The 228,674-nt window shown below is 63.5% G+C and carries 194 protein-coding genes, 2 tRNA genes, 5 pseudogenes and 2 riboswitches (1 of these 203 running past the window's edge); of the genes and pseudogenes, 114 read left to right on the plus strand and 87 right to left on the minus strand.

Translation table 11 applies throughout. The features are described from left to right. Positions 1-1,178: the 5' portion of a 2,3-bisphosphoglycerate-independent phosphoglycerate mutase gene (gene gpmI / locus ACIPIJ_RS18770; protein ID WP_401079390.1), read on the minus strand. It extends 358 nt beyond the left edge of the window; only the first 1,178 of its 1,536 coding nucleotides appear in the window; the start codon lies at positions 1,176-1,178; its stop codon lies off the left edge, out of view. A gap of 206 nt (positions 1,179-1,384) precedes the next feature. On the opposite strand from gpmI, the gene ACIPIJ_RS18775 reads away from it, so the two are divergent. The 3 genes from ACIPIJ_RS18775 to secB are packed head-to-tail and all read left to right on the plus strand — an operon-like array spanning position 1,385 to position 2,579. Continuing rightward, a complete protein-coding gene (locus ACIPIJ_RS18775; protein ID WP_016502017.1) occupies positions 1,385-1,798 on the plus strand; it encodes a rhodanese-like domain-containing protein in 414 nt (137 codons plus the stop codon). Between the two features lies 1 nt (position 1,799). Next, positions 1,800-2,054, plus strand: a complete 255-nt coding sequence (gene grxC / locus ACIPIJ_RS18780) for a glutaredoxin 3 (protein ID WP_401079392.1) — start codon at positions 1,800-1,802, stop codon at positions 2,052-2,054. Positions 2,055-2,093: 39 nt separating this feature from the next. Continuing rightward, positions 2,094-2,579 carry a protein-export chaperone SecB gene (gene secB / locus ACIPIJ_RS18785; protein ID WP_401079394.1) on the plus strand — a complete coding sequence of 162 codons (486 nt, stop codon included), beginning with the start codon at positions 2,094-2,096 and terminating at the stop codon, positions 2,577-2,579. A gap of 98 nt (positions 2,580-2,677) precedes the next feature. Here the strand turns inward: secB and trmL are convergent, their stop codons facing one another. Next, a complete protein-coding gene (gene trmL / locus ACIPIJ_RS18790) occupies positions 2,678-3,139 on the minus strand; it encodes a tRNA (uridine(34)/cytosine(34)/5-carboxymethylaminomethyluridine(34)-2'-O)-methyltransferase TrmL (protein WP_241805170.1) in 462 nt (153 codons plus the stop codon). On the opposite strand from trmL, the gene ACIPIJ_RS18795 reads away from it, so the two are divergent. Then, on the plus strand, positions 3,138-3,575 hold the full coding sequence (locus tag ACIPIJ_RS18795; RefSeq protein WP_401079396.1) for a hypothetical protein: 438 nt from the start codon (positions 3,138-3,140) through the stop codon (positions 3,573-3,575). The two genes, trmL and ACIPIJ_RS18795, sit on opposite strands and share 2 nt — an antisense overlap. 363 nt (positions 3,576-3,938) lie before the next feature. Here the strand turns inward: ACIPIJ_RS18795 and ntrC are convergent, their stop codons facing one another. From ntrC to glnA, 3 genes are all read right to left on the minus strand, one after another. Further along, complete coding sequence (gene ntrC, locus ACIPIJ_RS18800; protein WP_400640224.1) at positions 3,939-5,375, minus strand: nitrogen regulation protein NR(I); 1,437 nt, start codon at positions 5,373-5,375, stop codon at positions 3,939-3,941. Then, positions 5,372-6,457, minus strand: a complete 1,086-nt coding sequence (gene glnL / locus ACIPIJ_RS18805; RefSeq protein WP_401079398.1) for a nitrogen regulation protein NR(II) — start codon at positions 6,455-6,457, stop codon at positions 5,372-5,374. The genes ntrC and glnL overlap by 4 nt, the downstream gene beginning before the upstream one ends. A 586-nt stretch (positions 6,458-7,043) precedes the next feature. Next, positions 7,044-8,450: a type I glutamate--ammonia ligase gene (glnA, locus tag ACIPIJ_RS18810; protein ID WP_401079400.1), complete on the minus strand. Its 1,407-nt coding sequence runs from the start codon at positions 8,448-8,450 to the stop codon at positions 7,044-7,046. A gap of 491 nt (positions 8,451-8,941) precedes the next feature. On the opposite strand from glnA, the gene thiI reads away from it, so the two are divergent. Together thiI and typA are read left to right on the plus strand one after the other, a co-directional pair. After that, a complete protein-coding gene (thiI, locus tag ACIPIJ_RS18815; protein ID WP_401079402.1) occupies positions 8,942-10,396 on the plus strand; it encodes a tRNA uracil 4-sulfurtransferase ThiI in 1,455 nt (484 codons plus the stop codon). 126 nt (positions 10,397-10,522) lie between these two features. After that, positions 10,523-12,346: a translational GTPase TypA gene (gene typA / locus ACIPIJ_RS18820; protein ID WP_401079404.1), complete on the plus strand. Its 1,824-nt coding sequence runs from the start codon at positions 10,523-10,525 to the stop codon at positions 12,344-12,346. A gap of 111 nt (positions 12,347-12,457) precedes the next feature. On the opposite strand, the gene ACIPIJ_RS18825 is transcribed toward typA, so the two are convergent. Next, entirely contained in the window at positions 12,458-12,862 is a 405-nt protein-coding gene (locus ACIPIJ_RS18825) for a YkgJ family cysteine cluster protein (RefSeq protein WP_401079406.1), read from the minus strand. A gap of 186 nt (positions 12,863-13,048) precedes the next feature. Here ACIPIJ_RS18825 and ACIPIJ_RS18830 point away from each other — a divergent pair, with 186 nt between their 5' ends. The 3 genes from ACIPIJ_RS18830 to ACIPIJ_RS18840 all read left to right on the plus strand — a co-directional run bounded on the left by ACIPIJ_RS18830 (position 13,049) and on the right by ACIPIJ_RS18840 (position 17,363). Beyond that, entirely contained in the window at positions 13,049-15,499 is a 2,451-nt protein-coding gene (locus ACIPIJ_RS18830) for a glycogen/starch/alpha-glucan phosphorylase (RefSeq protein WP_401079408.1), read from the plus strand. Positions 15,500-15,752: 253 nt separating this feature from the next. Then, positions 15,753-16,763, plus strand: a complete 1,011-nt coding sequence (locus ACIPIJ_RS18835) for a class 1 fructose-bisphosphatase (protein WP_012274595.1) — start codon at positions 15,753-15,755, stop codon at positions 16,761-16,763. A 3-nt stretch (positions 16,764-16,766) separates the two neighbouring features. Further along, positions 16,767-17,363, plus strand: a complete 597-nt coding sequence (locus tag ACIPIJ_RS18840) for a DUF924 family protein (protein WP_401079410.1) — start codon at positions 16,767-16,769, stop codon at positions 17,361-17,363. A gap of 36 nt (positions 17,364-17,399) precedes the next feature. Here ACIPIJ_RS18840 and ACIPIJ_RS18845 read toward each other — a convergent pair whose 3' ends face one another. Both ACIPIJ_RS18845 and ACIPIJ_RS18850 read right to left on the minus strand, forming a co-directional pair. After that, positions 17,400-18,230: a methyl-accepting chemotaxis protein gene (locus ACIPIJ_RS18845; protein WP_401079848.1), complete on the minus strand. Its 831-nt coding sequence runs from the start codon at positions 18,228-18,230 to the stop codon at positions 17,400-17,402. A 24-nt stretch (positions 18,231-18,254) separates the two neighbouring features. Then, positions 18,255-19,382 (minus strand): annotated as a pseudogene (locus tag ACIPIJ_RS18850) (cache domain-containing protein); the annotation flags it as partial. A gap of 134 nt (positions 19,383-19,516) precedes the next feature. Here ACIPIJ_RS18850 and bamE point away from each other — a divergent pair. Next, positions 19,517-19,771, plus strand: a complete 255-nt coding sequence (bamE, locus tag ACIPIJ_RS18855) for an outer membrane protein assembly factor BamE (RefSeq protein WP_079230016.1) — start codon at positions 19,517-19,519, stop codon at positions 19,769-19,771. Further along, on the plus strand, positions 19,768-20,340 hold the full coding sequence (locus tag ACIPIJ_RS18860; RefSeq protein ID WP_401079412.1) for a lipocalin family protein: 573 nt from the start codon (positions 19,768-19,770) through the stop codon (positions 20,338-20,340). The genes bamE and ACIPIJ_RS18860 overlap by 4 nt, the downstream gene beginning before the upstream one ends. 118 nt (positions 20,341-20,458) lie before the next feature. Here ACIPIJ_RS18860 and ACIPIJ_RS18865 read toward each other — a convergent pair whose 3' ends face one another. Further along, complete coding sequence (locus ACIPIJ_RS18865) at positions 20,459-21,823, minus strand: formimidoylglutamate deiminase (RefSeq protein ID WP_401079414.1); 1,365 nt, start codon at positions 21,821-21,823, stop codon at positions 20,459-20,461. Between the two features lie 143 nt (positions 21,824-21,966). Between ACIPIJ_RS18865 and hutC the strand changes: the two genes are divergently transcribed. The 11 genes from hutC (at position 21,967) to hutG (ending at position 34,624) form a co-directional block, all read left to right on the plus strand. Beyond that, positions 21,967-22,677 (plus strand): histidine utilization repressor, encoded by a 711-nt coding sequence (gene hutC, locus ACIPIJ_RS18870; protein ID WP_401079849.1) that lies wholly within the window; start codon positions 21,967-21,969, stop codon positions 22,675-22,677. Then, positions 22,674-23,249 (plus strand): HutD family protein, encoded by a 576-nt coding sequence (locus tag ACIPIJ_RS18875; RefSeq protein WP_401079416.1) that lies wholly within the window; start codon positions 22,674-22,676, stop codon positions 23,247-23,249. The genes hutC and ACIPIJ_RS18875 overlap by 4 nt, the downstream gene beginning before the upstream one ends. Before the next feature lie 345 nt (positions 23,250-23,594). Beyond that, positions 23,595-25,274, plus strand: a complete 1,680-nt coding sequence (gene hutU / locus ACIPIJ_RS18880; RefSeq protein WP_401079418.1) for a urocanate hydratase — start codon at positions 23,595-23,597, stop codon at positions 25,272-25,274. 91 nt (positions 25,275-25,365) lie between these two features. Further along, positions 25,366-26,334 (plus strand): ABC transporter substrate-binding protein, encoded by a 969-nt coding sequence (locus ACIPIJ_RS18885; protein ID WP_401079420.1) that lies wholly within the window; start codon positions 25,366-25,368, stop codon positions 26,332-26,334. 26 nt (positions 26,335-26,360) lie between these two features. After that, entirely contained in the window at positions 26,361-27,212 is an 852-nt protein-coding gene (locus ACIPIJ_RS18890) for an ABC transporter permease (RefSeq protein WP_401079422.1), read from the plus strand. Next, complete coding sequence (locus ACIPIJ_RS18895; RefSeq protein ID WP_401079424.1) at positions 27,209-28,039, plus strand: glycine betaine/L-proline ABC transporter ATP-binding protein; 831 nt, start codon at positions 27,209-27,211, stop codon at positions 28,037-28,039. The genes ACIPIJ_RS18890 and ACIPIJ_RS18895 overlap by 4 nt, the downstream gene beginning before the upstream one ends. A gap of 8 nt (positions 28,040-28,047) precedes the next feature. Beyond that, positions 28,048-29,571: a histidine ammonia-lyase gene (gene hutH, locus ACIPIJ_RS18900; RefSeq protein ID WP_401079426.1), complete on the plus strand. Its 1,524-nt coding sequence runs from the start codon at positions 28,048-28,050 to the stop codon at positions 29,569-29,571. 21 nt (positions 29,572-29,592) lie between these two features. Further along, positions 29,593-31,125 carry a histidine ammonia-lyase gene (gene hutH / locus ACIPIJ_RS18905; RefSeq protein ID WP_401079428.1) on the plus strand — a complete coding sequence of 511 codons (1,533 nt, stop codon included), beginning with the start codon at positions 29,593-29,595 and terminating at the stop codon, positions 31,123-31,125. Positions 31,126-31,185: 60 nt separating this feature from the next. Further along, positions 31,186-32,589, plus strand: a complete 1,404-nt coding sequence (locus tag ACIPIJ_RS18910; protein ID WP_401079430.1) for an amino acid permease — start codon at positions 31,186-31,188, stop codon at positions 32,587-32,589. A 15-nt stretch (positions 32,590-32,604) separates the two neighbouring features. Continuing rightward, positions 32,605-33,810: an imidazolonepropionase gene (gene hutI / locus ACIPIJ_RS18915; protein WP_401079432.1), complete on the plus strand. Its 1,206-nt coding sequence runs from the start codon at positions 32,605-32,607 to the stop codon at positions 33,808-33,810. 10 nt (positions 33,811-33,820) lie between these two features. Then, the gene (gene hutG, locus ACIPIJ_RS18920) at positions 33,821-34,624 is read left to right on the plus strand and encodes an N-formylglutamate deformylase (RefSeq protein ID WP_401079434.1); all 804 of its coding nucleotides are present in this window, start codon (positions 33,821-33,823) and stop codon (positions 34,622-34,624) included. A gap of 63 nt (positions 34,625-34,687) precedes the next feature. Here hutG and ACIPIJ_RS18925 read toward each other — a convergent pair whose 3' ends face one another. Beyond that, positions 34,688-39,220 carry an NEL-type E3 ubiquitin ligase domain-containing protein gene (locus ACIPIJ_RS18925; protein ID WP_401079851.1) on the minus strand — a complete coding sequence of 1,511 codons (4,533 nt, stop codon included), beginning with the start codon at positions 39,218-39,220 and terminating at the stop codon, positions 34,688-34,690. Between the two features lie 24 nt (positions 39,221-39,244). Further along, positions 39,245-40,225, minus strand: a pseudogene (locus tag ACIPIJ_RS18930) (dermonecrotic toxin domain-containing protein); the annotation flags it as partial. Between the two features lie 147 nt (positions 40,226-40,372). Between ACIPIJ_RS18930 and pip the strand changes: the two are divergent. From pip to ACIPIJ_RS18965, 7 genes are all read left to right on the plus strand, one after another. Then, positions 40,373-41,344, plus strand: coding sequence for a prolyl aminopeptidase (gene pip, locus ACIPIJ_RS18935; RefSeq protein ID WP_401079436.1), 972 nt, complete (start codon positions 40,373-40,375; stop codon positions 41,342-41,344). Next, positions 41,341-41,778: a D-aminoacyl-tRNA deacylase gene (dtd, locus tag ACIPIJ_RS18940; protein ID WP_401079438.1), complete on the plus strand. Its 438-nt coding sequence runs from the start codon at positions 41,341-41,343 to the stop codon at positions 41,776-41,778. Before pip ends, dtd begins: the two co-directional genes overlap by 4 nt. Positions 41,779-42,040: 262 nt before the next feature. Continuing rightward, complete coding sequence (locus ACIPIJ_RS18945) at positions 42,041-43,783, plus strand: glucan biosynthesis protein G (RefSeq protein WP_401079440.1); 1,743 nt, start codon at positions 42,041-42,043, stop codon at positions 43,781-43,783. Next, on the plus strand, positions 43,776-46,349 hold the full coding sequence (gene mdoH / locus ACIPIJ_RS18950) for a glucans biosynthesis glucosyltransferase MdoH (protein ID WP_401079442.1): 2,574 nt from the start codon (positions 43,776-43,778) through the stop codon (positions 46,347-46,349). The genes ACIPIJ_RS18945 and mdoH overlap by 8 nt, the downstream gene beginning before the upstream one ends. Positions 46,350-46,603: 254 nt before the next feature. Next, positions 46,604-47,401, plus strand: a complete 798-nt coding sequence (locus tag ACIPIJ_RS18955) for a transporter substrate-binding domain-containing protein (protein ID WP_401079853.1) — start codon at positions 46,604-46,606, stop codon at positions 47,399-47,401. A 78-nt stretch (positions 47,402-47,479) separates the two neighbouring features. After that, the gene (locus tag ACIPIJ_RS18960; protein WP_346614087.1) at positions 47,480-48,442 is read left to right on the plus strand and encodes an amino acid ABC transporter permease; all 963 of its coding nucleotides are present in this window, start codon (positions 47,480-47,482) and stop codon (positions 48,440-48,442) included. Then, positions 48,435-49,169 (plus strand): amino acid ABC transporter ATP-binding protein, encoded by a 735-nt coding sequence (locus tag ACIPIJ_RS18965; RefSeq protein WP_401079855.1) that lies wholly within the window; start codon positions 48,435-48,437, stop codon positions 49,167-49,169. Before ACIPIJ_RS18960 ends, ACIPIJ_RS18965 begins: the two co-directional genes overlap by 8 nt. Positions 49,170-49,225: 56 nt before the next feature. Here the strand turns inward: ACIPIJ_RS18965 and ACIPIJ_RS18970 are convergent, their stop codons facing one another. From ACIPIJ_RS18970 to ubiE, 11 genes are all read right to left on the minus strand, one after another. Beyond that, complete coding sequence (locus tag ACIPIJ_RS18970) at positions 49,226-51,169, minus strand: methyl-accepting chemotaxis protein (protein WP_401079444.1); 1,944 nt, start codon at positions 51,167-51,169, stop codon at positions 49,226-49,228. A gap of 153 nt (positions 51,170-51,322) precedes the next feature. After that, positions 51,323-53,239, minus strand: a complete 1,917-nt coding sequence (locus tag ACIPIJ_RS18975; RefSeq protein ID WP_401079446.1) for a methyl-accepting chemotaxis protein — start codon at positions 53,237-53,239, stop codon at positions 51,323-51,325. Between the two features lie 100 nt (positions 53,240-53,339). Then, on the minus strand, positions 53,340-54,047 hold the full coding sequence (locus ACIPIJ_RS18980) for a 16S rRNA (uracil(1498)-N(3))-methyltransferase (RefSeq protein WP_401079448.1): 708 nt from the start codon (positions 54,045-54,047) through the stop codon (positions 53,340-53,342). Further along, positions 54,044-54,835: a twin-arginine translocase subunit TatC gene (tatC, locus tag ACIPIJ_RS18985; RefSeq protein ID WP_401079450.1), complete on the minus strand. Its 792-nt coding sequence runs from the start codon at positions 54,833-54,835 to the stop codon at positions 54,044-54,046. The genes ACIPIJ_RS18980 and tatC overlap by 4 nt, the downstream gene beginning before the upstream one ends. Next, positions 54,832-55,206, minus strand: a complete 375-nt coding sequence (tatB, locus tag ACIPIJ_RS18990; RefSeq protein ID WP_401079452.1) for a Sec-independent protein translocase protein TatB — start codon at positions 55,204-55,206, stop codon at positions 54,832-54,834. The genes tatC and tatB overlap by 4 nt, the downstream gene beginning before the upstream one ends. Before the next feature lie 3 nt (positions 55,207-55,209). Further along, a complete protein-coding gene (locus ACIPIJ_RS18995; RefSeq protein WP_401079454.1) occupies positions 55,210-55,494 on the minus strand; it encodes a twin-arginine translocase TatA/TatE family subunit in 285 nt (94 codons plus the stop codon). 25 nt (positions 55,495-55,519) lie between these two features. After that, positions 55,520-55,855, minus strand: coding sequence for a phosphoribosyl-ATP diphosphatase (locus ACIPIJ_RS19000; protein ID WP_401079456.1), 336 nt, complete (start codon positions 55,853-55,855; stop codon positions 55,520-55,522). 1 nt (position 55,856) lies between these two features. Further along, positions 55,857-56,249: a phosphoribosyl-AMP cyclohydrolase gene (hisI, locus tag ACIPIJ_RS19005; RefSeq protein ID WP_401079458.1), complete on the minus strand. Its 393-nt coding sequence runs from the start codon at positions 56,247-56,249 to the stop codon at positions 55,857-55,859. 73 nt (positions 56,250-56,322) lie between these two features. Beyond that, positions 56,323-57,942, minus strand: coding sequence for a ubiquinone biosynthesis regulatory protein kinase UbiB (gene ubiB / locus ACIPIJ_RS19010; protein WP_401079460.1), 1,620 nt, complete (start codon positions 57,940-57,942; stop codon positions 56,323-56,325). Further along, positions 57,939-58,562, minus strand: coding sequence for an SCP2 domain-containing protein (locus ACIPIJ_RS19015; protein ID WP_401079462.1), 624 nt, complete (start codon positions 58,560-58,562; stop codon positions 57,939-57,941). Before ACIPIJ_RS19015 ends, ubiB begins: the two co-directional genes overlap by 4 nt. Beyond that, positions 58,562-59,332, minus strand: coding sequence for a bifunctional demethylmenaquinone methyltransferase/2-methoxy-6-polyprenyl-1,4-benzoquinol methylase UbiE (gene ubiE, locus ACIPIJ_RS19020; protein ID WP_401079464.1), 771 nt, complete (start codon positions 59,330-59,332; stop codon positions 58,562-58,564). The genes ACIPIJ_RS19015 and ubiE overlap by 1 nt, the downstream gene beginning before the upstream one ends. A gap of 124 nt (positions 59,333-59,456) precedes the next feature. Here ubiE and ACIPIJ_RS19025 point away from each other — a divergent pair, with 124 nt between their 5' ends. After that, on the plus strand, positions 59,457-59,732 hold the full coding sequence (locus ACIPIJ_RS19025; RefSeq protein WP_401079466.1) for a polyhydroxyalkanoic acid system family protein: 276 nt from the start codon (positions 59,457-59,459) through the stop codon (positions 59,730-59,732). 42 nt (positions 59,733-59,774) lie between these two features. On the opposite strand, the gene ACIPIJ_RS19030 is transcribed toward ACIPIJ_RS19025, so the two are convergent. Next, positions 59,775-64,502 carry a dermonecrotic toxin domain-containing protein gene (locus ACIPIJ_RS19030; RefSeq protein WP_401079468.1) on the minus strand — a complete coding sequence of 1,576 codons (4,728 nt, stop codon included), beginning with the start codon at positions 64,500-64,502 and terminating at the stop codon, positions 59,775-59,777. Between the two features lie 179 nt (positions 64,503-64,681). Here ACIPIJ_RS19030 and ACIPIJ_RS19035 point away from each other — a divergent pair, with 179 nt between their 5' ends. From ACIPIJ_RS19035 to ACIPIJ_RS19045, 3 genes and pseudogenes are all read left to right on the plus strand, one after another. Beyond that, complete coding sequence (locus ACIPIJ_RS19035) at positions 64,682-65,101, plus strand: phasin family protein (protein ID WP_401079470.1); 420 nt, start codon at positions 64,682-64,684, stop codon at positions 65,099-65,101. Positions 65,102-65,111: 10 nt separating this feature from the next. Next, positions 65,112-65,450: pseudogene (locus tag ACIPIJ_RS19040) on the plus strand (phasin family protein); the annotation flags it as partial. Between the two features lie 78 nt (positions 65,451-65,528). Continuing rightward, positions 65,529-65,882: pseudogene (locus ACIPIJ_RS19045) on the plus strand (hypothetical protein); the annotation flags it as partial. Between the two features lie 59 nt (positions 65,883-65,941). Here ACIPIJ_RS19045 and ACIPIJ_RS19050 read toward each other — a convergent pair. From ACIPIJ_RS19050 to gshB, 14 genes are all read right to left on the minus strand, one after another. Next, positions 65,942-66,556, minus strand: coding sequence for a TetR/AcrR family transcriptional regulator (locus ACIPIJ_RS19050; protein WP_401079472.1), 615 nt, complete (start codon positions 66,554-66,556; stop codon positions 65,942-65,944). Positions 66,557-66,569: 13 nt separating this feature from the next. Next, positions 66,570-68,252, minus strand: coding sequence for a class II poly(R)-hydroxyalkanoic acid synthase (gene phaC, locus ACIPIJ_RS19055; protein ID WP_401079474.1), 1,683 nt, complete (start codon positions 68,250-68,252; stop codon positions 66,570-66,572). Between the two features lie 50 nt (positions 68,253-68,302). After that, entirely contained in the window at positions 68,303-69,154 is an 852-nt protein-coding gene (phaZ, locus tag ACIPIJ_RS19060; protein ID WP_401079476.1) for a poly(3-hydroxyalkanoate) depolymerase, read from the minus strand. A 61-nt stretch (positions 69,155-69,215) separates the two neighbouring features. Further along, positions 69,216-70,895, minus strand: coding sequence for a class II poly(R)-hydroxyalkanoic acid synthase (gene phaC / locus ACIPIJ_RS19065; RefSeq protein WP_401079478.1), 1,680 nt, complete (start codon positions 70,893-70,895; stop codon positions 69,216-69,218). A 350-nt stretch (positions 70,896-71,245) separates the two neighbouring features. Next, a complete protein-coding gene (locus ACIPIJ_RS19070) occupies positions 71,246-71,623 on the minus strand; it encodes a gamma-butyrobetaine hydroxylase-like domain-containing protein (RefSeq protein WP_401079480.1) in 378 nt (125 codons plus the stop codon). An 86-nt stretch (positions 71,624-71,709) separates the two neighbouring features. Continuing rightward, positions 71,710-73,053, minus strand: coding sequence for an ATP-dependent protease ATPase subunit HslU (hslU, locus tag ACIPIJ_RS19075; RefSeq protein WP_401079482.1), 1,344 nt, complete (start codon positions 73,051-73,053; stop codon positions 71,710-71,712). A 74-nt stretch (positions 73,054-73,127) separates the two neighbouring features. Continuing rightward, positions 73,128-73,658, minus strand: coding sequence for an ATP-dependent protease subunit HslV (gene hslV, locus ACIPIJ_RS19080; protein WP_003249309.1), 531 nt, complete (start codon positions 73,656-73,658; stop codon positions 73,128-73,130). Positions 73,659-73,861: 203 nt separating this feature from the next. Continuing rightward, positions 73,862-75,133: a dihydroorotase gene (locus ACIPIJ_RS19085; protein WP_401079484.1), complete on the minus strand. Its 1,272-nt coding sequence runs from the start codon at positions 75,131-75,133 to the stop codon at positions 73,862-73,864. Continuing rightward, the gene (locus ACIPIJ_RS19090; protein WP_401079486.1) at positions 75,130-76,134 is read right to left on the minus strand and encodes an aspartate carbamoyltransferase catalytic subunit; all 1,005 of its coding nucleotides are present in this window, start codon (positions 76,132-76,134) and stop codon (positions 75,130-75,132) included. The genes ACIPIJ_RS19085 and ACIPIJ_RS19090 overlap by 4 nt, the downstream gene beginning before the upstream one ends. A 13-nt stretch (positions 76,135-76,147) precedes the next feature. Next, complete coding sequence (gene pyrR, locus ACIPIJ_RS19095; RefSeq protein ID WP_401079488.1) at positions 76,148-76,666, minus strand: bifunctional pyr operon transcriptional regulator/uracil phosphoribosyltransferase PyrR; 519 nt, start codon at positions 76,664-76,666, stop codon at positions 76,148-76,150. A gap of 49 nt (positions 76,667-76,715) precedes the next feature. Next, a complete protein-coding gene (ruvX, locus tag ACIPIJ_RS19100) occupies positions 76,716-77,141 on the minus strand; it encodes a Holliday junction resolvase RuvX (protein ID WP_105946381.1) in 426 nt (141 codons plus the stop codon). After that, the gene (locus ACIPIJ_RS19105; protein WP_401079490.1) at positions 77,141-77,710 is read right to left on the minus strand and encodes a YqgE/AlgH family protein; all 570 of its coding nucleotides are present in this window, start codon (positions 77,708-77,710) and stop codon (positions 77,141-77,143) included. Before ACIPIJ_RS19105 ends, ruvX begins: the two co-directional genes overlap by 1 nt. 167 nt (positions 77,711-77,877) lie before the next feature. Beyond that, positions 77,878-78,783, minus strand: coding sequence for a TonB family protein (locus ACIPIJ_RS19110; RefSeq protein WP_401079491.1), 906 nt, complete (start codon positions 78,781-78,783; stop codon positions 77,878-77,880). 91 nt (positions 78,784-78,874) lie between these two features. Continuing rightward, positions 78,875-79,828: a glutathione synthase gene (gene gshB, locus ACIPIJ_RS19115; RefSeq protein WP_401079493.1), complete on the minus strand. Its 954-nt coding sequence runs from the start codon at positions 79,826-79,828 to the stop codon at positions 78,875-78,877. 242 nt (positions 79,829-80,070) lie between these two features. Here gshB and ACIPIJ_RS19120 point away from each other — a divergent pair, with 242 nt between their 5' ends. The 7 genes from ACIPIJ_RS19120 to ACIPIJ_RS19150 all read left to right on the plus strand — a co-directional run bounded on the left by ACIPIJ_RS19120 (position 80,071) and on the right by ACIPIJ_RS19150 (position 89,651). After that, complete coding sequence (locus tag ACIPIJ_RS19120) at positions 80,071-80,472, plus strand: PleD family two-component system response regulator (RefSeq protein ID WP_401079494.1); 402 nt, start codon at positions 80,071-80,073, stop codon at positions 80,470-80,472. 46 nt (positions 80,473-80,518) lie between these two features. Further along, on the plus strand, positions 80,519-80,884 hold the full coding sequence (gene pilH, locus ACIPIJ_RS19125; protein WP_401079496.1) for a twitching motility response regulator PilH: 366 nt from the start codon (positions 80,519-80,521) through the stop codon (positions 80,882-80,884). Continuing rightward, positions 80,881-81,435: a chemotaxis protein CheW gene (locus tag ACIPIJ_RS19130; protein WP_401079498.1), complete on the plus strand. Its 555-nt coding sequence runs from the start codon at positions 80,881-80,883 to the stop codon at positions 81,433-81,435. Before pilH ends, ACIPIJ_RS19130 begins: the two co-directional genes overlap by 4 nt. A 47-nt stretch (positions 81,436-81,482) precedes the next feature. Continuing rightward, positions 81,483-83,507: a methyl-accepting chemotaxis protein gene (locus ACIPIJ_RS19135; RefSeq protein WP_401079857.1), complete on the plus strand. Its 2,025-nt coding sequence runs from the start codon at positions 81,483-81,485 to the stop codon at positions 83,505-83,507. A gap of 9 nt (positions 83,508-83,516) precedes the next feature. Next, the gene (locus tag ACIPIJ_RS19140) at positions 83,517-88,406 is read left to right on the plus strand and encodes an Hpt domain-containing protein (RefSeq protein ID WP_401079500.1); all 4,890 of its coding nucleotides are present in this window, start codon (positions 83,517-83,519) and stop codon (positions 88,404-88,406) included. Continuing rightward, a complete protein-coding gene (locus ACIPIJ_RS19145; RefSeq protein ID WP_401079502.1) occupies positions 88,399-88,872 on the plus strand; it encodes a chemotaxis protein CheW in 474 nt (157 codons plus the stop codon). Before ACIPIJ_RS19140 ends, ACIPIJ_RS19145 begins: the two co-directional genes overlap by 8 nt. 161 nt (positions 88,873-89,033) lie before the next feature. After that, positions 89,034-89,651 carry a hemolysin III family protein gene (locus ACIPIJ_RS19150; protein WP_401079504.1) on the plus strand — a complete coding sequence of 206 codons (618 nt, stop codon included), beginning with the start codon at positions 89,034-89,036 and terminating at the stop codon, positions 89,649-89,651. A gap of 6 nt (positions 89,652-89,657) precedes the next feature. On the opposite strand, the gene ACIPIJ_RS19155 is transcribed toward ACIPIJ_RS19150, so the two are convergent. The 4 genes from ACIPIJ_RS19155 to ACIPIJ_RS19170 form a co-directional block, all read right to left on the minus strand. Beyond that, the gene (locus ACIPIJ_RS19155) at positions 89,658-90,143 is read right to left on the minus strand and encodes a hypothetical protein (protein ID WP_401079506.1); all 486 of its coding nucleotides are present in this window, start codon (positions 90,141-90,143) and stop codon (positions 89,658-89,660) included. 142 nt (positions 90,144-90,285) lie between these two features. Further along, on the minus strand, positions 90,286-91,005 hold the full coding sequence (locus tag ACIPIJ_RS19160; protein WP_401079508.1) for a 16S rRNA (uracil(1498)-N(3))-methyltransferase: 720 nt from the start codon (positions 91,003-91,005) through the stop codon (positions 90,286-90,288). Between the two features lie 91 nt (positions 91,006-91,096). Further along, positions 91,097-92,503 (minus strand): adenosylmethionine--8-amino-7-oxononanoate transaminase, encoded by a 1,407-nt coding sequence (locus ACIPIJ_RS19165; RefSeq protein ID WP_401079510.1) that lies wholly within the window; start codon positions 92,501-92,503, stop codon positions 91,097-91,099. 79 nt (positions 92,504-92,582) lie between these two features. After that, positions 92,583-93,074, minus strand: coding sequence for a hypothetical protein (locus tag ACIPIJ_RS19170; RefSeq protein WP_401079512.1), 492 nt, complete (start codon positions 93,072-93,074; stop codon positions 92,583-92,585). Positions 93,075-93,284: 210 nt separating this feature from the next. On the opposite strand from ACIPIJ_RS19170, the gene ACIPIJ_RS19175 reads away from it, so the two are divergent. From ACIPIJ_RS19175 to ACIPIJ_RS19185, 3 genes are all read left to right on the plus strand, one after another. Continuing rightward, complete coding sequence (locus ACIPIJ_RS19175) at positions 93,285-95,153, plus strand: flavin monoamine oxidase family protein (protein WP_401079514.1); 1,869 nt, start codon at positions 93,285-93,287, stop codon at positions 95,151-95,153. A 197-nt stretch (positions 95,154-95,350) separates the two neighbouring features. Further along, entirely contained in the window at positions 95,351-95,902 is a 552-nt protein-coding gene (locus tag ACIPIJ_RS19180; protein ID WP_401079516.1) for a cytochrome b, read from the plus strand. Between the two features lie 31 nt (positions 95,903-95,933). Beyond that, entirely contained in the window at positions 95,934-96,512 is a 579-nt protein-coding gene (locus tag ACIPIJ_RS19185) for a YceI family protein (RefSeq protein ID WP_401079518.1), read from the plus strand. A 59-nt stretch (positions 96,513-96,571) separates the two neighbouring features. Here the strand turns inward: ACIPIJ_RS19185 and ACIPIJ_RS19190 are convergent, their stop codons facing one another. The 5 genes from ACIPIJ_RS19190 to ahcY form a co-directional block, all read right to left on the minus strand. Further along, complete coding sequence (locus ACIPIJ_RS19190) at positions 96,572-98,473, minus strand: DEAD/DEAH box helicase (protein ID WP_401079519.1); 1,902 nt, start codon at positions 98,471-98,473, stop codon at positions 96,572-96,574. Between the two features lie 219 nt (positions 98,474-98,692). After that, on the minus strand, positions 98,693-99,481 hold the full coding sequence (locus ACIPIJ_RS19195; protein WP_401079521.1) for a substrate-binding periplasmic protein: 789 nt from the start codon (positions 99,479-99,481) through the stop codon (positions 98,693-98,695). 46 nt (positions 99,482-99,527) lie between these two features. Beyond that, positions 99,528-100,604, minus strand: coding sequence for a hypothetical protein (locus ACIPIJ_RS19200; protein WP_401079523.1), 1,077 nt, complete (start codon positions 100,602-100,604; stop codon positions 99,528-99,530). Positions 100,605-100,697: 93 nt separating this feature from the next. Beyond that, positions 100,698-101,543, minus strand: a complete 846-nt coding sequence (gene metF / locus ACIPIJ_RS19205; protein ID WP_401079525.1) for a methylenetetrahydrofolate reductase [NAD(P)H] — start codon at positions 101,541-101,543, stop codon at positions 100,698-100,700. Positions 101,544-101,680: 137 nt separating this feature from the next. Continuing rightward, on the minus strand, positions 101,681-103,090 hold the full coding sequence (gene ahcY / locus ACIPIJ_RS19210; protein WP_401079527.1) for an adenosylhomocysteinase: 1,410 nt from the start codon (positions 103,088-103,090) through the stop codon (positions 101,681-101,683). Positions 103,091-103,110: 20 nt separating this feature from the next. After that, a riboswitch (S-adenosyl-L-homocysteine riboswitch) is annotated at positions 103,111-103,207 on the minus strand. 179 nt (positions 103,208-103,386) lie between these two features. On the opposite strand from ahcY, the gene ACIPIJ_RS19215 reads away from it, so the two are divergent. After that, a complete protein-coding gene (locus tag ACIPIJ_RS19215; RefSeq protein WP_012312432.1) occupies positions 103,387-103,788 on the plus strand; it encodes an acyl-CoA thioesterase in 402 nt (133 codons plus the stop codon). Between the two features lie 33 nt (positions 103,789-103,821). Here the strand turns inward: ACIPIJ_RS19215 and ACIPIJ_RS19220 are convergent, their stop codons facing one another. Then, the gene (locus tag ACIPIJ_RS19220) at positions 103,822-105,057 is read right to left on the minus strand and encodes a cation:proton antiporter (RefSeq protein ID WP_401079529.1); all 1,236 of its coding nucleotides are present in this window, start codon (positions 105,055-105,057) and stop codon (positions 103,822-103,824) included. Positions 105,058-105,246: 189 nt separating this feature from the next. On the opposite strand from ACIPIJ_RS19220, the gene ACIPIJ_RS19225 reads away from it, so the two are divergent. Both ACIPIJ_RS19225 and ACIPIJ_RS19230 read left to right on the plus strand, forming a co-directional pair. After that, on the plus strand, positions 105,247-106,080 hold the full coding sequence (locus ACIPIJ_RS19225; protein WP_401079531.1) for an EamA family transporter: 834 nt from the start codon (positions 105,247-105,249) through the stop codon (positions 106,078-106,080). A gap of 28 nt (positions 106,081-106,108) precedes the next feature. Further along, entirely contained in the window at positions 106,109-106,495 is a 387-nt protein-coding gene (locus ACIPIJ_RS19230) for an MAPEG family protein (protein ID WP_401079533.1), read from the plus strand. A 50-nt stretch (positions 106,496-106,545) separates the two neighbouring features. Here the strand turns inward: ACIPIJ_RS19230 and ACIPIJ_RS19235 are convergent, their stop codons facing one another. After that, positions 106,546-107,697 carry a murein transglycosylase A gene (locus ACIPIJ_RS19235; RefSeq protein ID WP_401079534.1) on the minus strand — a complete coding sequence of 384 codons (1,152 nt, stop codon included), beginning with the start codon at positions 107,695-107,697 and terminating at the stop codon, positions 106,546-106,548. A gap of 115 nt (positions 107,698-107,812) precedes the next feature. On the opposite strand from ACIPIJ_RS19235, the gene ACIPIJ_RS19240 reads away from it, so the two are divergent. Continuing rightward, positions 107,813-108,259: a c-type cytochrome gene (locus tag ACIPIJ_RS19240; RefSeq protein ID WP_401079536.1), complete on the plus strand. Its 447-nt coding sequence runs from the start codon at positions 107,813-107,815 to the stop codon at positions 108,257-108,259. A gap of 56 nt (positions 108,260-108,315) precedes the next feature. Here ACIPIJ_RS19240 and ACIPIJ_RS19245 read toward each other — a convergent pair whose 3' ends face one another. From ACIPIJ_RS19245 to ACIPIJ_RS19265, 5 genes are all read right to left on the minus strand, one after another. Then, positions 108,316-108,711 carry a DUF1090 domain-containing protein gene (locus ACIPIJ_RS19245; RefSeq protein ID WP_401079538.1) on the minus strand — a complete coding sequence of 132 codons (396 nt, stop codon included), beginning with the start codon at positions 108,709-108,711 and terminating at the stop codon, positions 108,316-108,318. Positions 108,712-108,838: 127 nt separating this feature from the next. After that, positions 108,839-109,234 carry a DUF1090 domain-containing protein gene (locus ACIPIJ_RS19250; RefSeq protein ID WP_401079540.1) on the minus strand — a complete coding sequence of 132 codons (396 nt, stop codon included), beginning with the start codon at positions 109,232-109,234 and terminating at the stop codon, positions 108,839-108,841. A 130-nt stretch (positions 109,235-109,364) separates the two neighbouring features. After that, on the minus strand, positions 109,365-111,059 hold the full coding sequence (ligB, locus tag ACIPIJ_RS19255) for an NAD-dependent DNA ligase LigB (RefSeq protein WP_401079542.1): 1,695 nt from the start codon (positions 111,057-111,059) through the stop codon (positions 109,365-109,367). Between the two features lie 144 nt (positions 111,060-111,203). Beyond that, complete coding sequence (gene metK / locus ACIPIJ_RS19260) at positions 111,204-112,394, minus strand: methionine adenosyltransferase (RefSeq protein ID WP_401079544.1); 1,191 nt, start codon at positions 112,392-112,394, stop codon at positions 111,204-111,206. 19 nt (positions 112,395-112,413) lie between these two features. Continuing rightward, positions 112,414-113,406 (minus strand): ArsR/SmtB family transcription factor, encoded by a 993-nt coding sequence (locus ACIPIJ_RS19265; protein ID WP_401079545.1) that lies wholly within the window; start codon positions 113,404-113,406, stop codon positions 112,414-112,416. Between the two features lie 225 nt (positions 113,407-113,631). Here ACIPIJ_RS19265 and tkt point away from each other — a divergent pair, with 225 nt between their 5' ends. The 10 genes from tkt to ACIPIJ_RS19315 all read left to right on the plus strand — a co-directional run bounded on the left by tkt (position 113,632) and on the right by ACIPIJ_RS19315 (position 123,862). Then, positions 113,632-115,629: a transketolase gene (gene tkt / locus ACIPIJ_RS19270; protein ID WP_401079547.1), complete on the plus strand. Its 1,998-nt coding sequence runs from the start codon at positions 113,632-113,634 to the stop codon at positions 115,627-115,629. Between the two features lie 148 nt (positions 115,630-115,777). Continuing rightward, positions 115,778-116,839, plus strand: coding sequence for an erythrose-4-phosphate dehydrogenase (gene epd / locus ACIPIJ_RS19275; RefSeq protein ID WP_401079549.1), 1,062 nt, complete (start codon positions 115,778-115,780; stop codon positions 116,837-116,839). 12 nt (positions 116,840-116,851) lie between these two features. Beyond that, the gene (locus ACIPIJ_RS19280) at positions 116,852-118,015 is read left to right on the plus strand and encodes a phosphoglycerate kinase (protein ID WP_401079551.1); all 1,164 of its coding nucleotides are present in this window, start codon (positions 116,852-116,854) and stop codon (positions 118,013-118,015) included. 32 nt (positions 118,016-118,047) lie between these two features. Further along, positions 118,048-118,266, plus strand: a complete 219-nt coding sequence (locus ACIPIJ_RS19285) for a hypothetical protein (protein ID WP_401079553.1) — start codon at positions 118,048-118,050, stop codon at positions 118,264-118,266. Between the two features lie 64 nt (positions 118,267-118,330). Next, positions 118,331-118,660 carry an MliC family protein gene (locus ACIPIJ_RS19290; protein WP_401079555.1) on the plus strand — a complete coding sequence of 110 codons (330 nt, stop codon included), beginning with the start codon at positions 118,331-118,333 and terminating at the stop codon, positions 118,658-118,660. 100 nt (positions 118,661-118,760) lie between these two features. Then, positions 118,761-119,825, plus strand: coding sequence for a class II fructose-bisphosphate aldolase (gene fba, locus ACIPIJ_RS19295; protein ID WP_346615386.1), 1,065 nt, complete (start codon positions 118,761-118,763; stop codon positions 119,823-119,825). A gap of 196 nt (positions 119,826-120,021) precedes the next feature. Continuing rightward, the gene (locus tag ACIPIJ_RS19300; RefSeq protein ID WP_401079557.1) at positions 120,022-122,142 is read left to right on the plus strand and encodes a putative bifunctional diguanylate cyclase/phosphodiesterase; all 2,121 of its coding nucleotides are present in this window, start codon (positions 120,022-120,024) and stop codon (positions 122,140-122,142) included. 39 nt (positions 122,143-122,181) lie between these two features. Next, positions 122,182-122,682 carry a M48 family metallopeptidase gene (locus tag ACIPIJ_RS19305; RefSeq protein WP_401079559.1) on the plus strand — a complete coding sequence of 167 codons (501 nt, stop codon included), beginning with the start codon at positions 122,182-122,184 and terminating at the stop codon, positions 122,680-122,682. Between the two features lie 12 nt (positions 122,683-122,694). After that, positions 122,695-122,991, plus strand: a complete 297-nt coding sequence (locus ACIPIJ_RS19310) for a helix-turn-helix domain-containing protein (protein WP_023378388.1) — start codon at positions 122,695-122,697, stop codon at positions 122,989-122,991. Between the two features lie 133 nt (positions 122,992-123,124). After that, positions 123,125-123,862 (plus strand): substrate-binding periplasmic protein, encoded by a 738-nt coding sequence (locus tag ACIPIJ_RS19315; RefSeq protein ID WP_401079561.1) that lies wholly within the window; start codon positions 123,125-123,127, stop codon positions 123,860-123,862. An 11-nt stretch (positions 123,863-123,873) separates the two neighbouring features. Here the strand turns inward: ACIPIJ_RS19315 and yccS are convergent, their stop codons facing one another. The 11 genes from yccS to ACIPIJ_RS19370 form a co-directional block, all read right to left on the minus strand. Further along, the gene (gene yccS, locus ACIPIJ_RS19320) at positions 123,874-126,057 is read right to left on the minus strand and encodes a YccS family putative transporter (protein WP_401079562.1); all 2,184 of its coding nucleotides are present in this window, start codon (positions 126,055-126,057) and stop codon (positions 123,874-123,876) included. Positions 126,058-126,140: 83 nt separating this feature from the next. After that, positions 126,141-127,322 (minus strand): NAD(P)/FAD-dependent oxidoreductase, encoded by a 1,182-nt coding sequence (locus ACIPIJ_RS19325; protein ID WP_401079564.1) that lies wholly within the window; start codon positions 127,320-127,322, stop codon positions 126,141-126,143. Positions 127,323-127,406: 84 nt separating this feature from the next. Then, positions 127,407-128,744, minus strand: a complete 1,338-nt coding sequence (gene dbpA / locus ACIPIJ_RS19330; RefSeq protein WP_401079858.1) for an ATP-dependent RNA helicase DbpA — start codon at positions 128,742-128,744, stop codon at positions 127,407-127,409. A 112-nt stretch (positions 128,745-128,856) separates the two neighbouring features. Continuing rightward, positions 128,857-130,284, minus strand: coding sequence for a multidrug transporter subunit MdtD (gene mdtD / locus ACIPIJ_RS19335; RefSeq protein WP_401079566.1), 1,428 nt, complete (start codon positions 130,282-130,284; stop codon positions 128,857-128,859). Positions 130,285-130,350: 66 nt separating this feature from the next. After that, positions 130,351-131,682 carry a TldD/PmbA family protein gene (locus ACIPIJ_RS19340; RefSeq protein ID WP_401079568.1) on the minus strand — a complete coding sequence of 444 codons (1,332 nt, stop codon included), beginning with the start codon at positions 131,680-131,682 and terminating at the stop codon, positions 130,351-130,353. Continuing rightward, entirely contained in the window at positions 131,682-133,124 is a 1,443-nt protein-coding gene (locus ACIPIJ_RS19345) for a TldD/PmbA family protein (RefSeq protein WP_401079570.1), read from the minus strand. The genes ACIPIJ_RS19340 and ACIPIJ_RS19345 overlap by 1 nt, the downstream gene beginning before the upstream one ends. A 31-nt stretch (positions 133,125-133,155) precedes the next feature. Continuing rightward, positions 133,156-134,958, minus strand: coding sequence for an acyl-CoA dehydrogenase (locus ACIPIJ_RS19350; RefSeq protein ID WP_401079572.1), 1,803 nt, complete (start codon positions 134,956-134,958; stop codon positions 133,156-133,158). A 118-nt stretch (positions 134,959-135,076) separates the two neighbouring features. Next, positions 135,077-135,679: a hypothetical protein gene (locus ACIPIJ_RS19355; RefSeq protein ID WP_401079574.1), complete on the minus strand. Its 603-nt coding sequence runs from the start codon at positions 135,677-135,679 to the stop codon at positions 135,077-135,079. Next, entirely contained in the window at positions 135,680-135,853 is a 174-nt protein-coding gene (locus ACIPIJ_RS19360) for a hypothetical protein (protein WP_401079576.1), read from the minus strand. It abuts the gene before it with no gap. 231 nt (positions 135,854-136,084) lie between these two features. After that, a complete protein-coding gene (gene putA / locus ACIPIJ_RS19365; protein ID WP_401079578.1) occupies positions 136,085-140,038 on the minus strand; it encodes a trifunctional transcriptional regulator/proline dehydrogenase/L-glutamate gamma-semialdehyde dehydrogenase in 3,954 nt (1,317 codons plus the stop codon). A gap of 32 nt (positions 140,039-140,070) precedes the next feature. Continuing rightward, entirely contained in the window at positions 140,071-140,397 is a 327-nt protein-coding gene (locus ACIPIJ_RS19370) for a hypothetical protein (protein ID WP_401079580.1), read from the minus strand. Here ACIPIJ_RS19370 and putP point away from each other — a divergent pair. The 8 genes from putP (at position 140,396) to ACIPIJ_RS19410 (ending at position 150,066) form a co-directional block, all read left to right on the plus strand. After that, positions 140,396-141,874, plus strand: a complete 1,479-nt coding sequence (gene putP, locus ACIPIJ_RS19375) for a sodium/proline symporter PutP (RefSeq protein ID WP_401079582.1) — start codon at positions 140,396-140,398, stop codon at positions 141,872-141,874. The genes ACIPIJ_RS19370 and putP overlap by 2 nt on opposite strands. A gap of 187 nt (positions 141,875-142,061) precedes the next feature. After that, positions 142,062-142,898, plus strand: a complete 837-nt coding sequence (locus ACIPIJ_RS19380) for a 23S rRNA (adenine(2030)-N(6))-methyltransferase RlmJ (RefSeq protein ID WP_401079584.1) — start codon at positions 142,062-142,064, stop codon at positions 142,896-142,898. Between the two features lie 150 nt (positions 142,899-143,048). Then, positions 143,049-144,806: a carbamoyltransferase gene (locus ACIPIJ_RS19385; protein ID WP_016501928.1), complete on the plus strand. Its 1,758-nt coding sequence runs from the start codon at positions 143,049-143,051 to the stop codon at positions 144,804-144,806. Continuing rightward, positions 144,790-145,923: a glycosyltransferase gene (locus ACIPIJ_RS19390; RefSeq protein WP_401079586.1), complete on the plus strand. Its 1,134-nt coding sequence runs from the start codon at positions 144,790-144,792 to the stop codon at positions 145,921-145,923. The genes ACIPIJ_RS19385 and ACIPIJ_RS19390 overlap by 17 nt, the downstream gene beginning before the upstream one ends. Beyond that, on the plus strand, positions 145,923-146,819 hold the full coding sequence (locus ACIPIJ_RS19395; protein ID WP_401079860.1) for an antimicrobial resistance protein Mig-14: 897 nt from the start codon (positions 145,923-145,925) through the stop codon (positions 146,817-146,819). Before ACIPIJ_RS19390 ends, ACIPIJ_RS19395 begins: the two co-directional genes overlap by 1 nt. Continuing rightward, positions 146,816-148,219 carry a PIG-L deacetylase family protein gene (locus ACIPIJ_RS19400; protein ID WP_401079588.1) on the plus strand — a complete coding sequence of 468 codons (1,404 nt, stop codon included), beginning with the start codon at positions 146,816-146,818 and terminating at the stop codon, positions 148,217-148,219. Before ACIPIJ_RS19395 ends, ACIPIJ_RS19400 begins: the two co-directional genes overlap by 4 nt. 48 nt (positions 148,220-148,267) lie before the next feature. Then, positions 148,268-149,224, plus strand: coding sequence for a glycosyltransferase (locus ACIPIJ_RS19405; RefSeq protein WP_401079590.1), 957 nt, complete (start codon positions 148,268-148,270; stop codon positions 149,222-149,224). Positions 149,225-149,292: 68 nt separating this feature from the next. Then, on the plus strand, positions 149,293-150,066 hold the full coding sequence (locus tag ACIPIJ_RS19410; RefSeq protein ID WP_401079592.1) for a glycosyltransferase family 2 protein: 774 nt from the start codon (positions 149,293-149,295) through the stop codon (positions 150,064-150,066). A 29-nt stretch (positions 150,067-150,095) separates the two neighbouring features. On the opposite strand, the gene ACIPIJ_RS19415 is transcribed toward ACIPIJ_RS19410, so the two are convergent. After that, on the minus strand, positions 150,096-150,701 hold the full coding sequence (locus tag ACIPIJ_RS19415) for a toluene tolerance protein (RefSeq protein ID WP_401079594.1): 606 nt from the start codon (positions 150,699-150,701) through the stop codon (positions 150,096-150,098). A gap of 230 nt (positions 150,702-150,931) precedes the next feature. Here ACIPIJ_RS19415 and msbA point away from each other — a divergent pair, with 230 nt between their 5' ends. Together msbA and hldE are read left to right on the plus strand one after the other, a co-directional pair. Continuing rightward, positions 150,932-152,740, plus strand: a complete 1,809-nt coding sequence (msbA, locus tag ACIPIJ_RS19420; protein ID WP_401079596.1) for a lipid A export permease/ATP-binding protein MsbA — start codon at positions 150,932-150,934, stop codon at positions 152,738-152,740. A gap of 130 nt (positions 152,741-152,870) precedes the next feature. After that, complete coding sequence (gene hldE / locus ACIPIJ_RS19425) at positions 152,871-154,292, plus strand: bifunctional D-glycero-beta-D-manno-heptose-7-phosphate kinase/D-glycero-beta-D-manno-heptose 1-phosphate adenylyltransferase HldE (protein ID WP_401079597.1); 1,422 nt, start codon at positions 152,871-152,873, stop codon at positions 154,290-154,292. Positions 154,293-154,323: 31 nt separating this feature from the next. On the opposite strand, the gene ACIPIJ_RS19430 is transcribed toward hldE, so the two are convergent. From ACIPIJ_RS19430 to ACIPIJ_RS19445, 4 genes are read right to left on the minus strand one after another with little or no spacing between them, the layout of a single operon-like run. Next, positions 154,324-155,292 carry a metal ABC transporter ATPase gene (locus ACIPIJ_RS19430; RefSeq protein ID WP_401079599.1) on the minus strand — a complete coding sequence of 323 codons (969 nt, stop codon included), beginning with the start codon at positions 155,290-155,292 and terminating at the stop codon, positions 154,324-154,326. A gap of 37 nt (positions 155,293-155,329) precedes the next feature. Next, positions 155,330-156,142, minus strand: coding sequence for an aldo/keto reductase (locus tag ACIPIJ_RS19435; protein WP_401079601.1), 813 nt, complete (start codon positions 156,140-156,142; stop codon positions 155,330-155,332). Beyond that, positions 156,139-157,314 carry an NAD(P)/FAD-dependent oxidoreductase gene (locus ACIPIJ_RS19440; RefSeq protein ID WP_401079603.1) on the minus strand — a complete coding sequence of 392 codons (1,176 nt, stop codon included), beginning with the start codon at positions 157,312-157,314 and terminating at the stop codon, positions 156,139-156,141. The genes ACIPIJ_RS19435 and ACIPIJ_RS19440 overlap by 4 nt, the downstream gene beginning before the upstream one ends. 46 nt (positions 157,315-157,360) lie before the next feature. After that, complete coding sequence (locus ACIPIJ_RS19445; protein WP_401079861.1) at positions 157,361-157,693, minus strand: DMT family transporter; 333 nt, start codon at positions 157,691-157,693, stop codon at positions 157,361-157,363. 87 nt (positions 157,694-157,780) lie between these two features. Between ACIPIJ_RS19445 and ACIPIJ_RS19450 the strand changes: the two genes are divergently transcribed. Together ACIPIJ_RS19450 and waaA are read left to right on the plus strand one after the other, a co-directional pair. Next, a complete protein-coding gene (locus ACIPIJ_RS19450) occupies positions 157,781-158,671 on the plus strand; it encodes a LysR family transcriptional regulator (protein ID WP_401079605.1) in 891 nt (296 codons plus the stop codon). A gap of 11 nt (positions 158,672-158,682) precedes the next feature. Beyond that, positions 158,683-159,954, plus strand: a complete 1,272-nt coding sequence (gene waaA, locus ACIPIJ_RS19455) for a lipid IV(A) 3-deoxy-D-manno-octulosonic acid transferase (protein ID WP_401079607.1) — start codon at positions 158,683-158,685, stop codon at positions 159,952-159,954. 103 nt (positions 159,955-160,057) lie between these two features. Here the strand turns inward: waaA and ACIPIJ_RS19460 are convergent, their stop codons facing one another. Next, entirely contained in the window at positions 160,058-161,491 is a 1,434-nt protein-coding gene (locus ACIPIJ_RS19460; protein WP_401079609.1) for a TolC family outer membrane protein, read from the minus strand. Between the two features lie 161 nt (positions 161,492-161,652). After that, a riboswitch (TPP riboswitch) is annotated at positions 161,653-161,759 on the plus strand. A gap of 159 nt (positions 161,760-161,918) precedes the next feature. On the opposite strand from ACIPIJ_RS19460, the gene thiC reads away from it, so the two are divergent. After that, positions 161,919-163,805, plus strand: coding sequence for a phosphomethylpyrimidine synthase ThiC (gene thiC, locus ACIPIJ_RS19465; protein WP_401079611.1), 1,887 nt, complete (start codon positions 161,919-161,921; stop codon positions 163,803-163,805). Positions 163,806-163,916: 111 nt separating this feature from the next. Further along, a complete protein-coding gene (gene cytX, locus ACIPIJ_RS19470) occupies positions 163,917-165,200 on the plus strand; it encodes a putative hydroxymethylpyrimidine transporter CytX (RefSeq protein WP_401079613.1) in 1,284 nt (427 codons plus the stop codon). Here cytX and ACIPIJ_RS19475 read toward each other — a convergent pair. Further along, a complete protein-coding gene (locus ACIPIJ_RS19475; RefSeq protein WP_401079615.1) occupies positions 165,169-165,915 on the minus strand; it encodes an RsiV family protein in 747 nt (248 codons plus the stop codon). The genes cytX and ACIPIJ_RS19475 overlap by 32 nt on opposite strands. Before the next feature lie 184 nt (positions 165,916-166,099). Between ACIPIJ_RS19475 and ACIPIJ_RS19480 the strand changes: the two genes are divergently transcribed. The 9 genes from ACIPIJ_RS19480 to ACIPIJ_RS19520 all read left to right on the plus strand — a co-directional run bounded on the left by ACIPIJ_RS19480 (position 166,100) and on the right by ACIPIJ_RS19520 (position 175,427). Next, positions 166,100-166,717, plus strand: a complete 618-nt coding sequence (locus ACIPIJ_RS19480; RefSeq protein ID WP_401079617.1) for an NUDIX domain-containing protein — start codon at positions 166,100-166,102, stop codon at positions 166,715-166,717. Then, positions 166,708-167,160, plus strand: coding sequence for a DUF1249 domain-containing protein (locus ACIPIJ_RS19485; protein WP_400796783.1), 453 nt, complete (start codon positions 166,708-166,710; stop codon positions 167,158-167,160). The genes ACIPIJ_RS19480 and ACIPIJ_RS19485 overlap by 10 nt, the downstream gene beginning before the upstream one ends. Positions 167,161-167,245: 85 nt before the next feature. Then, complete coding sequence (cpdA, locus tag ACIPIJ_RS19490) at positions 167,246-168,049, plus strand: 3',5'-cyclic-AMP phosphodiesterase (protein WP_401079619.1); 804 nt, start codon at positions 167,246-167,248, stop codon at positions 168,047-168,049. A 176-nt stretch (positions 168,050-168,225) separates the two neighbouring features. Then, positions 168,226-168,834, plus strand: a complete 609-nt coding sequence (locus tag ACIPIJ_RS19495; protein WP_401079621.1) for a YqiA/YcfP family alpha/beta fold hydrolase — start codon at positions 168,226-168,228, stop codon at positions 168,832-168,834. A gap of 35 nt (positions 168,835-168,869) precedes the next feature. Beyond that, a complete protein-coding gene (gene parE, locus ACIPIJ_RS19500) occupies positions 168,870-170,774 on the plus strand; it encodes a DNA topoisomerase IV subunit B (protein WP_401079622.1) in 1,905 nt (634 codons plus the stop codon). After that, a complete protein-coding gene (locus ACIPIJ_RS19505; protein WP_401079624.1) occupies positions 170,771-171,757 on the plus strand; it encodes an esterase-like activity of phytase family protein in 987 nt (328 codons plus the stop codon). Before parE ends, ACIPIJ_RS19505 begins: the two co-directional genes overlap by 4 nt. Next, on the plus strand, positions 171,754-172,272 hold the full coding sequence (locus ACIPIJ_RS19510; RefSeq protein WP_401079626.1) for a TIGR02281 family clan AA aspartic protease: 519 nt from the start codon (positions 171,754-171,756) through the stop codon (positions 172,270-172,272). The genes ACIPIJ_RS19505 and ACIPIJ_RS19510 overlap by 4 nt, the downstream gene beginning before the upstream one ends. Positions 172,273-172,282: 10 nt before the next feature. After that, on the plus strand, positions 172,283-174,541 hold the full coding sequence (parC, locus tag ACIPIJ_RS19515) for a DNA topoisomerase IV subunit A (RefSeq protein WP_401079628.1): 2,259 nt from the start codon (positions 172,283-172,285) through the stop codon (positions 174,539-174,541). Between the two features lie 175 nt (positions 174,542-174,716). Continuing rightward, positions 174,717-175,427 (plus strand): membrane integrity-associated transporter subunit PqiC, encoded by a 711-nt coding sequence (locus ACIPIJ_RS19520; protein WP_401079630.1) that lies wholly within the window; start codon positions 174,717-174,719, stop codon positions 175,425-175,427. A 162-nt stretch (positions 175,428-175,589) separates the two neighbouring features. On the opposite strand, the gene ACIPIJ_RS19525 is transcribed toward ACIPIJ_RS19520, so the two are convergent. After that, the gene (locus ACIPIJ_RS19525) at positions 175,590-177,059 is read right to left on the minus strand and encodes a histidine kinase (RefSeq protein WP_401079632.1); all 1,470 of its coding nucleotides are present in this window, start codon (positions 177,057-177,059) and stop codon (positions 175,590-175,592) included. Positions 177,060-177,194: 135 nt separating this feature from the next. On the opposite strand from ACIPIJ_RS19525, the gene serB reads away from it, so the two are divergent. Further along, the gene (gene serB, locus ACIPIJ_RS19530) at positions 177,195-178,409 is read left to right on the plus strand and encodes a phosphoserine phosphatase SerB (RefSeq protein WP_401079634.1); all 1,215 of its coding nucleotides are present in this window, start codon (positions 177,195-177,197) and stop codon (positions 178,407-178,409) included. Positions 178,410-178,587: 178 nt separating this feature from the next. Continuing rightward, complete coding sequence (locus ACIPIJ_RS19535; RefSeq protein ID WP_401079636.1) at positions 178,588-178,989, plus strand: lectin OAA; 402 nt, start codon at positions 178,588-178,590, stop codon at positions 178,987-178,989. Positions 178,990-179,042: 53 nt separating this feature from the next. Here ACIPIJ_RS19535 and asd read toward each other — a convergent pair whose 3' ends face one another. Genes asd through ACIPIJ_RS19550 form a run of 3 tightly spaced genes read right to left on the minus strand, consistent with a single transcriptional unit; the run spans position 179,043 to position 182,305 of the window. Beyond that, positions 179,043-179,906 carry an archaetidylserine decarboxylase gene (gene asd / locus ACIPIJ_RS19540; protein WP_401079638.1) on the minus strand — a complete coding sequence of 288 codons (864 nt, stop codon included), beginning with the start codon at positions 179,904-179,906 and terminating at the stop codon, positions 179,043-179,045. A 9-nt stretch (positions 179,907-179,915) separates the two neighbouring features. Continuing rightward, complete coding sequence (locus tag ACIPIJ_RS19545; RefSeq protein ID WP_401079640.1) at positions 179,916-180,725, minus strand: rhodanese-like domain-containing protein; 810 nt, start codon at positions 180,723-180,725, stop codon at positions 179,916-179,918. Positions 180,726-180,769: 44 nt separating this feature from the next. Next, complete coding sequence (locus ACIPIJ_RS19550; RefSeq protein ID WP_401079642.1) at positions 180,770-182,305, minus strand: HDOD domain-containing protein; 1,536 nt, start codon at positions 182,303-182,305, stop codon at positions 180,770-180,772. Between the two features lie 130 nt (positions 182,306-182,435). On the opposite strand from ACIPIJ_RS19550, the gene motA reads away from it, so the two are divergent. Together motA and motB are read left to right on the plus strand one after the other, a co-directional pair. Next, on the plus strand, positions 182,436-183,287 hold the full coding sequence (motA, locus tag ACIPIJ_RS19555; RefSeq protein ID WP_401079644.1) for a flagellar motor stator protein MotA: 852 nt from the start codon (positions 182,436-182,438) through the stop codon (positions 183,285-183,287). Positions 183,288-183,290: 3 nt separating this feature from the next. Beyond that, positions 183,291-184,322: a flagellar motor protein MotB gene (gene motB, locus ACIPIJ_RS19560; RefSeq protein WP_401079646.1), complete on the plus strand. Its 1,032-nt coding sequence runs from the start codon at positions 183,291-183,293 to the stop codon at positions 184,320-184,322. Positions 184,323-184,682: 360 nt separating this feature from the next. Here the strand turns inward: motB and rsgA are convergent, their stop codons facing one another. Continuing rightward, positions 184,683-185,714: a small ribosomal subunit biogenesis GTPase RsgA gene (gene rsgA, locus ACIPIJ_RS19565; protein ID WP_401079648.1), complete on the minus strand. Its 1,032-nt coding sequence runs from the start codon at positions 185,712-185,714 to the stop codon at positions 184,683-184,685. A gap of 141 nt (positions 185,715-185,855) precedes the next feature. Here rsgA and orn point away from each other — a divergent pair, with 141 nt between their 5' ends. Together orn and ACIPIJ_RS19575 are read left to right on the plus strand one after the other, a co-directional pair. Next, positions 185,856-186,398, plus strand: a complete 543-nt coding sequence (gene orn / locus ACIPIJ_RS19570; RefSeq protein ID WP_401079650.1) for an oligoribonuclease — start codon at positions 185,856-185,858, stop codon at positions 186,396-186,398. Positions 186,399-186,489: 91 nt separating this feature from the next. After that, entirely contained in the window at positions 186,490-187,101 is a 612-nt protein-coding gene (locus ACIPIJ_RS19575) for a trimeric intracellular cation channel family protein (RefSeq protein WP_054900237.1), read from the plus strand. A gap of 48 nt (positions 187,102-187,149) precedes the next feature. Here ACIPIJ_RS19575 and queG read toward each other — a convergent pair whose 3' ends face one another. Beyond that, entirely contained in the window at positions 187,150-188,223 is a 1,074-nt protein-coding gene (gene queG, locus ACIPIJ_RS19580) for a tRNA epoxyqueuosine(34) reductase QueG (protein ID WP_401079652.1), read from the minus strand. Positions 188,224-188,288: 65 nt separating this feature from the next. Between queG and ACIPIJ_RS19585 the strand changes: the two genes are divergently transcribed. From ACIPIJ_RS19585 to ACIPIJ_RS19645, 13 genes and pseudogenes are all read left to right on the plus strand, one after another. Beyond that, positions 188,289-189,149, plus strand: a complete 861-nt coding sequence (locus tag ACIPIJ_RS19585) for an NAD(P)H-hydrate dehydratase (RefSeq protein WP_401079654.1) — start codon at positions 188,289-188,291, stop codon at positions 189,147-189,149. Further along, positions 189,146-189,610: a tRNA (adenosine(37)-N6)-threonylcarbamoyltransferase complex ATPase subunit type 1 TsaE gene (gene tsaE / locus ACIPIJ_RS19590; protein WP_401079863.1), complete on the plus strand. Its 465-nt coding sequence runs from the start codon at positions 189,146-189,148 to the stop codon at positions 189,608-189,610. The genes ACIPIJ_RS19585 and tsaE overlap by 4 nt, the downstream gene beginning before the upstream one ends. Positions 189,611-189,621: 11 nt before the next feature. Then, entirely contained in the window at positions 189,622-191,055 is a 1,434-nt protein-coding gene (locus ACIPIJ_RS19595; protein ID WP_401079656.1) for an N-acetylmuramoyl-L-alanine amidase, read from the plus strand. Beyond that, positions 191,052-192,950 carry a DNA mismatch repair endonuclease MutL gene (gene mutL, locus ACIPIJ_RS19600; RefSeq protein WP_401079658.1) on the plus strand — a complete coding sequence of 633 codons (1,899 nt, stop codon included), beginning with the start codon at positions 191,052-191,054 and terminating at the stop codon, positions 192,948-192,950. Before ACIPIJ_RS19595 ends, mutL begins: the two co-directional genes overlap by 4 nt. A gap of 1 nt (position 192,951) precedes the next feature. Then, on the plus strand, positions 192,952-193,923 hold the full coding sequence (gene miaA / locus ACIPIJ_RS19605; RefSeq protein WP_401079660.1) for a tRNA (adenosine(37)-N6)-dimethylallyltransferase MiaA: 972 nt from the start codon (positions 192,952-192,954) through the stop codon (positions 193,921-193,923). 94 nt (positions 193,924-194,017) lie between these two features. Beyond that, positions 194,018-194,278: an RNA chaperone Hfq gene (gene hfq, locus ACIPIJ_RS19610; protein ID WP_003258160.1), complete on the plus strand. Its 261-nt coding sequence runs from the start codon at positions 194,018-194,020 to the stop codon at positions 194,276-194,278. A 12-nt stretch (positions 194,279-194,290) separates the two neighbouring features. After that, the gene (hflX, locus tag ACIPIJ_RS19615; protein ID WP_401079662.1) at positions 194,291-195,592 is read left to right on the plus strand and encodes a ribosome rescue GTPase HflX; all 1,302 of its coding nucleotides are present in this window, start codon (positions 194,291-194,293) and stop codon (positions 195,590-195,592) included. A gap of 96 nt (positions 195,593-195,688) precedes the next feature. Next, positions 195,689-196,867 carry an FtsH protease activity modulator HflK gene (gene hflK / locus ACIPIJ_RS19620; RefSeq protein WP_401079664.1) on the plus strand — a complete coding sequence of 393 codons (1,179 nt, stop codon included), beginning with the start codon at positions 195,689-195,691 and terminating at the stop codon, positions 196,865-196,867. Further along, a complete protein-coding gene (hflC, locus tag ACIPIJ_RS19625) occupies positions 196,867-197,736 on the plus strand; it encodes a protease modulator HflC (RefSeq protein ID WP_401079666.1) in 870 nt (289 codons plus the stop codon). The genes hflK and hflC overlap by 1 nt, the downstream gene beginning before the upstream one ends. A 290-nt stretch (positions 197,737-198,026) precedes the next feature. Next, positions 198,027-199,214, plus strand: a complete 1,188-nt coding sequence (locus ACIPIJ_RS19630) for an ATP phosphoribosyltransferase regulatory subunit (protein ID WP_264311363.1) — start codon at positions 198,027-198,029, stop codon at positions 199,212-199,214. Positions 199,215-199,270: 56 nt separating this feature from the next. After that, positions 199,271-200,563, plus strand: coding sequence for an adenylosuccinate synthase (locus ACIPIJ_RS19635; RefSeq protein ID WP_401079668.1), 1,293 nt, complete (start codon positions 199,271-199,273; stop codon positions 200,561-200,563). A gap of 1,005 nt (positions 200,564-201,568) precedes the next feature. Then, positions 201,569-201,781: pseudogene (locus ACIPIJ_RS19640) on the plus strand (methyl-accepting chemotaxis protein); the annotation flags it as partial. 201 nt (positions 201,782-201,982) lie between these two features. Then, on the plus strand, positions 201,983-202,687 hold the full coding sequence (locus ACIPIJ_RS19645) for a methyl-accepting chemotaxis protein (RefSeq protein WP_401079865.1): 705 nt from the start codon (positions 201,983-201,985) through the stop codon (positions 202,685-202,687). 66 nt (positions 202,688-202,753) lie between these two features. Here ACIPIJ_RS19645 and ACIPIJ_RS19650 read toward each other — a convergent pair whose 3' ends face one another. The 4 genes from ACIPIJ_RS19650 to ACIPIJ_RS19665 all read right to left on the minus strand — a co-directional run bounded on the left by ACIPIJ_RS19650 (position 202,754) and on the right by ACIPIJ_RS19665 (position 205,774). Then, the gene (locus tag ACIPIJ_RS19650) at positions 202,754-204,319 is read right to left on the minus strand and encodes an ABC transporter permease (RefSeq protein WP_401079670.1); all 1,566 of its coding nucleotides are present in this window, start codon (positions 204,317-204,319) and stop codon (positions 202,754-202,756) included. Further along, on the minus strand, positions 204,319-205,332 hold the full coding sequence (locus tag ACIPIJ_RS19655; protein WP_401079672.1) for an extracellular solute-binding protein: 1,014 nt from the start codon (positions 205,330-205,332) through the stop codon (positions 204,319-204,321). Before ACIPIJ_RS19655 ends, ACIPIJ_RS19650 begins: the two co-directional genes overlap by 1 nt. A 181-nt stretch (positions 205,333-205,513) precedes the next feature. Next, positions 205,514-205,600 (minus strand) — tRNA-Leu (locus tag ACIPIJ_RS19660). 87 nt (positions 205,601-205,687) lie between these two features. Next, a tRNA-Leu gene (locus ACIPIJ_RS19665) sits at positions 205,688-205,774 on the minus strand. 271 nt (positions 205,775-206,045) lie between these two features. Here ACIPIJ_RS19665 and rnr point away from each other — a divergent pair. The 8 genes from rnr to ACIPIJ_RS19705 all read left to right on the plus strand — a co-directional run bounded on the left by rnr (position 206,046) and on the right by ACIPIJ_RS19705 (position 215,649). Continuing rightward, complete coding sequence (rnr, locus tag ACIPIJ_RS19670; RefSeq protein ID WP_401079674.1) at positions 206,046-208,628, plus strand: ribonuclease R; 2,583 nt, start codon at positions 206,046-206,048, stop codon at positions 208,626-208,628. After that, positions 208,625-209,371, plus strand: a complete 747-nt coding sequence (rlmB, locus tag ACIPIJ_RS19675; protein WP_012316466.1) for a 23S rRNA (guanosine(2251)-2'-O)-methyltransferase RlmB — start codon at positions 208,625-208,627, stop codon at positions 209,369-209,371. Before rnr ends, rlmB begins: the two co-directional genes overlap by 4 nt. A 308-nt stretch (positions 209,372-209,679) precedes the next feature. Further along, a complete protein-coding gene (rpsF, locus tag ACIPIJ_RS19680; RefSeq protein ID WP_033701800.1) occupies positions 209,680-210,105 on the plus strand; it encodes a 30S ribosomal protein S6 in 426 nt (141 codons plus the stop codon). 28 nt (positions 210,106-210,133) lie between these two features. Then, a complete protein-coding gene (rpsR, locus tag ACIPIJ_RS19685) occupies positions 210,134-210,364 on the plus strand; it encodes a 30S ribosomal protein S18 (RefSeq protein ID WP_003249563.1) in 231 nt (76 codons plus the stop codon). 33 nt (positions 210,365-210,397) lie between these two features. Continuing rightward, positions 210,398-211,261: a hypothetical protein gene (locus ACIPIJ_RS19690; protein WP_401079676.1), complete on the plus strand. Its 864-nt coding sequence runs from the start codon at positions 210,398-210,400 to the stop codon at positions 211,259-211,261. Between the two features lie 20 nt (positions 211,262-211,281). Beyond that, positions 211,282-211,728: a 50S ribosomal protein L9 gene (gene rplI / locus ACIPIJ_RS19695; protein ID WP_012316464.1), complete on the plus strand. Its 447-nt coding sequence runs from the start codon at positions 211,282-211,284 to the stop codon at positions 211,726-211,728. 113 nt (positions 211,729-211,841) lie between these two features. After that, complete coding sequence (dnaB, locus tag ACIPIJ_RS19700) at positions 211,842-213,239, plus strand: replicative DNA helicase (protein WP_401079678.1); 1,398 nt, start codon at positions 211,842-211,844, stop codon at positions 213,237-213,239. Positions 213,240-213,348: 109 nt separating this feature from the next. Continuing rightward, positions 213,349-215,649 (plus strand): YgiQ family radical SAM protein, encoded by a 2,301-nt coding sequence (locus tag ACIPIJ_RS19705; RefSeq protein ID WP_401079680.1) that lies wholly within the window; start codon positions 213,349-213,351, stop codon positions 215,647-215,649. Between the two features lie 73 nt (positions 215,650-215,722). Here ACIPIJ_RS19705 and ACIPIJ_RS19710 read toward each other — a convergent pair whose 3' ends face one another. Then, positions 215,723-216,310, minus strand: coding sequence for a TIGR00730 family Rossman fold protein (locus ACIPIJ_RS19710; RefSeq protein WP_401079682.1), 588 nt, complete (start codon positions 216,308-216,310; stop codon positions 215,723-215,725). Between the two features lie 349 nt (positions 216,311-216,659). On the opposite strand from ACIPIJ_RS19710, the gene azu reads away from it, so the two are divergent. Next, on the plus strand, positions 216,660-217,109 hold the full coding sequence (gene azu / locus ACIPIJ_RS19715; RefSeq protein ID WP_401079684.1) for an azurin: 450 nt from the start codon (positions 216,660-216,662) through the stop codon (positions 217,107-217,109). A gap of 55 nt (positions 217,110-217,164) precedes the next feature. Here the strand turns inward: azu and nadE are convergent, their stop codons facing one another. Together nadE and pncB are read right to left on the minus strand one after the other, a co-directional pair. Further along, positions 217,165-217,992 (minus strand): ammonia-dependent NAD(+) synthetase, encoded by an 828-nt coding sequence (nadE, locus tag ACIPIJ_RS19720; protein WP_401079686.1) that lies wholly within the window; start codon positions 217,990-217,992, stop codon positions 217,165-217,167. A 3-nt stretch (positions 217,993-217,995) separates the two neighbouring features. Further along, complete coding sequence (gene pncB / locus ACIPIJ_RS19725; protein WP_401079688.1) at positions 217,996-219,204, minus strand: nicotinate phosphoribosyltransferase; 1,209 nt, start codon at positions 219,202-219,204, stop codon at positions 217,996-217,998. Positions 219,205-219,673: 469 nt separating this feature from the next. On the opposite strand from pncB, the gene ACIPIJ_RS19730 reads away from it, so the two are divergent. The 6 genes from ACIPIJ_RS19730 (at position 219,674) to ACIPIJ_RS19755 (ending at position 226,122) form a co-directional block, all read left to right on the plus strand. Next, positions 219,674-220,810: a branched-chain amino acid ABC transporter substrate-binding protein gene (locus ACIPIJ_RS19730; RefSeq protein WP_401079690.1), complete on the plus strand. Its 1,137-nt coding sequence runs from the start codon at positions 219,674-219,676 to the stop codon at positions 220,808-220,810. A 144-nt stretch (positions 220,811-220,954) separates the two neighbouring features. Next, positions 220,955-221,869, plus strand: a complete 915-nt coding sequence (locus tag ACIPIJ_RS19735; protein ID WP_401079692.1) for a branched-chain amino acid ABC transporter permease LivH — start codon at positions 220,955-220,957, stop codon at positions 221,867-221,869. Between the two features lie 2 nt (positions 221,870-221,871). Beyond that, positions 221,872-223,173, plus strand: coding sequence for a high-affinity branched-chain amino acid ABC transporter permease LivM (gene livM, locus ACIPIJ_RS19740; RefSeq protein WP_401079694.1), 1,302 nt, complete (start codon positions 221,872-221,874; stop codon positions 223,171-223,173). Next, complete coding sequence (locus ACIPIJ_RS19745) at positions 223,170-224,045, plus strand: ATP-binding cassette domain-containing protein (protein ID WP_400612071.1); 876 nt, start codon at positions 223,170-223,172, stop codon at positions 224,043-224,045. The genes livM and ACIPIJ_RS19745 overlap by 4 nt, the downstream gene beginning before the upstream one ends. After that, entirely contained in the window at positions 224,042-224,758 is a 717-nt protein-coding gene (locus ACIPIJ_RS19750) for an ABC transporter ATP-binding protein (protein ID WP_401079696.1), read from the plus strand. Before ACIPIJ_RS19745 ends, ACIPIJ_RS19750 begins: the two co-directional genes overlap by 4 nt. A gap of 596 nt (positions 224,759-225,354) precedes the next feature. Further along, complete coding sequence (locus tag ACIPIJ_RS19755) at positions 225,355-226,122, plus strand: SDR family oxidoreductase (protein WP_401079698.1); 768 nt, start codon at positions 225,355-225,357, stop codon at positions 226,120-226,122. Between the two features lie 67 nt (positions 226,123-226,189). Here ACIPIJ_RS19755 and ACIPIJ_RS19760 read toward each other — a convergent pair whose 3' ends face one another. The 3 genes from ACIPIJ_RS19760 to ACIPIJ_RS19770 all read right to left on the minus strand — a co-directional run bounded on the left by ACIPIJ_RS19760 (position 226,190) and on the right by ACIPIJ_RS19770 (position 228,545). After that, on the minus strand, positions 226,190-227,287 hold the full coding sequence (locus ACIPIJ_RS19760; protein ID WP_401079700.1) for an AGE family epimerase/isomerase: 1,098 nt from the start codon (positions 227,285-227,287) through the stop codon (positions 226,190-226,192). Between the two features lie 50 nt (positions 227,288-227,337). Continuing rightward, the gene (locus ACIPIJ_RS19765; protein ID WP_401079702.1) at positions 227,338-227,970 is read right to left on the minus strand and encodes a TetR family transcriptional regulator; all 633 of its coding nucleotides are present in this window, start codon (positions 227,968-227,970) and stop codon (positions 227,338-227,340) included. 122 nt (positions 227,971-228,092) lie between these two features. Next, positions 228,093-228,545 carry a phage infection protein gene (locus ACIPIJ_RS19770; RefSeq protein ID WP_401079704.1) on the minus strand — a complete coding sequence of 151 codons (453 nt, stop codon included), beginning with the start codon at positions 228,543-228,545 and terminating at the stop codon, positions 228,093-228,095. Positions 228,546-228,674: the final 129 nt, after the last annotated feature.

The following is a 228,674-nucleotide window of genomic DNA, read 5'->3' on the forward strand; positions in this document are numbered from 1 at the left end:
ACGATCACGTCAAAGCGCTGCTGCTCGATGGCTTCGACGATGCGGTCGGTGACTTCCGGCGCGTTCATCTCCGGCTGCAGGTCGTAGGTGGCGACTTTCGGCGACGGGATCAGGATGCGCTCTTCGCCTTCGAACGGCTCTTCACGCCCGCCGGAGAAGAAGAAGGTGACGTGGGCATACTTCTCGGTCTCGGCGATACGCAACTGGGTCTTGCCGTTCTTGGCCAGGTACTCGCCCAGCACGTTGTCCAGGCTGGCTGGGGCGAACGCGGCAGGGGCAGCGATTTTCGCCGAGTACTGGGTCAGGCCGATGTAGGCGGCCAGCTTGGGCAGGCGCGCGCGCGGAAATTCGTTGAAGTCGGCTTCGACGAACACGCGCGACAGCTCGCGCGCGCGGTCGGCGCGGAAATTCATGAAGATCACGGCATCGCCATCTTCCACCTTGACCGCGTCGCCGATGCGCGTGGCTTTGACGAACTCGTCGCTCTCGTCGCGGGCGTAGGCCGCTTCAAGGCCGGCCACGGCGCTGTCGGCGGTGTATTCGGCAACGCTGTCGACGATCAGGTTGTAGGCGGCGCTGACGCGGTCCCAGCGGTTGTCGCGGTCCATGGCGAAGTAGCGGCCGATGATGCTGGCGATACGGCCTTTGCCCAGCTTGGCAAAGGTCGAATCGAGCAGCTCGATCGACGATTGCGCACTGCGCGGCGGGGTGTCACGGCCGTCGAGGAACGCGTGCAGGTAGATTTTTTCGGCGCCACGCTGTGCGGCGAGTTCGGCCATGGCGACCAGGTGGTCCTGATGGCTGTGCACGCCACCGTCGGACAGCAGGCCGAGGATATGCACGGCCTTGCCGGCACCGGCGGCTTTGTCCACTGCGCCGGTCAGCACCGGGTTGGTGAAGAAGTCGCCATCGCGAATGGCCTTGGTGACGCGGGTGAAGTCCTGGTACACGACACGGCCGGCGCCGAGGTTCATGTGGCCGACTTCGGAGTTGCCCATCTGCCCGTCCGGCAGGCCGACATCCATCCCTGAGCCAGAGATCAAGCCATGCGGCTGGGTGGCGCGCAGGCGATCATAGACCGGTGTGTTGGCGGCATAGATGGCGTTGTATTCGGGGCTTTCGCTGTGGCCGAATCCATCCAGGATGATCAGGACCAGGGGTTTGGGCGTACTCGTCATCAATCAAACTCACGGTTGTTCAAAGATGATAAAGACACGCATTTTAGGGCAAATGCGCCATGGGCGGCGAATATTCGTCCTGTTCCCTGACCAGCGCGGCCATCCATGCAACATGAAGGTACCGTTCCGGCCGGCCCGTCGGGCTTTGGTGGCAATGGGGGGCTGTGTATACTGGCCGGCATTTTCAATCGCCTGGAACACCGCTGATGGTTGCTCACCTGATTCAATTCGCGACAGATCACTACATCCTGGTTGCGATCTTCGTTGTTCTGCTGGTCCTGCTGCTGCTCAATGAAATCCGCCGTGGCGGCCAGAGCCTGAGCAATGGCCAACTGACCGCCCTGGTCAATGCCGACAAGGGCCTGGTCATCGACATCCGTACTGCCAAGGAATACGCCGCCGGCCACATCGTCGGTGCGATCAACATTCCGCAGGACAAGCTGGCCGCGCGCATGAGCGAGCTGGACAAGCACAAAGAGAAGACCCTGATCGTCGTCGACGCAATGGGTCAGCAGTCCGGCACCCACTGCCGCGAACTGCTCAAGGCCGGCTACACCGCCGCCAAGCTGAGCGGTGGCGTTTCCAGCTGGAAAGCCGATAACCTGCCCCTGGTGAAGTGATATGAAGTCCGTCATCGTCTACTCCAGCGACTACTGCCCCTACTGCATGCGCGCCAAGTACCTGCTCGAGAGCAAAGGCGTGGCCTTCGAAGAAATCAAGGTCGACGGCAAACCGCAGCTGCGCGCCGAGATGAGCCAGAAAGCCGGCCGTACTTCGGTGCCGCAGATCTGGATTGGCGGTACCCATGTCGGTGGCTGCGATGACCTCTATGCCCTGGAGCGCGCCGGCAAGCTCGACGCGCTGCTGGCGGCCTGATTTGCACTGCATTCAAAAACATTAGGATAAGGATCTGCCATGACTGACCAACAGACCAACGGCGCCGCTGCCGAAGACACCAGCCCTCAGTTCTCCATGCAGCGCATCTATGTGCGCGATCTGTCGTTCGAGGCCCCGAAAAGCCCTCAGATCTTCCGCCAGACCTGGGAGCCGAGCGTTGGCCTGGACCTGAACACCAAGCAGAAAGCCCTGGAAGGTGATTTCCACGAAGTGGTGCTGACCCTGTCGGTTACCGTCAAGAACGGTGACGAAGTTGCCTTCATCGCCGAAGTTCAGCAGGCCGGCATCTTCCTGATCAAGAACCTCGACGCGGCTTCGATGAGCCACACCCTCGGCGCGTTCTGCCCGAACATCCTGTTCCCGTACGCCCGTGAGACCCTGGACAGCCTGGTGACCCGTGGTTCGTTCCCGGCCCTGATGCTGTCGCCGGTCAACTTCGACGCCCTGTACGCGCAAGAGATGCAGCGCATGCAGGAAGCTGGCGAAGCACCGACCGTGCAGTAAACCCTGCCGGTATCAAGAAAGCGCCTCTCGGGGCGCTTTTTTGTTGCCTGCTCCGGCCTCATCGCCGGCTTGCGGATAGGTCCAGTGCAGGCCCTGCATCAGCTCCCGGCAAACCCTTGCTGGCGCCACGCCTCATACACCGTCACCGCCACGGTGTTGGACAGGTTCAGGCTGCGGCAGCCTGGCCGCATCGGCAGGCGCAGGCGCTGCTCGGCCGGCAGGCTGTCCAGTACCTCGGTCGGCAGGCCGCGGCTCTCGGGCCCGAACAGGAACGCGTCGCCCGGCTGGTAGGCGACTTCATGAAAGGGGTGCGAGCCCTTGGTGGTAAAGGCGAACAACCGCGGGTTGCCGAGGCTTTCCAGGCATCCGGCCAGGCTTTCGTGGCGCTTGAGCGTGGCATACTCGTGGTAATCCAGCCCCGCGCGACGCAACCGTTTGTCGTCCAGCTCGAAGCTGATCGGTTCGATCAAGTGCAGGTCGCAACCGCTGTTGGCGCAGAGGCGAATGATGTTGCCGGTATTCGGCGGAATTTCAGGTTGAAAGAGGATGACGTGAAACATGCACGGCTCCAAGCATGAAGATGGCGAACATTCTACCCCCGAACCCGAGCCGCGTTCGAAGGGCTTGCCACGTGTGATGATTTCGCTGGCCATTGTCGGCGTGATGGTAGGGTTGATGATCGGCCGGCTGACCGCACCCGAAGAGCGTGTGCTTGAGCGAGTGGAGGTGGTACAGGGCGGCCTGGACCTCTGGTTCAACGACGAGCCGAAGCTCCACGGTGAGAATGTCGAAGGTACGGTTGCGCTGCTGTTTCAGGCCGAGGGCAAGGCCCAGCGTGGGCAATTGAGCTTGCAGGGCAAGCCGGTGGGCTGGCGTTTGCAGAAGAGCGAGGAAGGGTTGCTGCTGACCGTGGTTGCCGCGCGCCCCCTGCAGGGCGAGTGGGCCGGTGCAGAGGACGCTGGGCGTTGGCGGGTGCAGGTGAGGCTGCGCGAATAAAAGAGGGGATGTCCCGGCCTGCCTGTACCAGGGTCCCCGAAAGTTGGAGCGACTGCGTGTAAAAGAGGGGATTTCCCGGCCTGCCTGTACCGAGGTCCCCAAAAGCGTGTGCGACTGCGAATAAAAGAGGGGTTCACCCGGCCTGCCTGTACCAGGGCCCCCGAAACTGGGTATGTATTCTCTAATTGCAGGGGGCGTGCCAGTTTTGAAAAGCCCGTTGATACTGGGTTTTCAGGGCGATTTGGCCGGGTTTTGAGGGGGTTTGTGCCTTGGGGCGGTGCAGGCGGCACAGCTTCGGTGCATGGGCCTGAAACGAGTGGGGCCGCAAAAGCGGCCCCAGTGGTAATGCTGACCTACCCGGTCTTAGTGTTCATCACCCTCATCATCATCGCCGCCATCCACATTCATCCCCAGCTCCTTGATCTTGCGGGTCAGGGTATTGCGTCCCCAGCCCAGCAGTACTGCCGCATCACGCCGACGCCCGGCGGTGTGCTTGAGTGCCGTCTCGATCATTATCCGTTCAAAGCTGGGCACGGCGCTGTCGAGCAAATTCGACTGCCCGCGTGCCAGGGCCTGGTCGGCCCACTGGCGCAGGGCCTGCTCCCAGTTGGTCACGGGCGCGGCGTCTTGCGGCAGGTTGAGCAGCTCGGGTGGCAGGTCGCCGATCAGCACTTCGCGGCTGGAAGCCATCACGGTGATCCAGCGGCAGGTGTTTTCGAGCTGGCGTACGTTGCCTGGCCAAGGCAGGTTGCGGATGAATTCTTCGGTTTCCGGCTTGAGCAGTTTCGGCTCGACGGCCAGCTCCTGCGCGGCGCGGCCGAGGAAGTGCCGGGCGAGGGCGGGGATGTCTTCGCGACGGTCGGCAAGGCGCGGGATGTGAATACGGATCACGTTGAGGCGGTGGAACAAGTCCTCACGGAACTTGCCGGCCTGCACCAGTGACTCGAGGTTCTGGTGCGTCGCGGCGATGATGCGCACGTCCACCTTCACCGGCACGTGGCCGCCCACGCGATAGAACTCGCCATCGGCCAGCACCCGCAGCAGGCGGGTTTGGGTATCGGCCGGCATGTCACCGATTTCGTCGAGGAACAGCGTGCCGCCATCGGCCTGCTCGAAGCGGCCACGGCGCAGGTTGGCAGCGCCGGTGAAAGCGCCTTTCTCGTGGCCGAACAGCTCCGACTCCATCAGGTCCTTGGGGATCGCGGCCATGTTCAAGGCAATGAACGGCGAGGCCGCACGCGGGCTGTGGCGGTGCAGGGCGTGCGCCACCAGCTCCTTGCCGGTACCGGACTCGCCATTGATCAGCACGGTGATGTTGGAGTGGCTCAGCCGGCCGATGGCGCGGAACACCTCCTGCATCGCCGGTGCTTCACCAATGATTTCCGGTGTGCGGGCCAGAGCCTGGGGCACGTCCAGGCCTTGCTGTTCCTGGGCGTGCTGATTGGCGCGCTTGACCAGCGATACGGCCTCGTCGACGTCGAATGGCTTGGGCAGGTACTCGAAGGCGCCCCCCTGATACGACGCCACTGCGCTGTCCAGGTCGGAATGGGCGGTCATGATGATGACCGGCAGTCGCGGGTGCTGCTCGCGGATCTGGGCCAGCAGGTCGAGGCCGCTGGCGCCGGGCATACGGATATCGGAAATGATCACATCCGGCTGCTGCCGGGCCAGGCGGCCCATGACGCCATCGGCGCTGTCGAAGCTCTGGGTGGTCATGCCTTCCTGTTGCAGGGCTTTTTCCAGGACCCAGCGGATGGAGCGATCATCGTCGACGATCCATACGGTTTCACTTCGGCTCATGAGGCAGTGGCTCCTTGTTCCAGGGGCAGGAAGATCGAGAAGGCGGTATGCCCTGCGTGGCTTTCACACTCGATCAGGCCCTGGTGCTGGCTGATGATGTTCTGGGTGATGGCCAGGCCAAGCCCGGTACCGTCCGGGCGGCCACTGACCATGGGATAGAAAAGGGTGTCCTGCAGTTCACTGGGGATGCCCGGGCCGTTGTCGATGATCTCGACGCGGGCCACCAGGCGGTGGCGCACATGGCCGATGGTGAACTGGCGCATCGCGCGGCTGCGCAGGGTGATGCGGCCCAGGCGCAGCTCGTTCTGCGAGCTGATCGCCTGCATGGCGTTGCGCACGATGTTCAGCACCGCCTGGATCATCTGCTCGCGGTCGATCAGCACGTCCGGCAGGCTTGGGTCGTAATCGCGCACCAATGTGATGCAGCCCTGACTTTCCGCCTCGACCAGGCTGCAGACCCGCTCCAGCACTTCGTGGATGTTGGTCATGGCCAGCGACGGCAGCTTGTTCGAACCGAGCATGCGGTCGACCAGGTTACGCAGGCGGTCGGCCTCTTCGATGATCACGTTGGTGTAGTCGCGCAGGCCGTCTTCGGGCAGCTCGCGGGCCAGCAACTGCGCGGCGCCACGAATGCCGCCGAGCGGGTTCTTGATTTCGTGGGCCAAGCCGCGCACCAGCATCTTGGTGGTTTCCTGCTTGCTCAACTGGGCTTCTTCCTTGGTGATGCGCAGCAGGCGGTCACGCGGGTGCACCTCCAGCAGCAGCAAGGTGTTGCCCTGGTGCAGGATCGGTGTCACGGCGTAGTCGACGGTGATGGCCTGCCCGGTCAGCGAAGTCAGTTGCGCTTCGCGCTTGGTGAACGGGTGCGCCTGTTCGACGGCCTGACGCAGCGAGTTGAGCGCCTCGGTCGACTCGGTAAACAGCTCACTGATGAACTGCCCGTGGCTGCGCTGCCCGCTGACGGCCAGCAGCATCTCCGCAGCCGGGTTCATGTAGTCCAGGCGCAGCTCGGCGTTGAGCAGGAGCGTGGCCGTGGTCAGGTTGTCCAGAAGCAGACGGTGCTGTGCATCGCTGATGGTCATAAGGCGTCGTTGACCTCTTTTGGCGCTTGCCGGGCATGGCGGTGAGCATGGCCGGCGCGCAGTGTATCCGCTGATGCCAGTCTCTCTTCACTTAGAAAATGCAAGAAACAAACCAAGGCTCCGAAAAGAAGCGGGATTGCTTCAGAAAGACCTGAATTTGCGCTTATTCGGACCAGAATGTTCTGGTTTACCGTTTCACGTGACCTGTTTTGGGGTGCATAGCGACCCGTCGCATGCTGCCATGCACCAATATAGAGCATCGATGCGCTTAGCGATTGACGCACAGTTGCGGGTGGCGCGGACCAATGCCTGATGGCGTGACAGCTGGCAAGGTCGAGGTGCTGGTCAATGCTATCCAGTAATGGAAGAAACTCAGGATGCAAAGGTGCGGGTGCGTGGCAGCCGAGCAGGCCGAGTGCGATTGGCCTAGGGGCATGGTGATCTCCTTGTGCATGGAGACCTGATTGTGGACAGCCGGGCAATTCCCGCTTGTAGGGCGCGCCCGATCTGGGTGAATGAAAAACAAAAACGGCCTTCAGAAGAAGGCCGTTTGCGGTGACTTGATCGACGCCAGGCGTCGATCAGATCAGCAGCTGTAGTACAGCTCGTATTCCAGCGGGTGCACGAAGGTGCGGACCTTGATTTCTTCTTCCGATTTCAGCTCGATGAAGGCATCGATGAAGTCGTCGGAGAACACGCCGCCCTTGGTCAGGAACGCACGGCCTTTATCCAGCTCTTCCAGGGCTTCTTTCAGGCTGCCGCAGACTTGCGGGATGTCTTTAGCCTCTTCAGGCGGCAGATCGTACAGGTTCTTGTCGGCAGCATCGCCTGGGTGAATCTTGTTCTGGATGCCGTCCAGGCCAGCCATCAGCAGGGCCGCGAAGGCCAGGTACGGGTTGGCCGATGGGTCCGGGAAGCGCGCTTCGATACGGCGGGCTTTCGGGCTGCCAACGTAAGGAATGCGGATCGAGGCGGAACGGTTGCGCGCCGAGTAGGCCAGCATTACCGGTGCTTCGAAGCCTGGGACCAGACGCTTGTAGGAGTTGGTCGACGGGTTGGTGAAGCCGTTCAGGGCCTTACCGTGCTTGATGATGCCGCCGATGAAGTACAGGGCGGTGTCGGACAGGCCGGCATAGCCTTCGCCCGAGAAGGTGTTCTTGCCTTCTTTCCAGATCGACATGTGCACGTGCATGCCCGAGCCGTTGTCGCCGTACAGTGGCTTCGGCATGAAGGTAGCGGTACGGCCGTAAGCGTCGGCAACGTTGTGCACGACGTATTTCAGGGCCTGTACTTCGTCAGCTTTCTTCACCAGGGTGTTGAACTTGACGCCGATTTCGTTCTGGCCGGCAGTCGCCACTTCGTGGTGGTGAACTTCGACGATCTGGCCCATTTCTTCCAGTGCGTTGCACATGGCAGTACGGATTTCGTGGTCGTGGTCGAACGGCGGAACCGGGAAGTAGCCGCCTTTCACGCCTGGACGGTGGCCTTTGTTGCCGCCTTCCACGTCTGCGCCAGTCATCCACGAGCCCTGCTCGGAGAAGATCTTGAACATCGAGCCGGAGATGTCCGACTGGAACTTCACTTCGTCGAAGATGAAGAACTCAGGCTCTGGGCCGGCGAATACGGTGTCACCGATGCCGGTGCTCTTCAGGTACTCTTCGGCGCGCTTGGCGATTGCACGTGGGTCGCGATCGTAGCCCTGCATGCTCGACGGGTCGACGATGTCGCAGGTGATGATCAGGGTCGGTTCTTCGGTGAACGGGTCCAGTACGGCAGTGTCGTCGACCGGCATCAGGATCATGTCGGAAGCTTCGATGCCTTTCCAGCCTGCGATGGAGGAACCGTCGAACATTTTGCCGACTTCGAAGAAGTCTTCGTCCAGGCCATCACGCGCTGGCATGGTCACGTGATGCTGAATGCCCTTGGTGTCCGTGAAACGCAGATCAATCCACTTGACGTCATGATCTTTGATGAGTTGAACCGACTTCGACATGTTGTCCTCCGGAGGGTCTAGAGCGCGGTGGGCCGCTGCCCTGTAAAAAGGGTGTTGCCGGGCGCGGATAGTCGGCCAAGCTTACCTGCCTCACAAGGGAGCAAATTGCATGCCAGTGCCCGAAAATGGCGAGGCCGGGATAAAAGGGGGCGTTTGCGGGCATTTGCTGCGTCGGTGACGGGCAAAAGCGCACCTTTAGGAGGCAGAAATGGAGTGCAGGGCACCAAATGAGTGCACAGCTTTAAAGGCGTGCTTTTTTTGAGGGCCTCATGGCGGATAGCGCCGTTCCTGCAAGGAGTGCGCGACGCCGAAAAGGTCTGCGGCCCGTGCAGAGGCGGTTTTATCCGCCATGAGGCCGGCACAGGGGCCGCAAATCCCGCCTCCTGCATTTATCTCAAACCGCCTGATCAAAAGTTGGTCAAATCCTGAGCAATTTCCGCTATAATTCGCGCCCCTCATTTTCGGCAGGCCCTGCGCGCGCTGTTAAACCAATGAAACTTATCGTCAAAGTCTTCCCAGAGATCACCATCAAGAGCCGGCCGGTGCGCAAGCGCTTCATCCGCCAGCTCAGCAAGAACATCCGCAACGTGCTCAAGGACCTCGATCCTGAGCTCGCGGTCGATGGTGTCTGGGACAATCTCGAAGTGGTCACCCGCGTCGAGGACGAGAAGGTCCAGCGCGAGATGATCGAGCGCCTGTCCTGCACGCCGGGTATCACCCACTTCCTGCAGGTCGAGGAATACCCGCTGGGCGACTTCGACGATATCGTCGCCAAGTGCAAGCAGCACTTCGGCCACCTGCTGGCCGGCAAGCACTTCGCCGTGCGCTGCAAGCGCGGCGGCCACCATGACTTCACCTCGATGGATGTCGACCGCTACGTCGGTAGCCAGTTGCGCCAGCAGTGCGGCGCGGCCGGCATCGAGCTGAAGAAGCCGGAAGTGCTGGTGCGCATCGAAATCCGCAACCAGCGCCTGTACGTGATCCACAACCAGCACCAGGGCATCGGCGGCTACCCGCTGGGCGCCCTGGAGCAGACCCTGGTATTGATGTCCGGTGGCTTCGACTCCACCGTGGCGGCCTACCAGATGATGCGCCGTGGCCTGATGACCCACTTCTGCTTCTTCAACCTCGGCGGCCGTGCCCACGAACTGGGCGTGATGGAAGTGGCCCACTTCCTGTGGAAAAAGTACGGCAGCAGCCAGCGCGTGCTGTTCATCAGCGTGCCGTTCGAAGAAGTGGTCGGCGAGATCCTCAACAAGGTCGACAACAGCTACATGGGCGTGACCCTCAAGCGCATGATGCTGCGCGGCGCGGCGCATATGGCCGACCGTCTGCAAATCGACGCGCTGGTGACCGGCGAGGCGATCTCTCAGGTATCGAGCCAGACGCTGCCGAACCTGTCGATCATCGATTCGGCCACCGACAAGCTGGTGCTGCGCCCATTGCTGGCGAGCCACAAGCAGGACATCATTGACCAGGCCAACGAAATCGGCACCGCCGACTTCGCCAAGCACATGCCTGAGTATTGCGGTGTGATCTCGGTAAACCCGACCACTCACGCCAAGCGTCACCGCATGGAGCATGAAGAGAAGCAATTCGACATGGCCGTGCTGGAGCGCGCCCTCGAACGCGCCAAGTTCATCTCGATCGACCACGTGATCGACGAGCTGGGCAAGGACATCGAGGTTGAAGAAGTCAGCGAAGCGCTGCCAGGCCAGATCGTCATCGACATCCGTCACCCCGACGCCCAGGAAGACGAGCCATTGGAGCTCGAAGGCATCGAAGTCCAGGTGATGCCGTTCTACGCGATCAACAGCAAGTTCAAGCAGCTGGATGAAAGCCGCCAGTACTTGCTCTATTGCGACAAGGGTGTGATGAGCCGTTTGCACGCACACCACCTGCTCAGTGAGGGACATGCCAATGTGCGTGTTTATCGTCCGACATAAGACGCCAGGGCTGTATGGCGGCAGCATCCGCCATCGCCCTCCCGACCGCCGGGCCCGCTGAGCCTTTTAACTTCATATTGGCCGCCTAGACTGGCGGCAACCGAATCCTCTGATCGAGATACAGTTGTGATCGAAAATCTGCGTAACATCGCCATCATCGCCCACGTTGACCATGGTAAAACCACCCTGGTCGACAAACTCCTGCGCCAGTCCGGCACCCTGGAGCGTAACGAGCTCAACGACGAGCGCGTCATGGACTCCAACGACCAGGAAAAAGAGCGCGGCATTACCATTCTGGCGAAAAACACCGCCATCAACTGGAACGGCTACCACATCAACATCGTCGACACCCCCGGCCACGCCGACTTCGGTGGCGAGGTTGAGCGTGTAATGTCGATGGTCGACTCCGTGCTGCTGCTGGTCGACGCCCAAGACGGCCCGATGCCGCAAACCCGCTTCGTGACCAAAAAGGCTTTCGAAGCTGGCCTGAAGCCGATCGTCGTGATCAACAAGGTCGACCGTCCGGGCGCGCGTCCTGACTGGGTTCTGGACCAGATCTTCGACCTGTTCGACAACCTCGGCGCCACCGACGAACAGCTGGACTTCAAAGTCGTCTACGCCTCGGCCCTGAACGGCATTGCCGGCCTGGACCACACCGAAATGGGCGAAGACATGACTGCCCTGTACCAGGCTGTCATCGACCACGTTCCAGCGCCAGCTGTTGACCGTGACGGCCCGTTCCAGATGCAGATCTCCGCACTGGACTACAACAGCTTCCTGGGCGTGATCGGTGTTGGCCGTATTGCCCGTGGTCGCGTCAAGCCGAACACCCCGGTTGTCGCCATCGACGCTGACGGCAAGAAGCGTAACGGCCGTATCCTCAAGCTGATGGGCCACCACGGCCTGCACCGCGTCGATGTCGAAGAAGCCCAAGCTGGCGACATCGTCTGCATCAGCGGTTTCGACGAGCTGTTCATCTCCGACACCCTGTGCGACCCGACTGCCGTTGAGGCGATGAAGCCGCTGACCGTTGACGAGCCTACCGTTTCGATGACCTTCCAGGTCAACGACTCGCCGTTCTGCGGCAAGGAAGGCAAGTTCGTCACCAGCCGTAACATCAAGGACCGTCTGGACAAGGAACTGCTGTACAACGTTGCCCTGCGCGTTGAGGAAACCGACTCCCCAGACAAGTTCAAGGTCTCGGGCCGTGGCGAGCTGCACCTCTCGGTACTGATCGAAACCATGCGTCGCGAAGGCTTCGAGCTGGCCCTGGGCCGTCCGGAAGTGATCATCCGTGAAGTGGACGGCGTGAAGCAGGAACCGTTCGAAAACGTCACCATCGACATCCCTGAAGAATCTCAGGGCAAGGTCATGGAAGAGATGGGTCTGCGTAAAGGCGACCTGACCAACATGGTCCCGGATGGCAAGGGCCGTGTACGCCTGGAGTACAACATCCCGGCTCGTGGTCTGATCGGTTTCCGTAACCAGTTCCTGACCCTGACCAACGGTGCAGGCATCCTGACTTCGATCTTTGATCGCTACGACACCGTGAAGTCCGGCCACATGTCCGGCCGTCAGAACGGCGTACTGGTTTCGGTCGAAACCGGCAAGGCGCTGACCTACTCGCTGGAAACCCTGCAGGCGCGTGGCAAGCTGTTTGTCGAGCACGGTCAAGAGATCTACAACGGTCAAATCGTCGGCCAGAACAGCCGCGACAACGACCTGGGCGTCAACCCTACCAAGGGCAAGAAGCTCGACAACATGCGTGCTTCGGGTAAAGACGAAGTCATCGCACTGGTTCCGCCTGTTCGCTTCACCCTGGAACAGGCTCTGGAATACATCCAGGAAGACGAGCTGTGCGAAGTCACGCCGAAGTCCATCCGTCTTCGCAAGAAGATCCTGGACGAAAGCGAGCGTACCCGCGCTGCGAAGAAAGCCAAGAACAGCTGAGTTAGCTGTGGCTGAATGAAAACGCCCCCGGTCGAAAGGCCGGGGGCGTTTTTGTTTGTCTGCGCTTGCTGTAGCAGCTTTACGCGCGAAGAGGCCAGTACAGGCTAACGATCAGCGCGCGGCTGCCTTGGGCTTGTATGCACAGTAACCCGGCCGCGGCCCGATCTTCGGGTGATTGCGGCAGGTATCCGGGCGCTTGTCATAAATGGTGCACAGGCGGCTCTTACGATCCAGATACATGCAGTCGTTGTTGCTCATCCGGGTCAGGGTGAAGATCCCCGACTTCTGGTTGAAGCGTTCGATGATGCCTTCCTTCTGCAGGCGTTTAGCCACGTTCTTCGGCGGCTCGTCCTTTTCGAACTCGTCCACCACGCCGATGCGGATCAGGTCTTTGATCTTCACTTCCACGGGCAGCGTGCAGCAGGTCGAATGGCAGCCTCCGCACATGTGGCTGGCATAGCGTTGCCAGGTTTCCAGGCGGTCGACTTCGGCCGCGGCAATCAGGGTCGTTTTCATCGTTATAGGTGGTGGATCACGGTCTTGGGGCGCGCGATGATACCGGAGTTGTTCAATTTGTGAACAACCTTTTGCCGGATTGGCAAAGTGGGCATGAAAACTGCGAACCGAGACTGTCACTCCCTGTCGAAGGGACTAGTCTCAACACTCTCTCTGCGCTTTCGTCAATTTGCCCGAGGATGCCGCATGTCCCAGGAACCCAACGCACGTGATGCCGAGGTGGCCGATTTTCGCGCCGCGGTACTGGACAAGCTGACCTACGCGGTCGGCAAGGACCCGGAGCACGCCTTCGACCACGACTGGTTCGAGGCCATTGCCCTGGCCGCCCGCGATCACATGGTCGATCACTGGATGGATCACACCCGTCAGGCTTACCGACGCAGCCAGAAGCGGGTTTATTACCTCTCGCTGGAATTCCTGATCGGACGCCTGCTTTACGACAGCCTGAGCAACCTGGGCTTGCTGGATATCGCCCGCGATGCTCTGGAAGGGCTGGATGTGGACCTGGAGCGCATACGCCTGCTCGAACCCGATGCGGCGTTGGGCAATGGCGGCCTGGGCCGCCTGGCGGCGTGCTTCATGGAGAGCATGTCGACCTTGGGCATCGCCGCCCACGGTTACGGCATCCGCTATGAACACGGGCTGTTCCGCCAGGCCGTGGTCGATGGCTGGCAGCAGGAGCAGACCGAAAACTGGCTGGATTTCGGCAACCCGTGGGAGTTCGAGCGCGCCGAGGTAATCTACCCAATCAGCTTTGGCGGCAGCGTCGAAACGCTGCAGGGCGCCAACGGCGCGCAGCGTCAGGTGTGGTCGCCGGGCGAGACGGTGCGGGCGGTAGCCTACGACACGCCAGTGGTCGGCTGGCGCGGGTCCTGCGTCAATACCCTGCGGCTGTGGCGTGCGCGGGCGCTGGAAGAACTGCACCTGGAGCGTTTCAACGCCGGTGATCACCTGGGCGCGGTGGCCGAAGTGGCGCGGGCCGAGAGCATCTCGCGGGTGCTTTACCCGGCCGACAGCACCGAGGCCGGCCAGGAGCTGCGCCTGCGTCAGGAATACTTCTTCGTGTCGGCGTCGCTGCAAGACCTGCTGCGGCGTCACCTGAACATGCACAAGGACCTGCTCAACCTGCCGGATGCCGCGGCTATCCAGCTCAACGACACGCACCCGTCGATTGCCGTGGCCGAGCTGATGCGGCTGTTGGTCGACCAGCATGAAATTCCGTGGGATAAGGCCTGGGAGCTGACCGTCGGCACCTTGGCCTACACCAACCACACGCTGTTGCCAGAGGCGCTGGAAACCTGGCCGGTGGCGTTGATGGAGCGCATGCTGCCGCGGCACATGCAGATCATCTACCTGATCAACGCCTTCCATATCGATGCCCTGCGCGCCAAAGGCCTGCATGACTTCGACGTGTTGCGCGCAGTGTCGCTGATCGAGGAAGACAACGGCCGCCGGGTACGCATGGGCAACCTGGCGTTCCTTGGCTCGCACAGCGTCAACGGGGTATCGGCGCTGCACAGCAAACTGATGAAAAGCTCGGTGTTCGCCGAGCTGCACAAGCTTTACCCGCAACGGATCAACAACAAGACCAACGGCATCACCTTCCGCCGCTGGCTGTATCAGGCCAACCCGCAACTGACGGCGATGCTGGTGGAGGCCCTGGGCCCGGAGCTGCTGGACGACCCCGAAGGGCGCTTGGCCGAGTTGGTGCCGTTCGCCGACAAGAGTGGCTTTCGCAAAGCGTTCGCCGCGCAGCGTTTGCACAGCAAGCGTGCCCTGGCCAGCATCATCCAGGAACGCGTGGGCGTCACGGTCAACCCCGAGGCGCTGTTCGACGTGCAGGTCAAGCGCATCCACGAGTACAAGCGCCAGCTGCTCAACCTGCTGCATACCGTGGCGCTGTACCAGGCCATCCGTAACGATCCGGGCACCAACTGGGTCCCGCGGGTGAAGATCTTTGCCGGCAAGGCCGCGGCCAGCTACCACCAGGCCAAGCTGATCATCAAGCTGGCCAACGACATCGCCCGGGTGGTCAACAACGACCCCACGGTGCGCGGCCTGCTCAAGGTGGTGTTCCTGCCCAACTACAACGTCAGCCTGGCCGAGAGCATCATCCCGGCGGCGGACCTGTCGGAGCAGATCTCCACGGCCGGCTACGAGGCCTCGGGCACCAGCAACATGAAGTTCGGCCTCAACGGTGCGTTGACCATCGGTACGTTGGACGGTGCCAACGTGGAGATGTGCGAACAGGTGGGCGCCGACAACATGTTCATTTTCGGCCTGACCGCGCAGCAGGTCGAGGCGCGCAAGCGTGCCGGTGATTTTGGGGCCAGTGCCGCGATAGCCGCCTCCAACCGCTTGAACGATGTGCTGCAGGCGATCCGCAGTGGTGTGTTTTCACCGGACGACCCTGGGCGCTATATGGGGTTGATCGATGGCCTGGTGGCCTATGACCGCTTCCTTGTCTGTGCAGACTTCGATGCCTACTGGGATGCCCAGCGACGGGTCGAGGAGCTGTGGCATACACCGCAGGAGTGGTGGCGCATTGCAGTGCTGAACACGGCGCGGATGGGCTGGTTCTCTTCGGACCGTACCATTCGCGAGTACGCGACTGATATCTGGAAGGCGCTGGATTGAGTGCTGGGGCCGCGCAGCGGCCCATTCGCCGGCAAGCCGGCTCCCACCACATCGTAGCTCAGTAGAGTCTGTGGGAGCCGGCGTGCCGGCGATTGGGCTGCATGGCAGCCCCAACTGACCACCGGCCAGGCCATGGCTGAACTACCGACCTAAAGTGCCGTCTGACTGCCCAGCGAGTCTCTTTGCTCGCTAGCATTCAACTCTCCCTGTAAACTGCGGGGGTTTTCTCCCCCCAATCCGTTCGGAGCCATACATGTCCCGCGTTACCCTGAGTCGCTATCTGATTGAGCAGACCCGCAGCAACAATACTCCTGCCGATCTGCGCTTCCTGATCGAAGTGGTGGCGCGTGCGTGCAAGGAAATCAGCCACCATGTGTCCAAGGGCGCCCTCGGTGGCGTGCTGGGCAGCATGGGCACCGAGAACGTGCAGGGCGAAGTGCAGAAGAAGCTGGACGTGATCTCCAACGACATCTTGCTCGAAGCCAACGAGTGGGGCGGCCACCTGGCTGGCATGGCGTCCGAAGAAATGGACAACGCCTACCAGATCCCGGGCAAATACCCGAAAGGTGCCTACCTGCTGGTCTTCGACCCGCTGGACGGCTCGTCGAACATCGACGTCAACGTTTCGGTCGGCACCATCTTCTCGGTACTGCGTTGCCCTAACCAGTACCTGAGCCAGAACGAGAGCCTCAACGAAGAAGCCTTCCTGCAGCCAGGCACCGAGCAGGTCGCCGCCGGTTACGCCATCTACGGCCCGCAGACCATGCTGATCCTGACCCTGGGCAACGGCGTCAAGGGCTTCACCCTGGACCGTGAACTGGGCAGCTTCGTCCTGACCCACGAGAACATCCAGGTCCCGGCAACCACCGCCGAGTTCGCCATCAACATGTCCAACCAGCGCCACTGGGAAGCCCCGGTACAGCGCTACGTGGGCGAGCTGCTGGCCGGTGAGACCGGGCCGCTGAAAAAGAACTACAACATGCGCTGGATCGCCTCGATGGTGGCTGACGTGCACCGCATCCTCACCCGTGGCGGCCTGTTCATGTACCCGCGCGACGCCCGCGAGCCGAGCAAGCCGGGCAAGCTGCGCCTGATGTACGAAGCCAACCCGATGTCGTTCATCATCGAGCAGGCTGGCGGCGCCTCCACCAACGGTTACGATCGCATCCTCGACATCAAGCCAGAGAGCCTGCACCAGCGCGTGTCGGTCATCCTCGGCTCGAAGGAAGAGGTCGAGCGCGTCACCGCCTATCACAAGGAGTAAGTCATGCTCGCACCTTGGCAGCCGTTGCTGGAGTGGTGGTTCGGTTGGGGGACCAGTCCCCAGGCCGTGGCTGACGAGAAGAGCACGCTGTGGTTCGGCAAGCATCACGATGCCGAAGCCCAGGCGGTGTTCGGCGAGCTGGTCGAGCATGCCCTGGCGGGCGGGCTCGACGAGTGGCAGCAGAGCCCCCAGGGCTGGCTTGGCCTGCTGATCCTGCTGGACCAGCTACCGCGCATGATCTACCGCGATACGCCGCGCGCCTTTGAAGGCGACCGGCGTGCCCAGGTGGTGGCGCTGCAGGGTTTGCAAAAGGGCTGGGACTACCAGCTGCTGCCGATTCAGCGGGTATTCGTGCTGCTGGTGCTGGAGCATGCCGAGGTGCTGGACTGGCAGAACCTGAGCGTCGAGCGCTATCAGGTGCTGCTCGATGAGCAGCCTGAAGCCCATCGGCGCTTGTTCGAAGGCTTCCTCGATTACGCCGAGCAGCACCAGCGGGTGATTGCCCGGTTCGGGCGCTTCCCGCATCGCAACCTGATGCTGGAGCGGCCGAGCACCAGTGAAGAGATGGACTTTTTGCTGGAGCCTGGTTCCAGGTTCTGAGTAATGAATGGGGCCGCATTAGCGGCCCCATTGGTTTCAGATCCTGAAGCTCCCCACCAGGTGCTTCAACCGCTCGACTTGGCGCTCCAGGTCGGTGCAGGCACGCAAGGTGCTCTGCAGGTTCTGCACCCCTTCCTGATTCAACGTATTGATCTCGGTGATGTCGACATTGATCGACTCGACCACGGCCGTCTGTTCTTCCGTGGCGGTCGCGACCGACTGGTTCATCCCGTCGATCTCGCCAATGCGCTGGGTCACGCTGCCCAGCCGCTCGCCCGCCTGGTTGGCGATCCCCACGCTGTGGTCGCTGTGCTGGCGGCTCTGGTTCATGGTGCTGACCGCCACCTGGGCACCGGCCTGCAGCTCTTCGATCAGGCGCTGCACCTGCTGCGCCGACTCCTGGGTACGGTGGGCCAGGTTGCGCACCTCGTCGGCGACCACCGCGAAACCACGCCCGGCCTCACCGGCACGGGCCGCTTCGATCGCAGCGTTCAGCGCCAGCAGGTTGGTTTGCTGGGAAATACCAGTGATCACATCGAGAATCTGGCCGATGTTGGCGGTGTGAGCATTGAGCGTCTCGATGTTGCCGCACGAATCGCTGATGCGCGCCGACAACTGGTTCATCACATCGATGGTGCGCCCCACCACCTGCTGGCCATCTTCGGCCAGGCCGCGGGCCTCACTGGAGTGCTGCGAGGCCAGCGCCGCATTCTGGGCGATCTCCTGCGCGGCGGCGCCGAGCTGGTTGATGGCCGCAGCCACGCTGCTGGTGCGGCTGGACTGCTGGTCGGCATTGGTGATCGAGGCATTCGAAGCGCTTACCACCTGGGTCGCTACCGCGTTGACCTGGCCGGTGGCCGAGGCCACTTCGCGGATCGACTCGTGAATACGCTCGACAAAACGGTTGAACGACTGGCCAAGGCTGCCGAACTCATCCTGGGCATGAATGGTCAGGCGCCGGGTCAGGTCGCCTTCGCCTTCGGCGATGTCATGCATGGCGCGGCCCATCAGGTGCAGGGGTTCCATCAGCACACGGATCAGCAGGCCGAGCAGGGCGATGATCACCAGCACTGCGATCAGCGTCGCAACCAGGGCCGAGGTGCGCAGCTCGCTGAGCATGGCGAACGCGGCGTCCTGGTCGACCACCAGGGCGACGTACCAGTCTGCTGAAGGCACGCCGTCGACGTGGGTGAAGCTGATGAACTGCTTGCGCCCGTCCAGTTCCACTTCCTTCAGGCCATTGCCGATGCGTGGCGTACCGGCAGGGTAGACGTCACCCAGGGTCTTGAGCGCCAGGTCAGCCTTGGGGTGGATGAGAATCTTGCCTTCGCCGTTAACGATGAACGCGTGGCCGTGGCCATCGAAGTCGAGGGTGTTGATCAGGTTGCTGATGGTTTGCAGGTCGGTGTCGACGCCGCTGACGCCAATCACTCGGCCCGCTTGATGCACCGGGGTGGCCAGGGTGATTACCAGTCTGCCGGCTGAAGCCGAGATGTACGGCTCGGTCACGATGGTGCGGTTGGCGGCGCTGGCTGCCTTGTACCAGCCGCGGGTGCGGGGGTCGTAGTCGGCGGCGCGGTTGCCGACCGGTACCGATTGCATGCTGCCGTCCTGGCCGCCGAAATAGGTGAGCTGGAAGTTGCCGGCATACACCGGCAGCGCCAGGCTGCGGTCCAGGCTGGGCTTGCCGGGGCCGTCGACGGCAATCTGTTGCGCCAGCGAGTCGAGCAGCTGGATGCGGCTGTCGAGCCAGTTGCGGATGTTGCCGGCGGTTAGGCTGCCGAGGTCCTGCAGGTTGGTCTGGGTATCGCTGCGCAGGGACTGGCGTTGGCGGTAGTCGTTGAACAGCACGAAACAGGTAAACGCGACGGCCACCACCAGGGCGGCGGCCAGCAGGATCTTGTGGCTGAACTTCAGGTTCTTGGTCATTTTTTGTGATCTGCACAAGGCAAGGCGGAGGAGGGGCTGCGACCACGCGTCACAGCGTGCTCGCTGTGTCGACGCGGCCCGGCAAAACATTAATCGTTTGCGCAGCGCCAACCGACCAACGGTGTAGAACGAAAAGGGGGTTGCAAGGGAACCAGGGAGGGATTTTCCCGTCGAAGGTCACTGCAGGCCACTCGCCTGCATCCACCTTCCAGGAGTGTCCCTTCATGTCGTTGCGTTCCCTCGCCCTGTTGTCTTTGTGCGTCGTCCTGACTGCGTGCAGCAAGATCAATCAGGAAAACTACTCCAAGCTCAAGGCCGGCATGAACAAGGCCGAGGTCGAGCAACTGCTCGGCACGCCCACCGAGTGCTCTGGCGCACTGGGCATGAGCAGCTGCACCTGGGGGGACGAGAAGAGCTTCATCAGCGTGCAGTACGCGGCTGACAAGGTATTGATGTACTCAGGGCAGGGCCTCAAATGACGCGTCTGCACCTGCTGCTGGGGTTGTGCCTGGTGATGCTGTTGGGTGGCTGCGCCACTTCGGCCAACGACCCGCTGGCGCCGAAGACTGCCGGTAACGTCGACCTCAAGCGGTACCAGGGCAAATGGTACGAACTGGCACGATTGCCGATGCCTTACCAAAGCGAATGTGCTCAGTCCGAGGCGCATTACAACCTCAAGCCTGACGGCTCGTACGGGGTATTGAACCGCTGCCGGACGATGGGTGACGAATGGCTGCGTGCCGAAGGCCACGCCAACATCCAGGAGCCGGGGCATACCGACAGGCTGTGGGTCGAGTTCGACAACTGGTTCAGCCGCCTGGTACCGGGCCTGACCAAGGGCGAATACTGGATCCTGTACGTGGACGATCGTTACCGCACGGCCATCGTCGGCAGTCCGGACCGCAAGTACCTGTGGATATTGTCGCGCACGCCGTCATTGCCGGCGTGGGAGCGCGAGAACCTGCTGGCCAAGGCCCGCCAGCAGGGCTACGACACCAGCCGCCTGATCTGGCGAATGGCGGACAAGCAGATCGTGCAGATGCATTGAACTGTCAGTACCGGCCTCATCGCCGGCAAGCCGGCCCCCGCGGGTACAACGCCGTTCTTCAGGGCGTGCTATTCCTGTGGAGCCGGCTTGCCAACGATGAGGCCGGTACAAGCAACCGCTAGCCCAGCAATTGCCGCAATACCTCAACAAACGCTTGGGCGCTTTGCGCTTCTTGCCCGTGCCGCCCCTGGCGCACCACCCACTGCCCATTGACCATCACATCACGTACCTGGCGATCGCCCCCGGCGAACAGCCAGCGATTGAGGATGGCATCACCATCGGCCATGGCGATATACGGGTCCTGGCCATCGAGCACCAGCCAGTCGGCACGTTTGCCCACCGCCAGTTCGCCAATGGGTTGGCCCAACGCCTGCGCACCCCCAGCCAGTGCCGCGTCATACAAGGTACGCCCGACCATCGGCTGATTCTCCCGGTACAGCCTGTTGCGGCGCTGGTCGCGCAGGCGCTGGCCGTATTCCAGCCAGCGCAGCTCCTCGACCACGCTCAGTGACACATGGCTGTCGGAGCCAATACCCATGCGCCCACCCTGGGCCAGGTAGTCGACTGCCGGGAAGATCCCGTCACCCAGGTTGGCCTCGGTGGTCAAGCACAGCCCGGCCACGGCGCCACTGCGGGCCATGGCTGCGACTTCGTCGGTGTGTGCATGGGTGGCATGCACCAGGCACCAGCGCGCATCCACCGGCACATGCTCATACAGCCATTGCAGGGGGCGCAGGCCGCTCCAGGCCAGGCAGTCGTCGACTTCCTTCTGTTGTTCGGCGATATGAATATGGATCGGGCACTGTTGATTGCCGGCAGCCAGTACCTCGTGGATCTGCCTGGGCGTGACCGCGCGCAACGAGTGGAAGCACAACCCAAGCTGCTGCGCGGGTTGCGCCGCCAGCATCGGGGCCAGCTGCGCTTGCAGCTGCAGGTACTGCTCGGTGGAATTGATGAAGCGCCGTTGCCCTTCGTTGGGCGCCTGGCCGCCGAAACCGGCGTGGCTGTAGAGCACTGGCAGCAGGGTCAGGCCGATGCCACTGCTGGCCGCAGCGGCGCTGATGCGGCGCGACAGCTCAGCTGGGTCGGAGTAGGGCTTGCCCGCCTGGTCATGGTGCACATAGTGAAACTCGGCGACCGAGGTGTAGCCGGCCTTGAGCATCTCGATGTACAGCTGTTGGGCGATGACCTGCAGCTGTTCCGGGGTGATCTTGCCAACCAGGCGGTACATCAGCTCGCGCCAGGTCCAGAAGCTGTCGTTGGGGTTGCCCGCCACTTCCGCCAGGCCCGCCATGGCGCGTTGAAACGCATGCGAGTGCAGGTTTGGCATGCCCGGCATCACAGGCCCGTGCAAGCGCTCGGCGCCCTCAGGGGTGGCATCGGCCTCGACCGCAGCCAGGTAGCCATCATTGGCCACCTCGAAGCGGACATTGTGGGCCCAACCGTTGGGCAGGAGGGCACGTTCGGCGTAATAGGCGGGCATTGCGCTTTCCTGTTTTTTTTGACTTGTATATACATATACAGCCGTTTGCCTGCCGGGTAAACTCCGGCAAGCTACCGCTCACTCCATTCGCACAAGGATCAAACGCCGTGCCGACACCTCCTGTCTCCGCGCTGGTAGCCCAGATGGGCGAGGGCCCGGCGCCGCTGTACGCCCGGGTCAAACAGATGATCGTCCAGCAGATCGAGAATGGCACCTGGCCGCCCCACCACCGGGTGCCGTCAGAGAGCGAGCTGGTCAGCCAGCTGGGTTTCAGCCGCATGACCATCAACCGTGCGTTGCGTGAACTCACCGCTGAGGGGCTGCTGGTACGCATGCAGGGCGTCGGCACTTTCGTTGCCGAGCCCAAGTCCCGTTCGGCATTGTTCGAGGTCAACAACATCGCTGATGAGATCGCCGCGCGTGGCCACCAGCATAGCTGCCAGGTGATCACCCTGACCGAGGAAGCGGCCGGCTCCGAACGCGCCCTGGCCCTGGACATGCGCGAAGGCCAGCGGGTGTTCCATTCGTTGATCGTGCATTACGAAAACGGCGTGCCGGTGCAGATCGAAGACCGCTACGTCAACGCGCAGATCGCTCCGGACTACCTCAAGCAGGACTTCACCCGGCAGACGCCCTACGCCTATCTGTCCCAGGTGGCACCGCTGACCGAGGGCGAGCACGTGGTCGAAGCCATCCTCGCCGAGCCCGACGAGTGTCAATTGCTGCAGATCGAGCCTGGCGAGCCGTGCCTTTTGATCCGGCGTCGCACCTGGTCGGGCCGCCAGCCGGTGACCGCTGCACGGTTGATCCACCCCGGTTCCCGTCATCGCCTGGAAGGACGTTTCAGCAAATGAGCCAGCTGCAGTGGTTGCGCGCCAATGACTACCCGCGCATGCCGTGGAAGAACGGCGGTGGTTTTACCGCAGAGATCACCCGCGATGCGGGCGACGGGCTGGACGGCTTCGGCTGGCGCCTGTCGATTGCCGACATCGAGGCGTCCGGTGGCTTTTCCAGCTTTACCGGTTACCAGCGCATCATCACCGTGTTGCAGGGCGATGGCATGCGCCTGACGGTGGACGGCGAACACAGCCGGCCGCTTCTGCCGTTCGATGCCTATGCATTCAGTGGCGAGAGCCAGGTGAACTGCACCTTGCTGGGTGGGCCGATTCGTGACTTCAACCTGATTTATGCCCCGGGGCGTTACCGGGCAAGGCTGCAGTGGTTCAACGGGGGGAGTCGGCTGTTCAGTGCTGCCAGCAACGTGCTTGTGTTCAGTGCTCAGGCCGAACTTCAGGTGAGTATCGATGGGCAGGCGCAGCCGGCGCTGGGGCTGTATGACTGCTTGCAGTTGAGCGGTAACGACCGTCTGCTGGAGATGGACGTGCTGGGTCGCTGCTGTGTCATCGAGCTGACCCAGGTTTTCTAGTAATGCCGCAGGCCTCTCGCCGGCAAGCCGGCGAAGAGGCCTGTACAGCCAACATAAAAGTTACCCGGTAACGCTTCAAAACCGGCCACGCTGTTACCGATCGCCCCAAGATGGCGCAATGCCGTCTAGCTGCTCAGCCCCCTCTGCAATCCCCTCCCAGCGTTTCCCCATTTTCTGCACCCCTTGATCCACAAGGGCTCCACCTACCTTGCTGCGCCTGAAAAAAACACCCTCACACAACTTGGCAATCCAATTGCATATGCTTGTATGTACAAGTAAAGCCAAGTGCGCGAAAGTGGATAGGCCGTCCCCCTTCGCGCTGTACGCACCCGAGGAGCACTTTTCGTGACTGACAACAAACTCAACAAATTCCGTGACGTCGAGATCCGCGCCCCGCGTGGCAACAAGCTGACGGCCAAAAGCTGGCTGACCGAAGCGCCGCTGCGCATGCTGATGAACAACCTCGACCCGCAGGTTGCCGAAAACCCGAAAGAGCTGGTGGTGTATGGCGGCATTGGCCGCGCCGCGCGCAACTGGGCCTGCTATGACAAGATCGTCGAGAGCCTGACCCACCTCAATGACGATGAAACCCTGCTGGTGCAGTCGGGCAAGCCGGTCGGCGTGTTCAAGACCCACGCCAATGCCCCGCGCGTACTGATCGCCAACTCCAACCTGGTGCCGCACTGGGCCAACTGGGAACACTTCAACGAACTGGACGCCAAGGGCCTGGCCATGTACGGCCAGATGACCGCCGGCAGCTGGATCTACATCGGCAGCCAGGGCATCGTCCAGGGCACCTATGAAACCTTCGTCGAGGCTGGCCGCCAGCACTACGGCGGCAGCCTCAAGGGCAAGTGGGTACTGACGGCTGGCCTGGGCGGCATGGGCGGCGCCCAGCCACTGGCGGCGACCCTGGCCGGTGCCTGTTCGCTGAACATCGAATGCCAGCAGAGCCGCATCGACTTCCGCCTCGACACCCGCTATGTCGACGAACAAGCCAAGGACCTCGACGACGCCCTGGCGCGCATCGCCAAGTACACCGCCGAAGGCAAAGCCATCTCCATCGCCCTGCATGGCAACGCGGCCGAGATCCTGCCGGCGCTGGTCAAGCGTGGCGTGTGCCCGGACATGGTCACCGACCAGACCAGCGCTCACGACCCGCTCAACGGCTACCTGCCGGCGGGCTGGACCTGGGAGCAGTACCGCGACCGCGCGCAGACCGAGCCGGCCGCCGTGGTCAAGGCCGCCAAACAGTCCATGGCCGTGCATGTGCAGGCCATGCTGGACTTCCAGAAGCAAGGCGTGCCGACCTTCGACTACGGCAACAACATCCGCCAGATGGCCAAGGAGGAGGGCGTCACCAATGCCTTCGACTTCCCAGGCTTCGTCCCGGCCTACATCCGCCCGCTGTTCTGTCGTGGCATCGGCCCGTTCCGCTGGGCGGCGCTGTCCGGCGATGCCGAGGACATCTACAAGACCGACGCCAAGGTCAAGGAGCTGATCCCGGATGACGCCCACCTGCATCGCTGGCTGGACATGGCCCGCGAGCGCATCAGCTTCCAGGGCCTGCCGGCGCGTATCTGCTGGGTGGGCCTGGGCCTGCGCGCCAAGCTGGGCCTGGCGTTCAACGAAATGGTGCGCAACGGTGAGCTGTCGGCGCCGATTGTCATCGGCCGCGACCACCTCGACTCGGGCTCGGTGTCCAGCCCCAACCGCGAGACCGAAGCCATGCAGGACGGGTCGGACGCCGTGTCCGACTGGCCGCTGCTCAACGCGTTGCTGAACACCGCCAGCGGTGCCACCTGGGTGTCGCTGCACCACGGCGGCGGCGTAGGCATGGGCTTCTCGCAGCACTCTGGCATGGTGATCGTGTGCGACGGTACTGACGAAGCGGCCGAGCGGATCGCCCGCGTGCTGACCAACGACCCGGCCACCGGGGTGATGCGCCACGCGGATGCGGGTTACCAGATTGCGATCGATTGCGCCAAAGAGCAGGGGTTGAACCTGCCGATGATTACGGGCTGACAGGCCTCTGGGGCTGCTGCGCAGCCCCGCTCGGCCATTTTTCCTTGCAAGGACTGCCGATTTCCATTTTCAAGTTTGGGAGCGTCACGCAATGAAAACCAACAAGACCTTGCTTGCCTCGCTGTTCGCCCTCGGCCTGCTCGGCGCTGCCGGCAGCAGCCAGGCCGCCGGCTGGTGCGAGTCTGGCAAGCCGGTGAAGTTCGCCGGGCTGAACTGGGAAAGCGGCATGCTGCTGACCGACGTGATGCAATTCGTGCTGAAGAACGGCTACGGCTGCGAAACCGACAGCCTGCCCGGCAACTCCATCACCATGGAAAACGCCCTGGGCACCAATGACATCCAAGTGTTCGCCGAAGAGTGGGTCGGCCGCAGCGAGGTCTGGAAGAAGGCCGAGGCCGCCGGCAAGGTGGTAGGCGTCGGCGCCCCGGTGGTGGGCGCGGAGGAAGGCTGGTACGTGCCGCGCTACGTGATCGAGGGCGACGCCAAGCGCAAGCTCGAAGTCAAGGCGCCCGACCTCAAGAACGTGGCGGACCTGGCTAAATATGCCAGCGTGTTCAAGGACCAGGAAGAGCCGAGCAAAGGCCGCTTCTACAACTGCCCGGCCGGTTGGACCTGCGAACTGGACAACAGCAAGATGCTCAAGGACTACGGCCTGGAAAGCAGCTACACCAACTTCCGTCCCGGCACCGGCCCGGCCCTGGATGCCGCCGTGTTGTCCAGCTACAAACGCGGCGAGCCGATTCTCTTCTACTACTGGACACCGACCCCGCTGATGGGCCAGGTCGACCTGGTCAAGCTGCAGGAAAAAGACGGTGTGGACAAGTCCGTGTCGATCAAGGTCGGGCTGTCGAAAACCTTCCACGAACAAGCCCCAGAACTGGTCGCCGTGCTGGAAAAGGTCAACCTGCCGATCGACCTGCTGAACCAGAACCTGGCGCGCATGACCAAGGATCGGATCGAGTCGCCCGCACTGGCCAAGGTGTTCCTCAAGGAACATCCTGAAGTCTGGCAGGCCTGGGTCAGCGATGAGGCTGCCAAGAAGATCAACGCGGCGCTTTGAGCGTCCACAGCTGATGAGTGGAACCTATGTTTCCTGACAACCTGACATTCTCCATCGCCGACTGGGTCAACGGCTGGGTCGACGCCCTGGTGACCAACTATGGCGATGTGTTCCGGCACATCTCCGACACCCTGCTGTGGGCCATCGTCAGCCTCGAAGGCGTGCTGCGCGCCACACCGTGGTGGCTGATGCTCGGCGTGGTGGCGGTGATCGCCTGGCACGCCACCCGGCGCATCCTGCCCACGCTGGTGATTACCGGCCTGTTGTTCCTGGTCGGCGCCGTCGGCCTGTGGGACAAGCTGATGCAGACGCTGGCGCTGATGCTGGTGGCCACGCTGATCTCGGTGCTGGTGGGCATCCCGCTGGGCATCCTGTCGGCGCGCAGCAACCGCCTGCGCGCGGTGCTGATGCCATTGCTGGACATCATGCAGACCATGCCCAGCTTCGTGTACTTGATCCCGGTGCTGATGCTGTTCGGCCTGGGCAAGGTGCCGGCGATCTTCGCCACGGTGATCTACGCCGCGCCGCCACTCATCCGCCTGACCGACCTGGGGATTCGCCAGGTCGATGGCGAAGTGATGGAAGCGATCAATGCCTTCGGCGCCAACCGCTGGCAACAACTGTTCGGCGTGCAACTGCCGTTGGCCCTGCCAAGCATCATGGCCGGCATCAACCAGACCACCATGATGGCCCTGTCGATGGTGGTGATCGCCTCGATGATCGGCGCCCGTGGCCTGGGCGAGGACGTGCTGGTGGGCATCCAGACCCTCAACGTCGGCCGCGGCCTCGAAGCGGGCCTGGCCATCGTCATTCTCGCGGTGGTGATCGACCGCATTACCCAGGCCTATGGCCGGCCACGCCATGAGGTGAGCAAATGAGCACGCAGCCGATCAGCAAGATCGAGGTGAAGAACGTTTTCAAGATCTTCGGCGACCGTGCCGATGAGGCGTTGCGGTTGATCCGCAACAACCAGGGCAAAGAGCAGGTGCTGGCGCAGACCGGCTGTGTGGTCGGGGTCAACGACCTGTCGCTGTCCATCGGCAGCGGTGAGATCTTTGTCATCATGGGCCTGTCCGGCTCGGGCAAGTCGACCCTGGTGCGCCACTTCAACCGCCTGATCGACCCCACCAGCGGGCAGATCCTGGTCGATGGCGAGGACATCCTGCAGTACGACATGGAGGCCCTGCGCGAGTTTCGCCGGCGCAAGATCAGCATGGTGTTCCAGAGCTTCGGCCTGCTGCCGCACCGCAATGTGCTGGACAACGTCGCCTACGGCCTGAAGGTGCGCGGCGAGAGCAAGCAACTGTGCGCCGAGCGCGCCCAGCACTGGATCGAGACCGTGGGCCTGAAGGGCTACGAGAAGAAGTATCCGCACCAGCTGTCGGGAGGCATGCGCCAACGCGTCGGCCTGGCCCGGGCGCTGGCGGCGGACACCGACATCATCCTCATGGACGAGGCCTTCAGCGCCCTCGACCCATTGATCCGCGCCGAAATGCAGGACCAGTTGCTGGAGCTGCAGAAGACCCTGCACAAGACCATCGTGTTCATCACCCATGACCTGGACGAAGCCGTGCGCATCGGCAACCGCATTGCCATCCTCAAGGACGGCCGGCTGATCCAGGTGGGCACGCCGCACCAGATCCTCCACAACCCGGCCGACGAATACGTCGACCGCTTCGTCCAGCGCCGCGCGGTCGCGGTATGAGGGGCAGCATGTCGCACGTTGAAACCGTCACTTTCACCGGCGCCGCGCTGCGCTGGCAAGACATCGCTGCGGTGGCCCGCCAGGGCGCGCGCCTGGCGCTGGCGCCGCAGGTCTGGTCGCGCATCGACAATGCCCAGGCGATCGTCCGCCATATCGTCGAGAGCGGTGAGCGTGCCTACGGTGTGAACACCGGCCTGGGCGCGCTGTGCAATGTGTCGCTGCAGGGCGAGCAGCTCAGCCAGCTGTCGCGCAACACCTTGCTCAGCCACGCCTGTGGCGTTGGCCCGGCGCTGCCCGATGAGCAAACCCGAGCGATCATCTGCGCCGCCATCGCCAACTACAGCCACGGCAAGTCGGGTATCCAGCGCGGCGTCGTCGAGGCGCTGCTGGCGCTGCTCAATCACGGCATCACCCCGCAGGTGCCGGCGCAGGGTTCGGTCGGCTACCTGACCCACATGGCCCATGTCGGCGTGTGCCTGCTGGGCATCGGCAAGGTCAGCTATCACGGTCAGATCGTCGACGCCGCTGAAGCACTGGCCGCCGAAGGGTTGGCCCCCGTACAGCTGGGTGCCAAGGACGGCCTGTGCCTGGTCAATGGCACGCCGTGCATGACCGGCCTGGCCAGCCTGGCGTTGGACGACGCCTGCCGCCTGTTGCAGTGGGCCGACGTGATCGGCGCCATGAGCTTCGAGGCGTTGCGCGGCCAGGTCGCCGCCTTCGACCCCGAGATCATCGCGCTCAAGCCTCACCCAGGCATGCAGCGGGTGGGCGAAAACCTGCGCGCCTTGCTCGCGGACAGCGAAGTGATCGCCGCCAGCAAGGGCATTCGCACCCAGGACGCCTTGAGCATCCGCTCGATCCCACAGGTGCACGGCGCGGCCCGCGACCAGTTCGCCCACGCCGAGAAGCAGATCGAGGCGGAGCTCAACGGCGCCAATGACAACCCGCTTTTGCTGGGCACCCCGGATGCCTTCCGCGTGGTCTCCCAGGCCAACCCCCACGGCCAGTCGGTGGCGATGGCCGCCGACCTGCTGGCGATTGCCATGGCCGAGATCGGCTCGATCGCCGAGCGCCGCCTGGACCGCCTGGTCAACCCGCATGTCAGTGGCTTGCCGGCGTTTCTGGTCAGCAACCCAGGGGTCAACTCGGGGATGATGATCGCCCAGTACGTCGCCGCCTCGCTGTGCGCGCAGAACCGCCAGCTGGCGCAACCGGCGGTGCTCGACAACTACGTCACCTCTGGCCTGCAGGAAGACCACCTGAGCCTGGGAACCAATGCCGCACTCAAGCTGCACCAGGTGCTGGAGAACTGCACCCAGATCCTGGCCATCGAATACCTGCTGGCCGCCCAGGCCTTCGAGTTCCTCAAGGCACAGCGTTTTGGCGCTGGTACCGATGCTGCCTGGCGGCTGTTGCGCGAGCAGGTGCCGGCCTACCTGGAAGACCGCTGGCTGGCTCCGGACATCGCCCGCGCCGCCGCGCTGCTGAAAACGTCGCAAGGGCCGCAGCCTGTGCTGCCGACCCTGCATTGAACAATTAAAAGGAGAATGCACATGGAAGCCCTGAACCTCATCCCTGGCCAACTGACACTGGCCCAACTGCGCCGCATCCATAACGCACCGCTGCATCTGAGCCTGGATGCCCGCGCGGGTAGCGCCATCGATGCCAGCGTGGCCGTCGTCGAACGGATCATTGCCGAAGACCGCACCGCCTACGGCATCAACACCGGGTTCGGCCTGTTGGCTTCCACCCGCATCGCCAGCCATGACCTGGAAAACCTGCAGCGCTCGCTGGTGCTGTCACATGCCGCCGGTATCGGCGCGCCGCTGGACGACGCCATGGTGCGGTTGATCATGGTGCTGAAGATCAACAGCCTCGGCCGCGGGTTCTCCGGCATCCGCCGCAAGGTCATCGATGCCTTGATCGCCCTGGTCAATGCCGAGGTTTACCCACACATCCCGCTCAAGGGCTCGGTGGGGGCTTCCGGGGACCTGGCGCCGCTGGCGCACATGTCGCTGGTGCTGCTGGGCGAAGGCAAGGCGCGTTACAAAGGTGAGTGGCTGCCGGCCAGCGAGGCCCTGGCGGTCGCTGGCCTGGAGCCGCTGACCCTGGCCGCCAAGGAAGGCCTGGCGCTGCTCAACGGCACCCAGGCATCCACGGCCTACGCCCTGCGTGGCTTGTTCCAGGCTGAAGACTTGTACGCCGCGGCAATCGCCTGCGGTGGCCTGACGGTCGAGGCCGTGCTGGGGTCGCGTTCGCCATTCGATGCACGGATCCATGACGCGCGCGGCCAGCGCGGCCAGATCGATACCGCCGCGTGCTTCCGCGACCTGCTGGGTGAGTCCAGCGAGGTGTCGCAGTCGCACAAGCATTGCGGCAAGGTTCAGGACCCGTACTCGCTGCGTTGCCAGCCACAGGTCATGGGCGCGTGCCTGACCCAGCTGCGTCAGGCTGCAGAAGTGCTGGCGATCGAGTCCAACGCCGTGTCGGACAACCCGCTGGTGTTCGCCGCCGAAGGCGATGTGGTGTCGGGTGGCAACTTCCACGCAGAGCCCGTGGCCATGGCTGCCGACAACCTGGCCCTGGCCATTGCTGAAATCGGCTCCCTGAGCGAGCGCCGTATCTCGCTGATGATGGACAAGCACATGTCGCAGCTGCCGCCGTTCCTGGTGGAAAACGGCGGGGTCAACTCCGGCTTCATGATCGCCCAGGTGACGGCGGCGGCCCTGGCCAGCGAGAACAAGGCCCTGTCGCACCCGCACAGCGTCGATAGCCTGCCGACCTCGGCCAACCAGGAGGACCATGTGTCCATGGCCCCGGCAGCGGGCAAGCGGCTGTGGGAGATGGCCGAGAACACCCGGGGGGTGTTGGCCATCGAATGGCTGGGCGCGTGCCAGGGCCTGGACCTGCGTGAAGGGCTGAAAACATCGGTGAAGCTGGAGACGGCGCGCCAGGTGCTGCGCCGCGAAGTGCCGCACTATGACCGTGACCGCTTCTTCTCGCCGGATATCGAGATGGCCAGTGCATTGCTGGCAGAAGGCAAGCTGACCGGCTTGTTGCCGGCTGGGGTACTGCCGAGCCTGTGAGAGAGCCGGGGCCGCACCGCGGCCCCCGAGTGCACCGCAAAACAACAATAAGGACGCGACATGCAATCCGCACAAGGACTCCATCGTGGCCTCACGGCCCGCCACATCCGCTTCATGGCCCTCGGTTCGGCTATCGGCACTGGCCTGTTCTACGGCTCTGCCTCGGCCATCCAGATGGCCGGCCCGGCCGTGCTGCTGGCTTACCTGATCGGCGGCGCCGCGGTGTTCATGGTGATGCGCGCGCTGGGCGAGATGGCCGTGCACAACCCGGTGGCCGGCTCTTTCGGCCAATACGCCAGTACCTACCTCGGCCCCATGGCCGGGTTCATCCTCGGTTGGACCTACGCCTTCGAGATGATCATCGTCTGCATTGCCGACGTCACGGCATTCGGGATCTACATGGGGTTCTGGTTCCCTGAGGTTGCGCGCTGGATCTGGGTGCTGGGTATCGTGTTCCTGATCGGCGGGCTGAACCTGTGCAACGTCAAGGTATTCGGCGAGATGGAGTTCTGGCTGTCGCTGCTCAAGGTTGGCGCCATCGTCGCGATGATCCTCGCGGGCCTGGGCATCATGGCCTTCGGCCTGGGCCAGGTGGGCGGTGATCACGTGGTGGGGGTCAGCAACCTGTTCGAGCACGGCGGCTTCCTGCCCAATGGTGTCGGCGGGCTGATCGCCTCGTTCGCGGTGGTCATGTTTGCCTTTGGCGGTATCGAGATCATCGGCATCACCGCCGGTGAGGCCAAGGACCCGCGGCGGGTCATCCCCAAGGCGATCAACGCCGTGCCGCTGCGCATCCTGCTGTTCTACGTGCTCACCCTGTTCGTACTGATGTGCTTGTACCCCTGGCCGCAGATCGGCAGCCAGGGCAGCCCGTTCGTGCAGATTTTCGGCCACCTGGGCATCGGCTCGGCAGCCGCGCTGCTCAACGTGGTGGTGATCTCGGCGGCGGTTTCGGCCATCAACAGCGACATCTTCGGCGCCGGGCGCATGATGTACGGCCTGGCCCAGCAAGGCCAGGCACCGCATGGGTTCGCCCGGCTGTCCAGGCAAGGTGTGCCATGGCTGACCGTTTTGGTGATGGGCGCTGCGCTGCTGATCGGCGTGGTGCTCAACTACCTGATCCCGGAAAACGTGTTCTTGCTCATTGCCTCGATCGCCACCTTTGCCACTGTTTGGGTGTGGCTGATGATCCTCGTCACACAGGTGGCCATGCGCAAGCGCATGAGCCGCGAGGAGGCCGCCAACCTGCAATTTCCCGTGCCGTTCTGGCCCTACGGGCCGGCCCTGGCCATTGCTTTCATGTTGTTCATCTTCGGAGTGCTCGGTTACTTCCCCGACACCCAGGCGGCCTTGCTCGTCGGCGTGGTCTGGGTAGCGTTCCTGGTGGCGTCCTACAGGTTGTGGTGCAAGCCACGGGCCGGGCAGGGCGAGCTGGCCAGGGACCGCGCCGAGCTCCATCGCTAGTAACGGAGACTGTGTATGAGAACCCTCTGGCAGCACTGCCATGCAGCAACCATGGCCCAGGGCAGCTACTCGATCATCGAGGACGCGGCCATCGTCAGCAATGTCGGGTTGATCGAGTGGATCGGCCCGCGTGCCGACGTGCCGGCGCTGGACATCACCCGCACGGTAGACCTCGGCGGCGCCTGGGTCACCCCTGGGTTGATCGACTGCCACACCCATGCGGTATTCGGCGGCAACCGCAGCGGCGAGTTTGAACAGCGGCTGCAGGGCGTGAGCTATGCCGAGATTGCCGCGCAGGGTGGTGGTATCGCCAGCACGGTGCGGGCTACCCGCGCCGCCAGTGAAGACCAACTGTTCGCCAGCGCCCGCCAGCGAGTGCAGGCGCTGATGCGCGATGGCGTGACCACGATCGAGGTCAAATCCGGCTACGGCCTGGACCTGGCCAACGAGCGCAAGATGCTGCGCGTGGCCCGGCGCCTGGCCGACGAGCTGCCGCTGGCAGTGCGCGCCACATGCCTGGCTGCCCATGCCCTGCCGCCGGAGTACGCGGGCCGGGCGGACGACTACATTGCGCACATCTGCGACGAAATGCTGCCGGCCCTGGCCAAGGAAGGGCTGGTAGACGCCGTGGATGCCTTCTGCGAGCACCTGGCGTTTTCCCCGGCCCAGGTCGAGCGAGTGTTCATCAAGGCCCGCGAGTTGGGCCTGCCGGTCAAGCTGCACGCCGAACAGCTCTCGTCGCTGCACGGCTCCAGCCTGGCGGCGCGCTACCAGGCGCTGTCGGCCGACCACCTGGAGTTCATGGCCGAGGAAGACGCCATTGCCATGGCCAAGGCCGGTACCGTCGCCGTGCTGCTGCCGGGCGCCTTTTATTTCCTGCGCGAAACCCAGCTGCCTCCGATGGACGCCCTGCGCCGTCACGGCGTGAAGATCGCCCTGGCCAGCGACCTCAACCCCGGCACCTCTCCCGGGCTGTCGCTGCGGTTGATGCTGAACATGGGGTGCACACTGTTGCGCATGACTCCGGAAGAAGCCCTGGCCGGTGTTACCACGCATGCTGCCGCGGCGCTGGGCCTGGGCCACAGCCACGGTACGCTGGAAGCCGGCAAGGTGGCGGACTTCGTTGCCTGGAATATCGAGCGCCCTGCCGACCTGGCCTACTGGCTGGGCGGCGACCTGCCCAAGCGCGTGGTGCGCAAGGGCCACGAAATTTCCAACTGAGCGAGGCAAGATGGACAAGGTACTGAGTTTCCACCAGGGCCGTTTGCCCCTGCTGATCAGCATGCCCCATGCGGGCCTGCAACTCACCCCGGCCGTACACGATGGCCTGGTCGAGCCGGCGCGTAGCCTGCCCGACACCGACTGGCATATCCCGCACCTCTACGACTTCGCCCGTGAGCTGGGTGCCAGCGTGGTGGCGGCGGAGTATTCGCGCTTCGTCATCGACCTTAACCGGCCGGATGACGACAAGCCGCTTTACGCTGGCGCTACAACAGGTTTGTACCCGGCCACGCTGTTCGAGGGCGAGCCGCTGTTCAAGGAAGGCCTGGTGCCGTCCGCCGATGAGCGCAAGGCCTACCTGGAGCAGATCTGGCGGCCGTATCACGAAACTATCAAACGTGAGCTGGTACGCCTGCGCGACGCGTTCGGCTACGCGCTGCTGTGGGATGCCCACTCGATCCGCTCGCTGATCCCGCACCTGTTCGACGGCAAACTGCCGGACTTCAACCTGGGCACATTCAACGGTGCCAGCTGCGATCCGGAACTGGCCGAACGGCTGCGTGGCGTTTGTGCCGAAGCGCAGGCCTACAGCCATGTGCTGAACGGGCGCTTCAAGGGTGGCCATATCACCCGCCACTATGGCGACCCGGCGCAGCACATTCACGCCGTGCAACTGGAGCTGGCGCAGAGCACCTACATGGAGGAAGTGGAGCCTTTTGCTTATCGCGAGGACCTTGCGCAGCCGACTCAAGGGGTGTTGCGCAAGCTGCTGGAGACCGCGCTGGCATGGGGCCGTGAGCGGTACGGTCGTTAGCGGCCAAACTCACACCTGCGCGGCGGCTGATGAGACGCCGCGCAGGCAGTTGCGCTTTTATGCCTACTCAGTCGATGAGCGTGGCCTGCGATCAGGGTTGGCAAAGGAGGTCAGTTCACGAATCAGCCGCAACTCGCGCGCCTGCTTGCTTCGCTCCAATGCTTCGAACTCCGCATCGAGCCTATCGAGGGACCTGTCCGGGTACTGATCCGGAAGTTCATTCACCTGCCGTTGATAGGTTTGCTCGATTTCTGCAAAACGCTCAGTGTAGGTCTGGCGCAAGTGCTGTACCCACCGTGTGTTGCTGGCTGCAAAGTTGAGGAATTCCTCGCCAAGTTCACCACGCTGCACCTGGAATTCCGCATATGTCAGCTCGCCGATACTGGCATTGATTGCGTAACGCAGGGTGTCGTCTGGCTGGCCCAGCCCCAGCGTGGCGTTCAATTCACGGCGATAGGTCAGGCGAACCTCGGCTTCATCCCTGTTGCCAGTTTCGCTTTTGGCCACGTCATCCAGTGCCTGCAGGCGATACAGGCGGCGCAGCTCCCGGTAGAGGTTGGCCTCGGTATCTACCGCATCGATCTGCAAGCGCTGGTTGGCGATGAACAGCTCGATATTCTGGAACACCAGCAACGCGCCGTCATGGCAGGTCTGGTCGCCGTTATCCTGTGGCAGTGCTTCGCTGGCCTGTTCATTGAACAGCGCCAAGTCGTCCGGATTGACGATTGCACCCACCAGCACCTTGCGCACCCGTTCGCAGAACGACACGCGGGTTTTGCCATTCTGGTAAGGGGCGGCGTTACGCAGACGGCCTACCAGCGCCAGGAGACTCTCGGCACCACCGGATGCCTGGAGTTGCTCCCAGCAATCTTTCAAGGCTTGGTTTTCGACGTCCGATGCGAGCAGCCAGTCATTCACATTGGGTGCGTCAGCAGCCGGGTCCAGAAAGGGGAGGTGGAAGTGGCCGCCCATCAAGCCTTCTTCCGAAGACTCGGTCGTTTCGCTCGTGCTGTCCGACAGGTCAAGCGCGAAGGTAAAGCTGCGTTGGCTGTCTGAGGATGCCCGGGCCCGCATGATGGTTGCGTCGCTCAGTGGATTGCTGAATAACAGGATGGAGCTGATGGGGAAGTCGTTCCCCAGGTTGGCCAGTATATGGGGGGGCAACTCGGAAAGACGGTTTTCACTGAGGTCCAGCATTTCCAGCGGGAAGAGGCTGTCCACCCAGGCCGGCCAGTGGTCCAGGGCCATGTTGTTCAGATCGAGCCGTCGCAGCGAGCGCAAGGATGCCGGGGCCTGTGTGATTGAACCCATCTGGTTACCCGTCAGGTCCAGCGAGTTGAGGGTGGTTAAACGCCCAAGGGTATTCATCAGCGTCTGGTCGATCAGCAGGCCCGATTGGCGCAACGCCATGTCGGTAAGCCGCGGCAGGCGGAGCACGGCAGAAGGCAGTGTCTGTTCTGCCTGCTGGTAGTCGTCGACAGTCAGGCGGGTCACCTGCCCAAACTGGCTGAGCACTGCATCGAGTTGAGCGGTTGAGCCGCTGACGCTCTCAAGCACAAGGTTATGTACCTGTGAAGTAAAGAACGCCGGCAAGCGCCTTGGAAAATGCTCCAGCGCCATATCGTTCAGGCGCAGAGCTGCCCGCGTCAGGCCAATTTCCTGGAAGTGCCAGAACTCGTTCAAAGCGGTTGCAACACGGGTCCTGCTGGCCATCGCTGCATGGCTGACAGGGGCGCTTGAACTGGAGGCGTTTACATAGTTGTCAATGAAGTCGCGCAGTTGCTGACGTTGGTTGAGCTGAAGCGCCAGGCGTGCTCTGAAGTCTTCCGTCAGGTCCATTTCGAAGCGTGCCGCGCGGCCATCTTCGGCCAGCAACACACTCAGCATATCGGTGTCGATGATCTGGTTGCCCTGCAATGAGATCAGGGCGTGGTTCGCCATGTTGATCCGGTTATCCCGCAAAAAGCGCGGCAGGTTTCTGATCTGGTTGTGGCGCAGGGTAATGTGACGCACATGGGTCACCGTGTCTTCACCCAGCCATTGCGGCCAGTGGTCCAGCGCCATGTTGTCGAGGCCGAGGTAATCGAGACCCAGTGCGCTGGAAAGGGGCGGGAAGTGGCCGGAAATCCGGTTGCCGCTCAGGTCCAGCCGTCGCAACCGAGTGAGCTGGCCCAAGCTCTCGATATCGACTGCCGAAAGCGAGATGTTCTGATGGGTCAGGGCAAGCGACTCGAGCGCTGGCAAGTGCTGAGCAATAGCGGGCAAGCTGAACTGGAAAGCAGAGGGTAAAGCCTCTGGCTGGTAGGGGCGGCTGATGTCCAGCGACCTCAGGTTGGCGAATTGGCGAAGCAGGCTGTGCAGTTGCGGCGCGTGCAGATTCCAGCCTTGATAGGTTGCGGGCGATGTTTCGATCAACTGCAGGTCCGTGACGCTGGCTGTGAAAAAATCAGGCAGTTGCAGGGGGAATTGAGCCAAGGAAAGGTGTTCAAGCCGAAGCGGCGCGCTGGCAGTGTCGGGCGGCAGAAATGCGCGCTCGTACCAGTATTGCGAAATGGCAGTCATCTGCCTCTCGAAACCATCTGGCGTCTGGTCAGGCATCAGTGTCGCGTTATGTCGCCACTCAGCCAGCGTGCTTCGCAGTTGATTGCGCTGCTCCAGCAGGTGCCTGAGCATCTCATCGATCTGGGCGCGAGTCAGGTTTCTGTTTTCCAGCGCGGTAAGAATGTGTTCGGCAGGCCTCGTGACAGGGGCATCCTGGCCTATCTGCCGGATCACGTTGAGCAAGGTCTGCCTTGAAAAACTGGTGGCGCGGGGGCGGGTGCCGCCCAGAGGGTAGCCCGGCCGGCCATCGGCCAGTCGCATGGGCGAGCGCCAACCTGGGCGCACACTCTGCATACCCAGCGCCTGCCTCAATGTTGCGCGAGGCAAGAGCGGTGCTTGTTGAACCAAGCGCTTGAGTACCTGCTGATCCTCGACCCCCAGCGCCATACCTTGCGCCGGGGTCAATACCTCGAACAGCGCCCCATAAAGCGAATCGTGAAGGCAAAGCAGTTCGTCTGGCTTGTGGCTGTCCAGGACCGCATAGCCTGCCCGTGCGCTGATGATCGATTTGCCTGGCATGTCGTCGCGGCCGATGCTTTCGAACTGGGCGGGTGAGTGCTGACGCTGCTCAAGGGTGATGCGGGTGTCGGCCGACCAGCCAGGGAGTTGCTCAAGGGTGTGCAAGACCAGAACATCGGTATCCCAGTTGCGTACTCGTTCAAGGTAAAGCCCTTCATAAGCACGGTTTAGCCGCACCTGTTGCTGAAGCGGGCGAATTTCTTCAGCGAGGCGTAGGGGCACATTGCCTTTGCTCAGCGCTTCCAGTTCGGCTGGGCTGGCGTGGCGTATCAGCTCTGCTGTGACGGGCGGTGGAAGCTGGGGATAGCGGTCCTGGACCGCAGCGGCACCAGGTGCCTGGGGCGCAGGCAGCTGGCGATAGTGTTTTTCGAATGCAGCGTGGAGCTGGCCTGGCTCAGCCAGCTCAGGCAATGCTTGCAGCGCCTGGTAGAGGCTGAAGCGCGACAGGGTGTCTTGCAGTGGCCCTGGTAGTTGCTGATTTGCTCTGAACACTTGGCGCAGTACGTCCTCCTGGGTGCCGCTGACATGCAAAATGCGCAGGGCGGTTTCATCGTCGAATTGCCCGCTGAGGTGGCCTGCACGGCGCAGCAGCATCAGTGCCTGCCACTGCTCGGGCTTGTCCGCTGGGTGTAGCCATGCGCCGGCACCATTGTGCCGTAGGGGTGGTTCATAGCTCAGTGGCTTGGTTGGATGAACAACGCGGTATCCGCCGCTATCGGGGGCTTGTGTGACCGAATAGGTATTGCCATCGAGTGCCAGCCAAGTGCTTCCCTCATGGTGATAGACACCGAATTCATCCGGCTGCAGGCCGGCAGGCAATAAGATGTCGTGGGCGAACGGTTTCAGGTCCGGTAGCCAAAGGCGGTGTGTGCCATCGGGCATGACCACCGGCGCCAGCTCCTCGATGAACGAAGGTGCTTCCACTGGGATCCGCTCGGTGGCTGGTGTGCCGTCGGCCACGCCGGTTGCAGCGAGCGCCGCCGTGAGCGCGACGTTCTCGACGATGTCCATCAGGTAGTCGAGTGCTTGTCCGCGATCATCGTCAGCCCAGCTTTCGATGCCCTCGAACACCTCGTAACTCAACTGAATGACTGACAAACCCAGCATCAGCTGGCCCAGGCCCGGCACGACGAATGCACCAATGTTCAGTGCGCCGAACGCCAGCTGGGCAAAGTAGGCCTTGCGTTTCTCGGCACTTTTCTGGTCCTCCTGGGCGGTCGACACGGCATGGAATGCGATATCGCCCAGGTGCCGTTGGCGTTTCTGGCTGACCCGTTCGTCGATCAGTGGCCGGTTAAAGGGCTGCAGCGTCACGGCTACCCAGGCCTCGGGGTCACGTACACGCTCGGCCTGGCCGCCTTGGTGCCCTGGCATCGGTGTGAACGATGCCCAGTCTATCGGCTGCAGGCAGTCGCGCAGTTTTTCGAGGAAGGTGGAACTGTCGCGGGCAGGCACGGCCTGCTGCAGGTGGTGCACCTGCAGGGTCCACAACTGCTCACGCAGGTGCGCTTGCACTTCGCCAACGCTAGCGTGCATTTTCAGCGGTACTGCCGCACCCGGCAGATAAGTGACCAGTACATCCTTGTACGGACGCTGCGTGACGTCGTAGCTCAACAGCAGTTCAGGAGAAGGCACTAGCCCTATGATCAGCGCGCCGGTAAACGAGGCGTCAAACAGTTCCAGGAAAGCACAGCGCAGTGGGCTGCCCAGGTACTCGGCCTCGCCGGTGCGGCAGAGTTTCAGCAAGGCCTCATACAGGGGCTGGTCGATCAGGCTGCCTAGATGGGCCTTGTGCAATTCGAGGCTGAATGCGCACTGCTCGGCCTTGCTTAGCGTGCCGCCGGAAGCGGGGTTGTAGGCGGCCGTAACCAACGCCTGATACTGGCCGCCAATATCCAGCTCGCGTACCAATGAGGCGAATGCCTGGGCATTGAGCTGAACCGGGTTTCCGGCAGGCTGCAAGCCCAGGAATGCATTGCTGTCCAGCACGACTGACTGCAACGTGTGCCCGTCCAAGCCGCCAGGCTGCGCCTCGGCAGCTTCGAAGTTCTGCAAGGCACAGTGCAGCAAGGACTGGGTTGCAAGTGTGAATGCCTGCTGTGCACTGATGAGTGGGTCTGCATTCAGGCCCGCCTGATAGGCCTCAGCCTTGGCTGCGTTGAACAGGTAGGTCCGGTTAACATCCAGATCCAGGCCGAAACGCTGCTGGATAGCCGAGGCCAGCAGTCGCTCGGCGAACGGCTGCAGTTCGGGAAGGGGCGCCAAAAGCGCACCCACCTCATCTTCGGCCTTGCGATAAGCTGCATACTCCTTGGCCAGCGTTTGGGCAACAGCTGGTTGCCACTGGCAGGCCTTGGTAAACCAGGGGGCGGGCGAGCCCAGGGCAGTGCGCATGTGTTGATGCGTTTGCGCGGTGGCACTGACCATCCACGCGGGAATCTTGTCAGTGATCAGGGCCTGAGGGTGGGGGATATCGGTCATCTGCGAGCCTCGCTTGATAAAGCGGCGAGGCTATCCAGCGCGGCATGCGCCCTGTGCATAACATGATCTGGCCACAGACACATGCTCAAAGCGCAATTCAGGTTTATGATGCCCAACGGCAGACTTAATCCTCACACGGAGTGCGCAATGCAGACCCTCTACCCGCAGATCAAACCCTACGCCCGGCACGATCTGGCCGTGGAAGCGCCGCATGTGCTGTATGTCGATGAAAGCGGCTCGCCTGAAGGCCTGCCGGTGGTGTTCATCCACGGTGGCCCGGGTGCGGGTTGCGATGCCCAGAGCCGTTGCTACTTCGACCCCAATCTGTATCGCATCATCACCTTCGACCAGCGCGGCTGTGGCCGCTCCACGCCGCATGCAAGCCTGGAGAACAACACCACCTGGCACCTGGTCGAGGACCTGGAACGTATCCGTGAGCACCTTGGCATCGACAAGTGGGTGCTGTTCGGCGGGTCCTGGGGCTCGACCCTGGCGCTGGCCTATGCCCAGACGCACCCCGAGCGGGTTCATGGCCTGATTCTGCGTGGTATCTTCCTGTGCCGCCCGCAAGAGATCGAGTGGTTCTATCAGGAGGGTGCCAGCCGCTTGTTCCCTGACTATTGGCAGGACTACATCGCGCCGATCCCGGCGGACGAGCGTGGTGACCTGGTCAAGGCTTTCCACAAACGCCTGACCGGCAACGACCAGATCGCCCAGATGCACGCCGCCAAGGCCTGGTCGACCTGGGAGGGTCGCACGGCCACGTTGCGTCCCAACCCGCTGGTGGTCGACCGCTTCTCCGAGCCGCAACGGGCGTTGTCGATTGCGCGCATCGAATGCCACTACTTCATGAATAACGCGTTCCTTGAACCGGACCAGCTGATCCGCGACCTGCCGAAGATCGCCCACCTGCCGGCGGTGATCGTGCATGGTCGTTATGATGTGATCTGCCCGCTGGACAACGCCTGGGCCTTGCACCAGGCCTGGCCGAACAGCGAACTCAAGGTCATCCGCGACGCCGGGCATGCGGCGTCCGAACCGGGTATCACCGATGCCCTGGTGCGCGCCGCCGACCAGATGGCCCGGCGCTTGCTCGACCTGCCCCTGGAAGAAGCATGAGGGGGTTGCTGCAGCGTGTGCGTGGCGCGCGGGTAGAGGTGGCCGGCGAGATCGTCGGCGCCGTCGACCAGGGCCTGCTGGTGCTGGTGGCCGTGGAGCCTGAAGATACCCGCGAGCATGCCGATAAACTGTTGCACAAGCTGCTCAACTATCGGGTGTTCAGCGATGAGCAGGGCAAGATGAACCTGTCACTGAAGGATGTGGGGGGCGGCTTGCTGCTGGTGTCGCAGTTCACCCTGGCGGCGGACACGCGCAGCGGCATGCGCCCAGGCTTTTCGACGGCAGCCCCGCCGACACTGGGCGCCGAATTGTTCGACTATCTTTTGCAGCAGGCTCAGGGCCAACATGCCCCTGTGGCGAGCGGGCGTTTTGGTGCGGACATGCAAGTGCACCTGGTCAATGATGGCCCAGTGACATTTCTGTTACAAATATGAGGTAAAAAATCCTTTGTTTGTAGGAAAACAAGGGGTTTTGTACGATAAATAGTTGGTCCAGCCTGATGCGTTGTAACGCGACCTGCTGGATAATCGCGCGCTGCGTGGGCCTGCGTTCGCAGGTTCGTTTCACTCTGACTCGAGCATTGTCTGGAACCGTTTGGGGAATCATTACGCCCTCACGGGGTCCGAACAGTGCTCGCCAACCCGGCATTTGTCGCTGGCCGTTGGTTTCATGATCTGTTTTCGGCGAGGGTTGCTCGTGATTGTTAGTCCCCAAAAAGCATCAAGAATCTCCAGCACCGGGCTGCGCAAGGCCCTGATGGCCAGTGCGGCACTGGTCGGCCTGATGAGCGCGGGCCAGCTGTGGGCATTCAATCTTGACGATGTTGCAGCCAAGGCAAAGGATCTGGCCGGCCAGAAGTACGAAGCACCGAAAAGCAACCTGCCGGCAGTCTTCCGCGACATGAAGTTCGCTGACTACCAGAAGATCCACTTCCTGCAGGAAAAGGCCGAGTGGGCCAAGGACAAGACACCATTCAAGCTGTCCTTCTACCACCAGGGCATGCACTTCGACACGCCGGTGAAGATCAACGAAGTCACCGCCAGCAAGGTCGAGGAAATCAAGTACGACCCGAGCCGCTTCGAGTTCGGTGACGTGCCGCACGACCCGGAAACCACCAAGAACCTGGGTTACGCCGGTTTCCGTGTGCTGTACCCGATCAACAAGGCCGACAAGCAGGATGAAATCATGACCCTGCTGGGGGCCAGCTATTTCCGCGTGGTCGGCAAGGGCCACGTGTACGGCCTGTCGGCCCGTGGCCTGGCCATCGACACCGCGCTGCCGTCGGGCGAGGAGTTCCCGCGCTTCACCGAGTTCTGGGTCGAGAAGCCCAAGGCCGCCGACAAACACCTGGTGATCTACGCCCTGCTGGATTCGCCGCGCTCCACCGGTGCCTACAAGCTGATCCTGCGCCCAGGCAACGACACCGTGGTCGACGTGCAGTCGCGCGTGTTCCTGCGTGACCACGTCAGCCGCCTGGGTGTCGCGCCGCTGACCAGCATGTACCTGTTCGGCCCTAACCAGCCGTCCAAGGTCATGAACTACCGCCCGGCCCTGCATGACTCCGAAGGCCTGTCGATCCACGCCGGCAACGGCGAGTGGATCTGGCGCCCGCTGAACAACCCGAAACACCTGGCCGTGAGCAACTTTAGCGTCGAGAACCCGCGTGGTTTCGGCCTGATGCAGCGCCATCGCGATTTCAAGGACTACGAAGACCTCGATGACAACTACCAGAAGCGCCCGAGCGCCTGGATCGAGCCAAAAGGTGACTGGGGCAAAGGCACCGTCGATCTGGTCGAGATCCCGACCGCCGACGAAACCAACGACAATATCGTTGCGTTCTGGAGCCCGGAAACCCTGCCAGAGCCAGGCAAGCCGTTCGAGTACGCCTACCGCCTGCACTGGACCATCGACGAAGCGAAGTTCCAGGCCCAGGAACTGGGTTCGGTTACCCAGACCATGCGCTCCACCGGTGACGTCAAGCAGTCCAACCTGATCCGTCAACCGGACGGCAGCGTTGCTTTCCTGGTCGATTTCGCAGGTTCAGCCCTGGCGGCCCTGCCGGAAGACGCCGCGGTACGCAGCCAGATCAGCGTTGGCGACAACGCCGAGGTGGTCGAGAACAACCTGCGCTACAACCCTGAGACCAAGGGCTGGCGCCTGACCTTGCGGTTGAAGGTCAAGGAAGCCAACAAAGCCACCGAAATGCGCGCCGCGCTGGTGCGTGACGTACCGGTCGAGCCGGCCAAGCCTGCCACAGAAGCCAAGCAGGACAAGGCGGCCGCCAAGCACGCCAAGCACGAAAAAACCGCCAAGGCGCAGGAGCCAGCCAAGGCCGAACAACCTGCCGCCGATGCGGCCTCCACCAACGGGACTGCGGCCACCACCGAAGAAAAAGTGCTGACCGAGACCTGGAGCTATCAGTTGCCTGCCGATGAGTAACTCAAGCGCAAGGCCGGTATCGCTTGGCGAGTACCTGGCCCACCTCCCACTGAGCGACGAGCAGCGCGCGGAACTCGCCAGCTGTACCTCGTTCAGTGAGCTGCACCAACGCCTGGCGGCCAACCCGGCCGCCGAATCCGCCGAGGCCGTGCAGGCTTCGGTGGGCCCACGCCTGACCGTGGGCAGCGCTGCCGAGCTGGAAGAGGCCGAGATGCTCGGCGTCGACGGCAGCGGCCGGCTGTGCCTGAAGATCGCGCCGCCGATCAAACGTACCCGTGTGGTGCCCGAACCCTGGCGCACCAACGTGCTGATCCGCATGTGGCGGCGCATGACCGGTCGCACCAACGCGCCGCAGCCGGAGCAGCGTGAGCTGCCCAAGGCTCGCTGGCGCACGGTTGGCTCGATCCGCCGCTACATCCTGCTGACCCTGATGATCGGCCAGACCATCGTCGCCGGCTGGTACATGAAGGGCATTCTGCCGTACCAGGGCTGGTCGTTCGTCGACCTTGACGAAGTGCTCAACCAGCCGCTGTGGGACACCGTGGTGCAGGTTTGGCCGTATGCGTTGCAGACGTCCATTCTGATCCTCTTCGGTATCCTTTTCTGCTGGGTGTCGGCGGGCTTCTGGACCGCGCTGATGGGCTTCCTGGAGCTGCTCACCGGGCGGGACAAATACCGTATCTCCGGCAGCAGTGCCGGTAATGAGCCGATCGCCCCCGAAGCACGTACCGCGCTGGTGATGCCGATCTGCAACGAAGACGTGCCACGTGTGTTCGCTGGCCTGCGGGCAACGTTCGAGTCGGTGGCGGCCAGCGGTAACCTCGACCGCTTCGACTTCTTCGTGCTCAGCGACACCAACGACACCGACATCGCCGTGGCCGAGCAACAGGCCTGGCTGGACGTGTGCCGCGAGACCAAGGGCTTTGGCCGCATCTTCTACCGCCGCCGCCGTCGCCGCGTGAAGCGCAAGAGCGGCAACCTCGACGACTTCTGCCGTCGCTGGGGTGGCGAGTACAAGTACATGGTCGTGCTCGACGCCGACAGCGTCATGAGCGGCGAGTGCCTGAGCAGCCTGGTGCGCCTGATGGAGGCCAACCCGGACGCAGGTATCATCCAGACTGCGCCGAAGGCGTCGGGCATGGACACCCTGTATGCGCGCATGCAGCAGTTCGCCACCCGCGTCTACGGCCCGCTGTTCACCGCCGGCCTGCACTTCTGGCAGTTGGGCGAGTCGCACTACTGGGGCCACAACGCGATCATCCGCATGAAGCCGTTCATCGAGCACTGCGCCCTGGCGCCGTTGCCGGGCAAGGGCGCGTTCGCCGGTGCGATCCTCTCCCACGACTTTGTCGAAGCCGCGCTGATGCGCCGCGCCGGCTGGGGCGTGTGGATCGCCTATGATCTCCCGGGAAGCTACGAAGAATTGCCCCCCAACTTGCTCGACGAGCTCAAGCGTGACCGCCGCTGGTGCCACGGCAACCTGATGAACTTCCGCCTGTTCCTGGTCAAGGGCATGCACCCGGTGCACCGTGCGGTGTTCCTCACCGGGGTGATGTCGTACCTGTCGGCGCCGCTGTGGTTCTTCTTCCTGGTGCTGTCGACCGCACTGCTGGCGACCAATACGTTGATGGAGCCGCAATACTTCATCGAGCCGTACCAGCTTTATCCGCTGTGGCCGCAATGGCACCCGGAGAAGGCCGTCGCGCTGTTCTCCACCACCATCGTGCTGCTGTTCCTGCCCAAGCTGCTCAGCATCATCCTGATCTGGGCCAAGGGCGCGGTCGAGTTTGGCGGACGCATCAAGGTCACCTTGTCGATGCTGATGGAGATGCTGTTCTCCATGCTGCTGGCGCCGGTACGGATGATCTTCCACACCCGTTTCGTGCTGGCCGCGTTCCTCGGCTGGGCCGCGACCTGGAACTCGCCGCAGCGTGACGACGACTCCACCCCGTGGAGCGAGGCAGTGCGCCGCCATGGCCCGCAAACCCTGCTGGGCTTTGCCTGGGCCGCACTGGTGGCGTGGTTGAACCCGAGCTTCCTGTGGTGGCTGGCGCCGATCGTCGGTTCGCTGGTGTTGTCGATCCCGGTGTCGGTGATCTCCAGCCGCACTCGCCTGGGCCTCGCGGCCAAGGACGAGAAGCTGTTCCTCATCCCTGAGGAGTACGCGACGCCGCAGGAGCTGCTGTCCACCGACCAGTACACCCACGAAAACCGCTGGCATGCCCTGCACGACGGCTTCGTGCGTGCTGTAGTCGACCCGCGGCAGAACGCCCTGGCCTGTGCCATGGCCACTGCCCGTCACGGCCAGGCTGCGCCGATCGAAGCACTGCGCGCCGAGCGTGTGGCCAAGGCGATCGAAGTGGGGCCGAAAGGCCTGGATCTGAACACCCGTCTTGCCTTGCTCAGCGACCCGGTTGCGCTGTCGCGCCTGCATGAACAGGTCTGGGCCGAGCATCATGCCGCCTGGATCGACGTGTGGCGTGCTTCGATCAACAACGACCCGCATTCGCCGTTGTTGCCGCTGCATCCAGAGAACGAAGGCCAACCGGCACTCGTCGGCGCCTGATAGGCAGCTTTCGCGGGCAAGCCCGCTCCCACAGGTCCAGCGCAGCCATCAGGTGTGCGCCGTACTTGTGGAAGCGGGCTTGCCCGCGAAGCTTTTCAATGGCCACAACGCTGTTTTTGGCCAACAAAGTCCCCCCCGGCTCTAGGTCCCAGGGCCGCCATGCGTTAGCATCCCTCTCCGATAAACCACGCCGGCCGGTACGGCCGTGCCAACGATAAGATTCGCTACTTTTTTTGCTAGGGGACTTGGTGATGATGAAGAAATACCTTTCGCGACTGCTGGTCGGCGTCACCGCGCTGGTTGCAGTGGCTTCGGCCCAGGCCGGCGCCATCGACGACGCGGTCAAGCGCGGCACCCTGCGGGTGGGCATGGACCCGACCTACATGCCGTTCCAGATGACCAACAAGCGTGGCGAGATCATCGGCTTCGAAGTCGATATCCTCAAGGCCATGGCCAAGTCCATGGGCGTCAAGTTCGAGGCTGTTTCCACTGCCTACGACGGGATCATCCCGGCCCTGCTGACCGACAAGTTCGACATGATCGGCAGCGGCATGACCCTGACCCAGGAACGCAACCTGCGCCTGAACTTCAGCGAACCCTTCATCGTGGTGGGCCAGACCCTGCTGATCCGCAAGGAGCTGGCGGGCGAGATCAAGTCGTACAAGGACCTGAACAACGAGAAGTACCGCCTTACCTCCAAGCTCGGCACCACCGGCGAGATGGTTTCCAAGAAGCTGATCGCCAAAGCCAAGTACCACGGCTACGACAACGAGCAGGAAGCGGTGATGGACGTGGTCAACGGCAAGGCTGATGCCTTCGTCTACGATGCGCCGTACAACGTGGTGGCTGTGGAGAAGGCCGGCGCTGGCAAGCTGCTGTTCCTCGACGAACCCTTCACCTTCGAACCACTGGCCTTCGGCCTGAAGAAGGGCGACTACGACAGCATCAACTTCATCAACAACTTCCTGCACCAGATCAAGCATGACGGGACCTATGATCGTATCCACGACAAGTGGTTCAAGAACAAGGACTGGCTGAAGGAAATGGAATAAGGCCCAGGCCACAAGCCCCCGGCTTTGACCCCGACGCGCAGGTAAACCCTGCGCGTTCGCATTTACGGAAGTACCCACGTGATCAAACACAAGAAAGCCCAGTGGCCCTGGCATGCGCTGACCGCGCTGGTCCTGGTGGGCCTTGCGATCAGCCTGTACCTGGCCACCTCGATGATGTCCTACGAGTGGCGCTGGAACCGCGTACCGCAGTACTTCGCCTACAAGGCAGAGGAAGCACAGCGCGCCAGCGGCTACGGCACGGTGCAGGAAATCGTCGTCTCCGGTGATAACGCCCGCGTTACGCTGAAGGACGAGAACGGCGATGAGCAAGTGCTCGACGTGGCCAAGGACAGCCTGCAATTGAGCCGCGGTGACGATGTCGCCGAAGGCGACCAGATCGGCGTAACCCGCCACTGGGCAGCGGGGCCGCTGGCCTGGGGCCTGTGGACCACCTTGTGGCTTTCGGTAGTGTCCGGGGCGCTGGGCCTGGTGATCGGCCTGTTCGCCGGGCTGTGCCGCCTGTCGAACAACCCGACCCTGCGCGACCTGTCGACCGTCTATGTCGAACTGGTGCGCGGCACGCCGCTGCTGGTGCAGATCTTCATCTTCTACTTCTTCATCGGCACGGTGCTCAACCTGTCCCGTGAGTTCGCCGGGGTGGCCGCGCTGGCGCTGTTCACCGGTGCCTACGTGGCCGAGATCGTGCGGGCCGGCGTACAGTCGATCGCCAAGGGCCAGAACGAAGCCGCCCGCTCGCTTGGCCTGAACGCCGGCCAGTCGATGCGCCATGTGATCCTGCCGCAGGCCTTCAAGCGCGTGCTGCCACCGCTGGCCGGGCAGTTCATCAGCCTGGTCAAGGACACCTCGCTGGTGTCGGTGATCGCCATCACCGAGCTGACCAAGAGCGGCCGCGAGGCCATCACCACCTCGTTCTCGACCTTCGAGATCTGGTTCTGCGTGGCAGGCCTGTACCTGCTGATCAACCTGCCGCTGTCGCACTTGGCGAGCCGGCTCGAGCGGAGGCTTGCGCAAAGTGATTGAAGTCCGTGACCTTTTGAAAGTCTTCGACACCCGTGGCCAGGTAGTGCGCGCGGTGGACAACGTCTCCACCCGGGTGGCCAAGGGCGAAGTGGTGGTGGTGCTGGGCCCGTCGGGTTCGGGCAAGTCGACCTTCCTGCGCTGCCTGAACGGCCTGGAGCATTTCGACGAAGGCCATGTGGCCATCAACGGCTTGCAACTGGCCGACCCGAAGACCGACATCAATGCTTACCGCCGTGAAGTCGGCATGGTGTTCCAGCACTTCAACTTGTTCCCGCACATGACCGTGTTGGAAAACCTGTGCCTGGCGCAGAAGGTGGTGCGCAAGCGCGGCAAGGCCGAGCGCGAGGCCAAGGCGCGGGCGCTGCTGGAAAAAGTGGGTATTTCGCAAAAGGCCAACGAATACCCGTCGCGGCTTTCCGGCGGCCAGCAGCAGCGGGTGGCGATTGCCCGGGCCCTGGCGATGGAGCCGAAGGTGATGCTGTTCGATGAGCCCACCTCTGCACTCGACCCGGAAATGGTCGGCGAGGTCCTGGACGTGATGAAGACCTTGGCCCAGGAAGGCATGACCATGGTCTGCGTGACCCATGAAATGGGCTTTGCCCGGGAAGTGGCGGACCGCGTGCTGTTCTTCGACCATGGCAAGCTGCTGGAGGACGCGTCGCCGGCAGCGTTCTTCGCCTCGCCGAAGGATCCGCGGGCGCAGGCGTTCCTGCGCCAGGTGCTGTAACCGCTGCGCCCCCTTCGCGGGGCAAGCGAAGGGGCCGCAAAGCGGCCCCTGCTATTTCAAAGGCTGAATCGCCCCACCATCGCGCGCAACTGCCGCCCCAACTGCTCCAGCTCCCCACTCGAGACCGCCGTCTGCTCACTGGCCGAACTGGTCTGGTCCGACGCATCGCGCACACTCAGCACACTGCGGTTGATCTGCTCAGCCACTACGCTCTGCTCCTCGCTGGCCGTGGCGATCTGCTGGTTCATGCCCTGGATGCTCGACACCGTATCGGTAATCTCGCTCAAGGCATGCCCGGCCTTGCGGCTCAGCTCTACGCTCTGTTCGGTCAGGCGCTTGCTGTTGTCGAGCAGGCTGGTGACCTGATCGGTGCCGCTGTGCAGGCTCTCGATCAACTGCTCGATCTCTTCGGTGGACTGCTGCGTGCGTTGCGCCAGCCCACGCACCTCGTCGGCGACAACGGCAAATCCGCGCCCTGCCTCACCTGCGCGGGCGGCCTCGATAGCGGCGTTGAGCGCCAGCAGGTTGGTCTGTTCGGACACCGACTTGATCACGTCGAGGATGCTGCCGATGCGTTGGCTTTCGCCCGCCAGGTGCTGCATGGCGGCCAGGCAATCGTCCATCTGCCTGGCCAGCTGCTCGATGCGACCTATGGCTTCGGCCACCACCTGATCGCCCATTTGCGCCTGTTGGTCGGCGTTGGTCGCGGCCATCGATGCCTGTTCGGCATTCTGCGCAACTTCCTGTACCGTGGCGCTCATCTGGTGCATGGCGGTGGCCACCTGGTCGGTTTCCTCGCGCTGCTGGTTGATGCGCTGCTTGGTGTCCTCGCTGCTGGTCGCCAGTTGGGTAGCCGCTTGAGACAACTGTCCGACACCCTGGTCGATACCGCCGATCAAATCGCGCAGGCTCAGGGTCATTTCGCGCATGCTGGCCTGCAGCTGGCCCATTTCGTCGCGGCGCTGCACCGGCTCCACCTGGCTCAGGTCGCCGCGGGCGATACGCGCCGCCAGCGCAAGGGTCTGGCGCAGCGGCTGGGTGATCTGCCGGGTGATCAGCCAGCCGGCCAGCACGCCCACTACCAGCGCCAGCAGGGCGACGCTGGTCAGCAGCGAGCGGGCTGCCAGCGCTTCGCTGTCGCGCTGCTCGACCTTGCGTTCGCTCAGCTCCAGGCTAACCGCCCTCAGTTCGTTGCCCATCTGCTCCATGTCGTTTTGCAATTGTTCGACGCTCAAAGCGGTGCGTCGGTAGAGATCGAGGCTGGCGCGGTACTTGCCCAATTCCACCGCCGGCTGCTCCATCAGCGCGCGAGGCAGCCCCAAAGGGGCAATTGCCTTGAGCAGTTGCCCGAGGCTGGAGTCGGCGGCGTCCAGGGCGCTGTCGCCGACCTTGGCAAAATCTTCCAGCGGCGAGAAGGTGTAGGCCGGCACCAGGCTTTGCTGATTGGCGCCGTCAACATGCCGGCTGAGGTTGTCCATCAGGCCCAGCACACCACCTTGCTGGCTGTCGGCGGGCATTTTCAGCAGGGCTTGGGTTTGCAGTTCATCAATGACATCGTTGAGCTTTTGTTCCTGCACCTGCATGGCCCCGCGCTGGGCGCGTCGGCTGTCGACGTTGCGCTGCAAGGCGTCGAAGTTTTCGCGCAGGCGCTGCAGTAGTTGCAGCTTCTGGGTGAGCATCTGGCGAGATTGATCAATGCTGCTACGTTGTTGCAGCGTGGTCAGCATGCCGTCGAGTTGTTGCAGGATACGGGCGATCTGTGCCTTGCTGGCGTCGTCGGCCAGCACCCGGTAGGTGATGCGCTCGGCGCGCAGGTCCTTGACCAGATCGTTGATCCGGCCAATTTCGCTGAGCTGTTCCGAGCGGGTAATGGCACCGTCCAGCGCGCGCCAGCCGCTGACGGTGGTGGCCAGGGTGAGCAGCAGCACCACGGCGAAGCCGAGCGCGAGCTTGGCGCCGACACTGATGTTGCCGAGCCTGCGGTTGAGGTAGCCGAACATGGCAAATCTCCGTCCAGTTGAGTAGGGGAGCCATGCCGGCACTTTGCTGGCATGACACCCCTGCCCATCGGCGGAGGCTGCGTAGGACTTGACCTGATAATCAGGTAGGAAATTTCAGCCTGATTGGTAGGAAGTTATCCACAGCACACACTGTCAGAGCCTGAACCGCCCGACCAAGCCCTGCAGGTGCGTGCCCAAGCGCGCCAGTTCGACGCTGGAGCTGGCTGTCTCCTCGCTGGCTGCGGAAGTCTGGTCGGAAATGTCCCGCACGTTCATCACGCTGCGGTTGATCTCTTCGGCCGTCGCGCTTTGCTGTTCAGCGGCGGTGGCAATCTGCTGATTCATGGCCTGGATCGACGACACGGTGCGGGTGATCGTCTCCAGCGAGCCACCGGCACGGCGGGTCAGCTCGACGCTGCTGTCGGTGAGCTGGCGGCTGGCGTCCATGACGCTGGCGACCCTTTGCGTGCCGCTTTGCAGGCCAGCGATCAGCTCCTCGATTTCTTCGGTGGACTGCTGGGTACGCTGGGCCAGGCTGCGCACTTCGTCGGCCACCACAGCAAAGCCACGGCCTGCTTCACCGGCACGGGCCGCTTCGATGGCCGCGTTGAGGGCCAGCAGGTTGGTCTGCTGGGCCACCGACTTGATGACATCGAGCACGCTGCCGATCTTGTCGCTTTCGGCCTTGAGCTGGTTCATCGCTTCGCTGGAGTGCACCACCTCGCTGGCCAGGCGTTCGATCTGCGCAACCGCCTCGCTGACCACGCGATCACCCTCACGCGCCTGCTGGTCGGCCATCAGCGCCGCTTCCGAAGCCTGCTCGGCATTGCGCGCGACTTCATGCACAGTGGCGGCCATTTCGTTCATGGCGGTCGCTACCTGGTCGGTCTCGACCTTCTGGTTGTTGACCCCGGCGCTGGTCTGCTCGGTGACCGCCGAAAGCTCTTCGGCGGCGCTGGCGATCTGCGTGACACCGTCGCCGATGCCGCCGATCAGTTCGCGCAGGCCTTGGGTCATGCGCTGCATGCTGGCCTGTAGCTGCCCCAGCTCGTCGCGACGGGTGCTGAGCAGGTCTTGGCGCAGGTCGCCGCTGGCCACACGCTCGGCGGCCGCCAGGGTCTGGCGCAAGGGGATGATGATCTGCCGGGTAATGACCCAGGCCGCGAGCAGGCCCAGCACCATCGCCAGTGCCGTGGCGCCGGCGAGCATGGCCTTGGCCTGGTGGGTGCCGGCGTCACGTACTTCGGTCTGCGAAACGGTCATCGCCTGGCTGGTCTGCAACAGCACCGAACCTTGATCGGCCATTTGCTGCAACGCCTGTTCGCTGGCGTTCTGCGCATCGCCGAATTGGCGCACCGCATCGCGGTAGGCGGCCAGGGCGGAGGCGGAATCGTCGAGGCTGGCGGCATATTCTGCGGGCACCCTGGCCGGCAGTGCCTTGAGCTCGGCGAGTGCCTGGTCGATGGCCTTGAGCGCTGTTTGCTGGAAGTCCGCGTTGCCGCTGTAGGTGTAACCGCGCACCTGGAAGCGTGCTTGCTGAACCAGGGCGTTGACCTCGACGGTAGGCTGGTACTGGCTGATGTCGCCGGCTTGCAGCAGGCGCTGCTGGACCCGGCTGATCAGCTCTACAGCCTTGTCGGCGCTGTCGCCCAGCACGGCACGGCTGCCTTCGCGGCGCTGGCCGGCCTGTTTGAGGTCGCTGAAGGCTTGTTGGTAGATGCGCACGGCCTCGCGCTGTTGCTCCAGGCGCTGGCGGTCGATGGGCTGCTCGATCTGCACGAGCATCAGCTGTACCTGGCGGTCCAGGTTGGCCAGGGCCTTCTCTAGCTCGGCGACCGACGCTTCGTCGCGTTGGCGCTGGTAATGCTGGCGCGCGATGCGCAGGTCCTGGGTGTATTGATGGATGACCGAGATGTTACCCAGCTTGTCGCCCCGGTCGACGATGCCGTCCATGCCCTGCCAGCCCGTGAAGGTGATGGCCAGGGTCAGTAACAGCACCAGGCCGAAGCCCAGCCCCAACTTGCGATTGACGCTTACATTACCCAGCGATTGGGCAAACCATCGGTACATGTTCGACTCCCCGGCAACGTGGCAGCACGGCTTATTGTTGTGTTGCCATAACCATCGGCCTGCGCCGGGGAAACTTGATGGGAAAAAGCTGACCCGTTTGTCAGAAAATCCTTGAGAGCAGGGCAGTTACAGCGGTTTCGACGCGCAGGATGCGCTCGCCCAGTTGCACCGGCGCCAGGCCGGCCTTGCCCAGCAGTTCGACTTCGTAGGGGATCCAGCCACCTTCAGGGCCAATGGCCAGGGTCACCGGGCCTTCGACCGCGCGCGGGCAGGCGGGGTAGGGGCCGGGGTGGCCGACCAGGCCAAGGGTGCCGTCGGCGATGGCGGGCAGGCGGTCTTCGACGAACGGCTTGAAGCGTTTCTCGATGATCACCTCGGGCAGTACTGTATCGCGGGCCTGCTCCAGGCCCAGAATCAGATTCTCGCGGATGCTTTCGGGGTTGAGAAACGGCGTTTGCCAAAAGCTTTTCTCGACCTTGTAGCTGTTGACCAGGATCAGCCGCTGCACACCCAGGGTGGCGACGGTCTGGAACAGCCGGCGCAGCATCTTCGGGCGTGGCACGGCCAGCACCAGGGTCAGCGGCAGCTTGGCCGGCGGCGGCTGGTCGAAGCCGACTTCAAGTTCCGCTTCGTGCGGATCCAGGCGTACCACCGTGGCGCTGCCCATCAGCCCATTGATGCGGCCCACGCGCAGGCTGTCACCCACCGCCACGCGGTGGATCTCTTGCATGTGGGTAAAGCGCCGATCGGCAAGGACGATGCGGTCGGCCGAGACGAAGTCGGCCTCTTCAAGAAGCAACAGGTTCACGGTTGGGTCGCTGGCGGCTGGTCGTTGTGGTCGTTCGCCGCTTCATCGTCGGCAGGGTTGCGCTTGCGGATCAGGCTGCCACACAGCACGCCGATCTCGAACAGCAGCCACATGGGCACGGCGAGCAGCGTTTGCGAGAAGATGTCCGGCGGGGTGAGGATCATGCCGACCACGAAGCAGCCGATGATCACGTAGGGGCGGATCTTTTTCAGGTACTTCACATCGACCACGCCGATCCACACCAGCAGCACCACCGCCACCGGGATCTCGAAGGCGACACCGAAGGCGAAGAACAGGGTCATGACGAAGTCGAGGTAGTTGGCGATGTCGGTCATCATCGCCACGCCTGCCGGGGTGGCAGCGGCGAAGAACTTGAACATCAATGGGAACACCAGGAAGTAGGCGAAGGCCATGCCGGCGTAGAACAGCAGGATGCTCGACACCAGCAGCGGAATGGCGATGCGCTTTTCGTGGCGGTATAGCCCCGGTGCGATGAAGCCCCAGATCTGCTGGAGGATGAACGGGATGGCCAGGAACAGCGAGACGATCATGGTCAGCTTGAACGGCGTCAGGAACGGCGAGGCCACGTCGGTGGCGATCATCGTCGCGTTTGCCGGCAAGTGGTCGCGCAACGGCGCCGAAACCAGGGTGTAGATCTGCTGGGCGAAGGAGAACAGCCCGGCAAAGATCAGGAAGATCGCGGCGACGCAGCGCAGCAGGCGCGTACGCAGTTCGGTCAGGTGCGAAACCAGCGGCATGGGCTGGTCGTCTTGCGGTTTTTCGCTCATGGGGCTCGCGGCGGTTGAGGCTGGTCGGGCTGCTCAGGCGTAGTGGCCGGCGCAACAGGTGCTGGCGTGAGCGTCGCGGCAGGCTGCTCGGGCACCGCGACGGCGGGCGGCGGTGCCGACGGCGTCAGCGGGTTGAGGATGCGCTTGGCTTCCTGCTCCATCTGCAGGATGTGCTCGTTGTGCAGCTGGCGGCGGATGTCGTCGGCGCCGATCTCGCGCTCGACCTCCATCTTGATCGCGTTGAAGCTGCGCTTGAGCCGGCCGATCCACAGCCCCGCAGTACGCGCGGCGCCAGGCAGGCGCTCGGGGCCGAGCACCAGCAGGGCTACCAGGCCGACGAGCAGCAACTCGCTGAAGCTGATGCCGAACATGGGTCAGTCTTTCCGCTGCGGCTCTTGGACCGGCTGGGCCTGGCCCTCGATGGTGTGGCCCTGCTGCGGCGCTGCGGCCTGCTGCTGGGTGGCCTGTACCGGTGGAACCGGCTGGGCTGGCGGCGTGGTCGGCTCGGCCGGCTTGGTCTCTTCGTCGTTCATGGCCTTGCGAAAGCCCTTGATCGACTCGCCCAGGTCACCGCCGAGGTTCTTCAGCTTCTTGGTGCCGAACACCAGCACGACGACAACCAGCAGGACGATCCAGTGTTTCCAGTCAAAAATACCCATGGTGCTCTCCTAGAATGCTATTCGCTCAGGCCGAGGGCTGGCGCGCGGCCTTTTCATCGTGCCCGGAAAGGCCGAAACGGCGTTCCAGTTCGTCGAGCACGGCTTGTGGATGCTGGCCCAGTGCGCTGAGCATGACCAGGCTATGAAACCACAGGTCGGCAGTTTCATAGATGACATCGCTGTAATCCTTGCTGACCTCGGCGTCCTTGGCAGCAATGATGGTCTCGACGGACTCTTCGCCGAGCTTCTCGAGAATCTTGTTCAGGCCCTTGTGGTACAGGCTGGCCACATAGGAGCTGTCGGCGGCTGCGTGCTTGCGTTCTTCGAGCACTTCGGCCAAGCGGTTGAGGGTGTCGCTCATGTCAATGTCCTGCGCTGTAGATGGCATCCGGGTCTTTCAACACCGGGTCGACGGATTTCCACTGGCCGCCTTCGAAGACGCGGTAGAAGCAGCTCTCGCGGCCGGTATGGCAGGCGATATGGCCCAGCTGCTCGACCATCAGGATGATCACGTCGGCATCGCAGTCCAGGCGCATCTCGTGCAGCTTCTGCACATGGCCGGACTCCTCGCCCTTGCGCCACAGCTTGCCACGGGAGCGTGACCAGTATATGGCGCGTTGCTCGGTGGCAGTGAGTGCCAGCGATTCGCGGTTCATCCAGGCCATCATCAGCACGCGTCCGGTCTTGTGGTCTTGGGCGATCGCCGGCACCAGGCCATCGCTGTTCCACTTGATCTCGTCCAGCCAGTCTTTCATCGTCGACTCCAAAACCGGGCCCGCTCCTGTACCGGGCCCTTTGCGCTAGTGTGCCAGCCAGCAGCGCGGCTGGCTATTGGCGTACGATCAGGTACAGCCCGGCGGCCAGCATCAGCCACGCCGGCCACGCGGCGGGGGCTGCGAGGCTGGCGGCTTCGGCGGCGCCGGCCGCCAGCACTGCACCGCCACCGAGCAGGCCGGCACCGAGCAGGCGCAGCGCCCAGCGGTCGCCCTGGCGGCGCCGCTCCGGCAGTTGCGGGTCGTGCAGGTGAGGCTGCGACAGGCGTTCGAGCAAGTCACGGGTCATGTCGGCCAGGTGCGGCAGTTGTTCCACCTGGCTGTGCAGGTTGCCGAACATGGCCTTGGGGCTGTAGCGCTCGCGCATCCAGCGTTCGAGGAACGGTTTGGCGGTGCTCCACAGGTCCAGGTCGGGGTACAGCTGACGGCCGAGGCCTTCGATGTTGAGCAGGGTCTTCTGCAGCAGCACCAGCTGTGGCTGCACCTCCATGTTGAAGCGCCGTGCGGTCTGGAACAGGCGCATCAGTACCTGGCCGAAGGAAATATCCTTTAACGGTTTTTCGAAGATCGGTTCGCACACGGTACGGATCGCCGCTTCGAACTCGTTGACCTTGGTGTGCGCCGGTACCCAGCCCGAATCGATGTGCAGCTGTGCAACGCGGCGGTAGTCACGCTTGAAGAAGGCGATCAGGTTGCGCGCCAGGTAATCCTGGTCCTCGGCGGTGAGGCTGCCGACGATGCCGCAGTCGATGGCGATGTACTGCGGGCTCCATGGCTTGACCGTGCTGACGAAGATGTTGCCGGGGTGCATGTCGGCATGGAAGAAGCTGTCGCGGAACACCTGGGTGAAGAACACCTCGACGCCGCGCTCGGCCAGCAGCTTCATGTCGGTGCGCTGGTCGGCCAGGGTGGCCATGTCGGTCACCGGCACGCCGTAGATGCGCTCCATCACCAGCACCTTGGGGCGGCACAGGTCCCAGTACACCTGGGGCACGTACATCAGCTCCGATCCTTCGAAGTTGCGCCGCAGCTGGCTGGCGTTGGCCGCCTCGCGCAGCAGGTCGAGCTCGTCGTAGATGGTCTTTTCGTAGTCGCCGACGATTTCCACCGGGTGCAGGCGGCGGGCGTCGGCCGAGGCGCGCTCGGCGGCCGTGGCGATCAGAAACAGCCAGGCAAGGTCCTGGGCGATCACCGGCTTGAGGCCCGGGCGCACCACTTTGACCACCACCTCTTCGCCGCTTTTCAGGCGTGCGGCATGCACCTGGGCCACCGAGGCCGAGGCCAGCGGTTCGACGTCGAAGCGGCTGAACACTTCACCGACCTTGGCGCCCAGCTGCCCTTCGATCAGCGCCACGGCCTGTTTCGGGTCGAACGGTGGCACGCGGTCCTGCAGGCCCATCAACTCGTCGGCGATGTCGGTGGGCAGCAGGTCGCGTCGGGTGGACAGCAACTGGCCGAACTTGATGAAGATCGGCCCCAGGTCCTGCAGTGCCAGGCGCAGGCGCGCACCGCGGGTAAGCTCGGAAGGCTTGCGCGGCAGCCAGCGCCACGGCATCAGCAGGCGCAGGCTGCGCAGCCACCAGGGCAGTGGTAGGTCGAACAGCAGGTCATCGAGACGGTAGCGGATGACCACGCGCTGGATGCGGAAGAGACGGCGGACGGCGAGCAGCTTCATGCGTTATCGCTGGTATCAAGGGATCGGGAGAGGCGCAGCAGGCGCGCCTCGAGGCGTTCTATGTCGACCTTCAAGGTATCGAGCTCGCTGAAGGCGGCTTCGGCTTCGCGCTTGCCCACCAGGGTGCGCGACTCTTCGGCCAGGTATTCGGAGAGGTTCTGGCTGAAGCGTGCCAGGCCCTGACGGGTCCAGCGTGCACGCAGGCGCACGTGGCCGGCGAGCAGCGACGTGGCAACCGGGCCGAGCCAGCGTTGCAGCTCGTGCTCCCAGTCCAACTCCAGGTCCTGCAGCACGCCGAACAGGTCGAGCAGCACGGCGCTGTCGCCATGCAGCTCGACCTGCGGGCTGTGCAGTATGGCGCTCTTGTCCTTGGCAACGGCCAGTTGCAGCAGGCTGCCGGCCGGGGCGCGCAGCCTGCAGTCGACCTCACCCTCCCAATGCGCGGCGAGCATCAGCCCCTCTTCATCGGGCAGGATGAACACCTGCAGGGCCGGCTGGCGGCAGTCGATTTCGATGACCCTGCCTTCCAGCGCGGCCAGCCGCGGCAGCGCCGTGCTGTCCATGCGCAGGACGCGGTTCAGGCCATGTTCGACGCTGGCGAGCAGCCCTGCCAGCAGCATCAGGGCTTGATTCCCCGGTGCACGGCGACGATGCCGCTGGTCATGTTGTGGTAGGTGACGCGGTCGAAGCCGGCATCCACCATCATGCCCTTCAGCGTTTCCTGGTCGGGGTGCATGCGGATCGACTCGGCGAGGTAACGGTAGCTCTCGGAGTCATTGGTGATCAGCTTGCCGGCCAGCGGCATGAAGGCGAACGAATAGGCGTCGTAGGCCTTGGACATCAGCTTGTTGGTCGGCTTGGAGAACTCCAGGATCAACAGGCGGCCACCGGGCTTGAGCACGCGCAGCATCGAGCGGATCGCTTCGTCCTTGTGGGTGACGTTGCGCAGGCCGAAGGCGATTGTCACGCAGTCGAAGTGGTTGTCCGGGAACGGCAGCTTTTCGGCGTCGGCCTGGACGAACTCGATGTTGCCGGCCACACCACGGTCGAGCAGGCGGTCACGGCCGACCTTGAGCATCGAATCGTTGATGTCGGCAAGCACCACCTGGCCGGTCGGGCCAACCAGGCGCGAGAACTTGGCGGCCAGGTCGCCGGTACCGCCGGCGATGTCCAGCACCCGGTTGCCGCTGCGCACGCCTGACAGCTCGATGGTGAAACGCTTCCACAGGCGGTGCATGCCGCCGGAAAGCACGTCGTTCATCAGGTCATATTTGGCGGCCACCGAGTGGAACACCTCGGCGACTTTTTTCGCCTTCTGGCTCTCGGGGACGTCCTGATAGCCAAAATGCGTGGTGGGTTCGGCGTGTTCGCCTTTGCGCTGGTCGTTCATATCGCTTCACCGGAAAAAATTACCGCCATTCTAGGGCGAACGGGCGGATTTGTCTTGGCGGGGTGTGCCATGGGGCAGGGGCGGGCATAATGCCGATTATGTCTTCATATCCAGGAACAGCCGCATGACCCAGATCAGCGTCGAACGCAAACACTCCCTCGGCCGCGAGGCCGCCCGTGCCAAGGCCGAAGCGCTGGTGGACAAGCTGAGCCGTGAATACGACCTCAAGGCCACCTGGAACGGTGACCGGGTCGATGTGGCCCGCAGCGGCGCCAACGGCAGCGTGCACATTGGCGAGGACAGCATCCGCGTCGAACTGAAGCTGGGCATGATGCTGTCGATGATGAGCGGCACCATCAAGGGCGAGATCGAGCGAGCGCTGGACAAGGCCCTGACGTGATGCCGCCTGCGGGCCGGCGAGCCCTGCAGCTACCCGTCGAGCTCAAGGCATCGGGAACGGAATGATGTCCTTGTCACGCTCATATAACAGGTCGCCACCATAGATCTTGAGCCGTTCATTCCTGTTAGCGGCGCGCATGAGTTGCTCGCTGCGGGACTTGGCCTTCGGCAGTTTCAGGTGGCCCTGGGTAAAGGCATGGGCGGGCGCATTTTCGCTGGGGTAGTGGAAGTGTGCTTCCCAGAGCAGTTCAGCGGTTGGGATCTTGTCTATCCGGTAGATATCCAGGTAATGCCCATCTGCAGTACGAGTACGCGTGCCCACCCGCCTGACGTTGACAGCGCCGAGGTCCTTTAGCGCACGCACCACCCAGCTCTCCGGATATTGGCTGTTGAAGTAGACGGTGGTCAGTGATTGGTGCTTTGCATCGCGGGTGCGCTTGATGGCTTTGAGTAGGTTGTCCTTGAGCGCGGGACTGCTTTCGGCATTCAACTCATGGTGGATACTGGTGAGTTTGTCCATGTGCTGATCGAGCCGGTCAGCCAGTGTTTGGGGTTGCTGCATGTAGCGCTCGGCGCTGCGGATCTCTTCCTCCGTCTGGGCTACCAGGCGCGTACCTTCACTACGCAACTTTTTTTGACTCTTGCCGGGTTGTGAAACCTTGGGTGCTTCCAGCCATACGTCGCCATGCTGTTCGAGTTCGGAGACTGTTGTTTGGCTCAAAGGGTCGTACTGGATTGCTCGACCGTTCTTCAGCGTCTGTTCAACCAGGGTTTTCTTGTGCCGGGCGGTACGGATGCTTTTCAGCTTCCTTAACGGCTGAGTACGGATCTTCGCTTGCCCGTGCGCAGGGCCGGGTGTAAAGGGGGCTTGTACTGACTGCGCGTGTCCAGCCTTCTCGTCCCTTTCGGTGTAGGCGGCGTCCAGGGCGCGTTCGGCGAGGTTACGCAGTTTGGTGACTTGTGCGACGAAGCCCTGCAAGGGCTGCGTGTCAATCGCCGGATCGTCCAGAGCCAGGAGTTCCTCGGCAATATTGAGGGAGGCGGTGTACGCCTGGCGCACACTGCTGAGCACTTCGATCTGATCGTCCAGCGATTGTTCACTGGCCAGCAAGCCGTCATGGTTCAGTACGGCCTTGCGAAGTTCGGGGCCGCAAAGGCGTTGAGGCTGGCTGTCGATGTGCTCGATACGCTCAGGCGTCAGGTTTTCCCTTTTGAATGCCAGTGAGGCCAAGTCCACGCATGTTTGGGCACACAGCATGACTGTCGAATAAGGGCGATGTTGCGTGGCCTTCGCGAGTACTGTCTGTTTGTTTGTAAAAGCGATGCGGGGGTCACTTGATGCTTTTGTCAGATTGCGATCAAGGCGTTCGCTGGCCTTGAGCAAGCGCTTGCTGATGTCGAGGGCGGTGTTGCGCGCTTCTCTGTATTGAGTAATCGCGTGTATTTCTTCAGGCGTTCTGGGCAGGCGGGGAAGTTGCCTCGCCACGCTGTCGAGGTGGATGTAGTCAGTCTCCATCAATAACCGATTGAGGAGGCTGACGTCATTGTCAATTGACAAGTGATAAAGGTTGCCAAGGTTGTCTATGTAGCGTTTGTTGCCAAACTGCTGATACACCGGCTCGCACAGTTCGGAAGTGTCGTTTATGGTCGCGGTGAGGATGGCGGCGCGTTCTTCCAGCAGGGTTGAGGCTGCTTTCACGGAGTGCCCGAGCTCAACCCGCAGTGCTCTCAACGCTTGCAGATCGTCCAGTTGCTGCTGGGACGGCGTTGTCTCGGCGTCGCCCTGCTCGGGCACCTTGTAAGTGTCTGCGTAGTTTTTCACCTGTTCATCGAGCGTTTGCAGGGTCAGCAGATTCTTGGGAATCGTTTCGTCGTAGGCTTCAAGCGCCTCGATCCGTTCGATGACGGCGTTGCTCATCCTCTGGAAATCCACCTTGGGGGTGGATTTCACAGGCATGCCGCCGGCCATTCTCAGTTGAAGTGCCCATTCACCATTCCACCGGCTGATCCAGGGTCCCTTGTCGCGCGTGCGGCCTACGATGTGGTAACCGTCGGCTTCCCCGCCCCATTGGGATTGCCATTCGCCCTGGCTCTGCTCAGGGCCGATGATCTGTATACCGCTCCAGCATTCCTGCACTTCATAAGGCGTGTCGTGCAGCGTGACGTAATGGCGCCCTTCGACTTCGTAGAGGCCGCGCAGGCGGCCTGTAGCGATTGGAGCATGCCCTTGCAGGGAAAGCCTGGCTTGCAGCTCGCCCAGCGCGGTGCGCTGCTCCTGCGGCAGGTTGGTCAGCCGTTGGCTGTCGCGCCAGTGGCTGACCCTGGGGGTGGGAAATGCCTGTTCATCCTGAGTGGGTTCCCAGGGCAGCTCCCGCGGCGCTTCTGCGAGTATCGACGGTGTCAGGCCTGCCGAAGCCGGTGCGGCGAACCGCGCTGCTGGCGCTGGGCGCGCAGGTGTGCGGGCCTGTGGAGGCGGCATTTGGCGGTGTGCGAGCAACATCGCCAGGTTGGTCAACAAATCAGTGACTGCGACTGCTTTTTCCTGTTCCGAGCCATGCAGCAGTGCAGGAATATCGTCTTTCAACGTGGCGACTGCCTGCAGCAGCCATACTGCGCTTGCTGCAGGGCCGCTTAACAGCATGGAACCGGTGTTGAAAACTGCCCAGGCAATCTGTTCGACCAGGGCCCATTTCGCTTGTGCATTGGAAACGCTGCTACGTGTGGCCATGAAGAGCATGGCGTCTACCCGGCTCTTGAACATCTGCGCGTCAAGATCGCCTGCCCAGGCCTTGAACGTTGCCTCGACGGGAAGTGCTAGCTTTGCCAGCAACGTGTCCACCACTGCGCTTTCTGGGCTGACCAAATGGGCCAGCTGGGAAAGGCGAGGGTGCAGATGTGGGCGGAGAAACCCACCGTTTTCGTAGAGCTGTCGGGCGTCTTTATCCAGCCATTCGAGCATGCTCTGTTGCAGGTCGCCGCCTTCGCGGACGCTGTTCATCAACGCATCCAGGCTGGCGAATTGCAGGATCGTGTCTTCTGGGTAAAGGGGGCGATACAGGACCCAGCGGTTGGTTGTGGTTGGCAGACTGATCAGGTACATACCCTGCACCGCATCGCTCGACGAGGCGCCAGGCGCGCACAAGAAGGCCAATGGGGCCATGCTTGTCGCCTGCGATTGTTTAGCCGTCTGGCTAAATTCGATCAGTGCCTGACAGGCACCTTCACTGAGCTTCTTGTTGATCGTGGCCTGCAGGGCATTGAGCATCAGGTTGCTCCGCCATGCTTTGGCGAATCGGGCAATCCGGGCGGTTTTCCCGGGGGGGCCGTCGATCATCTGCCGTACGTAGGGGCAATAGTGGCCGCCGATGTCGACCTTGAGTACCAGGCTTTCCACCTCCTCGATGGTCAATGTGCCGCTGATGCCAGCATGACTGGCGTCGGTGATGGCCGTTATTGCCTCCAGCTGGCCGGCTTGCAGGCGGGAAATGGCAAGGTCGGTCAGGGAGACGCGCCTGCTGAACAGCGATTGCCCTCCGCCTGCAGGCCCGGAGGGCACGGCTTGATCGATACTGATGAACACTTGGTCCGGGTCGTGGACCGCCTTGTCAGGGTATTCGCTCACCCACTGCTCGCGCAGGCGGCGGTTGGCGAAACGGTGCAGGCCGTCGATGTCGCCAAGGGATGTCAGCCCTTTCGATTGCCCTTGACTGGCTGCAAGTTCAAGCATTGCCGCGTGGTAATTGAAGCGATCGGTATCAGAGGCATTGGCCAGCCATTGGGGCAGTTCGATATCGGGCATATCAGTGTTCAGGTAGCCAAGCTCGGAAAAAAATCCGGAGGGATCAGTGATGGTGCTGAACACCGTTTCCAGTTGGCCGGCTTCGGTCAGGTTGCCCAGGCGTAGGCGGTTGATGCGATCAAGGATGCTGTTGAGCACCTGGGCTGCCTGCCAGGCGAAGACGTTTTCGCTCAATGCCCGCTGCGTCCATGACAGGCTTTCAAAGCGATAACTTTCGGCCAGTTCATGCTGTAGCGACGTAGCCAGCGCGGGAAGGTCGGCATGGCTGCTGATGTGCCCCGAGGGCCTGCAGCGCAGCACGGATGTACGATTACCGTGCGTTTGCGTGAGGATCAAGTCCGGTATGGCGAGCGGGTAGGAGGCTCCGTTGTCGCTGAGGGAAACTTGCAGGGCGCTGACCGTCAGCCCGTCGCTGCTGCCCACGAGCATCGTGTAGAGCGCGTGCTGTTCATCTTCGTCCAGGCCTGGTTGCTGGATGTTGGCAAGCAGTGAGGCCTTGATCACCTGCTGCAGCCAGCGCAGGCGCGTGACATCCGACTCGCCGAAGCCGTTCCAGTAGCTGATCTGGGCCTGTTGCAGGTTCTCCCTCAGCCCCGAGAGCAGGGTGTCGAAGCCGCTATCGAGCCTGCGCATGTCCAGATCGATCTGCGGTTGCGCAGTGGCATCCAGCCCCTGCTCTTGAGCGCGAAACACGGCGGGTGGCGCGATGCTCAAAGGGCCCAGGCTTTCCAGCGACAAGCGCTCGCCTGTCACAAGGTGTTGCAGCAGCCGGTCGACCAAGCCCGTGTTGGCATTCTCTGCGTTGAGCAAGGTAAAGGCTTCGAGGGATTTGAGGCTCGGGCTATGGGTTGCGATCCAAGGATAGCGATCGAGCAGCACGGCGAAACCGTCGGTGGCGATCACCTGGCGTAAGGTTGGGCGATTGGCGAAATGGTTAGCTACGAGTTGTCGGAACGTGTTGCGCTGGGGCATGGTTGGGAGGCTCCGCTTGGCGGTCGTCGGGAAGCATGACGCTAGCGCTGCCTGGCCTGCGGTCGGTGTTGCATAGATCTGTTTAGGGTGCGAATTCTAATTTCCCCCCCTACCTTATGCTCAAGCCCAACCTCCATGGGCGGTTCCTCCCCTCCACTCATGAGCATGAGGTACAGAGCATGGCCAAAGTGAATGTGAAGATAAAGGATGACGCCCAGGGTACGCTGGGTGAAGTGCGCGGCTACGCGCGCAAGATCTGGCTGGCTGGCATCGGCGCTTACGCACGGGTTGGCCAGGAAGGTTCCGACTACTTTCAGGAGCTGGTGAAAGCCGGTGAGGGTGTCGAGAAGCGCGGCAAGAAACGCATCGACAAAGAGCTCGATGCCGCCAACAACCAGATCGACGAAGCCACCCAAGAAGTCAGTCGCGTACGCGGTAAGGTCGAGGTTCAGCTCGACAAGATCGAAAAGGCTTTCGACGCACGGGTCGGTCGCGCCTTGAATCGCCTCGGCATTCCGTCTAAACATGACGTTGAGGCGTTGTCCATCAAGCTTGAGCAACTGCATGAACTGCTTGAGCGCGTCGCGCACAAACCATAAGGAGAGCAGGATGGCTGGCAAGAAGAATTCCGACAAAGAAGGCAGCTCCTGGGTCGGCGGGATCGAGAAATACTCCCGCAAGATCTGGCTGGCAGGGCTGGGTATCTATTCGAAAGTCGACCAGGACGGCCCGAAGCTGTTCGACTCGCTGGTGAAGGATGGCGAGAAGGCCGAGAAGCAGGCGAAGAAAACCGCAGAAGAAGTGGCGGACAGCGCCAAGGCTTCGACCACTTCGCGTGTGTCCGGTGTTAAAGACCGTGCACTGGGCAAGTGGAGCGAGCTTGAAGAGGCCTTCGACAAGCGCTTGAACAGCGCCATCTCGCGTCTGGGCGTGCCGAGCCGCAACGAGATCAAGGCCCTGCACCAGCAGGTCGACAGCCTGACCAAGCAGATCGAGAAACTGACCGGTGCTTCGGTCACGCCGATCTCTTCGCGTACCGCAGCAGCCAAGCCGGCTGCCAGCAAGACGGCCGCCAAACCGCTGGCCAAGGCAGCAGCCAAGCCCGCAGCTAAAACGGCGGCGGCCAAGCCTGCAGCCAAATCCGCTGCAGCCAAGCCGGCAGCGAAACCTGCGGCCAAGCCCGTTGCCGCCAAGCCGGCAGCCAAACCCGCTGCGGCGAAAAAGCCTGCAGTGAAAAAGGCCCCGGCCAAACCTGCCGCTGGCAAGCCGGCAGCACCTGCTGCCAGCGCCGCACCGGCCGCTACCGCAGCGCCGGCACCCAGCGCCGCTCCGGCCAGCAGCGCGCCGTCGGCACCGGTGAGCGCGGCTACCCAGGCCTGATACCGCGTCGCCCTCTTCGCGGGTTCACCCGCGAAGAGGCTACCGCCGGTTCAGCAGGCTTAACCCTCCAGGTACCGCACCGCCAGCTGCTCCGCTGCCTCCCGCGCCTGCGCCTGCAGATGCGGCGCCACCAGCATCATCACCTGATACACCACGATCCCCACGTCCCCCTCGCGCCCCAGCACCCGCTGGTAGTCCAGCGAGAACATCAGTGTCAGGGTGATCTGCTCCACCAACTGCCCCAACGCCTGCGTTTCACTGACCACCTGGCCCTGGCCCTTGAGGCTGGCCAGCAACGCTGCCAACGTGCGCTTGAGTGCATTGATCAGGCTGCGCATGCCACGCGCCAGTTTCGGCAGGCGCCCGGTGAGGTTTGACAAGTCCTGGAAGAGGAAGCGGTACTGAGCCATGCGCTCGACGATCAGGTGCAGGAACAGCCAGTAGTCTTCGGCATCCAGGCGCACCTCCAGTGGCGGGTCCAGCAGTGGCATCAGTGCCTCTTCGAAACGTTCGAACAGGCCGATGACCAACGGCTCCTTGCCGTGGAAGTGGTAATACAGATTGCCTGGGCTGATGCCCAGCTCGTTGGCGATTTCAAGTGTCGAGACGTTGGGCTCGCCCTGCTGGTTGAACAGCTGCAGGGCGCATTCGAGGATACGGTCGCGAGTCTTCATCCAGTCGTTGTGCTCATCGGGTCAGGACATAGGTGCCTGGCGCGGGGCCCAGCGGTGGATAGGTGGCGTTGCCCAGCTCCATGCGCGGTGCCTTGAGCGGGCCGGAGCGCGGGGTGATCCAGTCCAGCCACAGCGGCCACCAGCTGCCGTCGTTGCGCTGGGCGTCGTGGAACCAGGCGCGGGGGTCGCTGGACAGCTTGGGGTTGTCCAGGTAGTAGGCCTTGGGGTTGCCGGGCGGGTTGATGATGCTCTGGATGTGCCCACTGTTGGACAGCACGAAACGCCGTTCGCCCCCCAGCAGCAGGGCCGAGCGGTAAACGGCATCCCAGGGGGTGATGTGGTCGTTGCTGCCGGCCACGGTGAAACTGTCCAGGTCGACCTGCTTGAGGTCGATGGGGGTACCGCAGACCTCCAGCCCGTTGGAGTGGGTCAGCGGGTTGTGCTTGAAGAAGTCCAGCAGATCGCCATGCAGGGCGGCCGGCAGGCGTGTGCTGTCGGCGTTCCAGTAGAGGATGTCGAAGGCCGGCGGCGTCTTGCCAAGCAGGTAGTTGTTGACCCAGTAGTTCCAGATCAGGTCGTTGGGCCGCATCCAGGCGAAGATCCGCGCCACTTCGCCACCGTCCAGCACACCGCGCTGGTAAGAGCGGCGCTTGGCCGCCTCGATGGTCTGCTCGTCGGCGAACAGGCTGGCGGGGCTGTCGAACTTGCTGTCGAGCAGGCTGACCAGGTAGGTAGCGCTGCGTACCCGGCGCAGCTGGTGCTTGGCCTGCAGGTGGCCCTGCAGCGCGGCCATGGTCAGGCCGCCGGCGCAAGCACCCATCAGGTTCGGGTCGCGGTTGCCGCTGATGCTGCGGCAGGCGTTGAGCGCTTCTTCCAGCGCCTGCACGTAGCTGGACAGCCCCCATTCGCGGTGGCGTGGGTCGGGGTTGCGCCAGCTGACCATGAACACCTGCAGGCCGTTCTTGAGCATGTACTGGACGAAGCTGTTGGTCGCCTGCAAGTCGAAGATGTAGAACTTGTTGATCTGCGGCGGCACCACCAGCAACGGCCGGGCGTGCTGCTTTTCGCTCATCGGCTTGTACTGGATCAGCTCCAGCAGCTCGTTGCGAAACACCACCGCACCCGGGGTCGACGCCAGGTTGCCGCCCACTTCGAAAGCGCGCTCGTCCACCTGGCGCGGCAGGCCGTCGTTATGGCGCAGGTCGTCCAGCAGGTGGGCCATGCCGCGAACCAGGCTCTGCCCACCGGTGTTGAACAGCTCCTTGACCGCCAGTGGGTTGAGCAGCGAATTGCTCGGCGCCAGGGCGTCATTGATCAGGTTGAACAGGAAGTGCGCACGGGCCCGGTCATCGTCGTCCAGGTGGCTTTCCTCGATCCACAGACGGCTCTGCTTCTGCCAGGCCAGGTAAGCCTGCAGGCCCCGGCGGTAGAACGGGTTCTGGCTCCAGGTCGGGTCGTTGAAGCGGCTGTCGCGCGGGTTGGGCTGGAGCGGTGTATCGCCCAGTACCACGCGGCCAAGTTGGCCGCCCAGTGCCAGCAGGTGGCGAGCGGTGTGCAGCGGGTTGGTCAAACCATGGCGGCCGACATTGCGCAGCGTGGAAAGCAGGTCGCGACCGCGCAGGCCGAGGATGGCGTTCTGCGCGTTCATGCTGGTGGCGGGAAGCGTTGTCGTTCCTTTGGCCGGTTTCTCTTTCATGGCAGCACTCCTTCGTCAGGCCACGGTCAGGTCAGAACGACAGCAACACCCTAGCCGCCGGAGGCTGGGCGGGGGTGCATGACTGCACGCTGACGTTCTTGCTGGAGGAACTTCATGATGATCGGGGCGACGGCCTCGGCCCGGGTGATCAGAAACAGATGACCGTCGTCGATAATGTGTAGCTGGGCATTGGGAATTCGCCAGGCCAACAGGCGCATGTTGACCAGTGGGATCAACGGGTCGTCGTCGCCGGCCAGCACCAGGGTCGGTTGCTGGATCTTGTGCAGCCAGTGGATGCTGGTCCAGCCCAAGCCGGCAAATAGCTGCCAGTAGTAGCCCAGCTTGCCGCCGGAGCGCACCTTGGACGCATGGTGCATGGCCAGGTCGGGGTCGCGGCGAAAGGCGCCGCCGTAGATCAGCGGGGCGATGCGGATCACATGCGAGGGCTGGATGTACCGCCGCGGGCTGGCCATCATCCACAGCACCTTGGGCTTGCCCGGCACCATCACCGCACCGGCGGCGGTGGCGGCCAGCACCAGCTTCTTGCAGCGCTCCGGGTAGTCGTGGGCGAACTGCTGGGCCAGGGCCCCACCCCAGGACACGCCGATCACGTTGACCTGGCCGTAGTCGAGGTAATCGAGCATGCGCGCGGTCAGCTTGGCCAGGCCTGGGAAGCGATAAGGGTGGCGCGGGGTGGATGAGCCACCCACGCCCGGCACATCGAAGGCGATGACTTCCAGGTCCGGGTCCAGCGCCTCGATGAACGGGAACACCAGTTCCAGGTTGGCGCCAATGCCATTGAAAATCAGCAGCGGCGTGAGGTGCGGCTTGCCCGGGCGCACCGCGGTGCGGATGGACTGGTCGTCCAGCTCGACGGTCCTGAAAATGTAGGGTGGCGGCATGCGCGAGACTCTGTGGTGAATGAAGCGCCGTGGCCCCTCCAAGGGCCACGGCGTTTACAACTCAACGTTCGTGAACGTAAGTCCCCGGTGCAGCTTCACCGGCGGCATAGGCACGGTTGCCGAGGCGGGCGGGGGCTTTTTTCAGCTCGCCGGCGCGCTCGCCCAGCCAGTTCTGCCAGTACAGCCACCAGGAATCGGCATGCTTGTCGGCGTTCTCTTGCCAGGCCAGCGGGTCGCCAGGCCGGTCGGCACCGGTCATGTAGCGCGACTTGGGGTTGCCAGGTGGGTTGAGAATGCTCTGGATATGGCCGCTGTTGGACAGCACGAACTCGATCTTGCCGCCGAACAGGTGCGCCGAGCGGTAGCACGATTGCCACGGGGTAATGTGGTCGTTGGTGCCGGCGACGCTGAAGATGTCGCACTGGACCTTTTTCAGGTCGATGGCGGTGCCGCACACTTCCAGTGCATCGGAGCGGGTCAGTGGGTTGTTCTTGAACATCTCGATCAGGTCGCCGTGGAAGGCCGCCGGGAGGCGTGTGGTGTCGTTGTTCCAGAACAGAATATCGAACACCGGCGGCTCGTTGCCTAGCAGGTAATTGTTCACCCAGTAGTTCCAGATCAAGTCGTTCGGGCGCATCCAGGCGAACACCTTGGCCATGTCGCTGCCTTCGAGCACACCGGCCTGATAGGAGTGGCGCTTGGCCGATTCGAGGGTCTGTTCGTCGACGAACAGGGCGACCTGGGTGTCCAGGGTGGTGTCGAGTACGCTGACCAGCAGGGTCAGGGCGTTGACTTTCTTCTCACCCAATGCGGCGTAGTGGCCGACCAGCGCGGTGCAGGTGATGCCACCGGAGCAGGCGCCGAGCATATTCAGGTCCTTGCTGCCGGTGATCGCCAGCACCGCGTCGACCGCCTCTTTCAGCGCGTCGATGTAGGTCGACAGGCCCCACTCGCGCTGGGCCTTGGTCGGGTTGCGCCAGCTGATGATGAAGGTCTGCTGCTGCGAGCGCAGGCAGAAGCGCGCCAGGCTCTTGTCCGGGCTCAGGTCGAAGACGTAGAACTTGTTGATCTGCGGCGGCACTACCAGCAACGGGCGGGCATGCACTTGCTCGGTGATGGGGCTGTACTGGATCAGTTCCAGCACGTCGTTGCGGTACACGACGGCGCCTTCGCTGGTGCCGAGGTTCTTGCCCACTTCAAAGGCGTCCATGTTGACCTGGCTGGGCATGCCGCCGTTGTTGACCACGTCCTTGGCCAGGTTGGACAGGCCGTCGAGCAGGCTCTTGCCGCCGGTTTCGAAGAAGCGTTTGACCGCTGCCGGGTTGGACAGGGTGTTGGTCGGTGCCATGGCTTCGGTCATCAGGTTGATGACGAACTGGCCGCGGCTGATGTCCTGGGGTGACAGGTCGCTGTTGCCGATCCAGTCCTGCAACTCCTTGCGCCAGGCCAGGTAGGTTTGCAGGTAGCGGCGGTACAGCGGGTTCTTGCTCCAGGCCGGGTCCTGGAAGCGACGGTCGTCGCCCTCCGGGGTCAGGCTCGATTTGCCCAGCAGCACGTTCTTCAGCTCCAGGCCGAAATGCGCCACGTGCTTGGCGCTGTGCAGCGGCTGGCGCACGGCCTGGCGCAGCACGGTGCGGGCTGAACTCAGCAGGTCCTTGCGGCGTATGCCGATCACCGGGTTCAGGCCCAGGGTGTTGTCCGAGGCTTGCCGCTGCAACTCATCGTTGTTCTTGCTACTCATCTACGACGCTCCGTTGTCCTGAGACGAGTACCGGTTTGCTGTGGCATATGCACAGTCGACAGCCCGGTACTGCTACTCGGGTGACCAGTGATAAGGAACAGCGGTGCTGCGGGCCGGATGCATTCGGCGATGAGCTGCGGGGGAATCTGCGTGTGAAGACTGCCTGCTTTCGCTCGCGACCTCTGCAAACCGGCCTGGCCCTGATTGCTTCGAAAACAATGCAGGGAACTTGCCAGCCCCATTGGTAACCCGACTTCATGTAATGCGCAAGACAGCTCTTTTCAGAACCGTCTCCAGGCATTCAAACAGATGAGATTAGAAAATGCGCTCTAACTCTTGAAAGGGCTGGGCTAGAGCATCAGTTTGACCACAGTTTCGGCAGGATCGCGGGATTTTCCCGCTTTGTGCAATTCATCGAGATACTCGGCCCAAAGCTGTTGTTGGCGCAGGCACAGCTGCTCGAGGTATTCCCAGGTGAACAGGCCGCTGTCGTGGCCGTCATCGAAGGTCAGTTTCAGTGCGTACTGGCCGGCGGGTTCGAGGCCTTTGATGCCGACGTTGATCTTGCCAAATTGCAGGATGGGATTGCCGTGGCCCTGAACTTCGGCGGAAGGCGAGTGCACGCGAAGGAATTCGGCGGGCAGGTGGTAGACCTCGTCGGGGCCGTAGGTGAGGCTGAGGGTCTTTGAGGCTTTATGCAGGTTGATGGCGATGGGCAGGCGGGCCATGGGCTGAATCTCTCGGGAGCTGATATTGCTTAGCTTCGAGAGATTCCCGCCTTTGTGCAAGGGGCCGCGAAGCGGCCCCTATATTCTTACAGAATGTAACGCGACAGGTCTTCGTTCTGCGCCAGCTCACCCAGGTGGCTGTTCACATACGCCGCATCGATCTGGATCGGCGCTTCATCATGCGCGCTGGCCAAGTCACCGGCACTGAACGACACCTCTTCGAGCAAACGCTCGAGCAGGGTGTGCAGGCGGCGGGCACCGATGTTTTCGGTTTTCTCGTTGACCTGGTAGGCGATTTCGGCCAGGCGCTTGATGCCGTCGGCCTGGAACTCGATGTTCAGCCCCTCGGTCTTGAGCAGCTCGCGGTACTGTTCGGTCAGCGAAGCGTGCGGCTCCTGCAGGATGCGCTCGAAGTCTTCCGGGGTCAGTGCCTTGAGTTCGACACGGATCGGCAGACGGCCTTGCAGCTCAGGCACCAGGTCGCTCGGCTTGCTCAGGTGGAATGCGCCCGAAGCGATGAACAGGATGTGGTCGGTCTTGACCATGCCCAGCTTGGTGTTGACGGTGCAGCCTTCGATCAGCGGCAGCAGGTCCCGCTGCACGCCTTCGCGGGACACATCGGCGCCGCCGACGTTGCCGCGCTTGGCCACCTTGTCGATTTCATCGATGAACACGATGCCGTGCTGCTCGACCGCTTCCAGGGCCTTGGCCTTGAGGTCGTCGTCGTTGACCAGGCGGCTGGCTTCTTCGTCGCGCACCATCTTCAGCGCTTCCTTGACCTTGAGCTTGCGCGCCTTGCGCTTGCCTTTGCCCATGTTGGCGAACAGGCTCTGCAGCTGGTTGGTCATCTCTTCCATGCCAGGCGGCGCGGCGATCTCGACGCCGGCGTTTTCGGCGACTTCGATCTCGATTTCCTTGTCGTCCAGCTGGCCTTCACGCAGGCGCTTGCGGAACAGCTGACGGGTGTTGGAATCGCTGCTGGTCTGCGCGGCTTCCTCGCTGAAGCTGGTGACCCGCGCCTGCGGCAGCAGGGCGTCGAGGATACGGTCTTCGGCAGCATCTTCGGCGCGGTGGCGCACGCGGATGATTTCCTGCTCACGCAGCATTTTCATGGCGGCATCGGCCAGGTCGCGGATGATCGACTCGACATCGCGGCCGACGTAGCCCACTTCGGTGAACTTGGTCGCTTCGACCTTTAGGAACGGTGCGTTGGCCAGTTTGGCCAGGCGACGGGCGATTTCGGTCTTGCCGACGCCGGTGGGGCCGATCATCAAGATGTTCTTCGGAGTCACCTCGGCACGCAGTTCGGCCGGCAGCTGCATGCGCCGCCAGCGGTTGCGCAAGGCGATGGCCACGGCGCGCTTGGCGTCGTCCTGGCCGATGATGTGGCGGTTGAGTTCGTGGACGATCTCGCGGGGGGTCATGGACATGATGAAAATGGTCCTCGGGCGGAGTGAGTCAGTGTGGAAAAGCCCCGCTGCGGGCGGGGCGCCAAAACAACTGATCAGTCGGCCAGGTCCTGCTCCTCGATGGTCAGGTTGTGGTTGGTGAACACGCAGATGTCACCGGCGATGTTCAACGCGGTCTCGGCGATTTCACGGGCCGAGAGGTCGGTCTTGTTCAGCAGGGCGCGGGCTGCCGCCTGGGCGTAGGCGCCGCCGGAACCCATGGCGATCAGGCCGTCTTCGGGCTCGACCACGTCACCGTTGCCGGTGATGATCAGGGATGCATCCTTGTTGGCCACGGCCAGCATGGCCTCCAGACGGCTCAGGGAGCGGTCGGTGCGCCATTCCTTGGCCAGCTCGACGGCGGCACGCACCAGGTGGCCCTGGTGTTTCTCCAGCTGCCCCTCGAAACGCTCGAACAAGGTGAAGGCGTCGGCGGTGGCACCGGCAAAGCCGGCGATGACCTGGCCGTGATACAGGCGACGGACCTTTTTGGCGTTGCCTTTCATCACGGTGTTGCCCAGGGATACCTGGCCGTCGCCGCCCATGACGACTTTGCCGTTACGGCGGACAGAAACGATGGTGGTCAAGGGGAGAGTCTCCACGCAGCGGGGCAAAATTGCCTGATGCAGACTCATATGGGGGTGGGGGGAAGGATTTCAACCGGGGGGGATGAATGGTGGGTGGATGTCTGTGTTGGCCTCATCGCCTGCAAGCCGGCTCCCATACAGGTTGCAGCGCTGCAAATCCCTGTGGGAGCCGGCTTCCCGGCGATGAGGACCGAGAGGCCTACTCAGCCCTCGTGGCAGACATGCCCATCGACCAAGGTATAACGCACCGCCCCAGGCAGGCAGTGGCCGATGAACGGGCAGTTGTCGCCGCGCGAGAACCACTGCTCACCGGCAACCGTCGAGGCCTTGGCGTCGAACAGCACCAGGTCCGCCGCACCGCCCACCTTGAGCTCGCCCGCCGGCAGGCGCATGGCCGACGCCGGGCCGCTGGTCAGGCGAGCCAGCAGGGTCGGCAGGTCAAGCAGGCCGTCGTCGACCAGGGTCATGGCCAGCGGCAGCAGCAATTCAACGCTGCTGATACCCGGCTCGGTGGCGCCGAACGGGGCCAGCTTGGCATCGCGTTCGTGCGGCTGGTGGTGGCTGGCGATCGCCTGGATCACACCCGACTTGACGGCTTCGCGCAGGCCATCGCGGTCGGCGACGCTGCGCAGCGGCGGCTGCACGTGGTACAGGCTGGAGAACTCGCGCAGCGACTGGTCGGTGAGGATCAGCTGATACAGCGCCACATCGGCGGTCACCGGCAAGCCAAGCTGCTGGGCCTGCTCGATCAAGCGGGCACCGCGGGCACTGGTGATCTGGGAGAAGTGCGCGCGCACGCCGCTTTGCTCGACCAGCAGCAGGTTACGCGCCAGGGCCACGGTCTCGGCGCTTTCCGGGATACCCGGCAGGCCGAGGAAGCTGGCCATGGCGCCTTCGTGGGCCAGGCCGCCCTGGGCCAGGTCGCGGTCCTGGGAGTGGAACACCACAGTCAGGTCGAAGGTGGCGGCGTATTCCAGGGCACGGGCCAGGGTACGGTTGTTGGGGATTTCCTTGAGGCCGTTGCCGAAGGCCACGCAACCCGTGTCGCGCAGGGCCACCAGCTCAGCCAGTTGCTCGCCTTCCAGGCCCTTGGTCAGCGCGCCGATCGGGTAGACCTTGCTGTTGCTGGCTTCACGGGCGCGGTCGAGGATCAGCTCGGCCACCGCCGAGGTGTCCAGGACCGGCTTGGTCTGCGGCGGGCAGCACAGGCTGGTGACGCCGCCGGCCACGGCGGCGCGGGTTTCGCTGGCAATGGTGCCTTTACGGCTGTAACCCGGCTCGCGCAGGGAAACACCGAGGTCGACCAGGCCGGGCGCGGCGATCAGGCCGTCGGCCTGGACCGTGCGGCTGGCGCTGAAGCCGGCCGGCGCCGCGCCGATGGCGGCGATGCGGCCGCCGTCCAGGTGCAGGTCGGTGACCTGGTCCAGGCCACTCTTGGGGTCGATGACCCGCGCGCCAAGAATGCTGACGGTCACTGGGCGTTCTCCTGCTCGAATTGACGTTGTGCGTTCTGCCCGCTCATGGCCATGGACAGTACCGCCATGCGCACGGCGATGCCGTAGGTGACCTGGTTGAGGATCACCGAGTGTTTGCCGTCGGCCACCGCCGATTCGATCTCCACGCCGCGGTTGATCGGCCCCGGGTGCATGACGATGGCGTCAGGCTTGGCCCCGGCCAGGCGCGCGGTGGTCAGGCCGAACAGGCGATAGAACTCACCTTCGCTGGGCAACAGGCCGCCGGCCATGCGCTCACGCTGCAGGCGCAGCATGATCACCACGTCGACATCCTTCAGGCCTTCGGCGAGGTCGGTGTAGACCTTCACGCCATATTGCTCGATACCGATCGGGATCAGGGTTTTCGGCCCGATCACACGGATGTCCGGGCAGCCCAACGCCTTGAGCGCGAGCATGTCGGAGCGAGCCACGCGCGAGTGCAGGATATCGCCGACAATCGCTACCGAGAGGTTCTCGAAGCTGCCCTTGTGGCGGCGGATGGTCAGCATGTCGAGCATGCCCTGGGTCGGGTGCGCATGGCGGCCGTCACCGCCGTTGATCACCGCAACGTCCGGGCACACGTGCTCGGCGATGAAGTGCGCGGCGCCCGAGTCGGAATGGCGCACGACGAACATGTCGGCGGCCATGGCCTCGAGGTTGCGCAGGGTGTCGAACAGGGTTTCGCCCTTGCTGGTCGAGGAGGTCGACACATTGAGGCTGATCACGTCGGCCGACAGGCGCTGGGCGGCCAGTTCGAACGTGGTACGGGTACGGGTGGAGTTCTCGAAGAACACGTTGCACACGGTCTTGCCGCGCAGCAACGGGACTTTCTTGACGGCCCGGGCGCCGACTTCGAGGAACGAGTCGGCGGTGTCGAGGATCTCGGTCAGCAGTTCGCGGGGCAAACCGTCGAGCGAGAGGAAGTGGCGCAGCTGGCCCTGATCATTGAGCTGCAGCGGGCGCTTGGCGTCGATTGGCGTCATCGCGAGTGGACTCTTAAAGGGCGGAAGCGGTGGCGAGGTCCTGGCGCTCGAGGGCGAGCGGGGCGGGTCCGGTCAATTTTACCCGTTCATGGGCGGCCAGCGACAGGGTGGCACCGAGCACATTGGGGCGGATCGGCAGTTCGCCGGCATCCAGGTCGAGCAGGCAGACCAGTGTCACGCTGGCCGGGCGGCCGTAGTCGAACAGTTCGTTGAGTGCAGCGCGGATGGTGCGGCCGCTCATCAGCACGTCGTCGATCAGCACCAGGTGCTGGCCTTCGACCTCGAACGGCAGCTCCGACGGGCGCACTTGCGGGTGCAGGCCGTTCTGGCTGAAATCGTCGCGGTAGAAGGACACGTCCAGGGTGCCCAGTGGGCTCTGGTCGGCCATTTCCTGCTGCAGGGCCTGGGCTACCCAGACACCGCCGGTGCGGATGCCGATGAAGCGCGGTTCGCTGATGCCGCGGCGGGCCAGATGGGCGCGAAGGTCGACAGCCATCTGCCGGATCAGGTCGGCGGGGTTGGGTAGGCTCATTGCGTGCTCCTGAGAGGGCGCCGGGTTGGCCCGACGGCAAAGCGGAAAATTAGGTGTTGGCCTCCAGCCAGCCTTGCAGCAGCAGGGCAGCGGCGATGGCATCGACCGGGTTGTCACGGTAGCTGCCGCGCTGGCCGCCACGGGCCATGCGCTCGCCCTTGGCCTCGAAGGTGGTCAGGCGTTCGTCGTGGGTGTGCACCGGCAGGTTGAAGCGGCCATTCAGGCGGCGGGCGAACTTTTCGGCGCGGGCGCTCATTTCGCTGGGCGTGCCGTCCATGTTCAGTGGCAGGCCGACGACGATGGCGTCGGGCTTCCACTCAGTGATCAGTTTTTCCACCTGGGCCCAGTCCGGCACACCGTTCTGGGCCTTGAGCGTGCACAGCTCGCGGGCCTGGCCGGTTACCACCTGGCCGACGGCCACGCCGATCTGTTTGCTGCCGTAGTCGAAGCCCAGCAGCAGGCGCAATTCGGCCATCAGGCGTGGCCCGCCTGGCTGGTCAGCAGGCTGAGGTTGATGCCCAGGCTGGCGGCTGCAGCGCCCAGGCGCTGCTCGCTGGCCAGGCCGAAGAGGATATTCGGGTCGAACGGGCAGTTGAGCCAGGCGTTGTCGGCCAGTTCAGCCTCCAGTTGGCCCGCTTCCCAGCCGGCGTAGCCCAGCGTGATAAGGCTTTGTTTCGGGCCGACCCCAGCGGCGATGGCGAGCAGTACGTCCTGCGAGGTGGACAGCGATAGCCCTTCCAGCGCCACGGTGGCCTGGAAGCTGCACTCGCTGCTGTGCAGCACGAAACCGCGGTCGGTCTGCACCGGGCCACCCTGGTAGATGGGCACTTGCAGGGTGCTGGCAGGGGGCTCCTCGTCCGGGCGCAACTGCTCGAGAATGTCGGCCAGGTTCAGCTCCTGAGGTCGATTGACCACCAGGCCCATGGCGCCATTGGCGTTGTGCTCGACGATATACGTGAGGGTCTGGGCGAAGTTCGGGTCGGCCATGTGCGGCATGGCGATCAGGAACTGATGCTTGAGGTAGCTCGGGGCGAGGGTTTTCATGGGGGATAGTGTGGCGCCAGGTGGCGAGGCTGACAAGGTGGTTGTGTGTCGCTTGTGGCGGCCCTTTTGCGGGCAAGCCCGCCCCACAGGAACACCGCCGAGCCTGAGGGCTGTGTGATAGCTGTGGGCGCGGGCTTTCCCGCGAAGGGGCCAGTACAGCCGCCAGATCAGTTACTGGAAAGCCGATCCCCACGGGCAAACCGCCAGGTGCGGATGATCTCCAGCCGGTCATACTCGGCCAAATCCCCGGTAAACGGTGCAAACGGCGCTGCCAGCCGCACGATACGCTGCGCCGCCTGGTCCAGCACGGCCTGCCCGGACGATTCCAGCACCAGCACCTCATACAGCGAGCCATCGCGGTTGATCGACACCATCATCCGCAAGTTGCCGTAGATCTGCTGCCGGCGCGCTTCGTCGGGGTAGTTGAGGTTACCCACCCGCTCGACCTTCTTGCGCCACTCTTCCTTGTACCAGGCACCCTTGTCGCGCATGGTCGACGCCGCGTTCAGGCGGTGGATACGCGGGCGTTTGGCGTACATCTGCTGCTCGTTGGACAGCTCGGCCTCAAGGCTGGCGATCTGGCTCGACAGCTGCGAGCTGTCGAAATCAGGCGTGGCCGCCGCCGGCTTGGGCTGCGGCTTGCTTTCCTTGGGCTTGGGCTCGACCTTCTGCGCCTTGGGTGCCTGGGTGACCACCGCGGACTTCTGCGGTGCAGGCGGCTGCACCACTTCGGGCTTGGCGGCGGGCGGCGGCGTGACCTTGTTGATCTTGCTGTCCTGGAACGGCGCCACCTCGGTGGTGGTGGGCACCGCCTTTTTTTCCAGGGTGCCGCTGCCCTGCTGGTTGGCCTGGGCCTGGTAATCGGCCTTCTCGGGCGCTTTCTCGCTTTTGAAGGTGGCCAGGGTGATGTCCATGGTCTGACGAATTTCCGCCGGTTTGACCACGGTAAAGCCCACGCCAAGAATCAGCGCAAGGTGCACCAAAGCAGCCAGAAACAGGGTAAAGCCAAGCCTGTCCACCGGGCGAACGCGGGGTGGCAGCAGGTCGGCAGGGATGTCGGCGGGCAGCGTCATCAGGTATCCAGCAACCGCGTGGCGGGGCAGCAGCTCAGTCGAATGGGACTGGCATCATACCCCACTGCGCGTATTTGCTTCGCGTCGGCGGTCAGCGCGCCTGCAACTGGCGATCAATGGCATCCATCAGCTTGCCACCAATGTCGGTGTTGAAGGCCGCATCGATCTCGCGGATACAGGTCGGGCTGGTGACGTTGATTTCGGTCAGGTAGTCGCCAATCACGTCCAGGCCGACGAACAGCAGGCCCTTTTCACGCAGGGTCGGGCCGACCTGGGCGGCGATCCAGCGGTCACGCTCGCTCAGTGGGCGCGCTTCGCCCCGGCCACCGGCAGCCAGGTTGCCGCGGGTCTCGCCGCTGGCCGGGATGCGCGCCAGGCAGTAGTCGACCGGCTCGCCGTCGATCATCAGGATGCGCTTGTCGCCGTCCTTGATCGCCGGCAGGTAGGCCTGCGCCATGATTTGCTGGGCGCCTAGCGCGGTCAGGGTTTCCAGAATCACCGAGAGGTTGGGGTCGCCCACCCGGTGGCGGAAGATCGAGGTGCCGCCCATGCCGTCCAGCGGCTTGAGGATCACGTCGCCGTGTTTGGCCGCGAATTCGCGAATGATGTCCGGGCGGCGGCTGACCAGGGTCGGCGGCGTGCACTGCGGGAACAGCGTGGCGAACAGTTTTTCGTTGCAGTCGCGCAGGCTCTGCGGGCGGTTGACCACCAGCACGCCTTCGGCCTCGGCCTGTTCCAGCAGGTAGGTGCTGTAGACGAACTCCATGTCGAACGGTGGGTCCTTGCGCATCAGGACCACGTCCAGCTCGGACAACAGGCTGTCCTGCTCTTCGCCCAGTTCGAACCAGTGCGCCGGGTCGGCGAACACCTTAAGCGGGCGCATGCGTGCACGGGCTTTGCCTTCGCCTTGATACAGGTCGCGCTGTTCCATGTAGAACAGGCTCCAGCCACGGGCCTGGGCGGCCAGCAGCATGGCCAGCGAGCTGTCCTTCTTGTAGGAGATGGACGCAATCGGGTCCATGACAATGCCGAGGCGAACGCTCATGGGGGTGGTTCCTCTTGGCGGCGGGTGGCCGCGACGAATCGAAAGAAAAGTGGCTCAGGGTGGCGCCGCGAACGCCGCGGGTCAAGGGGCGCGGTAGATGGAATGGCCACCCGGAGTGTGCTAAAAATGAGCTGCAAGCCTTAAGCTACAAGCTTCAAGAAAAAGCCGGCCACTCGCCAGTGCGCCTTTTCTTGCCGCTCGACGCTTGCAACGTGCAGCTCATTTTTCTCTGGTAGGCATCTATGGAACAACCCCTGAAGGTGATGGTGATCGACGACTCACGCACGATCCGCCGCACTGCGCAGATGTTGCTCGGCGAAGCAGGCTGCGAGGTGATCACCGCCAGCGACGGTTTCGATGCCCTGGCCAAGATCGTCGACCACCAGCCACAGATCATTTTCGTCGACGTGCTGATGCCCCGCCTGGATGGCTACCAGACCTGCGCCGTGATCAAGCATAACAGCGCCTTCAAGGACATCCCGGTGATCCTCCTGTCGTCTCGCGATGGCCTGTTCGACAAGGCCCGCGGGCGGGTGGTCGGCTCCGACCAGTTCCTGACCAAACCATTCAGCAAAGACGAACTGCTCGACGCGATCAGGGCCCATGTACCCGGTTTCGCCGCGCACGAACAACCCGCACCTTGACCGTGCCCGACGTGGCGCGGCCTTTATTTCCTGATGGGGAAACAGCATGGCCCGAGTTCTGATTGTCGACGACTCGCCGACAGAGATGTACAGATTGACCGAATGGCTGGAAAAGCATGGCCATCAAGTGCTCAAGGCCAACAACGGCGCCGACGCTGTGGCCCTGGCCCGCCAGGAAAAGCCCGACGCGGTGCTGATGGATATCGTCATGCCAGGCATGAACGGCTTCCAGGCCACCCGTCAGTTGAGCAAGGACCCGGAAACCAGCGCCATTCCGGTGCTTATCGTCACCACCAAGGACCAGGAAACAGACCGCATCTGGGCGCAGCGCCAGGGTGCGCGCGGCTTCGTCACCAAACCGGTGGAAGAACAGGCCTTGATCGCCAAGCTCGACGAAGTGCTGGGCGCTTGACCACCCGCCCCCAGGGCGCGTCGCTGACCGCCTTCGAGCTGTTGCTGGACATCGACCGGCGCTGCCGCCTGCTGGTGGCCGACCAGCCGCCGCAGGACATCCGCTTGCAGCAGTGGAGCGGTATTGGCTTTCGCATTGCCGGGCAATGGTTTGTCGCGCCCATGGGTGAGGTGGCCGAAGTGTCGCGCGAGCCGCGCAGCAGCCGTGTACCTGGTGTGCAACCGTGGGTCTGCGGGGTGGCCAACCTGCGCGGCCGGTTGCTGCCGGTGATGGACTTGAGCAGTTTTTTCGGCCTTGGCCCGGCGGCGCCGGGTAAACAGCGGCGGGTGCTGGTGCTCGACCACGAGGACCTGTTCGTCGGCCTGCTGGTCGACGAGGTGCTCGGCCTGCAGCACTTTGCCTTGGATACCCTGGAGCTGGCACCACCGCAGCCGCTGATCCGCGCCGCCGCGCGTTTCGTCCAGGGGCATTTCCCGCGTGAACGCAACTGGGCGATCTTCAGCCCCTTCGCCCTGGCCCAGGCGCCGGGCTTTCTCGACGTGGCGCTATAGGACTTTCGAACGTGAACAAGCCGGCCACCCCCGTTGCTCCCACCAGCATGACCCCGCGCACGCGCAGCATTGCGCAGATCACCGTGCTGTTCGTGGTGTTGATCCTGTCGATCATCCTGCTGTTCGCCAACTTCGCCTACCTCAATACCCAGTCCAACCACGACAAACAGTACATCGGCCATGCCGGCGAGCTGCGCGTGCTGTCCCAGCGCATCGCCAAGAACGCCACCGAGGCGGCGGCGGGCAAGGGCCTGGCGTTCAAGCTGCTGTCGGATGCACGCAACGATTTCGAGCGGCGCTGGAGCTACCTGCGCGAAGGTGACAAGTCTACCGGCCTGCCCGCGGCACCGGCCGGGGTGAAGGATGAAATGGAGGCGGTGCGCCAGGACTGGGAAAACCTGCGCAAGAACACCGACACCATCCTCGCCAGCGAACAGACCGTGCTGTCGCTGCACCAGGTGGCGGCGACCCTGGCCGAAACCGTGCCGCAGTTGCAGGTCGAGTACGAAAAAGTCGTCGAAATTCTGCTGCAGAGCGGTGCCCCCGCCAGCCAGGTGGTGGTGGCTCAGCGCCAGCTGCTGCTTGCCGAGCGCATTCTGGGCTCGGTCAATACCGTGCTGGCCGGCGACGACACCGCCGCGCAGGCCGCCGACACTTTCGGCCGCGATGCCAGCCGCTTTGGCCAGGTGCTCGAAGGCATGCTGGCGGGCAACCCGGCCATTCACGTGACCCGCGTCGAGGATACCGACGCCCGTGCCCGCCTGGCCGAAATCGCCGAACTGTTCCAGTTCGTCGCCGGTTCCGTGGATGAAATCCTGGAAACCTCGCCCGAGCTGTTTCGCGTACGCGAGGCGGCCGGCAACATTTTCAGCCTGTCGCAGACCCTGCTCGACGAAGCCTCGCACCTGGCCAACGGCTTCGAGAACCTGGCCGCCGGGCGCACGCTGGATACCGTCGGTGGCTATGTGCTGGGCCTGCTGGCGCTGGCTTCGATCATCCTCATCGGCCTGGTGATGGTGCGCGCCACCCACCGCCAACTGCACGAAACGGCCGAGAAGAACGAGCGCAACCAGCAGGCGATCATGCGCCTGCTCGACGAAATCGAAGAGCTCGCCGACGGTGACCTGACCGTGACCGTGTCGGTGACGGAGGACTTCACCGGGGCCATCGCCGACTCGATCAACTATTCCGTCGACCAGTTGCGCGACCTGGTGGCGACCATCAACCACAGCGCCGAGCAGGTGGCCGCCGCGGTGCAGGACACGCAGAACACCGCCCGCCAGCTGGCCAAGGCTTCGGAGCACCAGGCCGACCAGATCAGCGAGGCGTCCGAGGCGGTGGGCGACATGGTCGAGTCGATCGACCGAGTTTCGGCGCATGCCTACGAGTCGGCCAAGGTGGCCGAACGTTCGGTGGCGATCGCCAACAAGGGCAACGAAGTGGTGCACAACACCATCAACGGCATGGACAACATTCGCGAGCAGATCCAGGACACCGCCAAGCGGATCAAGCGCCTAGGCGAATCTTCCCAGGAAATCGGCGACATCGTCAGCCTGATCGACGACATTGCCGACCAGACCAACATCCTCGCCCTCAACGCGGCCATCCAGGCCTCGCTGGCGGGCGAAGCCGGCCGTGGCTTTGCCGTGGTCGCCGATGAAGTCCAGCGCCTGGCCGAACGTTCGTCCTCGGCGACGCGGCAGATCGAGGCGCTGGTGCGCACTATTCAGGCTGACACCAACGAGGCGGTCATATCCATGGAGCAGACCACCGCCGAAGTGGTGCGCGGTGCACGCCTGGCGCAGGACGCCGGTGTAGCGCTGGCGGAAATCGAAGGGGTGTCGCAGAACCTCGCCGAACTTATCCACAGCATCTCGGATGCCGCCCAGTTACAGACGTCTTCTGCCGGGCAGATTTCCCACACCATGGCCGTGATCCAGCAAATAACCGCGCAGACCTCCGCCGGCTCCGGCGCCACCGCCGACAGCATTCGCCACCTGGCGCGGATGGCCAGCGAGATGCGCCGTTCGGTGTCCGGTTTTACCCTGCCGGCACCCGCCGAGCGGCACTGAGGAGTGGTCATGGCAGCAGCCGTAAGCCCCGAACGTCACGATACCGTGGCCCTGGCCTGGACCCGGGCAGCCATCCTCGATTGCCTGGGCCAGGCACGCCAGGCGCTGGAGCGCTTTGCCGGGGAAACGGACGACTTGTCCATGCTGGCGTTCGTGGTGGATAACTTGCACCAGGTGCACGGTTGCCTGCGCATGCTTGAACTGCGCGGTGCCACGCGCCTGGCCGAGGAGTTGGAGCTGCTGGCCAGGGCCTTGGCCGAGGGCCAGGTCAGCCCGCGCGGCGACTGCCTGGGCCCGCTGTTCCGTGGCCTGGAACAATTGCCCTCGTACCTGGAGCGGCTGCGCGGTGCGCGCCACGACCTGCCGTTGGTGATGCTGCCGCTGCTCAACCAGCTGCGTGCCTGCCGCGGTGTCGAGCCATTGGCCCAGGGCAGCCTGATCAGCGGCGCGGCTCAGCGCTTTGCTGGTTCCGACGACCTGGCCAACCTCGACCTGTCGCTGGGCAACTGGCGTGAGCAGGTGCAGGCGGGGCCAGGCCGTGATGCCTTGCGTTCGGTGATCAGCGCCTTGTGCGATGACCTGATGCGCATCAAGGAGCGCCTGGACCAGTTCGTGCGCGGTGATCGCCAGCACAGCGAGCAGTTGGAAAGCCTGCTGGCGCCCTTGCGCCACGTTGCCGATACCCTCGCGGTACTGGGCTTTCAGCAACCGCGGCGGGTGATCATCGACCAGGTGTTGGCCCTGCAGGCCGTGGGCCAGGGTGAGCGCGTGGCGGATGACGCCGTGCTCATGGATGTGGCAGGTGCGCTGCTGTACGTGGAAGCCAGCCTCAACGGCATGGTCGGCCCGCTGGAGGAAGGCGGGCAGGGCGGCATGCCCGGCTCGGACCTGGCCGAGATACGCCAGCTGGTGCTGAACGAGTCGTTGAACGTGCTGCAGCAAGCCAAGGATCTGATCGGCGATTGCCTGGAGTCCGATTGGCCGCGGCAGCGCCTGCAACCGTTGCCGGGGCTGTTGCAGCAGGTACGTGGGGCATTGTCGATGCTCATGTTGCCGCCTGCCGCTGAAGTCTTCGCCGGCTGTGCGGGTTACGTGCAGCGCTGGTTGCAGCATCTTGACGTGGAACCGCCTGCGGATGAGCTGAATCACCTGGCTGATGCCCTCAGTGCCAGCGAGTGCTACCTGCAATGGCGAGTTGCCGACCCTCTGGCCGATGGCCAACCCTTCCTCGACATGGCCCGCGCCAGCTTGGCAGCGCTGGGCGTGCAGTGCTCGCTTGGCGGCGGTGGCGTTGAGCAGGATGGCAGCACTGACGGCATCGATGACGAACTGCGTGAGGTGTTCCTCGAAGAGGCCGGCGAGCTGCTGCCGGAAATCGAGCGCCACTGGCTGCGCTGGCGTGCCGACAACACCCTGCGCGATGCCTTGCTGGAAGTACGTCGTGACCTGCATACACTCAAGGGCAGTGGCCGCATGGTCCATGCCCAGGCGGTGGCCGAACTGGCCTGGGGCGCCGAGCATCTGCTCAACCGGGTGCTGGAAGGGCGCATGGCGCTGGCCCCGGAGGGGGTGGTGGCGCTGCAGCAGGTGGTCGTGCACCTGCCCGACCTGCTGGCCGATTTCGCTGCCGGCCAGATGCCTCAGGTGACCGAGATCGAGCAGTTGGCGAGCCACCTGCATGCACTGGCGGAAAACGATACGCCGGCAGGTGCCGATATCGATGGCCTTGACCCGCTGTTGCTGGACATATTCCGCAATGAAGCGCAGGGCCACTTGGCCAGCCTGGAGGCGTTTCTGCAGGCGGCCAACAGCCAGGACGCTGAAGTCAGCGATGGCCTGCAACGCGCCTTGCACACGCTCAAGGGCAGCGCCGCCATGGCCGGCGTGCTGCCGATCGCCGAGTTGGCCACCGCATTCGACCGGTTGGTGCGTGAGTACCGGGGCCACCAGTTCCCGTTGCAGGTGGCCGAAATCGAATGGCTGGAAGCGGCGCAGGCCTTGTTTCAACTGGGTTTGGCGCAACTGGGCAGCACGCCGTTGGCCGCCATACCGGGGGCCGCCGAGCTGATCGAGCACGTTGGCGAGGCCGTGGACACACGCCTGGCCAGTTTGCATGACGAGCCGACGCATGCGCGCCGCGGCAAGCGCGATCCGCAATTGATCGCCAGTTTCCTGGCACAGGCCATGGACATCCTGCTGGATGCCGAGTCGCTGTTGTCGCGTTGGCAGGAGCAGCCAGGGCAGCGCCAGTCACTGGACACGCTGCTCGATGAACTGACCACGCTGTGCCATGGCGCGCACCTGGCCGACCTGCGGCAGATGGACGACGTCTGCGAGGCGCTGCTGGACTTGTACGGCGCGGTGGAAGAAGGCAGCCTGGCTGCGGATGCGCGCTTCTTCGCCCAGGCCCGGCAGGCCCACGAGGTGCTCCTCGACATGCTCGACGAGGTGGCTGCCGGCCAGGAACTGACGGCCCGCCCCGACTGCATCGACGGCCTGCGCGGTTTGCTCGACGACGCACTGGCGCCCGATGCCACAGGCCTGGTGGCGCCTGGCTCGGTCACTGTCCTCGAGGCACCGCTGGAGCAGGCCGAAGAGGCCGACAACCCGGACGACAAGGCGCTGCTGGACGTTTTCCTCGAAGAAAGCTCGGACATCGTCGAAAGCGCCGGCGCCGCGTTGGCGCGCTGGCAGGCCGACCCGCGCAGCAGCGTCGAGGTAGACAACCTGCTGCGTGACCTGCACACGCTCAAGGGCGGTGCGCGCATGGTCGAGATCGCGGCCATCGGCGACCTGGCCCACGAGCTGGAATTCCTTTACGAACTGCTGGCTGCCGGGCGCCTGCCGCCCAGTGCTGCGCTGTTCGCCTTGCTACAGACCTGCCATGATCGCCTGGCGCACATGCTCGATGCCGTGCGCCTGGGCCAGCCGCTGCATGCGGCCACCGCGCTGATCGACTATATCCGTAACTTCAGCAGCGCCGCCTTGACCGACAGTGTTGCCGGGCAGGCGCAGGCAGACGCCACGCCCGCCGAAGTGCCTGCTGCGGTGCCGGAGCGGGCGCCTGGTGACATGGTCAAGGTGGACGCCGAACTGCTCGACGACCTGGGTAACCTGGCCGGCGAGCACTCGGTGATCCGTGGGCGTATCGAGCAACAGGTCAACGATGCCCAGTTCGCCCTGAACGAGATGGAAACCACACTGGAGCGCATGCGCGACCAGCTGTTGCGCCTGGACATGGAAACCCAGGGCCGTATCAGCAGTCGCCAGCCGTTCGAAGGCGATGCCTACGAAGATTTCGACCCGCTGGAAATGGACCGCCATTCCCAACTGCAGCAGTTGTCACGGGCCCTGTTCGAGTCGGCCTCTGACCTGCTCGACCTGAAAGAGACCCTGGCCCAGCGTGCGCAGGAAGCCTACAGCCTGCTGCAGCAGCAGGCGCGGGTGAACAGCCAGCTTCAGGAAGGCCTGACCGCGACCTTGATGGTGCCGTTCGAACGCCTGGTGCCGCGCTTGCAGCGGGTGGTGCGCCAGGTAGCCAGCGAGTTGGGCAAGCAGGTCGAACTGGTGGTCGGCAATGCTGAAGGCGAACTCGACCGCAGCGTGCTGGAGCGCATGGTGGCGCCGCTGGAACACATGCTGCGCAATGCCGTCGACCATGGCCTGGAGTCACGCGAAGCGCGGCTGGCCGCCGGTAAGCCGGAGCTGGGCACCATTCACCTCAACTTGCTCCACGAGGGTGCCGACATCGTCATCGAGATGACCGACGATGGCGCCGGCGTGCCGCTGGAAGCCGTGCGGCGCAAGGCGATCAAACGCGGCCTGCTGGACCCGCAGGCGCACCTGAGCGATCACGAGATCCTCCAGTTCATCCTGCGCCCGGGGTTTTCCACGGCCGAGAAGATCACCCAGATATCCGGGCGCGGCCTGGGTATGGATGTGGTGCACGAAGAGGTCAAGCAACTGGGCGGCTCGATGAGCATCGAGTCGGCCCAGGGCAAGGGCGCGCGCTTTCTCATTCGCCTGCCGTTCACCGTGTCGATCAACCGCGCCGTGATGGTCCACCTGGGCGAGGAGCAGTACGCCATTCCGCTCAACACCATCGAAGGCATTGTCCGTGTGCCGCCGGCCGAGCTGGCCGCCTGCTACCAGTTGGACGTGCCGCGCTACGGCTATGCTGGCCACGAATACCAGCTGCGCTACCTGGGCGAGCTGTTGCAAGGGGTGCCGCGCCCTGGGCTGCTGGGCCAGAGCGTGCCGCTCCCGGTGCTGCTGGTGCACTCCCAGGAGCAGTCGTTTGCCATCCAGGTCGACAGCCTGTCGCCCAGCCGCGAGATCGTCGTCAAAAGCCTCGGCCCGCAGTTTGCGGCCGTCGCCGGGTTGTCCGGCGCGACCTTGCTCGGTGATGGCCGGGTGGTGCTGATTCTCGATTTGCTCGGGCAGTTGCGCGGCCAGCAGCGCCGCCTGGCGCGCTTGCCGGGCGGTAGCGGGGTGCAGCGCACGCTGTTCGGGCCGGCGCCACGCAAGGCGTCGCTGGTGATGGTGGTGGACGACTCGGTGACCGTGCGCAAGGTCACCAGCCGCCTGCTGGAACGTCATGGCATGAGCGTGCTGACGGCCAAGGACGGGGTCGACGCCATGGCCTTGCTGGAAGAACACCGTCCGGACGTGCTGCTGCTGGACATCGAGATGCCACGCATGGACGGCTTCGAAGTGGCCACCCGCATTCGCCGCGACGAGCGCCTGAAGGACCTGCCGATCATCATGATCACCTCGCGCACCGGGCAGAAACACCGCGACCGGGCCATGGCCATCGGCGTCAACGACTACCTGGGCAAGCCGTATCAGGAGTCGGTGCTGCTGCAGAGTATCGCCCATTGGAGCCATTCCCATGCTTGAGCTGATCGCAGGCCAGCGCAGCAGCCTGACCGGGCTGCTGCTGCCGATGGGCGACCGAACCCTGGTGCTGCCCAATGTGGCGGTGGCAGAGCTGATTGCCCAGCGCAACCTGGTGTGCCAGCGCGGTGAGCCGGCCTGGCACCTGGGGTGGATCGACTGGCGCCAGCAACATTTGCCGCTGATCGGCTTCGAAGCGGCCTGTGGGGGCGAGACGCCCTGTGGCGAGCGGGCGCGTATCGTCGTACTCAACGCCCTGGGGGACACCGGGCTGCGTTACCTGGCCGTGCTGCTGCAGGACATTCCGCGCTCGTGCAAGCTCGACAGCCAGCTCAACTATGTGGACGTCGCACTGGGCAGCCTGGAGCTGGCGGCGGTACAGGTGGGGGAGCAGGTGGCGCGGGTGCCGGACCTGGTGGGGCTGGAACGGCTGGTGCGTGACGCGGAACTGCAATCTGTCCTTGGTTAGGAGGGTGCTGCTGATGGCCCTTTCGCGGGACAAGCCCGCTCCCACAGGTGCTGCATTCTGCTCAAGTACATTACGGTCCTTGTGGGAGCGGGCTCGCCCCGCGAAAGGGCCGTCACTGACGGAATGAGGAACCCAGCCCACCACAGGAGGTCTGTGTTTGCATGTATTACGGTGAACGCTTCAACGCCTGGACCCACCTGGTCGGTGCCGTCCTGGCCTGCATCGGTGCCATCTGGCTGATCGTCGTGGCGGGCCTGCAGGGCGACCCCTGGAAGATCGTCAGTTTCTCCATCTACGGCGGCACGCTGCTGCTGCTCTACAGCATCTCGACCCTCTACCACAGCACCCGCGGCCGGGCGAAGGTGATCATGCGCAAGCTCGATCACCTGTCGATCTACCTGCTGATCGCTGGCAGCTATACGCCGTTCTGCCTGGTGAGCCTACGTGGGCCCTGGGGCTGGAGCCTGTTCGGTGTGGTCTGGGGCCTGGCGGTGGTCGGCATGCTCCAGGAAATCAAACCGCGCTCCGAGGCGCGGATCCTGTCGATCATCATCTACGCGGTGATGGGCTGGATCGTCCTGGTGGCGGTCAAACCGCTGGTGCACAGCCTGGGCACCGCAGGCTTCGCCTGGCTGGCGGCTGGCGGAGTGTTCTACACCGTGGGCATCATCTTCTTCGCCCTGGACAGCCGCTTGCGCCATGCCCACGGCATCTGGCACTTGTTCGTGATTGTGGGCAGTCTGCTGCACTTCGTCGCGGTGTCGCTGTACGTGTCGTGATAGGGGTCAGTTGTAGTTCCCCATCACGCAGCTGTCGGCATGGGCCTCGCACACACGCTTGAGGGTGTTGCGGTGTTCGGTGAGGCCTTCTGCGTGACGCTCCCACCACTGCACATAAAATTCGCTCGCGAGCGCTTGTTTTTGGGCTTCGATCAAAGCCTGGCTGGCGTCTGGATGACTGTGCCGGTAGTCCTTCAGCGACGGGGCGAGGTAGGGGGTGAGGTCAGCGGGCGGCCGGAACCGTTCGAGCCCTGTCGCGATGGTTGCAGAAAGCCCCGGCGTCAGCGCATCGATGTAGCAGAAGCCGAACTGCATGCTGGGCTCAGCCTCATGCCCCCGCTTCTTCATTTGGGCGATACAGGATGCGCGGGTTTTATCCTGCTTGGAAACGGCCGTGTCGTCCGGCCGAATGACTGTAGTGTTCCTGTCCAGCAATAGCAGGCTCGCCACCAGCAGAGCGGTAAAAAGTCCAAGCAGGGTAGAAATTTTCATTGCTGCGCCGCCGATCGGTTTTCATACAGGGAAAACCTTAGGGGATCGAACCAATCGGGGCTACTGGCAGAAATGACAGTAGCCGTTAGAGATCGATTCTGCGGTACTTGCTATTTGGTTCTGAAAGTAAACGCCCGCTAAATCAGAAATCTCCCCATAACTGCTGGGCCACCGACAGCGCCACTACCGGCGCAGTCTCGGTGCGCAACACGCGCGGGCCGAGGCGGGCGGCGAGGAAGCCGGCGCCCTTGGCCTGTTCGACCTCGGCATCGCTCAGGCCGCCCTCTGGGCCGATAAGGAAAGCCAGGCGTGCCGGTTTGTCGTGGCTGGTCAGCGGCGCGGCGACCGGGTGCAGCACCAGCTTGAGATCGGCATCGCTGCCCTTGATCCAGTCGGCCAGGGTCAGGGGTGGGTGGATGATCGGCAAGGTCGACCGGCCGCACTGCTCGCAGGCGCTGATCGCCACCTGGCGCCAGTGGGCCAGGCGTTTGTCGGCGCGTTCGTCCTTCAAACGCACTTCACAGCGCTCGCTGACGATCGGGGTGATCTCGTTGGCGCCCAGTTCGGTGGCCTTCTGGATCGCCCAGTCCATGCGCTCGCCACGCGACAAACCCTGGCCGAGGTGGATGTGCAGGGGCGATTCGCCCTGGCCGGCGAGGGCCTGGTCGAGGCTGACGCGCACGGTTTTCTTGCCTACCTCAAGCAATTGGCCAAGGTATTCCTGGCCGCTGCCGTCGAACAGCTGCACGGCATCGCCGGGGGCCATGCGCAGTACGCGGCCGATGTAGTGGGCCTGGGCTTCGGGCAAGTCGTGCTCGCCGAGGCTCAGGGGGGCGTCGATGAAAAAGCGGGACAGTCTCATGGTTCTGCTCGGGAAATAGGAACACAGCGCTTTACCGGTGGGAGCGGGCAAGCCCGCTCCCACAGGAATGGTGGTGCAGCAAATGACTGGGTCAGCCCGGATCGCGGAAATCGGGGTGGAAGTTGGCCGGCACGGCGACGCTGATGCTGTCCCGTGTCGCGATGTCGATCCCTTCAGTGGCCACGTCGGCCAGGAAGTCGATCTGCTCCGGGGTGATCACGTACGGCGGCAGGAAGTACACCACGCTGCCCAGCGGGCGCAGCAGGGCGCCGCGGGTCAGGGCATGCTCGAACACCTTCAGGCCGCGGCGCTCCTGCCACGGGTAGGCGACTTTGCCGGCCTTGTCCTGGACCATCTCGATCGCCAGGGCCATGCCGGTCTGGCGGATTTCCGCGACATGCGCGTGATCGGCCAGGTGCGCGGTGGCACTGGCCATGCGCGCGGACAGCGCCTTGTTGGCCTCGATCACGTTGTCCTGCTCGAAGATATCCAGCGTCGCCAGGGCCGCCGCACAGGCCAGCGGGTTGCCGGTGTAGCTGTGCGAATGGAGGAACGCGCGCAGGGTCGGGTAGTCGTCGTAGAACGCCTGGTACACCGTGTCGGTGGTCAAGCAGGCGGCCAGCGGCAGGTAACCGCCGGTCAGTGCTTTGGACAAGCACAGGAAGTCCGGGCGGATGCCGGCCTGCTCGCAGGCGAACATCGTGCCGGTGCGGCCGAAGCCCACGGCAATTTCATCGTGGATCAGGTGCACGCCAAAACGGTCGCAGGCCTCGCGCAGCAGCTTGAGGTAGACCGGGTGGTACATGCGCATGCCGCCGGCACCCTGTATCAGGGGTTCGATGATCACTGCCGCGATCGTTTCGTGGTGGTCGGCCAGGGTCTGTTCCATGGCCTGGAACATGTTGCGCGAATGTTCTTCCCAGCCCATGCCTTCGGGGCGCAGGTAGCAGTCCGGGCTAGGTACTTTGATGGTATCGAGCAGCAATGCCTTGTAGGTCTCGGTGAACAGCGGCACGTCGCCCACCGACATGGCAGCGATGGTCTCGCCGTGGTAACTGTTGGTCAGGGTAACAAAGCGCTTTTTGGCCGGCTGGCCGATGTTTTGCCAGTAGTGGAAGCTCATCTTCAGCGCCACTTCGATGCACGACGAGCCATTGTCGGCGTAGAAGACCCGGTCCAGCCCGGCCGGGGTCATGGCCACCAGGCGCTCGGACAGCTCGATCACCGGCTGGTGGCTGAAGCCTGCGAGGATCACATGCTCAAGCTGGTCGACCTGGTCCTTGATGCGCTGGTTGATGCGTGGGTTGGCGTGGCCGAACACGTTGACCCACCAGCTGCTGACCGCATCCAGGTAGCGTTTGCCGTCGAAATCCTCGAGCCACACACCTTCGCCACGCTTGATCGGGATCAGCGGCAGCTTTTCGTGGTCTTTCATCTGCGTGCAGGGGTGCCACAGGACCTTGAGGTCACGCTGCATCCACTGATCATTGAGGCCCATCGGCACTTCTCCTGGCGTTACGGCTTGGTTAGACCGCGTAAGCCTAAGCAATGCCGGGAGGCAGGACAACCGCCGCAGCTCAATGGCGACAGGTGCGGGTCCATTCGAGCTTGCGGATATGCACGGTGCCAGCTTGCGACGTGGAGATGGTCAGGCGCCGAAACGGCCCGGCGAGGTACTGGTGGTAGGGTTGGGTGGAAATGGGGCCGGGCATGAACTCGGTGTAGCCGCTGCCCGAGAGCGTCAGCCAATAGAAGTTGCGTGGAGTCGGGGCCGTCAGGTCGACGTCGTAGCCATCGGTATCCAGCAGCATCTGTACATCGTCGAAGTGCTGGTCGCTGACCACGTAGTAGTCCAGGCGCAGGCTCTCGACTTCCTGGCTGAAGGTGAGCTCGACGTCACTTTGCTCGCCGATCACCAGCTCGGTGCCATCCTCACCTTTGAAGGCCTCGTGGAACCCCGTCCAGGAAGTGCCATTAGCGCGGATGCTCAAGCCTGACGGCATAAGAAAAGCCTGCTTATGCCACAGCGGCTGATGTTGGACGTGTGCGAAATGCTCCTCATAGATCATATGCAGTTCCTTTTGTCGGTTTTTCTCCTGACGGCAACAGCTTTACTCAGCAGTTCAGGCTTTGGCTACTGACAAAAATGCCAGTTGCCAAAGGCACTTGATGTGGCTGTGCTGGCAGGGTGCCCAGACCTGACGTATTCTTAACGCATCATCTCTCGGGGCATTCCTGCCTCTTCCCATTTCTGTAACGTCAACTCGGAGTTCGCCATCATGGCTGCTGCTTGGGTGCGCCTGTGCGCGTTGGTATTGATCGGTGTGTCCAGCGGCGCCGCGCTGGCAAAGGACAAGACACCTTCGGCAATCGTGGTGGGTGGCGGCCTGGCGGGCCTGACTGCCGCTTACGAGCTGCAGAGCAAAGGCTGGCAGGTGACGCTGCTGGAAGCCAAGGCGGGCATGGGCGGCCGTTCGGGCCTGGCGACCAGCGAATGGATCGGCAACAGCAAGGCTCAGCCGGTACTCAACCAGTACCTTGACCGTTTCAAGCTGGAAACGCTGCCGGCGCCGGAATTCGTGCGTACCCCCGGCTACCTGATCGATGGTGAATACTTCAGCGCCACCGATTTGACGGCCAAACAGCCGGCCACTGCCGAGGCGCTCAAGCGTTACGAGAAAACCCTCGACGACCTGGCTCGCTCGATCGATGACCCGCTCAAGCCGCAGGCCACCAGCACGCTGTTCGCCCTCGACCAGATGAACGTGTCCACCTGGCTCGACAAGCTGCAGCTGCCGAGCACCGCGCGGCAGCTGATCAACCAGCAGATCCGCACCCGCTACGATGAGCCATCGCGCCTGTCGTTGCTGTACTTCGCCCAGCAGAACCGCGTTTACCGTGGCGTCAGCGACCGTGACCTGCGCGCAGCGCGCCTGCCCGGCGGTAGCCCAGTGCTGGCCCAGGCCTTCGTCAAGCAGCTGAAAACCATCAAGACCAGCTCGCCGGTCACCTCGATCGTTCAGGACAAGGACGGTGTGACGGTGAAGGTCGGCAGTACAGGTTACCAGGCCGATTACCTGGTCATGGCGGTGCCCCTGCGCGCGCTGGCCAAGATCCAGATCACCCCGGGCCTGGACACTCAGCACGTTGCGGCGCTGAGGGGTACCAACTATGGCTGGCGTGACCAGCTCATGCTCAAGTTCAAGCAGCCAGTGTGGGAAAGCCGCGCGCGGATGTCTGGCGAAATCTTCAGCAACGCAGGCCTGGGCATGCTGTGGATCGAGCCCGCGCTCAAGGGTGGCGCCAACGTGGTGATCAACCTGTCGGGCGATAATGCCCGCCTGTTGCAGGCGTTCGGCGACAAACAGATGGTTGACCAGGTGCTGATCCGCCTGCATGCGTTTTATCCACAAGCCCGCGGCGCGTTTACCGGTTATGAGGTCAAGCGCTACAGCACCGACGCAGGCATGGGCGGTGCCTACCTGGCCTACGGCCCGGGGCAGATCAGCAAGTACTGGCGCCTGTGGGAGCGTCCGGTGCAGCGCATTGCATTTGCCGGTGAGCATACTGATGCGCTATACCCGGGCACCCTGGAAGGCGCCCTGCGCAGCGGCCAGCGCGCCGCCAGCCAGGTTCAGGACTTGTTGGCGGGCAAGTCGTTCGACCCGGCCAAGGCGGCGCCGATAGCGGCAGCTGCAGCAGCGGGCGCGGTGGCGGCGAAGGACAAGGGTGGGTTCTTCTCGAACATGTTTGGGGGTTCGTCCGACAAGGGTGACAACGCCGAAAAGGCCCCTGTAAAAGCTGAACCGGTGAAGGCTGAAGAGGCCAGGCAGGACAAGCCAGGGTTCTTCTCGCGCCTGTTTGGTGCTGCAGACCGGCCCGAGGTGAAGACCGCGCCGATTGCCAAGGCCGAAGCGTCTGCGCCGGTGGCTGCCCCTGTCGCCGCCCCGGCTCCGGTTGCACCGGCAGCGGCAGCCAAGGAAGAGCCTGTTAAACCGGCTGCGACCAAGGCGGCACCGGCCAAGCATGCTCCGGCGCATAAGCCGGCGGCGAAGCAGGCGCATAAGCCGGTTGAAGTGAAGAAGGCCACTGCCAAGTCCGAGCCTGCCAAGAAGGCTGTGACCAATACTCAGGCCAAAGCTGGCTGACGGTCTGTCAGTACCGACCTCTTCGCGCAGGTCGGTACTGACAAGCGTACACACTCCTACTATCGTTAATGTTTCCTTAATAGCAAACTCGCACACTTACTATCGGATTTATTGATCATCCAAAGCAGTTTTTTCTGCTTTTATTCGATACGTTACGCGTTAGTCTGTGCACAGCTTTCACGGGGAAACACGTCATCATGCAACTGCGCAACTCATCATCTCGCTATGGCGCGGTCAGCATTGTCCTGCACTGGGGCGTTGCGCTGGCAGTGTTCGGCCTGTTCGGCCTGGGCCTGTGGATGGTCGGCCTCGACTATTACAGCCCTTGGCGCAAATCTGGCCCGGACCTGCACAAGAGCATTGGCCTGGTGTTGCTGGCCGTTATGCTGCTGCGGGTGCTGTGGCGCTTCATCAGCCCACCACCACCGGCACCGGCCAACCACGGAGCCCTCACTCGCGTGGCCGCCAAGCTGGGGCACCTGGCGCTGTACCTGGGCCTGTTCGCGGTGATGGCCGCCGGTTACCTGATCTCGACCGCCGATGGTGTCGGTATTCCGGTATTCGGCCTGTTCGAAGTGCCCGCGCTGATCAGCGACCTGCCCGACCAGGCGGACCTGGCGGGTGTGATTCATCTTTGGCTGGCATGGGGCCTGGTGATTTTCGCCGTGCTGCATGGCTTGGCCGCCCTGAAGCATCATTACATCGACCGTGACGCGACCCTGACCCGCATGCTGGGCCGCAAAGCTTGACTCTCAACCTCAATTGCAAGGAATAGAAAGGATGTTGAAAAAGACTTTTGCCGCTCTGGCGCTCGGTACTGCACTGTTCTCCGCTGGCCAGGCCATGGCCGCCGATTACAAGATCGACAAGGAAGGCCAGCACGCGTTCGTCGACTGGAAGATCAGCCACCTGGGCTACAGCTTCATCCACGGGACCTTCAAGGACTTCGACGGTAACTTCACTTGGGACAGCGCCAAGCCGGAAGCCAGCAAGATCAGCGTCGACCTGAAAACCGCCAGCCTGTGGTCCAACCACGCCGAGCGTGACAAGCACATCGCCAGCAAAGACTTCCTGGACGTGAAGAAGTACCCAGAGGCCAAGTTCGTTTCCACCGCCGTCAAATCGACCGGTGAGAAGACCGCTGACGTAACCGGTGACCTGACCCTGCACGGCGTGACCAAACCGGTCACCTTCAAGGCCACCTTCAACGGTGAAGGCAAGGACCCATGGGGCGGCGAGCGCGCTGGCTTCAACGCCACTACCACTCTCAACCTGAATGACTTCGGTATCAAGGGCCCAGGTGCAACCTCGCAGACCCTGGACCTGGATATCAGCGTCGAAGGTGTGAAGCAGAAGTAACCATTGCTTCGGCAATAAAAAACGCCGCCCATTGGGCGGCGTTTTTGTGTCCGGCTCGGTTATGAGCCTTTGCGGGTCAGCAGCGCAGGGCGCTCACCGCGTGGGCGGCTTGGCAGGTCATCCAGCTGTTCTGGCGTGGGGTAACGGTCCAGCTTGGATTCCTTGCGGATGATCACTGGCTGGTTCTGCGGCTCGCGCGAGCTGCGTACTGCCGGCTCCTGGCGCAGGGCATCATCGCGACCGGCTGGGCGGTTGCGACCGCCGCCATTGTTGTCACGACGTGCACCGCCACCGTTATTGTTGCGCGGCGGGCGCTTCTCACCGCTGGCGCTGCGCGGCTGGCTGCCATTGCGGGCTTGGCCACCACCGCCGTTGCTGCGCGGAGCGTTGGCTTGGCCTTGCTGACCTTGGCCGGCACCCGCAGCACCCGGGCGACGGTTACGGCCCTGGTTCTTGGCGTTCTGATACGGGCTGACGTAGTCGGCACGGTTACCGAAGTTATCCACGTCGTCGTCCAGGAACTCATCCGGAGCCCGGTCGGCTTGCGCCTTTGGCGTGCCGTTCTGGCCCGCTTGCTGCTGACGCGGCTTCTTGTCGCGCGGTTTGCGCGGCTGTTGCTGCTTGTCGGCGGACTTCTCCTTGTCGGCAGGCTTGTCCGCAGCGTGCGGTTTGGACTTGCCTTTGTCCTTACCTTTGTCTTTACGGCCACCGTTGGCGTCTTTGCCGCCGTCACCGCGTGCCTGCTGGTTACGCCCACCGCGTCCGTTGCCCTGCGGGCGTTCGCGCACTTCAGGCTTCTCGGCTTCTACCTGGCTTGCGTCGAAGCCCATCAGGTCGCCATCGGCGATTTTCTGTTTGGTGACCCGCTCGATGCTCTTGAGCAGTTTTTCTTCATCTGGCGCGACCAGCGAAATGGCCTCGCCCGAGCGCCCGGCACGGCCGGTGCGGCCGATACGGTGAACGTAGTCTTCCTCGACGTTGGGCAGCTCGAAGTTGACCACGTGCGGCAGCTGGTCGATGTCCAGGCCACGGGCGGCAATGTCGGTGGCGACCAGTACACGCACGCTGTTGGCCTTGAAATCAGCCAGGGCCTTGGTGCGGGCATTCTGGCTCTTGTTGCCGTGGATCGCGGCGGCGCTCAGGCCGTGCTTTTCCAGGTACTCGGCCAGGCGGTTGGCGCCGTGCTTGGTGCGGGTGAACACCAGTACCTGTTCCCATGCACCCAGCGTGATCAGGTGCGCCAGCAGCGCGCGCTTGTGGCTGGCAGGCAGGCGGTAGACGCGCTGCTCGATACGTTCGACGGTGGTGTTCGGTGGGGTGACTTCGATGCGCTCCGGGTTGTGCAGGAGCTTGTCGGCCAGGTCGGTGATGTCCTTGGAGAAGGTCGCCGAGAACAGCAGGTTCTGGCGCTTGGCCGGCAGGCGGGCGAGGACCTTCTTGACGTCATGGATGAAGCCCATGTCGAGCATGCGGTCGGCTTCGTCGAGGACCAGGATCTCCACATGGGCCAGGTCGACCTTGCCTTGCCCGGCCAGGTCGAGCAGGCGGCCCGGGCAGGCCACCAGGACGTCGACGCCCTTGGCTATGGCCTGGATCTGCGGGTTCATGCCTACACCGCCGAAGATGCAGGCGCTGACCAGTGGCAGGTCGCGGGCATACACCTTGAAGCTGTCATGCACCTGAGCCGCGAGTTCGCGGGTCGGGGTCAGCACCAGCACGCGCGGCTGGCGTGGGCCATGGCGCTGGGATTTGTCCGGGTGGCCCGCCGGGAACAGGCGCTCAAGAATCGGCAGGGCAAAGCCACCGGTTTTACCAGTACCTGTCTGTGCGGCAACCATCAGGTCGCGGCCTTGCAACACGGCGGGAATCGCCCGCTGTTGCACTGGAGTCGGCTGGGTATAGCCCGCAGCCTCGATAGCGCGGACAAGAGCCTCGGAGAGACCGAGGGAAGCAAAGGACATGGGCGATCCTGTTCTCGTGTGGGCTGGGCCCGTAGGGATGTTCTGCCTGGCGCGACGGGCATCGGTGGGATGCGATCGCGTCCGGTCCAGCTGGGCTTTCACTGCGCATCCGGAAAACGGAGGGTGGACGCCAAGGGGGCGTCGATGCCGATCGGGATGCCTGTTGCGAGGCCGAGCGTCCGGGCGTGAGCCGGGCGGGAAGGCCCGAGTATAACAGAGCTATCGCGGCGTGCTGCTTTCCTGCTGCTCAACGGCGTCAGGAAGATGCTCGGTGTCGCCGATGTAGCGTTCGATTATCGCCAGGAAGGCCGGCTCTTGCTTGAAACGACGCAGTTCCTGGGTAAATGCCTGGGCCAGCGCCTCGCGGCCGGGTTTGCGCGCCAGGCCCAGGTATTGCGCCTGACGGCTGATCACCAACGGCAGTTCCTCGACCTGCTGATCAAGGCCGAGTTGCCGGCGCAGGTAGCGCCCCACCCGGCGGTCGGTGACCAGCACGTCGATGCGCCCGAGCGCCAATTTACCGAAGTTGGCTTCGTGGCTGGGCGCCGACTCCCGCCGAAAGCCCGATGCTTCATTGAATTCGCTGCCGTAGGCATAGCCCGGCGAGGTACCCACCGTCAGGTTGGCGAGGTCGCTGAGCTGGTTGATGGCATGGCGGCGGCGGCTGGACTGGTAAAGCACGAACTCGACGTCCGACATAGGCTCCAGTGGGTAGACCAGGTAGGCCTTGCGCGATTCGACCTTGAAAATATCGATCACCCCGTCCGCGTGGCCCTGTTCGATCATGGCCAGGCACCGCTTCCAGGGCAGGAACTGCCACTCCACCTCGACACCCAGGCGTTTAAAGACTTCAGTGGTGACTTCGTAATCGATGCCTTTCGTTTGGCCGCCGTCCCGGAACACATAAGGCGCCCAGTCGTCGGTCACCAGGCGCAGGCGCTCGCCCTGCGCCAACGGGCTCAGGCAGGCGAGCAGCAGGATGCAGTAGAGACGGACGATGTGCGGCATGGCGCGAGATTACGCGCTCGGCTTTGGCAAGGCCAGTGTGCGTAAGTCAGGATTGAAACGCCCGCAACAGATGGGCTTCGATGTCCTTGCGCTGGGCCCCGAGCGACAGGCGCAGCCCCGGATGGCGCAGGCACTGGCGCAGCTGCTCAGGCTCCATGCGGCCATAACGTTCATTGAGGTTTTCCAGCGCCTTGTCCCACCAGGCCGGGGCGCAGGCGCGGTCGAATTCGTTAGGGTAGGGGTAGCAGCCATACAGCAACTCGCGGGCGAACTGCCGCTCGCGGCTCGGCATGGTCAGGCTCAAGGCCTTGTAGCCCAGGCGTTGCAAGGTAGGTGGCCGTGGCAACTGGTCGTTCACTAGCAGCACATCGGCCAGGGCCTCAGCGCTCAGCGGTTGCTCGCCGTGCTTGCGCAGCCAGGCCTGGATCTTGGCGCGGAACTGGGCCTTGCGGCTCCAGTAGTGGTGAATCACATCGGTGCATTCGGCCAGCGCCAGTGTGCGATAGGCCGCCACGGCCAGGCAGAACTCTTCCAGCGTATAGGCCGCACGGGCAAGGGGGTGGAACTCGTCCATCATGGAGATGGAGTGGTCGAGTATGCCGGCATCTTCGGCAGTGAGGCCGATCACCCCGGAGTTGACCAAGGGCATCTGGCAATCAGCCAACCCGCGCGACTGGAGGATGGTCAGCAGGTTCTTGTACAGCAGGCACTTCTGGTTTTCGCCGTAGCGCCCGCCGACGGCGTTGCACAGCAGGGTGCCGGGCTTGACCCGCTGGAACAATTTCAGCGGCGACGTGCGAAAGAACGTATCGGTATCGATCAGCACCGCCAGTGGAGAGTGCTGTAGCACCTGGCGCATCAGCACGTGCTTGCTGCGGAAATGGTAACCGTGAGGTTCGTTCCAGGCCTTGCGCGTGGCTTCGTCGAGCAGGTGGACGGTCACCGGCAGCCTTTCATAGGGGGCCGCGTTATCGGTATAGACCTGGATATCCATAGCCTCGCCGGCAGACGCGTCCAGGTGCGCCAGGGCGCTGACGATGCTGAAACAGGCTTCCTGGTGATACGTGGCCGGGCCGAAGGCCAGGTAGACCAGCTGAGGGCGCGATGGCGAGAGATGCTGCATGGCAGGCAAGACCTGTTTGAACCAGAAAGAAATAAGGCCTTAGTCTATGACTAAAGCCTTAAGTATTTCTGAACGGGACTTTACCAAAAAGTTTCAGCGAGGAAGCTTCAGGTTGTTCCAGATCGCCAGGCTCGCGTCTGCCTGGTTCAGGGTGTAGAAGTGCAGCCCCGGCGCGCCGCCTTGCAGCAGTTGTTCGCACATGCGGGTGATCACTTCTTCACCGAAGGCCTGGATGCTGGCGGTATCGTCGCCATAAGCTTCCAGCTGCTTGCGGATCCAGCGCGGGATTTCTGCGCCGCAGGCGTCGGAAAAGCGCGCCAGCTTGCTGTAGTTGGTGATCGGCATGATGCCGGGCACTACAGGAATATCCACGCCCAGCTTCTGCGCACGCTCGACGAAGTAGAAGTAGCTGTCGGCGTTGAAGAAGTACTGGGTGATGGCGCTGTCGGCACCGGCCTTGACCTTGTGCACGAAGTTGGCCAGGTCGACCTCGAAGTTACGCGCTTGCGGGTGCATTTCCGGATAAGCGGCAACTTCCAGGTGGAAGTGGTCACCGGTTTCCTGGCGGATGAACTCGACCAAGTCGCTGGCGTAGCGCAGCTCGCCGCTGGCCATGCCCATGCCCGACGGCAGGTCGCCACGCAGGGCGACGATGCGTCGGATGCCGGCAGCCTGGTACTGCGCCAGCAGCGCGCGCAGTTCTTCTTTGGTATCGCCGACGCACGACAGGTGTGGGGCAGCTGGCACCTTAACTTCGCTTTCCAGCTGCAGCACGGTGTTCAGCGTGCGGTCCCGGGTAGAGCCACCGGCACCGTAGGTGCAGGAGAAGAAGTCCGGGTTGTAGGTGGCCAGCTGGCGGGCAACGCCCATCAGCTTTTCGTGACCGGCATCGGTCTTGGTCGGGAAGAATTCGAAACTGTAGCGGCGTTCTTGTGACATCTCTGTTTCCTCAGCTGCAAGCCGTGGGCCGCATGCTGCAAGTAAAAGCCAGGGCGGTGGGGGCCGGCCTGGCTTGGGCATCGATCAAGATTCAACGACTACAAGCGCCAGGCGGCATGCCGCCCGGCGCTTGTCGCTTAGTAGCGGTAGGCGTGCGGCTTGAACGGGCCTTCGACAGTCACACCGATGTAATCGGCTTGCTGCTTGGTCAGCTGGGTGACCACGCCGCCGAAGCCGCGGACCATTTCCAGGGCCACTTCTTCGTCGAGTTTCTTCGGCAGCACTTCAACGGTCAGGCGCTCGGCTTTCTTCTCGGCCGACAGGTCGGCGTACTTCTGCTCGAACAGGAAGATCTGCGCCAGTACCTGGTTGGCGAACGAACCGTCCATGATGCGGCTTGGGTGGCCAGTGGCGTTACCCAGGTTCACCAGGCGGCCTTCGGCCAGCAGGATCAGGTAGTCGTCGTTCTGCGGGTCGAAGTCGCCAGCGCCGGTACGGTGGATCTTGTGCACCTGCGGCTTGACCTCTTCCCAGGCCCAGTGCTTGCGCATGAAGGCGGTGTCGATCTCGTTGTCGAAGTGGCCGATGTTGCAAACCACGGCGCGCTTCTTCAGGGCCTTGAGCATGTTGGCATCGCAGACGTTGACGTTACCGGTGGTGGTGACGATCAGGTCGATCTTGCCCAGCAGGGCCTTGTCGATGCTGGCTTCGGTGCCGTCGTTGATGCCGTCGATGAACGGCGAGACCAGCTCGAAGCCGTCCATGCAGGCCTGCATGGCGCAGATCGGGTCAACTTCGGTGACCTTGACGATCATGCCTTCCTGACGCAGCGACTGGGCCGAACCCTTGCCCACGTCACCGTAGCCGATCACCAGGGCTTGCTTGCCCGACAGCAGGTGGTCGGTGCCGCGCTTGATGGCGTCATTCAGGCTGTGACGGCAGCCGTACTTGTTGTCGTTCTTGCTCTTGGTGACCGAGTCGTTGACGTTGATCGCCGGGACTTTCAGCTCGCCTTTGGCCAGCATGTCCAGCAGGCGGTGCACGCCCGTGGTGGTCTCTTCGGTCACGCCGTGGACGCGGTCCAGCACGGCCGGGTACTTCTTGTGCAGCAGCTCGGTCAGGTCGCCGCCGTCGTCGAGGATCATGTTGGCGTCCCAAGGCTGGCCATCCTTGAGGATGGTCTGCTCCAGGCACCACTCGTACTCTTCCTCGGTTTCACCTTTCCAGGCGAAGACCGGGATACCGGCGGCGGCGATGGAGGCAGCGGCTTGGTCCTGGGTGGAGAAGATGTTGCAGGACGACCAGCGCACCTCGGCACCCAGGGCAACCAGGGTTTCGATCAGCACGGCAGTCTGAATGGTCATGTGGATGCAGCCCAGGATCTTCGCACCCTTGAGCGGCTGCTCAGTCAGGTACTTGCGACGCAGGCCCATCAGCGCAGGCATTTCCGATTCGGCGATGATGGTTTCGCGACGGCCCCAGGCGGCCAGGGAGATGTCGGCGACTTTGAAATCGGTAAAACCTGCAGGCGTGTTTACAGCGCTCATGAGAGCCTCCATTCGTAGTGTGCGAATGGGCGCCGTTGTGCGTTAAGCGCCCGCAAGAGCGGACAACGCCCCATCCGAGCCTGACAGGGTGACCCTGCTGCAGCGCCCCTCGGATGGGTGGCGGGCATGGTGCCGCTGTGGGCAGCCATGTAAAACGGCAGCGATTATAGCCTTGGCCGTGTGACACACCCAAGGCTTTCTGTCGATTTATCGCGACGATAGTCGATGTTCAATGGAGCGCTGGCGGCCGCTCTGCCATCATTACTCCACGTTAGCCAAGCAGGTCAGGAGTACAGATGAACTTTCACACCCGCAAATGGGTTAAACCCGAAGACCTCAACCCCAACGGTACGCTGTTCGGCGGCAGCCTGTTGCGCTGGATCGACGAAGAGGCGGCGATCTACGCCATCGTCCAGCTCGGCAACCAGCGCGTGGTGACCAAGTACATGTCGGAGATCAACTTCGTCAGCGCCTCGCGCCAGGGCGACATCATCGAACTGGGCATCACGGCCACCGAATTCGGCCGCACCTCGATCACCCTCAAGTGCGAAGTGCGTAACAAGATCACTCGCAAGAGCATCCTGACCGTCGACAAGATGGTCTTCGTCAACCTGGGCGAGGATGGCCAGCCGGCGGCCCATGGGCGCACCGAGATCAAGTACGTTCAGGACCAGTTCCCGGACAGCGCGGTTGAGTGACGACGTTGGGGCCGCATCGCGGCCCCTTTGTTTTCAAGGCTGGGCGCTGACCTTGCGGACCACCCGGCCAACGCTCAAGCCCTGCACCAGGATCGACGAAAGCACCACGATGTAGGTGATCGACAGCAGCAGGTCACGTTCCTCACCCAGCGGCAGCGACAGTGCCAGCGCTACCGATACGCCGCCGCGCAAACCACCCCAGGTCAGTACCCGAATGGTGCCCTTGGGCACGCTGCGCCAGCGGCGCAGCAACACGATCGCCGGGGCCACGGTCAACAGCCGCGACAGCAGCACCGCCAGTGCCAGCACACTGCCTGCGGCCAGGTGCAACCAGTTGAACGGCAGCAGTAACAGCTCCAGGCCGATCAGGGCGAACAGCAAGGCATTGAGCATGTCATCGATCAGCTCCCAGAACCCGTCCATGTAGCGACGGGTCATGTCGTTCATCGCCAGGTTGCGCCCCAGGTTACCGATGATCAGGCCGGCCACGACCATCGCGATCGGTGCCGAAACATGCAGCTCGTAGCACATCGCCGAGCCGCCGATGACCAGCGCCAGCGTCAGCATGACCTCAACCTGGTACTGCTCGACGCTCTTGATCATGCGGTACGTGGCATAGCCGATCAGGCCGCCGAACACCACGCCGCCGATGGCTTCACGGGCGAACAGGATGGCCGTGTCGGTGATGCTCGGTGTTTCACCCAGCTGGATGATGCCGAGCAGCACGGTGAACACCACCACTGCAGTGCCGTCGTTGAACAGCGACTCGCCGACAATGGTGGTCTTCAGCGGTTTGGAGGCGTTGGCGGTGCGCAGTGCGCCGAGCACGGCAATCGGGTCGGTGGGGGAGATCAGTGCGCCGAACAGCAGGCAATAGATCAGTGGCACCTGCCAGCCGAACATGGCGAACACCCAGTGCGACAGGTAGCCGATCACTACGGTGGCGATCAGTACCCCGATCGTCGCCAGCAGCCCGATCGGCCAACGGTAGCTGCGCAGGTCGGTGAGGTTGACGTGCAGCGCGCCGGCGAACAGCAGGAACGCCAGCATCCAGTGCATCAGCAGGTCATTGAAATCGATCTGGTTCATCAGCCCTTCGACGCGTTCTTCCAGGCCAGGGAAGCCAATCAGGCTCAGCCCCTGCAGCATCAGCGAGAACAATAGCGCCGTGACCATCACGCCGATGGCGGGTGGCAGGCCGATGAAACGGTAGTTTACGTAGGTGAGGAGGGTGGTCAGGCAGATAAACGCGGCAACTAATTCAAGCATCCCAAATCCTGTAAAAATGGCTTCCAAGTCGTAACCCGAATGGCTCGGGCAGTTCTTTGATGACCTGGCGAGGGGCTCGGGACACACCTTTGACTGAATTGCCTGGATTCGTTCCATGTCATTCAGGGCGCGCAAGGGGCCCTGCAACGCTATATGCTCGGCCTGATAACGTCACAAGGACCTGAAGGCGTGTTGGCAACTTCCCTGGTATTGGTCGCCGCCCTGCTGCACGCGACCTGGAACACCCTGATCAAATTCAGCGGCGAGCGCCTTTTGGTGATTGCCAGCATGGACCTGGTGGCGCTGGCGTTTGCCGTGCTCGCCGTGGCCTTCGTCGACCTGCCACCTGCCGATATCTGGCCTTGGCTGATCGCCTCGGCATTGGCGGAGCAGTTGTACCGCTACCTGTTGATCCAGGCGTATCGGGTCGGTGATCTGGGGCTGGTCTATCCTCTGATGCGCGGCTTGTCGCCGCTGGTGGTGCTGGGGCTGACCCTGGCGTTCGCCGGCGAGTCGCTCAGCCAGCAGCAGATCATCGGCATCCTGCTCATCCCTTGTGGCATGGCGTGCCTGCTCTGGCAGGGCGGTGGGGGGGATCGGTTGCCCTGGTCGATGCTGCCGGTGGTGGCGCTGATCGGCCTGTGCATTGGCTGTTACACCTGGTTCGACGGGCAGGCCGTGCGGCTGTGGGGCAAGCCTTGGGATTACCTGGTGTGGCTGACGCTGCTCAGTGCTTGGCCTTTTCCGCTGCTGGCCAGCGTGGCACGGCGGGCGCCGTTCGTGCTGTTCTGGCGCACGCAATGGCGTTTGGGGTTGGCCGTGGGGTTTTGCGTGTTGTTCAGCTACGCGCTGGTGCTGTGGGGCATGCACCTGGGTTCGGTGGCTGAAGCAGCCGCCCTGCGTGAGTTGAGCGTGATCCTGGTGGTGCTGCTGGGCATGCGCTACCTCAAAGAACCTTTTGGCGGGCCAAGACTCCTAGCTTGCGGGCTGGTGCTGGCAGGCATGCTGGTGATGAAGCTCTAACCTTTCGATTGAACAAGGAGTCCTGTCCATGACCGTCGCCCTGTGGTGCATCCTGTTTGCCCTGCTCCTGCCGCCACTTTGCGCATTGATCGCCAAGGTCAGCAGTGGCCGTTTCGGCCTGAAGGACAATCACGATCCGCGTGCTTTCCTCGACACGCTGTCGGGCTTGCCGCGTCGCGCGCATGCCGCGCAGCAGAATAGCTATGAGGCGTTTCCGGCGTTCGCGGCGGCGGTGCTGGTAGCCGACATCGTCGGCAATGCCGAACAGGTAACACAGGATGTGCTGGGGGTGATGTACATCACCAGCCGGCTGCTGTACATCATCTGCTACCTGGCTGACTGGGCGGCGTTGCGCTCGCTGGTGTGGTTTGCCGGGTTGGCGTTGATCGTCGCGTTCTTTGTCATTTCGGTCTGAAGCCGAGTGGTTCCTTTCGCGGGCTTGCCCGCGAAAGGGTCACAGCAGAATCAGGGTACTTTCGGCACTTCAGGCAGCGGTTTGCCTTTAGGCCAAAGCATCCAGATCTGCCCCTGCTGCTTCATGTTGCCCGCCAGTTCACCGGCCTCAGGCCCGGTGCCCCAGAACAGGTCGGCGCGCACCTCGCCGGTAATTGCACCGCCGGTGTCCTGGGCGCCCACCGGCCGCACCACTGGCGTGCCGTCCGGGCGTGAGGTCGACAGCCACAGCAAGCTGCCCAGCGGAATCACCTTGCGGTCGATGGCCACGCTGTAGCCCGCGGTCAGCGGCACGTTGAGCGAACCGCGCGGACCTTCGTTGCTGTCCGGGCGGGTGCTGAAGAATACATAGCTGGGGTTGCTGGCCAGCAGCTCCGGTACCCGTTGTGGGTTGGCCTGGGCCCAGGCATGAATGGCGCCCATGCTCACGTCTTCCTTCTTCAACTGGCCCTGCTCGATCAGCCAGCGGCCGATTGGCCGGTAGGGGTGGCCATTCTGGTCGGCATAACCCAGGCGCAGTTGCCGGCCATTTTCCAGTGCGACCCGCCCGGAGCCCTGGATCTGCAGGAATTGCAGGTCCATGGGGTCGGTCAGCCATGCCAGTACGGGGGCTTTGGCGCCGTCACGGTAGATCACTTCGGCGGTGTCGTAGGGCTTGAGCACGCGACCGTCAAGGCGCCCGCGCAGGCGCTTGCCCTTGAGTTCGGGGTAAACGCTGGCCAGGTCGACCACGATCATGTCGTCCGGGATGCCATACACTGGCACTTGGGCTGCATCGGTGCGTTTCAGGCTGCCGGGGTAGACCGGCTCGTAATAGCCGGTGATCAGGCCGGTGGCGTTGTTCTCAGCCGAGCGCAGGCCATAGACCTGAAGTTGCTGTTGCAGGAAGCTGCGCACCTGGGGCGCCTCCAGCGCGATCGGCAGCGCCGCTTCGCATGTCGCGGCCCACACCGGGTCACGCTTGAGCTTTTCACAGCCCACGCGCCAGGCGTCGAAACCCGCCAGCAGGTCGCTGTCGCTGACGCTGGGCAGGTCGGTCCAGGCTGCCGGGGCATAAGTGGCGATGGCATGGGGTTCGGGCTTGGCGCTTTCGCCGCCGTTGCAGCCGGCCAGCAAGGCCAGGGCCGGCAGCGCCCAGGCGAGATGGCGCAGAGCAGATTTCATGGCTGAATCCTTGGGGGGCAGCAGATGAAAGCTGCCCATAGTGTTCGTAAGGGTATTGGTCTTTGTCGAGCAGGCGAGGATACTGTGGCCCCCTTGGGCTGCCAATGTGACCGTGATGTTCAAATGTTTCACCGCCGTACTGCTGATCAGCCTGACCCTGGTGGCCTGCGACCGTGTCGATCCTAACTCACCCTTGGGGCAGCGCAAGGCGATCTTCAAGCAGATGCTCAGGACCAGCGAAGACATGGGTGGCATGCTACGGGGGCGGTTGCCGTTCGATGGAGCGAAATTCGCCGAGGGCGCCAAGACGCTCGATGGCCTGGCCCATGCGCCTTGGCAGCACTTCCCGCAGGTAAAAGATGACGGTGAGAGCAGTGCGCGGCCTGAGGTCTGGGAGCGCCAGACGCGCTTTCATGACTTGGCGCAAGCGTTGGAAGGGGTGACAGGCGAGCTGCTGACGGTGACACGCAAGCAGCCGTTGGACGCGGCGGTGCTCAAGGCACCCATGGACAAGGTCGAGGCAGCCTGCAAGGCCTGCCACACGGAGTTTCGAAATCACTGAGGCGCCAGCCAGTGGTTCGCGGGCCACTGGCGGCAGTGCGTAATTGATGCCTCAGGTCACTGGCTCAGTTCCGCTTTCGCGGCTTCAAGCTCTGCCTTCGATTCGGTCAGCTTCTTTTCGCGCTTGGCGACCTTGCTCGAATCGCCTTTTGCCTGTGCCTGTTTCAGGTCCGCTTCACGCTCTTTGACTTCCGCTTCGGCCTTGCGCACTTTTTGCTCGCGCTCTTCCTTCAAGCCTGCATCGGTGCAGTGCTCGGTGGCTTCCTGCAGGGCCTTTTCCAGGCCGCGGATTTGCCCCGAGTTATTGTGCGCCTTGGCATATTGCAGCTGATTTTCGATGGCGCTGCGCTTGGCGGCGCAACCGGTCAAGCCTGGGGTGGGCTGGGCGGCCTGAGCAACGGATGCGCCCAGGCCGAGAACGGCAAACATGACTGTGCAAGAAACGAATTTCATAGGAGCCTCCTTGTAGGGGCATGTGGCCTTAAGCGCCGCGATACTGCCCCTTCCCTACAATTGAGTGAACCCTTCATCGGGTAATTTCAGATAAGTCCTACAAACCAAGTTGAGTAGGACCGCGCTGTCAACGCTCCAGATCGTCAACGGCTTCCTGCAGTTCCTTTTTTGCCTCGGCGAGTTTGTCTTTGCGCTTGTTGATGCGCTCTGGGTCGCCCTTCTTCATCGCCTTGTCCAGGTCCTTGGTACGCTGGTTGACCTCGTGGCGCGCCTCCAGCACCTTCTGTTCACGCTCTTTGCGCAAGCTTGCATCGGTGCAGTTCGCATCCACTTCGCTCAGGGCCTTATCCAGGCCAGCCTGCTGCTCACTGTTGTTGTGCGCCTTGGCCTGTTCGATCTGCTCGCTGATGGCTTGGCGTTTGGCGGCGCAACCGGTCAGGCCAGGTTGGTCTTCGGCGGCTTGCACGGCGTGCGCCGACAGCGCGAGCGTTGCCAGCAGAAAAAGGGCGGAAAGTCGTTTCATGAAAAGCCTCCTCGAAGGGGCGGGGCAGCAAAAAGTGGGGAAATCCTGCCTTGGTTTTGCCGATTTATAAACCCTTGGTCGGTTTTTCAGGCTGATATTGAGCAATACCGCGTGCAGGTTCTGCCCTCAGCTATTGCGATTGGGCTTGCTCGGTCATTTGAAAACCGTCGATCCCACTGTTTCCCAGTCGTGTGGCTATGCCCTGTACTTCAGCGCTGGCAAAGAAACCTGCGAGTTGCCTGGCGCGTGTTGCACCGATGCCGGGCAGGGCTTGCCAGTCGCTGGCAGACCGGCTGGCGAGTGCAGGCCAGTGTTCATTCGGTGGGACATTACTGGGCGCTGGCACGCCAAGCCCCTTGAGCCACTGGTCGAAGGGCCGGCTGCGGGCAATGGCGAAACTGCGCAGCAGCTTGCTGGCTGTTGCTTCGCTGATGCCGGGCACTGCTTGCAGATGTTCGGCATCGAGCGTCAACCAGTCTGTCATCGTCGTTACCCGCCCCGCTTGAACCAGCCGTCGCCAGGTACCCGGGCCGGCGCCCGGCATGGCCAGCCCCTGCTTGCCGCCAAGCCAGGCCAGGCGGGCAATGAACTGCTCCTCACAGCCCTCGCTGGCTTGCCAGCAGCTGTGCAGGCCATATCGCCCGGCCTCGGGGACTGGCAGTGGCTGGCGTTCGGCGGCGCGGTGGACCACTTGGTCGAAGCGGGGGATGGTCAGCCCGGCAAGGCTGATCGCTACCTGGTCGCCGGGGCGAATGTCCAGCGCGTGCCAGCGCGCGATGGAGCCGAGGCTGACCTGGCTGATCCGCCGGTCGTCCAGGGTGACCGGCTGCAGCTTGAGCAACGGCGTGACCTTGCCGGTGCGGCCGATGAGAAAGCGCACGTCACGCACGTGTGCCAACGCCTGGGCGAAGGGGTATTTCCAGGCGACGATCCAATAGGGGGCGTTGGCTTGCCAGCGTTCGGCGGCAGGCCGGCTGTCCTGGCGCAGGATCACGCCGTCGGTGGCGAAGGGCAACGGTTTGCGATACCAGTGCAGACGCCAGTGCGCAGCCTCGTCCAAGGAGGTGATGGCGGTGCTGTAGCGCTGGCTGTCGGGGAAGCCCAAGGCGGCCAACTGCGCGAGTCGTTCGGCTTGATTGTCGGGCCCTTGCGGCCAGTCCCAGACGAACAACCCAATGCTTGCGCCCTGTTCACGGCCAAGCTGCTTGCGCGCCAGCAGCCCGGCCACGTTTCCACGGGCATTGGCGCTACCAGCCTGAGCTTGCACATGCCCCTCCTGGCGCAGGTACAACTCCCCTTGCAGCACCAGGTCCAACGGTTTCGGCAATTGCCGGTTGATGCTGCCCAGCACCTGGATATGGCGGCTCCAGTCATGCCCCTGGATACCATTGCCGCGGCTGAGCAGCCGCACCAAGCGGCCTTGGCGATAGATCAGCGTGACCGCAACACCATCGACCTTCGGCTGCAGCCACACGCCTTGCTTGCCAGCCAGCCAGTGGGTGACGGCCTTGGCGTCAGGCAGTTTTTCGACGCCCGTGTGTGCAATGGGGTGTGTAATGGGGCCGCGTGCACTGGCCAGCGAATCCAGTTCGCCTGCGAGTCCGAAGCAGCGTTGCAGGTGCACCAGGCGCTGGCGGCTTTGATCGTACAGCTCATCGGCGACCAAGGGCTCGCCCAGGCGATGGTAGTGGTCGTCCCATAGGCCAAGGGTATCGCGCAGCCGGGTGACCTCCGCGTTAGCCCGCGCCGGCGACCAGGCTGGGCACTCGGCGGCACGGGCAGTGGCGGGCAGTAACAGCATCAGCATCAGCAGCATGAACGGCATGGCCAGCATCCTTGCGTGGCAGGGGGAAGCCTCAGCCTAGGCAAGTGAAGCTGCTCATGCGCGGCGCAGTTGTCAGCCGATATGTCACAAAAAAGCCCCTGCCGATCACTCGGCAAGGGCTTTCATTTACCGCTGTAGGAAAACTTACAGACCGGCAGCGTCACGCAGCGACTGGGCGCGGTCGGTGCGTTCCCAGGTGAAGGTGGTGAAGGTGTCGTCGCCGACAGTCTTCTGCTGCGGGGTGCGGCCGAAGTGGCCGTAGGCAGCGGTTTCCTGGTACATCGGGTGCAGCAGGTCGAGCATCTTGGTGATGGCGTAAGGACGCAGGTCGAAGCACTCGCGCACCAGCTGGATGATCTTGTCGTCGGAGACCTTGCCGGTGCCGAAGGTGTTGATCGAGATGGAAGTCGGCTGAGCGACGCCGATGGCGTAGGACACCTGGATCTCGCAACGCTCGGCCAGGCCTGCGGCGACAATGTTCTTGGCCACGTAACGGCCGGCGTAGGCGGCGGAACGGTCGACCTTGGACGGGTCCTTGCCGGAGAACGCGCCGCCGCCGTGACGGGCCATGCCGCCGTAGGAGTCGACGATGATCTTGCGGCCGGTCAGGCCACAGTCACCCACCGGGCCACCGATGATGAAGTTGCCGGTCGGGTTGATGTGGTACTGGGTGTCCTTGTGCAGCAGTTCGGCCGGCAGGGTGTGCTTGACGATCAGCTCCATCACCGCTTCCTGCAGGTCTTTTTGCGACACTTCAGGGTTGTGCTGGGTCGACAGCACGATGGCGTCGATGCCGACAACCTTGCCGTTCTCGTAGCGGCAGGTGACCTGCGACTTGGCGTCCGGGCGCAGCCACGGCAGCAGGCCGGACTTGCGCGCTTCGGCCTGGCGCTCGACCAGGCGGTGCGAGAAGCAGATCGGCGCTGGCATCAGCACGTCGGTTTCGTTGCTGGCATAGCCGAACATCAGGCCCTGGTCGCCAGCGCCCTGGTCTTCCGGCTTGGAGCGGTCGACGCCTTGGGCGATGTCGACCGACTGCTTGCCGATGATGTTCATCACGGCGCAGGTGGCACCGTCGAAGCCGACGTCGGAGCTGTTGTAGCCGATGTCGATAATGACTTTACGTACCAGCTCTTCCAGGTCGACCCAGGCCGAGGTGGTGACTTCGCCGGCGATGATGGCGACACCGGTCTTGACCAGGGTTTCACACGCCACGCGGGCGTATTTGTCCTGGGTGATGATGGCATCCAGGACCGCGTCCGAAATCTGGTCGGCGATCTTGTCCGGATGCCCTTCGGACACGGACTCGGAGGTGAAAAGGGAGTATTCGCTCATCTCGACGGGTTCCTAAAATTTACCGATGTTGTGTGTCGCCAGCCGTCCGCTGAAAATGGCGGACCTGGATCTGGAAACCGTTACGCAAGCCCACATAGAGGCTGTCCCCCGGGGCCAGCCCGGCAGCGTTGGCCCAACGGGCCAGGTCGTCCTGTTCGAAGCCCAGCCAGAGGTCGCCGCAGGCTTCCCGCGCCCACCCCTGGTCATGGCTGCACAGTTCGGTGACCAGCAGGCTGCCGCCCGCCTTCACCCGTTTGGCCAACTGGCGCAGGGCCAGGGCCGGGTCGCTGAAATGGTGCAGGACCATGTTCAGCACTACGCAGTCGGCTTCCACATCCGTTGCACCCAGTGCATCGGCCAACTGCAGGTTTACATTATCCAGGCGTTCGCGTTCGCACACCTGGCGCGCCAGCTCGAGCATGGTCGGGCTGTTGTCCAGGGCCGTGACGGCGGCAAAGCGCCGGGCCAGGTCGGGCAGAAAACCGCCGTCGCCGGGGCCGACTTCCAGCGCGCTGGCGGTCGGTTCGAAATTCAGGGTGTCGAGCAGGGCCAGCAGGCTTTCGCGGTATTGCGGCAGGCCGGCGATGAGGTCCTGCTGGGCGCGGAATTTCTCTTCCACACGCAGGAAAAAGTCTTGGCTGGTGGCGGCGCGGCGCTGTTGGACCTGGGCGATGCGCGCCTGTACGTCCTGCGCCAGCGTCAGGTCGTCGACCTCTTCGAGCAGCGCCGTGTGCAGGCGGCCGCCCAGGCGGTGGCTGTCGGGCAGGGCGCGGCGGTAGAAGATCGCATTGCCTTCGCGGCGCGTGGCCACCAGCTCGGCCTGGGCCAGCACCTTGAGGTGGTGGCTCATGCCCGACTGGCCGATGTCAAAAATCTGCGCCAGCTCCAGTACGCCGAAGGAGTCACTGGCCAGGGCGCGCAAAACGTTCAGGCGCAGCTCGTCGCCACTGGCTTTGCACAGGGCAGCCAGGGTGTCGCTTTGCTGAGGGATCGGTTGCGCACGAAGGTTCATGACGCGGCAGTCTAGGCAGCCATCGTGGCGCTGGCAAGATCAATATCAAAAAGTTTTGATATTGACTGATGGGCGGGTGCGTTCAGCGGTTTTTCCGCCGCATTGGCCGCCAATCACAGGAAAAACGCCCAAGTGTGACCATCCGACATTGCCCCCAGCCCCCCAGTGGGGGAAAATGGCCGCCTTTTTCGTTACACCACCTATTCAAGCCCCAGGAGATAAGCGATGCCCAGCCGTCGTGAACGTGCCAACGCCATTCGTGCCCTCAGCATGGATGCCGTGCAAAAGGCCAACAGCGGCCACCCAGGTGCCCCCATGGGCATGGCGGATATCGCCGAAGTGCTTTGGCGCGACTATCTGAAGCACAACCCGAGCAACCCGAACTTCGCCGATCGCGACCGCTTCGTGCTGTCCAACGGCCACGGTTCGATGCTGATCTACTCGCTGCTGCACCTGACTGGCTATGACGTCACCGTCGACGACCTCAAGTCGTTCCGCCAGCTGCACAGCCGCACCCCGGGCCACCCCGAGTTCGGCTACACCCCAGGCGTCGAGACCACCACCGGCCCGCTGGGCCAGGGGCTGGCCAACGCCGTGGGCTTCGCCCTGGCAGAAAAGGTACTGGGCGCCCAGTTCAACCGTGAAGGCCACAACATCGTCGACCACAACACCTACGTGTTCCTCGGCGACGGCTGCATGATGGAAGGCATCTCGCACGAAGTCGCCTCGCTGGCCGGCACCCTGGGCCTGAACAAGCTGGTTGCCTTCTACGACGACAACGGCATCTCCATCGACGGTGAAGTCGAAGGCTGGTTCACCGACGACACGCCGAAGCGTTTCGAGTCGTACAACTGGCTGGTGATCCGTAACGTCAACGGCCACGACGCCGACGAGATCCGCACCGCCATCGAGACCGCGCGCAAGAGCGACCGTCCGACCCTGATCTGCTGCAAGACCATCATCGGTTTCGGCTCGCCGAACAAGCAGGGCAAGGAAGACTGCCACGGTGCGCCACTGGGCAACGACGAAATCGCCCTGGCCCGCAAAGAGCTGAACTGGAACCACGGCCCGTTCGAAGTGCCGGCTGACATCTACGCCGAGTGGGATGCCAAGGAAGCTGGCGCCAAGGCCGAAGCCGAGTGGAACAAACGCTTCGACGCCTACGCAGCAGCTTTCCCTGAGCTGGCTGGTGAGCTCAAGCGCCGTCTGGGCGGCGAGTTGCCGGCCGACTTCGCTGAAAAAGCCGCTGCCTACATCGCTGAAGTGGCTGCCAAGGGCGAAACCATCGCCAGCCGCAAGGCCAGCCAGAACACCCTGAACGCCTTCGGCCCGCTGCTGCCGGAACTGCTCGGCGGCTCGGCCGACCTGGCCGGTTCCAACCTGACCCTGTGGAAAGGTTGCAAGGGCGTCAGCCATGAAGATGCCAACGGCAACTACATGTACTACGGCGTGCGCGAGTTCGGCATGACCGCCATCATGAACGGCGTCGCCCTGCACGGCGGCCTGGTGCCTTACGGCGCGACCTTCCTGATGTTCATGGAATACGCCCGCAACGCCGTACGCATGTCCGCCCTGATGAAACAGCGCGTGATCCATGTGTACACCCACGACTCCATCGGCCTGGGCGAAGACGGCCCGACTCACCAGCCGATCGAGCAGCTGAGCAGCCTGCGCAGCACGCCGAACCTGGACACCTGGCGCCCAGCCGACGCCGTTGAATCGGCGGTGTCCTGGAAGCACGCTTTGGAGCGCAAGGACGGCCCGTCGGCGCTGATCTTCTCGCGCCAGAACCTGCAGCACCAGGACCGCGACAACCAGCAGATCGCCGATATCGCCCGTGGCGGTTACGTGCTGAAAGACTGCGCCGGCGAGCCTGAGCTGATCCTGATCGCCACCGGTTCCGAAGTGGGCCTGGCTGTTCAGGCGTTCGCCAAGCTGACCGAGCAGGGCCGCAAGGTGCGCGTCGTGTCGATGCCGAGCACCAGTGTGTTCGACGCCCAGGACGCCGCCTACAAGCAGTCCGTGTTGCCGCTGGAAGTCGGTGCGCGCATCGCCATCGAAGCTGCCCACGCCGACTTCTGGTACAAGTACGTCGGCCTGGAAGGTCGTATCATCGGCATGACCACTTACGGTGAATCGGCTCCGGCCAGCGCACTGTTCGAGGAGTTCGGCTTCACCCTGGAGAACATTCTGGGCACCGCCGAAGAGCTGCTGGAAGACTGAAGCAAGGATCTGCGAACGGTGTCGTTCTGATTCGCGGGCAAGCCCGCTCCCACAGTAGATGCATATCTCTGTGGGAGCGGGCTTGCCCGCGAATGCCGCACCGCAAAATCTGCAGGTAGCCTATAACGATCGGTTCCGTGAGCCCCCAATGCCCCACCCGCGTCCCTACAAAGTTGCACTCAACGGTTACGGCCGCATCGGCCGCTGTGTCCTGCGCGCACTGTTCGAGCGTGGGGCAAAGGCCGGTTTCGAGATCGTTGCACTGAACGACCTGGCTGACCAGGCCAGCGTGGAATACCTGACACGCTTCGACTCCACCCACGGCCGCTTCCCCGGCGAAGTGCGGGTCGACGGCGACTGTCTGCATATCAACGGCGACTGCGTGAAGGTCATGCGCAGCGCCACGCCCGAGGGCGTCGACTGGGCGGCCCTGGACATCGACCTGGTGCTGGAGTGCTCCGGCGCCTATCACACCCGTGCCGACGGGCAGCGCTTCCTCGATGCCGGTGCGCCGCGCGTGCTGTTCTCGCAGCCCATGGCCAGCGAGGCCGATGTCGATGCCACGGTGGTCTACGGCATCAACCAGGCGTGCCTGACCGGTAACGAGCGGCTGGTGTCCAACGCCTCCTGCACCACCAACTGCGGCGTGCCGCTGCTGCGGGTGCTGGACCAGGCGTTCGGCATCGAGTACGTGCAGATCACCACCATCCACTCGGCGATGAACGACCAGCCGGTGATCGACGCCTACCACCACGAAGACCTGCGCCGCACGCGCTCGGCCTTCCAGTCGGTGATCCCGGTGTCCACTGGTCTGGCGCGTGGCATCGAGCGTCTGCTGCCGGAACTTGCCGGGCGAATCCAGGCCAAAGCGGTACGCGTGCCGACCGTCAACGTCTCGTGCCTGGACATCACCCTGCAGACCGCCCGCGACACCAGCGCGGCAGAAGTCAACCGGGTGCTGCGCGAGGCGGCGCTGGACGGCCCGCTGAAAGGCTTGCTGGCCTACACCGAGTTGCCCCATGCCAGCTGTGATTTCAACCATGACCCGCATTCGGCAATCGTCGATGCCAGCCAGACCCGCGTCTCAGGCCCCCGCCTGGTGAACCTGCTGGCCTGGTTCGACAACGAATGGGGGTTTGCCAACCGTATGCTCGACGTTGCCGAACATTATCTGCACGTCGTCCACCCAACCCGCAGCAAACAGCCCTGAAGGACTGCATTCATGACCGTGTTGAAGATGACCGACCTCGACCTGCAAGGTAAACGCGTACTGATCCGCGAAGACCTCAACGTGCCTGTGAAGGACGGTGTGGTAACCAGCGACGCGCGTATCCTGGCAGCGCTGCCGACCATCAAGCTGGCCCTGGAGAAGGGCGCGGCACTAATGGTCTGCTCGCACCTGGGCCGCCCGACCGAAGGTGAGTTCTCGGCCGAGAACAGCCTCAAGCCGGTTGCCGACTACCTGAGCAAGGCCCTGGGCCGTGACGTGCCGCTGGTCGCAGACTACCTCGACGGTGTCGAGGTCAAGGCCGGCGACCTGGTGCTGTTCGAGAACGTGCGCTTCAACAAGGGCGAGAAAAAGAACGCCGACGAGCTGGCGCAACAGTACGCCGCCCTGTGCGACGTGTTTGTCATGGATGCCTTCGGCACCGCTCACCGTGCCGAGGGTTCCACCCACGGCGTGGCCAAGTTCGCCAAGGTCGCGGCCGCCGGCCCGCTGCTGGCCGCCGAGCTGGACGCCCTGGGCAAGGCCCTGAAAGCCCCGGCCAAGCCGATGGCTGCCATCGTTGCCGGTTCCAAGGTGTCGACCAAACTGGATGTGTTGAACAGCCTGAGCGCAGTGTGCGACCAGCTGATCGTCGGTGGTGGCATTGCCAACACCTTCCTGGCCGCTGCCGGCCACCCGGTAGGCAAGTCGCTGTACGAGCCTGACCTGGTCGAAACCGCCAAGGCCATCGCCGCCAAGGTCAGTGTGCCGCTGCCGGTCGATGTGGTGGTTGCCAAGGCATTTGCCGAGAGCGCCGAAGCCACCGTCAAGGCCATCGCCGACGTAGCCGCAGACGACATGATCCTGGATATCGGCCCACAGACCGCAGCCAACTTTGCGCAGCTGCTGCAGGCGTCGAAGACTATCCTGTGGAACGGCCCGGTGGGTGTATTCGAGTTCGACCAGTTCGGCAACGGCACCAAGGTGCTGGCCAAGGCCATCGCGCAAAGCGCTGCATTCTCCATCGCCGGTGGTGGTGACACCCTGGCCGCCATCGACAAATATGGCGTCAGCGCTGAGATCTCCTACATTTCTACCGGTGGCGGTGCCTTCCTCGAGTTCGTCGAAGGCAAGGTACTGCCGGCTGTGGCGATCCTGGAAGAGCGGGCAAAAGCCTGACAATGGCGGCGCCTGGCAAAGGGAGCGACCTGATGGTCAAGCAATTGCCTGTGATGATCCTGGCCGGCCTGCTGGTCGGCTGCTCCGGCAGCCCGTCCTCGGGCGACGACCCGGCGCAACCGCCCAAGGGCGGTTGCTACCAGTCCGAGTGGCAGGCCGAGACCGTGCCGGTCATCAGCAAGCGCGTAGGCCCGGAAGGCCTGGAAAAGTATGACGAAGACCACCAGCGCAAAGCGCCAGGCTGCCCGTGAACCGATGCGCTTCGTCGGGCCAGGCAACCAAGCGACTACTGTGTGGTCATCTAGAGGATATGCAATGAAAGCGCTGATGGCCTTGATGGCCCTGGCGACACTGGCAGGATGCTCGCTGCTGCAGCCGGCGCAACCCGCCCCGGCAGACAACTGGACCCGCTGGGTCTGCGACAGCCAGACCGAAGTGCTGTGGCGCTTCGCTGACGCGCAGCAGGACTCGGTCGACGTACGCCTCGGCGGCGGCGACCAGGTCTACCGGCTCAAGGTCGAGCCGAGTGCGTCGGGCGCGATGTACAGCGATGGCATGCTGGCCTTCCACACCAAGGGCGAAGAAGGCCTGGTGTATTGGGTGGCAACCAACGATCTGATTGGGCGGGGCTGCAAGGCACCGTGACTGGCCGGGCCGCACTGGTGGCCCACACTACTTGAACAGCAACCGCCCCTGCGGCAGGCTTGCACGAAACAAACGACGCTTGTCGGGAGAGAGATACACAATGGCACTCATTAGCATGCGCCAGATGCTGGACCACGCCGCCGAGTTCGGTTACGGCGTTCCGGCTTTCAACGTCAACAACCTCGAGCAGATGCGCGCCATCATGGAAGCGGCCGACAAGACCGACTCCCCCGTGATCGTCCAGGCTTCGGCCGGTGCCCGCAAATACGCTGGCGCACCGTTCCTGCGCCACCTGATCCTGGCCGCCATCGAAGAATTCCCACACATCCCGGTGTGCATGCACCAGGACCACGGCACCAGCCCTGATGTGTGCCAGCGCTCCATCCAGCTGGGCTTCAGCTCGGTCATGATGGACGGCTCGCTGGGTGAAGACGGCAAGACCCCGACCGACTACGACTACAACGTCCGCGTTACCCAGCAGACCGTTGCCATGGCGCACGCCTGCGGCGTTTCGGTTGAAGGCGAGCTGGGCTGCCTGGGTTCGCTGGAAACCGGCATGGCCGGTGAAGAAGACGGCATCGGCGCCGAAGGCGTGCTGGACCACAGCCAGATGCTGACCGACCCGGAAGAAGCCGCCGACTTCGTGAAGAAGACCCAAGTGGATGCCCTGGCCATCGCCATCGGTACCAGCCACGGCGCCTACAAGTTCACCAAGCCGCCTACCGGTGACGTGCTGGCGATCGACCGCATCAAGGAAATCCACAAGCGCATCCCTAACACCCACCTGGTGATGCACGGTTCTTCCTCGGTGCCGCAAGAGTGGCTGGCGATCATCAACCAGTACGGTGGCGACATCAAAGAGACCTACGGCGTACCGGTCGAAGAAATCGTCGAAGGCATCAAGCACGGCGTGCGCAAGGTCAACATCGACACCGACCTGCGCCTGGCGTCCACCGGTGCCATGCGTCGCCTGATGGCGCAGAACCCAAGCGAGTTCGACCCGCGCAAGTTCTTCGGTGAAACCGTAAAAGCCATGCGTGACGTGTGTATCGCCCGTTACGAAGCCTTCGGCACCGCTGGTAATGCCTCGAAGATCAAGCCGATCTCCCTGGAAGGCATGTTCCAGCGTTACCTGAAAGGTGAGTTGGCCGCCAAGGTCAACTGATCCGCTGGTAGCTTCGAAAAACCCGCAGGAATGCGGGTTTTTTTATGCCTGGCGGCCCGGCAAACGACCGTTAGTCGACTACCCTTCAATTTATCAACTGATAGCGTTCTGATTGCATTGCGTGTTACACCCCCGAGACTAGAGTGTTAATCGGATCCAATTGCTATTCGAAGTCAGTCATACAAGAGAAAGCAGCATGGATGGCGCTTACCCTCAACTACTGGATGGCAACTCGGTTCTCCTGGTGGTGGACGATTACCCTGAGAACCTCATAAGCATGCGTGCCCTGCTGGCGCGCACGGATTGGCAGGTGCTGACCGCAAGCTCAGGGACGGAAGCCTTGAGTGCCTTGCTGGAGCACGAGGTCGACCTGGTGCTGCTCGACGTGCAGATGCCGGAAATGGACGGCTTCGAGGTCGCCCGGCTGATGCGCGGGAGCCAACGTACCCGGCTGACGCCGATCATCTTCCTCACCGCCAACGAGCAGTCCGATGCCGCTGTGCTCAAGGGCTATGCCAGTGGTGCGGTGGATTACCTGTTCAAACCGTTCGACCCGCAGATCCTCAAGCCCAAGGTGCAGGCGCAACTCGACCAGCAGCGCAACCGGCGCATGCTGCAGCGGCTGACCCGCGAGCTGGAGGCGGCCAGGGCGTTCAATGCCTCGATTCTGGAGAACGCCGCCGAAGGCATCCTGGTGGTCGACGCACAGGGCACCATCAGCTTCGCCAACCCGGCCATCTCGCGGTTGCTGGACGCCCCGGTGGAACAGTTGCAGGGGGCGTACCTGCTGGACCTTGTGCAATTGGCCAATGCCACCCTGTGGAGCGAATCGGAATTTCATCAGGCTTACCAGGCGCGGCGCATTTTCCGCGTGCACGACGCCCACTTGCGTACGGTAGGGGGCCATCTGGTCCCGGTGGCGTTGTCCTGCGCACCGCTGCCCGCCGATCAGCAGGCAATGGTGGTGACGGTGTTGGACATGTCGGTGGTGCGCAACCTGCACCAGCAGCTCGAATACCAGGCGGTGACCGACCCGCTCACCGGCTTGCTCAACCGCCGTGGCTTCTATCAGGCTGCAGAAGGTGTATTGCTGCGCAACGAGCGCTCGGACAAGGCCCAGGCCCTGATGTACATGGACCTGGACGGTTTCAAGCGGATCAACGACTCACTCGGCCATGAAGCCGGAGACCGGGTATTGCGTTGGGTGGGTGAACAGCTCAAGGACTGCCTGGGCAGTGAGGCCCTGCTGGCGCGCATGGGTGGTGACGAGTTTACCGCGCTGTTCGACAGCCTGCCGTACCCGGAGCAAGCCGGGCGTTTTGCCGAGCAATTGCTCGAGCGGGTATCGATCCAGCAGCAAGTCGATGGCCTGGAGGTGTGCCTTGGGGTCAGCATCGGCATCGCCACCTACCCCGATTGCGGCGCCAATGTCGAAGGCCTGCTGCGTGCCGCCGATACGGCGATGTACGCGGCCAAGCAGGCCGGGCGCCATCAGTACCGCTTCTACGATCAGGAGCTCAATGGCCGGGCACGCTCGCGGCTGATGCTCGAAGACAGCGTGCGCGACGCCGTCGAGGCGCAGGACTTCAGCATGGTGTACCAGCCCCAGGTGGCGTTTGCCGATGGCCATCTGCGCGGTTTCGAGGCCTTGCTGCGTTGGCGCCACCCCAGCGTCGGCGATGTACCGCCGGGGCTGTTCATCCCGCTGCTGGAAGAGGCGCGGCTGATCACCCGCCTGGCCAGCTGGATCTACCGCCAGGGCGCAGCGCAGCGCCAGGCCTGGTGCGAGCGCTTCGCCCCGGACCTGGTGCTGGGCATCAGCCTGAGCCGTGCGCAATTCACCATGCCCGGCCTGGTCGATGAGTTGCAGCGGGTGATCCAGGATTACCAACTCAACCCCGCACAGCTGGAGGTCGAAGTCGCCGAGACCTCGCTGATGTACAACATCGACGCGGCAATCAAGCAGATCCACCGCCTGCGCGAGCTGGGCGTGCGCGTGGCGCTGGACGACTTCGGTGCCGGCGACTGCTCGCTGCGCATGCTGCGCGACCTGCCGATCGATACGTTGAAACTGGACCGCCACCTGGTGGCGCGCCTGCCCGATTCGGCAGCGGACGCGGCATTGGTGCGCAGCGTTATCGGCCTGTGCGCCGACTTCGATATCACGGTCATCGCCGAGGGCGTGGAAACACCGGCCCAGGCTGCGTGGCTGAAAGCAAACGGTTGCGCTTACGTGCAAGGTTTCCTGGTGGCCTACCCGATGACCGCCGCGGATGCCAGCGGCTTCCCGGCGATATTTTCCTGGCCACGGCCCTGATTGGCTAGAATCGGCGTTCGTTACGCAGAATGCCGTGCCATGACCGTATTACGCTATTTGCAAGCCTACCCCCCGCACCTGCAGGAGCAGGTGCAGCAGATGATCGCCAGCGACCGCCTGGGCGACTACCTGCAGCAGCGCTACCCGGGCCGCCATGACGTGCAGAGTGACAAGGCGCTGTACGGCTACGCCCAGGACCTGCGCCAGCAGTACCTGCGCAGCGCCCCCAACTTGGACAAGGTGCTGTTCGACAACCGCCTGGACCTCACCCACCGTGCCTTGGGGCTCAATACTGCGGTGTCGCGGGTGCAGGGTGGCAAGCTCAAAGCGAAGAAGGAAATCCGCATCGCCTCGCTGTTCAAGGAGGCGGCGCCGCAGTTCCTGCGCATGATCGTGGTGCACGAACTGGCGCACCTGCGCGAGCGTGACCACAGCAAAGCGTTTTACCAGCTCTGTCAGCACATGGAGCCGGATTACCATCAACTGGAATTCGACCTGCGCGTCTACCTGACCTATCGGGAGCTGCCGGGTAACCTGTAAGGATCACGCAGCATGGATGTGAGCAAGACCAAAAGCAGTTTCTACCGCCGGTTGTACGTCGCCTGGCTGATCGACAGCCAGACCGCAACCAGCGTGCCGGCGTTGATGGAGGCCACCGGCATGCCGCGCCGCACCGCGCAGGACACCATCGCGGCACTGGCCGACCTGGACATCGTCTGCGAGTTCGAGCAGCAGGAAGGTGCGCGCAACCATGCCGGGCATTACCGCATCCATGATTGGGGGGCGATCGACAAGCAGTGGATCATCCAGCACCTGCGCCAGATCAGGGAAGTGCTCGGCTACCCCTGAGCGTTGCCCGCTTCGGCCAAAATAGAGGCTAAATGACACTATTGGCCGCTGCCCTGCGCGCCAGCTTTGTGTACTCTCACTACCAGCGTTAGCGATCAATAGCGTGTGCCCCCCATTGCAAAAGGACTTGAGCATGCGGCCACTGCTTTGCGTTCTGGGAGTGTTGGGAGTGATGCTGGCAGCGCCCGTGCTGGGCCAGGGCAAGCTGCGGCTGGTGGCCGACACCTGGCCGCCGTTCACCGACACCGGCATGCCGGGTGGTGGCCTGGCCACCAGCATCGTCACCACCGCGCTGGACCGCGCCGGTTACCCCAGTGTGTACGAGGAAGCGCCCTGGGCGCGGGCGTTGCTGGGCGTCAGTGAAGGCCGTTACGACGTGCTGGTCAATGCCTGGTACAACGACGCGCGCGCCCGCATCGGCCAGTTCTCCAACGCCTATCTGACCAATCGCATTCGCCTGCTCAAGCGCAAGGGCGACAGCTTCCGCTACCAGCGCCAGACCGATCTGTACCCCTACAGCATTGCCGTGGTGCGCGATTACGCGTATTCACCTGAATTCGACAGTGATCCCCGTTTGCACAAGGTGGCGGTGCGCAACTTTTCTTCCGCCGTGCGCATGGTCGCGGCCGGCCGGGTGAACCTGGCGGTGGAGGATGAATTCGTGGCGCGCTACAACCTGCAGCGTGAGCCCGAGCAGGTGCGCGACGCGGTGGCGTTGGTCGAGCCGCCCTTGGGCGAGAACACCCTGCATATCCTGGTGAGCCTCAAGCACCCCGAGCACCGGCAGATTGTCGAGCGCTTCGAAAAGGCGATTGCCGCGATGAAGGCCGATGGCAGTTATGATCGGCTGATGCGTCAGCACGGCTTTTGATCATCACAGGCTCAGGCCGGTGCACCTTCCTTGATCAAGTGCGCCGCCAGCGTCCGCAGTGGCCCCAACTGCCGGCAGATCAACGCCAGCTGGGTCTGCACCAGGCGCTGATGTTCATCCAGCTCCTCGGGCATCTGCTCCAGGGCATTGGCCAGGTTTTCTTCTGCATCACTGTGAATCGCCACCGGTAAGCGCGCCGACAGGCCATTGGCGATTTCGTCCAGGCTGTTGGCCAGGCTCTGCCCGGCACCTTCGATCAACTGCTCCTGAACCTCGGCCGGCAACGCCGTATCGCGGTGCGCACCAAGCCCTGACAGGTAACTGAGCAAGGTGTGCGACAGCACCAGGAAACGGAAGCCGACATCCGCCTCCTTACGGAAGTGCCCTGGCTCCATGAGCATGTTGGCCAGCGTCGTGGACAGCGCCGCATCGGCGTTGTGCGCGTTGCGCCGGGCCAGCCGGTAGGCGAGGTCGTCGCGCTTGCCGTGGGCGTACTGCTGCATGATCTGGCGCAGGTACACGCTGGCGCAGGCCAGGGTGTTGGCCAGTGCCTTGTTCAGGCGCCGGCCCTGCCAGTCGGGGAGGAACAGGAATACCGCCAGGATGGCGATCAGGCTGCCCACCAGGGTATCGAACAGGCGCGGCAGGAACAGCCCATAGCCATCGCCGATCTGGTTGAAGCAGAACAGCACCATCAGCGTGATCGCCGCCGTGGCCAGGGTGTAGCGGGTAGTGCGGTTGACGAAGAACACCACCCCCGCGACCACGGCGAACAGCGACTGCACGACCGGGTTCGGGAACAGGTCGAACAACGCCCAGCCGACGGTCAGGCCGATGGCCGTGCCGAATACCCGCTGTACCAGTTTGCGCCGGGTCGCGCCATAGTTGGGCTGGCAGACGAACAGCGTGGTGAGGATGATCCAGTAGCCCTGGGTCGGGTGGATCAGGTGCACCATGCCATAGCCGATCGACAAGGCCAGCGGCAGGCGCAGGGCGTGACGGAACAGCAGCGAGGTCGGCGTCAGCTGGGTGCGCAGCCGTGTCCAGACGTCTTTGAAGTTGCGCGGCGAGCGGTCGAGCAGGCTGCTGTCGCTGGCATCGGCCAGGCTGTCCGGGTTGCTGGCGGCACCCAGCAGGCGGTCGAGCGTGGCCAGGTTGGCGGCCAGAGCGCGCAGCGAGCGCAGCAGCCCGCGCCAGGCCGGGTTGTTCTGGGTGCGCAGGTGCTCCAGCGAGGCGTTGAGGTCTTCCAGGGTGTCGGCAAAGCGGCTGTCGAGGACAAACGGCTGGCGCAGGCGGATCGACCGTGCCAGGTCCTGGCAGGCCGAGCCCTGGTGACGCAGCAGGCGCTGGCAGCGGAACATCACGTCGCTGTGGAAGAACGCGTCGGCCAAGGCATTGTAGGGGTAGTGCGAGGCACTGACGCGCTCGTGGATGTCCTGGGCCAGGAAGTACAGCTTGAGGTAGCGGCTGACCTTGGAGTTGGGCTGGCTGTTGCCCACCCGGTGCAGGATGATTTCCTTGGCCGCGTTGAGTGCCGCGACCACCTTGCCATTCTGCTGGGCCAGCTCCAGGCGACGGGCCTCCAGGTCATGGTTGCGGATGGGCTCGAACAGGTTGGCCTTGAGCTTGAGGTAGCGCCCCAGCTCGAAGAACAGCTTGGCCAGGCTCTGCTGCACCGGCTGGTTGGAGAACAGTGCCTGCCAGAGCACCGAGAGCAAGCCATACCAGGCCGCCCCCGCCACTAGCAGCAGCGGCTCGTGCCAGAAGTCGGTGACCTGGCCGCCGCGCTGGTCTACCCCGATCATGGTGTACACCGCTGTGATCAGTGTTGCCGAGGCGATGGCCCCATAGCGCTCGCCCAGGGCGCCGAGCATGGTCAGGCCGAAGGCCGCCAGGGCCAGCGCAATGGCGAAGACCCACGGGTAGGGGAACAGCAGTTCGACGGCCAGGGCGGCGATGGCGAAGCAGACCAGGGTCACCGCGAGGGCGCTGAGGCGCCCCTGCCAGCTGTCGTCGGTCTCGGCCAATGCGCTGGCGATGATGCCCAGGAACAGCGGAATCAACAGGGCCATCTCGTTCTGGAACCAGCACAGGGCCAGGCTGCCGGTGAGGGCGATGGTTACCCGGATGCTGTAGCTGAACTTGTCTTGGCCCCACAGGCGACGCAGTGACTGACGGAACGAACTCGATGACATGATGGCCTGCTGGCAGTGATCGAATGAATGCATTGCGGCACGGACCAGCAAGAAGCGTTCCGTGCTGCTGAATGGATTCTACTCTACACGAACTGCGCTGCCGCGTTGGCCGAAGCCCAGGCCCACTGGAAGTTGAAACCGCCCAGGTGGCCGGTCACGTCCAGCACTTCGCCGATGAAATACAGCCCGGGGCTTTTCAGCGATTCCATGGTCTTGGAAGACACCTCGCGGGTGTCCACGCCACCCAAGGTCACTTCGGCGGTGCGGTAGCCCTCGGTGCCGGCCGGTACCAGTTGCCACGCCGCCAGTTTGTCGGCGATCTGCGCGAGTTCCGCCGGGGTGTACTGCTTCATCGGCCTGGATTCGAACCACTGCTCGGCCAGCAGGTTGGCCAGCTTGCGGGTGAAGACCTCGCCGAGCACGGTCTTGAGCTCCGCATTGGCGCGCTCGGCCTGTTGCTGTTGCAGCCAGGTCAGTGCATCACGGTCGGGCAGCAGGTTGATCTCGACGGTGTCGCCGGCCTCCCAGAACGACGAGATCTGCAAGATCGCCGGGCCGCTCAGGCCGCGGTGGGTGAACAACAGGTTCTCGCGAAAGCTCGTGCCGTTGCAGCTGGCGGTGCAGTCCAGCGAGGTGCCCGACAGCTCGGTGCACAGTGCCTTGAGTTGGGGCTCGGTGATGGTGAACGGCACCAGGCCGGCGCGGGTCGGCAGCAGGGTGTGGCCGAACTGGCGCGCCACCTGATAACCGAAGCCAGTCGCGCCCAGGGTCGGGATCGACAGGCCGCCGGTGGCAATCACCAGCGACTGGCAGGCGAACTGGCCGGCACTGGTTTGCAGCAGGTAGCCGGTTTCGGTCTTCTCGATGTGCTCGATGCTGGTCTGCATGCGGATCTCGGCACCGGCGTCGTCGCACTCGGCCAGCAGCATGTCGAGGATGTCGCTGGCCTTGTTGTCGCAGAACAGCTGGCCGAGCTTCTTCTCGTGATACGGCACGCCGTGTTTGGCCACCAGCTCGATGAAGTCCCACTGGGTGTAGCGGGCCAGCGCCGATTTGCAGAAGTGGGCGTTGTGCGAGAGGAAGTTGGTCGGCTCGGTGTACATATTGGTGAAGTTGCAGCGCCCGCCGCCGGACATGAGGATTTTCTTGCCTGGCTTGTTGGCGTGGTCGAGCAGCAGCACCCGGCGGCCACGGCGGGCGCTGAGCTGGGCGCACATCAGGCCGGCGGCGCCGGCGCCGAGGATGATCACGTCGGAGGTGTGCACGGTTTGAACCTATCTGGATTCGAGTGTGGAATGCTGAACCTGTGGGAGCGGGCAAGCCGATCCCACAGGTTGCCTTGCTGGACTTTAGAGAATGCGGACTTTCAAGGCGCGGCCCTTGATCTTGCCGCTGTTCAAACGCTGCATGGCCTGCTTGGCCAGTGCCCGCTCCACCGCAACAAAAGCCTGGAAGTCGAAGATCGCGATCTTGCCCACCTGCTTGCCCGGGATGCCGGCATCACCGGTCAGCGCGCCGAGAATGTCGCCCGGGCGCAGCTTGTCTTTGCGGCCAGCGGCAATGCACAGGGTGCTCATGACCGGCAGCAGTGGCTCGCCACCCTTGTTCTTCAGGCTGTCCAATTGGTCCCAGCGCAGCGGGCTCTTCTGCAGCGCCTCGATGGCCTGGGCGCGATGGCCTTCGGCAGGGGCGACCAGGCTGACGGCGATGCCTTTCTCACCCGCACGGCCAGTACGGCCGACGCGGTGCACGTGGATCTCGGCATCACGCGCCAGTTCGACGTTGATGACCATGTCCAGGCCATCGATGTCCAGGCCGCGGGCGGCCACGTCAGTGGCTACCAGCACCGAGCTGCTGCGGTTGGCGAACATCGCCAGCACCTGGTCGCGGTCACGCTGCTCGAGGTCGCCGTGCAGGGCCTGGGCGACGATGCCCTTGGCGGTCAGGTGGGCGACCACGTCTTCGCACTGCTGCTTGGTGAAGCAGAACGCCACGCAGGACTGCGGGCGGTAATGGCCGAGCACACGGGTGACGGCCTCCAGGCGCTGCTGTGGGTCGATCTCGATGAAACGCTGCTCGATCTGGTTGTCGGTGTGCAGGCTCTCGACCTTGACCTGCTGCGGCTTGCGCATGAATTCGGCGGCCAGTTGCTCGATGCCGGCCGGGTAGGTGGCCGAGAACAGCAGGGTCTGGCGGCGCGACGGGGTCTTGCCGATGATGCTGGCAATGGCGTCGAAGAAGCCCATGTCGAGCATGCGGTCGGCTTCGTCCAGCACCAGCGTGTTGAGCCCGTCGAGCACCAGGGTGCCTTTGTCCAGGTGCTGCTGGATGCGCCCCGGGGTGCCGACGATGATGTGCGCGCCATGCTCCAGCGAAGCGATCTGCGGGCCCAGCGAGACGCCGCCGCACAGGGTCAGGATTTTGATGTTGTCTTCGGCGCGGGCCAGGCGGCGCAGCTCCTTGGCGACCTGGTCGGCAAGCTCGCGGGTAGGGCACAGCACCAGCGCCTGGCAGCCGAAGTAGCGCGGGTTGATCGGGTTGAGCAGGCCGATGCCGAAGGCGGCGGTCTTGCCGCTGCCGGTCTTGGCCTGGGCAATCAGGTCCTGGCCCCTGAGGATGACGGGCAGGCTCTGGGCCTGGATCGGCGTCATCGCGGCGTAGCCGAGGGCGTCCAGGTTGGCCAGCATGGCGGCGGACAGCGGCAAGGTGGCAAAAGCGGTGGTTTCGGTGGTCACGAGGCGGGCCTGCGTTGCGAAGCGAAAAATGCCGCACAGTCTACCAGCCTCATGGCCATTCGCCCTACGACTCCATGTGCGGTTCCGGACGACGGGCACGCCTTCCGTCCGTCGGCGCCAGCTGCAGGAAGATCGCCGCCGCCAGCATGGCCATGATGCCGATGGTCACGAAGGTCAGCTGGAACGCGCCCAAGGTGGTTTCCACGCCATCCGCGCTGCCGGCCGCAGTAAAGCCGCCGAGCAATGCACCGGCGCAGGCCACGCCCAGGCTCAGCGACAGCTGCGCGACCACCGACAGCAGGCTGTTGCCGCTGCTGGCGCTGGCATCGTCGAGGTCGATCAAGGTCACGGTGTTCATCGCGGTGAACTGCATCGAGTTCACCGCGCCCAGCAGCGCCAGTTGCACCAGCAGCACGGCATAGGGCGTGTGCTCGTCGACCAGCCCCAGGCTGGCCAGCAGCAGGCCCAACAGCAAGGTGTTGCCGGTCAGCACGATGCGGTAGCCGAGCCGCTCGATCAGCGGCCGTGCGATGGACTTGGCGACCATCGCCGCTGCCGCCAGCGGGATCATGCTCATGCCGGCCTGTGCCGGCGAATAGCCCAGCGCCACCTGCAGCAACAACGGCACGAGGAAGGGCAGGGCGCCACTGCCCAGGCGCGCGAACAGATTGCCGAGGATGCCAATGGCGAAGGTGCGCACACGGAACAGGCTGGGCGAGAACAAAGGCTCGGGGTCGCGCCCGGCGCGCAGCCAGTAGGCGGCCAGGCAGGCCATGCCGGCGAACAGCAGCAGCATCACCCGCAAGTGTGGCAGGTGCAGCTCGCCCAACCCTTCCATGGCAATGGTGATCAGCACCATCGCCGCGCCAAAGAGGATGAAACCGGGGCCATCGAAGGTGGTGCGTTCGGCGCCGCGCAGGTCGGGGATGAACTTCCACACGGCGTAGCAGCCGATGGCACCCACCGGCAGGTTGAGCAGGAAGATCCAGTGCCAGGTAAGGATCTCGACCAGCCAGCCGCCCAGGGTCGGGCCAAGCAGCGGGCCAAGCAGCCCGGGGATGGTGATGAAACTCATGATCCGCACCAGCTCGCTACGTGGGTAGGCGCGCAGCACGACCAATCGCCCGACCGGCAGCATCAGCGCGCCGCCCAAGCCCTGCACGATGCGGGCGAGGATCAGAAAGCCCAGGCTGTTGGCCATGGCGCACAGCAGCGAGCCGAAACTGAACAGCAGGATGGCGCTGAAGAAGATGCGTTTGGTGCCGAAGCGGTCGGCGATCCAGCCGGAGGCGGGGATCAGCAGGGCCACGGTGAGCATGTAGGCGATGATCACGCCCTGCATGCGCAACGGGTCTTCATCCAGCGAGCGCGCCATGGCCGGCAGGGCGGTGTTGAGGATGGTCCCGTCCAGGGACTGCATGAAGAAGGCGATCGCCACCACCCACGGGATCCAGCGGGCGGTGACAGGGTCAAGCGGGGTGCGTTCGGGCATGGCTTCCTCTTCCGTCAGTACCGGCCTCTTCGCGGGCTTGTCCCGCGAAGAGGCCAGCAAGGCCTATCACAACGTCAGGGTCAGCCCTTTGACCAGTGCCCCCGGCAAATGGCTCGACCCGGTGTTGCGTTGGCCGTAGGTGCTGGTCGACAGGATCATCTCCCGCTCACGGGTCAGGTCTTCCAGCTGGCTACCCAGCAGGCTGTACAGGCTGTCATCGAAGCGCATGGTGCTTACCGGCCCCTCGATTTCGCCATTCTCCACCCAGAAGGTGGCGAAGCGGGTCAGCCCGGTCATGCGCGCCGCGGGCAGGTCCGAGTAGTTCAGGTACCACAGGTTGCTGATGTACAAACCGGTGCCCAGCCGTTCCAGAATGTCCGCGCTGGGCAGGTTGCCCGCTGCCAGGCTCAGCGCGCAGGGCGACTCGTAGCTGTCCGCGCCGTTGCCAAGCAACTTGAACTCGACGGCGCTGCGGGCGCTGACCAGCCTGTCCACGGCCTGCCCCTGCCGGATCAGCGGCACGTCCAGGCGCGGTGAGCCTTCATCGGAAAACGCCGGGCTCAATGAGCCGCTGACCTGCTCGCTGAAACTGACCAGTGGGCTCAGCCGCGCATCACCGTTGTAAAGGCGTTGCAACGCGCTGTTACCAGTGGCCAGGGCCTGCGCGGAGAACCCGCCCCAGCACAGCATGCCGGCGATTTCGTCCATGGCGGCGGGCGCCAGGTAGGCGCGGTAGCTGCCGGGCTTGAGGGTAACGGCTGGGCGGCCGAGGAAGCCCAGCTGTTCCCGGGCCTGGCGCAGCCGTGCGGTGAAGTCCCCCGCGTTCCACAGTTGGCCGGCGTAGTTGGCCTTTACGGCCTGGCCATTGCTATGGAACAGGCTCCAGTCGACGTTGAAGCTGTTGGCCTGGTGCCAGCCGAACGCGCCGTATGAACTGGCGAAACCCCGGCAGATCGGGCCTGCGGCATAGATGCCGACCAGGTCCAGGTCACCCGCTTCGCGGTCGAGCAGCGCCAGCACTTCGCTCAGCGCCGGCAGCGGCTGTTCCTGCAGGCTGTGGCTGTGCCAGGCGTTTTCGTCCTGGCGCAGGTAAGGGTCGACGGGCAGCAGCGGCAACGTCTGGCGCAGCTGTTCGAGGGCCTCGTGCAGGCGCTGGCGGTCCAGCTGCACATCCCCGCTCAAGGTGACCTGCTGTTCTGCCTGGCGCCCCTCGCGGATCAGCCGCAGTTGTGCGCTGGCCTGGCTGACCTCGCCGGCCTGGCGCACCTTGGCGTGGTTGAAACGCACGAACTGCGAGTGTTCGGCGCTGTAGCCGAGGGTGAACTGTTCTTCTGGCTGCCGTGCATCACGCAGGGCGCTGACCAGTTGCTCGAAAGTCTGTTGTGGCGTGGCGCTCATCAGGCGTCCCCTCCGAATACGTCGATCTGGCGGAACACGCAGGCCGGGGCGGCATGGCCCACCCGCACCACCTGGTTGGGTTCGCCCTTGCCGCAGTTGGGCGTGCCCAGTACCTGGAAGGTGCTGCGGTCGCCAACCGCTGCAAGATTGCGCCAGAACTGCGCGGAGATGCCGCGGTAATTGGGGTTCTTGACGATGCCCTTGAGCGCGCCATTTTCGATCAGTTGCCCCCACTCGCAGCCGAACTGGAACTTGTTGCGCGCATCGTCGATGGACCACGAGCGGTTGGTGCGCATGAGGATGCCGTGCTCGATGCCCTGAATCAGTTGCTCCAGGGTTTGATCCCCCGGTTCGATATTGAGGTTGGCCATGCGGTCGATCGGGGCGCGGTTCCAGCCGCAGGCACGGCTGTTGGCCACGCCGTCGAGGCCGGAGCGGAACTGCGACAGGGCACCGCCCAGCGGCCGCAGCAGCAGGCCCTCACGGATCAGGAACTGCTTGCTGGCCGGGCTGCCATCGTCGTCGTAGCTGTAGCTGGCCAGCTCTTCGCCGATGGTCGGGTCGAAGGTCACGTTGAGCAGTGGCGAGCCGTACTGCAGATGGCCGAAGTCGCTGGCTTTGACGAAGCTGGTGCCGGCGTAGTTGCGCTCGTCGCCGAGGATGCGGTCCATTTCCAGCGGGTGGCCGATCGACTCGTGGATCTGCAGCATCATCTGGTCGGGCATCAGCAGCAGGTCGCGCTGGCCACTGGGTGTGTTGGGCGCCAGCAGCAGTTGCAGCGCTTCGTCGGCGACCCGTCGGGCAGCGCCAACCAGGCCGCAGCGTTCGATGATCTCGAAGCCGCCCTGCTGGCCGAAGTTGTCCCGGCCCAGGCTACGGCTCTGGCTGTCCTGGCCGTCGCTGGCGGTCACGCCAAGGCCCGGGAACAGGAAGCGCTGCGCGTGGCGCAGCTCGGCGCCGGCGGAGTTCAGGTAGGTCTGCTCGACCGTACTCTGGCCCAGGCTGGCCTGCCAGTCCACCAGGCGGCTGTCCTTGGGCACGCTGGCCGACTCGGCGGCGAGCAGGCCAAGGCAGTCGGCGAGGGTAGGCAGCGGGCGCTCGAAGTTCGGCGAGATGTGGTCGTGGCGTGCGCTGGTCACCGGCTGGTCGCGCAGGTCGAGCAGGCTGTGCCTGGCGATCTGCCGGGCCAGGGCCTCGGCGTGCTCCAGCGCACGTTGCAGGCCTTGCTGGGACAGGTCGGCCGTGGCCGCGTAAGCCTCCACGCCATTGACCCGTACGGTGAGCATCGCCCCCTCGTCCTGGCTGAAGAAGGGCGGCTCGGCCACATTGCGCCGTACTGACAGCGCCTGGTGCGACTGCTTTACATGGCGCAGCGAAAACAACTCGGCCGTGCTGCGCAGCGCGGCAAAGCGCTGGCGCAGCAGGGCGCTGGAATCGAACATGCGGAAACCTCCGTGTGCACGGTGGCTCCCCCTAGAACCACGCGTCTTGCATGGCGAGGCAGGTGTCGTCGCGTGCCTCGAGCAATGCCAGGTCATTATGGCAGCCAGGCACTTCCCAGGTCAGGAAATAACGCGCCGCCTGCAGTTTGCCAAGGTAGAAATCGCGGTCTGCGCTACTGCCTTTGAGCAGGCCGAGCTCGGCGTGGATCGCCTGTTCCAGCCAGCGCCAGCCGATCACGCAGTGGCCGAAGGCCTTGAGGTACAGGGCGGAGTTGGCCAGCGCGCCGGCGGCTTTACCCTGCGCCAGGTCGCCAAGCAGGGCCAGGGTCACGCGTTGCAGGCGGTTGACCAGTTGTTCCAGCGGCTGACGCAAGGCATCCAGGTTTGGATGATGGCTGGCGCGCTCGGCGGTGTCAGCCATCAGACGGATCAGATGCTTGAGGCCTGCGCCGTTGTTCTCCGCCAGTTTGCGGCCCAGCAGGTCGAGCGACTGGATGCCCTCGGTGCCTTCGTGGATCGGGTTCAGGCGGTTGTCGCGGTAGTACTGCTCCACCGGGTATTCGCGGGTGTAGCCGTGGCCGCCGAGGATCTGGATCGCCAGCTCGTTGGCCTTGAGGCAGAAGGTCGACGGCCAGGATTTGACGATGGGCGTCAGCAGGTCGAGCAGCGCCTGCGCCTGCTGGCGGGTGGCTTCGTTATCAGCCGTGTGGGTGTCGTCGAACAGCCGTGCGGCGTACAGGCCCAGGTCGAAGGCGCCTTCCACGTAGGCCTTCTGCGCCAGCAGCATGCGTTTGACGTCGGTGTGGCCGATGATCGGCACCGCAGGGCTGTGCGGGTCCTTGTTGTCCGGCAGCCGGCCCTGCGGCCGTTGGCGTGCGTACTCCAGCGAATACAGGTAGCCGGCATAGCCAAGCATCACCGCGCCCATGCCGACGCCGATGCGCGCCTCGTTCATCATCTGGAACATGCAGGCCAGGCCCTGATGCGGCTGACCGACCAGGTAGCCGACGCACTGACCGTTGTCGCCGAAGTTCAGCGCCGTCGAAGTAGTACCGCGCCAGCCCATCTTGTGGAACAGCCCGGCCAGCAGCACGTCGTTGCGATCGCCGCGGCTGCCGTCCTGGTTGACGAGGTACTTGGGCACGATGAACAGCGAGATGCCCTTCACCCCTGGTGGGGCGTCCGGCAGCTTGGCCAGCACCATGTGCACGATGTTTTCCGACAAGTCGTGGTCGCCGCCGGAGATGAAGATCTTGTTGCCCCTGATCCGGTAGCTGCCATCCCCGGCAGGTTCAGCGCGGGTGCGGATGTCGGCCAGCGATGAGCCGGCGTGCGGCTCGGTGAGTGCCATGGTGCCGAAGTAGCGGCCTTCGATCATCGGTTGCAGGAACAGCCGCTTCTGCTCGTCGCTGCCGAAGCTTTCGATCAGGTTGGCCGCGCCCATGGTCAGGAACGGGTAGGCCGTGGTCCCCGCGTTGGCGGCTTGGAAGTGGGCGAAGCACGCCTGCGAGACCAGGCTGGGCAACTGCATGCCGCCGACCTCGAAGTCGCGGTTGGCATTGAGGAACCCCGCCTCGAGGAAGGCATCGACCGCAGGTTTCACCTCCGGGATCAGCTCGGCACGGCCGTCCACGTAACGCGGTTCGTTCTCGTCGGCCTTGCGGTTGTGCGGGGCGAAGAACTTTTCGGCGATGGTGCGCGCGGTGGTCAACGCCGCATCGAAGGTCTCGCGGCTGTGCTCGGCGAAGCGCGGGCGTTGGGTCAGGGCTTCGGCGTCGAGCACTTCGTAGAGCTCGAAGGCGAGGTTGCGGGGGCTGAGCAGGGTCTCGGGCATGGGGGCGGTCCTTGAGCGGGCTTGGAGCGAGTCTAGGAGTGGCCCGACAAGGCTGGCTACCATGATTGATTCAGATGATGTTCAGCCACAGATCTGCAAAGCCATGCTTTAAAACGCATCAGATCTGGAAGAGAGTACCGTCGGCATTCAAGGGTCGGAAGTAACCTTTGATGCAATTGAGGCTGCGGACGCAGAGTTGAATGTGTGTTTCTTGCCGGAACGAAGTGCCTGGATACAGTTCGTTTCCCTCCAGAAACGGAGACCGAATCGATTCGTAGGGCTGTAGACCGATAAGCTCTCGAGCTGAATGTAGAGACTGGAATACAGCGCAGTCCAGGAATCTCTTGAGGTTGTCATGATCACCTTTGAAACCAGGTCTGTTCTCAGGAAGAGCAGTAGTGCTTGCAGCCAGTAAGTGATAAGCCTCTCCAAGTTCTACCAGCGCACCCTCCTCTGTGAGGTTCAGGCAGAGCCCAAGGTCGATGATTGCACCTACGACGTAGGGTTCTTTGATTGCCCCTTGGCCACGTTTGTATTTCTTGATGAGTTGCGCGTAGCTCAAAGCACGTTCAGGGCTGTTCTCCCAAAGGTAGGCGCCTTCACCTAGCCAGTCGTATTCATTTTTGCTGGGCGCTATTTGCTCACCTGCCAGTATGGCTTCACCAATTTTGCGATCACAGCCATGAAACCCGAGAACGAATGAAGGAAGCTGTTGATACATTTATCGGTAACTGGCCCTGAGCTTGCCTTTAGCGGTGAACACCCCGGTCATGGCGCGGAAAGCTTTGGCTTCGGCTGGATTGTCGGCAAGTATCTGGGCCAGTTGGCGAATACGTTGTGCAGCCTCAAGATGTGGGTTAGCCGTTTTCGGCTTGTTGAGGATCTTTGTAGTCATGTCGACCTCCAGAGGGCCGTACAGATGATGTGTCATGATCAACCTTAAGGTTCATTCGCTGGATTTGCCAGTGTAACGGCCCATGAAACCTGGGAAGCCTCAGATGTTCACCTCACGCTGTAGTCCATTTCCCAAATGTATTCCCATCTGGTGAGCGTGATGCATTGGCATGATGGTTGGAAATGAAAAGGGAGAGCCGAAGCTCTCCCTTTTCATCATCAACCCTCGGCCTCAGCCAATGGTCATCAAGCTGGCGTTACCGCCCGCAGCAGCAGTATTCACACTGACAGCCCGCTCGATCACCAACCGCTCCAGCGCGATCTGATGATCGCCGCTGGACAGCCCGTGCACGCCAACGATCGCACCTGCCCGCTTGGCCACTTGCTGGCAAACGCCACGCAGCTGGTCCGAGTCGCCATGGTGGATCACGGCATCGAACGCCACTTCATCCTTGTTCCAGTCCGCCACCAGCTTCACCTTGGCCTGCAGCTCCTTCGGTAGACGACCGCGCAGGCCTTTGCCTGGTTCGCCGTCTACCCACACCGCCGAGCTACCTACTGCCAGCACTGCAGCCAATTGGGCCAACAGGTCGGCCTCGTTGTCCGCCAGGCACAGCACATGCTCGCGCGGCAGGATGGTGTAGCTGTTGCGCTCACCGGTCGGGCCTGGCAGCAAACGGGCGATGCCGCTCTGCGACTGGCCGGCGAACTGGCTGCACAGCGCGGCCAGGTCGGCCTGCTGGTTGCTCTCGGCCCAGGTCTTGAGGCTGTGCAGCGGCTTGATCAGTTGTTCGTGCAGGGTGCGGTCCGGCTTGCCTTCGCCATCCTGCTGCTGGAAGTGACGGCCAATGGCGTCGGTAGGGCGGGTCGACAGCAGGCGATACAAGTACAGCGGGCCGCCGGCTTTCGGGCCGGTGCCGGACAGGCCTTCACCACCGAACGGCTGCACGCCCACCACTGCACCGACGATGTTGCGGTTGACGTACAGGTTGCCGGCGTTGGCGTTCTCCACCACCTTGGCGATGGTCTCGTCGATGCGGGTGTGCACGCCGAGCGTCAGGCCGTAGCCGGAGTTGTTGATCTGCTCGATCAGCTGATCAAGGTTGCGGCGGTTGTAGCGCACCACGTGCAGTACCGGGCCGAAGATTTCGCGCTTGAGCTCGTCGAAGCTGTCCAGTTCGATGAGGGTCGGCATGACGAAGGTGCCGCGCTTGATCTCGGCAGCATCGGCAATGGCCACTTGATAGACCGCGCGGCCTTTCTCGCGCATGCCCTGGATGTGCTTCTCGATGCCGGCCTTGGCTTCGGCGTCGATCACCGGGCCGATGTCCACCGCCAGGCGGTCCGGGTTGCCCAGGCGGCTTTCGGCCATGGCCCCCTTGAGCATTTCGATCACGCGGTCGGCGGAGTCTTCCTGCAGGCACAGCACGCGCAGGGCCGAGCAACGCTGGCCAGCACTGTCGAAGGCCGAGGAGACCACGTCGATCACCACCTGCTCGGTGAGCGCCGAGGAGTCGACGATCATCGCGTTCTGGCCGCCGGTTTCGGCGATCAGCGGGATTGGGCGGCCCTGGTTGTCCAGGCGACCGGCGACATTGCGTTGCAGCAGGCGGGCGACTTCGGTGGAGCCGGTGAACATCACGCCCTTGACGCGCTCGTCACCGACCAGGCCGGCACCCACGGTTTCGCCGCGGCCTGGCAGCAGTTGCAGCACGCCTTCCGGGATGCCCGCTTCGAGCAGCAGGCGCACGGCCTGGGCAGCGATCAGCGGGGTCTGTTCGGCAGGCTTGGCCAGCACCGGGTTCCCGGCAGCCAGGGCTGCGGCCACCTGGCCGGTGAAGATCGCCAGCGGGAAGTTCCACGGGCTGATGCACACCACCGGGCCGAGCGGGCGGTGGGCGTCGTTGCTGAAGTCGTTGCGTGCCTGCACCGCGTAGTAGCGCAGGAAGTCCACAGCCTCGCGCACTTCGGCAATGGCGTTGGCGAAGGTCTTGCCGGCCTCGCGGACCAGCAGGCCCATCAGCGGCTGGATCTCGGCTTCCATCAGGTCGGCGGTGCGTTCGAGGATTGCGGCGCGTTCGGCCGGCGGGGTGGCCTGCCAGATCGGCGCGGCATTGAGCGCGCACTGGATGGCGTTGTCGACGTCGGCAACGGTGGCTTCCTGCACGTGGCCGACCACGTCGCGCTGGTCTGCCGGGTTCAGCACCGGCGCGGCAGCGGCCTCGCTGGCGGCGCAAGCCAGCAGTGGGGCGGCTTTCCAGTCGTTGTGCGCGGTGGCCAGCATGGCGCAGGACAGCGAGGCCAAGCGGTGTTCGTTGGCCATGTCGATGCCGGCCGAGTTGGCCCGCTCGCGGCCATACAGGTCACGTGGCAGCGGGATGCGCGGGTGCGGCAGGCCAAGGCTGCCTTCCTGGGTGCCCATGCGCTCGATGCTGGCGACCGGGTCGGCGACCAGTTCCTGGATGGAAATGGAATGGTCGGCGATGCGGTTGACGAACGAAGTGTTAGCGCCGTTTTCCAGCAGGCGGCGGACCAGGTAGGCCAGCAGGGTTTCGTGGGTGCCGACCGGCGCGTACACGCGGCATGGACGGTTCAGCTTGCCTTCAGAGACTTTACCTACAACCTGTTCGTACAGCGGTTCGCCCATGCCGTGCAGGCACTGGAATTCGTACTGGCCCGGGTAATAGTTCTGGCCGGCGATGTGGTAGATGGCTGACAGGGTATGGGCGTTGTGGGTGGCGAACTGCGGGTAGATGGCTTCCGGCACTGCCAGCAGCTTGCGGGCGCAGGCGACGTAGGAAACGTCGGTGTACACCTTGCGGGTATAGACCGGGTAGCCTTCCAGGCCCTCGACTTGGGCGCGCTTGATCTCGCTGTCCCAATAGGCGCCTTTCACCAGGCGGATCATCAGGCGGTGGCGGCTGCGCTTGGCCAGGTCGATGACGTAGTCGATCACGTACGGGCAGCGCTTCTGGTAGGCCTGGATGACGAAACCGATGCCGTTCCAGCCGGCCAGCGACGGCTCGAAGCACAGGCGCTCGAGCAGGTCGAGCGACAGCTCCAGGCGGTCGGCTTCCTCGGCGTCGATGTTCAGGCCGATGTCGTACTGCTTGGCCAGCAGGGTCAGCGACAGCAGGCGCGGGTACAGCTCTTCCATGACGCGCTCGTACTGAGCGCGGCTGTAGCGCGGGTGCAGCGCCGACAGCTTGATCGAGATGCCTGGGCCTTCATAGATGCCACGGCCGTGCGAGGCCTTGCCGATCGAGTGGATCGCCTGCTCGTAGGAGGCCAGGTATTTCTGCGCGTCGTGCTCGGTCAGTGCGGCTTCGCCGAGCATGTCGTAGGAATAACGGAAGCCCTTGGCTTCGAAGCGGCTGGCGTTGGCCAGCGCTTCGGCAATGGTCTCACCGGTGACGAACTGCTCGCCCATCAGGCGCATCGCCATGTCGACGCCCTTGCGGATCATCGGCTCGCCGCTCTTGCCGATGATGCGGGTGAGCGAGGAGGTCAGGCCGGATTCGTTGTGGGTGGACACCAGCTTGCCGGTCAGCAGCAGGCCCCAGGTGGCGGCGTTGACGAACAGCGACGGGCTGTTGCCCAGGTGCGGCTGCCAGTTGCCATTGCTGATCTTGTCGCGGATCAGGGCGTCACGGGTACCTTTGTCGGGGATGCGCAGCAGGGCTTCGGCCAGGCACATCAGTGCCACGCCTTCCTGCGACGACAGCGAGAATTCCTGCAGCAGGCCCTGAACGATGCCGGCGCGGCCACCGGCGCTCTTCTGATTGCGCAGTTTTTCGGCGATGCCGGCGGCCAGCTTGTTGGTCGCCTCGGCCAGCGGTGCGCTCAGGCGCGCCTGCTCCAGGAGCATCGGAACCACTTCCTGCTCGGGGCGGCGGTAGGCGGCGGTGATGGCAGAACGCAGCACGGACTGTGGCAGGATGCTTTCGGCGAATTCCAGGAAGCACTGGTGGGCGTGGTCCGGTTGTACTTCGCCGGCATCATCGGCCAGGTGGGTTGCGTGACCGTTGAGTTCGGTCAGGGTGGCGCCACCCTCGAGCTTCTCCAGGTAATTGAAGATCGCTTGCTTGATCAACCAATGCGGCGTGCGGTCAATCGACTGCGCAGCGGCTTTGAGTCGCTCACGGGTAGGGTCATCGAGTTTGACCCCAAGGGTGGTCGTCGCCATTTCTTATCCTCTTTATTGCCACGGTTGTGGCCTTAGCTGGCGCCAAGAGTAGCGTGTAGGACAATTCGGGTGCAACCAGGTGCAACCCGAATTTTATGTGGAAAAGGTGCAACTCGTCCGGCGCGGTTATCCACACCTTGAAAAAGAGCGTTTTCGGTGCGTTTTATTCTGAAAAAACCTGTTTTTGCTCCTAATGGGAGCAAAAAAGAGGCTTTAGCTGAAATTGCACGAGCGGGTGCAACTTGCAAATGAAAAATGGTTGCACCCACTTTGCGTTGTTGCATAGGATGCGCCGCCTGGGTGCAACCGTCTTGCTGCGGTTGCGCATGAGATAAAAACAAACGCCAGGGCACACGCATGGGCAATCCACTAACGATCACCTTCGTGATCTACATCGCGGCAATGGTGCTGATCGGCTTCGCAGCCTATCGCTCCACCAACAACCTTTCCGACTACATCCTGGGCGGTCGCAGCCTGGGCAGTGTGGTTACCGCGCTTTCCGCGGGTGCCTCCGACATGAGCGGCTGGCTGCTGATGGGCCTGCCGGGCGCCATCTACTTCTCCGGCCTGTCCGAAGCCTGGATCGCCATCGGTCTGACCGTCGGCGCCTACCTCAACTGGCTGTTCGTTGCCGGCCGTCTGCGCGTGCAGACCGAGCACAACGGCGACGCGCTGACCCTGCCGGACTACTTCTCCAGCCGTTTCGAAGACAAGAGCGGGCTGCTGCGGATCATTTCGGCCATCGTCATTCTGGTGTTCTTCACCATCTACTGTGCGTCCGGCATCGTCGCCGGTGCGCGCCTGTTCGAAAGCACCTTCGGCATGCCGTACGAGACCGCGCTGTGGGCCGGAGCCGCCGCGACCATCGCCTACACCTTCGTGGGCGGTTTCCTGGCGGTGAGCTGGACGGATACCGTGCAGGCCTCGCTGATGATCTTCGCGCTGATCCTCACCCCGGTCATCGTGTTGATTTCCACCGGCGGTTTCGACACCACGTTCCTGGCTATCGAAGCGCAGAACCCGGCGAACTTCGACATGCTCAAGGGTGCGACCTTCGTTGGCATCATCTCGCTGATGGGCTGGGGCCTGGGCTACTTCGGCCAGCCGCACATCCTGGCGCGCTTCATGGCTGCCGATTCGGTCAAGTCGATCGCCAACGCTCGTCGCATCTCCATGACCTGGATGATCCTGTGCCTGGCCGGTACCTGCGCCGTGGGCTTCTTTGGCATCGCCTACTTCTCCGCGCATCCTGACCTGGCAGGCCCGGTCACCGAGAACCACGAGCGTGTGTTCATCGAGCTGGCGAAGATTCTGTTCAACCCGTGGATTGCCGGTGTGCTGCTGTCGGCCATCCTGGCGGCGGTGATGAGTACCTTGAGCTGCCAGTTGCTGGTGTGCTCAAGCGCCCTGACCGAGGACTTCTACAAGGCCTTCCTGCGCAAGAACGCCTCGCAGGTCGAGCTGGTGTGGGTCGGTCGCCTGATGGTACTGGCTGTCGCGCTGATCGCCATCGCCATGGCGGCCAACCCGGAAAACCGCGTACTGGGCCTGGTGTCCTACGCCTGGGCTGGCTTCGGTGCTGCCTTTGGTCCGGTGGTGCTGATCTCGGTGCTGTGGAAGGGTATGACCCGTAACGGCGCCCTGGCCGGTATCGTGGTGGGTGCGCTGACTGTGATCCTGTGGAAACAGATCGATGTCTGGGGGCTGTACGAAATCATCCCGGGCTTCCTGTTGGCCAGCCTTGCCATCTTCGTAGTGAGCAAGCTGGGTAGCCCGTCGCAGGCGATGGTGCAACGCTTCGAGACTGCTGATGCGGCGTATCACGCTGACAAGTAACACTCGCTGAAGCGGTGTTGCTGTTTTCGCGGGCGAGCCCGCTCCCACAGGTTTGGTGTCGTTCTGACGGCTGGCGCCAAACTCTGTGGGAGCGGGCTCGCCCGCGTATGGGCCTGACACCGATCGACAGTCAGGCCTGACTCCGCCCGCAAGGCAAGGTAAACTTGCCGGCTTCGCAGGAGTTGCCATGAACTATCGTCACGCCTTCCACGCCGGCAACCACGCCGACGTTCTCAAGCACATCGTGCTGACCCGCCTCATCGCCCTGATGTCGCGCAAGGAGCAGCCGTTCGCCTATATCGATACCCACGCCGGCCTCGGCCTGTATGACTTGCAGGGTGATCAGGCGACGCGCACCGGTGAATACCTTGAAGGTGTCGCGCGCTTGTGGAACCGCGATGACCTGCCGGCCATGGCCGCTGACTACCTGCGCGTGATCAAGCGCCTGAATGCCGATGGCGAGCTGCGTTACTACCCCGGCTCGCCCGAGCTGGCCCGGCGGCTGATGCGTCAGCAGGACCGCGCGCTGCTCAACGAGAAGCACCCGGAAGACGGGCCGCTGCTCAAAGAGAACATGAAGAAAGACCCGCGCGTGGTGGTGCACCTGGGCGAGGGCTGGCATGTGCCGCGGGCGCTGCTGCCGGTGCAGGAAAAGCGCGCGATCATGCTGATCGACCCGCCGTTCGAGCAGGCCGACGAGCTCAAGCGTTGCACCAGCTCGTTGAAGGAAGCGATCGGCCGCATGCGCCAGACCGTTGCCGCCATCTGGTACCCGATCAAGGACCAGCGTTCGCTGACCCGTTTCTATCAGGACCTGACCAGCACCGGCGCGCCGAAGCTGTTGCGGGTGGAGCTGTACGTGCACCACCAGGACAGCCCGCAGGGCCTGAACGGCTCCGGCCTGGCCATTGCCAACCCGCCGTGGGGCCTGGAAGAAGAGCTCAAGGAGTTGCTGCCCTGGCTGGCCAATGAGCTGGCGCAGACCGCCGGCAGCTACCGCATGGACTGGCTGATCGCCGAGTAACACAGCGCCGCGCCCCTTGCAGAATGGCCGCACCGCCGCCCCCACAAGGGGGCGGTGTGTCTTTGCTGTTTGCGTTATAATCCCGCCTTTTAGCCGCCACCCGCCCACGAGGCCGCTGGCGCATCTCTACCGAATGAAGAGGCTAATCCCTTGGCATTGACGATTCTTGGCCTGTCCGGCGCCCTTAGCCATGACCCTTCCGCGGCCCTGTACATCGACGGCAAGCTGATTGCCGCCGCCGAAGAAGAGCGCTTCGTGCGTGACAAGCATGCGAAGAACCGCATGCCCTACGAGTCGGCGAAGTTCTGCCTGGAACAGGCTGGCATCAAACCGTCCGATGTGGACGTGGTCGCCATCCCGTTCGCCCCGATCAGCCTGTTCGGCAAGGCTCGCTGGCACTATGCCAAGCGCTACTGGTACGCCCCGGACCGCGCCCTCGACGCGATCCTGATGGGCAACCGCCGCTACAAGCGCTACCGCAAGAAGATCGTCTGGTGCCTGGAGCAACTGGGCTTCGACCCGAAAAAGGTCAAGATCGAGCCGGTCGAGCACCACCTGGCCCACGCCTCCAGCGCTTACCACTGCTCGGGCTTCAAAGAGAAGACCGCGATCCTCGGCATCGATGGCAAGGGTGAGTACGCCACCACCTTCTTCGGCTACGGCGAAAACGGCAAGATCCACAAGATCAAGGAATTCTTCGACCCGGACTCGCTGGGTGGCCTGTACGGCGCGATCACCGAGTTCCTCGGTTTCGAAATGCTCGACGGCGAGTTCAAGGTCATGGGCATGGCGCCGTACGGCGATGCCAGCAAATATGACTTCTCGCGCCTGGCCAGCTTTGAAAACGGCGAACTGGTGATCAACACCGAATACGCCAACGTCATCGGCCTGCGCCGCTATAAAGAGAAGGGCAAAGGCTTCTACTTCTCGCCGAAGCTGATCGAATGGCTGGGCCCCAAGCGCGAAGGCGACATCGCCGACGAGCCGTACATCCACTACGCGGCCAGCATGCAGGCATTGTTCGAGAAGCTCGCCCTGCAGATGATCGACCACTACCTGGGCGACACCCTGCGTGAAACCGGCAAGCTGGCCTTCGCCGGCGGTTGCGCGCTGAACGTCAAGCTCAACCAGAAGATCATCGCCCGCCCGGACGTGAAAGAGCTGTTCGTCCAGCCGGCCTCCGGCGACGCCGGCACCGCCGTCGGTGCCGCCGCCTATGTTTCCCACGCCCGTGGCGTGCCGGTCGAGAAGATGGAACACGTCTACCTCGGCCCGTCTTACTCCAACGAAGACGTGATCGCCGCTTGCGCCCGTCACCCAGACCAGCCGAAATGGCGCAAGCTGGACAACATGCCGCAGCAGATCGCCCAGATCATGGTCGACGGCAACCCGGTGGCCTGGTTCCAGGGGCGCATGGAATTCGGCCCGCGCGCCCTCGGTGGTCGTTCGATCATCGGCTGCCCGAGTGTCGAAGGCGTGGCTGACCGCATCAACCACCAGATCAAGTTCCGCGAGCGCTGGAGACCTTTCTGCCCGTCGATGCTCGACACTGTTGCGCCGCAGATGATCAAGGTCGATCACCCGGCACCGTTCATGACCTTCACCTTCGAAGTGGCTGAAGAGTGGAAGACCCGTGTGCCGGAAGTGGTCCACGAGGACGGCACGTCGCGTGCCCAGGTGCTCAAGCGCGAGTACAACCCGCGCTACTACGACATGATGAAGGCGCTGGAAGACCTGACCGGCAACGGCGTGTCGCTGAACACTTCGCTGAACCGCCGTGGTGAACCGATGATCTGCTCGCCGACCGATGCCCTGAACATGTTCTTCGGCTCGGACCTGCAATACCTGATCATGGAAGACATCCTGGTGGTGAAGGACGGCGCAGCCGCGTATGACCAGCCGCTCTGAACCGCGCATCCTGCAGTTCTGCCATGGCTATGACGGGCCGTTTCTCGACTGCGCCCGTCAATACGCCAGCCTGTTCCAGGGCAGCGGCTACAAGGTCACCACAGTGTTCCTCACCGGCGCCGCCGACCCGCAGGTCGCGGCCGGCTGCGCGTCGGACGAGGTGCTGTTCCTCGAATTCAGCTCCAAGGCCGTCCGCGGCCTGAAGCTCGGCGCGATTCGCGCGCTGCGCAAGATCGCGGCCGAGCGTAATTTCAGCTTCTGCATCGCGCATCGCTTCAAGCCGATCTATGTGGCCCTGTTGGCCACCGGTTTGCCGGTGATCGGCGTGCACCATGCGTTCGGTGACTATCAGCGCAAGGGCCGTCGGCTGTTCGCCAACCTGTTCAGCAAACGTTTGAGCCTGCTCGGGGTGTCGGATGCGGTGCGTGACGACATGCGCCGCTGCCTGCCGCAGTGGCCGGCCGAGCGCATCCAGACCCTGTACAACCGGATCGACATCGATGCCCTGCGCGCTACGCTGGTGCCGCGTGCCGAAGCGCGTAAAGCCCTGGGGCTTGATGCACAGGCATGGCTCGTCGGCAACGTTGGCCGTCTGCACCCGGACAAGGACCAGGCGACGTTGTTGCGTGGCTTTGCCGAGGCGCTCCCGGGGTTGCCTGCCGGCGCGCGGGTGGCGATCCTCGGCAAGGGGCGCCTGGAAGACAAGCTCAAGGCATTGGCCGCTGAACTGGGCATCGCCGGGCACGTGGACTTCCTCGGTCAGGTGCCGGATGCCCGCCGCTATTTCCAAGCGTTCGATGTCTTTGCCTTGAGCTCCGACCATGAGCCATTCGGCATGGTCTTGCTCGAGGCCATGGTGGCCGGCGTGCCGGTGCTGGCCACTGCTTGCGGCGGGGCCCGTGAGGTGGTCGAGGGTGTGGGCGTGCTATTCCCGCTTGGCGATGCCGCGCAGCTGGCTCAGGGCCTGAAGCACCTGTCGGTGCTGGACGCACGGCAGCGTGAAGCCTGTGCCATGCACATGCTGCAGCGCCTGCACGAACGCTTCTCCGACCAGGCGGTGCGCGAGGCTTTCTGGCAGCTGCCGCAGGTGCGTGCGCTGCAGGTGGCACAAGCATGATCCTCAATCATATCCAGGCTTTTCGAGAGCGCGGCTGGCAGGTCATCGACGCAGCAGCCTACGCCGAAGCGTGGTCACGTTTCGGTGGCAGCGTGGCGACCCACCCGTTGGTGGTCGAACAACTCGCCGACCTGGCGCAGATCCCTGTGCGCTACCTGGGCTGGCATCAGGCCGGTGAGTTGAAAGCGGCCGTGCCGACCTGGGGGCGTCACTTGGCGCTGTCCAAGGACGTGCTCAAGCGTGCCGGCAAAAAAGGCCTGTTCGACCTTGGCAATGCCGAGATCATCCTGCCAGCCGCCGCCGATGCGGCCGCGCCATTGCGCCACGCCGCGCGCTACCTGTCCGAACTGAACCAGGGGCGCTTCGCCGGCCTCAAGGCACAGAGCGAGCAGCTGGCCATGGCCCGGGCCCATGAAGACCTGTCGAAAAAATTCCGCTACAACCAGCGCCGCGAGCTGCGTTTGCTGGAAGAGGCGGGTGGCGTGGTGCGCCCGATCAGCGATTTCAGCGCCAGCGAAATCGGCGCCATGTACCGGGACCTGTTCCAGCGCCGCTGGGGTTTCCAGGCCACTGGCGCCGAGCGCCTGGACGACGTGCTGGCGCGCCTGCGTGAACTGCTGATCGGCTCGGTGCTGTTGCTCGACGACAAGCCCATCGCCATCCAGCTGGTCTACCGCGTCGAAGCGCCGGAGTGGATCAGCGTCGAATACGTCAACGGCGGCGTCGACCCGCAAACCAAAGCCTTCAGCCCCGGCAGCGTCTTGAGCTTCCTCAATACCCAGGCGGCGTGGGACGACGCCCGTGCGCGCAACAAGCCCCTGCGCTTTTCGTTCGGCCGTGCCGACCGCGAGTACAAGGACCGTTGGTGCAACCCTGTGCCGGTGTTCCAGGCGTGAGCCGCAAGCAGCTGTTGCTCAAGCGCCACCGGCGCAACAAGCGCTTGGGGCTGCTGGCCGGCCTGGTGGCGCTGGTCGCGCTTGGCGTTGTTGCCGCGTGGTGGCTGCCGCTGTTGCTCTTGCCGCTGCTCTGGGCCGCCCACGAAGCGTGGTTCGCCGATCATCTGTTCTATGCGCCGGGCGAGGATTACGCCTATAACTTCGGCGAGCAGACCCGCGAGGCGCCTGTCACTTGGCGTGATGGCGTGCTCAAGGTCGATACGCCATTGCAAGGCGATGAAACCCTGATCCTCGAAGTACGGCTGAAAAGCGCTTGGCTGGGGCGTTTTCTCGACCCGCGGGTCGAACTGCTGGCCGATGAACTCAGTGATCGGCAAACATTCGAGCGCGGTGTCGATGGGGTCCGCTACCTGAACCTGACCGGCCTGGCCGCACCGCTGCAGGCCGGTACGCTACGCATGGGCGGCCGCCACTGCCGCTTGCAGGGCGCCCCGCGCCTGTGGATAACCCCCGGTGTCGAGCTGCAACGCCGTCGTGTGATGGTGATCGCGCCGCATGCCGATGATGCCGAACTGGCGGCTTATGGTTTGTATCGCCAAGCCGATGAAGCCTGGGTGGTAACCCTGACCGCAGGCGAGATCGAAGCCGAGCATTATCAACAGATGGGCCTGGGCAAGGCCGAGGCGGCACGCCTGAAAGGCCGTTTGCGCGCCTGGGACAGCATTGCCGTACCGCGCTGGGCCGGCGTGCCGGAGTCGCGCTGCGTGCAATTGGGCTACTTCTGCCTGCAACTGCCCGCCATGCAGGCCGCGCCCGATGTGCCGGCCGCTTCGCGCGAGGCCGACATGGCCGATATCCGCCCGTTTCGCCAATTCAATCCGTTCCCGCTGCCGGCGGACGGCGATGGTGCGCCAACCTGGCACAACTTGCTGGCCGACTTGCGTGCATTGCTGGTGCAGGCCAGGCCCGAGGTGCTGGTCATGCCGCACCCGCAGCTCGACCCGCACCCTGACCATATCTGTGCTCAGGCGGCAGTGATGGAGGCCTTGCAGGGCCTCGATTGGCAGCCGCAAACACTGTTGTGCTATGCCAACCACCTGCATGACAACGACCGCTGGCCGATGGGCGACAGCGGCGACGGGGTGGCGTTGGCGCCGCAACTCAGTGCCGACCAGCCGTGGGCGCCATGCACCCTGGTGCTGGACCTGCCGACCCAGCACGACAAGGCCATGGCCCTGGGCATGATGCACGACCTGCAGCCGGCTGCGCCGTTCAAGCGCCGCCTGCGCCGCCTGTTGCAGCGCTGGCTGGCCGGGCGTCGCCCGTCGCCTTACGGGGAGAACGAATTCTTCCGCAAGGCGGTGCGCAGGCATGAACTGTTCTGGCGCCGCGAGCTCTAGATAACGCCCATGGTTGACCGCGATGGCGCAGAGCGCCCAAGGAACGTAATGAAAGTCCTATTTCTGGTGCAGAAGGAACAGCGGGCGATCCTCGATCGCCTGTACGACGGCGTCGCGGCCAACTGTGAGTGCGACCTGCGCTGGCTGACCAGCGAAGACCAGCGCAACCTGCGCCGTTACTTCAAGCGCGAAGTGCAGGTCGAGCGCTATGACCGTATTGTCTTCTTCCTGCGCTTCAAGCAGGAGATCCGTCAGGTGGCGTTCATCCAGACGGTGCCGAACCTGGTCATCCTCGAACACGACGCCTACCAGAACTACATCCCGTGCAAGTACACCGGCAAGTTCAGCGCGCATTACCGCAAGCTGCCCTGGGCGCGGGTGATCAGCTCCGGCTATATGGTCAGCGAGCGCCTGCGCCAGGAAGGCTTCGACGCGGTATTCGTGCCCAAAGGCTATGATGAGCGCCTGCTGACCGACCAGCGGCGCGAGCGCGACATCGAACTGGCATTTGTCGGCAGCACCAACAGTGTCGCGTACAGCGGTCGCAAGGCATTGCTCGATGAGCTGGGGCGTGTCGAGAATCTGGTGGTAACGCGCACCAAGTCCGGTGAGGACTACTGCAACACGCTCAACCGCATTCGCTTCTTCGTCAGTGCCGATGTCGGCATGGGCGAATACATGATCAAGAACTTCGAAGCCATGGCCTGTGGCTGTGTGCTGCTGGCATTCGACCAGGGCGCGGAGGAGAATCGCGCCCTGGGCCTGCAGGACATGCACAACGTGGTGTTCTACGACAGTATCCCGATGCTGCAGGCAAAGCTGCGCACCTTGCGGGCAGACCCCGCGCTGGCCCAGCAAATTGCCGAAAATGGGCGCCATCTGGCGGTTTCCCGTTTCAGCTTCGGTGAAGTTGGCCGTAGCATCGTCGACCATATGCGCCCGGCACTTAGGCCGCACCCGCCACTGTCCACGTGGCAGCGGTTGCGCCTGAAGCTGGGTATTTAAACTAAAAGAACTTTCGTCTTCACGGACTGAGCACGCAAAGTCGATTGTCGCAACGCGGAGGGAGTCCGGTGCGCTTTTCTCAAGAAAGTGATGTCACGCTAGTCGTGACCAGCTGCGGTCGATTCGATCTGCTCAAGGAAACCCTTGAGAGCTTCGATCGCTATAACACAGCGCCCATACGTGAGGTTTTCATTACCGAAGACTCGGGTGACGATGCTGTGCACGGTGCTGTGCCAGAACACTGGAAGCCCCATTGCACGGTGTTCGTCAATCGCCCCAAGCTGGGGCAGCTGGCGTCGATCGACCTGGCCTACAGCCATGTCAAGACGCCCTATATCTTCCATTGCGAAGACGACTGGCAGTTCTATCGCCAGGCCTTCGTCGAAGACTCCAGGGCGATACTGGAGGTCAGCCCGAACCTGCTGCAGGTCTGGTTGCGCAGCCATGCCCATGACCTGGCGATTCACAGCCCCTACATTTACCTGGGCGAACGGCAGGTGATCGCCGGGGTGCCGTGCTATCCCTTGCACTCCGAGAAAGCCGAATGGCAGGCCTTTTCGCTCAACCCGGGCCTGCGTCGTCTGAGCGATTACCAGCGCTGTGCGCCATTTGCCGGTTATTCCGGTGAAAAGGCGCTTTCTCGCCGCTACGCGGAGTTGAACCTGACCGCGGTCAAGCTGGAAGGGGATGCAGTCTTGCACACGGGGTTTGGCAGCCACGTCACCTTGCCTGAAGAAGTTCAGCGCAAGGCCAAGCGACGTAACCGCGACCGGGTCAAGCTGGCAATGACGCTGCTGGTGGGCGCCGTAATTGGCTTGGGCGTCTCAATTTTAGTGCATTGACCCAGCACAGCCTGCTGCGCGGCTGAGGTTCAGCGCGCCAGCAGGGCCGCTTCGAAGGCCGCGAGGGGGAAGCGGTCGCCGAGTTTTTCGCGCTCGATGTAATTCACCATGTGCTGCACGTTGCGCCGGATCATCCGGGCGGACAGTGGCGGGCGCAGGAAGCGCATATCTGCAACGTCGATCAGGCCAAGGCGCTGGTCGGGGGTCACCACCACATTGCCCAGGTGCAACGAGCGAAAGTAGATGCCGCTGCGGTGTAGCTGGCGGATCAGCTCGACCAGGCGGGGCAGGTAGATATCCCAGCTGAAGCCGTCATCACGCGACATCTGCAGCAGCGTGCGCCCCGGTAGCGGGCGGTACAGCACTGCGGTCCTGCCGGGCAGGTCGAGCTTGTGCTGGCTGATCACCTCGAGCGTGGGAATACCCAGTTGCGCAAGGCGCGCGGCGTTGTCGACGAAGCGCTGGGAGTACGGGCGCAGCAGTGCGGACGAAATCAGGCGCTTGCGCCGGAAGACCTTGAGGAAATTGCCGTTTTCAAGCAGGTAGACTTTGGCGCCATGGCTATCTGCCTCTATAACCTGGGCGCCAAGTGTCAGCTGATCGAAGTCGACCTGGGTGAGCCGAGAGCATTGCATGAAGTGAGCCTTGTCGTCTGGCGAGCAAAATGACCGGCAATAATGCCGAAAATATTGCCGCAGCACCATGATGCTGTCTTTGAATGCCCGAGGGCGCTGCTGTTCCACGTAAAAAAACCGGGTTCATACCTGGCGGGTTTGTGGTCTGGTCATGTTATTGCCAGGGGGGGCGTGTCGAAAATGACGCCTGTGGTAAAATTTGCGGTTCAACCTGAACAGCGAGCTCGATGATGGCCGAAACACCGCGACCGGCGGAGCACACCTCCAGCCTGAAGATCTACTTCCGGCTGCTGAGCTATGTGAAACCCTATGTCGGCATTTTCCTGCTGAGCATTGTCGGTTTTGTGATCTTTGCCTCGACCCAGCCCATGTTGGCCGGGATTCTCAAGTATTTTGTCGATGGCCTGAGCAACCCCGAAGCGGTGTTGTTCCCCAACGTGCCTTATCTGCGCGACTTGCAATTGCTGCAAGCTGTGCCGCTGCTGATCATCCTGATCGCGGCGTGGCAGGGCCTCGGTTCGTTCCTTGGCAACTATTTCCTGGCCAAGGTTTCGCTTTCCCTGGTGCATGACCTGCGCGTGGAGCTGTTCAACAAGCTGCTGGTACTGCCCAACCGCTATTTCGACAACAACAATTCCGGGCACCTGATCTCGCGCATCACCTTCAACGTGACCATGGTGACCGGCGCCGCCACTGACGCCATCAAGGTGGTGATCCGTGAAGGCCTGACCGTGGTCTTCCTGTTTGCCTACCTGCTGTGGATGAACTGGCACCTGACCCTGGTGATGGTGGCCATCCTGCCGGTCATCGCGGTGATGGTCAGCATTGCCAGCAAGAAATTCCGCAAGCAAAGCAAGAAGATCCAGGTTGCCATGGGCGACGTGACGCATGTCGCCTCCGAGACCATCCAGGGTTACCGCGTGGTCCGCAGCTTCGGTGGCGAGCGTTACGAGCAGCAGCGTTTCGGCCGTGCCAGCCAGAGCAATACCGACAAACAATTGCGCATGACCAAGACGGGCGCTTTGTACACGCCGATGCTGCAGCTGGTGATCTACAGTGCCATGGCCGCGTTGATGTTCCTGGTGCTGTTCCTGCGCGGCGACTCCACCGCCGGTGACCTGGTGGCCTACATCACTGCCGCCGGCCTGCTGCCCAAGCCGATCCGCCAGCTGTCGGAAGTCAGCTCGACCATCCAGAAAGGCCTGGCCGGCGCTGAAAGCATTTTCGAACAGCTGGACGAAGCCCCCGAGGTCGATAGCGGTACCGTCGAGAAGGAGCGGGTGGAAGGCCGCCTGGAAGTGCGCAATCTGAGCTTCACCTACCCCGGCACCGAACGCGAAGTGCTGAGCGACATCAGCTTCACCGCCGAGCCGGGCCAGATGATTGCCCTGGTAGGGCGCTCGGGCAGCGGCAAGTCGACCCTGGCGGCGCTGATCCCGCGTTTCTATCACCACGACCAGGGGCAGATTCTGCTCGATGGCGTGGAGATCGAAACCTACCGCCTGCGCAATCTGCGCCGGCACGTTTCGCAGGTGACCCAGCATGTCACCCTGTTCAACGACACGGTGGCCAACAACATCGCTTACGGCGACCTGGCCGGCGCGCCGCGCGCTGACATCGAAGCCGCGGCTGCCGATGCCTACGCCAAGGAATTCGTCGACCAGCTGCCGAAAGGCTTCGATACCGACGTGGGCGAGAACGGCGTGCTGCTGTCCGGCGGCCAGCGCCAGCGTCTGGCGATTGCCCGGGCATTGTTGAAAAATGCCCCGCTGCTGATCCTCGACGAAGCCACTTCGGCGCTGGACACCGAGTCCGAGCGGCACATCCAGGCTGCCCTGGACCATGTCATGAAGGGCCGCACCACGTTGGTGATCGCCCACCGCCTGTCGACCATCGAGAAGGCCGATCAGATCCTGGTCATGGACCAGGGCCGTCTGGTCGAGCGCGGTACTCACGCCGAGCTGCTGGCAGTCAATGGCTATTATGCCCGCTTGCACGCGATGGGCCTGGAAGAGCCGGCAAAGGCCGATATCACCTGAGTTCACCCTGATCGGGGCCGTACGGCCCCGATTGTCACCGGAGTTTTCCAGGGGCCGATCTGGCCATAAAGCCGTCGCTTACCCTGTGCTAATATCCTGCCCCTGTTCATTATTTTCATATGGGTTGCCCATGAAGTTGTCCATGCCGCGTTTCGATCAAGCCCCGGTATTGGTGGTCGGCGATGTCATGCTGGACCGCTATTGGCATGGCGGTACTTCGCGTATCTCGCCGGAAGCGCCAGTGCCGGTGGTCAAGGTCGACCAGATCGAGGATCGCCCCGGCGGCGCGGCCAACGTTGCCTTGAACATTGCCGCCCTCGGCGCACCCGCTGCGCTGATCGGCGTGACCGGCCAGGACGAGGCCGCCGACAGCCTGGCCAACAGCCTGCAGGCGGCCGGCGTGCGTTCGGTGTTCCAGCGCATCGCGCATCAGCCGACCATCGTCAAGCTGCGGGTCATGAGCCGTCACCAGCAATTGCTGCGTATCGATTTCGAAGAACCGTTCGCCACCGACCCGCTGTCGCTGGGCGCCGAGGTCGACAGCCTGCTCGACGGTGTCAAGGTGCTGGTGCTTTCCGACTACGGGAAGGGCGCGCTGAAGAACCACCAGAGCCTGATCCAGGCCGCGCGTGCCAAGGGCATTCCGGTACTGGCCGACCCCAAGGGCAAGGATTTTTCCATCTACCGCGGCGCCAGCCTGATCACCCCGAACCTCAGCGAGTTCGAGACCATTGTCGGCCGTTGCGCCGATGAGGCCGAGCTGGTCGCCAAGGGCCTGCAGCTGTTGCTGGACCTGGACCTGGGTGCGCTGCTGGTCACCCGTGGCGAGCATGGCATGACCCTGCTGCGCACCGGCCAGCCGGCACTGCACCTGCCTGCCCGTGCCCGCGAAGTGTTCGACGTGACCGGTGCTGGCGATACCGTGATTTCCACGCTCGCGGCGGCCATCGCAGCCGGTGAAGACCTGCCCCACGCCGTTGCGCTGGCCAACCTGGCTGCTGGCATCGTGGTCGGCAAGCTGGGTACTGCGGCCATCAGTGCACCTGAGCTGCGCCGGGCGATCCAGCGTGAGGAGGGTTCCGAGCGTGGTGTACTGGGCCTGGAGCAACTGCTGCTGGCCATCGACGACGCCCGTGCGCACAACGAGAAGATCGTCTTCACCAACGGTTGCTTCGACATCCTGCACGCCGGGCATGTGACCTACCTGGAGCAGGCCCGTGCCCAGGGCGACCGGCTGATCGTCGCGGTCAACGACGATGCATCGGTCAGCCGCCTGAAAGGCCCGGGTCGCCCGATCAATAGCGTCGACCGGCGCATGGCGGTGCTGGCCGGCCTGGGTGCGGTGGACTGGGTGATCAGCTTCCCCGAAGGCACGCCGGAAAACCTGCTGAGCCAGGTCAAGCCGGATGTGCTGGTAAAAGGCGGTGACTATGGCATCGACCAGGTGGTCGGCGCCGATATCGTCAAGGGCTATGGCGGTACCGTGAAAGTGCTGGGGCTGGTTGAAAACAGCTCGACCACGGCGATCGTCGAGAAGATCCGCAAGAACTGAGGTAATGGGGGCTGCAATGCAGCCCCTCACATTATTTGTTCAGCGAAGTGCGTGCCCGCTCCAGCAACGCCCTTGCCTTGTCGCCAAAACGCTGCAAATGCGACCCCTTGGAGGCCTTGCGCTCTACCAGCCCTTGCTGCTTCACCCACTCCTTCCAGCGTATCCGCTCATCCACCACCACCCAGCCGTCCTGCCGGGCAAAACTCTCGGCCAGGTACAGCCCACGGGTGCTCGCCGGTACCAGTTCATCCTTCTTCAACGTGTACAGCTCAGCCATAGGCTTGCCATCTTGCAGCGGCATCAGGTACAGGTCCGGCCGTTTGCGGTTGAGCCGCGCCACCAGCTGATCGCCTTCGAGGCGTTCATCGACATGAAACAAACTCAGTTTTTTTGCATCTCTGGGCACTTGCAGGCGCATGTCGTAGATCAGTTGCAGCGATGCGGTAGGCAGGTGCACATAGGCGCGCGGGCGCTCCAGCAACATCAGCTTGCCGCAATGCACCGGCCGCGCCGCGCCCGATTCCGGCGTCAGCACGAATGGCAGCGATTCACGGTAGTGCAGGGCGGCGTCATAGGGTGCCGGTAGCCAGGTGTCGTTGAAGCGCCCCCCCAGCCAGCCTTCCGGCGTTTCCAGCAGGCATTCTTCGGCTACTTCCTGCACTGCGGTGTGCAGCGGCAGGTTGAGTTCCTGGGCTGGGACATAACCTGAAATCAATTTCAGCACCACGTCACCACGGTCCTGCCGCCGTTGCCGCACCAGTACCCAATAGTCACGGTTTTGCCAGTGCAACGTCAGGCGCACCGAGACGCCCAGGTTGGCCAGTTCGACCACGAACCGCTGGTTGTCCGGCAGCTGGATGGCCCGCCGGCGTTGTTGGGTCTGGGCGAAGTTCAAAGGCATGCCGATGCTCTGGTAGGCCAGGCCTTCGGGGGTGGCTTCGACATGCAGCGGCAGCGTCTTGAAGTTGCTCGGGTTCTTGCGGATCAGCGTACGCGGCACGAGGCTCCTCCTTGCGTCGGGCCCCCTCAGGGGCGGCTCAATGCTGGCCCAGGATACGGGCGACGGTGGCCACGTTGTGGGCCAGGTGCAGCGGGTTGATGGTGCCGACGATAGCACTGCTGACGCCTGGGTGGGCGAACAGCAACTCGAAACTGGCCTGTACCGGGTCGACACCGGGCGCAAGGCAGACATGCCCGCTGGCCAAGGCCTTCTTCACCAGGATGGCCTTGCCGTGTGCGGCAGCGTAGTCCAGCACCGGGCGTTCCGCCTGCTCGTTGAGGTTATAGGTGACCATGGCGCAGTCGCCCTGTTCCAGCGCCTTGAGGCCACCGGCGACGGTCTTGCCCGAGAGGCCGTAGCCGAGGATCTTGCCTTCCTGCTTGAGCGCGGCAAGCGTCTGGTAGACCTCCTCGTGCTCGAGGATTGCCAGGTCGTTGCCATCGGAGTGCACCAGCACCAGGTCGATGCGGTCGGTCTCCAGCCGGCGCAGGCTGCGCTCGACCGAACGGCGGGTGTGCGCCGCGCTGAAGTCGAAGCGTGACTGGCCGGCCTCGAATTCTTCGCCGACCTTGCTGACGATCACCCATTCATCGCGCTGGCCACGCAGCAGCGGGCCCAGGCGTTCTTCGCTGCGGCCATAGGCGGGCGCCGTATCGATCAGGTTGATGCCCAGCTGGCGCGCCTGGGCCAGCAGCATGCGGGCTTCATCATCACCGGGGATGGTGAAGCCGTTGGGGTATTTCACGCCCTGGTCGCGGCCAAGCTTGACCGTGCCCAGGCCCAAGGGGGACACCGTGAAGCCGGTACTGCCCAGCGGCCGGTGAAAGTCGTGCAGGGTCGGCAGGCTCATGGCAGCAGTTGCTCCCAGGCCGGCACGCCGAGGGGCGGGCGCGGCAGTTCGCTGAGGGCTGCTTGGGCGCTTGGGCGAATACCGTCGCGCTCCAGGCTGGCCAGCACGCGATCACTGAAGTCGGGGGCCAAGGCCAGCTTGGTCGGCCAGCCCACCAGCAGGCGCTGCTGATCGGCGAGGAAGGCGTTGTCCGGGCGCACCAGGCCGGATTGCGCAGGCTCGGCGCGGTCGACGCGCAGCGTTGCCCAACGCACCAGGCTCTGGTCGACCCACGGCAGCAGGTTGGCGATTTCCTTCTGCGCTGCAGCGATCTGCGCTGCGGGCTCGCGTGCCACGCCATCGGCCTCGGCCAGGTCGCCGCCGAGGTACCAGACCCATTGGCCATCAGCCGCCGGGTGGGTGGTGATGGTCACGCGCGGCTTGGGGCCGCCACCCAGGCAGTGGGCATACAGCGGTTTGAGGTTCGGGCCCTTGGCCATCACCATGTGCAGCGGGCGGGTTTGCATCGCCGGCTGGTTCAGGCCCAGCGCCTGCAGCAAGCCTTCAGTACCGGCGCCGGCACTGAGCACGATGCGCTGGGCACGGATTTCACGGTCATCCACACGCAGTCCGACCAACGCTTCACCTTCGCGCAAAGGTTCGATGCGCTCACCCGCCAGTAACGAGTCGCCGGCCAGCTCGGCCAGGTTGGCCAGCAGGCTGGGCACGTCGATGACCAATTCTGCCAGGCGATAGACCTTGCCCTTGAACGCGCGGTCCTGCAGCGCTGGCGGCAGTTGGTCGCCCTTGACCTGGTCGACCCTGCCACGCACCGCCTTGCTGGCGAAGAAACTGGTGAGGTTGCCGGCCAGGGTGCCGGGCGACCATAGGTAGTGCGCGTCGGAGAGCAGACGGGTATGCCCGAGGTCGAGCTCGCCGCTGCCGGCCAACGCCTCGCGCCAGCGTCGCGGCATGTCGGCGATGGCTTCCGAGGCGCCGGTGAGGGCGCCATGCAGGGCGTATTTGGTGCCGCCATGAATGATGCCCTGGGACTTGATGGTCTGCTCGCCGCCGAGGCTGGCGCGCTCCACCAGCACTGTCGAGTAACCCAGGCGGCGCAGGCGGGCGTTCAGCCACAGGCCTGCGACCCCGGCGCCGACGATCAGCACGTCAGTGGAAATGGCGGTTGGCATGGCGGTACCTCGAAGACTGGGACAGCTGGCAAGTATACAGCCCGCATCAATGCCCGGCAGTCTTCGAGAACAGCTGAATCACCACCACCCCGCCAACGATCATGGCCATGCCCAGCATCGCCGGCACATCCAGCTTCTGCCCGTAGATCACCAGCGCTGCCACGCTGATCAGCACGATGCCCAGCCCGGACCAGATGGCATAGGCGATGCCCACGGGAATGCTGCGCACCACCAGGGTCAGCATCCAGAACGCGATGGCGTAGCCGACCACCATCAGCAGCAGGGGCAGCGGTGTGCTCAGGCCTTTGACCGCCTTCATGGAAGCGGTGGCGACCACTTCGGCGCAGATGGCGATAGCGAGGTAGGTGTAGGCATTCATGCTGGCATTCTCCGGTTGCTGGTCGGGCATTCTAGGCCCTGCCTGGATGCGGTAAAGTCATTACCTATCACCCCTGGAGATAGGTTGATGGCCGAACAATGGAATCTCGAACAACTGCGCCTCTTTGTGCGGGTGGTCGAACTGCGCTCGTTTTCCGCTGTCGCCCGCGAGCAGCGCAAGGCGCAGTCGGCGGTCAGCAATGCCATCGCTCTGCTCGAAGCGGACCTGGGCGTTACCCTGTTCGAGCGCAGCAGCGGGCGGCAGCCGAAACTTACCGAAAACGGCACCGCACTGCTGGAAGATGCCCGCGAACTGTTGCGCCAGTGCGAACGCCTGGATGGCCGGGCGCTGGCCTTGATGCGTGGGCAGGAAGCCTTGCTGCGGGTTGCGCAGGACGAGGCCATGCCCTACCAACCGGTGATCGACAGCCTGGACGAACTGGCCAGCCGTTTCCCCTATCTGGAGGTCCAACTGGCCAGCGCTGCGCAGGGTGATGTGGCGCGCAAGCTGGTGGAGCGGCGCGCCGACCTGGGGCTGTTCTTCCATCATGAAAGCATGCCGGCGTCGCTGGAGCGGCGCGCCCTGGGCAGCGTGGAGATGGTCACGGTGTGCGCCGTCGACCACCCTTTGGCGCGCGAACGGCAGGTGACGCGCCAGCAACTGGCACGTCACCGCCAGCTGCTCATCACGCCGCAGCAAAGCGGCTACCCCGGCGGCGAGGCCATCAGCCCGCAGGTCTGGCGTGCCGACAGCTTCTATGCCATGGCCGAATTGCTGATGCGTGGTCTCGGTTGGGCCTGGCTGCCACGGCATGTGGTGCAGTACCCGACCTACCAGGCGCAGATGGTCGAGCTGGCCAGCGAATGGCGGCCACCGGCATTGGTCGTCGAACTGGCCTGGCGCCGCGACGAACCGCTGGGCCCGGCCGCGCAATGGCTGGCTGAGCGCTTTGCAGTACACCTGCGTGCTATCGGGTAAACTTCGCCGCCATGAACAGAACTCTCTATACCCTGCTGTTTCACCTGGGCCTGCCACTGGTTGCGCTGCGCCTGTACCTGCGTGCCCGCAAGGCGCCGGCCTACCGCCAGCGTATCGGCGAACGCTTCGCCCGCAACCTGCCGGCGATGCGCCAGGGCGGTATCTGGGTGCATGCCGTCTCGGTGGGTGAAAGCATCGCTGCGGCACCCATGGTGCGCGCACTGCTCAAGGCCTACCCGAACCTGCCGATCACGCTCACCTGCATGACCCCGACCGGCTCCGAACGGATTCGCGCGATGTTCGCCGATGAACCGCGCATCCAGCATTGCTACCTGCCCTATGACCTGCCGTGGGCGGCGGGGCGCTTTCTCGACCATGTGAAGCCAACGCTGGGCATCATCATGGAAACCGAACTCTGGCCCAATCACATCCACCAGTGCGCCAGGCGCGGTATCCCGGTGGCCCTGGCCAACGCCCGCTTGTCCGAGCGCTCGGCCCGTGGTTATGCGCGTTTCGCCAACCTGACCCGGCCGATGCTCGCGGAGATGAGCCTGATTGCGGTACAGACCGAGACCGAGGCGCAGCGCTTTCGCGATCTCGGCGCGCGCCCTGAATGCGTGCAGGTGACCGGCTCGATCAAGTTCGACCTGAAGGTCGACGAGCAGTTGTTGCCACGCGCCCATGCGTTGCGCGATCAGTGGGGCGCACGCCAGCGCCCGGTGTGGATCGCCGCCAGTACCCATGAGGGTGAGGACGCACTGGTCCTTCAGGCGCATCGCAAGCTGTTGCAGGTGCACGGCGATGCGTTGCTGATCCTGGTGCCGCGCCACCCCGAACGGTTCGACGCGGTACATGCCTTGTGCGCCGAACAGTTCGCCACCGTGCGCCGCTCTGCCGGTACTGCAGTCGACTCCGATACCCGCGTACTGCTCGGCGATACCATGGGCGAGTTGCTGTTCCTCTTCGCCCTGGCCGACATCGCCTTCGTTGGCGGCAGCCTGGTCGCTACCGGCGGGCACAACCCGCTGGAGCCGGCGGCACTGGCGTTGCCGGTGATCATGGGGCCACACGTGTTCAACTTCCTTGAGATCAGCGCAATGCTGCGTGTGGCAGGGGCGTTGCAGCAGGTGGACGATGCCGACGGTTTGGCTGAGGCGGTGCGCAGGCTGGTGGAATTACCGCAGGATGCGCAGCGCATGGGCGAGGCGGGCAGGGCGGTGATGCGGGCTAATCAGGGGGCTTTGCAGCGGTTGCTGGAGGGGCTTGCTGCACTGATCCGCTGAAGGTAGCGGTGGCTTCTTCGCGGGCAAGCCCGTTCCCACAGGGCGGGTGCATGCCTTCAGACCCTGTGGGAGCGCCCTTGCCCGCGATTGGACGACGCCTATCTCAAGGCCTGCGCTCGAAGTTTTTCGCCGCCGCCGCCGCCAGGTCTGGTGGCAGGAAGTCCTTGTCCGGGTTGTAGTCCGGTTTCAGGTAGCGCTTGAGGTCGGTGAGGTCCTGCGGGCTCAAGGTCCCGGCGGCCTGCTTCAGGCTCAGGTTGTCGAGAATGTAGTCATAGCGGCTGTTGTTGTAGTCGCGCACCGAGGTGTACAGCTGGCGCTGGGCATCGAGCACGTCGACGATGTTGCGGGTGCCAACCTGGTAGCCGATTTCGGTGGCTTCCAGCGCGCTCTGGTTGGAAATGATCGACTGCTTGCGGGCCTGCACCTGTTCCACGTCGGTGTTCACCGCGCGGTGCAGGTTGCGCGTGTTCTCTACTACCTGGCGGCGCAGGCTCTCGCGTTGCTGCTCGCTCTGACTCAGGCGCTGGTACGCCTCGCGCACCTGCGAGCTGGTCAGGCCGCCGCTGTAGATCGGGATGTTCAGCTGCAGGCCGATGCTGGTCTGCTCCACATCACCGCTGTAGCGCACGCCCAGTTGCGAGGGGTTGGTGAAGCCGAGGTTGTCGTTGTCGCCTTTCTGGTACTTGGCCACCGCATCCAGGGTCGGGGCATGGCCGGCCTTGCGCTGGCGCAGGGTTTCTTCGGCGGCATTGACGGCGTAGTTGGTCGCCAGCAGGTTGAGGTTCTGCCGCCCGGCAGTCTCGACCCAGGCTTTGGCATCGTTGGGCGTGGGCACCTGGATCGGCAGGGTGTGGACCACGCCCTGGATCGACGAGTACTCACGGTTGGTCAGCGTCACCAAGGCCTCGAAGGCATCCTGTACCTGACGCTCGGCGATGATCCGGTTGGCCCGGGCCGTGTCGTAGCTGGCCTGGGACTGCAGCACGTCGGTCTTGTCGGACAGGCCCACGTCGAAACGCTCGTTGGACTGGTCGAGCTGGCGCTTGAAGGCGGCTTCCTCGGCCTTGGTCGCGGCCAGGTTGTCTTGGGCGCGGAGCACGGCGAAATAATTTTGCGCGGTCTGCAGGATCAGGTTCTGCTCGGTGGCGGACAACTCCAGCGCCGCCTGCTCGTTGACCGCCTCGGCCGCCTGCAACTGGAACCAGCGGTCGGCACGAAACACCGGCTGCGCCAGGGTCGCGCTCCAGGAGTTGCCACTGCGGTTGGAGGTGGTCGACGGCTCGTCGAGCTTGGTGCGGGTGTTCAGCATCTCGGCACCCGCCGACAGGTTTGGCAGCAGGCCGGCGCGGGCCTGGGGCACCACTTCGCGGCGGGCGCCATAGTCGGCGCGGGCGGCGGCAAGATCGGCGTTATTGTCGACCGCTTCCTGATAGACGCTGACCAGGTCGGTCTTTACCGTCGTGGGCACATCCGCTGCCCAGACCACTCCGTTGGACGCACAAGACACGGCTATCGCCAGTGAGAGTTTGCGCAGCATAGAGGCAATCCTTGTACGAAATTTAATTACTGAACTGTTGAGTATCGAATGACGGGCCAGTGTAAAGGCGCGCGCAGCCGGCAACAATCGCCGAATGCACCTTTCATCATCGTTACGATTTACCCGCTTGGCTTTGCCGACCACTCCAGTCTAGACTGCGCATGTTCTTGTCGGGGTGCCTTGAAGCAAAGGCTGAGATCGCAAAGTTGCGGATCCCGTTGAACCTGATCAGGTTAGCGCCTGCGTAGGGAACAAGATTGCTCGCCTTCCCGGGGAGCCTCTTGTGCCAGGTCCGGGATTGTCACAGCTGCACGCAGCTCACGGCACCCCCATGTATCCGGCACTGCACACCCGTCAAGGGGTGCGTCCGCGTCTTTCAGGTTCTCCCCGACATTCCACCGCTAGGAAGCTGTCTGGAGAGCCTGTGATGAGCAAACAAGAAAAAACGATCAACCTCAGCGAGTCGGCGCAAGTCGATCAGCAGTCCGTGCAACCGTTCCCGCGTTCGCGCAAGGTGTATGTCGAAGGCTCGCGCCCGGACATCCGCGTGCCGATGCGCGAAATCAGCCTGCACGACACCCCCACCGACTTCGGCGGCGAAACCAACGCCCCGGTGCTGGTGTATGACACATCCGGCCCATACACCGACCCCAACGTCATCATCGACGTGCGCAAAGGCCTGGCCGATGTACGCTCGGCCTGGATCGACGCGCGTGGCGACACCGAGCGCCTGGGTGGCCTGAGCTCGAACTTCGGCCAGCAGCGCCTTAACGATACCGAGCTTGCCAAGCTGCGCTTCAACCACGTGCGCAACCCGCGCCGCGCCAAGGCGGGTGCCAACGTCTCGCAGATGCACTACGCCCGCCAGGGCATCATCACCGCTGAGATGGAATACGTCGCCATCCGCGAGAACATGAAGCTGCAGGAAGCCCGCGCCGCCGGCCTGCTCAAGCAGCAGCACGCCGGCCACAGCTTCGGTGCCAACATCCCGAAAGTGATCACGCCTGAGTTCGTGCGTGAGGAAATCGCCCGCGGCCGCGCGATCATCCCGGCCAACATCAACCACACGGAACTGGAGCCGATGATCATCGGCCGCAACTTCCTGGTGAAGATCAACGGCAACATCGGCAACAGCGCCCTGGGCTCCTCGATCGAGGAAGAAGTGGCCAAGCTGACCTGGGGCATTCGCTGGGGCTCGGACACGGTCATGGACCTGTCCACCGGCAAGCACATCCACGAAACCCGCGAGTGGATCATCCGCAACTCGCCGGTGCCGATCGGTACCGTACCGATCTATCAGGCCCTGGAGAAAGTCAACGGCGTGGCCGAGGACCTGACCTGGGAGCTGTTCCGCGACACCCTGATCGAACAGGCCGAGCAGGGCGTGGACTACTTCACCATCCATGCCGGCGTGCTGTTGCGTTACGTGCCGCTGACCGCCAAGCGGGTTACCGGCATCGTCAGCCGCGGCGGTTCGATCATGGCCAAGTGGTGCCTGGCGCATCACCAGGAGAACTTCCTGTACACGCATTTCGACGAGATCTGCGAAATCATGAAGGCCTACGACGTCAGCTTCTCGCTGGGCGATGGCCTGCGCCCGGGCTCGATCGCCGACGCCAACGATGCCGCGCAGTTCGGTGAGCTGGAAACCCTCGGCGAGCTGACCAAGATCGCCTGGAAGCACGATGTGCAGTGCATGATCGAAGGCCCGGGCCACGTGCCGATGCAGCTGATCAAGGAGAACATGGACAAGCAGCTGGAATGCTGCGACGAGGCGCCGTTCTACACCCTCGGCCCGCTGACCACCGACATCGCCCCCGGCTACGACCACATCACCTCGGGCATCGGTGCGGCGATGATCGGCTGGTTTGGCTGCGCCATGCTCTGCTATGTCACGCCCAAGGAACACCTGGGCCTGCCGAACAAGGATGACGTCAAGACCGGCATCATCACCTACAAGATCGCCGCCCATGCCGCCGACCTTGCCAAGGGCCACCCGGGCGCGCAGATTCGCGACAACGCCTTGTCCAAGGCGCGTTTCGAGTTCCGCTGGGAAGACCAGTTCAACCTCGGCCTGGACCCGGACACCGCGCGTGCTTACCACGACGAGACCCTGCCGAAGGAATCGGCCAAGGTCGCGCACTTCTGCTCGATGTGCGGGCCGAAGTTCTGCTCGATGAAGATCACCCAGGAAGTGCGTGAATACGCCGCCAACCTGCGCATCGATGCGGTGGATGTGTCGGTCGAGGAAGGCATGCGCGAGCAGGCCGAGCGGTTCCGCCAGGAAGGCAGCCAGCTGTATCACAAGGTGTAAGGCTCCAGGTGCAGCGGCGGTCCGTCGCTGCTTTTACATCGGGGCCGCACAGCGGCCGAACTGGCCCGATTTACGGGTTTGGCTCACTTCAATTCTTTCGGCGATACAACAATGACAACCCCCAGCCATTTCTCCCCCGACCACCCGGTCCCCACCCACCAGCGCCCGTTCGGCGGTCGCGACCTGTTCTCGCTGTGGTTCTCGCTCGGCATCGGCCTGATGGTTCTGCAGGTGGGCGCCATGCTCGCCCCAGGCCTGGGCCTGGCCGGCGCCGTGCTCGCTATCGCCCTGGGCACCGGCGTGGGTGTGCTGCTGCTGGGTGCTGCTGGCGTGATCGGCAGCGACACCGGCCTGTCCGCCATGGCCACCCTGCGCCTGAGCCTGGGCAGCCACGGCGCCCGCTTGCCGGCGCTGCTCAACCTGTTGCAACTGGTCGGCTGGGGGGCGTTCGAGATCATCGTCATGCGTGACGCCGCCAGCCTGCTGGGCGCGCGGACCTTCGGTGAAGGCAGCCTGTGGAATAGCCCGATGTTCTGGACCCTGTGCTTTGGTGGCCTGGCCACCTTGCTGGCGGTCAGCGGGCCGCTGGCGTTCGTGCGCAAGGTGCTGCGCAAGTGGGGCATCTGGGTGCTGCTGGGCGCTTGCCTGTGGCTGACCTGGAACCTGTTTGCCAAGGCCGACCTGGGCGAGTTGTGGCGCCGCGCGGGTGACGGCTCGATGTCGCTGGCCGTCGGTTTCGACATCGTGATTGCCATGCCGCTGTCCTGGTTGCCGCTGATCGCCGACTACTCGCGCTTCGCCCGCAACGGCAAGCATGTGTTCGCGGGCACGGTGCTGGGGTATTTCATCGGCAATACTTGGCTGATGAGCCTGGGTGTGGCGTACACCCTGGCCTTTGCCCCGAGCGGTGAGGCCAACGCGCTGCTGCTGGCCCTGGCCGGCGCCGGTATGGGCATTCCGTTGCTGCTGATCTTGCTGGACGAGTCGGAAAAGGCCTTCGCCGATATCCACTCCGCTGCGGTATCGACCGGCCTGCTGGTGCGCCTTAAAGTCGAGCACCTGGCCTTGGCCATCGGCGTGCTGTGCACCCTGATCGCCTTGCTGGCCCCATTGGCCCAGTACGAAAACTTCCTGTTGCTGATCGGATCGGTGTTTGCGCCGCTGTTCGGCGTGGTGCTGATGGACCACTATGTGATCCGCCGCCGTCGCCTGCCCGCGCAGGTCGATGGCTTGCATTGGCAGGCCCTGCTGGCCTGGGCGGTGGGCGCGGCGGCTTATCACGTCATTGCCGCGCAAGCGCCAGAGCTGGGCGCGACCCTGCCAGCACTGCTGCTGGCAGGTGGGCTGCACCTGCTACTGAGCTTCAGCCGCGGCCGGGAAACAGCTCGGGCTTGAGTACGCCGTTCAGGCGCGGGTAGGGGAGCTTCAGTTCCACGTGGCCCATGGAGTAGGGCGCGATGGAATAAACCTCGTACTTGACCACCACCGCGCCGTACGTCAGGGCGATGTGCGGCGACTTCTTGAACGGCCAGGTCTTGACGAACTCGGCGTCCTTGTCCATGCCCACGCTGATCAACCAGGCGCGGTGCGATTCCTCGACCGTTTTCCAGAACGTTTCTTCCTGCCCCGGCACCAGCATGTCCTGCAGGGTCAGCACCTTGTCCAGCTTGCGCGAGTAGTTGATGAAGCCGCGGCCGGGCATGCCGTGGGCGCCGCCGCTGTCGAGGTAGCTGGACAATTCGATGATCACCAGCCCGTCATGCTGCTCGCGTACCTTGGCTTGCAGGTAGCTGCTGTTGCGTTTGTCGGCGTTGGCCAGGTATTGCTGCTCGTACGCCTGCAACGTGCTGGGCGCGGTGCCATGCTGGTTGTCTTCGGTCAGCTGCAACAAGCGTTTTTCGACGATGGCGTCGAGCTTGGGCAGGGTCGGGAAGTGGATGGTGTCGATGTTCACCAGTGGGCAGTCACTGGCGCTGCAGCCGGGCTTCACGTGTTCCCAGGCGTCGCGTTTGACCTCCAGCGGGGCCCGGTAATTGGGCGTGAACAGGCTCTGGCAGGCACCGAGGGCCAAGGCCAGCACAGCCACGGAAGTCAGTTTGACAAGTGTCATGATGATCCTTGCAGTACAGGTAAAGTCGCCCTTTGACCGCCTGCGCGGCCTTCAGTTCGCCACTAAGCTAACAGACAGAAGAGCCGCTGTCCCGACTGCGCGAACGGTTACCGGAAAGGGGTGAAACGGGCAGGCGTGCAGAGTAGGATGGCGCGAAGCAGTATTCGAGGTAATGAGGATTTCCATGTCAGACGCGTTGAATTCAATGCCCAAGGGCTTCGACATCATCGAGCGGGCCAATTGCTTCCAGGGCTTTTACAAGCTCGACAAGCTGCGCCTGCGCCATGAGCTGTTTGCCGGGGGCATGGGCCGCGAGATCAGCCGCGAACTGTTCGTGCGCCACGATGCCGTGTGCGTGCTGCCTTACGACCCACAGCGCGATGAAGTGGTGCTGATCGAGCAGTTTCGCGTGGGCGCGCTGGGCAAGACCGACAATCCCTGGTTGATCGAGATGGTCGCCGGCCTGATCGACAAGGACGAACAACCGGAAGAAGTCGCCCACCGCGAAGCCGAAGAAGAAGCCGGCCTGACCTTCAGCGCCCTGTGGCCGATGACTCGCTACTTCCCATCGCCGGGCGGCAGCGACGAATACGTGCACCTGTTCCTGGGCCACTGCAGCAGCGCAGGCGCTGGCGGCCTGCATGGCCTGGAAGAAGAGGGCGAAGACATCCGCGTGCGCGTCTGGGCGTTTGAAGATGCACTGCAGGCCGTGCGTGACGGGCGCATCTGCAACGCGGCGACTATCATCGGCCTGCAATGGTTGGCGCTTAACCGTGACGAAGTACGAGGTATGTGGAAGTGAACTTGCTGCGTGAGCGTTATCGGGTCGATCTGGCCGGGCTGCAGGCAGCCTGTGAAGCCAACTACGCCCGGCTCATGCGCCTGCTTCCCGACATGCGCACCACACAGAGTTCGCGCCGCATCGGCATGACCCAGGGTGACCAGATGCTCGGCGTGCTGGTGCTCGACGTGCTGCTGGCGTGCCCGTATACCACCACCTTGCGGGTGCGCCAGGAGCACAGCCTGCCGTGGCTGCCGGTGCCGCACCTGGAGGTGCAGGTGTACCACGATGCACGCATGGCCGAAGTGGTCAGCGCCGAACATACCCGGCGCCTGCGCAGCATTTACCCGTATCCGAACCAGGCCATGCACCAGCCGGATGAGAAGGCGCAGCTCAATCTGTTCCTTGGCGAATGGCTCAGCCACTGCCTGGCCTGCGGTCACGAACTGGCAAGTGTGCGCTGAAATGTGATGGCGGTCGGGTTCGGGTGTTTGCTTGCTATCATTCCGCCGCCATAATTCCCGCTGAATCCGCACGAGGAGACGGCCGGTGCCGCACCCAGACCCATCCGATGCACCCATTCATGTGGTGCAACTGACCGACGCCCACCTGTTCGCCGACCCAGCAGGCACGCTGCTCGGCCTGTGCACCCGTGACAGCCTGCGTCATGTGATTGCCCAGGTGCGGCGCGAACAGCCGCGTATCGACTTGCTGTTGTGTACCGGTGACCTGTCACAGGATGGCAGTGTCGCGTCGTACCAGGCGTTCCGTGAGCTGACCGGCGCCTTCTGCGTGCCGACCCGCTGGTTGCCGGGCAACCATGATGAAGCCAGGGTCATGGCCGAGGTGGCGCCAGAGCTGGTGCAAGCGGTTACCGACATGGGCGCCTGGCGCGTGGTGATGCTCAACTCGGCGGTGCTGGGCGCGACTCATGGCCTGCTTGAGGCGGATCAGCTGGCGTTGCTGGATGAGGCCCTCGCGTCGGCTGGCGAGCGCCATTGCCTGGTGTGCTGCCACCATCAACCGGTGGATATCGGCTGTGCCTGGATCGCCCCGATTGGTCTGCGCAATGCCGACGCGTTGCTGCGCCGGCTTGAAGGTTATCCACAGGTGAAGGCGTTGCTCTGGGGGCATATCCATCAGGAATGGGATGAGCGGCGCGGTGGTTTGCGCCTGCTGGCCACGCCGTCGACCTGCATCCAGTTCGCCGCGCGTAGCGACGACTTCAAGGTGAGCGAGGAGCAGCCGGGGTACCGCTGGTTGCGCCTGCATGCCGACGGGCGGGTGGACACTGGCGTCGAACGGGCCTTGGACTTTGAGGTGAAGCTCGACTTCGATAGCGCAGGTTACTAGAGGCGCACGCCAGGCGCCTGTGGGCGCGGGTAATCCTGCTCCCATAGGAGCCGTGTAGGATCTTTGAAGAAATTGTTGCGAAATTGGCCATCCGGCGCCAAAACACGGCGAACACGCTACACTGCGCATCCCTGCGCCCGTACCCTGGGCGCGAAGCCAATGATTCCGGGGGCAGCATGTCGGGTTCCATCCTCTATATCCATGGCTTGAACAGCTCGCCGCGCTCCACCAAGGCGCGCCAGCTCGACGCTGTGATGCAGCAGCTGGGGCTTGCGGGCCAGTTTCGCGTCCCCGCCTTGCACCATCACCCGCGCCAGGCCATCGCACAGCTCGAAGCCGCCATCGCCGAACTGGGTGCACCCCTGCTGGTCGGCAGTTCGCTCGGCGGCTACTATGCCACCCATCTGGCCGAGCGCCATGGCCTCAAGGCGCTGCTGATCAACCCCGCGGTCACCCCGCACAAGCTGTTCGACGGCTACCTGGGCGCCCAGCGCAACCACTACACCGACGAAACCTGGGAGCTCACCCACGACCACGTACAGGCCCTGGCCGAACTGGAAGTACCCGCCCCCACGGATGCGGGCCGCTATCAAGTGTGGTTGCAGACTGCCGATGAAACCCTGGACTATCGCCATGCCGAGCGCTATTACCGAGCCTGCGCCCTGCGTATCCAGGCCGGTGGCGACCACAGCTACCAGGGTTTTGCCGGGCAGATCCCGGCCCTGCTGGCCTTCGCAGGCGTTGCCCGAGGGCAGTACGCGGCGTTCGATTTTTCTGTACTTTGATTTTTTTGCATTCACCAGACTGACGACGAGAACCCATGGCCAATCCCAGCGCTAGCGCCTATAACGCAGACGCCATCGAAGTCCTCTCGGGCCTTGACCCGGTCCGTAAACGGCCGGGCATGTATACCGATACCAGCCGGCCGAACCACCTGGCCCAGGAAGTCATCGACAACAGCGTCGACGAAGCCCTGGCGGGCCACGCGCGTTCCGTGCAGGTCATCCTCCACGCCGACCACTCGCTGGAAGTCAGCGACGATGGCCGTGGCATGCCGGTGGATATCCACCCCGAAGAGGGCGTGTCGGGGGTCGAGCTGATCCTCACCAAGCTGCACGCCGGCGGCAAGTTCTCCAACAAGAACTACCAATTCTCGGGCGGCCTGCACGGCGTCGGCATTTCGGTGGTGAACGCCCTGTCGACCCAGGTGCGAGTGCGCGTCAAACGCGACGGCAACGAGTACCAGATGACCTTTGCCGATGGCTTCAAGGCCAGCGAGCTGGAAGTGGTGGGCACGGTCGGCAAGCGCAACACCGGCACCAGCGTGTACTTCAGCCCCGACCCCAAGTATTTCGATTCGCCGAAGTTTTCAGTCAGCCGCCTCAAGCACGTGCTCAAGGCCAAGGCCGTACTGTGCCCGGGCCTGCTGGTCAGCTTCGAGGACAAGGCCAGCGGCGAGAAGGTCGAGTGGCACTACGAGGACGGCCTGCGTTCCTACCTGGTCGACTCCGTCAGTGACTACCTGCGCCTGCCGGACGAGCCGTTCTGCGGCAGCCTGGCTGGCAACAAGGAAGCCGTCGACTGGGCCTTGCTGTGGCTGCCGGAGGGCGGTGACAGCGTTCAGGAAAGCTACGTCAACCTCATCCCCACAGCCCAGGGCGGTACCCACGTCAACGGCCTGCGCCAGGGCTTGCTCGACGCCATGCGCGAGTTCTGCGAGTTCCGCAACCTGTTGCCGCGCGGGGTCAAGCTGGCACCGGAAGACGTGTGGGAACGCATCACCTTCGTCCTCTCGATGAAGATGCAGGAGCCACAGTTCTCCGGCCAGACCAAAGAGCGCCTGTCGTCCCGCGAGGCTGCTGCGTTCGTTTCCGGTGTGGTCAAGGATGCCTTCAGCCTGTGGCTCAATGCCCACCCCGAGCTGGGCATGCAGCTGGCGGAACTGGCCATCAGCAACGCCGGCCGTCGCCTCAAGGCCAGCAAGAAGGTCGAGCGCAAGCGCGTAACCCAGGGCCCGGCGTTGCCCGGCAAGCTGGCCGACTGCGCTGGGCAGGATCCGATGCGCGCCGAGCTGTTCCTGGTCGAAGGTGACTCCGCCGGCGGTTCGGCCAAGCAGGCGCGGGACAAGGAATTCCAGGCGATCCTGCCGCTGCGCGGGAAAATCCTCAATACCTGGGAAGTGGACGGTGGCGAAGTCCTGGCCAGCCAGGAAGTGCACAACATCGCCGTGGCCATCGGGGTCGACCCGGGTGCTGTCGACCTGTCGCAGCTGCGCTACGGCAAAATCTGCATCCTCGCCGATGCCGACTCCGACGGCCTGCACATCGCTACCTTGCTGTGCGCGCTGTTCGTCCAGCACTTCCGTCCGCTGGTCGAGGCCGGCCACGTCTACGTTGCCATGCCGCCGCTGTACCGCATCGACCTGGGCAAGGAAATCTACTACGCCCTCGACGAACCCGAACGTGACGGCATCCTCGACCGCCTGGTGGCGGAGAAGAAGCGCGGCAAGCCACAGGTCACCCGATTCAAGGGCCTGGGCGAGATGAACCCGCCACAGCTGCGCGAAACCACCATGGACCCGAACACCCGTCGGCTGGTCCAGCTGACCCTGGAAGACGTCGAAGCCACCTGCGAACTGATGGACAAGCTGCTGGCCAAAAAACGCGCCAGCGACCGCAAGAGCTGGCTGGAGACCAAAGGCAACCTGGCTGAGGTCATGGTTTGATTCGTCAGCTTGTCGCGGTTTTCCTTGCGCTGGTTGCGCTGCCTAGCCTGGCAGGCAACTGGCCGGAGCTGAAGCTGACCTCCGAGCATCCGATCGACGGCATGCGCGGCGGCAACCTCTCGGGCCTGGCCTTGTGCCGCGGCGCCCTGTGGGGCGTTTCCGACCGTGATGACGACCGTATCTACCGCCTCGACCAGCAGAGTGGGGTATGGCGCGCCCAGCCCCTGACCTTCACCCCGCCACCGGTGCCGGACAGCGGTTTGCCCTGGGGGCTGAAATCGCGCAACTGGGCGGTGTCGTACGTGCGTGGCGGCGAGCTGGATTACGAAGGCATCACCTGTGATCAGGCCGGCAACATCTACCTGGTCAGCGAAGCCCATGCAGCGGTACTGCAAGTGCCGGTCGAAGGCGAGCCGAACTGGCTGAAGATCGACCCGGCGATGATTCGTCAGGCACGTGCCAGCGGCATGCTGCTGCACTTCAATGCCCTGTTCGAGGGCTTGGCCATCAATCCTGACGGTGACCGCCTGTGGCTGGCGGCCGAGCGCGAACGGCGCGGGCTGGTGAAGATCGAGCGCCAGCAGTCGGTGTGGACCTGCGGTCGCAGTTGCGTGCTGCTGAGTGAAGCCGGGGTGGAAATGCAACCCGCGCAGATGCCCCATGCCCGCGCGCTTTCGCGGGACTTTGCCGACCTGGCCTGGTTCGAAGGCAAGCTGTTCACCCTCGAACGCAACGCCTACCGCATCTGCCGGCGTGATGCCGAGAGCGGTAAGGTCGAACACTGCTGGTCGTTCGCGGCCGATGCCCTGGTGCCCGAGCGCCGCTACGATCAGCCGTTCGGCCTGGCCGAGGCGCTGGTGATCGATGCCAAGGGTGCCTGGATCGGCCTGGACAACAACAACGGTGACCGTGCCGACAGCGAAAGCCGGCCAATCGTCTGGCGTTTCGCCGCACCGCAAGGTGGCTGGAGTGCCAAGCCATGAGCCAGCCGCCGGGCAAGCGCGCGGGCAGGGTGCTGATGATCCTGGCCTGGGCGGCGGCGCTGTTTCTCGCCACACGCTTTTTCGGCGAATGGGAGGCGCGCGAGCGCAACCCCAACACACAGGTGCAGTCCGAGCACGGCGAAGGCTTTATCGAGGTGCGGCTGCTCGGCAATGGCCAGGGCCACTTCGTGGTGGACGGCCTGATCAACGGCAAGGCTGTGCACTTCATGCTCGACACGGGCGCCACCGATGTGGCGATCCCCGAGGCGCTTGCCAGTGACCTGGCCCTGCAGCGTGGCAGCCCGGTGGTCCTCAGCACCGCCAATGGCCGTACCGAAGGCTACCGCACCCGCCTGGACAATCTGCAACTGGGCGACATCCGCCTGCAGGGCGTGCGCGCGCTGGTGGTGCCGGGGCTGGATGGGCAAACGGTGCTGCTTGGCATGAGCGCCCTGAAACAACTTGAATTTACCCAGCGCGGCGGCACCATGCTGTTGCGCCAGAACCTGAAATGACGAGGCCCGCATGAGCGACCCACTGGAACTCAGCCTCGACGGCGTCGAACGCCGCTCGCTGGCTGACTTCACCGAACAGGCCTACCTCAACTACTCCATGTACGTGATCATGGACCGGGCCTTGCCGCACATCGGCGATGGCCTGAAGCCTGTGCAGCGACGCATCGTCTATGCCATGAGCGAGTTGGGGCTCGACGCCGATGCCAAGCACAAGAAGTCGGCGCGTACTGTCGGTGACGTACTCGGCAAGTTCCACCCCCACGGCGACTCGGCTTGCTACGAAGCCATGGTGCTGATGGCGCAGCCATTCAGCTATCGCTACACCTTGGTCGATGGCCAGGGCAACTGGGGTGCGCCGGACGATCCCAAGTCGTTCGCCGCCATGCGATACACCGAAGCGCGCCTGTCGCGCTACTCGGAAGTGTTGCTCGGCGAAGTGGGCCAGGGCACCGTGGACTGGGTGCCGAACTTCGACGGCACCTTGCAGGAGCCGGCGGTCCTGCCCGCGCGCCTGCCGAACATCCTGCTCAACGGCACCACGGGTATCGCCGTGGGCATGGCCACCGACGTACCGCCGCATAACCTGCGTGAAGTGGCCAGCGCCTGCGTGCGCCTGCTCGATGAGCCCAAGGCCACCCTCGAACAACTGTGCGAGCACATCCAGGGCCCGGACTACCCGACCGAAGCCGAGATCATCACGCCGCGTGCCGAGATCCTCAAGATCTACGAAAGCGGCCGCGGCTCGATCCGCATGCGTGCCGTGTACCGGGTCGAGGATGGCGACATCGTCGTCACCGCGCTGCCGCACCAGGTCTCAGGGGCCAAGGTGCTGGAGCAGATCGCCGCACAGATGCAGGCCAAGAAGCTGCCGATGGTCGCCGACCTGCGTGACGAGTCCGACCACGAGAACCCTTGCCGTATCGTCATCATCCCGCGCTCCAATCGCGTGGATGCCGACGAGCTGATGCAGCACCTGTTCGCCACCACCGAGCTGGAAAGCAGCTACCGGGTCAATGTCAATATCATCGGCCTGGATGGCCGGCCGCAGCTGAAAAACCTGCGCGCCTTGCTGCTGGAGTGGCTGCAGTACCGGATTGGTACCGTGCGCCGCCGCCTGCAGTACCGTCTGGAGAAGGTGGAAAAGCGCCTGCACCTGTTGGAAGGCTTGCTCACCGCATTCCTCAACCTCGATGAAGTGATCCACATCATCCGCACCGAGGAGCATCCCAAGCAGGCCCTGATCGCCCGTTTCGAGCTGACCGAAATCCAGGCCGACTATATCCTCGAGACGCGCCTGCGCCAGCTGGCACGCCTGGAAGAAATGAAAATCCGTGGCGAACAGGACGAACTGCTCAAGGAACAGGCCAAGTTGCTGGCCCTGCTGGGCAGCGATGCCAAGCTGCGCAAGCTGGTCCGCAGCGAGCTGATCAAGGATGCCGAGACTTACGGCGACGACCGCCGTTCGCCGATCGTCGAGCGTGCCGAAGCCAAGGCGCTGTCGGAAAACGAGCTGATGCCGACCGAGCCGGTTACCGTGGTGCTGTCGGAAAAGGGCTGGGTACGTTGTGCCAAAGGCCACGACATCGATGCCACCGGTCTTTCCTACAAGGCGGGGGATGGCTTCAAAGCCGCGGCGGCGGGGCGCTCCAACCAGTTTGCCGTTTTGATCGACTCCACCGGCCGCAGCTATTCGGTGGCCGCGCACACGCTGCCATCTGCACGTGGCCAGGGCGAGCCATTGACCGGGCGCCTGACACCGCCGCCGGGGGCTACCTTCGAGTGCGTGCTGCTGCCGGAAGATGACGCGTTGTACGTGATTGCCTCGGATGCCGGCTATGGCTTCGTGGTCAAGGGTGAAGACCTGCAGGCCAAGAACAAGGCCGGCAAGGGCCTGCTCAGCCTGCCCAACGGCGCCAAGGTGATCAGCCCACGCCCGGTGGCCGACCGTGAGCAGGACTGGCTGGCGGCAGTGACCACCGAAGGGCGCTTGCTGGTGTTCAAGGTCGCCGACCTGCCGCAGCTGGGCAAAGGCAAGGGCAACAAGATCATCGGCGTGCCCGGTGATCGGGTCGCCAGCCGTGAAGAATATGTTACAGATCTGGCGGTGATCCCCGAGGGGGCGACGCTTGTATTGCAGGCTGGCAAGCGTACCCTGTCTCTGAAGCCAGACGACCTTGAGCATTACAAGGGCGAGCGTGGCCGGCGTGGCAGCAAGCTGCCACGCGGGTTCCAGCGCGTCGACGGGTTGCAGGTGGAAAGTCCGACGTAACCCGGTGAAATGTCTGGAACGGCAATTTCAGCGCCGTTCCAGGCAGAAATGCTGGAGTCGGGCCGATATTTCGCGGATGATAGTGCCCCTGTGGTGCCGGCGTGGCCGTGTGCCCGATTGAATCTATATCAGTATCACTGCGGTCAGCTTTGTGGCGACCGCCTGGATGGGATGAATGAAATTTCTGCGCCTTCCATTTGCGCTGTTGATGACGGGCTTGCTGGGGCTGAGCGGATGCAGTATGCATCAGCCGGTTGCCCTGTATCAGCTCGACAGCGGTGATCCTGGCCAGCCTTCACAGAGTGCGGGCATGGCCGTGGTGCTCGGCCCAGTGTCGGTTGCCGATTACCTGCAGCGCGAGACCTTTTTGCAGCGTCAAGCTGATGGCAGTCTGAGTTCTGCGACGGACGGTCGTTGGGCCGGCAGCTTGTCGGCAGACATCGACCAATTGCTGGTGCGTCAGCTGGCCTGGCGTCTTGATAGCCAGCGCGTGGTCCTGGCCCCGGCCAGCACCGGTTTCTCGCCGGACGTGCAGGTGTTGCTGTCGATCACTCGCCTGGACTCGGGCAAGAACCAGCCGGCCATCCTCGACGCCCAATGGCGCCTGCTCGACCGCCGCGGCAATGTGCGTGACAACCGTATCGTGCACCTCGAGCAGCCGCACGAAGGCAGTGAGTCGTCGCAGGTTCAGGCCCAGGGCCAACTGCTGCAGAAGCTGGCAGAACAGCTGAGCACTGCGGTCAAGCCGCTGGCCAACCAGCCTGCGATTGCCGAAGAGGCACCGAAAAAGCCTGTGGCACCCGTTCAGGTCAAGAAGGCGCCAGAGAAGTCGAAGATCCCAATGGCTTCGCCCATTCGTACCGATATGGAAGTCTATCGGTTCTGATGGTTCCGCCGGTTACAAAAAAGCCCGCACATGTGCGGGCTTTTTTGCGGGTCTGTGTCGGCCTCTTCGCGGGTGAAGGCGCCTCCACAGGGTTTGCGCTGTCCTAGGATTTGCGCTGGCCCTGCGGGGGGCGGCTTTAGCCGCGAAGGGGCCGACTTGATATCAGGCCCTGCGCTCGTGCATGCGTGCCAACTGGCGCTCCAGCATCGACGGGTAAGGTTCCATCAAGCGCTCGACACAGCAAGCCCCCTCAGGGCTGGCAATCGGGCGAATGCGGGCACGCTGACGAATCAGTGCGTCATCGCTGATCTGCCGCTCCACCAGCAGCAGGTTGCGGCTGTGTTGCGACAGCGCAAGGGCGTCCTGGGCCTTCTCGGCCATTAGCAGGTCGACCTGCTCCAGCCCCTGCAGATCGTCGCCCAGGGCCAGGCCCAGCTGCAGCTGCAGGGTGATGCCGCTGTCGGCCACCTCGATTTGCAGAGCGTGGCCCAGGGCACGCAGCAGCTCACCGCAGCAGATGGCGTTGGTCAGGTAGTCCTCGCCGCAGTCACGGCTATGGAACAGCACCAGGGTGCTGCCGTCGTTGAGCGTGTGGGTTTCGCCCTCGTACAGCGATGCGGCCTGTTCCAGGCAGTCGCGGTAACGCTCCAGCAGCTCGGTCAGGCGGGTGCGTGGCAGGCGGCGCAGCTGTTCCTGCGAGCCCAGCTGCACGGCCAGCACGGCGGTGTTTTGCGGCTCGTCGGACTCGACCACGGTGGCTTTCGGCGCGGGCTCTTCGTTGTCCAGCAGGCCGGCAAAGGCCGCATCGTCGTCTTCGTCGTCGGCCAGGGCGGCAACCTTGGCGCGTGGCGCGGCTTTGACAGGCGCCGCAACCTCGTGCAGGTCGTCGAAGTCCTGCTCGTCCTCCTCCTCCTCCTCCGGTTCAGGCTCCGGAGGCGGCGGCGGGGCCAGGCGCGCGTGCAGCTGGCGGGCGATGTCGCCGATCTCGTCCTGGCGGTCGGTCGCCGGGGTGTACGGGTGCGGGTCACGCAGCCATACCCGCAGTTGGAGCAGCGGCAGGGTGATGTGGCGGCCTTGGCGCAGGCTCAGGCTCAACGCCAGGGCAAGCAGGATCGCGGCAAGGATGCCCATGCTCTGCAGGCTGATCAGCATCGGCTGCTGGAACTGGCTCATGTCCAGGCTGATGCGCAGCTGCCCGGCGGTCACGTCCTGGAAGGTGATCTTGGTCTGGTACAGGCCTTCTGCCTCGCCAAGCAGGCTGTTGCGCGGGCGCTGCCCCGCCTCGGCGAGGATACGGTTGTCCACGCTGTAGATAGCCGCATGGGCCACCAGCGGGTTCTTCACCAGGTTGCCCAGCAGCACGTTGAGGCTGAGGATGTCGTTGGACACCAGCAGCTCGGTCGCCGAGGTGGCGGTCTGGGTGGTCAGGCTCTGGCCAAGGGCGTCCGCCTGCTCGTGCATGGCCTGCTTGAACTGCAGGCCCATCACGCAGGCATAGATCACCAGCGCCAGCGCCACCAGGAATATATTGGTGCAGGCGATGCGCAGTGCCAGTGGAACGCGACGTTGGCGAAGGGCACGGAAGATCATGAGGAAGAAGTTGTCTGGTTTGACGGGCGTGGGCCGGTTCACAGAGCGCGGCTCTTAATGGCATGAAAGTGCTGCGCAGTATAGCGAGCAGAGTTTTGTCGGCAAAGTATCGTTGGCGCCCGATGGTCATGGAAAATCGGTAGAATGCGCATTTTTCATCGAAGTCGGAGCCAGGTTGTGCGCGAAATCGTCCTGATCAACATCACCGGTGAGGACCGCCCCGGTCTCACTGCCGCCATCACCGGCGTCCTGCTCCAGGGCAAAGTGAACATCCTCGACATCGGCCTGGCGGTCATGCACGGCACCCTGTCGTTCGGCATTCTGGTCGATATCCCGGACAACGAAGTGGCCACCAGCCTGCTGCAAAGCGTGCAGTCCAAGGCCCATGAGCTGAACCTGCAGGCGCGCTACACGCCGATTTCCGAGGCGGATTACCAGCACTGGGCCGATGGCCAGGGCGAAGCGCGGCACATCGTTACCCTGCTCAGCCGCAAGATCACCCCCGAACAGCTGCAGCGCGTCAGCGCCATCATCAGCAAGTACGACCTGACCATCGAGCGCATCGAACGTTTGTCGGCCCGGGTAGCACTGAATGCGCAAAACCAGCAAGGCAAGGCCGCGCTGGAAATTTCTGTGCGCGGTGTACCAAGCGATGCCCAGGCGCTGCGTGCAGATTTTTTTGCGGTGTCGGAAGAACTCGACATCGACATCGCTTTCCAGAAGGACGACCTGTTCCGTCGCAACCGCCGCCTGGCGGTGTTCGACATGGACTCGACGCTGATCGAGGCCGAAGTCATCGACGAACTGGCCAAGGCGGCCGGTGTCGGCGAGCAGGTGGCGGCCATCACCGAGCGGGCGATGCGCGGTGAGCTCGACTTCCGGGCCAGCTTCAAGGAGCGCATGGCGCTGCTCAAGGGGCTGGATGTTGGCGTGCTTGACCAGATTGGTGCTTCCCTGCGCCTGACCGAAGGCGCCGAGAACCTGTTCGCCGAGCTCAAGCGCATGGGCTACAAGACGGCCATTCTCTCCGGTGGCTTCACCTACTTTGCCAAGCAGGTGCAGGCGCGTCTGGGCATCGACTATGTATTTGCCAACGAGCTGGAAGTGGTGGACGGCAAGGTTACCGGTGTCGCCGTCGAGCCGATCGTCGACGCCCAGCGCAAGGCCGAGCTGTTGCAGCAGTTGGCGAACGAAGAGGGCTTGCAGCTGGAACAGACCATTGCGGTGGGTGACGGTGCCAACGACCTGCCGATGCTGTCGCTCGCCGGGCTGGGTGTGGCGTTCCGTGCCAAGCCATTGGTGCGCCAGTCGGCCAAGCAGGCGATTTCGACCCTGGGCCTGGATGGCGTGCTGTATCTGCTGGGCTTGCGCGACCGCGACGCCCGCAGCTGATCGCGCCGGTTGGGGGCCGTACAGCGGCCCCCCGGAAACTCCGCTACTAGGCTGATTGCAAACTGTTCTAAGTTCCCGTGTTGCGCCCATCTACGCTTGGATCCGTACGGTCTCACCCATCGACCGTACGGGCCCGAGGGGAGTCCTCGTGGCCGTCAACTTCAAGGAGAAGAAGTTCATGTCCAGATATGCAGCGCAGAATCAGTGGGGCGGTAACTCGGCACCTTGGCACCCGGGCGGAATCTGGGTTATCGGTGGCCGGGACAATCAGAACGTGGTGTCTGTCGAGGTCAAGTCGACCGATGGTGGTCAGACACTGCAAGGCGTCATGACCTATGCCGGCGAAGGACCGATCGGCTTCCAGGGCAAGCGCGTCGCGCATAACCGTTACCAGGTGCAGAACCAGTGGGGAGGGGACAGTGCCCCTTGGCATCCGGGCGGGGAGTGGGTGATCGGCGGGCGCGATGACCAGAGTGTCGTGGCGTTGAGCGTCAAGTCCGATGACGGTGGCCTTACTCTCAATGGGACCAATACCTACATCAACGAGGGCCCGATCGGCTTCCGCAGCCTGCTCGGCTGATGCCCTCACCGGGTAGACGCCCCCCGGTCAAGAACCGGGGGGTGTTTAAGCGGTCAGCCCTGCAGCGGCTGCGCCAGCAATTCACCCATCCGGGTGGCCGAACCGGCCCCCAGGTTTTCAGCCCACTTCACCTGCTCCGGCCCGAATAGCACGATGGCGGTGGAACCCAACTTGAAGCGGCCCAGTTCCGCACCCTTTTCCAGGTGGATCGGTGCACGGCTGCCTTCGTCATAGCGGAAGGTCTTCAGTTCACGCTTCGGCGGGGTGACCAGGCCAGCCCACACCGTTTCGATCGAGGCTACGATCATCGCACCGACCAGTACAACGGCCATCGGCCCACGCTCGGTGTCGAACAGGCACACCACGCGCTCGTTGCGGGCAAACAGCTCGGGAACGTTCTCCGCCGTGGTCTGGTTGACCGAGAACAGGCGGCCCGGCACATAGACCATCTCGCGCAGGGTGCCGGCCAGCGGCATGTGCACGCGGTGGTAGTCTTTCGGCGACAGGTAGATGGTGGCGAACTCACCGCCCATGAACGGCGCCGCCAGGCCCGGATCGCCGCCAAGCAGCTCCTGCGCGCTGAAGCTGTGGCCCTTGGCCTGGAAGATGCGGCCGTGTTCGATCGGGCCCAGCTGGCTCACGGCGCCGTCGGCCGGGCAGAGGATCGCGCCTGGGGTTTCGTCCAGCGGGCGTGCGCCCGGCTTGAGGGCACGGGTGAAGAAGGCGTTGAAGTGCTCGTAGGCAGTCAGGTCTTCGACCAGTGCCTCGCTCATGTTCACCTGGTAGCGCTTGGCGAACCAGGCGGTGAAGGCATTCTTGAACCAGCGCGCGCGGCACTCGGCGACGCAGCCGGCCAGGCGCGACAGCAGGTGGTGCGGCAGCAGGTACTGGCTGATGATGAACAAACGGGATTTCATGCAGGTTCCTTAGACTTCTACAGGCGTGTCCGGGTGGTTGCCCCATTCGCTCCACGAGCCGGCGTAAGCCTTGACGCGTGGGTAGCCGAGGGCCTTTGCCACCAGATAAGTGAAACCGGAGCGGCGGTGTGACTGGCAGTGGGTGATCACTTCCTTGTCGGGGGTGATGCCCAATTGCTGAAGGACTGTGGCGATGTCCTGGCGAATGCGCAGGTGATCGTTGAGGTCCATGCCGGCAGTCCACTCGAAGTTGATCGCGCCGGGAATGTGCCCGCCTTTGGCGGCCAGGACTTTCTCGCCGTTGAATTCCTGGGGGCCACGGGCATCCCAGATCACCAGGTCGTCGGCGCCCAGGCGGCTTTGCAGGTATTCGCGGGTGGCGGTCGGTTCACCGTGCAGGTGCAAACGCACAGGCGTATTGGCCGGCGCGGGTACTTCGGTCACCAGCTTGTCTGCCGGCCAGGCCTGGATACCGCCATTGAGGTAGTGGTAGTGCGGGTGACCGATGACATCGAGCATCCAGATGAAACGCCCGGCCCAGCCGCCGCCCTCATCGTCGTACACCACGTAGACGGCGTCGTCGCGGTGACCGAGCTCGCTGAACAGTTTTTCCAGGTCGGCCAGTGCTGGCAGCAGGCCGGGCGCCGGCGGCAGGCCCAGCTGGGTGCGCTTGCCTTCGACGAAGCGTGCCCCGGGGATGTGCCCGCTGACATAGCGGTTGGCGCTGCTCAGGTCGACCAGGATCAGCTGGGGCGAATCCAGGCGCGGCAGCAGGTCCGCGGGTTCGATCACCAGCGGCAGTCCGGCAAAATCAGTCATCCACGGTCTCCAGTGTGGAAAGAGGGGCGATTGTAGCGCAAGGGTCAGGTATTGCGGTTGGCAAACACCGCCAGGGCGCGTTCGATACATTGCGCGGTTTTGCCAAACGCCTGCACGCTGACATCGGCCAGCGGCTTGCCGCCCTGGTCGGCCACCGCCAGCATCAATACCTGGTCATTCACTGCCAGCGAGCGCAGCAGCAGGTGCTCGCTGCGGAAGAACGCACGCAGCGGGGCCGGCAGCAGGGCCGAGAACTGGGCGTGGTTCTCGGGTGTCAGGCGCAGCTGCGCGGCCTTGCCCACCAGCTTCTGCAGCAGTTTGCTCTGCGGCACGGGCAAGGCCATGGCCGTGGCTTCCTTGGGCAGGCCGGCGGTCTGCTGCACGCGCAGGTAGTCGCTGGCCCGGTCCAGGGTCAGCAGCATGATGCGCTGCATGCCGCAGGCCAGCAGGGCCTCGCGCGCCTGGGTGGCCAGGTGCACGGCGTTGGTGAACGGGCTGGGCTGGACCAGCAGCTCCTGGCACAGCTTGCGCCAGTGGCCGAGCGCCTCGCTGGAGGGCGGTGGCGGGGTCAGCATGTCGGGGTGCGGGCGGCGCTGGTGCCACGGCCAGATCAACGCTTCGGCCGGGTGGAACAGCGCATGCCTGGCGTGGCGGCGGGCACTGGCGGCAGCTTGCTGGTGTACCTGTTGTTGTACGTCTTCCAGCGAGGTCTGCAGATACAGCGCGGTCAGCAATTGCCAGCGCAGCAGGTGCGGGTTGTCCCAGCCCACCTGGGCCGCCAGGGCCAGGTTGTTGGCCAGCAGCACGGTATTGGCCGGTTGGTTGAACCAACGGCCGAGGGCGGGCGCTTCGTCCAGGCGGTGTTGCTGGCTGAGCAGGTCTTCGTCGCGGGCGATGCTCAGGATCTGCCCCAGCTGTTCACGCTCTTCCAGTAGCATGCGGTAGCCCTGGGTGACCCACTGCGACAGGCGCCAGTGTTCGGCCACGGCTTGGCACAGGGCGATGATGCGCACGCCAAACAGCTCGAGCTCGACCTCTTCAGCCTCTTCGCCCTTGTGGATAACCCGCAGTTCCCAGGCATCGAGCAGTTTCGGATAGGCCAGGGCCATCGGCCACAAGGGCGACAGGAACAGCAGGCTGCCCCAGTGAATTTCCTGCCACAGCCGCGCCAGGCGGCTGGCAAACAGGCCGCTGGCCTGTTGCGAGGCATGCTGGCTGATCATGAGGAACTGGCGCAGCACCGGTGGAATATCGTCATCGGGCAGGGCAGGCAAGCGCATGAGCAGTTCCCGGGTGCGCGTCAAGCCCAGGCGGTTGAGGGCGATTTCCAGGCTTTCGGCGGGTTCGGCCTGGCTGGCATTGGCCGGGTGATTGGCCTCGCGCATCACCGACAGCACCAGGGCCGGGCTGTCCTGCATCAGTTCGGCGATGTCGCGCAGCGAGCGTCGACTATCATTGATGGCGCTCATGACCCGGTCGTAACTCTGCTTCGGCACCGGTACGCGAATACCGTCGAGCAGTTTTGTCCAGGCCTCTAGCGTACGCGGATTCTGAGTGGGCACCTTGGATTCCATTGGCATTTTGACATCAGTCCGAACTGGCTTTTCGCATTGAGTGGCTATAGTCTGGCGCAGTTCTGCCGATAAGTAGAAGAAGAGTTTTAAAGCTCCCGTCCCTCACCCTGACCACGACAGCAAGTGCTTTGAACCTATGGCTAAAATTATCGGCATCATCGTCGTATTCGCGAGCGTGCTCGGCGGATATGTACTCTCCCACGGCCAGATCGCGGCGCTGATCCAGCCGTTCGAAGTGCTGATCATCGGCGGTGCAGCCTTTGGCGCCTTCATGCAGGCCAACCCCGGCTACATGACCATGCATGTGGTCAAGAAGTCGATGAAGATGTTCGGCTCGCGCTTCACCCACACCTTTTACCTGGAAGTGCTGGGCCTGGTGTATGAAATCCTCAACAAGAGCCGTCGCGAAGGCATGATGGCGATCGAGAGCGATATCGAAGACGCTGCGGCCAGCCCGATCTTCGCCAAGTACCCCGCCGTGCTGGGTGATGAACGCATGACCGCGTTCATCTGCGACTACCTGCGCATCATGTCCACCGGCAACATGGCGCCCCACGAGCTCGAAGGCCTGTTCGACATGGAGCTGTTGAGCATGAAGGAAGAGCTCGAGCACCCGTCGCACGCCGTAACCGGTATCGCTGACGGCATGCCCGGTTTCGGTATCGTTGCTGCGGTACTGGGTATCGTCGTGACCATGGCGTCGCTGGGTGAGGGTGACCAGGCAGCCATCGGCAAGCACGTCGGGGCGGCCCTGGTCGGTACCTTCTTCGGTATTCTGGCGGCGTACGGCTTCTTCGGCCCGCTGGCCAAGTGCCTGGAGCACGATGCCAAGGAGGAGATCAACCTCTACGAGTCGATCAAGGCCTCGCTGGTTGCTTCGGCGTCCGGCATGCCGCCTTCGCTGGCCGTGGAATTCGGGCGCAAGGTGCTGTATCCGAAGCATCGCCCGAGCTTTGCCGAGCTGGAACAAGCAGTTCGCGGTCGCTAAGCCATGGAAAACAATCAGCCGATAATCATCAAGCGCGTCAAGCGCTTCGGTGGCGGGCACCATGGCGGCGCCTGGAAAATCGCCTTTGCCGACTTCGCCACGGCGATGATGGCGTTCTTCCTGGTGTTGTGGTTGATGTCTACCGCCACGCCTGAGCAAAAGATCGCCATTGCCGGCTACTTCAAAGACCCGATCGGCTTCTCCGAAAGCGGTACGCCCTATGTCATCGACCTGGGTGGCTCGCCGGAGCTGGCGCCGGAAAAGACCATCAACCCGGAGCAGAAGTCCGAGCCGACGCCTGACACCAGCATTCAGCTGGACAAGGACCAGGTCGAGACCATGGCCGAACAGGTCGAGCGCGAGCGCCTCGAGTTGTTGCTGCAGGAATTGCAGAACAAGGTCGAGGAGAACCCGCAGCTTCAGAAGTTCAAGGACCAGATCCTCTTCGAGATCACCCAGGACGGCCTGCGCATCCAGATCATGGATGCCGAGAACCGGCCGATGTTCGACATCGGTAGCGCCCGCCTGCAGCCGTATTTCGAGGACATCCTGCTGGCGATGGCCGACACCATCAAGGCGGTTCCGAACAAGATCAGCATCAGTGGCCACACCGATGCCAAGCCTTATTCGGGCAGTGGTGAGTTCGGCAACTGGGAACTGTCGGCCAACCGCGCCAACGCGGCGCGCCGTGCACTGGTTGCCGGGGGGTATCCGGATGATCAGGTGGCGCGGGTGGTGGGGTATGCCTCGTCGTCGCTGTTCGACCGCAAGAACCCGTTCAACCCGGTCAACCGCCGCATCGATATCATCGTCCTGACCAAGAAGGCCCAGCGCAACATCGAGGGTGAGCAGGGTACGCCCGAGGCGCCACCTGCTGCTCAGCCGGGCCAGCCTGCGCCGCCTGCCGGTGCCGCACCTGGTGCTGCGGCGGTACCTGGGGCGGGTGATGCGCCGATGCAGCCGCGTGAGCTGCGGCAGAAGCTGAACATCTTCGAGGAAGGCACCTTGAAGATGGACGAGGCCAAGGACCAGTAACCGATCGGGGCCGCTTTGCGGCCCCGATGCATTCAAAACCCCCGGCGGATCTTGGCCTTGAGGTCGGCATGGAAGAAATCCGCATTGTCCCGGTCAGCGCAGTTGCCGCGGCGCACTCGGGCAGCACGCCGATCCAGTGGGTTGCATCGCTCATTTGCTGGCAGAAGCTGCCGTAGAGATCGTCGCTGGTCTGCCCTTTGATATCGTCTAGCCGCTGTTCGTGGCGGTAACTGATGAAGACCGGCATCGCGGTTGCCCTCCCTGATAGAAGCCATGACCATCAGGGAAAGCAGTAGGCGGGGCAATAGATGACGGCAAAACCGGAGCGATCCTACGTGCCCGGGTAAAACTTCCTACAGATTAATAGCTGTCTTCTGGCAGGCTGGCGATGATCGAGCGGTAGCTGTTCATGCGCTGCTGCTTGATGCGGCCATCGTCCAGTGCCTTGAGCAGCGCGCAACCGGGTTCACGGTCATGCTTGCAATCGCGGAAGCGGCAAGTGCCGAACAGGTCACGGAACTCGATGAAACCGTCTTCGACGTCGTCACGGCTGACGTGGCCGAGGCCGAATTCGCGGATGCCCGGCGAGTCGATCAGGTCACCGCCGTTTGGGAAGTGGTACAGGCGCGCGGTAGTGGTGGTGTGCGTGCCTTGGCCAGACCATTCAGACAGGTCGCCGACGCGGGTGTCAGCGGCAGGCAGCAGGCTGTTGACCAGGGACGACTTGCCCACACCCGACTGGCCGACGAACACGCTGATGTGGCCGTCCAGCATCTGTTGCAGGCGTTGCATGCCGTCACCGTGGTGGGCAGAAACCTCCAGCAACGGGTAGCCGAGGTCGCGATAGACCTCAAGCAAGGCATGCAAGGCCGGGCCGTTCTCGTCGTTGATCAGGTCGGCCTTGTTCAGCAACAGCAGCGGGCGGATGCCGGCATGCTCGGCCGCCACCAGGTAGCGGTCGATCAGGTTCGGGTGCGGTTCGGGCGCGGGGGCGAAGACGATCACGATCAGGTCGACGTTGGCCGCCACCGGCTTAAGCTGGCCGTGGTTGTTCGGGCGGCACAGCTCGGTGCTGCGCGGCATCTGCGCGACGATCACGCCGATGCCCTGGTTGCCGGCACGCCAGACCACGCGGTCGCCGGTGACCAGTGCCGGCAGGTTGGCGCGCAAGTGGCAACGGAACACCTGCCCTGCGACGTCGCCGTCCTGGGCCTCGACCTCGACCTGCACACCGAAGTGCGCGATCACCAGGCCCAGTTGTTCCGGCCCCAGGTCCCCGCCCTCCAGCTCCTGCAGCGTATGCTGCTCGCGTTTGGCGGCGCGAGCGGCGCGTTCGTTCTGGATCTTTTCGATCCGCCAGTTCTGGCGGCGATTGAGCTGGCGTTTGGCCATGGAGGTTCCGTGGTGGGGCAGGTTGAAATCGGCAGGCAGTTTAGCACGACGGGCGGCGGACCATTCCGGTTACCTTTGCGCCAGGAATGCGCGGGCCTCTGCCGCTAGGCTACTATGACGGCCTATACGAGGAGCCCCTTCATGCAGAACCCACAGAACCTGATCTGGATCGATCTGGAAATGACCGGCCTGGATCCGGACAACGACGTCATCATCGAGATGGCCACCATCGTCACCGACAGCGAGCTGAACACCTTGGCCGAAGGGCCGGTGATCGCCATTCACCACAGTGACGAGGTGCTGGCGCGCATGGACGAGTGGAACACCCGCACCCACGGCGGCTCGGGGCTGACCCAGCGCGTGCGCGAGAGCAAGGTCAGCATGGCTGAGGCCGAGGCCCAGACCATCGCTTTCCTGGAACAGTGGGTGCCCAAGGGCAAGTCGCCGATCTGTGGCAACAGCATCTGCCAGGACCGCCGCTTCCTCTACCGCCATATGCGCAACCTGGAAAACTACTTCCATTACCGCAACCTCGACGTCTCCACCGTCAAGGAACTGGCTGCGCGCTGGGCGCCGGATGTGCGTGACAGCTTCAAGAAAGGCAGCACGCATCTGGCGCTGGACGACATCCGCGAGTCGATCGCCGAGCTGCGTCACTACCGCGAGCACTTCATCAAGGTGTGAGCCGAAAGGGCGCAGATATTGTCTTTGCGCCCTCTTTTGGTGCCAAAGGCAACTGGTTAGACTGCGTGCCTTTCCCGCACGGACCCGCGCCATGTTGTTGATGCTCTATCTTGTCGCCATCACCGCCGAGGCCATGACCGGCGCCTTGTCTGCCGGCCGTCGCGGCATGGACTGGTTTGGCGTGGTGCTGATCGCCTGCGTTACCGCCCTGGGGGGCGGCTCGGTGCGCGACGTGCTGCTGGGGCACTACCCGCTGACGTGGGTGAAGCACCCGGAGTACCTGGTGCTGACCAGCTTTGCCGCGCTGCTGACGATTTTCATCGCGCCGATGATGCGCCGCCTGCGCTCGCTGTTCCTGGTGCTGGATGCCCTGGGGCTGGTGGCCTTTACCCTGATTGGCTGCATGACTGCGCTGGAGATGGGCCAGGGCATGCTGGTCGCGTCGATCAGCGGGGTCATTACCGGGGTGTTTGGCGGGATCCTGCGGGATATCTTCTGCAACGACATCCCGTTGGTGTTCCGTCGCGAACTGTATGCCAGCGTGTCGTTCGCCGCAGCCTGGTTCTATCTGGGGTGCGTGTACTTCAAAGTGCCGGCGGAGCAGGCCATGCTGCTGACCTTGTTCGGTGGGTTCCTGGTGCGCTTGCTGGCGATCCGGTTCCATTGGGAAATGCCGAAGTTTCACTACAACGACCAGCAGTGACACGGCGCTGGCTTCTTCGCGAGTAAGCCCGCGAAGAAGCCGCCACGGTCACCCCTGCTGGCGCGCCTGGTGCTGCGCCAGCGCCCACGCCACATGCTCGCGCACCAGCTCCGACGGGTCGTCCTGCCGGGCCTTCAATGCCTCCAGTACCGGAATCGTCGAAGGCGCATTGCCCAGCCCCACCGCCAGGTTGCGCAGCCAGCGCTCATACCCCGCCCGCCGCAATGGCCCGCCCTCGGTCTTGCGCAGGAAGGTCTTCTCATCCCACAGGAACATCTGCGCCAGCTCGGCATTCTCCAGCCCGTGCCGCGGTTGGAAATCGCTCTCCTGGGTTGGCCTCGCGAAACGGTTCCACGGGCAGACGATCTGGCAGTCATCGCAGCCGAACACCCGGTTGCCCATCATCGAACGCAACTCGACGGGGATCGCGCCCTTCAGCTCGATGGTCAGGTACGAAATGCAGCGCCTGGCATCCAGCACATAAGGCCCGACGAAGGCCTTGGTCGGGCAGATGTCCAGGCACGCCTCGCAGCGCCCGCAATGCTCGCTGGTATGCGCCTCGTCCACTGGCAGCGGCAAGTCGACGAACAGTTCGGCGAGGAAGAAGTAGCTCCCGGCCTTGCGATTGAGCAGCAGGGTGTTCTTGCCGATCCAGCCCAGCCCGGCCTGTTCGGCAATGGCCTTTTCCAGCACCGGCGCGCTGTCGACGAAGGCGCGGTAGCCGAACGGGCCGATGTCTTCCTGGATGCGATCGGCCAGGTGCTGCACGCGTTTGCGCACCAGTTTGTGGTAATCGCGGCCAAGGGCGTAGCGCGACACGTAGGCCTTTTCTGGCTGGGCCAGGCGCTGCGCCATCTGCGTGTCGCCCGGCAGGTAGTCCATGCGCAGCGAAACCACCCGCACCGTGCCGGGGATCAGCTGGTCGGGGTGTGCACGTTTGCCATCGTGGGCGGCCAGGTATTCCATCTCGCCCTGATAGCCGGCGTCCAGCCAGCGCTGCAAGTGTTTTTCGTGCTCGCCAAGGTCCACCCCGGCAATGCCGACGTGGGCAAAACCGAGTTCTTGGCCCCAGATCTTGATCGATTGGGCCAGGGCGGCGAGGTCAAGTGTGCAAGCGGACATGGATGGGTAAGGCAATACGGGCTCAGGTGCGTATAATTCTGCCAGACATTGGAGCCTTTGACCCCATGCCACAGACCAAACACCCAAGCCATGGCCCGCAACTGCTCAGCAGTGTGACCGTCGCGCGCCTGCCTGCCAGGCGGCCGCATGCCCACAAAGGTGACTTCGGCCACGTGCTGGTGGTCGGGGGGGACCTCGGCACCGGCGGCGCAGTATTGCTCAGCGCCGAGGCTGCGTTGCGTTGCGGCGCCGGGCTGGTCAGCCTGGCGACGCGCCCAGAGCACGTGGCCGCAAGCCTTGCCCGCATGCCCGAAACCATGTGCCTGGGGGTGAATTCAGCCAACCAGCTGATGGGGGCGCTGGAGCGTGCATCGGTGCTGGTGGTCGGCCCGGGCCTGGGCCAGGCGGCCTGGGGGCGCAGCGTGTTGTCGGCAGTCGCCAATGCCGAGCGGCCGCAGGTGTGGGATGCCGATGCACTCAACCTGCTGGCGCGCACCCCGCTGGCTCTGCCCAGTGGCAGCATCCTCACCCCGCACCCGGGTGAGGCCGCGCGGCTGCTGGGCATTTCCACCGAGGCGGTGCAGGCCGACCGCCCGGGCGCCGCGCGCAAGCTGGCGCGCCGCTATGCCAGCGTCTGTGTGCTCAAGGGCGCCGGTACCCTGGTCGCGGACCCGGCCGGGCAGTTGGCGCTGTGCCAGCGGGGGCATCCGGCAATGGCCGGGGCCGGCTTCGGTGACGTGCTGACCGGCGTGCTGGCCGCATTGTTGGCCCAGGGGCTGGATGCCTGGCAGGCCGCTGGCCTTGGGGTGTGGTTGCACGCCTGTGCCGGTGAGCGGCTGGGCGTTAAAGGTAGAGGCCTGGCAGCCAGCGATCTGGCGCCGGTCATTCGTGAGTTGTTGGAGGAGCATTCTGCGTGTCTGGCATAACCCTGTTTCTGGCCGATGAAGAGGCCACGGTCAAATTCGGTGCATCCCTGGCGGACGTGACCGGCGGTCGCGGCGTGATCTTTCTCGAAGGTGACCTGGGCGCGGGCAAGACTACGCTTTCCCGAGGGCTGATCCGTGGCCTTGGCCACACGGGGGCAGTGAAAAGTCCGACCTTTACGGTGGTCGAACCCTACGAGATCGGTGAGGTGCGCGCCTACCATTTCGACCTGTATCGCCTGGTCGATCCGGAGGAGCTGGAGTTCATGGGCATTCGCGACTACTTCGAGGGTGACCCGCTGTGCCTGTTCGAGTGGCCAGAAAAGGGTGCGGGCGTTTTGCCAAAGCCTGACCTGACCATTACCATAAGCCCCCAAGCGGGCGGACGCTCGCTGATCCTTTCGCCGCAGGGGGCTCGCGGCGAGGCCTGGTGCACTGCGCTGGCCAAACACTATAAACAGTAAGTGGGGTAGGTATGCGCATACGCGCACTGGTCGCTGTCGTTGGTCTGCTGCTGACAGCGGTGACTGTTGACGCTCTGGCCGTCACTCAAGTCAAGAGCATGCGCCTGTGGCGTGCGCCGGACAACACGCGGCTGGTCTTCGACCTGTCTGGCCCCGTGCAGCATAGCGTCTTCACCCTCAGCGCACCGGATCGCCTGGTCATCGACATCAATGGTGCGACCCTGGCCGCGCCGCTGAGCGTCTCTACTTCGAACACGCCGATCAGCAGCGTGCGCTCCGCCCAGCGCACGCCGACCGACCTGCGCGTGGTGGTCGACCTGAAAAAGTCGGTCACGCCGAAAAGCTTCACCCTGGCGCCCAATGCCCAATACGGCAACCGCCTGGTGGTCGACCTGTACGACCAGGAAGCCGATGCCATCGCCGCCACGGCACCGGTGGCACCGCCAACGCCGGTGCAAGCCCCGGTTACAACCCCCGCCGTGCCGGTGTCCCCGGCCCAGCCCGCGATCAAGCTGCCACCTGTACCCAGCGGCAAGCGCGATATCGTGGTTGCCATCGACGCCGGCCACGGCGGAGAGGACCCTGGTGCCTCCGGCTCGCGCGGCCAGCACGAGAAAGACATCGTGCTGCAGATCGCCAAGGAGCTGCAGCGCCAGATCAATGGCGAGAAGGGCTACCGCGCCGAGCTGACGCGCACGGGTGACTACTTCATCCCGCTGCGCAAGCGTACCGAGATCGCCCGCAAGAAGGGCGCCGACCTGTTCATCTCGATCCACGCCGATGCCGCACCGTCGCGCGCCGCGTTTGGCGCCTCGGTGTTCGCCCTGTCCGACCGTGGTGCGACTTCCGAGACCGCGCGCTGGCTGGCCGACACGGAAAACCGCTCCGACCTGATCGGGGGGGCAGGCAACGTCAGCCTCGACGACAAGGACCGTATGCTCGCGGGCGTGCTGCTGGACCTGTCGATGACCGCAACGCTCAGTTCCAGCCTCAACGTCGGGCAAAAAGTGCTGGGCAACATGGGCCGGGTCACATCGCTGCACAAGCAGCGTGTCGAGCAGGCGGGCTTCATGGTGCTGAAGTCGCCAGACATCCCGTCGATCCTCGTTGAAACCGGGTTCATTTCCAACAACAATGAAGCCGCCAAACTGGCCACCAGCAGCCATCAGCAGGCCCTGGCTCGCTCGATCCATACCGGTGTGCGCCAATACTTCCAGCAAAACCCGCCGCCTGGCACCTACATCGCCTGGCTGCGCGACAGTGGCAAGATCGCCCAGGGCCCGCGTGAACACACCGTGCGCCCGGGCGAAACCCTGGCGATGCTCGCGGTGCGCTACCAGGTCAGCGTGGCCAGCCTGCGCAGCACCAACAGCCTCAAGACCGATGAGCTGAAGGTCGGCCAGCACCTCGATATCCCTGCCACCACCCTGGCCTCCCAGCAATGAGTGGTGGTTCGCGCATCCAGCTGCTCAGCCCGCGGCTGGCCAACCAGATTGCCGCCGGTGAAGTGGTCGAGCGCCCTGCATCGGTGGCCAAGGAACTGCTGGAGAACAGCCTCGACTCCGGTGCCCGGCGCATCGATGTCGAAGTTGAACAGGGCGGCGTGAAGCTGCTGCGGGTGCGTGACGATGGCAGCGGCATTTCCGCCGACGACCTGCCCTTGGCCCTGGCCCGTCACGCCACCAGCAAGATCCGCGAGCTAGAAGACCTCGAAGGCGTACTGAGCCTGGGCTTCCGGGGGGAGGCGCTGGCCTCGATCAGCTCGGTGGCGCGCCTGACCTTGACCTCGCGTACTGCCAGTGCCGGTGAAGCCTGGCAGGTCGAAACCGAAGGCCGCGACATGACCCCGCGGGTGCAGCCTGCGGCGCATCCGGTGGGTACCTCGGTCGAAGTACGTGACCTGTTCTTCAATACCCCGGCAAGGCGCAAGTTCCTCAAAGCCGAGAAAACCGAATTCGATCACCTGCAGGAAGTCATCCGTCGCCTGGCCCTGGCCCGCTTCGATGTCGGCTTCCACCTGCGGCACAACGGCAAGAGCATCCTCAGCCTGCACGAAGCGCACGACGAAACTGCCCGTGCCAGGCGGGTCGGCGCCATCTGTGGCGCAGGCTTCATGGAGCAGGCGCTGCCGATCGATGTCGAGCGCAACGGCCTGCGGCTGTGGGGCTGGGTCGGCCTGCCGACCTTCTCGCGTAGCCAGGCGGACCTGCAGTATTTCTTCGTCAACGGCCGTGCCGTGCGCGACAAGCTGGTTGCCCACGCGGTGCGCCAGGCCTACCGCGATGTACTGTTCAATGGCCGGCACCCGACCTTTGTGCTGTTCCTTGAACTCGAGCCCAACGGCGTCGACGTCAACGTGCACCCGACCAAGCACGAAGTGCGCTTCCGCGAGGGGCGTTCGGTTCACGATTTCCTCTACGGCACCCTGCACCGTGCCCTGGCCGACGTGCGCCCGGAAGACCAGCTTGCTGCGCCTGCCGCAGCAAGCGAGATCGTCCGCCCGACCGGGCAGCAGGTCGGTGAGTTCGGCCCGCAAGGCGAAATGCGCCTGGCCTCGCCCGTGCTCGAGCAGCCGCAGGCGCCCCAGCATTCGATTTCCAACGGCGGCAGCGGCGCGGGTTACCAGTACCAGTACACCCCGCGCCCGTCTCAGCCGCTGCCGGCGGCCGAATCGCAGGCCGTCTATCGCGAGTTCTACAAGCCGCTGAGCGAGGGCGCCGTGGTACCCGCGTCACTGCCGCAAAGCCAGGGTGATGTTCCTCCACTGGGCTACGCCCTGGCCCAGCTCAAAGGCATCTACATTCTTGCCGAGAACGCCGTCGGCCTAGTGCTGGTAGACATGCACGCCGCTCACGAGCGCATCATGTACGAGCGGCTCAAGGTGGCGATGGCCAGTGAGGGGCTGAGCGGTCAGCCGCTGCTGGTGCCCGAGTCGCTGGCGCTGAGCCAGCGTGAAGCCGATTGCGCCGAAGAGCATGCTCAATGGTTCCAGCGCCTGGGCTTCGAGTTGCAGCGCCTGGGCCCCGAGACCCTGGCGATCCGGCAGATCCCGGCCCTGCTCAAGCAGGCTGAGGCCAACCGCCTGGTGCAGGATGTGCTCGCCGACCTGATGGAATACGGCACCAGCGATCGCATCCAGGCGCACCTCAATGAACTGCTCGGTACCATGGCTTGCCATGGGGCCGTGCGCGCCAACCGGCGGCTGGCCATCCCCGAGATGAACGCCCTGCTGCGCGACATGGAAAACACCGAGCGCAGCGGCCAGTGCAACCATGGCCGACCGACCTGGACCCAGATGGGCCTGGACGACCTGGACAAACTATTCCTGCGCGGTCGATGACATGAGCGGCAAGCCCCCAGCAATATTCCTCATGGGCCCGACGGCGGCCGGCAAGACCGACCTGGCCATCGAGCTGACCAACGTCCTGCCATGCGAGCTGATCAGCGTCGACTCGGCCCTGGTTTACCGGGGCATGGACATCGGTAGCGCCAAACCCTCCAAGGAGGTATTGGCGGCCCACCCTCACCGGTTGATCGACATCCGTGACCCGGCCGAAAGCTACTCGGCTGCGCAATTTCGCGCCGACGCCCTGGAGGCCATGGCCGACATCACCGCGCGCGGCAAGATTCCGCTGCTGGTCGGCGGCACCATGCTGTATTACAAGGCGCTGATCGACGGCCTGGCCGACATGCCGGCGGCTGATGCCGCCGTGCGCGCCGAACTTGAGGCCCAGGCCGAGGCGCTGGGGCTGGCCGAGCTGCACCGGCAGCTGGCTGAAGTAGACCCGGTGTCGGCCGCGCGCATTCACCCCAATGATCCGCAGCGGCTGATCCGCGCGCTGGAAGTCTATCGGGTGAGCGGGGAGAGCATGACAGCCCATCGCCAGCGTCAATTCGCGGAAAGTAGCGGCGCAGACGCAGGCGCTGGCGGGCATTTGCCCTATACTGTCGCGAGTTTGGCGATTGCTCCTACAGATCGTCACATTTTGCATCAGCGAATTGCGTTACGATTTTCGCAAATGCTGGAACAGGGCTTCGTTGACGAGGTCCGATCGCTGCGAGCCAGAAGTGACTTGCACGCCGGGCTGCCGTCTATACGGGCAGTGGGGTATCGGCAGGTCTGGGATTACCTCGATGGCAAGCTGACTGAGAATGAGATGCGAGAACGCGGTATCATTGCCACTCGCCAGCTGGCCAAGCGGCAGTTCACCTGGTTGCGCGGTTGGTCCGACGTGCACTGGCTCGACAGCCTGGCCTGCGACAATCTGTCCCGCACCTTGAAATACCTGGGAACCGTCTCCATATTGAGCTGAGTCCCTGCTGATTGCCGTCTATTCTTCCGAAGGGGCGGCCTAACTTATCGATTTCTTTGATTTTCTACTATTGATCCTTACAGGAGTGCGGCATATGTCAAAAGGGCATTCGCTACAAGACCCTTACTTGAACACCTTGAGAAAAGAAAAGGTCCCGGTTTCGATCTATCTGGTCAACGGGATCAAGCTGCAGGGTTCGATCGAATCGTTCGACCAGTTCGTCGTACTGCTGAAGAACACTGTCAGCCAGATGGTCTACAAACACGCGATTTCGACCGTGGTTCCTGCCCGTCCGGTTCGCCTGCCAAGCCCGTCCGATTCCGAACACGGCGACAGCGAGCCAGGCAACGCCTGATAGGAGCCTGCATTGTTCTTTGAGCGCCACGGTGGTGGTGAGCGGGCATTGCTCGTTCACTTGGAAGGTCAGAACCCTGAGGCGCGCGAAGACCCGCAGGAGTTTCAGGAGCTGGCATTGTCGGCCGGCGCCGACATCGTTTCGCTGGTCACGGTGGCAAGGCATCAGCCTACCGCCAAATACCTGATTGGCAGCGGCAAGGTCGAGGAACTGCGCGACCTGGTCAAAGCCGAACAGGTAGACCTGGTGATTTTCAATCACACCCTCACGCCCAGTCAGGAACGTAACCTCGAACGTGTCTTCGAGTGTCGCGTGCTCGACCGTACCGGGCTGATCCTCGACATCTTCGCCCAACGGGCGCGTACCCATGAAGGCAAGCTGCAGGTCGAACTGGCCCAGCTGGAGCACATGAGCACGCGGCTGGTGCGCGGCTGGACCCACCTTGAGCGTCAGAAGGGTGGTATCGGCATGCGCGGCCCGGGTGAAACTCAGCTGGAAACCGACCGTCGCCTGCTGCGGGTACGCCTGCGTCAGATCAAGTCACGCCTGGAGAAGGTCCGCAGTCAGCGTGAGCAGGCTCGCCGTGGCCGTCGCCGTGCGGATATCCCTTCGGTATCGCTGGTGGGCTACACCAACGCCGGCAAGTCCACGCTGTTCAACGCCTTGACCCAATCCGAGGTCTACGCCGCCGACCAATTGTTCGCCACCCTCGACCCGACCCTGCGCCGGCTCGAGCTCAACGACCTTGGGCCCATCGTGCTGGCCGACACCGTAGGCTTCATTCGCCACCTGCCGCACAAGCTGGTCGAGGCATTTCGGGCTACGCTCGAAGAGTCGAGCAACTCCGACCTGCTGTTGCATGTGATCGACGCCCATGAGCCCGAGCGCATGGAGCAGATCGAGCAGGTGCTGGCAGTATTGACCGAGATCGGTGCAGAAGGCTTGCCGATCCTTGAGGTCTATAACAAACTCGACCTGCTCGAAGATGTCGAACCGCAGATCCAGCGCAACGCCGACGGCAAGCCGGAGCGGGTCTGGGTATCGGCACGAGATGGACGTGGCCTGGAGCTGGTCGGTCAGGCGATTGCCGAGTTGCTGGGGGATGATCTGTTTGTCGGTACCCTGTGCCTGGAGCAGCGTTTTGCCCGCTTGCGCGCGCAATTCTTTGCCCTGGGTGCCGTGCAGAGTGAAGCGCATGACGAAGAAGGGCGCAGCCTGCTGAGTGTGCGACTGCCCATGGTCGAATTGAATCGCCTGGTCAGCCGCGAAGGCATGGAGCCGCAAGTGTTTGTCGAGCAACACACTTTGCAATAAATGCCCGCCGAGGTCGTCGGGCAGCAGTGGCAGGCATTCTGTAGCATTGGACGGCGCGCCGTGGGCGCGTCTTTGCTTTATCAGATGGAGAGCGCTATGGCTTGGAACGAGCCGGGTGGCAACTCGAACAATCAGGATCCCTGGGGCGGTCGCCGTGGCGGCGGCGGTGGTGGTGGCGATAAAAAAGGCCCGCCGGATCTGGACGAGGCCTTCCGCAAACTGCAGGACAGCCTGAACGGCATGTTCGGCAGCAAGAAACGTGGCGGCGGTGACCGCAATGTCGGCAAGGGCGGTGGCTACGGCCTGCTGGGCATCGGCCTGGCGGTACTGGCTGCCATCTGGCTGTACAGCGCCGTGTACGTGGTCGACGAGCAGGAGCAGGCTGTGGTGCTGCGCTTCGGCAAGTACTATGAGACGGTCGGTCCTGGCCTGAACATCTACTTCCCGCCAATCGATCGCAAGTACATGGAAAACGTCACGCGTGAGCGTGCCTACACCAAGCAGGGCCAGATGCTCACCGAAGACGAGAACATCGTCGAAGTGCCACTGACCGTTCAGTACAAGATCAGCAACCTGCAGGACTTCGTGCTCAACGTCGACCAGCCGGAAGTCAGCCTGCAACATGCGACCGACAGCGCCCTGCGCCACGTGGTGGGTTCCACCTCGATGGACCAGGTGTTGACCGAAGGCCGTGAGCAGATGGCTGTGGACATCCGCGAACGCCTGCAGCGCTTCCTCGACAACTACCGTACCGGCATCACCGTCACCCAGGTCAACGTACAGAGCGCGGCAGCCCCGCGTGAAGTGCAGGAAGCCTTCGACGACGTGATCCGTGCCCGCGAAGACGAGCAGCGTGCCCGCAACCAGGCCGAGTCCTACGCCAATGGCGTGGTGCCGGAAGCCCGTGGTCAGGCCCAGCGCATCATCGAGGACGCCAACGGTTACCGCGACGAAGTCATTGCCCGCGCCAAGGGTGAGGCGGACCGCTTCACCAAGCTGGTCGCCGAGTACCGCAAGGCACCTGACGTGACACGTCAGCGCCTGTACCTGGAGACCATGCAGGCGGTTTACAGCAATACCAGCAAAGTCATGGTGGCAACCAAGGACGGGCAGAACAACCTGCTCTACCTGCCACTGGACAAGATGGTCGAAGGCAGCCGCAACACTTCGGCACCGGCCAGCAGCGTGTCGCCATCGGCCAACGATGCAGCCGCACGCGCGGCGCAGGACCTGCAACAGCAACAGCAGCAGTTGCGTACTAGGGAGAGCCGCTGATGAGCAATAAATCGCTGATCGCCCTGATCGCCGCTGTCGTGCTGGGCGTCGTGGCCTGGAACAGCTTCTACATCGTGGCCCAGACCGAACGCGCGGTACTGCTGCAATTCGGCCGTGTGGTCCAGGCGGATGTTCAGCCAGGCCTGCATGTGAAGGTTCCGTATGTGAACCAGGTACGCAAGTTCGACGCCCGCCTGATGACCCTCGACGCCCCGACCCAGCGGTTCCTGACCCTGGAGAAAAAGGCCGTGATGGTCGACGCCTACGCCAAGTGGCGCGTCAAGGATGCCGAGCGTTTCTACACGGCTACCTCCGGCATGAAGCAGATCGCCGACGAGCGTCTGTCGCGTCGCCTGGAAAGTGGCCTGCGTGACCAGTTCGGTAAACGTACCCTGCACGAAGTGGTGTCCGGTGAGCGTGACGCGTTGATGGCTGACATCACCGCTTCGCTGAACCGCATGGCCAACAAGGAGCTGGGTATCGAAGTGGTCGACGTTCGCGTCAAGGCCATCGACCTGCCGAAGGAAGTCAACCGCAGCGTGTTCGACCGCATGAGCACCGAGCGTGAGCGTGAAGCCCGCGAGCATCGCGCCAAGGGTAACGAACTGGCCGAGGGTATCCGTGCCGATGCCGACCGTCAGCGTCGCGTACTGCTGGCCGAAGCCTATCGTGAAGCTGAAGAAACCCGTGGTGATGGCGACGCACAGTCGGCGTCCATCTATGCCAAGGCCTACACCCAGGACGCCGATTTCTATGCGTTCTACCGTAGCCTGCAGGCATACCGCGAAAGCTTCTCCAGCAAGAGCGACGTGCTGGTCCTGGATCCGAAGAACGAGTTCTTCCGCTTCCTGGACAAGAGCAAGCCCTGATGCCCTGACGAGGGATTACCCCGCCTGGCAGCTAAAATTCCAGGCGGGGTGCATCCTGAATCAAAAGGGGTGTATGATGCGGCAGCCGGGAAATTTCCCGGCTTTTTTGCGTCTGCATGGTTGATTGGCAAACGGCCAGTTGACGGTTTGGTCAGATCGCAAGGCAATTCGAGGGTATTGGGTACGGTGGCTGCGCTGGGATCAGTGCTGCCCGCTGCTGTGCGCCGATGCCTGCTTCACTGACGGCTCGCCTGCTGGCAAGCCGCCCGGACCAGAGGGGAAATGGCGTAATGGCAACGGTAGACCGCTGGCTGCTGCCAGATGGCATCGAGGAAGTACTGCCACCTGAGGCTGCGCGCATCGAGATCGCGCGCCGCCAGGTGTTGGACCTGTTCCAGAGTTGGGGCTACGAGCTGGTCGTCACCCCGCATATCGAGTACCTGGAGTCGCTGCTCACCGGCGCCGGCCAGGACCTGGATCAGCGCACCTTCAAGGTGGTCGACCCGCAGTCCGGTCGCCTGATGGGCTTCCGCGCCGACTTCACCCCGCAGGTGGCGCGCATCGACGCCCACACCCTGCGCCGCGAAGGCCCGAGCCGCCTGTGCTACGCCGGCAGCGTGCTGCATGCCCAGCCGCGTGCACTGTCCACCTCGCGCAGCCCGATCCAGCTGGGTGCCGAGCTGTATGGCGATGCCAGCCCCACCAGCGATGTCGAAGTCATCAGCCTGATGCTCGCGACGCTGCAATTGACCGATGTTGCCGATGTGCACATGGACCTCGGCCATGTCGGTATCTACCGCGGCCTGGCGCGCGCCGCCGGCCTGTCGGGTGCGGTCGAGCAACAGCTGTTCGACGCCCTGCAGCGCAAGTCGGTGGATGAAGTGCAGGCGCTGACCGCCGACCTGCCGAAAGACCTGGGCAACATGCTGCGCGCCCTGGTCGAGCTGTGCGGTGGCCGTGAAGTGCTGGCCGAAGCCCGTGTGCGCCTGGGCCGTGCCCCGGCCAGCGTGCTGGCGGCGCTGGACGACCTGCTGGCGATCGCCGATCGCCTGGCGTCGCGCTACCCGGACCTGCCGCTGTATTTCGACCTCGGCGAGCTGCGCGGCTACAACTACCACACCGGTGTGGTGTTTGCCGTGTTCGTTCCCGGCGAAGGTCAGTCGATCGCCCAAGGTGGTCGCTACGACGACATCGGTGCAGATTTCGGCCGGGCTCGCCCGGCCACCGGTTTCTCCACGGATTTGAAGACCCTGGTCACACTGGGGCGAGCGGAGGTCGTATTGCCAACTGGCGGCATCTGGATGCCCGACAGTGGTGACGCGGCCCTCTGGCAGCAGGTCTGCCAGTTGCGCAACGAGGGCCAGCGTGTGGTCCAGGCTCTGCCTGGCCAGCCGTTGAGTGCTGCTCTCGAGGCGGATTGTGATCGGCAATTGATTCAGCAAGACGGGCGCTGGCAGGTTCTGCCGCTGACCCATTGAGTTTCTGCGTCGGCAGTAGGCCGGCAACCAAGTTTGCGTGAATGAGGACCAATGTAATGGGTAAGAATGTCGTCGTCCTGGGCACCCAGTGGGGTGATGAGGGCAAAGGCAAGATCGTTGATCTGCTGACCGAACATGCTGCCGCCGTAGTGCGCTACCAGGGTGGCCACAACGCGGGTCACACCCTGGTGATCAACGGTGAAAAAACCGTTCTGCACCTGATTCCGTCCGGCATCCTGCGTGAAGGCGTTCAGTGCCTGATCGGCAACGGCGTGGTCGTTGCTCCAGATGCCCTGATGCGTGAAATCACCAAGCTGGAAGAGAAGGGCGTACCGGTGCGCGAGCGCCTGCGCATCAGCCCGGCTGCGCCGCTGATCCTGTCGTACCACGTGGCCCTGGACCAGGCCCGCGAGAAAGCCCGTGGCGAAGCCAAGATCGGCACCACTGGCCGTGGTATCGGCCCCGCGTACGAAGACAAAGTCGCCCGCCGTGGCCTGCGTATCGGTGATCTGTTCCACCGTGAGCGCTTCGCCGCCAAACTGGGTGAGCTGCTGGATTACCACAACTTCCAGCTGGTGAACTACTACAAAGAGCCGGCCATCGACTTCCAGAAGACCCTGGACGAGTGCATGGAATACGCCGAGCTGCTCAAGCCGATGATGCTCGACGTCACCGCCGAGCTGCACAACCTGCGTCGCGCTGGCAAGGACATCATGTTCGAAGGCGCCCAAGGCTCGCTTCTGGACATCGACCACGGTACCTACCCGTACGTCACCAGCTCCAACACCACTGCTGGCGGTATCTCCACCGGTTCCGGCGTTGGCCCGATGTACCTGGACTACATCCTCGGTATCACCAAGGCCTACACCACTCGCGTGGGTTCCGGTCCATTCCCGACCGAACTGTTCGACGAGACCGGTGCTGGCCTGGCCAAGCGTGGCCACGAGTTCGGTTCCACCACGGGCCGTGCCCGTCGTTGCGGCTGGTTCGATGCCGTCATCCTGCGTCGCGCCATCGACGTCAACAGCATCTCGGGCATCTGCCTGACCAAGCTGGACGTGCTGGACGGCATGGAAACCATCAACATCTGTGTTGGCTACAAGGACGCAAACGGCGCGGTCAATGACGCACCGTCCGACGCCGACAGCTACATCGGCCTGGAGCCGGTGTACGAAACGATGCCGGGCTGGAGCGAGTCGACCGTGGGCGCCAAGTCCCTGGACGCCTTGCCAGCTGCTGCTCGCGCTTACATCAAGCGCATCGAGGAGCTGGTTGGCGCGCCGATCGACATCATCTCGACCGGCCCGGACCGCAACGAGACCATCGTGCTGCGTCACCCGTTCGCCTGATCTGCCCTCCAGGCTGATCTGACGCCGCGCTCCTGAAAGGGGGCGCGGCGTTTTTGTCTGTGCAGTTTGCCAAGCCAGCATTGCTGGATCTTGGCGTTTATACCTGCTGTGCCCGGCACAACCCTTGCTGTAAGAAGTTTCTGTAGATGCCATCAAAATAGTGGCGCCAGAAAGCACGAGGGTTTCACCGTGTCTGCCATCCTCTCACTGTTACGAAGCCGCCTGTTGCGGCCTGTGTTTGTTGCCTTGGGTATCGCCCTTTTGGTGCAGGTACTGGTTGCGGTTGCGCTGACCCGAAGCACGGTCACTGCCCTTGAGGCCGACCTCGGCGAGCGCCTGGGCAGCGACAGCCGCAAGCTTGCCAGCGAGCTTGAGCAAGCTGGGCAGGACGTCCGTTCCGGCCTCGACAGCCTCTCCAGCAGCACCCGCCATCGCCTCAGTGCTGGCCTTTCCGAGCGCCTGCAAAGCGAGCAGCAGCAGCTGCGAGCGACACTGGAAAAGAACCTCAAGGACTCGGCCAACGACATGGCCGAACTGCTGGCCTCGGTCGCGCCCCGGGCGATCTGGGACAACGACGTGCCCGTGCTGTCCGACTTCGCCCGGCGAGCCCAGCGCAACCCCAACGTATTGTTCGTGATCTACGACGACGCCCAGGGCCAGCACTTGACCCGTTACCTGAACCGGCAGAACCCGATCAACCAGGCCCTGATGGAAAAAGGTCAGGGTGAGCGGGCGCTGGACAAGGTGCTGGACGCCGCTCGCCGCGACCCGTCGGTGTATTTCGTCGAGGCTTCGATCAACCCCAATGGCGCGGAAATCGGCAAAGTATTGATGGGCGTTTCCACCGCCGGTGTCGATCAGGAGCTCAAGGCGCTGGATCAGCGCTTCAATGCTTTGATCGCCAGCGGCGAACAACTGGTGGGTGACAGCCTTGGCGCCGCGGCAGCGGACAGCGGCAAGGCGCTGCGTGAACGGCTGGAAACTGCACAGGCCAGCGCCACCGCCATGCAGGCCAACACCGCGCAAACCGTGCGCGATGCTGCCGCAGAGCTGCGCTGGCGCATCGGCCTGGGCCTTGTGCTGGTCGGCCTGGGCGTGTTGCTGGTGGTGGCCGTGGTATTGGGCCGTCGGGTGCTCAGCAAGTTGCGCCTGCTGATTGCTGCGCTCAACGACCTGGCTGCCGGTGAAGGCGACCTGACCAAGCGCGTCAACCTGGACAGCCGCGACGAGATTGGCGACATGGCCTCGGCGGTCAACCGGTTCGTCGACAAGCTGCAGCCGATTGTCCGCGAGGCGGGCGAAGTGGCGCAGCGTACCGGTGTCGAAATCGGCACCATGACACAGCGCAATGCCGGCGCCGATGCCGCTGCAGCACTGCAGCGCGATGAAGTGGCGGCCAGCCTGCGCGACCTGTCGAGCATGGCTGATGAGGCCCAGGCCGAAAGCCATGCCATGCAGGCGGCACTGCAGCAGGTGGTCGACATCCGTCAGGCCACCGATGAAAACAGCCGGGCTTCAACGCAACTGGCCGGCATGATCGAGAACCTCGCCGGCCAGGTCGAAACTGGCTCCCAGGTGATCGAGCGTCTGGCCCGGCAGAGCGAGCAGATCGAGGTGGTGCTGACCGTGATCCACGGTATCGCCGAACAGACCAACCTGCTGGCGCTCAACGCCGCCATCGAGGCGGCGCGTGCTGGCGAAACCGGCCGTGGTTTTGCCGTGGTGGCTGACGAGGTGCGGGCGCTGGCGAGCAAGACGCAAAGCTCGACCGGTGATATCCAGGCGCATATCGCGGCGCTGCAGAAAGGCGCCAAGGAGGCGGTGGCCACCATCGGCCAGGCGGGTCTGAAGGCCAGTGAAGGGCTTTCGGTACTGCGCGATAACGAGCGCCGGCAGCAGTCTGTGCAGGCCGCGGTGGAGCAGGTGCATGCGGCAATCGGCCTGGCTACCCGGGCAGCCGAGCAGCAGGCGCAGGGGGCGCAGGCGGTGCGCGGGCGGGTGGAGACCATCCATGCCCAGGCCGAGCGCTCTGCCGAGGTGGTGATGCAGACCACGGCCAGCAGCAAGGTGCTGGATGACCTGGCGGCGCAATTGCGGGCGAGCTTGGGGCAGTTCAGGGCTTGATCGTGATGCGGGCAGGGCTGGCCGCTCGCACAGCGGGTGTGGGAGCGGTTTAGCCCGGCAAGAGTGTCACGCCTTGTTCAGGTACATGCGCGTAGTCAAGAGATACACCGGCAACCCCGACACCACGATCAACAACGCCGCATACGGCGCCGCTGCGGCGAACTCGACGTTGGCGGTATGCGCCCAGACCTCGGTGGCCAGGGTGGTCATGCCGGTCGGGCTGAGCAGCAGGGTGGCGGTCAGCTCCTTCATGGCGTCCAGGAACACCAAGGCGAAGGCAGCGGCCAGGGCCGGGAAGATGATCGGCAGGGTCACCCGGCAGAACGCCGCAAAGCTGCTGGCACCCAGTGTGCGGGCGGCTTCTTCGAGGGTCGGCGAAGCCTTGTTCAGCGCCGTGCGCACCGGCGCCTGGGCCAGTGGCAGGAACAGCAGCGCGTAGGCCAGCAGCAACAGGGCGGTGGTCTGGTACAGGGCTGGCACGTAGTGCAATGCGAACACCACCAGCGTCAGTGCGATCACCAGGCCGGGCAGGGCATGCAGCAGGTACGGCAGGCGCTCGGCCCAGATCGCCAGGCGGCCTTTATAGCGCACCACCAGGAAGCTCACCGGCAGCGCCAGCAGCACGCAGAAGCCCGCGCCGCCCAGTGATACCGACAGCGAGGTGAGCAGTGCCTTGCTGATCGCCGCCACTGGGAATGCCGCCGAAGACCCTACGCTTAGCCAGTAGCCGAGCATGGCCAGTGGAGTGCCGCTGCCGAGAATTGCCAGGCCTAGGCAAAATAACTGTGCCAGCGGCATCCAGGCACCGAGGCGTACCGGCTGCGCACGGCGCGCCACGCCCTGGCCAATGCGCACATGGCGGGCTTTGCCGCGCACCTTCAGTTCCAGCCAGAGCATCGCCAGGCACAGCGCCAGCAGTACCGCCGACAGCATGGCGGCATTGGCGTTGCTGAACTCCAGCTCGAACTGCTGGTAGATGGCCGTGGTGAAGGTCTGCAGGCCGAGAATCGACAGGGCGCCGAACTCCACCAGCATGTGCAGGGCAATCAGCAGTGCGCCGCCGAGCATCGACGGCCACAGCAGCGGCAGGGTGACCTTGGTGAATACGCCCCAGCGGCTGCAGCCCAGCGTGCGCGCCGACTCTTCTAGCGAAGTGTCGAGGTTGCGCAGGGTGGCGGCCACCGGCAGGAAGATCAGCGGGTACTTGGAGAGGGCCATGACCAGGATCGCCCCGCCCAGGCCTTCGAAGTCCGAGCTCAGCGACACCCAGGTGAAGCTGCTGACAAACGACGGCACGGCAAAGGGCAGGCACAGCACCACGCCCCACAGGCGGCGGCCTGGGAGATTGCTGCGTTCCAGCAGCCAGGCCAACGCCAAGCCGACTACCATGCAGGCCGCCGTCACCCCGACCATCAGCATCAGGGTGTTGCGCATCAGGCCCCAGACGAACGGGCGCCAAAGCAGGTGCAAGGCTTCACGCCAGCCGGCCTCCCAGGCTTTCATGGCAACGTACAGCAGCGGCAGCAGGCTCATCGCCACCAGGAACAGCACAGGCAGCACCACCCAGATGGAGGGGCGCTTGCGGCGCGGTACGAAGCGTACCGGCACCGGCTCGGACAGGGCGGCGGTCATCAGAGCAAACCGACCTCGCGTTCAAGCTCCAGCGCTTCTTCGGCATTGCCCAGGTCGGCTGGTGAGATTTTCGGCGGGCGCAGCTCTTCGAAGGGTTTCAGGCCGCGGTCGGAGACCATGCCCTTGTGCAGCGGGTACTCGGCGGTGGTCTGGGTGATCACGCGCTGGCCTTCTTCGCTGGCCATCCAGTTAAGCAGGGCCTGCGCTTCCTTTGGATGCTTGCTGGCCTTGACCGCCGCGGCGCCGGAGATGGTCACCAGGCCGCCGGCATCGCCATCGGCCAGGTAGTACAGCTTGGAATCCAGCTTGCCGCGCTCACGCTCCAGGGCGTACCAGTAGTAGTTGTTCACCAGCACGGCAGCAACTTCGCCTTTTTCCACGGCCTTCAGTGCGACCATATTGTTGGTGTAGGTCTTGCCGAAGGCTTTCAGGCCGGTCAGCCACTCTTCGGCAGCATCACGCCCGTGCATCTTGAGGATGGCCACGGCCTGTTCCTGGAACGCTCCGCTGGTCGGCACGAAGCCGACCTTGCCGTCCCACTCGGGGTTGGCGAAGTCCATGACCGATTGCGGCAGGTCTTTTTCGTCGATCTTCTTCGGGTTGAATACCACCACGCGGGTGCGCGCCGTGACGCCCATCCAGGTGCCGTTGGCGGCAACGTATTCCTTGGGCAGCATGTTCAGCGTGGCGTCGTCGATTTTCGCCAGCAGGCCCAGCTCACCCAGGTTGTTCAGCGGCGGCGATTCTTCGGTATAGATGATGTCGGCAGGCGAGCGCTCGCCTTCCTCGATGATCTGGCTGGCCAGCTGGTTGCTGCTGCCTTTGCGGATATTGATATGGATACCGGTCTTGGCCTCGTAGGCCTTGGCGATGGCTTCGCCGATTTCCTTGTGCTGACCGTTATACATGGTCAGGCTGACCGGGTCGTCTGCCATGGCGGCCGGAGCGCCAATCACCAGGCTCAGAACAGCGGCGGCCAGGGTGCGCATCAGCGGTTGCGGACGGATCGTCATGCGGGTACTTCCTCGCTTACGGCTACATATTTGGAAACAATGGTAAACGAAATCGTTTCTCAAGTGGCCGAGTGACGAGAAATTCATGGTCAGACCATTGTCGATTGGCCGCCATGCAGGGGAGGGCGATACAGAATCGCAGGCAAGAAAAAACCCACTAGCAAGCTAGTGGGTTTTTATATGGTGCCCAGGAGAAGACTCGAACTTCCACGACCTTGCGGTCACTGATACCTGAAACCAGCGCGTCTACCAATTCCGCCACCTGGGCAAAGCTTTACATCGTCTGATGAAGGCGACTATCGTTCGCTTTCACACAGTAGTAACAGATCCTTGGTCATCTGTTACTTGAAATACTTGGTGCCCAGGAGAAGACTCGAACTTCCACGACCTTGCGGTCACTGATACCTGAAACCAGCGCGTCTACCAATTCCGCCACCTGGGCACACATTCGAGATTACAAGATGCTTTACAGCGCCGTTCATCTCTACTACAACTTCGGGGTTGTCCGTCGTTGTGGTGCGCACTATACGGACGCTCCCGAGGGCTGTAAAGCCCCCAATCAAAAAAAATTTCAAAAAATTCAACTTGTTGATTCCACACGCCTATTGCCGTTCGCCGGACGTGCTGCTGGGGCTGTCCAAGCCTGCCATTTCCGGTTTCAATAGGCCTATGCCAGAATTCATATCTATATACCCCAAGGTGAACCCCTTCTGATGGCCGATTGGCAATCCCTCGATCCCGAGGCCGCTCGCGAAGCGGAAAAATACGACAACCCTATCCCCAGCCGTGAGCTGATCCTCCAGCGCCTCGCCGACCGTGGCGAACCGGCCGCGCGTGAGGAGCTGGCGGCCGAGTTCGGTCTTTATGAAGAAGACCAGATCGAAGCCTTGCGTCGTCGCCTGCGTGCCATGGAGCGTGACGGCCAGCTTATTTATACCCGGCGCGGCACCTATGCCCCGGTAGATAAGCTGGACCTGATCTGTGGCCGCGTCTCCGGGCACCGCGACGGCTTCGGTTTCCTTATTCCCGACGACGGCAGCGATGACCTGTTCCTCAGCCCATCGCAGATGCGCCTGGTGTTCGACGGTGACCGCGCCCTGGCGCGGGTGTCCGGTACCGACCGCCGTGGCCGTCGTGAAGGCGTGCTGGTCGAAGTCATCTCCCGCGCCCACGAAAGCATTGTCGGCCGCTACTTCGAAGAAGGCGGCATCGGCTACGTGACGCCGGACAACCCGAAGATCCAGCAGGAAGTGCTGGTGACTGCGGGCCGCAACGGCGGCGCCAAGATCGGCCAGTTTGTTGAGATCAAGATCACCCACTGGCCCACCCCGCGCTTCCAGCCGCAGGGTGATGTGGTCGAGGTGATCGGCAACTACATGGCGCCGGGCATGGAAATCGATGTCGCCCTGCGCAGCTATGATATTCCGCACGTCTGGCCGCAGGACGTGATCAAGGAAGCGCGCAAGTTCCGCTCCGAAGTCGAAGAGAAGGACAAGGAGAAGCGCGTCGACCTGCGCCACCTGCCGTTCGTCACCATCGACGGCGAGGATGCTCGCGACTTCGACGACGCTGTCTATTGCGAACCGCTGGGCAAGCTGCGCATGTTCTCGGGCGGCTGGCGCCTCTACGTGGCCATCGCCGACGTGTCCAGCTATGTGCGCCTGGGTTCGGCCCTGGACGTGGAAGCCCAGCAGCGCGGTAACTCGGTGTACTTCCCCGAGCGCGTTGTGCCGATGCTCCCCGAGGAGCTGTCCAATGGCCTGTGCTCGCTGAACCCACACGTCGATCGCCTGGCCATGGTCTGCGAAATGACCATGAACAAAGCCGGCCAGATGGTCGACTACCAGTTCTACGAAGGGGTGATCCACTCCCACGCGCGCCTGACCTACAACAAGGTCAGCAGCATGCTAGAGCACTCTCGCACCCGCGAAGGCAAGGCGCTGCGCGAGGAGTACAAGGAAGTCCTGCCGGACCTGAAGAACCTGTACAACCTGTACAAGGTGCTGGTCGAAGCCCGTCACGCCCGTGGCGCGATCGACTTCGAAACGCAGGAAACCCGCATCATTTTCGGTGATCAGCGCAAGATCGCGGAAATTCGCCCGACCGTGCGTAACGATGCCCACAAGCTGATCGAGGAATGCATGCTGGCGGCCAACGTCGCCACCGCCGAGTTCCTGCACAAGCACGGTGTGCCGGCGCTGTACCGTGTGCACGACGGCCCGCCACCGGAGCGCCTGGAAAAGCTGCGTGCTTTCCTTGGCGAGCTGGGCCTCAGCCTGCACAAGGGCAAGGACCCTTCTCCGAAGGACTACCAGGCGCTGCTGGCGAGCATTGCCGGGCGCCCGGACTTCCACCTGATCCAGACCGTGATGCTGCGCTCGCTGAGCCAGGCGGTGTACAGCACCGACAACAACGGCCACTTCGGCTTGAACTACGAGGCGTACACCCACTTCACCTCGCCGATCCGCCGTTACCCGGACCTGCTGGTGCACCGCGCCATCCGCAGCATCATCCGGTCCAAGGTCGATACCCCGCACGTCAAGCGCGCCGGCGCCATGAGCATCCCCAAGGCGCGTATCTACCCGTACGACGTCAACACCCTCGACCAGCTCGGCGAGCAGTGCTCGATGACCGAGCGCCGTGCCGACGAAGCCACCCGTGACGTGGTCAACTGGCTCAAGTGCGAGTTCATGAAGGACCGCGTGGGCGAAACCTTCCCGGGTGTGATCACCGCGGTCACCGGCTTCGGGCTGTTCGTCGAGCTGACCGACATCTATGTCGAAGGCCTGGTGCACGTCAGTGCGCTGCCGGGTGACTACTACCACTTCGATCCGGTGCATCACCGCTTGTCGGGTGAGCGTACCGGGCGCAGTTTCCGCCTGGGCGACACCATCGAGGTGAAGGTCATGCGTGTCGACCTGGACGAGCGCAAGATCGATTTCGAGGTGTCCGAGCAGCAGCTCGCCGCCCCGATTGGTCGCAAGGGCCGTGGCGCCGCACCGGCTGCCGAAAAAGCCGAGCAGCAACCGGTGACGGAGGCCAAGGCCACGCCGAAGCCGCGCAGCCGCAAGGGCGAAACCGCCGAAGCGTACTTCCCGAAAGACGCCGTGCAGCGTAACGCCGAAGTGCGCAAAAGCCGCGAAATGAAGAAGGCGCTGATGACCGACGCCCGCAAGGGTGGCAGCACCAGCAGCAAGTCGGACAAGGGCAGCAAGCCTGCCAGCGGCAAACCGACCAAGCACCGTAAAGGCCCGCCGAAGTCCGGCGCGCCACGCAAGAGCAAGAACAAGTCATGAGTCAGCTGGAAAAGATCTACGGCGTGCACGCCGTGCAGGCGCTGCTGCAGCACCATCCTAAGCGGGTCAAGCAGATCTGGCTGTCGGAAGGGCGCAGCGAGCCACGCATCCAGGCGTTGCTGGCACTGGCCGCGGAAAACCGCGTGCAAGTAGGCCAGGCCGAGCGCCGTGAGCTGGATGCCTGGGTCGAGGGCGTGCACCAGGGCGTGGTGGCCGAGGTCAGCCCGAGCCAGGTGTGGGGTGAGTTGATGCTCGAGGAATTGCTCGAGCGCACCGAGACGCCGCCGCTGATTTTGGTATTGGACGGTGTCACCGACCCGCACAACCTCGGCGCCTGCCTGCGTACCGCCGATGCGGCCGGTGCCACGGCGGTGGTGGTGCCCAAGGACAAGTCGGCGACCCTGACGCCGGTGGTGCGCAAGGTGGCCTGCGGTGCCGCGGAAGTGATCCCGCTGGTGGCCGTGACTAACCTCGCCCGCACCCTGGAAAAACTCCAGCAGCGTGGGCTGTGGGTGGTCGGCACGGCCGGTGAGGCCGAGCAGGAAATCTACCAGCAGGACCTGACCGGGCCACTGGTGATGATCATGGGCGCGGAAGGCAAGGGCATGCGCCGGCTGACCCGCGAGCATTGCGATTTCCTGGTGAAGTTGCCGATGTCGGGTAGCGTCAGCAGTCTGAACGTTTCGGTGGCGACCGGCGTTTGCCTGTTCGAGGCTGTGCGCCAGCGTCAGGCCAAGCGCTGACTTTTCGCCTGCACAGGCCCCATCGCTGGCAAGCCGGCTCCCACAAGTACCCTGCAGCCTTTCACGGATAGTGGTTAACCTGTGGGAGCCGGCTTGCCGGCGATGGGGCAGGAGCAGATATTAAAGTGTTTCTGGCTGTTCAAATAATCGCCAATCACCTTGCTTGTCCGCCCCGCCTTCTCTACAATTGCGCCCCTTGCCGAGCTGGCAGGCGCTTATGTGCCTCCCCTCCATGGCAAGACATACAGTGTCATTCACTCCTTGTCTGACCAGCATCCTGGCAGACTACTAACCCGTAAGGAGCATTCATGCGTCATTACGAAATCATCTTTCTGGTTCACCCGGACCAGAGCGAGCAAGTCGGCGGCATGGTTGAGCGTTACACCAAGCTGATCGAAGAAGATGGTGGCAAAATCCACCGCCTGGAAGACTGGGGCCGTCGTCAACTGGCCTACGCAATCAACAATGTTCACAAGGCTCACTACGTGATGCTGAACGTTGAGTGCACCGGCAAGGCCCTGGCCGAGCTGGAAGACAACTTCCGCTACAACGATGCCGTGATCCGTAACCTGGTCATCCGTCGCGACGAAGCCGTAACCGGTCAGTCCGAGATGCTCAAGGCAGAAGAGAACCGCAGCGAGCGCCGTGAGCGTCGTGAGCGTCCTGAGCATTCTGACTCCGCCGAAGGCGATGACAGCAATGACAGCGACTCCAGCGATAACGCTGACGAGTAATCCACGGACCTTTTGAGGAGCCTATTACATGGCACGTTTCTTCCGTCGTCGTAAATTCTGCCGCTTCACTGCTGAAGACGTGAAAGAGATCGACTTCAAAGATCTCAACACCCTGAAAGCTTACGTATCCGAAACCGGCAAGATCGTTCCAAGCCGTATCACCGGTACCAAAGCTCGTTATCAGCGTCAGCTGGCTACCGCTATCAAGCGCGCCCGCTTCCTGGCCCTGCTGCCCTACACCGACAGCCACGGCCGCTGAGACCGGGTCGTCGACAAGAAGTAAGGGATAAGCATGCGAGCGTTGGCTGATTTCATCATGCGCGGTCGTGTGCAGGCCACCCTGGTGGTGGTCGTGAGTGCGGTATTACCGCTGCTGTTCTGGTTGAGTGCCGCTGCCGGCAGCCTTGTGCTGCTGCGGCGCGGGTTCAAGGACGCTTCACTGATCATCGCCATCGGCCTTGTGCCAGCGCTGGTGATCTGGAGCTTCGGCGATCCGAGTACCTTGCTGGTGCTCTTGGGGACGCTGGGGCTGGCCGCCTTGCTGCGTGCCGGGCATTCCTGGAGCCGGGTGTTGTTGTCCAGCGTTGTGTTGGGGTTGGTCTACAGCCTCATCCTGGACACGGTGCTGCGCGAAACCTTCGAGGTGTTGGCCAAGGCGCTTTCCGAAGCGCTGCCGCAAGTCGAAGGCAAGCCAGTCATTCCCGGTGAGCTGATCGGCCCTGTGCTGGTCGCTTCCACAGCGGTGATGCTGCAGTTGTTCAGCGTGCTGGCTTTGATGCTGGCGCGTTATTGGCAAGCAGCGTTGTACAACCCTGGAGGCTTCGGTCGCGAATTCCGCGCCCTGAAGTTGCCGCGGGCAGTCATGCTGGCTCTGGTTGCCGCGATGGTGTTGGGCCCGTTCATCGGCCCGCAGTTCATCGTCCTGGCTTCCGCGTCCAGCCTGGTGCTCGTTCTGGCCGGCATCGCCTTGATGCATGGGCTGGTGGCACAAGGGCGACTGGCCGGTTTCTGGCTGGTCGGCATGTACGTGACGCTGCCGCTGATAATGCAGCTGATTTATCCGTTGCTCGTGGTCCTGGCCATTGTCGACAGCCTGATTGATTTTCGCGGTCGCAAATCCCCTCAGGGGGATGATTCCGCGAACGGTGAAGGTTAAAAGTTAAGAGGTTTTACCAAATGGAACTGATCCTGCTGGAAAAAGTCGCTAACCTGGGCAACCTGGGCGACAAAGTTAAAGTTAAGGCTGGTTACGGCCGTAACTTCCTGCTGCCATTCGGCAAGGCCACCGTTGCCAACGCCGCCAACCTGGCTGCGTTCGAAGAGCGTCGCGCCGAGCTGGAAAAAGCAGCAGCTGACCGTAAATCGTCGGCTGAAAGCCGCGCTGCCCAACTGGCCGAGCTGGAAGTGACCATCACTGCCACCGCTGGCGACGAAGGCAAGCTGTTCGGTTCGATCGGCACCCACGACATCGCTGACGCCCTGACCGCCTCCGGCGTTGAAGTGGCCAAGGCTGAAGTTCGTCTGCCGAACGGCACCATCCGTCAGGTTGGCGAATACGACGTAGCCGTGCACCTGCACAGCGACGTTGAAGCCACCGTACGTGTGGTCGTCGTAGCTGCCTAAGCTGCGCTGACTGGCTGGCCCCTGGCGGGCATGCCGGTTAACATCGGGCACGGTCCTGTACTTTACAGGCCGTGCCCTTTGTCTTTTTCATCCTCCAGAATTCTGTCGTGGCCATGAACGAGATCACCAACCCCGAACAACTCGACCTGCAAACCGCTGCCCTGAAGGTGCCGCCGCATTCCATCGAGGCCGAACAGGCCGTGCTCGGTGGCCTGATGCTGGACAACAACGCCTGGGAGCGGGTGCTGGATCAGGTATCGGATGGCGATTTCTATCGGCATGACCACCGTCTGATCTTCCGTGCCGTGCACAAGCTGGCCGACGCCAACCAGCCGTTCGACGTCGTCACCCTGCACGAGCAACTGGACAAGGAAGGCCTGTCGACCCAGGTTGGCGGCCTGGCGTACTTGGCGGAACTGGCCAAGAACACGCCGTCGGTGGCCAACATCAAGGCCTACGCCGCGATCATTCGCGAGCGGGCCACGTTGCGCCAGCTGATCAGCATCAGCACCGACATCGCCGACAACGCCTTCAACCCGCAAGGGCGCAACGCCGAAGAGATCCTCGACGACGCCGAGCGGCAGATCTTCCAGATCGCCGAGGCGCGGCCGAAGACCGGCGGCCCGGTTGGCGTCAACGAGCTGTTGACCAAGGCCATCGACCGCATCGACACGCTGTTCAACTCCGACAGCGACATCACCGGTGTTTCCACCGGTTATACCGACCTGGACGAGAAGACCAGCGGCCTGCAGGCTGCCGACCTGATCATCGTCGCCGGCCGTCCGTCGATGGGCAAGACCACCTTCGCCATGAACCTGGTTGAAAACGCCGTGCTGCGTACCGACAAGGCGGTGCTGGTGTTCTCCCTCGAGATGCCAGGCGAATCGCTGATCATGCGTATGCTCTCGTCGCTGGGCCGTATCGACCAGACCAAGGTGCGTTCCGGCCAGCTGGACGACGACGACTGGCCGCGCCTGACCTCGGCGGTCAACCTGCTCAACGACCGCAAGCTGTTCATCGACGATACCGCCGGCATCAGCCCCTCGGAAATGCGCGCCCGTACCCGCCGCCTCGCGCGTGAGCACGGCGAAATCGGCATGATCATGGTCGACTACCTGCAGCTGATGCAGATCCCAGGTTCGGCCGGTGACAACCGCACCAACGAAATTTCCGAGATCTCCCGCTCGCTCAAGGCGCTGGCCAAGGAATTCAACTGCCCGGTCATTGCCCTTTCGCAGCTCAACCGCTCCCTCGAACAGCGGCCGAACAAGCGCCCGGTGAACTCCGACTTGCGTGAATCCGGTGCAATCGAGCAGGACGCCGACGTGATCATGTTCGTCTACCGGGACGAGGTGTACCACCCGGAGACCGAGCACAAGGGCGTTGCCGAGATCATCATCGGCAAGCAGCGTAACGGCCCCATCGGCTTCATTCGCTTGGCGTTCATCGGCAAGTACACCCGCTTCGAGAACCTCGCGCCGGGCATGTACAACTTCGACGACGACGAGTAACGGCTGGCTGAGGCCCCTGATGAATCCGACAACCATCGTCGGATTTGGTCAAAATTTGTGCTATATTCCGCGCCCGCGATTTCCCTGAACACCAAAACCGGTCACTGACATGCAAGCAGCCAAACCACTCTACGACTATCCCAAGTACTGGGCCGAATGCTTCGGGCCAGCACCTTTCCTGCCGATGAGCAGGGAGGAGATGGATCTGCTCGGCTGGGATTCCTGCGACATCATCATCGTGACCGGTGACGCCTACGTCGACCACGCGTCGTTCGGCATGGCCATCATCGGCCGCCTGCTGGAAGCCCAGGGCTTCCGAGTGGGTATCATTGCCCAGCCGAACTGGCAGTCGAAAGACGACTTCATGAAGCTGGGCGAGCCGAACCTGTTCTTCGGTGTCGCGGCGGGCAACATGGACTCGATGATCAACCGCTATACCGCGGACAAAAAAATCCGCTCCGACGACGCCTACACCCCTGGCGGCATGGCCGGCAAACGCCCGGACCGCGCCAGCCTGGTGTATAGCCAGCGCTGCAAGGAAGCCTACAAGCACGTGCCGATCGTGCTCGGTGGCATCGAGGCTTCGCTGCGCCGCATCGCTCACTACGATTACTGGCAGGACAAGGTGCGCCACTCGATCCTGATCGACGCCAGCGCCGACATTCTGCTGTACGGCAACGCCGAGCGGGCGATCGTCGAGGTGGCCCAGCGCCTGTCCCAAGGTGAGAGCATCGAGAAGATCACCGATGTGCGCGGCACCGCGTTCGTGCGTCGTGACACGCCAGAGGGCTGGTACGAGATCGACTCCACCCGCATCGACCGCCCAGGCCGCGTCGACAAGATCATCAACCCCTACGTCAACACCCAGGACACCCAGGCCTGCGCCATCGAGCAGGCCAAGGGCGAGGTGGAAGACCCGAACGAAGCCAAGGTGGTGCAGATTCTCGACAGCCCGGCGGTGACCCGCGAAAAGTCGGTGATTCGCCTGCCATCGTTCGAGAAGGTGCGCAACGACCCAGTGCTCTACGCCCACGCCAACCGCGTGCTGCACCTGGAAACCAACCCGGGTAACGCCCGTGCCCTGGTGCAGAAGCATGGCGAAGTGGATGTGTGGTTCAACCCGCCACCCATCCCCATGACCACCGAAGAGATGGACTACGTGTTCGGCATGCCCTACGCCCGTATTCCGCACCCGGCCTACGGCAAGGAGCGCATCCCGGCCTACGAGATGATCCGCTTCTCGGTGAACATCATGCGTGGCTGCTTCGGCGGCTGCACCTTCTGCTCGATCACCGAGCACGAAGGCCGGATCATCCAGAACCGTTCGCACGAGTCGATCCTGCACGAAATCGAAGAGATGCGTGACAAGGTGCCGGGCTTTACCGGCGTGGTTTCCGACCTGGGCGGCCCGACCGCCAACATGTACCGTATCGCCTGCAAGAGCCACGACATCGAGAAGCACTGCCGCAAGCCGTCGTGCGTGTTCCCGGGCATCTGCGAGAACCTCAACACCGACCACAGCTCGCTCATCGAGCTGTATCGCAAGGCTCGTGCCCTGCCAGGTGTGAAGAAGATCCTGATCGCCTCGGGTCTGCGTTACGACCTGGCGGTGGAATCGCCGGAGTACGTCAAGGAGCTGGTTACCCACCACGTGGGCGGCTACCTCAAGATTGCCCCGGAGCACACCGAGCGTGGCCCGCTGGACAAGATGATGAAGCCGGGTATCGGCACCTACGACCGCTTCAAGCGCATGTTCGAGAAGTTCTCGAAAGAAGCGGGCAAGGAACAGTACCTGATCCCGTACTTCATCGCCGCGCACCCGGGCACCACCGACGAAGACATGATGAACCTGGCCCTGTGGCTGAAGGGAAATGGCTTCCGCGCCGACCAGGTGCAGGCGTTCTACCCATCGCCTATGGCCTCGGCCACGGCGATGTACCATTCGGGCAAGAACCCGCTGCGCAAGGTCACCTACAAGAGCGAAGGCGTGGAGATCGTCAAGAGCGACGAGCAGCGCCGCCTGCACAAGGCGTTCTTGCGCTACCACGACCCGAAAGGCTGGCCAATGCTGCGTGAAGCGTTGGAGCGCATGGGCCGTGCCGACCTGATCGGCCCGGGCAAGCACCAGCTGATCCCGCTGCACCAGCCGCAGACCGACAGCTACCAGAGTGCCCGGCGCAAGAACTCGACCCCGGCCGGCAGCCACAAGGTGGGCAAGGAGCAGAAGATCCTCACCCAGCACACCGGCCTGCCGCCGCGTGCCAGCGATGGCAGCCAGCCGTGGGACAAACGCGAGAAGGCCAAGGCCGAAGCGTTCGCCCGCAACCAGCAGGCAGCCAAGGAGCGCAAGGAAGCAGCCAAAAGCGGCGGCAAGGGTAAGAAGCCGCGTCAGCCCGTCATTCCGCGCTGATATCGGGGGCCGCTTTGCGGCCCATCGCAGGCAAGCCAGCGATGGGCCGCGAAGCGGTTCAGGATGTCGGCCTTCAATCAGGTTGCTGGTCGACCCACTTGGGCAGCACCGGCGCCTCGAACCGCTCCATCCCCTCCAGCAGCGCATCCGCCTGCTGTTCCAGCAGCAACATCGCCCGATGCTGCGGCCGCACGAAGCCTTCTTCGACGATATGGTCGAGGAACCCGCCCAGTTTCTCGTAGAAACCCTTCACATCGAGCAAACCCAGCGGCTTGGCGTGATACCCCAGCTGGCCCCAGGTCCACACCTCAAACAACTCCTCCAGCGTGCCCAGGCCACCCGGCAGGGCGATGAAGGCGTCGCTCAGCTCGGCCATGCGCGCCTTGCGCGCGTGCATGCCGTCCACCACTTCCAGGCGGCTGAGGCCTTTGTGGCCAATTTCGGCATTCATCAGGCTTTGCGGGATGATCCCGATCACTTCGCCACCCGCTGCCATGGCTGCATCGGCGACGGTGCCCATCAGGCCGACAGCGCCACCGCCATACACCAGCGTCAGGCCGCGGCGGGCGATGGCCTTGCCCAAGGCGATGGCCGCTTCACGGTAGGCGGGGTTGGCGCCGATGCTGGCGCCGCAAAACACACAAACGGAACGTACAGGCATTGCTCATCTCCAGTCACATGCGTGCACAGGGTAAGGCTGATGCCTGCTCGTTCCAAGGCCGCTGTCACTCGGGGCGGGAGAACTCGCAGATGGCGCCGGTGGCGCCATGGGCATAGGCGGCGAGCAGGCTGTTCATGAAACTTGAGAGGGACATTGCACGTGCTCCTAAATGAGAGGTTGTCCCATCGTCTATTAAAAGGGCATGATGTGCCCTTAGATTGGTTGTATACAATCCATTGAACAATTCAACTGGCTGGCCACTTGACACCCCCTTTGACTCACATCAGCAAGGGGATTAACGGTTTCAGGCAGTCTCGCAATTGATAAAACCCTGCCAAGGAGATTCATGATGTTTGCGAAAGCTGTAGCGGTATCCCTGCTGACCCTCGCCAGCGCCTCCGTCTTCGCCGCCGAGTGCTCGGTAACTGTCGAATCGACGGACCAGATGTCCTATACCACCAAGGAATTCACCGTCGACAAGAGCTGCAAGGAATTCACCGTCAAACTGACCCACTCCGGCAACCTGCCGAAGAACGTGATGGGCCACAACCTGGTGATCAGCAAGACGGCCGACATGCAGGCCATTGCCACTGAAGGCATGAGCCAGGGCATCGACAAGGGCTACCTGAAGGAAGACAACGCCAACATCATCGCCCACACCGCGATGATCGGTGCGCCAGAGAAAGAAACCGAAGTGAAGTTCGACACTTCCAAGCTGGAAGCCGGTGGCGACTACAGCTTCTTCTGCACCTTCCCGGGCCACATCTCGATGATGAAGGGCAAGGTCGTCGTCAAGTAATGACCTGATGCAGGGGAGGGCTTAGCCCTCCCTCCGCCGAACCGCCGCGAAGCTTTTATGGGGCGAACGGCAGTTCGCGCTTGTGCTGGGTCTTGCGATAGGTGGCGACGATGATATCGAACGCCGCCTGATCCACCGGCAGCCCATGCAGGAAGGCATCGATCTGTTGATAGGTCACGCCATGCGAGGCCTCGTCCGGTTTGCCCGGCTCCAGGTCTTCCAAGTCTGCAGTCGGCACCTTCTCCACCAGTGATTCGGGCGCACCAAAGCTGCGCGCAATCGCCCGCACCTGGTTCTTCACCAGGCCGCTCAGCGGGGCCAGGTCGCAGGCACCGTCACCAAACTTGGTAAAGAAGCCCATTACCGCCTCGGCGGCGTGGTCGGTACCGATCACCAGGCCCGCGCGTGCGCCGGCGATGGTGTACTGGGCGACCATGCGCGTGCGTGCCTTGACGTTGCCGACGACGAAATCCACCAGGGTCGGCGAGCCGTTTTTCAGCGCCTGCACTTCGGCAGCCAGTGCACGCACGGCGGGGGCGATATCGACCGTGTGCACTTCATCGGCCTTGATCACGTCCAGGCAAGCCTGGGCGTCATGCTCGTCGTGCTGCACCTGGTACGGCAGGCGCACGGCGATGAAGGTGTAGGCCTTGTCGCCGGTCTCGGCGCGCAGTTCATTGACGGCGCGCTGGGCGAGCAGGGCGGCGGTCAGCGAATCGACGCCACCGCTGATGCCCAGCACCAAGGTCTTGAGCCGGGCGTTGGCCAGGCAATCCTTGATGAACGCCACGCGCCGGGCGACTTCGGCCTCCAGCGCAGCGGCATCGGTGAACGGCGGCTGCACCTTGAGCGCCTGGGCAATCTCTTGCTGAACGGCTTGCATGGGTTACTCCTTGCTGCTGGGAATTTTGAATACGTGACGCAGGTAGGCGACGAAGTTCTGGTCGCGGCACTGGGTCTTGGCGGCTTCGTCAGAGATCTTCGCCACCGGCGAGCCGTTGCAGTCGGTCATTTTAAGCACGATGTTCATCGGCGCCACGCCGGGGATATCGCAGGTCAGGTTAGTGCCGATGCCGAAGCTGACGTTGATGCGCCCGCGCAGGGCACGGAATATCTCCAGCGAACGGGTGAGGTTGAGGCCGTCGGAGAACACCAGGGTCTTGGTCATCGGGTCGATACCCAGCTTCTGGTAATGGGCGATGGCCTTTTCCGCCCAGGCCACCGGCTCGCCCGAGTCGTGGCGCAGGCCATCGAACAGCTTGGCGAAGAACAAGTCGAAATCGCCGAGGAAGGCATCCATGGTGATGCAGTCGGTCAGGGCGATGCCGAGCAGGCCGCGATACTCCCGGACCCAGCAGTCGAGCGCGGCGATCTGGCTGTCGATCAGCCGCGGGCCGAGCTGCTGGTGGGCCATGATCCATTCGTGGGCCATGGTGCCCAGCGGCTTGATATCCAGTTTCCATGCCAGGTCGACGTTGCTGGTGCCGACGAAGCGGGCCGGGAAGTCGTCGCGTAGCACCCGTACCACTTCTTCCTGCACGCGGCTGGAAAAGCGCCGGCGGGTGCCGAAGTCGGCCACCTGCAGCTCGGCCAGTTCGTCGGCGCTGGCATGCGCCTGCAGCCAGTCGAACTTGCGGTACAGCTGGTCACGCGCCTCGGCCAGGCGCATGCGCGGGTGCAGGTGGCGGTTGCGCACTTCGCTGATGATCGCCAGCAGAGGGACTTCGAAGAGGATCACATGCAGCCACGGGCCTTTCAGCCGCAGGCACAGCTGGTCGTTTTCGATACCCAGGCGCACGTAGCGCAGGTTGAAGCGGAACAGGCGCAGGAAGCGCAGGAAGTCGGGCTTGAGGAAGCTGATGCGTTCGAGAAAGGCCAGCTGGCGATCATCGAGTGTCAGCTCGCTGAGCCGCTCGAGCTGCTGGCGGATTTCGCCGAGGTAAGGGCGCAGGTCCTCGCCATTGCGGCAGCGAAATTCCCATTCCACGTCGGCGTCCGGGTAGTTGTGCAGCACGGCCTGCATCATGGTGAGCTTGTAGAAGTCGGTGTCGAGCAGGTTGTGCACGATGCGCTCGGCGAATGCGCTCTCGCTCATCAAGGGTGGCTCCAGAAGCGGCGAATGGCGGCCATTGTGCCAGCCTTTTGCGCCTTGTTGTGCCTGGGCCGGCCTCTTCGCGGGCAAGCCCGCTCCCCCAGAGGCCGCGTAACAGGCAAAACAGGTGTTTTTCCGTGCACCAGCTAGCCTTCAAACGGTGCCGCCTGTAGCAGTCGCGCACCAGCGGTGTGCACTTCGGTGACGTCCGCTGTTACAGGGTGGTTGCACGTAAACACTTGCCAGGGTTGCAATGATGGCACTCGGCGGTTGCTCCTTGTCTGTACGTGTGGTGGCGCCTGCCGCGTGGCAGACGGTTGCACGCTCAATAAAGAAAAGGCCGTCGGTCGCCTGGTTGCGGCCTGCACAGTGTGTTTTCCCGGAAGACAAAACCAATGGCACGGCCCTTGCTCGGAGCACAGGGCTGAGAAGTTGTAGTGCCAACCAAAAAAAACTCTAGGAGCACCACCTCATGTCGCAGACGTTTTACAAGAAAGGTTTCCTGGCACTGGCCGTGGCAACGGCACTGGGTGTTTCTTCGTATGTTCAGGCCGACGTCAAGATCGGTGTCGCGGGCCCCATGACCGGGGCGAACGCAGCGTTTGGCGAGCAGTACATGAAAGGTGCGCAGGCAGCGGCCGACAAGGTCAACGCCGCCGGTGGCGTGAACGGCGAGAAAATCGTCCTGGTCAAGGGCGATGACGCCTGCGAACCGAAGCAGGCCGTGGCCGTGGCCAACCGCCTGGTCGATCAGGACAAGGTGATCGGTGTGGTCGGCCACTTCTGCTCCTCCAACACCATCCCGGCGTCCGAGGTGTATGACGAAGCGGGCGTGATCGCCATTACTCCGGGCTCCACCAACCCGCAAGTGACCGAGCGCGGGCTCAGCGCCATGTTCCGCATGTGCGGCCGTGACGACCAGCAGGGCATCGTCGCGGGTGACTACATCGTCGACGTGCTCAAGGGTAAGAAAGTCGCGGTGCTGCACGACAAGGACACCTACGGCCAAGGCCTCGCCGATGCGACCAAGGCGCAGCTCGAGAAGCGCGGCGTCAAACCGGTGCTGTACGAAGGCCTGACCCGTGGCGAGAAAGACTTCAGCGCCGTGGTCACCAAGATCCGTTCCACCGGTGCCGACGTGGTCTACTTCGGTGGCCTGCACCCGGAAGCCGGCCCGCTGGTACGCCAGCTGCGCGAGCAGGGCCTGAAAGACGTCAAGTTCATGTCCGATGACGGCATCGTCACCGACGAGCTGGTGTCCACCGCTGGCGGCGCCCAGTACGTCGATGGTGTGTACATGACCTTCGGCGCCGACCCACGCCTGCTGCCAGACAGCAAGGCCGTGGTGGAAGAGTTCCGCAAAGGCGGTACCGAACCTGAAGGCTACACCCTGTACGCCTACGCCTCGGTGCAAGCCCTGGCCGCTGCCTTCAACGGCGCCAAGTCGAACAAGGGCGAAGATGCCGCCAAGTGGCTCAAGGCCAACCCGGTGCAGACCGTCATGGGCGAGAAGAAGTGGGACAGCAAGGGCGACCTGACCGTCTCCGACTACGTGGTCTACCAGTGGGACAAGGACGGCAAGTACCACCAGCTGGACAAACAAAAATAATAACGGCAGCCCGCCCGGGCTCGCGCCCGGGCCAATGCCCCTGCGGTACCTGTCTTCATTCGGAGACCTGCACGGTTCTGCGCTGCTAGGGCCGCTTCATCCGTGGCCGGCGCCCGTGCAGTCTCGCTCAGGTGAGAGTGCGTTATGGATGGTATTTTCCTGCAGCAACTGGTCAACGGCCTGACCCTCGGGTCGGTCTATGGCTTGATCGCCATCGGCTACACAATGGTCTATGGCATCATCGGCATGATCAACTTCGCGCACGGCGAGGTGTACATGATTTCCGCGTACCTCGCGGCAATCAGCCTGGCATTGCTGGCCTATTTTGGTATCGAGTCGTTCCCCCTGCTGATGTTGGGCACCTTGTTGTTCACCATCGTGGTCACGGGCGTGTACGGCTTCACCATCGAACGCATCGCCTACAAACCCCTGCGCAACTCCACCCGCCTGGCACCGCTGATCAGTGCCATCGGCATCTCGCTGATCCTGCAGAACTACGCGCAGATCAGCCAGGGCGCCCGCCAGCAAGGCGTACCGACCCTGCTCGAAGGGGCCTGGCGCGTCGAAGTGGGCACCGGCTTCGTGCAGCTGACCTACACCAAGATCTTCATCCTGATTGCCGCGTTCGTGGGCATGGGCCTGCTCACCTACGTGATCAAGTACACCAAGCTTGGCCGCATGTGCCGTGCCACCCAGCAAGACCGCAAGATGGCGTCGATCCTCGGCATCAACACCGACCGGGTCATTTCCTACGTGTTCGTCATCGGTGCGGTGATGGCCGCCCTGGCCGGCGTGCTGATCACCATGAACTACGGCACCTTCGACTTCTATGCGGGTTTCATCATCGGCATCAAGGCGTTCACCGCCGCGGTACTGGGCGGCATCGGCTCGCTGCCTGGCGCCATGCTCGGCGGGATCATCCTGGGGATTTCCGAGTCGCTGTTCTCTGGCTTGATCAACTCCGACTACAAGGACGTGTTCAGCTTCTCGCTGCTGGTGATGATCCTTATCTTCCGCCCACAAGGCCTGCTGGGTCGCCCGCTCGTGGCTAAGGTGTGAACATGTCCGCTGCCAATTCTGCTCCTGTTACTGATACCCAAGGTTTCGACCTCAAACGCAGCCTGCTGGAGACCATCGTCGCCGGCCTGCTGGCTCTCATCGTGTTTGGCCCGGTGGTGGGCGTGGTGCTCGACGGCTACACCTTCAATGCCGAGCCGCGCCGTGTGGCGTGGCTGGTCGGTGGGGTGATGGTCGGGCGCTTTCTGCTCAGCCTGTACCTGCAGACCGCTGCCGGCAGGCGCATGCTGCAAGGCTTCGACAGCGGTGGCTCGGGCGTGCATGTCAACGCGCCGGGGTACAAGTCGCGGCTGCGCTACATCATCCCGGCGCTGGTGGTGATCGCCATCGTCTTCCCGATCTTCGCCAACAAATACCTGCTGACCGTGGTCATTCTCGGCCTGATCTACGTGTTGCTGGGCCTTGGCCTGAACATCGTGGTCGGCCTGGCAGGCCTGCTCGACCTGGGTTACGTGGCGTTCTACGCCATTGGCGCCTATGGCCTGGCGCTGGGTTACCAGTACCTGGGCCTGGGCTTCTGGAGCGTGCTGCCATTGGCGGCCATCGCGGCAGCGCTGGCAGGGTGCATACTCGGCTTCCCGGTGTTACGCATGCACGGTGACTACCTGGCGATCGTGACCCTGGGCTTTGGCGAGATCATCCGCCTGGTGCTGAACAACTGGCTGTCGTTCACCGGTGGCCCGAACGGCATGCCGGCACCGTCGCCGACCTTGTTCGGCCTGGAGTTCGGCCGCCGGGCCAAGGATGGCGGGGTGCCGATCCATGAGTTTCTCGGCATCGATTACAACGCCAACCTGAAGTTCGTGTTCATCTACGCCGTGCTGTTCCTGGTGGTGCTGGCGGTGCTGTACATCAAGCACCGGCTCACCCGCATGCCAGTCGGGCGCGCCTGGGAAGCGCTGCGCGAAGACGAGATCGCCTGCCGCTCGATGGGCCTGAACCACGTGCTGGTCAAGCTCTCGGCATTTACCCTTGGTGCCTCTACAGCAGGCCTGGCCGGGGTGTTCTTCGCCACATACCAGGGCTTCGTCAACCCTTCCTCGTTCACCTTCTTCGAGTCGGCGCTGATCCTGGCTATCGTCGTGCTCGGCGGCATGGGCTCGACCGTGGGCGTGGTGATCGCCGCGTTCGTGTTGACGGTGGCACCAGAGCTGCTGCGCAGCTTCTCCGAATACCGGGTACTGCTGTTCGGCGTGCTGATGGTGCTGATGATGATCTGGCGACCGCGTGGGCTGATCCGCATCAGCCGTACCGGGGTGGTCCCGCGTAAAGGAGTGGCGCCATGAGCGACGAAATCATTCTTTCGGTCGACAACCTGATGATGCAGTTCGGCGGCATCAAGGCGCTCAGCGATGTCAGCCTCAAGGTCAAGCGTAACCAGATCTTCGCCCTCATCGGCCCTAACGGCGCAGGCAAGACCACGGTGTTCAACTGCCTGACCGGCTTTTACAAAGCCAGCGGTGGGCGCATCGAGCTGAACGTGCGCGGCAGCCACACCAACGTCATCCAACTGCTCGGCGAGCGCTTTCAGGCGGCGGACTTCGTCTCGCCGGCGCGCTTTGCTAACCGCATGTACTACAAGATGTTCGGCGGCACCCACCTGGTCAACCGCGCCGGGCTGGCGCGCACCTTCCAGAACATTCGCCTGTTCAAGGAAATGTCGGTGGTGGAAAACCTGCTGGTGGCCCAGCACATGTGGGTCAACCGCAACCTGCTGGCCGGCGTGCTCAACACCAAGGCCTACCGTAAGGCCGAGAGCGATGCCCTGGACCACGCGTTCTACTGGCTGGAGGTGGTCGACCTGGTCGACTGCGCAAATCGCCTGGCCGGCGAGCTGTCGTACGGCCAGCAGCGCCGCCTGGAGATTGCCCGGGCCATGTGCACGCGGCCGAAGATCATCTGCCTGGACGAGCCGGCCGCCGGCCTCAACCCGCAGGAGACCGAGGCCCTGAGCCGCATGATCCGCGTGCTGCGTGACGAGCACGACATCACCGTGGTGCTGATCGAACACGACATGGGCATGGTCATGAGCATCTCCGACCACATTGTCGTGCTCGACCACGGCAACGTGATCGCCGAAGGCGCGCCGCAGGATATCCGCCACAACCCGACGGTGATCGCCGCCTACCTGGGTGCAGACGAAGAGGAACTGGTATGAGTGCACCCATTCTCGAACTGAAGGACCTGGACGTGTTCTACGGGCCGATCCAGGCGCTGAAAAAGGTCTCGATGCACATCAACGAAGGCGAGACGGTAAGCCTGATCGGCGCCAACGGCGCCGGCAAGTCGACCCTGCTGATGTCGATCTTCGGCCAGCCGCGCGCGGCCGCCGGGCACATCGTCTACCGCGGCACCGACATCACCCGCAAGTCATCGCACTACATTGCGTCCAACGGCATTGCCCAGTCGCCGGAAGGCCGCCGGGTGTTTCCCGACATGACCGTCGAGGAAAACCTGATGATGGGCACCATCCCCATCGGCGACAAGTTCGCCGGCGAAGACATGCAGCGCATGTTCGAGCTGTTCCCGCGGCTGAAAGAGCGCCGTAATCAGCGGGCCATGACCATGTCTGGCGGTGAACAACAGATGCTGGCCATCGCCCGAGCGTTGATGAGCCGGCCAAAGTTGCTGCTGCTTGACGAGCCTTCGCTGGGGCTGGCGCCCATCGTGGTCAAGCAGATCTTCTCGACCCTGCGCGAACTGGCCAAGACCGGGATGACCATCTTCCTTGTGGAACAGAACGCCAACCATGCCTTGAAGCTGTCGGACCGGGCGTATGTGATGGTCAACGGGGAGATCCGCATGACCGGGACAGGGCAGGAACTGCTGGTGAATGAAGAGGTACGTAATGCCTACCTGGGCGGGCACTGACCTGTAATCGGGGGCCGCGCAGCGGCCCCAGGTTCATGTGGACAACTTGTCGCAGAGTATTCACTAACCTGCCCATATTCCCCTCGCAAGCCATTGTTTCCACAGGGTGTATGTTTTCCACGGATAATGTGGAGCCGCCTGTGGAAAACATGGTGGCATCTCGCTGAAACCCTTTGATTTCGAGGCCTGCAGCGGCCTGATCATATTTTGATCACTTGGTCTTTGTGAGTGATTTTCCAGGTAGTTTCCAGGCGGCTCGAACCGGCTGGCAGTGCGCCACAATCCTGTGGATAACTCTGTGAAAAACCCTTGGACAGACCGCTGCAAGCGGCATGCTTGAAAGCCTTGCGCCATCAGCGCAAACCAGGGGCAGGACCGCAACGCACTGAAAGGGTTCCGCTGGCGGAACAAGTTGCCCCCAATCCGTGGGGAAAGCCTTGTGGATAACATGCGCATAGCTGGCGCCGAGCCCTCTGCTACGGGGCTTTGCGGATAATGTACAAATAATGACCAGCTGCTGGAACGGCTTGCTGACAGCGCCCGGCGCGGGCATGCTGCAAAGCCTGCCGACGACTATCCACTGCGAGGAACAGAGCATGACGTCCACCGTATTCATCACTGGCGCCACTTCCGGTTTTGGCGAGGCCACCGCTCGCCGTTTCGCCGACGCTGGCTGGAAGCTGATCCTCACGGGGCGCCGTAAAGAGCGCCTGGACGCCCTGTGCGCCGAACTGTCGGCCAAGACCGAAGTGCATGGCCTGGTGCTCGACGTGCGTGACCGCAAGGCAATGGAGCAGGCTATCGCCAACCTGCCGGCCGGTTTCGACACGCTGCGCGGCCTGGTCAACAACGCAGGCTTGGCGCTGGGCGTGGATGCTGCGCAGAACTGCAGCCTGGACGACTGGGAAACCATGGTCGACACCAACATCAAGGGCCTGATGTACACCACCCGCCTGCTGCTGCCACGCCTGATCGCCCACGGCCGTGGGGCGTCGATCCTCAACGTCGGTTCAGTGGCGGGCAACTACCCGTATCCTGGCAGCAATGTGTATGGCGGCACCAAGGCGTTTGTCGGCCAGTTCTCGCTCAGCCTGCGTTGCGACTTGCGTGGCACTGGCGTGCGCGTCAGCAACATCGAGCCGGGGCTGTGCGAGAGCGAGTTCTCGCTGGTGCGCTTTGGTGGCGACCAGGCCAAGTACGACGCCACTTATGCGGGTGCCGAGCCGATCCAGCCGCAGGATATCGCCGAGACCATCTTCTGGATCCTCAACCAACCGGCGCATATCAACATCAACAGCCTGGAGCTGATGCCGGTAAGCCAGGACTGGGCAGGGTTCTCGATCGACCGTTCGGTCAAGGGCTGAGGAACAGTGGGGCTGCTCTGCAGCCCAATCGCCAACACCTGTGGGAGCCGGCTTGCCGGCGAATGCGTCAGGCCAGGCGCTGCAAGCCTTCCAGGCAGGTCGCCAGGTGATAGGGCGTCGTCGAAGGCATGTCATGGCGGCTGACGGCGCCCTCACCATCGCGGCATTCATACCAGCCGCCTTCATGCAGGAACTGCTGCGTCATCGCCTGCAACTGTGCAGCCAGCTTGGCTTCGTTTCCCGAACGCAACGCCAGCGCCCGCAGGTACTCCGCTTGCGCCCAGACCCGCTGGGTGGCATCGATCACCTTGCCCTCCACATCCAGCATCGCCAACACGGCGCCATCCTTCACACCCTGCTGTTCTGCATAGCCGAATGCCTGGTCGATGGACGCATGCAACGGCGTATCCCGCAGCAGCGCCGAGGTGTCCAGCAGGTAGAACCACTCGAACTGATGCCCCGGCTCGAACCAGTTATCCACAGCGCCGCGGGGTTTTTCCAGCATCAGCCCATGCTGCGGGTCGATGAAGTGCGCCTGCAGCGCCTCGCACAAGCCCAGCAGCGCCTGCTGCACGCCTTCATCCTCACGCACGGCAAGCACTTGCAGGAACGCTTCGGCCAGGTGCATTTGCGGGTTCTGCAGCGGGCCGCTGCCCAGGTCGGACCAGTCCTCGCCCAGGCTCGCCTCGTACAAACCGTCATCACGGGCGAACTGTTGGCTGACGATCTCCAGTGCAGCGTTCAGTGCAGACTCAACCAGGCTTTCACGCACCTTGCCCCAGTAATGCGCACAGGCAAAGACGATGAACGCGTGGGTGTAGAGGTCCTTGCGCCGGTCCAGCGGTTGGCCGTTGGCATCGATGCTGTAGAACCAGCCGCCGTGCTCGGCGTCGTGGAAGTGCCGCTGCAGCGAGCGGAACAACCCTGCAGCATGCTCCGCCGCGCCGGGTTGCTCGATGCGGCTGCTGAACAGGTACAACTGGCGAGCGCAGGCCATCGCCCGGTAGCGCTGCACCGGCAGCGGCTGGTGCTGGGCATCCAGCGCCTCGTAGGGCAAAGCCATTTCGGCGTTCCAGCCCGGGCCCTGCCACAGCGGCACGATGCGCTCGGCGAAGTGCTGGTTGAAGCGGGCCAGTTCGGGCGGGGTGGGGCGGGGGTCGGACATGAATGCGCTCGTCACAATCGGGCAGTGCGCCATGGTAGCAGAACTGCACTTCAGCTCGGGTTACCCAGGCCCTGCCAATGCCGCGCGCCGACGAAGATGAAACGCAACTGCTGGGTGATCTTCTCGCGTGCGCTCAGGGCCTGTGGATAACCTTGTTCGGGGTCGTCGATCAGCTCCGGCAGGGTGGCGAACACGGTCTTCACCACCAGGTCGGCCATCACCGCCAGCGCCGCGCCGTCGAGGTGCTGCCAGCGTTTCATGCGTGCCAGGTCGGTGGCCAGGTCGTTGCTGATGCCCTGGCGCAAGCCCCCAATGGCCTGGCGTACGGCCTGCGAGCCGCCGTACTGCTCACGGGCGAGGAACAGGAATTGCGCGCGATGGGCGCTGACCACGTCGAGGAAGATGCGCACCGAAGCGTCAGTGATGCCGCCGAATTCGAACTCGTTTTGCCGCACCAGGCGGATGGTCTGACGGAAGGTGTCATCGACCTCGGCCACCAGGGCCAGGCCCAGTGCGTCCATGTCGGGGAAATGCCGGTAAAAGCCGGTGGGTACGATGCCGGCGGCCTTGGCCACTTCGCGCAGGCTGATGCTGCCGAAGCCACGGCCGCTCTCCATGAGCTGGCAGGCCGCATCGAGCAGGGCCTGGCGAGTCTGTAGCTTCTGTTCGGCGCGCGGCAACATGGTGCAGGATTCTGTGACAGTGAAACTGGGCACTCTAGTTAAAAAAACGAAGCCCGGTCAATGGACCGGGCTTGGAGGGGAGCAGGCGTGATGCTTCAAGTTGTTCTTTTCGACCATGGTGATCAGCTCACACGGCTGATTTCGACCAGGCGATCCGAACCACCTTCGGCCACACGGCCACTTTGTTCGACCAGGCGATCCGAACCACCTTCGGCCACACGGCCACTTTGTTCGATCAGGCGATCCGAGCCACCTTCGGCAACGCGACCACTTTGTTCGATCAGGCGATCCGAGCCACCTTCGGCAACGCGACCACTTTGTTCGATCAGGCGATCCGAGCCACCTTCGGCCACACGGCCACTTTGTTCGATCAGGCGATCCGAGCCACCTTCAGCAACGCGGCCAGCGCGTTCTTGCAGGCGGTCGGCACCGCCTTCGGCAACGGTTTTCAGCGGTTGGGCGATTTCGGCGGCGCTGGAACGCGATTCGGCGGTCAGGTGCTGGTCGGCTGCTGGCAGGGCGAAGGCGTTGGCAGCAAGCAGGGACAGGGTCAGGGTCAGCAGGTGGCGTTTCATGATTTCGGTGCTCCTCTCGGGGGCTGGAAAGTGGGTACGAAGCCAATGCTACGCCCGGTGACGCCAGAGAGAAGTTCATACGGGTAATGGTAACAATCGACGTTATTGATAGCGCACCAAGAGGTCTCT

This window comes from Pseudomonas sp. NPDC087185, assembly GCF_044744955.1.
Taxonomy (GTDB): domain Bacteria; phylum Pseudomonadota; class Gammaproteobacteria; order Pseudomonadales; family Pseudomonadaceae; genus Aquipseudomonas.

Bases quoted from the DNA above. Each gene is read 5' to 3' on its own strand.
- ACIPIJ_RS18865 (WP_401079414.1), bottom strand. From the start codon at position 21,823: ATGCCCGCCTATTACGCCGAACGTGCCCTCCTGCCCAACGGTTGGGCC.
- ACIPIJ_RS19070 (WP_401079480.1), bottom strand. From the start codon at position 71,623: ATGGCCCGCCTGCCCATCGCCATCAACCTGCATAAAGCCTCAAAGACC.
- msbA (WP_401079596.1), top strand. From the start codon at position 150,932: ATGGCCGAAACACCGCGACCGGCGGAGCACACCTCCAGCCTGAAGATC.
- epd (WP_401079549.1), top strand. From the start codon at position 115,778: ATGCCCCACCCGCGTCCCTACAAAGTTGCACTCAACGGTTACGGCCGC.
- ACIPIJ_RS18970 (WP_401079444.1), bottom strand. From the start codon at position 51,169: ATGTTCGGCTACCTCAACCGCAGGCTCGGCAACATCAGTGTCGGCGCC.
- ACIPIJ_RS19190 (WP_401079519.1), bottom strand. From the start codon at position 98,473: ATGTCCTTTGCTTCCCTCGGTCTCTCCGAGGCTCTTGTCCGCGCTATC.
- miaA (WP_401079660.1), top strand. From the start codon at position 192,952: ATGAGCGGCAAGCCCCCAGCAATATTCCTCATGGGCCCGACGGCGGCC.
- phaC (WP_401079478.1), bottom strand. From the start codon at position 70,895: ATGAGTAGCAAGAACAACGATGAGTTGCAGCGGCAAGCCTCGGACAAC.
- ACIPIJ_RS19160 (WP_401079508.1), bottom strand. From the start codon at position 91,005: ATGAGACTGTCCCGCTTTTTCATCGACGCCCCCCTGAGCCTCGGCGAG.
- ACIPIJ_RS19345 (WP_401079570.1), bottom strand. From the start codon at position 133,124: ATGTTCGATTCCAGCGCCCTGCTGCGCCAGCGCTTTGCCGCGCTGCGC.
- ACIPIJ_RS19495 (WP_401079621.1), top strand. From the start codon at position 168,226: ATGTCGGGTTCCATCCTCTATATCCATGGCTTGAACAGCTCGCCGCGC.
- ACIPIJ_RS19315 (WP_401079561.1), top strand. From the start codon at position 123,125: ATGCGGCCACTGCTTTGCGTTCTGGGAGTGTTGGGAGTGATGCTGGCA.
- ahcY (WP_401079527.1), bottom strand. From the start codon at position 103,090: ATGAGCGCTGTAAACACGCCTGCAGGTTTTACCGATTTCAAAGTCGCC.
- rplI (WP_012316464.1), top strand. From the start codon at position 211,282: ATGGAACTGATCCTGCTGGAAAAAGTCGCTAACCTGGGCAACCTGGGC.
- tkt (WP_401079547.1), top strand. From the start codon at position 113,632: ATGCCCAGCCGTCGTGAACGTGCCAACGCCATTCGTGCCCTCAGCATG.
- ACIPIJ_RS19370 (WP_401079580.1), bottom strand. From the start codon at position 140,397: ATGCGTGTGCCCTGGCGTTTGTTTTTATCTCATGCGCAACCGCAGCAA.
- metK (WP_401079544.1), bottom strand. From the start codon at position 112,394: ATGAGCGAATACTCCCTTTTCACCTCCGAGTCCGTGTCCGAAGGGCAT.
- ACIPIJ_RS19415 (WP_401079594.1), bottom strand. From the start codon at position 150,701: ATGCAATGCTCTCGGCTCACCCAGGTCGACTTCGATCAGCTGACACTT.
- metF (WP_401079525.1), bottom strand. From the start codon at position 101,543: ATGTCACAAGAACGCCGCTACAGTTTCGAATTCTTCCCGACCAAGACC.
- ACIPIJ_RS19595 (WP_401079656.1), top strand. From the start codon at position 189,622: ATGCGCATACGCGCACTGGTCGCTGTCGTTGGTCTGCTGCTGACAGCG.
- ubiE (WP_401079464.1), bottom strand. From the start codon at position 59,332: ATGAACGACCAGCGCAAAGGCGAACACGCCGAACCCACCACGCATTTT.
- ACIPIJ_RS19000 (WP_401079456.1), bottom strand. From the start codon at position 55,855: ATGAGCGACACCCTCAACCGCTTGGCCGAAGTGCTCGAAGAACGCAAG.
- tatB (WP_401079452.1), bottom strand. From the start codon at position 55,206: ATGTTCGGCATCAGCTTCAGCGAGTTGCTGCTCGTCGGCCTGGTAGCC.
- ACIPIJ_RS19520 (WP_401079630.1), top strand. From the start codon at position 174,717: ATGAAATTTCTGCGCCTTCCATTTGCGCTGTTGATGACGGGCTTGCTG.
- ACIPIJ_RS19635 (WP_401079668.1), top strand. From the start codon at position 199,271: ATGGGTAAGAATGTCGTCGTCCTGGGCACCCAGTGGGGTGATGAGGGC.
- tatC (WP_401079450.1), bottom strand. From the start codon at position 54,835: ATGAGCGAAAAACCGCAAGACGACCAGCCCATGCCGCTGGTTTCGCAC.
- ACIPIJ_RS19435 (WP_401079601.1), bottom strand. From the start codon at position 156,142: ATGAGCCTGCCGACCCTGCACGACTTTCACCGGCCGCTGGGCAGTACC.
- ACIPIJ_RS18885 (WP_401079420.1), top strand. From the start codon at position 25,366: ATGAAAACCAACAAGACCTTGCTTGCCTCGCTGTTCGCCCTCGGCCTG.
- ACIPIJ_RS19390 (WP_401079586.1), top strand. From the start codon at position 144,790: ATGACCAGCCGCTCTGAACCGCGCATCCTGCAGTTCTGCCATGGCTAT.
- ACIPIJ_RS18875 (WP_401079416.1), top strand. From the start codon at position 22,674: ATGAGCCAGCTGCAGTGGTTGCGCGCCAATGACTACCCGCGCATGCCG.
- ACIPIJ_RS19135 (WP_401079857.1), top strand. From the start codon at position 81,483: ATGACCCCGCGCACGCGCAGCATTGCGCAGATCACCGTGCTGTTCGTG.
- ACIPIJ_RS19015 (WP_401079462.1), bottom strand. From the start codon at position 58,562: ATGCTGCTGGCAGGGCTGCTCGCCAGCGTCGAACATGGCCTGAACCGC.
- hldE (WP_401079597.1), top strand. From the start codon at position 152,871: ATGAAGTTGTCCATGCCGCGTTTCGATCAAGCCCCGGTATTGGTGGTC.
- ACIPIJ_RS19235 (WP_401079534.1), bottom strand. From the start codon at position 107,697: ATGAAATCTGCTCTGCGCCATCTCGCCTGGGCGCTGCCGGCCCTGGCC.
- parC (WP_401079628.1), top strand. From the start codon at position 172,283: ATGAGCGACCCACTGGAACTCAGCCTCGACGGCGTCGAACGCCGCTCG.
- ACIPIJ_RS19030 (WP_401079468.1), bottom strand. From the start codon at position 64,502: ATGCCCCAGCGCAACACGTTCCGACAACTCGTAGCTAACCATTTCGCC.
- ACIPIJ_RS19195 (WP_401079521.1), bottom strand. From the start codon at position 99,481: ATGCCGCACATCGTCCGTCTCTACTGCATCCTGCTGCTCGCCTGCCTG.
- ACIPIJ_RS19340 (WP_401079568.1), bottom strand. From the start codon at position 131,682: ATGAGCGCCACGCCACAACAGACTTTCGAGCAACTGGTCAGCGCCCTG.
- motB (WP_401079646.1), top strand. From the start codon at position 183,291: ATGGAAAACAATCAGCCGATAATCATCAAGCGCGTCAAGCGCTTCGGT.
- pilH (WP_401079496.1), top strand. From the start codon at position 80,519: ATGGCCCGAGTTCTGATTGTCGACGACTCGCCGACAGAGATGTACAGA.
- ruvX (WP_105946381.1), bottom strand. From the start codon at position 77,141: ATGGCCGAATTGCGCCTGCTGCTGGGCTTCGACTACGGCAGCAAACAG.
- dbpA (WP_401079858.1), bottom strand. From the start codon at position 128,744: ATGCTGGCCAACCTGGACGCCCTCGGCTACGCCGCGATGACGCCGATC.
- phaC (WP_401079474.1), bottom strand. From the start codon at position 68,252: ATGAAAGAGAAACCGGCCAAAGGAACGACAACGCTTCCCGCCACCAGC.
- orn (WP_401079650.1), top strand. From the start codon at position 185,856: ATGCAGAACCCACAGAACCTGATCTGGATCGATCTGGAAATGACCGGC.
- parE (WP_401079622.1), top strand. From the start codon at position 168,870: ATGGCCAATCCCAGCGCTAGCGCCTATAACGCAGACGCCATCGAAGTC.
- ubiB (WP_401079460.1), bottom strand. From the start codon at position 57,942: ATGAAGCTGCTCGCCGTCCGCCGTCTCTTCCGCATCCAGCGCGTGGTC.
- pyrR (WP_401079488.1), bottom strand. From the start codon at position 76,666: ATGAGCCTACCCAACCCCGCCGACCTGATCCGGCAGATGGCTGTCGAC.
- ACIPIJ_RS19280 (WP_401079551.1), top strand. From the start codon at position 116,852: ATGACCGTGTTGAAGATGACCGACCTCGACCTGCAAGGTAAACGCGTA.
- ACIPIJ_RS19145 (WP_401079502.1), top strand. From the start codon at position 88,399: ATGCTTGAGCTGATCGCAGGCCAGCGCAGCAGCCTGACCGGGCTGCTG.
- azu (WP_401079684.1), top strand. From the start codon at position 216,660: ATGTTTGCGAAAGCTGTAGCGGTATCCCTGCTGACCCTCGCCAGCGCC.
- thiI (WP_401079402.1), top strand. From the start codon at position 8,942: ATGAAACTTATCGTCAAAGTCTTCCCAGAGATCACCATCAAGAGCCGG.
- secB (WP_401079394.1), top strand. From the start codon at position 2,094: ATGACTGACCAACAGACCAACGGCGCCGCTGCCGAAGACACCAGCCCT.
- ACIPIJ_RS18975 (WP_401079446.1), bottom strand. From the start codon at position 53,239: ATGTACCGATGGTTTGCCCAATCGCTGGGTAATGTAAGCGTCAATCGC.
- ACIPIJ_RS18890 (WP_401079422.1), top strand. From the start codon at position 26,361: ATGTTTCCTGACAACCTGACATTCTCCATCGCCGACTGGGTCAACGGC.
- ACIPIJ_RS19265 (WP_401079545.1), bottom strand. From the start codon at position 113,406: ATGAACCTTCGTGCGCAACCGATCCCTCAGCAAAGCGACACCCTGGCT.
- ACIPIJ_RS19710 (WP_401079682.1), bottom strand. From the start codon at position 216,310: ATGCCTGTACGTTCCGTTTGTGTGTTTTGCGGCGCCAGCATCGGCGCC.
- ACIPIJ_RS19405 (WP_401079590.1), top strand. From the start codon at position 148,268: ATGAAAGTCCTATTTCTGGTGCAGAAGGAACAGCGGGCGATCCTCGAT.
- ACIPIJ_RS19735 (WP_401079692.1), top strand. From the start codon at position 220,955: ATGGATGGTATTTTCCTGCAGCAACTGGTCAACGGCCTGACCCTCGGG.
- ACIPIJ_RS19090 (WP_401079486.1), bottom strand. From the start codon at position 76,134: ATGACGCCAATCGACGCCAAGCGCCCGCTGCAGCTCAATGATCAGGGC.
- ACIPIJ_RS19630 (WP_264311363.1), top strand. From the start codon at position 198,027: ATGGCAACGGTAGACCGCTGGCTGCTGCCAGATGGCATCGAGGAAGTA.
- rpsF (WP_033701800.1), top strand. From the start codon at position 209,680: ATGCGTCATTACGAAATCATCTTTCTGGTTCACCCGGACCAGAGCGAG.
- ACIPIJ_RS18895 (WP_401079424.1), top strand. From the start codon at position 27,209: ATGAGCACGCAGCCGATCAGCAAGATCGAGGTGAAGAACGTTTTCAAG.
- cytX (WP_401079613.1), top strand. From the start codon at position 163,917: ATGACAACCCCCAGCCATTTCTCCCCCGACCACCCGGTCCCCACCCAC.
- ACIPIJ_RS19220 (WP_401079529.1), bottom strand. From the start codon at position 105,057: ATGCTTGAATTAGTTGCCGCGTTTATCTGCCTGACCACCCTCCTCACC.
- ligB (WP_401079542.1), bottom strand. From the start codon at position 111,059: ATGCCGTTCATGCTGCTGATGCTGATGCTGTTACTGCCCGCCACTGCC.
- ACIPIJ_RS19545 (WP_401079640.1), bottom strand. From the start codon at position 180,725: ATGACTGATTTTGCCGGACTGCCGCTGGTGATCGAACCCGCGGACCTG.
- motA (WP_401079644.1), top strand. From the start codon at position 182,436: ATGGCTAAAATTATCGGCATCATCGTCGTATTCGCGAGCGTGCTCGGC.
- livM (WP_401079694.1), top strand. From the start codon at position 221,872: ATGTCCGCTGCCAATTCTGCTCCTGTTACTGATACCCAAGGTTTCGAC.
- ACIPIJ_RS19305 (WP_401079559.1), top strand. From the start codon at position 122,182: ATGACCGTATTACGCTATTTGCAAGCCTACCCCCCGCACCTGCAGGAG.
- ACIPIJ_RS18830 (WP_401079408.1), top strand. From the start codon at position 13,049: ATGTCCCAGGAACCCAACGCACGTGATGCCGAGGTGGCCGATTTTCGC.
- bamE (WP_079230016.1), top strand. From the start codon at position 19,517: ATGTCGTTGCGTTCCCTCGCCCTGTTGTCTTTGTGCGTCGTCCTGACT.
- ACIPIJ_RS19355 (WP_401079574.1), bottom strand. From the start codon at position 135,679: ATGTATCAACAGCTTCCTTCATTCGTTCTCGGGTTTCATGGCTGTGAT.
- ACIPIJ_RS19050 (WP_401079472.1), bottom strand. From the start codon at position 66,556: ATGAAGACTCGCGACCGTATCCTCGAATGCGCCCTGCAGCTGTTCAAC.
- rsgA (WP_401079648.1), bottom strand. From the start codon at position 185,714: ATGGCCAAACGCCAGCTCAATCGCCGCCAGAACTGGCGGATCGAAAAG.
- ACIPIJ_RS19120 (WP_401079494.1), top strand. From the start codon at position 80,071: ATGGAACAACCCCTGAAGGTGATGGTGATCGACGACTCACGCACGATC.
- ACIPIJ_RS19180 (WP_401079516.1), top strand. From the start codon at position 95,351: ATGCAACTGCGCAACTCATCATCTCGCTATGGCGCGGTCAGCATTGTC.
- glnA (WP_401079400.1), bottom strand. From the start codon at position 8,450: ATGTCGAAGTCGGTTCAACTCATCAAAGATCATGACGTCAAGTGGATT.
- ACIPIJ_RS19690 (WP_401079676.1), top strand. From the start codon at position 210,398: ATGCGAGCGTTGGCTGATTTCATCATGCGCGGTCGTGTGCAGGCCACC.
- ACIPIJ_RS19140 (WP_401079500.1), top strand. From the start codon at position 83,517: ATGGCAGCAGCCGTAAGCCCCGAACGTCACGATACCGTGGCCCTGGCC.
- ACIPIJ_RS19170 (WP_401079512.1), bottom strand. From the start codon at position 93,074: ATGATCTATGAGGAGCATTTCGCACACGTCCAACATCAGCCGCTGTGG.
- ACIPIJ_RS19165 (WP_401079510.1), bottom strand. From the start codon at position 92,503: ATGGGCCTCAATGATCAGTGGATGCAGCGTGACCTCAAGGTCCTGTGG.
- asd (WP_401079638.1), bottom strand. From the start codon at position 179,906: ATGAAATCCCGTTTGTTCATCATCAGCCAGTACCTGCTGCCGCACCAC.
- fba (WP_346615386.1), top strand. From the start codon at position 118,761: ATGGCACTCATTAGCATGCGCCAGATGCTGGACCACGCCGCCGAGTTC.
- ACIPIJ_RS19650 (WP_401079670.1), bottom strand. From the start codon at position 204,319: ATGACCGCCGCCCTGTCCGAGCCGGTGCCGGTACGCTTCGTACCGCGC.
- dtd (WP_401079438.1), top strand. From the start codon at position 41,341: ATGAGGGGGTTGCTGCAGCGTGTGCGTGGCGCGCGGGTAGAGGTGGCC.
- ACIPIJ_RS19460 (WP_401079609.1), bottom strand. From the start codon at position 161,491: ATGCTGCGCAAACTCTCACTGGCGATAGCCGTGTCTTGTGCGTCCAAC.
- ACIPIJ_RS19745 (WP_400612071.1), top strand. From the start codon at position 223,170: ATGAGCGACGAAATCATTCTTTCGGTCGACAACCTGATGATGCAGTTC.
- phaZ (WP_401079476.1), bottom strand. From the start codon at position 69,154: ATGCCGCCACCCTACATTTTCAGGACCGTCGAGCTGGACGACCAGTCC.
- ACIPIJ_RS19215 (WP_012312432.1), top strand. From the start codon at position 103,387: ATGAACTTTCACACCCGCAAATGGGTTAAACCCGAAGACCTCAACCCC.
- hutI (WP_401079432.1), top strand. From the start codon at position 32,605: ATGAGAACCCTCTGGCAGCACTGCCATGCAGCAACCATGGCCCAGGGC.
- ACIPIJ_RS19150 (WP_401079504.1), top strand. From the start codon at position 89,034: ATGTATTACGGTGAACGCTTCAACGCCTGGACCCACCTGGTCGGTGCC.
- ACIPIJ_RS19230 (WP_401079533.1), top strand. From the start codon at position 106,109: ATGACCGTCGCCCTGTGGTGCATCCTGTTTGCCCTGCTCCTGCCGCCA.
- trmL (WP_241805170.1), bottom strand. From the start codon at position 3,139: ATGTTTCACGTCATCCTCTTTCAACCTGAAATTCCGCCGAATACCGGC.
- ACIPIJ_RS19025 (WP_401079466.1), top strand. From the start codon at position 59,457: ATGACCCAGATCAGCGTCGAACGCAAACACTCCCTCGGCCGCGAGGCC.
- ACIPIJ_RS19360 (WP_401079576.1), bottom strand. From the start codon at position 135,853: ATGACTACAAAGATCCTCAACAAGCCGAAAACGGCTAACCCACATCTT.
- hslU (WP_401079482.1), bottom strand. From the start codon at position 73,053: ATGTCCATGACCCCCCGCGAGATCGTCCACGAACTCAACCGCCACATC.
- ACIPIJ_RS19655 (WP_401079672.1), bottom strand. From the start codon at position 205,332: ATGACGATCCGTCCGCAACCGCTGATGCGCACCCTGGCCGCCGCTGTT.
- ACIPIJ_RS19770 (WP_401079704.1), bottom strand. From the start codon at position 228,545: ATGAAACGCCACCTGCTGACCCTGACCCTGTCCCTGCTTGCTGCCAAC.
- ACIPIJ_RS19300 (WP_401079557.1), top strand. From the start codon at position 120,022: ATGGATGGCGCTTACCCTCAACTACTGGATGGCAACTCGGTTCTCCTG.
- ACIPIJ_RS19765 (WP_401079702.1), bottom strand. From the start codon at position 227,970: ATGTTGCCGCGCGCCGAACAGAAGCTACAGACTCGCCAGGCCCTGCTC.
- ACIPIJ_RS19110 (WP_401079491.1), bottom strand. From the start codon at position 78,783: ATGACGCTGCCCGCCGACATCCCTGCCGACCTGCTGCCACCCCGCGTT.
- ACIPIJ_RS19380 (WP_401079584.1), top strand. From the start codon at position 142,062: ATGAACTATCGTCACGCCTTCCACGCCGGCAACCACGCCGACGTTCTC.
- ACIPIJ_RS19575 (WP_054900237.1), top strand. From the start codon at position 186,490: ATGTTGTTGATGCTCTATCTTGTCGCCATCACCGCCGAGGCCATGACC.
- pncB (WP_401079688.1), bottom strand. From the start codon at position 219,204: ATGAGCGAGAGCGCATTCGCCGAGCGCATCGTGCACAACCTGCTCGAC.
- ACIPIJ_RS19200 (WP_401079523.1), bottom strand. From the start codon at position 100,604: ATGCAGCATCTCTCGCCATCGCGCCCTCAGCTGGTCTACCTGGCCTTC.
- ACIPIJ_RS19245 (WP_401079538.1), bottom strand. From the start codon at position 108,711: ATGAAATTCGTTTCTTGCACAGTCATGTTTGCCGTTCTCGGCCTGGGC.
- ACIPIJ_RS19285 (WP_401079553.1), top strand. From the start codon at position 118,048: ATGGTCAAGCAATTGCCTGTGATGATCCTGGCCGGCCTGCTGGTCGGC.
- ACIPIJ_RS18995 (WP_401079454.1), bottom strand. From the start codon at position 55,494: ATGGGTATTTTTGACTGGAAACACTGGATCGTCCTGCTGGTTGTCGTC.
- ACIPIJ_RS19240 (WP_401079536.1), top strand. From the start codon at position 107,813: ATGTTCAAATGTTTCACCGCCGTACTGCTGATCAGCCTGACCCTGGTG.
- ACIPIJ_RS18775 (WP_016502017.1), top strand. From the start codon at position 1,385: ATGGTTGCTCACCTGATTCAATTCGCGACAGATCACTACATCCTGGTT.
- ACIPIJ_RS18910 (WP_401079430.1), top strand. From the start codon at position 31,186: ATGCAATCCGCACAAGGACTCCATCGTGGCCTCACGGCCCGCCACATC.
- hutH (WP_401079426.1), top strand. From the start codon at position 28,048: ATGTCGCACGTTGAAACCGTCACTTTCACCGGCGCCGCGCTGCGCTGG.
- hfq (WP_003258160.1), top strand. From the start codon at position 194,018: ATGTCAAAAGGGCATTCGCTACAAGACCCTTACTTGAACACCTTGAGA.
- rpsR (WP_003249563.1), top strand. From the start codon at position 210,134: ATGGCACGTTTCTTCCGTCGTCGTAAATTCTGCCGCTTCACTGCTGAA.
- putA (WP_401079578.1), bottom strand. From the start codon at position 140,038: ATGGCGACGACCACCCTTGGGGTCAAACTCGATGACCCTACCCGTGAG.
- ACIPIJ_RS19535 (WP_401079636.1), top strand. From the start codon at position 178,588: ATGTCCAGATATGCAGCGCAGAATCAGTGGGGCGGTAACTCGGCACCT.
- hflC (WP_401079666.1), top strand. From the start codon at position 196,867: ATGAGCAATAAATCGCTGATCGCCCTGATCGCCGCTGTCGTGCTGGGC.
- ACIPIJ_RS18795 (WP_401079396.1), top strand. From the start codon at position 3,138: ATGCACGGCTCCAAGCATGAAGATGGCGAACATTCTACCCCCGAACCC.
- ACIPIJ_RS19105 (WP_401079490.1), bottom strand. From the start codon at position 77,710: ATGAAAACCCTCGCCCCGAGCTACCTCAAGCATCAGTTCCTGATCGCC.
- mdtD (WP_401079566.1), bottom strand. From the start codon at position 130,284: ATGCCCGAACGCACCCCGCTTGACCCTGTCACCGCCCGCTGGATCCCG.
- ACIPIJ_RS19730 (WP_401079690.1), top strand. From the start codon at position 219,674: ATGTCGCAGACGTTTTACAAGAAAGGTTTCCTGGCACTGGCCGTGGCA.
- rnr (WP_401079674.1), top strand. From the start codon at position 206,046: ATGGCCGATTGGCAATCCCTCGATCCCGAGGCCGCTCGCGAAGCGGAA.
- ACIPIJ_RS19310 (WP_023378388.1), top strand. From the start codon at position 122,695: ATGGATGTGAGCAAGACCAAAAGCAGTTTCTACCGCCGGTTGTACGTC.
- ACIPIJ_RS19440 (WP_401079603.1), bottom strand. From the start codon at position 157,314: ATGCCAACCGCCATTTCCACTGACGTGCTGATCGTCGGCGCCGGGGTC.
- ACIPIJ_RS19645 (WP_401079865.1), top strand. From the start codon at position 201,983: ATGGCTGATGAGGCCCAGGCCGAAAGCCATGCCATGCAGGCGGCACTG.
- ntrC (WP_400640224.1), bottom strand. From the start codon at position 5,375: ATGAGCCGAAGTGAAACCGTATGGATCGTCGACGATGATCGCTCCATC.
- ACIPIJ_RS18835 (WP_012274595.1), top strand. From the start codon at position 15,753: ATGTCCCGCGTTACCCTGAGTCGCTATCTGATTGAGCAGACCCGCAGC.
- ACIPIJ_RS19450 (WP_401079605.1), top strand. From the start codon at position 157,781: ATGGCCGAACAATGGAATCTCGAACAACTGCGCCTCTTTGTGCGGGTG.
- pip (WP_401079436.1), top strand. From the start codon at position 40,373: ATGCAGACCCTCTACCCGCAGATCAAACCCTACGCCCGGCACGATCTG.
- thiC (WP_401079611.1), top strand. From the start codon at position 161,919: ATGAGCAAACAAGAAAAAACGATCAACCTCAGCGAGTCGGCGCAAGTC.
- ACIPIJ_RS19445 (WP_401079861.1), bottom strand. From the start codon at position 157,693: ATGAATGCCTACACCTACCTCGCTATCGCCATCTGCGCCGAAGTGGTC.
- ACIPIJ_RS19175 (WP_401079514.1), top strand. From the start codon at position 93,285: ATGGCTGCTGCTTGGGTGCGCCTGTGCGCGTTGGTATTGATCGGTGTG.
- hutH (WP_401079428.1), top strand. From the start codon at position 29,593: ATGGAAGCCCTGAACCTCATCCCTGGCCAACTGACACTGGCCCAACTG.
- ACIPIJ_RS19760 (WP_401079700.1), bottom strand. From the start codon at position 227,287: ATGTCCGACCCCCGCCCCACCCCGCCCGAACTGGCCCGCTTCAACCAG.
- ACIPIJ_RS18860 (WP_401079412.1), top strand. From the start codon at position 19,768: ATGACGCGTCTGCACCTGCTGCTGGGGTTGTGCCTGGTGATGCTGTTG.
- ACIPIJ_RS19755 (WP_401079698.1), top strand. From the start codon at position 225,355: ATGACGTCCACCGTATTCATCACTGGCGCCACTTCCGGTTTTGGCGAG.
- hutC (WP_401079849.1), top strand. From the start codon at position 21,967: ATGGGCGAGGGCCCGGCGCCGCTGTACGCCCGGGTCAAACAGATGATC.
- ACIPIJ_RS19510 (WP_401079626.1), top strand. From the start codon at position 171,754: ATGAGCCAGCCGCCGGGCAAGCGCGCGGGCAGGGTGCTGATGATCCTG.
- yccS (WP_401079562.1), bottom strand. From the start codon at position 126,057: ATGTCATCGAGTTCGTTCCGTCAGTCACTGCGTCGCCTGTGGGGCCAA.
- ACIPIJ_RS19705 (WP_401079680.1), top strand. From the start codon at position 213,349: ATGCAAGCAGCCAAACCACTCTACGACTATCCCAAGTACTGGGCCGAA.
- ACIPIJ_RS19250 (WP_401079540.1), bottom strand. From the start codon at position 109,234: ATGAAACGACTTTCCGCCCTTTTTCTGCTGGCAACGCTCGCGCTGTCG.
- nadE (WP_401079686.1), bottom strand. From the start codon at position 217,992: ATGCAAGCCGTTCAGCAAGAGATTGCCCAGGCGCTCAAGGTGCAGCCG.
- hisI (WP_401079458.1), bottom strand. From the start codon at position 56,249: ATGAAAGACTGGCTGGACGAGATCAAGTGGAACAGCGATGGCCTGGTG.
- gshB (WP_401079493.1), bottom strand. From the start codon at position 79,828: ATGAGCGTTCGCCTCGGCATTGTCATGGACCCGATTGCGTCCATCTCC.
- putP (WP_401079582.1), top strand. From the start codon at position 140,396: ATGGGCAATCCACTAACGATCACCTTCGTGATCTACATCGCGGCAATG.
- queG (WP_401079652.1), bottom strand. From the start codon at position 188,223: ATGTCCGCTTGCACACTTGACCTCGCCGCCCTGGCCCAATCGATCAAG.
- ACIPIJ_RS19155 (WP_401079506.1), bottom strand. From the start codon at position 90,143: ATGAAAATTTCTACCCTGCTTGGACTTTTTACCGCTCTGCTGGTGGCG.
- ACIPIJ_RS18840 (WP_401079410.1), top strand. From the start codon at position 16,767: ATGCTCGCACCTTGGCAGCCGTTGCTGGAGTGGTGGTTCGGTTGGGGG.
- ACIPIJ_RS18825 (WP_401079406.1), bottom strand. From the start codon at position 12,862: ATGAAAACGACCCTGATTGCCGCGGCCGAAGTCGACCGCCTGGAAACC.
- ACIPIJ_RS19480 (WP_401079617.1), top strand. From the start codon at position 166,100: ATGTCAGACGCGTTGAATTCAATGCCCAAGGGCTTCGACATCATCGAG.
- ACIPIJ_RS19350 (WP_401079572.1), bottom strand. From the start codon at position 134,958: ATGCCCGAGACCCTGCTCAGCCCCCGCAACCTCGCCTTCGAGCTCTAC.
- waaA (WP_401079607.1), top strand. From the start codon at position 158,683: ATGAACAGAACTCTCTATACCCTGCTGTTTCACCTGGGCCTGCCACTG.
- hutG (WP_401079434.1), top strand. From the start codon at position 33,821: ATGGACAAGGTACTGAGTTTCCACCAGGGCCGTTTGCCCCTGCTGATC.
- glnL (WP_401079398.1), bottom strand. From the start codon at position 6,457: ATGACCATCAGCGATGCACAGCACCGTCTGCTTCTGGACAACCTGACC.
- ACIPIJ_RS18955 (WP_401079853.1), top strand. From the start codon at position 46,604: ATGAAGAAATACCTTTCGCGACTGCTGGTCGGCGTCACCGCGCTGGTT.
- dnaB (WP_401079678.1), top strand. From the start codon at position 211,842: ATGAACGAGATCACCAACCCCGAACAACTCGACCTGCAAACCGCTGCC.
- mutL (WP_401079658.1), top strand. From the start codon at position 191,052: ATGAGTGGTGGTTCGCGCATCCAGCTGCTCAGCCCGCGGCTGGCCAAC.
- ACIPIJ_RS19475 (WP_401079615.1), bottom strand. From the start codon at position 165,915: ATGACACTTGTCAAACTGACTTCCGTGGCTGTGCTGGCCTTGGCCCTC.
- ACIPIJ_RS19750 (WP_401079696.1), top strand. From the start codon at position 224,042: ATGAGTGCACCCATTCTCGAACTGAAGGACCTGGACGTGTTCTACGGG.
- ACIPIJ_RS19585 (WP_401079654.1), top strand. From the start codon at position 188,289: ATGCCACAGACCAAACACCCAAGCCATGGCCCGCAACTGCTCAGCAGT.
- ACIPIJ_RS19185 (WP_401079518.1), top strand. From the start codon at position 95,934: ATGTTGAAAAAGACTTTTGCCGCTCTGGCGCTCGGTACTGCACTGTTC.
- ACIPIJ_RS19550 (WP_401079642.1), bottom strand. From the start codon at position 182,305: ATGCCAATGGAATCCAAGGTGCCCACTCAGAATCCGCGTACGCTAGAG.
- ACIPIJ_RS19290 (WP_401079555.1), top strand. From the start codon at position 118,331: ATGAAAGCGCTGATGGCCTTGATGGCCCTGGCGACACTGGCAGGATGC.
- mdoH (WP_401079442.1), top strand. From the start codon at position 43,776: ATGAGTAACTCAAGCGCAAGGCCGGTATCGCTTGGCGAGTACCTGGCC.
- grxC (WP_401079392.1), top strand. From the start codon at position 1,800: ATGAAGTCCGTCATCGTCTACTCCAGCGACTACTGCCCCTACTGCATG.
- rlmB (WP_012316466.1), top strand. From the start codon at position 208,625: ATGAGTCAGCTGGAAAAGATCTACGGCGTGCACGCCGTGCAGGCGCTG.
- hflK (WP_401079664.1), top strand. From the start codon at position 195,689: ATGGCTTGGAACGAGCCGGGTGGCAACTCGAACAATCAGGATCCCTGG.
- ACIPIJ_RS19035 (WP_401079470.1), top strand. From the start codon at position 64,682: ATGGCCAAAGTGAATGTGAAGATAAAGGATGACGCCCAGGGTACGCTG.